The sequence below is a fragment of the Bacillus sp. XB1 genome, from assembly GCF_053557995.1.
The window spans coordinates 2,012,322-2,243,007 of record NZ_JBNRIL010000001.1 but is presented as its reverse complement, the minus strand read 5'-3'; the positions used below and the strand labels follow the sequence as shown (position 1 = coordinate 2,243,007).

At 35.1% G+C, this 230,686-nt stretch carries 240 protein-coding genes, 3 other RNA genes, 7 riboswitches and 2 other annotated features (1 of these 252 running past the window's edge); of the genes, 194 read left to right on the top strand and 49 right to left on the bottom strand.

Annotated elements, in window-relative coordinates:
* A protein-coding gene (locus tag ACK1U5_RS11430) for an LTA synthase family protein (RefSeq protein ID WP_000939082.1) crosses the window boundary here: on the bottom strand, nucleotides 1-355 show its 5' portion. The gene continues 1,532 nt to the left of window position 1, outside the view; only the first 355 of its 1,887 coding nucleotides appear in the window; its start codon is at nucleotides 353-355; its stop codon lies off the left edge, out of view.
* Nucleotides 356-609: 254 nt separating this feature from the next.
* Between ACK1U5_RS11430 and ACK1U5_RS11425 the strand changes: the two genes are divergently transcribed.
* The 12 genes from ACK1U5_RS11425 to ACK1U5_RS11370 all read left to right on the top strand — a co-directional run bounded on the left by ACK1U5_RS11425 (nucleotide 610) and on the right by ACK1U5_RS11370 (nucleotide 11,620).
* Nucleotides 610-1,005, top strand: coding sequence for a DUF3888 domain-containing protein (locus tag ACK1U5_RS11425; protein WP_001228824.1), 396 nt, complete (start codon nucleotides 610-612; stop codon nucleotides 1,003-1,005).
* 89 nt (nucleotides 1,006-1,094) lie between these two features.
* A riboswitch (Lysine riboswitch) is annotated at nucleotides 1,095-1,276 on the top strand.
* Between the two features lie 180 nt (nucleotides 1,277-1,456).
* Complete coding sequence (lysA, locus tag ACK1U5_RS11420) at nucleotides 1,457-2,773, top strand: diaminopimelate decarboxylase (RefSeq protein ID WP_000280645.1); 1,317 nt, start codon at nucleotides 1,457-1,459, stop codon at nucleotides 2,771-2,773.
* 115 nt (nucleotides 2,774-2,888) lie between these two features.
* Nucleotides 2,889-2,997, top strand: a riboswitch (SAM riboswitch).
* A 73-nt stretch (nucleotides 2,998-3,070) separates the two neighbouring features.
* Nucleotides 3,071-3,214, top strand: coding sequence for a YezD family protein (locus ACK1U5_RS11415; protein ID WP_000116158.1), 144 nt, complete (start codon nucleotides 3,071-3,073; stop codon nucleotides 3,212-3,214).
* Between the two features lie 87 nt (nucleotides 3,215-3,301).
* A complete protein-coding gene (locus tag ACK1U5_RS11410; RefSeq protein ID WP_000959010.1) occupies nucleotides 3,302-4,006 on the top strand; it encodes a phosphoadenylyl-sulfate reductase in 705 nt (234 codons plus the stop codon).
* Between the two features lie 39 nt (nucleotides 4,007-4,045).
* On the top strand, nucleotides 4,046-5,182 hold the full coding sequence (gene sat / locus ACK1U5_RS11405; protein ID WP_044584250.1) for a sulfate adenylyltransferase: 1,137 nt from the start codon (nucleotides 4,046-4,048) through the stop codon (nucleotides 5,180-5,182).
* A gap of 12 nt (nucleotides 5,183-5,194) precedes the next feature.
* Complete coding sequence (gene cysC / locus ACK1U5_RS11400) at nucleotides 5,195-5,788, top strand: adenylyl-sulfate kinase (protein WP_000380499.1); 594 nt, start codon at nucleotides 5,195-5,197, stop codon at nucleotides 5,786-5,788.
* A gap of 11 nt (nucleotides 5,789-5,799) precedes the next feature.
* A complete protein-coding gene (locus tag ACK1U5_RS11395; RefSeq protein WP_000119611.1) occupies nucleotides 5,800-7,422 on the top strand; it encodes a nitrite/sulfite reductase in 1,623 nt (540 codons plus the stop codon).
* A 10-nt stretch (nucleotides 7,423-7,432) separates the two neighbouring features.
* Nucleotides 7,433-7,633: a DUF3906 family protein gene (locus ACK1U5_RS11390; protein ID WP_000366913.1), complete on the top strand. Its 201-nt coding sequence runs from the start codon at nucleotides 7,433-7,435 to the stop codon at nucleotides 7,631-7,633.
* A gap of 84 nt (nucleotides 7,634-7,717) precedes the next feature.
* Complete coding sequence (gene cobA / locus ACK1U5_RS11385) at nucleotides 7,718-8,494, top strand: uroporphyrinogen-III C-methyltransferase (RefSeq protein ID WP_000521255.1); 777 nt, start codon at nucleotides 7,718-7,720, stop codon at nucleotides 8,492-8,494.
* Nucleotide 8,495: 1 nt separating this feature from the next.
* Nucleotides 8,496-9,251 (top strand): sirohydrochlorin chelatase, encoded by a 756-nt coding sequence (locus ACK1U5_RS11380; protein WP_000648885.1) that lies wholly within the window; start codon nucleotides 8,496-8,498, stop codon nucleotides 9,249-9,251.
* Nucleotides 9,226-9,840, top strand: coding sequence for an NAD(P)-binding protein (locus tag ACK1U5_RS11375; protein WP_069604949.1), 615 nt, complete (start codon nucleotides 9,226-9,228; stop codon nucleotides 9,838-9,840). Before ACK1U5_RS11380 ends, ACK1U5_RS11375 begins: the two co-directional genes overlap by 26 nt.
* A 64-nt stretch (nucleotides 9,841-9,904) precedes the next feature.
* Nucleotides 9,905-10,153 (top strand) — a binding site (T-box leader).
* 111 nt (nucleotides 10,154-10,264) lie between these two features.
* Nucleotides 10,265-11,620 carry a sodium-dependent transporter gene (locus tag ACK1U5_RS11370; RefSeq protein WP_000665430.1) on the top strand — a complete coding sequence of 452 codons (1,356 nt, stop codon included), beginning with the start codon at nucleotides 10,265-10,267 and terminating at the stop codon, nucleotides 11,618-11,620.
* 27 nt (nucleotides 11,621-11,647) lie between these two features.
* On the opposite strand, the gene ACK1U5_RS11365 is transcribed toward ACK1U5_RS11370, so the two are convergent.
* Nucleotides 11,648-11,812: a hypothetical protein gene (locus ACK1U5_RS11365; RefSeq protein WP_001096002.1), complete on the bottom strand. Its 165-nt coding sequence runs from the start codon at nucleotides 11,810-11,812 to the stop codon at nucleotides 11,648-11,650.
* A gap of 101 nt (nucleotides 11,813-11,913) precedes the next feature.
* Nucleotides 11,914-13,188 (bottom strand): murein hydrolase activator EnvC family protein, encoded by a 1,275-nt coding sequence (locus tag ACK1U5_RS11360; RefSeq protein WP_000726079.1) that lies wholly within the window; start codon nucleotides 13,186-13,188, stop codon nucleotides 11,914-11,916.
* Between the two features lie 495 nt (nucleotides 13,189-13,683).
* On the opposite strand from ACK1U5_RS11360, the gene gltP reads away from it, so the two are divergent.
* From gltP to ACK1U5_RS11315, 9 genes are all read left to right on the top strand, one after another.
* On the top strand, nucleotides 13,684-14,958 hold the full coding sequence (gene gltP, locus ACK1U5_RS11355; protein WP_000821130.1) for a glutamate/aspartate:proton symporter GltP: 1,275 nt from the start codon (nucleotides 13,684-13,686) through the stop codon (nucleotides 14,956-14,958).
* A gap of 68 nt (nucleotides 14,959-15,026) precedes the next feature.
* Complete coding sequence (locus ACK1U5_RS11350) at nucleotides 15,027-15,545, top strand: DUF402 domain-containing protein (protein ID WP_050964624.1); 519 nt, start codon at nucleotides 15,027-15,029, stop codon at nucleotides 15,543-15,545.
* Between the two features lie 120 nt (nucleotides 15,546-15,665).
* A riboswitch (SAM riboswitch) is annotated at nucleotides 15,666-15,771 on the top strand.
* Between the two features lie 94 nt (nucleotides 15,772-15,865).
* Nucleotides 15,866-17,182, top strand: coding sequence for a Na+/H+ antiporter NhaC family protein (locus tag ACK1U5_RS11345; protein ID WP_000665492.1), 1,317 nt, complete (start codon nucleotides 15,866-15,868; stop codon nucleotides 17,180-17,182).
* Between the two features lie 191 nt (nucleotides 17,183-17,373).
* Nucleotides 17,374-17,730, top strand: a complete 357-nt coding sequence (locus tag ACK1U5_RS11340; protein ID WP_000808640.1) for a lmo0954 family membrane protein — start codon at nucleotides 17,374-17,376, stop codon at nucleotides 17,728-17,730.
* 47 nt (nucleotides 17,731-17,777) lie between these two features.
* Entirely contained in the window at nucleotides 17,778-18,440 is a 663-nt protein-coding gene (locus ACK1U5_RS11335; RefSeq protein WP_000814127.1) for a PspA/IM30 family protein, read from the top strand.
* A 106-nt stretch (nucleotides 18,441-18,546) separates the two neighbouring features.
* Nucleotides 18,547-19,287: a cell wall-active antibiotics response protein LiaF gene (gene liaF / locus ACK1U5_RS11330; RefSeq protein WP_000716095.1), complete on the top strand. Its 741-nt coding sequence runs from the start codon at nucleotides 18,547-18,549 to the stop codon at nucleotides 19,285-19,287.
* Entirely contained in the window at nucleotides 19,287-20,342 is a 1,056-nt protein-coding gene (locus ACK1U5_RS11325) for a sensor histidine kinase (protein ID WP_000744326.1), read from the top strand. Before liaF ends, ACK1U5_RS11325 begins: the two co-directional genes overlap by 1 nt.
* Nucleotides 20,339-20,971 carry a response regulator gene (locus ACK1U5_RS11320; RefSeq protein WP_000598707.1) on the top strand — a complete coding sequence of 211 codons (633 nt, stop codon included), beginning with the start codon at nucleotides 20,339-20,341 and terminating at the stop codon, nucleotides 20,969-20,971. The genes ACK1U5_RS11325 and ACK1U5_RS11320 overlap by 4 nt, the downstream gene beginning before the upstream one ends.
* Nucleotides 20,972-21,144: 173 nt before the next feature.
* Nucleotides 21,145-21,483, top strand: coding sequence for a DUF3922 domain-containing protein (locus tag ACK1U5_RS11315; protein WP_002061028.1), 339 nt, complete (start codon nucleotides 21,145-21,147; stop codon nucleotides 21,481-21,483).
* Nucleotides 21,484-21,508: 25 nt separating this feature from the next.
* Here ACK1U5_RS11315 and brnQ3 read toward each other — a convergent pair whose 3' ends face one another.
* Nucleotides 21,509-22,864, bottom strand: coding sequence for a branched-chain amino acid transport system II carrier protein BrnQ3 (gene brnQ3 / locus ACK1U5_RS11310; protein WP_001099143.1), 1,356 nt, complete (start codon nucleotides 22,862-22,864; stop codon nucleotides 21,509-21,511).
* A gap of 54 nt (nucleotides 22,865-22,918) precedes the next feature.
* Nucleotides 22,919-23,177 (bottom strand) — a binding site (T-box leader).
* Nucleotides 23,178-23,449: 272 nt separating this feature from the next.
* On the opposite strand from brnQ3, the gene ACK1U5_RS11305 reads away from it, so the two are divergent.
* On the top strand, nucleotides 23,450-23,659 hold the full coding sequence (locus ACK1U5_RS11305) for a hypothetical protein (RefSeq protein WP_000880630.1): 210 nt from the start codon (nucleotides 23,450-23,452) through the stop codon (nucleotides 23,657-23,659).
* 40 nt (nucleotides 23,660-23,699) lie between these two features.
* Here the strand turns inward: ACK1U5_RS11305 and ACK1U5_RS11300 are convergent, their stop codons facing one another.
* Nucleotides 23,700-24,476, bottom strand: a complete 777-nt coding sequence (locus ACK1U5_RS11300; RefSeq protein ID WP_000026279.1) for a class I SAM-dependent methyltransferase — start codon at nucleotides 24,474-24,476, stop codon at nucleotides 23,700-23,702.
* Between the two features lie 108 nt (nucleotides 24,477-24,584).
* Here ACK1U5_RS11300 and ACK1U5_RS11295 point away from each other — a divergent pair, with 108 nt between their 5' ends.
* A complete protein-coding gene (locus ACK1U5_RS11295) occupies nucleotides 24,585-25,439 on the top strand; it encodes a hypothetical protein (protein WP_000677063.1) in 855 nt (284 codons plus the stop codon).
* 107 nt (nucleotides 25,440-25,546) lie between these two features.
* Here the strand turns inward: ACK1U5_RS11295 and ACK1U5_RS11290 are convergent, their stop codons facing one another.
* Entirely contained in the window at nucleotides 25,547-25,744 is a 198-nt protein-coding gene (locus tag ACK1U5_RS11290; protein ID WP_001053357.1) for a hypothetical protein, read from the bottom strand.
* Nucleotides 25,745-25,894: 150 nt separating this feature from the next.
* Between ACK1U5_RS11290 and ACK1U5_RS11285 the strand changes: the two genes are divergently transcribed.
* From ACK1U5_RS11285 to hmpA, 3 genes are all read left to right on the top strand, one after another.
* On the top strand, nucleotides 25,895-26,992 hold the full coding sequence (locus ACK1U5_RS11285; protein WP_000794488.1) for a site-2 protease family protein: 1,098 nt from the start codon (nucleotides 25,895-25,897) through the stop codon (nucleotides 26,990-26,992).
* 114 nt (nucleotides 26,993-27,106) lie between these two features.
* Nucleotides 27,107-27,625 carry a hypothetical protein gene (locus tag ACK1U5_RS11280; RefSeq protein WP_000735525.1) on the top strand — a complete coding sequence of 173 codons (519 nt, stop codon included), beginning with the start codon at nucleotides 27,107-27,109 and terminating at the stop codon, nucleotides 27,623-27,625.
* Between the two features lie 159 nt (nucleotides 27,626-27,784).
* A complete protein-coding gene (gene hmpA, locus ACK1U5_RS11275) occupies nucleotides 27,785-28,993 on the top strand; it encodes an NO-inducible flavohemoprotein (protein ID WP_000947320.1) in 1,209 nt (402 codons plus the stop codon).
* 17 nt (nucleotides 28,994-29,010) lie between these two features.
* Here the strand turns inward: hmpA and ACK1U5_RS11270 are convergent, their stop codons facing one another.
* Nucleotides 29,011-29,523 carry a Crp/Fnr family transcriptional regulator gene (locus ACK1U5_RS11270; RefSeq protein ID WP_000600585.1) on the bottom strand — a complete coding sequence of 171 codons (513 nt, stop codon included), beginning with the start codon at nucleotides 29,521-29,523 and terminating at the stop codon, nucleotides 29,011-29,013.
* 170 nt (nucleotides 29,524-29,693) lie between these two features.
* Here ACK1U5_RS11270 and ACK1U5_RS11265 point away from each other — a divergent pair, with 170 nt between their 5' ends.
* The gene (locus tag ACK1U5_RS11265; protein WP_000883009.1) at nucleotides 29,694-29,921 is read left to right on the top strand and encodes a hypothetical protein; all 228 of its coding nucleotides are present in this window, start codon (nucleotides 29,694-29,696) and stop codon (nucleotides 29,919-29,921) included.
* Nucleotides 29,922-30,214: 293 nt separating this feature from the next.
* On the opposite strand, the gene ACK1U5_RS11260 is transcribed toward ACK1U5_RS11265, so the two are convergent.
* From ACK1U5_RS11260 to ACK1U5_RS11250, 3 genes are all read right to left on the bottom strand, one after another.
* Complete coding sequence (locus ACK1U5_RS11260; protein ID WP_000455762.1) at nucleotides 30,215-31,015, bottom strand: sulfite exporter TauE/SafE family protein; 801 nt, start codon at nucleotides 31,013-31,015, stop codon at nucleotides 30,215-30,217.
* A 117-nt stretch (nucleotides 31,016-31,132) separates the two neighbouring features.
* The gene (locus tag ACK1U5_RS11255) at nucleotides 31,133-32,131 is read right to left on the bottom strand and encodes an inorganic phosphate transporter (protein ID WP_000380273.1); all 999 of its coding nucleotides are present in this window, start codon (nucleotides 32,129-32,131) and stop codon (nucleotides 31,133-31,135) included.
* A gap of 11 nt (nucleotides 32,132-32,142) precedes the next feature.
* Entirely contained in the window at nucleotides 32,143-32,763 is a 621-nt protein-coding gene (locus tag ACK1U5_RS11250; protein ID WP_000231449.1) for a DUF47 domain-containing protein, read from the bottom strand.
* Between the two features lie 311 nt (nucleotides 32,764-33,074).
* Here ACK1U5_RS11250 and ACK1U5_RS11245 point away from each other — a divergent pair, with 311 nt between their 5' ends.
* Nucleotides 33,075-35,117 carry a transglycosylase domain-containing protein gene (locus ACK1U5_RS11245; protein ID WP_000769234.1) on the top strand — a complete coding sequence of 681 codons (2,043 nt, stop codon included), beginning with the start codon at nucleotides 33,075-33,077 and terminating at the stop codon, nucleotides 35,115-35,117.
* Nucleotides 35,118-35,196: 79 nt separating this feature from the next.
* Here ACK1U5_RS11245 and ACK1U5_RS11240 read toward each other — a convergent pair whose 3' ends face one another.
* The 3 genes from ACK1U5_RS11240 to ACK1U5_RS11230 all read right to left on the bottom strand — a co-directional run bounded on the left by ACK1U5_RS11240 (nucleotide 35,197) and on the right by ACK1U5_RS11230 (nucleotide 37,616).
* Complete coding sequence (locus tag ACK1U5_RS11240; RefSeq protein WP_050964634.1) at nucleotides 35,197-35,625, bottom strand: hypothetical protein; 429 nt, start codon at nucleotides 35,623-35,625, stop codon at nucleotides 35,197-35,199.
* Nucleotides 35,626-35,842: 217 nt separating this feature from the next.
* Nucleotides 35,843-36,121 (bottom strand): hypothetical protein, encoded by a 279-nt coding sequence (locus ACK1U5_RS11235; protein WP_050821735.1) that lies wholly within the window; start codon nucleotides 36,119-36,121, stop codon nucleotides 35,843-35,845.
* A gap of 223 nt (nucleotides 36,122-36,344) precedes the next feature.
* On the bottom strand, nucleotides 36,345-37,616 hold the full coding sequence (locus tag ACK1U5_RS11230; protein ID WP_000937241.1) for an ATP-binding protein: 1,272 nt from the start codon (nucleotides 37,614-37,616) through the stop codon (nucleotides 36,345-36,347).
* A 128-nt stretch (nucleotides 37,617-37,744) separates the two neighbouring features.
* On the opposite strand from ACK1U5_RS11230, the gene ACK1U5_RS11225 reads away from it, so the two are divergent.
* Nucleotides 37,745-38,590, top strand: a complete 846-nt coding sequence (locus ACK1U5_RS11225) for a DUF72 domain-containing protein (protein ID WP_000897352.1) — start codon at nucleotides 37,745-37,747, stop codon at nucleotides 38,588-38,590.
* Between the two features lie 215 nt (nucleotides 38,591-38,805).
* On the opposite strand, the gene ACK1U5_RS11220 is transcribed toward ACK1U5_RS11225, so the two are convergent.
* The 4 genes from ACK1U5_RS11220 to deoD form a co-directional block, all read right to left on the bottom strand.
* The gene (locus tag ACK1U5_RS11220) at nucleotides 38,806-39,000 is read right to left on the bottom strand and encodes a DUF3924 domain-containing protein (RefSeq protein ID WP_001094860.1); all 195 of its coding nucleotides are present in this window, start codon (nucleotides 38,998-39,000) and stop codon (nucleotides 38,806-38,808) included.
* 121 nt (nucleotides 39,001-39,121) lie between these two features.
* Entirely contained in the window at nucleotides 39,122-39,652 is a 531-nt protein-coding gene (locus tag ACK1U5_RS11215; RefSeq protein WP_000806236.1) for a tyrosine-type recombinase/integrase, read from the bottom strand.
* Between the two features lie 107 nt (nucleotides 39,653-39,759).
* A complete protein-coding gene (locus ACK1U5_RS11210) occupies nucleotides 39,760-41,574 on the bottom strand; it encodes a sensor histidine kinase (RefSeq protein ID WP_000797517.1) in 1,815 nt (604 codons plus the stop codon).
* 308 nt (nucleotides 41,575-41,882) lie between these two features.
* On the bottom strand, nucleotides 41,883-42,590 hold the full coding sequence (gene deoD, locus ACK1U5_RS11205; protein WP_000110705.1) for a purine-nucleoside phosphorylase: 708 nt from the start codon (nucleotides 42,588-42,590) through the stop codon (nucleotides 41,883-41,885).
* Nucleotides 42,591-42,767: 177 nt separating this feature from the next.
* Between deoD and ACK1U5_RS11200 the strand changes: the two genes are divergently transcribed.
* Nucleotides 42,768-43,556, top strand: a complete 789-nt coding sequence (locus ACK1U5_RS11200; RefSeq protein WP_000232614.1) for a hypothetical protein — start codon at nucleotides 42,768-42,770, stop codon at nucleotides 43,554-43,556.
* 4 nt (nucleotides 43,557-43,560) lie between these two features.
* Here the strand turns inward: ACK1U5_RS11200 and mprF are convergent, their stop codons facing one another.
* On the bottom strand, nucleotides 43,561-46,140 hold the full coding sequence (gene mprF, locus ACK1U5_RS11195; RefSeq protein WP_000010892.1) for a bifunctional lysylphosphatidylglycerol flippase/synthetase MprF: 2,580 nt from the start codon (nucleotides 46,138-46,140) through the stop codon (nucleotides 43,561-43,563).
* A gap of 181 nt (nucleotides 46,141-46,321) precedes the next feature.
* Here mprF and ACK1U5_RS11190 point away from each other — a divergent pair, with 181 nt between their 5' ends.
* The 14 genes from ACK1U5_RS11190 (at nucleotide 46,322) to ACK1U5_RS11125 (ending at nucleotide 59,375) form a co-directional block, all read left to right on the top strand.
* Nucleotides 46,322-46,711, top strand: coding sequence for a hypothetical protein (locus tag ACK1U5_RS11190; RefSeq protein WP_000584363.1), 390 nt, complete (start codon nucleotides 46,322-46,324; stop codon nucleotides 46,709-46,711).
* 21 nt (nucleotides 46,712-46,732) lie between these two features.
* Nucleotides 46,733-47,224, top strand: coding sequence for a YpuI family protein (locus ACK1U5_RS11185; protein WP_061139491.1), 492 nt, complete (start codon nucleotides 46,733-46,735; stop codon nucleotides 47,222-47,224).
* A 105-nt stretch (nucleotides 47,225-47,329) separates the two neighbouring features.
* Nucleotides 47,330-48,244 carry a superoxide dismutase gene (locus ACK1U5_RS11180; RefSeq protein ID WP_001075739.1) on the top strand — a complete coding sequence of 305 codons (915 nt, stop codon included), beginning with the start codon at nucleotides 47,330-47,332 and terminating at the stop codon, nucleotides 48,242-48,244.
* Nucleotides 48,245-48,356: 112 nt separating this feature from the next.
* The gene (locus ACK1U5_RS11175; protein WP_001252636.1) at nucleotides 48,357-49,481 is read left to right on the top strand and encodes a D-alanyl-D-alanine carboxypeptidase family protein; all 1,125 of its coding nucleotides are present in this window, start codon (nucleotides 48,357-48,359) and stop codon (nucleotides 49,479-49,481) included.
* Complete coding sequence (gene spmA, locus ACK1U5_RS11170; protein WP_000247811.1) at nucleotides 49,474-50,070, top strand: spore maturation protein SpmA; 597 nt, start codon at nucleotides 49,474-49,476, stop codon at nucleotides 50,068-50,070. Before ACK1U5_RS11175 ends, spmA begins: the two co-directional genes overlap by 8 nt.
* Nucleotides 50,067-50,597 carry a spore maturation protein SpmB gene (spmB, locus tag ACK1U5_RS11165; protein ID WP_000029514.1) on the top strand — a complete coding sequence of 177 codons (531 nt, stop codon included), beginning with the start codon at nucleotides 50,067-50,069 and terminating at the stop codon, nucleotides 50,595-50,597. The genes spmA and spmB overlap by 4 nt, the downstream gene beginning before the upstream one ends.
* Nucleotides 50,598-50,886: 289 nt before the next feature.
* A complete protein-coding gene (gene rluB / locus ACK1U5_RS11160) occupies nucleotides 50,887-51,615 on the top strand; it encodes a 23S rRNA pseudouridine(2605) synthase RluB (RefSeq protein WP_000440556.1) in 729 nt (242 codons plus the stop codon).
* 106 nt (nucleotides 51,616-51,721) lie between these two features.
* Nucleotides 51,722-52,243 carry a thiol-disulfide oxidoreductase ResA gene (gene resA / locus ACK1U5_RS11155; RefSeq protein ID WP_000742194.1) on the top strand — a complete coding sequence of 174 codons (522 nt, stop codon included), beginning with the start codon at nucleotides 51,722-51,724 and terminating at the stop codon, nucleotides 52,241-52,243.
* Between the two features lie 121 nt (nucleotides 52,244-52,364).
* On the top strand, nucleotides 52,365-53,990 hold the full coding sequence (resB, locus tag ACK1U5_RS11150; protein ID WP_000910547.1) for a cytochrome c biogenesis protein ResB: 1,626 nt from the start codon (nucleotides 52,365-52,367) through the stop codon (nucleotides 53,988-53,990).
* 14 nt (nucleotides 53,991-54,004) lie between these two features.
* Complete coding sequence (gene resC / locus ACK1U5_RS11145; protein ID WP_061139490.1) at nucleotides 54,005-55,162, top strand: cytochrome c biogenesis protein ResC; 1,158 nt, start codon at nucleotides 54,005-54,007, stop codon at nucleotides 55,160-55,162.
* Between the two features lie 303 nt (nucleotides 55,163-55,465).
* A complete protein-coding gene (resD, locus tag ACK1U5_RS11140) occupies nucleotides 55,466-56,182 on the top strand; it encodes a DNA-binding response regulator ResD (RefSeq protein WP_000426861.1) in 717 nt (238 codons plus the stop codon).
* On the top strand, nucleotides 56,182-57,957 hold the full coding sequence (resE, locus tag ACK1U5_RS11135; RefSeq protein ID WP_000964697.1) for a sensor histidine kinase ResE: 1,776 nt from the start codon (nucleotides 56,182-56,184) through the stop codon (nucleotides 57,955-57,957). The genes resD and resE overlap by 1 nt, the downstream gene beginning before the upstream one ends.
* Nucleotides 57,958-58,094: 137 nt before the next feature.
* On the top strand, nucleotides 58,095-58,676 hold the full coding sequence (locus ACK1U5_RS11130) for a cob(I)yrinic acid a,c-diamide adenosyltransferase (RefSeq protein ID WP_000781277.1): 582 nt from the start codon (nucleotides 58,095-58,097) through the stop codon (nucleotides 58,674-58,676).
* An 84-nt stretch (nucleotides 58,677-58,760) separates the two neighbouring features.
* Entirely contained in the window at nucleotides 58,761-59,375 is a 615-nt protein-coding gene (locus ACK1U5_RS11125; protein ID WP_000866125.1) for a peptidoglycan DD-metalloendopeptidase family protein, read from the top strand.
* Nucleotides 59,376-59,539: 164 nt separating this feature from the next.
* Here the strand turns inward: ACK1U5_RS11125 and ACK1U5_RS11120 are convergent, their stop codons facing one another.
* A complete protein-coding gene (locus tag ACK1U5_RS11120) occupies nucleotides 59,540-60,226 on the bottom strand; it encodes a hypothetical protein (protein WP_000710837.1) in 687 nt (228 codons plus the stop codon).
* A 249-nt stretch (nucleotides 60,227-60,475) separates the two neighbouring features.
* A riboswitch (FMN riboswitch) is annotated at nucleotides 60,476-60,615 on the top strand.
* 162 nt (nucleotides 60,616-60,777) lie between these two features.
* On the opposite strand from ACK1U5_RS11120, the gene ACK1U5_RS11115 reads away from it, so the two are divergent.
* The gene (locus ACK1U5_RS11115; protein WP_000810856.1) at nucleotides 60,778-61,356 is read left to right on the top strand and encodes an ECF transporter S component; all 579 of its coding nucleotides are present in this window, start codon (nucleotides 60,778-60,780) and stop codon (nucleotides 61,354-61,356) included.
* Nucleotides 61,357-61,477: 121 nt separating this feature from the next.
* Here the strand turns inward: ACK1U5_RS11115 and ACK1U5_RS11110 are convergent, their stop codons facing one another.
* Nucleotides 61,478-61,726, bottom strand: coding sequence for a ferredoxin (locus tag ACK1U5_RS11110; protein WP_001151993.1), 249 nt, complete (start codon nucleotides 61,724-61,726; stop codon nucleotides 61,478-61,480).
* Nucleotides 61,727-62,024: 298 nt separating this feature from the next.
* Between ACK1U5_RS11110 and ACK1U5_RS11105 the strand changes: the two genes are divergently transcribed.
* The 12 genes from ACK1U5_RS11105 to ACK1U5_RS11050 all read left to right on the top strand — a co-directional run bounded on the left by ACK1U5_RS11105 (nucleotide 62,025) and on the right by ACK1U5_RS11050 (nucleotide 71,997).
* Nucleotides 62,025-63,086 carry a helix-turn-helix domain-containing protein gene (locus ACK1U5_RS11105; protein WP_001167013.1) on the top strand — a complete coding sequence of 354 codons (1,062 nt, stop codon included), beginning with the start codon at nucleotides 62,025-62,027 and terminating at the stop codon, nucleotides 63,084-63,086.
* Entirely contained in the window at nucleotides 63,076-64,605 is a 1,530-nt protein-coding gene (recQ, locus tag ACK1U5_RS11100; protein WP_000762979.1) for an ATP-dependent DNA helicase RecQ, read from the top strand. Before ACK1U5_RS11105 ends, recQ begins: the two co-directional genes overlap by 11 nt.
* Nucleotides 64,605-65,168, top strand: a complete 564-nt coding sequence (locus ACK1U5_RS11095) for a CPBP family intramembrane glutamic endopeptidase (protein WP_001025780.1) — start codon at nucleotides 64,605-64,607, stop codon at nucleotides 65,166-65,168. The genes recQ and ACK1U5_RS11095 overlap by 1 nt, the downstream gene beginning before the upstream one ends.
* A 22-nt stretch (nucleotides 65,169-65,190) precedes the next feature.
* On the top strand, nucleotides 65,191-65,670 hold the full coding sequence (locus ACK1U5_RS11090; RefSeq protein WP_001231553.1) for a LysM peptidoglycan-binding domain-containing protein: 480 nt from the start codon (nucleotides 65,191-65,193) through the stop codon (nucleotides 65,668-65,670).
* Between the two features lie 67 nt (nucleotides 65,671-65,737).
* Nucleotides 65,738-66,514: a metallophosphoesterase gene (locus ACK1U5_RS11085; protein WP_000637799.1), complete on the top strand. Its 777-nt coding sequence runs from the start codon at nucleotides 65,738-65,740 to the stop codon at nucleotides 66,512-66,514.
* Nucleotides 66,514-67,389, top strand: a complete 876-nt coding sequence (locus tag ACK1U5_RS11080; RefSeq protein ID WP_001142650.1) for a MerR family transcriptional regulator — start codon at nucleotides 66,514-66,516, stop codon at nucleotides 67,387-67,389. Before ACK1U5_RS11085 ends, ACK1U5_RS11080 begins: the two co-directional genes overlap by 1 nt.
* A gap of 77 nt (nucleotides 67,390-67,466) precedes the next feature.
* Nucleotides 67,467-68,075 carry a genetic competence negative regulator gene (locus ACK1U5_RS11075; RefSeq protein WP_001235397.1) on the top strand — a complete coding sequence of 203 codons (609 nt, stop codon included), beginning with the start codon at nucleotides 67,467-67,469 and terminating at the stop codon, nucleotides 68,073-68,075.
* A gap of 311 nt (nucleotides 68,076-68,386) precedes the next feature.
* A complete protein-coding gene (gene gudB, locus ACK1U5_RS11070) occupies nucleotides 68,387-69,673 on the top strand; it encodes an NAD-specific glutamate dehydrogenase (RefSeq protein WP_000225173.1) in 1,287 nt (428 codons plus the stop codon).
* Between the two features lie 80 nt (nucleotides 69,674-69,753).
* Nucleotides 69,754-69,963: a hypothetical protein gene (locus ACK1U5_RS11065; RefSeq protein ID WP_000426768.1), complete on the top strand. Its 210-nt coding sequence runs from the start codon at nucleotides 69,754-69,756 to the stop codon at nucleotides 69,961-69,963.
* A 98-nt stretch (nucleotides 69,964-70,061) separates the two neighbouring features.
* Nucleotides 70,062-70,298, top strand: coding sequence for a DUF3961 domain-containing protein (locus ACK1U5_RS11060; RefSeq protein ID WP_001983018.1), 237 nt, complete (start codon nucleotides 70,062-70,064; stop codon nucleotides 70,296-70,298).
* Nucleotides 70,299-70,377: 79 nt separating this feature from the next.
* Complete coding sequence (locus ACK1U5_RS11055; RefSeq protein ID WP_001240655.1) at nucleotides 70,378-70,908, top strand: peptidoglycan recognition protein family protein; 531 nt, start codon at nucleotides 70,378-70,380, stop codon at nucleotides 70,906-70,908.
* A 108-nt stretch (nucleotides 70,909-71,016) separates the two neighbouring features.
* Nucleotides 71,017-71,997, top strand: a complete 981-nt coding sequence (locus ACK1U5_RS11050) for a YpdA family putative bacillithiol disulfide reductase (RefSeq protein ID WP_001168509.1) — start codon at nucleotides 71,017-71,019, stop codon at nucleotides 71,995-71,997.
* Between the two features lie 35 nt (nucleotides 71,998-72,032).
* On the opposite strand, the gene ansA is transcribed toward ACK1U5_RS11050, so the two are convergent.
* The gene (gene ansA / locus ACK1U5_RS11045) at nucleotides 72,033-73,007 is read right to left on the bottom strand and encodes an asparaginase (protein WP_000822026.1); all 975 of its coding nucleotides are present in this window, start codon (nucleotides 73,005-73,007) and stop codon (nucleotides 72,033-72,035) included.
* Nucleotides 73,008-73,187: 180 nt separating this feature from the next.
* On the opposite strand from ansA, the gene ACK1U5_RS11040 reads away from it, so the two are divergent.
* From ACK1U5_RS11040 to ACK1U5_RS11025, 4 genes are all read left to right on the top strand, one after another.
* Nucleotides 73,188-73,361, top strand: a complete 174-nt coding sequence (locus tag ACK1U5_RS11040; protein WP_000738057.1) for a YpfB family protein — start codon at nucleotides 73,188-73,190, stop codon at nucleotides 73,359-73,361.
* Nucleotides 73,362-73,490: 129 nt separating this feature from the next.
* Nucleotides 73,491-74,168: a (d)CMP kinase gene (cmk, locus tag ACK1U5_RS11035; protein ID WP_000361252.1), complete on the top strand. Its 678-nt coding sequence runs from the start codon at nucleotides 73,491-73,493 to the stop codon at nucleotides 74,166-74,168.
* A 334-nt stretch (nucleotides 74,169-74,502) separates the two neighbouring features.
* Nucleotides 74,503-75,651, top strand: a complete 1,149-nt coding sequence (gene rpsA / locus ACK1U5_RS11030) for a 30S ribosomal protein S1 (RefSeq protein ID WP_000229559.1) — start codon at nucleotides 74,503-74,505, stop codon at nucleotides 75,649-75,651.
* 12 nt (nucleotides 75,652-75,663) lie between these two features.
* Complete coding sequence (locus ACK1U5_RS11025; protein ID WP_000251037.1) at nucleotides 75,664-76,713, top strand: type 2 isopentenyl-diphosphate Delta-isomerase; 1,050 nt, start codon at nucleotides 75,664-75,666, stop codon at nucleotides 76,711-76,713.
* 306 nt (nucleotides 76,714-77,019) lie between these two features.
* On the opposite strand, the gene ACK1U5_RS11020 is transcribed toward ACK1U5_RS11025, so the two are convergent.
* Complete coding sequence (locus ACK1U5_RS11020) at nucleotides 77,020-77,154, bottom strand: YpzI family protein (RefSeq protein ID WP_000513900.1); 135 nt, start codon at nucleotides 77,152-77,154, stop codon at nucleotides 77,020-77,022.
* Between the two features lie 117 nt (nucleotides 77,155-77,271).
* Between ACK1U5_RS11020 and ACK1U5_RS11015 the strand changes: the two genes are divergently transcribed.
* The 29 genes from ACK1U5_RS11015 to ACK1U5_RS10875 all read left to right on the top strand — a co-directional run bounded on the left by ACK1U5_RS11015 (nucleotide 77,272) and on the right by ACK1U5_RS10875 (nucleotide 101,826).
* Nucleotides 77,272-77,883, top strand: coding sequence for a YphA family membrane protein (locus ACK1U5_RS11015; RefSeq protein WP_000349095.1), 612 nt, complete (start codon nucleotides 77,272-77,274; stop codon nucleotides 77,881-77,883).
* Nucleotides 77,876-78,769 carry a YIEGIA family protein gene (locus ACK1U5_RS11010; protein ID WP_000141601.1) on the top strand — a complete coding sequence of 298 codons (894 nt, stop codon included), beginning with the start codon at nucleotides 77,876-77,878 and terminating at the stop codon, nucleotides 78,767-78,769. Before ACK1U5_RS11015 ends, ACK1U5_RS11010 begins: the two co-directional genes overlap by 8 nt.
* On the top strand, nucleotides 78,766-78,951 hold the full coding sequence (locus ACK1U5_RS11005) for a capping complex subunit for YIEGIA (RefSeq protein WP_000979059.1): 186 nt from the start codon (nucleotides 78,766-78,768) through the stop codon (nucleotides 78,949-78,951). Before ACK1U5_RS11010 ends, ACK1U5_RS11005 begins: the two co-directional genes overlap by 4 nt.
* 124 nt (nucleotides 78,952-79,075) lie before the next feature.
* Entirely contained in the window at nucleotides 79,076-80,386 is a 1,311-nt protein-coding gene (der, locus tag ACK1U5_RS11000; RefSeq protein WP_001125893.1) for a ribosome biogenesis GTPase Der, read from the top strand.
* An 18-nt stretch (nucleotides 80,387-80,404) separates the two neighbouring features.
* Nucleotides 80,405-81,427 (top strand): NAD(P)H-dependent glycerol-3-phosphate dehydrogenase, encoded by a 1,023-nt coding sequence (locus tag ACK1U5_RS10995; RefSeq protein ID WP_030024641.1) that lies wholly within the window; start codon nucleotides 80,405-80,407, stop codon nucleotides 81,425-81,427.
* A gap of 116 nt (nucleotides 81,428-81,543) precedes the next feature.
* Nucleotides 81,544-81,795 carry a stage VI sporulation protein F gene (locus tag ACK1U5_RS10990; RefSeq protein WP_000369754.1) on the top strand — a complete coding sequence of 84 codons (252 nt, stop codon included), beginning with the start codon at nucleotides 81,544-81,546 and terminating at the stop codon, nucleotides 81,793-81,795.
* 267 nt (nucleotides 81,796-82,062) lie between these two features.
* Nucleotides 82,063-82,266: a DUF2768 domain-containing protein gene (locus tag ACK1U5_RS10985; protein ID WP_001289004.1), complete on the top strand. Its 204-nt coding sequence runs from the start codon at nucleotides 82,063-82,065 to the stop codon at nucleotides 82,264-82,266.
* Between the two features lie 63 nt (nucleotides 82,267-82,329).
* Nucleotides 82,330-83,040: a hypothetical protein gene (locus ACK1U5_RS10980; RefSeq protein WP_000733110.1), complete on the top strand. Its 711-nt coding sequence runs from the start codon at nucleotides 82,330-82,332 to the stop codon at nucleotides 83,038-83,040.
* A gap of 245 nt (nucleotides 83,041-83,285) precedes the next feature.
* Nucleotides 83,286-84,764: a stage IV sporulation protein A gene (spoIVA, locus tag ACK1U5_RS10975; RefSeq protein ID WP_000416519.1), complete on the top strand. Its 1,479-nt coding sequence runs from the start codon at nucleotides 83,286-83,288 to the stop codon at nucleotides 84,762-84,764.
* Nucleotides 84,765-85,062: 298 nt separating this feature from the next.
* Nucleotides 85,063-85,335 carry an HU family DNA-binding protein gene (locus ACK1U5_RS10970; RefSeq protein WP_001043860.1) on the top strand — a complete coding sequence of 91 codons (273 nt, stop codon included), beginning with the start codon at nucleotides 85,063-85,065 and terminating at the stop codon, nucleotides 85,333-85,335.
* 120 nt (nucleotides 85,336-85,455) lie between these two features.
* Nucleotides 85,456-86,025: a GTP cyclohydrolase I FolE gene (gene folE, locus ACK1U5_RS10965; protein ID WP_001151482.1), complete on the top strand. Its 570-nt coding sequence runs from the start codon at nucleotides 85,456-85,458 to the stop codon at nucleotides 86,023-86,025.
* 183 nt (nucleotides 86,026-86,208) lie between these two features.
* The gene (locus ACK1U5_RS10960) at nucleotides 86,209-86,943 is read left to right on the top strand and encodes a heptaprenyl diphosphate synthase component 1 (protein WP_000332851.1); all 735 of its coding nucleotides are present in this window, start codon (nucleotides 86,209-86,211) and stop codon (nucleotides 86,941-86,943) included.
* A gap of 38 nt (nucleotides 86,944-86,981) precedes the next feature.
* Nucleotides 86,982-87,695, top strand: coding sequence for a 2-heptaprenyl-1,4-naphthoquinone methyltransferase (menG, locus tag ACK1U5_RS10955; protein ID WP_001187674.1), 714 nt, complete (start codon nucleotides 86,982-86,984; stop codon nucleotides 87,693-87,695).
* 31 nt (nucleotides 87,696-87,726) lie between these two features.
* Nucleotides 87,727-88,689 carry a heptaprenyl diphosphate synthase component II gene (gene hepT, locus ACK1U5_RS10950; protein WP_000776077.1) on the top strand — a complete coding sequence of 321 codons (963 nt, stop codon included), beginning with the start codon at nucleotides 87,727-87,729 and terminating at the stop codon, nucleotides 88,687-88,689.
* A 124-nt stretch (nucleotides 88,690-88,813) separates the two neighbouring features.
* Nucleotides 88,814-89,260 (top strand): nucleoside-diphosphate kinase, encoded by a 447-nt coding sequence (gene ndk, locus ACK1U5_RS10945; RefSeq protein ID WP_000415883.1) that lies wholly within the window; start codon nucleotides 88,814-88,816, stop codon nucleotides 89,258-89,260.
* 264 nt (nucleotides 89,261-89,524) lie between these two features.
* Nucleotides 89,525-90,697: a chorismate synthase gene (gene aroC, locus ACK1U5_RS10940; protein WP_001269386.1), complete on the top strand. Its 1,173-nt coding sequence runs from the start codon at nucleotides 89,525-89,527 to the stop codon at nucleotides 90,695-90,697.
* On the top strand, nucleotides 90,697-91,782 hold the full coding sequence (gene aroB, locus ACK1U5_RS10935; protein WP_000526812.1) for a 3-dehydroquinate synthase: 1,086 nt from the start codon (nucleotides 90,697-90,699) through the stop codon (nucleotides 91,780-91,782). Before aroC ends, aroB begins: the two co-directional genes overlap by 1 nt.
* A 132-nt stretch (nucleotides 91,783-91,914) precedes the next feature.
* The gene (gene hisC / locus ACK1U5_RS10930; protein WP_025967073.1) at nucleotides 91,915-93,027 is read left to right on the top strand and encodes a histidinol-phosphate transaminase; all 1,113 of its coding nucleotides are present in this window, start codon (nucleotides 91,915-91,917) and stop codon (nucleotides 93,025-93,027) included.
* A gap of 328 nt (nucleotides 93,028-93,355) precedes the next feature.
* Nucleotides 93,356-94,618, top strand: a complete 1,263-nt coding sequence (locus ACK1U5_RS10925; protein WP_001168671.1) for a tetratricopeptide repeat protein — start codon at nucleotides 93,356-93,358, stop codon at nucleotides 94,616-94,618.
* 73 nt (nucleotides 94,619-94,691) lie between these two features.
* Nucleotides 94,692-95,228 (top strand): ReoY family proteolytic degradation factor, encoded by a 537-nt coding sequence (locus ACK1U5_RS10920; protein WP_001095925.1) that lies wholly within the window; start codon nucleotides 94,692-94,694, stop codon nucleotides 95,226-95,228.
* Between the two features lie 154 nt (nucleotides 95,229-95,382).
* Nucleotides 95,383-95,844, top strand: coding sequence for a YpiF family protein (locus tag ACK1U5_RS10915; RefSeq protein WP_000871314.1), 462 nt, complete (start codon nucleotides 95,383-95,385; stop codon nucleotides 95,842-95,844).
* 137 nt (nucleotides 95,845-95,981) lie between these two features.
* A complete protein-coding gene (qcrA, locus tag ACK1U5_RS10910; protein ID WP_001280593.1) occupies nucleotides 95,982-96,494 on the top strand; it encodes a menaquinol-cytochrome c reductase iron-sulfur subunit in 513 nt (170 codons plus the stop codon).
* Nucleotides 96,495-97,169, top strand: coding sequence for a menaquinol-cytochrome c reductase cytochrome b subunit (qcrB, locus tag ACK1U5_RS10905; RefSeq protein WP_000932700.1), 675 nt, complete (start codon nucleotides 96,495-96,497; stop codon nucleotides 97,167-97,169).
* Between the two features lie 43 nt (nucleotides 97,170-97,212).
* On the top strand, nucleotides 97,213-97,980 hold the full coding sequence (qcrC, locus tag ACK1U5_RS10900; RefSeq protein ID WP_000554603.1) for a menaquinol-cytochrome c reductase cytochrome b/c subunit: 768 nt from the start codon (nucleotides 97,213-97,215) through the stop codon (nucleotides 97,978-97,980).
* 118 nt (nucleotides 97,981-98,098) lie between these two features.
* Nucleotides 98,099-98,689: a DUF1405 domain-containing protein gene (locus tag ACK1U5_RS10895; RefSeq protein ID WP_025967075.1), complete on the top strand. Its 591-nt coding sequence runs from the start codon at nucleotides 98,099-98,101 to the stop codon at nucleotides 98,687-98,689.
* A gap of 25 nt (nucleotides 98,690-98,714) precedes the next feature.
* Nucleotides 98,715-99,401, top strand: a complete 687-nt coding sequence (gene lit, locus ACK1U5_RS10890; RefSeq protein ID WP_000414377.1) for a lipoprotein intramolecular transacylase Lit — start codon at nucleotides 98,715-98,717, stop codon at nucleotides 99,399-99,401.
* Between the two features lie 107 nt (nucleotides 99,402-99,508).
* Nucleotides 99,509-100,297, top strand: coding sequence for a sporulation protein YpjB (gene ypjB, locus ACK1U5_RS10885; RefSeq protein WP_000831583.1), 789 nt, complete (start codon nucleotides 99,509-99,511; stop codon nucleotides 100,295-100,297).
* Between the two features lie 101 nt (nucleotides 100,298-100,398).
* Nucleotides 100,399-101,082: a zinc metallopeptidase gene (locus ACK1U5_RS10880; protein ID WP_058839490.1), complete on the top strand. Its 684-nt coding sequence runs from the start codon at nucleotides 100,399-100,401 to the stop codon at nucleotides 101,080-101,082.
* A 102-nt stretch (nucleotides 101,083-101,184) separates the two neighbouring features.
* Nucleotides 101,185-101,826, top strand: coding sequence for a uracil-DNA glycosylase (locus ACK1U5_RS10875; protein ID WP_000876871.1), 642 nt, complete (start codon nucleotides 101,185-101,187; stop codon nucleotides 101,824-101,826).
* 28 nt (nucleotides 101,827-101,854) lie between these two features.
* On the opposite strand, the gene ACK1U5_RS10870 is transcribed toward ACK1U5_RS10875, so the two are convergent.
* Complete coding sequence (locus tag ACK1U5_RS10870; protein WP_000202121.1) at nucleotides 101,855-102,736, bottom strand: YitT family protein; 882 nt, start codon at nucleotides 102,734-102,736, stop codon at nucleotides 101,855-101,857.
* Nucleotides 102,737-103,112: 376 nt separating this feature from the next.
* Between ACK1U5_RS10870 and ACK1U5_RS10865 the strand changes: the two genes are divergently transcribed.
* The 7 genes from ACK1U5_RS10865 to ACK1U5_RS10835 are packed head-to-tail and all read left to right on the top strand — an operon-like array spanning nucleotide 103,113 to nucleotide 108,667.
* Nucleotides 103,113-103,454, top strand: coding sequence for a nucleotide pyrophosphohydrolase (locus ACK1U5_RS10865; RefSeq protein WP_002108639.1), 342 nt, complete (start codon nucleotides 103,113-103,115; stop codon nucleotides 103,452-103,454).
* Nucleotides 103,454-104,254 (top strand): dihydrodipicolinate reductase, encoded by an 801-nt coding sequence (gene dapB, locus ACK1U5_RS10860; protein WP_000658809.1) that lies wholly within the window; start codon nucleotides 103,454-103,456, stop codon nucleotides 104,252-104,254. The genes ACK1U5_RS10865 and dapB overlap by 1 nt, the downstream gene beginning before the upstream one ends.
* Nucleotides 104,255-104,268: 14 nt before the next feature.
* Complete coding sequence (gene mgsA, locus ACK1U5_RS10855) at nucleotides 104,269-104,664, top strand: methylglyoxal synthase (protein WP_000684765.1); 396 nt, start codon at nucleotides 104,269-104,271, stop codon at nucleotides 104,662-104,664.
* A gap of 11 nt (nucleotides 104,665-104,675) precedes the next feature.
* The gene (bshB1, locus tag ACK1U5_RS10850; RefSeq protein ID WP_000015673.1) at nucleotides 104,676-105,380 is read left to right on the top strand and encodes a bacillithiol biosynthesis deacetylase BshB1; all 705 of its coding nucleotides are present in this window, start codon (nucleotides 104,676-104,678) and stop codon (nucleotides 105,378-105,380) included.
* Nucleotides 105,377-106,522 (top strand): N-acetyl-alpha-D-glucosaminyl L-malate synthase BshA, encoded by a 1,146-nt coding sequence (gene bshA, locus ACK1U5_RS10845; RefSeq protein ID WP_000768305.1) that lies wholly within the window; start codon nucleotides 105,377-105,379, stop codon nucleotides 106,520-106,522. Before bshB1 ends, bshA begins: the two co-directional genes overlap by 4 nt.
* Entirely contained in the window at nucleotides 106,509-107,702 is a 1,194-nt protein-coding gene (locus tag ACK1U5_RS10840; RefSeq protein ID WP_000439316.1) for a CCA tRNA nucleotidyltransferase, read from the top strand. The genes bshA and ACK1U5_RS10840 overlap by 14 nt, the downstream gene beginning before the upstream one ends.
* On the top strand, nucleotides 107,687-108,667 hold the full coding sequence (locus tag ACK1U5_RS10835; protein ID WP_001192063.1) for a biotin--[acetyl-CoA-carboxylase] ligase: 981 nt from the start codon (nucleotides 107,687-107,689) through the stop codon (nucleotides 108,665-108,667). Before ACK1U5_RS10840 ends, ACK1U5_RS10835 begins: the two co-directional genes overlap by 16 nt.
* A 127-nt stretch (nucleotides 108,668-108,794) precedes the next feature.
* Here the strand turns inward: ACK1U5_RS10835 and ACK1U5_RS10830 are convergent, their stop codons facing one another.
* Nucleotides 108,795-109,184 (bottom strand): cupredoxin domain-containing protein, encoded by a 390-nt coding sequence (locus tag ACK1U5_RS10830; RefSeq protein WP_000062393.1) that lies wholly within the window; start codon nucleotides 109,182-109,184, stop codon nucleotides 108,795-108,797.
* 483 nt (nucleotides 109,185-109,667) lie between these two features.
* Here ACK1U5_RS10830 and panB point away from each other — a divergent pair, with 483 nt between their 5' ends.
* From panB to ACK1U5_RS10780, 10 genes are all read left to right on the top strand, one after another.
* Entirely contained in the window at nucleotides 109,668-110,504 is an 837-nt protein-coding gene (gene panB / locus ACK1U5_RS10825) for a 3-methyl-2-oxobutanoate hydroxymethyltransferase (RefSeq protein ID WP_000851108.1), read from the top strand.
* Entirely contained in the window at nucleotides 110,504-111,352 is an 849-nt protein-coding gene (panC, locus tag ACK1U5_RS10820; RefSeq protein WP_000707027.1) for a pantoate--beta-alanine ligase, read from the top strand. Before panB ends, panC begins: the two co-directional genes overlap by 1 nt.
* Before the next feature lie 12 nt (nucleotides 111,353-111,364).
* Nucleotides 111,365-111,748, top strand: a complete 384-nt coding sequence (panD, locus tag ACK1U5_RS10815; protein WP_000490182.1) for an aspartate 1-decarboxylase — start codon at nucleotides 111,365-111,367, stop codon at nucleotides 111,746-111,748.
* Nucleotides 111,749-111,879: 131 nt separating this feature from the next.
* Nucleotides 111,880-114,684 (top strand): ATP-dependent DNA helicase DinG, encoded by a 2,805-nt coding sequence (gene dinG / locus ACK1U5_RS10810; protein WP_000044957.1) that lies wholly within the window; start codon nucleotides 111,880-111,882, stop codon nucleotides 114,682-114,684.
* Nucleotides 114,685-114,934: 250 nt separating this feature from the next.
* Nucleotides 114,935-115,105, top strand: a complete 171-nt coding sequence (locus ACK1U5_RS10805; RefSeq protein ID WP_000358352.1) for a YpmA family protein — start codon at nucleotides 114,935-114,937, stop codon at nucleotides 115,103-115,105.
* 7 nt (nucleotides 115,106-115,112) lie between these two features.
* Entirely contained in the window at nucleotides 115,113-115,616 is a 504-nt protein-coding gene (locus ACK1U5_RS10800; RefSeq protein WP_000758739.1) for a cell wall elongation regulator TseB-like domain-containing protein, read from the top strand.
* An 18-nt stretch (nucleotides 115,617-115,634) separates the two neighbouring features.
* Nucleotides 115,635-116,822, top strand: a complete 1,188-nt coding sequence (aspB, locus tag ACK1U5_RS10795; RefSeq protein ID WP_069604948.1) for an aspartate transaminase AspB — start codon at nucleotides 115,635-115,637, stop codon at nucleotides 116,820-116,822.
* Between the two features lie 120 nt (nucleotides 116,823-116,942).
* Nucleotides 116,943-117,650: a DNA replication protein DnaD gene (gene dnaD, locus ACK1U5_RS10790; protein ID WP_000728552.1), complete on the top strand. Its 708-nt coding sequence runs from the start codon at nucleotides 116,943-116,945 to the stop codon at nucleotides 117,648-117,650.
* A gap of 15 nt (nucleotides 117,651-117,665) precedes the next feature.
* On the top strand, nucleotides 117,666-118,313 hold the full coding sequence (gene nth, locus ACK1U5_RS10785; protein ID WP_000933034.1) for an endonuclease III: 648 nt from the start codon (nucleotides 117,666-117,668) through the stop codon (nucleotides 118,311-118,313).
* A 3-nt stretch (nucleotides 118,314-118,316) separates the two neighbouring features.
* Entirely contained in the window at nucleotides 118,317-118,835 is a 519-nt protein-coding gene (locus ACK1U5_RS10780; protein WP_000442650.1) for a YpoC family protein, read from the top strand.
* Nucleotides 118,836-118,861: 26 nt separating this feature from the next.
* Here the strand turns inward: ACK1U5_RS10780 and ACK1U5_RS10775 are convergent, their stop codons facing one another.
* The gene (locus ACK1U5_RS10775; RefSeq protein WP_001283099.1) at nucleotides 118,862-121,561 is read right to left on the bottom strand and encodes a PBP1A family penicillin-binding protein; all 2,700 of its coding nucleotides are present in this window, start codon (nucleotides 121,559-121,561) and stop codon (nucleotides 118,862-118,864) included.
* Nucleotides 121,562-121,627: 66 nt separating this feature from the next.
* Nucleotides 121,628-122,230, bottom strand: a complete 603-nt coding sequence (recU, locus tag ACK1U5_RS10770) for a Holliday junction resolvase RecU (protein WP_000155598.1) — start codon at nucleotides 122,228-122,230, stop codon at nucleotides 121,628-121,630.
* Between the two features lie 103 nt (nucleotides 122,231-122,333).
* Between recU and ACK1U5_RS10765 the strand changes: the two genes are divergently transcribed.
* Entirely contained in the window at nucleotides 122,334-123,359 is a 1,026-nt protein-coding gene (locus tag ACK1U5_RS10765) for a DUF2515 domain-containing protein (protein ID WP_448814821.1), read from the top strand.
* A 151-nt stretch (nucleotides 123,360-123,510) separates the two neighbouring features.
* Here the strand turns inward: ACK1U5_RS10765 and ACK1U5_RS10760 are convergent, their stop codons facing one another.
* Nucleotides 123,511-123,690 carry a hypothetical protein gene (locus tag ACK1U5_RS10760; RefSeq protein ID WP_001987054.1) on the bottom strand — a complete coding sequence of 60 codons (180 nt, stop codon included), beginning with the start codon at nucleotides 123,688-123,690 and terminating at the stop codon, nucleotides 123,511-123,513.
* A gap of 85 nt (nucleotides 123,691-123,775) precedes the next feature.
* Here ACK1U5_RS10760 and ACK1U5_RS10755 point away from each other — a divergent pair, with 85 nt between their 5' ends.
* Together ACK1U5_RS10755 and ACK1U5_RS10750 are read left to right on the top strand one after the other, a co-directional pair.
* A complete protein-coding gene (locus tag ACK1U5_RS10755) occupies nucleotides 123,776-124,018 on the top strand; it encodes a hypothetical protein (RefSeq protein WP_001252036.1) in 243 nt (80 codons plus the stop codon).
* A 15-nt stretch (nucleotides 124,019-124,033) separates the two neighbouring features.
* Nucleotides 124,034-124,378: a YppE family protein gene (locus tag ACK1U5_RS10750; protein WP_000786940.1), complete on the top strand. Its 345-nt coding sequence runs from the start codon at nucleotides 124,034-124,036 to the stop codon at nucleotides 124,376-124,378.
* Nucleotides 124,379-124,404: 26 nt separating this feature from the next.
* Here the strand turns inward: ACK1U5_RS10750 and ACK1U5_RS10745 are convergent, their stop codons facing one another.
* A complete protein-coding gene (locus tag ACK1U5_RS10745) occupies nucleotides 124,405-124,596 on the bottom strand; it encodes a YppF family protein (protein WP_000242652.1) in 192 nt (63 codons plus the stop codon).
* Between the two features lie 177 nt (nucleotides 124,597-124,773).
* Here ACK1U5_RS10745 and ACK1U5_RS10740 point away from each other — a divergent pair, with 177 nt between their 5' ends.
* The 13 genes from ACK1U5_RS10740 to pbuX all read left to right on the top strand — a co-directional run bounded on the left by ACK1U5_RS10740 (nucleotide 124,774) and on the right by pbuX (nucleotide 136,334).
* Nucleotides 124,774-125,298: a YppG family protein gene (locus tag ACK1U5_RS10740; RefSeq protein ID WP_030024706.1), complete on the top strand. Its 525-nt coding sequence runs from the start codon at nucleotides 124,774-124,776 to the stop codon at nucleotides 125,296-125,298.
* Nucleotides 125,299-125,453: 155 nt separating this feature from the next.
* The gene (locus tag ACK1U5_RS10735; protein WP_000546268.1) at nucleotides 125,454-125,882 is read left to right on the top strand and encodes a CotD family spore coat protein; all 429 of its coding nucleotides are present in this window, start codon (nucleotides 125,454-125,456) and stop codon (nucleotides 125,880-125,882) included.
* Between the two features lie 56 nt (nucleotides 125,883-125,938).
* On the top strand, nucleotides 125,939-126,493 hold the full coding sequence (locus ACK1U5_RS10730; protein WP_000862913.1) for a DUF1273 domain-containing protein: 555 nt from the start codon (nucleotides 125,939-125,941) through the stop codon (nucleotides 126,491-126,493).
* Nucleotides 126,494-126,590: 97 nt separating this feature from the next.
* Nucleotides 126,591-126,926 carry a cell division regulator GpsB gene (gpsB, locus tag ACK1U5_RS10725; RefSeq protein ID WP_000622431.1) on the top strand — a complete coding sequence of 112 codons (336 nt, stop codon included), beginning with the start codon at nucleotides 126,591-126,593 and terminating at the stop codon, nucleotides 126,924-126,926.
* An 86-nt stretch (nucleotides 126,927-127,012) separates the two neighbouring features.
* An RNA gene (gene rnpB / locus ACK1U5_RS10720) (RNase P RNA component class B) lies at nucleotides 127,013-127,403 on the top strand.
* 180 nt (nucleotides 127,404-127,583) lie between these two features.
* On the top strand, nucleotides 127,584-128,723 hold the full coding sequence (locus ACK1U5_RS10715; RefSeq protein ID WP_000521224.1) for a THUMP domain-containing class I SAM-dependent RNA methyltransferase: 1,140 nt from the start codon (nucleotides 127,584-127,586) through the stop codon (nucleotides 128,721-128,723).
* Nucleotides 128,724-128,784: 61 nt separating this feature from the next.
* Nucleotides 128,785-128,967: a DUF3921 family protein gene (locus tag ACK1U5_RS10710; protein WP_000368569.1), complete on the top strand. Its 183-nt coding sequence runs from the start codon at nucleotides 128,785-128,787 to the stop codon at nucleotides 128,965-128,967.
* A 138-nt stretch (nucleotides 128,968-129,105) separates the two neighbouring features.
* Nucleotides 129,106-131,043, top strand: a complete 1,938-nt coding sequence (locus ACK1U5_RS10705) for an ATP-dependent DNA helicase (protein ID WP_000493698.1) — start codon at nucleotides 129,106-129,108, stop codon at nucleotides 131,041-131,043.
* A gap of 101 nt (nucleotides 131,044-131,144) precedes the next feature.
* Complete coding sequence (ypwA, locus tag ACK1U5_RS10700) at nucleotides 131,145-132,662, top strand: carboxypeptidase (protein WP_000215071.1); 1,518 nt, start codon at nucleotides 131,145-131,147, stop codon at nucleotides 132,660-132,662.
* A 48-nt stretch (nucleotides 132,663-132,710) separates the two neighbouring features.
* Nucleotides 132,711-133,184 carry a GNAT family N-acetyltransferase gene (locus ACK1U5_RS10695; RefSeq protein ID WP_000542516.1) on the top strand — a complete coding sequence of 158 codons (474 nt, stop codon included), beginning with the start codon at nucleotides 132,711-132,713 and terminating at the stop codon, nucleotides 133,182-133,184.
* Nucleotides 133,185-133,341: 157 nt separating this feature from the next.
* Nucleotides 133,342-134,088, top strand: a complete 747-nt coding sequence (locus ACK1U5_RS10690) for a type I methionyl aminopeptidase (protein WP_000628415.1) — start codon at nucleotides 133,342-133,344, stop codon at nucleotides 134,086-134,088.
* A gap of 116 nt (nucleotides 134,089-134,204) precedes the next feature.
* Nucleotides 134,205-134,306, top strand: a riboswitch (purine riboswitch).
* A gap of 108 nt (nucleotides 134,307-134,414) precedes the next feature.
* Nucleotides 134,415-135,008: a xanthine phosphoribosyltransferase gene (locus ACK1U5_RS10685; protein ID WP_000866483.1), complete on the top strand. Its 594-nt coding sequence runs from the start codon at nucleotides 134,415-134,417 to the stop codon at nucleotides 135,006-135,008.
* A gap of 3 nt (nucleotides 135,009-135,011) precedes the next feature.
* Nucleotides 135,012-136,334, top strand: a complete 1,323-nt coding sequence (gene pbuX / locus ACK1U5_RS10680) for a xanthine permease PbuX (protein ID WP_000809223.1) — start codon at nucleotides 135,012-135,014, stop codon at nucleotides 136,332-136,334.
* Nucleotides 136,335-136,349: 15 nt separating this feature from the next.
* Here the strand turns inward: pbuX and ACK1U5_RS10675 are convergent, their stop codons facing one another.
* The gene (locus tag ACK1U5_RS10675; RefSeq protein WP_000193089.1) at nucleotides 136,350-137,513 is read right to left on the bottom strand and encodes a DUF418 domain-containing protein; all 1,164 of its coding nucleotides are present in this window, start codon (nucleotides 137,511-137,513) and stop codon (nucleotides 136,350-136,352) included.
* Nucleotides 137,514-138,061: 548 nt separating this feature from the next.
* Between ACK1U5_RS10675 and ACK1U5_RS10670 the strand changes: the two genes are divergently transcribed.
* Nucleotides 138,062-141,721 (top strand): dynamin family protein, encoded by a 3,660-nt coding sequence (locus ACK1U5_RS10670; RefSeq protein ID WP_000182132.1) that lies wholly within the window; start codon nucleotides 138,062-138,064, stop codon nucleotides 141,719-141,721.
* Between the two features lie 3 nt (nucleotides 141,722-141,724).
* Here ACK1U5_RS10670 and ACK1U5_RS10665 read toward each other — a convergent pair whose 3' ends face one another.
* On the bottom strand, nucleotides 141,725-141,979 hold the full coding sequence (locus ACK1U5_RS10665; protein ID WP_000369740.1) for a DUF3931 domain-containing protein: 255 nt from the start codon (nucleotides 141,977-141,979) through the stop codon (nucleotides 141,725-141,727).
* Nucleotides 141,980-142,051: 72 nt separating this feature from the next.
* Between ACK1U5_RS10665 and ACK1U5_RS10660 the strand changes: the two genes are divergently transcribed.
* From ACK1U5_RS10660 to ssrS (ACK1U5_RS10640), 5 genes are all read left to right on the top strand, one after another.
* Nucleotides 142,052-142,519 carry a GNAT family N-acetyltransferase gene (locus ACK1U5_RS10660; protein ID WP_061139482.1) on the top strand — a complete coding sequence of 156 codons (468 nt, stop codon included), beginning with the start codon at nucleotides 142,052-142,054 and terminating at the stop codon, nucleotides 142,517-142,519.
* 20 nt (nucleotides 142,520-142,539) lie between these two features.
* On the top strand, nucleotides 142,540-142,812 hold the full coding sequence (locus tag ACK1U5_RS10655; protein WP_000451818.1) for a YpbS family protein: 273 nt from the start codon (nucleotides 142,540-142,542) through the stop codon (nucleotides 142,810-142,812).
* A 2-nt stretch (nucleotides 142,813-142,814) separates the two neighbouring features.
* Nucleotides 142,815-143,648, top strand: coding sequence for a sulfurtransferase (locus tag ACK1U5_RS10650; RefSeq protein ID WP_000637564.1), 834 nt, complete (start codon nucleotides 142,815-142,817; stop codon nucleotides 143,646-143,648).
* 116 nt (nucleotides 143,649-143,764) lie between these two features.
* Nucleotides 143,765-143,947, top strand: a non-coding RNA gene (ssrS, locus tag ACK1U5_RS10645) — 6S RNA.
* Nucleotides 143,948-143,968: 21 nt separating this feature from the next.
* Nucleotides 143,969-144,152, top strand: a non-coding RNA gene (gene ssrS, locus ACK1U5_RS10640) — 6S RNA.
* A 54-nt stretch (nucleotides 144,153-144,206) separates the two neighbouring features.
* Here ssrS (ACK1U5_RS10640) and ACK1U5_RS10635 read toward each other — a convergent pair.
* Entirely contained in the window at nucleotides 144,207-144,656 is a 450-nt protein-coding gene (locus ACK1U5_RS10635; protein WP_001235522.1) for a hypothetical protein, read from the bottom strand.
* A gap of 83 nt (nucleotides 144,657-144,739) precedes the next feature.
* On the opposite strand from ACK1U5_RS10635, the gene ACK1U5_RS10630 reads away from it, so the two are divergent.
* The 15 genes from ACK1U5_RS10630 to ACK1U5_RS10560 all read left to right on the top strand — a co-directional run bounded on the left by ACK1U5_RS10630 (nucleotide 144,740) and on the right by ACK1U5_RS10560 (nucleotide 159,313).
* On the top strand, nucleotides 144,740-145,051 hold the full coding sequence (locus tag ACK1U5_RS10630) for a hypothetical protein (protein ID WP_000169030.1): 312 nt from the start codon (nucleotides 144,740-144,742) through the stop codon (nucleotides 145,049-145,051).
* Between the two features lie 3 nt (nucleotides 145,052-145,054).
* Nucleotides 145,055-146,293, top strand: coding sequence for a glutathionylspermidine synthase family protein (locus tag ACK1U5_RS10625; RefSeq protein WP_000084935.1), 1,239 nt, complete (start codon nucleotides 145,055-145,057; stop codon nucleotides 146,291-146,293).
* Nucleotides 146,286-146,672, top strand: a complete 387-nt coding sequence (locus tag ACK1U5_RS10620) for a DUF350 domain-containing protein (protein ID WP_000606857.1) — start codon at nucleotides 146,286-146,288, stop codon at nucleotides 146,670-146,672. The genes ACK1U5_RS10625 and ACK1U5_RS10620 overlap by 8 nt, the downstream gene beginning before the upstream one ends.
* Nucleotides 146,673-146,885: 213 nt before the next feature.
* Nucleotides 146,886-147,051, top strand: a riboswitch (M-box (ykoK) riboswitch).
* A gap of 335 nt (nucleotides 147,052-147,386) precedes the next feature.
* A complete protein-coding gene (locus tag ACK1U5_RS10615) occupies nucleotides 147,387-148,112 on the top strand; it encodes a P-type ATPase (protein WP_000964949.1) in 726 nt (241 codons plus the stop codon).
* Between the two features lie 132 nt (nucleotides 148,113-148,244).
* The gene (locus ACK1U5_RS10610) at nucleotides 148,245-149,111 is read left to right on the top strand and encodes a 5'-3' exonuclease (protein ID WP_000757075.1); all 867 of its coding nucleotides are present in this window, start codon (nucleotides 148,245-148,247) and stop codon (nucleotides 149,109-149,111) included.
* 355 nt (nucleotides 149,112-149,466) lie between these two features.
* On the top strand, nucleotides 149,467-149,607 hold the full coding sequence (locus tag ACK1U5_RS10605) for an FbpB family small basic protein (RefSeq protein ID WP_001228048.1): 141 nt from the start codon (nucleotides 149,467-149,469) through the stop codon (nucleotides 149,605-149,607).
* 328 nt (nucleotides 149,608-149,935) lie between these two features.
* Entirely contained in the window at nucleotides 149,936-151,129 is a 1,194-nt protein-coding gene (locus tag ACK1U5_RS10600; protein WP_000833054.1) for an acyltransferase family protein, read from the top strand.
* Nucleotides 151,130-151,873 (top strand): YveK family protein, encoded by a 744-nt coding sequence (locus ACK1U5_RS10595; protein WP_000807055.1) that lies wholly within the window; start codon nucleotides 151,130-151,132, stop codon nucleotides 151,871-151,873.
* Nucleotides 151,860-152,480 carry a CpsD/CapB family tyrosine-protein kinase gene (locus ACK1U5_RS10590; protein ID WP_069605157.1) on the top strand — a complete coding sequence of 207 codons (621 nt, stop codon included), beginning with the start codon at nucleotides 151,860-151,862 and terminating at the stop codon, nucleotides 152,478-152,480. Before ACK1U5_RS10595 ends, ACK1U5_RS10590 begins: the two co-directional genes overlap by 14 nt.
* Nucleotides 152,481-152,498: 18 nt before the next feature.
* Nucleotides 152,499-153,137, top strand: a complete 639-nt coding sequence (locus ACK1U5_RS10585; RefSeq protein ID WP_069605156.1) for a sugar transferase — start codon at nucleotides 152,499-152,501, stop codon at nucleotides 153,135-153,137.
* A gap of 56 nt (nucleotides 153,138-153,193) precedes the next feature.
* Nucleotides 153,194-154,630, top strand: a complete 1,437-nt coding sequence (locus tag ACK1U5_RS10580) for an oligosaccharide flippase family protein (protein ID WP_069605155.1) — start codon at nucleotides 153,194-153,196, stop codon at nucleotides 154,628-154,630.
* A 3-nt stretch (nucleotides 154,631-154,633) separates the two neighbouring features.
* Nucleotides 154,634-155,848, top strand: coding sequence for an O-antigen ligase family protein (locus ACK1U5_RS10575; RefSeq protein WP_000429880.1), 1,215 nt, complete (start codon nucleotides 154,634-154,636; stop codon nucleotides 155,846-155,848).
* Complete coding sequence (locus ACK1U5_RS10570) at nucleotides 155,823-156,623, top strand: glycosyltransferase family 2 protein (RefSeq protein WP_069605154.1); 801 nt, start codon at nucleotides 155,823-155,825, stop codon at nucleotides 156,621-156,623. Before ACK1U5_RS10575 ends, ACK1U5_RS10570 begins: the two co-directional genes overlap by 26 nt.
* Nucleotides 156,620-157,672 (top strand): glycosyltransferase family 4 protein, encoded by a 1,053-nt coding sequence (locus tag ACK1U5_RS10565; protein ID WP_069605153.1) that lies wholly within the window; start codon nucleotides 156,620-156,622, stop codon nucleotides 157,670-157,672. Before ACK1U5_RS10570 ends, ACK1U5_RS10565 begins: the two co-directional genes overlap by 4 nt.
* Nucleotides 157,673-157,765: 93 nt before the next feature.
* Nucleotides 157,766-159,313 carry a hypothetical protein gene (locus tag ACK1U5_RS10560; protein WP_000006064.1) on the top strand — a complete coding sequence of 516 codons (1,548 nt, stop codon included), beginning with the start codon at nucleotides 157,766-157,768 and terminating at the stop codon, nucleotides 159,311-159,313.
* 112 nt (nucleotides 159,314-159,425) lie between these two features.
* On the opposite strand, the gene ACK1U5_RS10555 is transcribed toward ACK1U5_RS10560, so the two are convergent.
* Nucleotides 159,426-174,464, bottom strand: a complete 15,039-nt coding sequence (locus ACK1U5_RS10555; RefSeq protein WP_448814820.1) for a cell surface protein — start codon at nucleotides 174,462-174,464, stop codon at nucleotides 159,426-159,428.
* A 122-nt stretch (nucleotides 174,465-174,586) separates the two neighbouring features.
* On the opposite strand from ACK1U5_RS10555, the gene ACK1U5_RS10550 reads away from it, so the two are divergent.
* Entirely contained in the window at nucleotides 174,587-175,447 is an 861-nt protein-coding gene (locus ACK1U5_RS10550; RefSeq protein ID WP_000571012.1) for a GNAT family N-acetyltransferase, read from the top strand.
* 41 nt (nucleotides 175,448-175,488) lie between these two features.
* On the opposite strand, the gene ACK1U5_RS10545 is transcribed toward ACK1U5_RS10550, so the two are convergent.
* Nucleotides 175,489-176,049 (bottom strand): cysteine hydrolase family protein, encoded by a 561-nt coding sequence (locus ACK1U5_RS10545; RefSeq protein WP_000806320.1) that lies wholly within the window; start codon nucleotides 176,047-176,049, stop codon nucleotides 175,489-175,491.
* 182 nt (nucleotides 176,050-176,231) lie between these two features.
* Here ACK1U5_RS10545 and ACK1U5_RS10540 point away from each other — a divergent pair, with 182 nt between their 5' ends.
* Nucleotides 176,232-176,492, top strand: a complete 261-nt coding sequence (locus tag ACK1U5_RS10540) for a DUF6123 family protein (protein WP_001195212.1) — start codon at nucleotides 176,232-176,234, stop codon at nucleotides 176,490-176,492.
* A 2-nt stretch (nucleotides 176,493-176,494) separates the two neighbouring features.
* Here ACK1U5_RS10540 and ACK1U5_RS10535 read toward each other — a convergent pair whose 3' ends face one another.
* The 3 genes from ACK1U5_RS10535 to ACK1U5_RS10525 form a co-directional block, all read right to left on the bottom strand.
* Nucleotides 176,495-177,400 (bottom strand): DMT family transporter, encoded by a 906-nt coding sequence (locus ACK1U5_RS10535; protein WP_069605151.1) that lies wholly within the window; start codon nucleotides 177,398-177,400, stop codon nucleotides 176,495-176,497.
* Nucleotides 177,401-177,413: 13 nt separating this feature from the next.
* The gene (locus ACK1U5_RS10530) at nucleotides 177,414-177,800 is read right to left on the bottom strand and encodes a reverse transcriptase-like protein (RefSeq protein ID WP_000573880.1); all 387 of its coding nucleotides are present in this window, start codon (nucleotides 177,798-177,800) and stop codon (nucleotides 177,414-177,416) included.
* A 69-nt stretch (nucleotides 177,801-177,869) separates the two neighbouring features.
* Complete coding sequence (locus tag ACK1U5_RS10525) at nucleotides 177,870-178,742, bottom strand: aldose 1-epimerase family protein (protein ID WP_000127397.1); 873 nt, start codon at nucleotides 178,740-178,742, stop codon at nucleotides 177,870-177,872.
* A 133-nt stretch (nucleotides 178,743-178,875) separates the two neighbouring features.
* Nucleotides 178,876-178,920: riboswitch (PreQ1 riboswitch) on the top strand.
* Between the two features lie 6 nt (nucleotides 178,921-178,926).
* Here ACK1U5_RS10525 and ACK1U5_RS10520 point away from each other — a divergent pair.
* The 3 genes from ACK1U5_RS10520 (at nucleotide 178,927) to ACK1U5_RS10510 (ending at nucleotide 180,412) form a co-directional block, all read left to right on the top strand.
* A complete protein-coding gene (locus ACK1U5_RS10520; protein WP_001026471.1) occupies nucleotides 178,927-179,412 on the top strand; it encodes a QueT transporter family protein in 486 nt (161 codons plus the stop codon).
* Between the two features lie 151 nt (nucleotides 179,413-179,563).
* Nucleotides 179,564-180,223 (top strand): ribonuclease H family protein, encoded by a 660-nt coding sequence (locus tag ACK1U5_RS10515; protein WP_000875555.1) that lies wholly within the window; start codon nucleotides 179,564-179,566, stop codon nucleotides 180,221-180,223.
* A 12-nt stretch (nucleotides 180,224-180,235) separates the two neighbouring features.
* A complete protein-coding gene (locus tag ACK1U5_RS10510) occupies nucleotides 180,236-180,412 on the top strand; it encodes a zinc-finger domain-containing protein (protein ID WP_000358801.1) in 177 nt (58 codons plus the stop codon).
* Nucleotides 180,413-180,445: 33 nt separating this feature from the next.
* Here the strand turns inward: ACK1U5_RS10510 and ACK1U5_RS10505 are convergent, their stop codons facing one another.
* Nucleotides 180,446-180,694, bottom strand: a complete 249-nt coding sequence (locus ACK1U5_RS10505) for a DUF2564 family protein (RefSeq protein ID WP_000534392.1) — start codon at nucleotides 180,692-180,694, stop codon at nucleotides 180,446-180,448.
* 119 nt (nucleotides 180,695-180,813) lie between these two features.
* Nucleotides 180,814-181,011, bottom strand: a complete 198-nt coding sequence (cspB, locus tag ACK1U5_RS10500; RefSeq protein ID WP_001161731.1) for a cold shock-like protein CspB — start codon at nucleotides 181,009-181,011, stop codon at nucleotides 180,814-180,816.
* Nucleotides 181,012-181,274: 263 nt separating this feature from the next.
* On the opposite strand from cspB, the gene ACK1U5_RS10495 reads away from it, so the two are divergent.
* The 8 genes from ACK1U5_RS10495 (at nucleotide 181,275) to ACK1U5_RS10460 (ending at nucleotide 187,802) form a co-directional block, all read left to right on the top strand.
* On the top strand, nucleotides 181,275-182,003 hold the full coding sequence (locus tag ACK1U5_RS10495; protein ID WP_061655912.1) for a YqcI/YcgG family protein: 729 nt from the start codon (nucleotides 181,275-181,277) through the stop codon (nucleotides 182,001-182,003).
* Between the two features lie 14 nt (nucleotides 182,004-182,017).
* Nucleotides 182,018-182,761 (top strand): LysE family transporter, encoded by a 744-nt coding sequence (locus tag ACK1U5_RS10490; protein ID WP_001196839.1) that lies wholly within the window; start codon nucleotides 182,018-182,020, stop codon nucleotides 182,759-182,761.
* A 19-nt stretch (nucleotides 182,762-182,780) separates the two neighbouring features.
* On the top strand, nucleotides 182,781-183,074 hold the full coding sequence (locus tag ACK1U5_RS10485) for a hypothetical protein (protein WP_000286362.1): 294 nt from the start codon (nucleotides 182,781-182,783) through the stop codon (nucleotides 183,072-183,074).
* 78 nt (nucleotides 183,075-183,152) lie between these two features.
* The gene (locus ACK1U5_RS10480) at nucleotides 183,153-183,782 is read left to right on the top strand and encodes a sterol desaturase family protein (RefSeq protein ID WP_000755394.1); all 630 of its coding nucleotides are present in this window, start codon (nucleotides 183,153-183,155) and stop codon (nucleotides 183,780-183,782) included.
* 222 nt (nucleotides 183,783-184,004) lie between these two features.
* Nucleotides 184,005-184,346 (top strand): DUF485 domain-containing protein, encoded by a 342-nt coding sequence (locus ACK1U5_RS10475; RefSeq protein ID WP_000817366.1) that lies wholly within the window; start codon nucleotides 184,005-184,007, stop codon nucleotides 184,344-184,346.
* A 2-nt stretch (nucleotides 184,347-184,348) separates the two neighbouring features.
* The gene (locus ACK1U5_RS10470) at nucleotides 184,349-185,899 is read left to right on the top strand and encodes a solute symporter family protein (protein WP_001098236.1); all 1,551 of its coding nucleotides are present in this window, start codon (nucleotides 184,349-184,351) and stop codon (nucleotides 185,897-185,899) included.
* Nucleotides 185,900-186,090: 191 nt separating this feature from the next.
* Complete coding sequence (locus ACK1U5_RS10465) at nucleotides 186,091-187,440, top strand: aspartate aminotransferase family protein (protein WP_000850983.1); 1,350 nt, start codon at nucleotides 186,091-186,093, stop codon at nucleotides 187,438-187,440.
* The gene (locus ACK1U5_RS10460; protein WP_165852336.1) at nucleotides 187,440-187,802 is read left to right on the top strand and encodes a DUF3986 family protein; all 363 of its coding nucleotides are present in this window, start codon (nucleotides 187,440-187,442) and stop codon (nucleotides 187,800-187,802) included. The genes ACK1U5_RS10465 and ACK1U5_RS10460 overlap by 1 nt, the downstream gene beginning before the upstream one ends.
* Before the next feature lie 63 nt (nucleotides 187,803-187,865).
* Here the strand turns inward: ACK1U5_RS10460 and ACK1U5_RS10455 are convergent, their stop codons facing one another.
* The gene (locus ACK1U5_RS10455; RefSeq protein ID WP_000393905.1) at nucleotides 187,866-189,029 is read right to left on the bottom strand and encodes a cation:proton antiporter; all 1,164 of its coding nucleotides are present in this window, start codon (nucleotides 189,027-189,029) and stop codon (nucleotides 187,866-187,868) included.
* Nucleotides 189,030-189,362: 333 nt separating this feature from the next.
* On the opposite strand from ACK1U5_RS10455, the gene ACK1U5_RS10450 reads away from it, so the two are divergent.
* From ACK1U5_RS10450 to ACK1U5_RS10440, 3 genes are all read left to right on the top strand, one after another.
* A complete protein-coding gene (locus ACK1U5_RS10450) occupies nucleotides 189,363-191,036 on the top strand; it encodes a ribonuclease J (RefSeq protein WP_001086704.1) in 1,674 nt (557 codons plus the stop codon).
* 94 nt (nucleotides 191,037-191,130) lie between these two features.
* The gene (locus tag ACK1U5_RS10445; protein ID WP_000925910.1) at nucleotides 191,131-191,976 is read left to right on the top strand and encodes a MerR family transcriptional regulator; all 846 of its coding nucleotides are present in this window, start codon (nucleotides 191,131-191,133) and stop codon (nucleotides 191,974-191,976) included.
* A gap of 131 nt (nucleotides 191,977-192,107) precedes the next feature.
* Nucleotides 192,108-193,463: an MATE family efflux transporter gene (locus ACK1U5_RS10440; RefSeq protein WP_000388390.1), complete on the top strand. Its 1,356-nt coding sequence runs from the start codon at nucleotides 192,108-192,110 to the stop codon at nucleotides 193,461-193,463.
* Nucleotides 193,464-193,497: 34 nt separating this feature from the next.
* Here the strand turns inward: ACK1U5_RS10440 and ACK1U5_RS10435 are convergent, their stop codons facing one another.
* Complete coding sequence (locus ACK1U5_RS10435; RefSeq protein WP_000923922.1) at nucleotides 193,498-194,163, bottom strand: DUF421 domain-containing protein; 666 nt, start codon at nucleotides 194,161-194,163, stop codon at nucleotides 193,498-193,500.
* A 161-nt stretch (nucleotides 194,164-194,324) separates the two neighbouring features.
* Between ACK1U5_RS10435 and ACK1U5_RS10430 the strand changes: the two genes are divergently transcribed.
* From ACK1U5_RS10430 to nfsA, 3 genes are all read left to right on the top strand, one after another.
* A complete protein-coding gene (locus ACK1U5_RS10430) occupies nucleotides 194,325-194,903 on the top strand; it encodes a YdcF family protein (protein WP_001227678.1) in 579 nt (192 codons plus the stop codon).
* Nucleotides 194,904-195,050: 147 nt separating this feature from the next.
* A complete protein-coding gene (locus ACK1U5_RS10425; protein WP_000678055.1) occupies nucleotides 195,051-195,368 on the top strand; it encodes a DUF4870 domain-containing protein in 318 nt (105 codons plus the stop codon).
* 149 nt (nucleotides 195,369-195,517) lie between these two features.
* Nucleotides 195,518-196,252, top strand: coding sequence for an oxygen-insensitive NADPH nitroreductase (gene nfsA / locus ACK1U5_RS10420; protein ID WP_001002392.1), 735 nt, complete (start codon nucleotides 195,518-195,520; stop codon nucleotides 196,250-196,252).
* A gap of 375 nt (nucleotides 196,253-196,627) precedes the next feature.
* Here the strand turns inward: nfsA and ACK1U5_RS10415 are convergent, their stop codons facing one another.
* The 3 genes from ACK1U5_RS10415 to ACK1U5_RS10405 form a co-directional block, all read right to left on the bottom strand.
* Nucleotides 196,628-197,353, bottom strand: a complete 726-nt coding sequence (locus tag ACK1U5_RS10415; RefSeq protein WP_000513081.1) for a sulfite exporter TauE/SafE family protein — start codon at nucleotides 197,351-197,353, stop codon at nucleotides 196,628-196,630.
* 221 nt (nucleotides 197,354-197,574) lie between these two features.
* Nucleotides 197,575-197,913: a hypothetical protein gene (locus ACK1U5_RS10410; RefSeq protein WP_044584273.1), complete on the bottom strand. Its 339-nt coding sequence runs from the start codon at nucleotides 197,911-197,913 to the stop codon at nucleotides 197,575-197,577.
* Nucleotides 197,914-198,081: 168 nt separating this feature from the next.
* On the bottom strand, nucleotides 198,082-198,201 hold the full coding sequence (locus tag ACK1U5_RS10405) for a YjcZ family sporulation protein (RefSeq protein ID WP_000120179.1): 120 nt from the start codon (nucleotides 198,199-198,201) through the stop codon (nucleotides 198,082-198,084).
* Between the two features lie 232 nt (nucleotides 198,202-198,433).
* Between ACK1U5_RS10405 and ACK1U5_RS10400 the strand changes: the two genes are divergently transcribed.
* Nucleotides 198,434-198,652 (top strand): aspartyl-phosphate phosphatase Spo0E family protein, encoded by a 219-nt coding sequence (locus ACK1U5_RS10400; RefSeq protein ID WP_000291688.1) that lies wholly within the window; start codon nucleotides 198,434-198,436, stop codon nucleotides 198,650-198,652.
* A 53-nt stretch (nucleotides 198,653-198,705) separates the two neighbouring features.
* Entirely contained in the window at nucleotides 198,706-198,894 is a 189-nt protein-coding gene (hfq, locus tag ACK1U5_RS10395; protein ID WP_000400665.1) for an RNA chaperone Hfq, read from the top strand.
* A 27-nt stretch (nucleotides 198,895-198,921) separates the two neighbouring features.
* Here the strand turns inward: hfq and ACK1U5_RS10390 are convergent, their stop codons facing one another.
* Nucleotides 198,922-199,524 (bottom strand): HD domain-containing protein, encoded by a 603-nt coding sequence (locus tag ACK1U5_RS10390; RefSeq protein WP_003312897.1) that lies wholly within the window; start codon nucleotides 199,522-199,524, stop codon nucleotides 198,922-198,924.
* A gap of 172 nt (nucleotides 199,525-199,696) precedes the next feature.
* Between ACK1U5_RS10390 and ACK1U5_RS10385 the strand changes: the two genes are divergently transcribed.
* The 7 genes from ACK1U5_RS10385 to ACK1U5_RS10355 all read left to right on the top strand — a co-directional run bounded on the left by ACK1U5_RS10385 (nucleotide 199,697) and on the right by ACK1U5_RS10355 (nucleotide 207,857).
* Nucleotides 199,697-200,530, top strand: coding sequence for a flagellar motor protein MotP (locus ACK1U5_RS10385; protein WP_000504191.1), 834 nt, complete (start codon nucleotides 199,697-199,699; stop codon nucleotides 200,528-200,530).
* A 19-nt stretch (nucleotides 200,531-200,549) separates the two neighbouring features.
* Nucleotides 200,550-201,227 carry an OmpA family protein gene (locus ACK1U5_RS10380; protein WP_000033627.1) on the top strand — a complete coding sequence of 226 codons (678 nt, stop codon included), beginning with the start codon at nucleotides 200,550-200,552 and terminating at the stop codon, nucleotides 201,225-201,227.
* Nucleotides 201,228-201,377: 150 nt separating this feature from the next.
* Nucleotides 201,378-201,746, top strand: coding sequence for a response regulator (locus ACK1U5_RS10375; protein WP_000940568.1), 369 nt, complete (start codon nucleotides 201,378-201,380; stop codon nucleotides 201,744-201,746).
* A 129-nt stretch (nucleotides 201,747-201,875) separates the two neighbouring features.
* Nucleotides 201,876-203,894: a chemotaxis protein CheA gene (locus ACK1U5_RS10370; protein ID WP_069605353.1), complete on the top strand. Its 2,019-nt coding sequence runs from the start codon at nucleotides 201,876-201,878 to the stop codon at nucleotides 203,892-203,894.
* A 169-nt stretch (nucleotides 203,895-204,063) separates the two neighbouring features.
* Complete coding sequence (locus tag ACK1U5_RS10365; protein ID WP_001115015.1) at nucleotides 204,064-205,701, top strand: flagellar motor switch protein; 1,638 nt, start codon at nucleotides 204,064-204,066, stop codon at nucleotides 205,699-205,701.
* A 29-nt stretch (nucleotides 205,702-205,730) separates the two neighbouring features.
* On the top strand, nucleotides 205,731-207,113 hold the full coding sequence (locus ACK1U5_RS10360; RefSeq protein WP_069605354.1) for a transglycosylase: 1,383 nt from the start codon (nucleotides 205,731-205,733) through the stop codon (nucleotides 207,111-207,113).
* 27 nt (nucleotides 207,114-207,140) lie between these two features.
* Nucleotides 207,141-207,857, top strand: a complete 717-nt coding sequence (locus ACK1U5_RS10355) for a hypothetical protein (RefSeq protein ID WP_000403962.1) — start codon at nucleotides 207,141-207,143, stop codon at nucleotides 207,855-207,857.
* Nucleotides 207,858-207,888: 31 nt separating this feature from the next.
* Here ACK1U5_RS10355 and ACK1U5_RS10350 read toward each other — a convergent pair whose 3' ends face one another.
* Together ACK1U5_RS10350 and ACK1U5_RS10345 are read right to left on the bottom strand one after the other, a co-directional pair.
* Nucleotides 207,889-208,671, bottom strand: coding sequence for a CheR family methyltransferase (locus tag ACK1U5_RS10350; protein ID WP_021728666.1), 783 nt, complete (start codon nucleotides 208,669-208,671; stop codon nucleotides 207,889-207,891).
* 39 nt (nucleotides 208,672-208,710) lie between these two features.
* A complete protein-coding gene (locus ACK1U5_RS10345) occupies nucleotides 208,711-209,208 on the bottom strand; it encodes a flagellar motor switch protein FliG (protein ID WP_069605355.1) in 498 nt (165 codons plus the stop codon).
* Nucleotides 209,209-209,351: 143 nt separating this feature from the next.
* Here ACK1U5_RS10345 and ACK1U5_RS10340 point away from each other — a divergent pair, with 143 nt between their 5' ends.
* The 22 genes from ACK1U5_RS10340 (at nucleotide 209,352) to ACK1U5_RS10235 (ending at nucleotide 228,030) form a co-directional block, all read left to right on the top strand.
* Nucleotides 209,352-209,816, top strand: coding sequence for a YaaR family protein (locus ACK1U5_RS10340; protein ID WP_000946323.1), 465 nt, complete (start codon nucleotides 209,352-209,354; stop codon nucleotides 209,814-209,816).
* 15 nt (nucleotides 209,817-209,831) lie between these two features.
* Entirely contained in the window at nucleotides 209,832-210,284 is a 453-nt protein-coding gene (locus ACK1U5_RS10335) for a hypothetical protein (protein ID WP_000275882.1), read from the top strand.
* Nucleotides 210,285-210,301: 17 nt separating this feature from the next.
* Nucleotides 210,302-211,600 (top strand): flagellar hook-associated protein FlgK, encoded by a 1,299-nt coding sequence (gene flgK, locus ACK1U5_RS10330; RefSeq protein WP_016109692.1) that lies wholly within the window; start codon nucleotides 210,302-210,304, stop codon nucleotides 211,598-211,600.
* A gap of 51 nt (nucleotides 211,601-211,651) precedes the next feature.
* Nucleotides 211,652-212,515, top strand: coding sequence for a flagellar hook-associated protein 3 (locus ACK1U5_RS10325; RefSeq protein WP_048567437.1), 864 nt, complete (start codon nucleotides 211,652-211,654; stop codon nucleotides 212,513-212,515).
* Nucleotides 212,516-212,534: 19 nt separating this feature from the next.
* Nucleotides 212,535-213,911, top strand: coding sequence for a flagellar hook-associated protein 2 (locus ACK1U5_RS10320; protein WP_048567436.1), 1,377 nt, complete (start codon nucleotides 212,535-212,537; stop codon nucleotides 213,909-213,911).
* Between the two features lie 22 nt (nucleotides 213,912-213,933).
* On the top strand, nucleotides 213,934-214,302 hold the full coding sequence (locus ACK1U5_RS10315) for a flagellar export chaperone FliS (protein ID WP_048567435.1): 369 nt from the start codon (nucleotides 213,934-213,936) through the stop codon (nucleotides 214,300-214,302).
* On the top strand, nucleotides 214,292-214,564 hold the full coding sequence (locus ACK1U5_RS10310) for a hypothetical protein (protein WP_048567434.1): 273 nt from the start codon (nucleotides 214,292-214,294) through the stop codon (nucleotides 214,562-214,564). Before ACK1U5_RS10315 ends, ACK1U5_RS10310 begins: the two co-directional genes overlap by 11 nt.
* A gap of 309 nt (nucleotides 214,565-214,873) precedes the next feature.
* Nucleotides 214,874-215,332 (top strand): flagellar basal body rod protein FlgB, encoded by a 459-nt coding sequence (gene flgB, locus ACK1U5_RS10305; protein WP_372584449.1) that lies wholly within the window; start codon nucleotides 214,874-214,876, stop codon nucleotides 215,330-215,332.
* A 21-nt stretch (nucleotides 215,333-215,353) separates the two neighbouring features.
* Nucleotides 215,354-215,767 (top strand): flagellar basal body rod protein FlgC, encoded by a 414-nt coding sequence (gene flgC / locus ACK1U5_RS10300; RefSeq protein WP_000484680.1) that lies wholly within the window; start codon nucleotides 215,354-215,356, stop codon nucleotides 215,765-215,767.
* 16 nt (nucleotides 215,768-215,783) lie between these two features.
* Entirely contained in the window at nucleotides 215,784-216,083 is a 300-nt protein-coding gene (fliE, locus tag ACK1U5_RS10295) for a flagellar hook-basal body complex protein FliE (RefSeq protein ID WP_000701672.1), read from the top strand.
* Nucleotides 216,084-216,105: 22 nt separating this feature from the next.
* On the top strand, nucleotides 216,106-217,680 hold the full coding sequence (locus ACK1U5_RS10290) for a flagellar M-ring protein FliF C-terminal domain-containing protein (RefSeq protein ID WP_069605356.1): 1,575 nt from the start codon (nucleotides 216,106-216,108) through the stop codon (nucleotides 217,678-217,680).
* Between the two features lie 13 nt (nucleotides 217,681-217,693).
* Nucleotides 217,694-218,698, top strand: coding sequence for a flagellar motor switch protein FliG (gene fliG, locus ACK1U5_RS10285; RefSeq protein WP_000883364.1), 1,005 nt, complete (start codon nucleotides 217,694-217,696; stop codon nucleotides 218,696-218,698).
* Complete coding sequence (locus ACK1U5_RS10280; protein ID WP_000051691.1) at nucleotides 218,685-219,374, top strand: FliH/SctL family protein; 690 nt, start codon at nucleotides 218,685-218,687, stop codon at nucleotides 219,372-219,374. Before fliG ends, ACK1U5_RS10280 begins: the two co-directional genes overlap by 14 nt.
* The gene (gene fliI, locus ACK1U5_RS10275; protein ID WP_000088695.1) at nucleotides 219,371-220,675 is read left to right on the top strand and encodes a flagellar protein export ATPase FliI; all 1,305 of its coding nucleotides are present in this window, start codon (nucleotides 219,371-219,373) and stop codon (nucleotides 220,673-220,675) included. The genes ACK1U5_RS10280 and fliI overlap by 4 nt, the downstream gene beginning before the upstream one ends.
* Nucleotides 220,676-220,791: 116 nt before the next feature.
* Nucleotides 220,792-221,202 carry a hypothetical protein gene (locus tag ACK1U5_RS10270; protein ID WP_000360855.1) on the top strand — a complete coding sequence of 137 codons (411 nt, stop codon included), beginning with the start codon at nucleotides 220,792-220,794 and terminating at the stop codon, nucleotides 221,200-221,202.
* A gap of 10 nt (nucleotides 221,203-221,212) precedes the next feature.
* Nucleotides 221,213-222,322 (top strand): flagellar hook-length control protein FliK, encoded by a 1,110-nt coding sequence (locus ACK1U5_RS10265; protein ID WP_025967098.1) that lies wholly within the window; start codon nucleotides 221,213-221,215, stop codon nucleotides 222,320-222,322.
* A 3-nt stretch (nucleotides 222,323-222,325) separates the two neighbouring features.
* Nucleotides 222,326-222,898: a flagellar hook assembly protein FlgD gene (locus ACK1U5_RS10260; protein ID WP_001143477.1), complete on the top strand. Its 573-nt coding sequence runs from the start codon at nucleotides 222,326-222,328 to the stop codon at nucleotides 222,896-222,898.
* Nucleotides 222,899-222,919: 21 nt separating this feature from the next.
* The gene (gene flgE, locus ACK1U5_RS10255) at nucleotides 222,920-224,233 is read left to right on the top strand and encodes a flagellar hook protein FlgE (protein WP_000588310.1); all 1,314 of its coding nucleotides are present in this window, start codon (nucleotides 222,920-222,922) and stop codon (nucleotides 224,231-224,233) included.
* A 48-nt stretch (nucleotides 224,234-224,281) separates the two neighbouring features.
* Nucleotides 224,282-224,617 carry a DUF3964 family protein gene (locus tag ACK1U5_RS10250; RefSeq protein ID WP_063675178.1) on the top strand — a complete coding sequence of 112 codons (336 nt, stop codon included), beginning with the start codon at nucleotides 224,282-224,284 and terminating at the stop codon, nucleotides 224,615-224,617.
* A 206-nt stretch (nucleotides 224,618-224,823) separates the two neighbouring features.
* Nucleotides 224,824-225,309: a hypothetical protein gene (locus ACK1U5_RS10245; RefSeq protein ID WP_061883963.1), complete on the top strand. Its 486-nt coding sequence runs from the start codon at nucleotides 224,824-224,826 to the stop codon at nucleotides 225,307-225,309.
* Between the two features lie 123 nt (nucleotides 225,310-225,432).
* Entirely contained in the window at nucleotides 225,433-226,341 is a 909-nt protein-coding gene (locus ACK1U5_RS10240; protein WP_000075943.1) for a chemotaxis protein, read from the top strand.
* A 741-nt stretch (nucleotides 226,342-227,082) separates the two neighbouring features.
* Nucleotides 227,083-228,030, top strand: coding sequence for a DNA-binding domain-containing protein (locus tag ACK1U5_RS10235; RefSeq protein WP_069605357.1), 948 nt, complete (start codon nucleotides 227,083-227,085; stop codon nucleotides 228,028-228,030).
* Between the two features lie 95 nt (nucleotides 228,031-228,125).
* Here the strand turns inward: ACK1U5_RS10235 and ACK1U5_RS10230 are convergent, their stop codons facing one another.
* From ACK1U5_RS10230 to ACK1U5_RS10220, 3 genes are all read right to left on the bottom strand, one after another.
* Nucleotides 228,126-228,926, bottom strand: coding sequence for a flagellin N-terminal helical domain-containing protein (locus ACK1U5_RS10230; RefSeq protein WP_061139465.1), 801 nt, complete (start codon nucleotides 228,924-228,926; stop codon nucleotides 228,126-228,128).
* 239 nt (nucleotides 228,927-229,165) lie between these two features.
* On the bottom strand, nucleotides 229,166-230,008 hold the full coding sequence (locus ACK1U5_RS10225; protein ID WP_113710727.1) for a flagellin N-terminal helical domain-containing protein: 843 nt from the start codon (nucleotides 230,006-230,008) through the stop codon (nucleotides 229,166-229,168).
* A gap of 67 nt (nucleotides 230,009-230,075) precedes the next feature.
* Nucleotides 230,076-230,686: flagellin (locus ACK1U5_RS10220; protein ID WP_448814819.1), on the bottom strand; the 611-nt coding region annotated here is incomplete at its 5' end.

The window sequence follows — 230,686 nt, the reverse complement described above, 5'->3', positions numbered from 1 at the left end:
ACGTAAAGAGTTCTTTTATACTTGTCCCTAAATCAGCCATATTGTTTGTTTGGAATAAAACCGGGAAAGTAACGAAATCGTTATAGAACCCATAAAACATTGCGTTTCCAAATAAAATAAATGACAGTATAAAACTGATTCCAATTATAATTCGGTTTCGGTGCTTAGATGCAAGTAAAGCTAAGCCGAAAAATAAAAGTAACGCAGCTAGTGGATTGATAAAAAGCATGAATTCTTCAAAGAAATTATCAATTTTAATATCAAATGCTAGCTTGTACACAATATATGTTTTAATCCATAGTAAAACGACTGCAACGAGTGCAAATCGCAGTTTTGGAAACAGATGTTGTAGCATAATATACTCCTCTCCTAAAAAGCATGACAGTTCTTGAGAGTCAGTTTGCTTAACGACTCATTTTATATATACGAACAGTCCTTTGTTATTATGATTATTATACTATGAGTATCATTATACGAAAATAAAAGAAGGTTGTGGGCTTTTTTATAATAATCGAGTAGAAAAAGAGTGGTGGGAGACAATAAAACAGAATTTCTATGTATGATAATTATTGTACGCAGAAAGAATCGCGTGATAATACGGAGGTTATAATGCGAAAATTATTATATTTTATAGCATGCAGTAGTGTTATACTTTTTACTTCACCGAGTGTGTCGGTAGCCCAATATGATGCACCTCTTATGGAAGATGCACTTTATTCTGTTTTATTTCCAAAAATAAATAAAGCAATTGAAAAACAATATGGAAGTTTGAAACCTTATCAATGTCCTAAAATTATTAGTTTAAAAAAAGTGTATAGCGGTACATATTTATTTCAAGCAAGTATTGAAGTGACAAAGTATGAACGTGTTGCTGGGAAAATTGCTCCACCATTTGAGAAGGTAACGATTACATTTAATAACGAAGAAGGCGAATGGGAAGTAACAAAGGTATTAGTAAAGCGCTTACCAGACGATACGAAATTAAACTGCAAAAAAACAATATAAAAAATTGTTTGACAAATAAAATGGTCCTTTGGTATTGTTAATAGCAACAATTAGATGTTTGAAAATTAAATAGACTTACCTCATCTACTCTCAAAGGTAGAGGCCGCGATAGGAAAGAGTAAGCTATGGGAGATTTAATGGAATCTGTGATCATAGGTTGAAAGGGACTATTGCCGAAATATAAGAATAACCATCTTATTCATATATTGGGACTGCATTGAATAAATGTAGTACTGTCATAAGATTTATTTTATGGAGAGCTATTTGGAGATGTTGATGCGGTTTCTTATTTTGAGGAGATAACAACTCGTTTATTTTTTCAATATATATTTTTCCTAATAAGAAACGCGTGTGAACATTGTTCCGCGCGTTTTTTGTCTATCTAAAAGCGTGCTGCAATGAATAGAAGATTGGGGTTATGAGTTTTAGAGGAAATAAGGGAGGAATTTAAATGTATTTACACGGCACAAGCCGAATTAATGGGCAAGGACACTTAGAAATTGGAGGGTGCGATACGACGCAGCTAGCAAAGCAATACGGAACACCACTTTATGTATACGATGAAGAGTCTATTCGAGGAAAATGCCGAGCATTTCATCGTGCTTTTAAAGAAAGTGGTTTCTCTTATCAAGTAGCATATGCAAGCAAGGCGTTCTTGTGCATGGAGATGTGCCGAGTAGCTCGTGAAGAGAATATGTCATTAGACGTTGTCTCTGGGGGAGAATTATATACTGCGCTCCAAGCAGGATTTCCGGCATCACGTATTCATTTTCATGGAAATAATAAAACAGAAGAAGAAATAGTGATGGCTCTTCAGGCGAATATCGGTTGTTTTGTCGTAGATAACTTCTTTGAATTAGAAGTTTTACACGATTTAGCGATGCAACATGGGAAATTTGTGAACATATTAATTCGTGTAACGCCTGGAGTAGAGGCGCACACACATGAATATATTACGACAGGTCAAGATGATTCGAAATTTGGATTTGGCGTTTCAAACGGTCAAGCAATGCAGGCAATTGGATTTGCTTTACAAAAATCAAATTATAATGTGCTAGGGATCCATTCACATATTGGATCGCAAATATTTGAAACAGCTGGTTTTGTTCGAGCGATTGAAGTTCTTCGCCAATTTTTAGTAGAAGTGAGAGAGCAAACAAACTATGTAGTAAAAGTGTTAAATGTAGGCGGAGGATTTGGAATACGTTACACAGAGTCAGATACACCATTAACTCTTGAGACATATGTGCGAGCTGTAACAAGTGCAGTGAGAGAACAATTTACTGTATGTGAATATCCATTGCCAGAAATATGGGTTGAACCAGGCCGTAGCATTGTAGGTGATGCTGGGACAACACTTTATACAGTTGGATCTGTGAAAGATATTCCTGGTATTCGGAAATATGTATCAGTCGATGGTGGAATGACAGATAATTTAAGACCAGCTTTATATAGCGCGCGTTATGAAGCGATGTTAGCGAATCGAGGGAATGATGAGAATGAGGAACTCGTTTCGATTGCCGGGAAATGCTGTGAGAGTGGAGACATGTTGATTTGGGATATTCATTTACCGAAAGTCGTTGCTTCTGATTTACTAGCAGTTTCCTGTACAGGAGCATACGGGTACTCGATGGCGAATAATTACAATCGGATTCGAAGACCAGCCGTTGTCTTTGCAAAAGGCGGAACATCGCAAGTAGTTGTGGAACGCGAAACATATGAAAATATTATTGGGAACGATCGCATACGTATTAAAGAACTTGTCTAAATAGGAAAAGGAGTTGTTCGTATGGGCAATTCCTTTTTTATAAAATAAAATAATTAAAATATATCGGAAAACTAGGATTGAAAAAAATCAGAATTGTGATAAAATACAAATACAAAGCTTATCAAGAGAAGCGGAGGGAACTGGCCCGAAGAAGCTCGGCAACCTGCTTATAGAAAGCAAGGTGCTAAATCCAGCAAAATGGGATCCATTTTGAAAGATAAGGTAAAATATATTACCGAACAGTCTTTTCGAAATGGGAAAGATTTTTTTTATGAATAAAAAGGGGGGGCTGTTCGCGTGAGTGTACGGGAACATTTTGATGAAGTATCCGAGAAGATTGAAGCGATGCTTGCTGATATGAAATATGGTTCAATTACAATTGTTGTGCAAGATGGAAAAGTAATTCAGTTAGAGAAAAGTGAAAAAGTACGTTTAAAGTGAAAAGCGCTGACTAGAAAAACTAGAGGCGGTTTTAACCTATTTTCATTAGGTTAAAACCGTCTTTTTGCTTTTACAGGGGGAAAAAACATGTTGACGTATGAAACGTGGGAAGAAAATGTTGTTTCATTCTCGGAAGAAGACGAAACAAAAGGCGCGCTATCAGTATTAAAGTGGGCTTATGGAGAGTATAAAGATGAAATTGTCTACGCATGTAGCTTTGGGGTGGAAGGTATGGTATTGCTGCACCTTATAAACCAAGTAAATCCATATGCTAAAGTCGTATTTTTGGATACAAATGTTCATTTTCAAGAAACGTATGAATTAATTCGGAAAGTGCGGGAAAGATTTCCTTCATTGAATATTATAGAAAAACAGCCAGAACTTACACTTGATGAACAGGCGAAGTTGCATGGTGAAAAACTGTGGGAGAGCAATCCGAATCTTTGTTGTAAGATTAGAAAAATTTTACCTTTAGAAAAATCATTAGTCGTGGAAAAAGCATGGATATCAGGCTTAAGAAGGGAACAATCAGAAACACGTAAGCATACAAAGTTTATAAATCAAGATCATCGTTTTCAATCTATTAAAGTTTGTCCACTCATTCATTGGACGTGGAAAGAAGTTTGGCGATATGTATACAAACATAGCTTGCCGTATAACCCGTTGCATGATATTGGTTATCCAAGTATTGGGTGTGAGAAATGTACGTTACCTGTTGGGGATGGTGGCGATTCAAGAGATGGTAGATGGGCTGGAAAAGTGAAAACTGAATGTGGTCTTCATTACCAATAAGATGAATCTTGAAATAAAGCTAAGAGAGGATATAGAAAAATGAGCATAGTAAACGAATTAGTAAACCGTATAGATGAGGCATATGACGTATCACAAATTGAAAAAGAAATTAAGTTAGACAATATTGCGTTAAGTGATTTAGAACTATTGGCGACAGGTGGATATAGCCCCCTTACTGGTTTTTTAGGGAAGGAAGATTATGATTCAGTTGTAGAAACGCTTCGTTTAGCAAATGGTAGTGTGTGGAGTATACCAATTACATTACCTGTAACAGAAAAAGTCGCAGAAAGCCTGAAAGTTGGAGAGGAAGTAAAGCTTGTCAACAATGGAAATATATATGGTGTCATTCAAATAGAAGATATTTTTGTACCAGATAAAGAAAAAGAAGCGTTACTTGTATATAAAACAACGGATGAGGCTCATCCAGGAGTGGAAAAATTATATGAACGACCAAACGTTTACGTTGGAGGAACTATTATTCTAACAAAACGCTTTGAAAATAATCAATTTCCTTCTTATCATTTAGACCCAATTGAAACGAGGGAAGAATTTAAAAAACGTGGGTGGAAAACAGTGGTCGGGTTTCAAACGAGAAACCCGGTACATCGTGCCCATGAGTATATCCAAAAGTCTGCTCTTGAAATTGTAGATGGTCTCTTTTTAAATCCGCTCGTTGGAGAAACGAAATCGGATGATATTCCTGCTGATGTAAGAATGGAAAGCTATGAAGTACTCCTTCAAAACTATTATCCGAAAAATCGTGTCTTTTTAAGTGTATTTCCTGCTGCCATGCGTTACGCAGGACCAAGGGAAGCGATATTTCATGCGTTAGTAAGAAAGAATTTTGGATGTACCCACTTTATAGTAGGGCGTGATCATGCTGGAGTAGGAGATTATTACGGAACATACGAAGCGCAAGAAATTTTTACGAACTTTACAGTGGAAGAGTTAGGAATTACACCACTATTCTTTGAACATAGTTTTTACTGCACGAAATGTGAAGCGATGGCTTCAACGAAAACATGTCCGCACGGAAAAGAAGATCATGTTATTTTATCGGGTACGAAAGTAAGAGAATTATTAAGAAACGGTGAGATTCCGCCAAGTACATTTAGTCGTAAAGAAGTAGTGGAAGTGCTAATTAAAGGCTTGAAAAAAGAAGTAGTAACAGAATAGGGAGAGAACGAGATGGATACGAATATTACTTGGCATACAGCTTCGGTTTCAAAAGATGAGAGAAGAGTGAAGAATGGACATCATAGTTTTGTAATTTGGTTTACTGGTTTATCAGCTTCGGGTAAATCTACAGTAGCGAATGCGGTCGCTCGTAAACTGTTTGAAAAGAATATTGGAAATTATGTGCTGGATGGGGATAACATTCGCCACGGTTTAAATAAAGACTTAGGATTTTCTGAAAGTGATCGCATGGAAAATATAAGACGTATTGGCGAAGTGGCAAAGTTATTTGTAGATCAAGGAGCAGTTGTCCTTACAGCATTTATTTCACCATTTCGAGTAGACCGCAAACAAGTACGAGATTTATTAGCGGCAGATGAATTTATTGAAATTTTTGTGAAGTGTCCGATTGAAGAGTGTGAGAAACGTGATCCGAAAGGACTTTATAAAAAGGCAAGGAAAGGTGACATTAAGGATTTCACAGGTATTGATTCGCCTTATGAAGAGCCAGAGCAAGCGGAATTAATTGTAGAAACGCACAAATATTCTATTGAAGAATGTGCAGAACAAATCGTGAAGTACTTACAAGAGCGTAGTTTTATATAGGGGGATAAACAATGAGTTATGAAAAAGTATGGGCTAACAATGAAAAATTAAATCAGACCGAGAAAAATAAATTAGAAAAAGATGGCTTAGAAATTTTTAATGATATTCCTTACTATGCGGAAAATGGTTTCGAATCTATTCCGAAAGAAGAGTGGGATGCCTTTAAATGGGCAGGATTGTATTTACAACGTCCAAAAGAAGCTGGTTATTTTATGATGCGGGTAAATATTCCGTCAGGGATTATTACAAATGCACAGGCAGAAGTACTTGCTTCTATCGCTGAAGATTATGGACGTGATGTAATAGATATTACGACGAGACAGGCGATTCAGTTTCACTGGTTAGAAATTCAGCAAATTCCAGATATTTTTAAAAGATTAGCAAGAGTTGGATTGTCTTCAGCTGGAGCGTGTGGTGATATAACGCGGAATATTACAGGTAATCCGCTTGCTGGCATTGATGCAAATGAATTATTTGATACAACGCATATTGTAAAAGAAGTATACGATTACTTCCAGCATAATGAAGAGTTTTCTAATTTACCACGTAAATTTAAAATGTCTATTAGTTCTAATATTTATAACTCAGCAAACGCAGAGATTAACTGTGTTGCATTTACACCTGCTACGAAAGAAATAGATGGTGAGAAAAAAGTTGGTTTTCATATAAAAGTAGGTGGAGGATTATCAGCCCGTCCGTATTTAGCTGATGAATTAGATGTATTCGTTTTACCAGAAGAAGTGAAGGCGGTGGCGATTGCGATTGCTACTATATTCCGTGATTTTGGATATCGTGAAAAACGTCATTTAGCTCGGTTGAAATTTCTTGTTGCGGACTGGGGAGCAGAGAAATTTAAAGAGAAACTAATAGAGTATACAGGGCCTTTACAAAGTAAAGGGGAAAGTGCACTCAAAGGATGGAATGCAGGCTATTTTTATGGTGTTCAAGACCAAAAACAAGAGGGATTAAAATATGTAGGTTTTAATGTACCGGTAGGTCGTTTACATGCAGAAGAAATGTTTGAGATTGCAAGAATCGCAAAGCAATATGGAAATGGACAAATTCGTACATGTAACTCGCAAAACTTCATTATTCCGAACGTTCCTCCGGAAAATGTAAAAGGATTACTTAGTGAACCGCTGTTTGAAGCGATATCTGCTAGCCCGAAATCATTTATTGGTCATGCGGTTTCATGTACCGGTATTGAATATTGTAATCTTGCACTAGTAGAAACGAAAGAAAGATTACGGAAAATTGCAGAATACTTAGATACACAAATTGCACTCGATGTTCCAGTTCGAATTCATATGGTAGGCTGCCCGAATTCATGTGGTCAACGTCAAATTGCTGACATTGGGTTACAAGGTGTGAAAATGAAAACGAAGGAAAAAGGCATTGTTGAAGCGTTTGAAATATACGTAGGTGGAACATTATTAGATGGCGGTGCCTACAATCAAAAGTTAAAAGGAAAAATAGATGGCGAGGATCTACCTGATGTACTTGCATCATTTATAAGTTATTTCAAAGAGAATAAATTACCAGCCGAGACATTTTATGATTTTGTAGGTCGTGTTGGTGTAGATACATTACAAATAGCGTTAAATAACGTGTTAGAAGAAGTCATAGCGTCTTAGGAGGGACGATATGGATTTATATCGATTTGAAGCTGTGTTAGTAAATAGTATTGTTCCGATTGTTGTTGTTGCTCAAAGTGAAGAACAGGCATTTAAGCTTGCGGAGATTGAGCTTGAAAAGCATTTTTTACCGTTGCCAGAGGTAAAAGAGATTTCTTTGTTTGAAAAAAAGAAGATTCGAAAAGGTGCGGCATTTGTTATCCATGAGTAGAGATCAGTAATACGAAAAAATAAAAACTTCCATTCTTATATACGAATGGAAGTTTCATTTTAATAGAAGAAATGAGGAGAGATGATGGGAAAGGTTTATATTGTTGGAGCGGGTCCTGGCGATCCAGATTTAATTACTGTTAAAGGGTTGAAATGTATTGAGAAGGCAGATGTTATTTTATACGACCGACTTGTGAATAAAGAGCTGCTTTCACACGCAAAGCCTGACGCGGATTTAATTTATTGCGGAAAACTCCCGAATTATCACACGATGAAGCAAGAGACAATTAACACGTTTCTTATTAAGTATGCGAAAAAAGGAAAAGTTGTAACGAGGCTTAAGGGCGGCGATCCATTTGTGTTTGGTAGAGGGGGAGAAGAAGCTGAAGCATTAGCAAAGCAAGGTGTACCATTTGAAATCATTCCTGGTATTTCAGCTGGAATAGCTGCTCCTGCTTATGCGGGCATTCCAGTGACGCACCGTGATGCAAGTGCAAGTTTTGCTATTGTGACTGGGCATAGGAAAGAAGGTGCTGAAGAAGAAGTGAAATGGGAGAGTTTAGCGAAAGGTGTAGAGACTTTAGCGGTATATATGGGGGTTAGTAATTTGCCCTACATATGTGAGCAACTTATGAAGCATGGAAAAGATAAAAGTACGCCAGCTGCTATTATTGAGCAGGGGACGACGTCTATGCAACGCACAGTTGTTGGAACGTTAGGGACAATTGTAGATGTTGCGAAAAAAGAGCAAATTCAAAATCCGAGTATGATTGTAATTGGAGAGGTTGTCCGTTTTAGAGAAAAAATTCATTGGTTTGAGAAGCAGACAGAAAATGCTTATCAAGTAAGTGGAGTGTTGTAAAATGAAAGCCGTCTTATATATATGTCATGGAAGTCGTTTGAAGACAGCGAAAGAAGAGGCGATTCAATTTATTACATCGTGTATGAGCCGTATAGAAGCGACTATTCAAGAAGTTTGTTTTTTAGAGTTAGCGAATCCTTCTATTGAAGATGGTTTTCGTACATGTGTGAAGCGTGGGGCCACTGAGATTATTGCTATCCCTGTTTTTTTATTAGCGGCAGGGCATGTAAAAAAAGATATCCCTTTTGAATTAGAAAAATTAACCAATCAATTTTCGGATGTTAAAGTGACCTATGGTAATCCGTTTGGTGTATCAGAAACACTTGTTAAATCGGTGTATAGCGGAAGTGGCATCGAACAGGAAGATAAAAATGAAGTGACGTTACTTCTTGTTGCAAGAGGGAGCAGTGATCCTGAAGTATTAAGAGATATAAACTGGATTGCTTCTTTATTTCAAACAAAAGAGAAGGTTAAAAAAGTAGAAGTTTGTTATTTAGCGGCTGCAGAGCCAAAATTTGAGGAGAAATTAAAGGAAGTTGTAGAACAAAAAGAAAAGAACATCGTTGTACTGCCTTACTTGTTATTTACAGGTTTACTTATGAAACATATTGAGAAAGAAGTGCGCCAATATGAATTGGGAGAGATAAAAATCAGTCCATATTTAGGGAAGAATGAAGCGTTTCAAGATATGTTAATTCAGAAAACGACGGAGTTATTGAAAGGAGATCAGTATGTATCCACTTACAGTGCGAGTTAATGAGAAACGCGTTGTTGTTATTGGTGGGGGAAAAGTTGCAGGATTTAAAATTATTCCTTTACTCAAACAGGGTGCGGATATAGTTGTGATAAGTCCAGAATTAGATGCGAATTTAGTAAAACTTGTGGAAGAAAAGAAAATTCGTTGGTATCAAAGAGAATATGAGAAAAGTGATATTAAAAGTGCTTTTTTAGTTGTTGCAGCGAGTAGTGATTCAATATTAAATGAACAAGTTGCTGAAGATGCCGCCGAGAATCAATTAGTAAATGTTATTACAAATCCGGAAAGTGGTAATGTTCATTTTCCGGCAGCGATTCATCGTGGTTTACTTAATATAGCAGTTTCTACTGGGGGAGCGAGCCCTAAGCTCGCAAAAAAAATTCGAGATGAGATTGCAAATAAATATGATGAGACATATGAATCGTATTTAGTTTTTTTATATGAAGTAAGGGTGAAGTTAAAAGATTTACAGTTAGAAAAGAGAGAGCGAAATATATTGCTCCAAGAAGTGTTGAAATCAGTATATGTGCAAAACGAGGGGAAAAGAGAAAGTTTTTTACGAGAATTAGAGGAAAAGGTTTTAAAATAATAAAAGATAAAGTGAGCTTTACAAATATAAAAATATAATTTATAATCACAAGTAACTTCAATAGATAAAATCGATGAGCAAGAAGAGTACGTATATTTGATGCGTTCAGAGAGCTGGGGTTAGGTGGGAGCCCGGTACGATAAAATATACAGAATGGGCTTGCGAGAGGTATGTTGAACATTGTAGTAGGCAACCCGGGTTCCGCCGTTAAAAGGATAGAGTATCGGAATTATTCCTGTACTTGAACAAGTGGGATTTATCAATCCAATTGAGGTGGTACCACGGTATTTACATTACATATATCGTCCTCTACATGCATATTTGCGTGTAGGGGACTTTTTTATTTTCTAAAGGAGGTGTGCGAGTATGAAATGAAAGTGTATAATTAACAAAAGTTTAAATATTCAGAAAAGGAGAATTTATGATGAAAGAAACACAGCAATGGACGTCGAAAATAGGCTTTGTACTCGCAGCAGCCGGAGCCGCAGTAGGTCTTGGTGCGATATGGAAATTTCCATATGTTGCAGGTAATGGCGGGGGAGGCGCATTCTTCCTTGTATTTTTACTATTAACTTTATTTATAGGTATGCCTCTTCTAATAGCGGAGTTTGTTATTGGACGTAGCACGCAAAAAGAGGCGGTTACAGCTTATAAAGTACTAGTGCCAAATAGCAAATTATATCCTTGGATTGGTCGTATGGGAGTTGTTACTTGTTTTAGTGTACTATCTTTTTATAGTGTTGTAGGTGGATGGATTTTACTTTATTTATATTATAGTGTGACAGGAAGTTTCTGGAATGGAGCAGCTGATTATGGACAATTGTTCGGTGAAACGATTTCAAATCCATTAAGCGCGATTGGAGCACAATTTATCTTTATGCTTTGTACGATTTTTGTTGTAAGTAAAGGTGTAGAGAAAGGTATAGAAAAGGCAAGTAAGTACATGATGCCGCTATTATTTATTTTATTTATTGCGATTATTGTTCGTGCGCTAACACTCGATGGTGCTTTTGCTGGAGTAGAGTTCTTCTTAAAGCCAGATTTTTCAAAGCTTACAGCAGATACGATTTTATATGCGATGGGACAATCTTTCTTCTCGCTAACTGTAGGTGCCTCGGTAATGGTAACGTATAGTTCGTATTTAAAGAAAGAGGAACATTTAGCGAAATCAGCAACATCTATTGTAAGTTTAACGGTTTTTGTTACAGTACTTGCAGGATTAGCAATTTTCCCAGCGATTTTTGCGTTGGGAGTTAAACCGACTGAAGGACCAGGACTACTGTTTATCGTCCTTCCAGCAGTATTTGCAAAAATACCATTTGGTCAATTTTTCTTTATTATGTTTTTAATTTTATTCTTCTTTGCGACTTTAACATCAGCAATTTCAATGCTTGAAATTGTAGTAGCATCTGTTGCGAAAGGTAATGAGAAGAAGCGTCCATCAGCATCATTATTAATCGGTATTCTTATTTTTGCAGTCGGTATTCCATCGGCGTTATCATTTGGGATTATGAGTGACGTGAAAATATTTGGGAAAACATTCTTTGATTTAGTCGACTTTTCGGTCAGTAACGTATTGCTGCCGTTAGGAGTACTAGCTATTTCATTATTTGTACCAAATAAAATGAGTAAAGAGTTATTGATGAAAGAATTAGAAGTGACGGAAACGAAGGGGAAAACGTTATTTAACATTTGGTTCTTCTTACTTCGTTATGTTATTCCGGTAACTGTAATAATTGTATTTTTAAATGCGATAGGTGTATTTAAAATGTTTGCATAAAAAAAGGCGGGGATCTCCCGTCTTTTTTTATGTGGATGTTGATGAGTGTAATAAACGATTATATGCTTTATAGGCTGTAGTGACTGCAAGGAATGAACCGATTAAAAATAATACTGAGCCGCCAAATGTAAATATCCGGCCAATATACGTCTCTCTAGCTTCTTCTATTTTTTGTTGTAATTGCGTATTCATATTGATCACCCCGTAAACTATAGGCATTTAGTTATAGTCTATGTAGAATGCCTATATTGTGTGAAGTGTAAATAAAAAACCTCGGTAGGCACCGAGGTTTTTTATAATCCGATATAAGGAGATGGGTCAACTGCGTTTGTCTTGCCGACATTCCATTCTCCAAGATGAAGTTCGAAGTGTAAATGTTGTCCGTATGATTGGCCCGTGTTCCCCATAAATCCAAGCTGATCGCCTTGTTTTACAGTTTGTCCATTCGATACAGAACGGCTATTCATATGAGCATATACTGTCGTATATGTTTTTCCGTTTATACGGTGAGATAAATACACTACGTTTCCGTAACTAGATGATAATTCTGAACGAATAACAACGCCATCTGCAGCGGCGATAATTGGAACCGTTCCCGAAGCAGCGATGTCAATTCCTTTATGATTATCTAAAGAACGTACACCAAATCCGGAAGTTTTTGATCCAGCTGCTGGTTTGATAAAGCCACCGATATTTGTATCATGTGGTGTTGGGGCCGCTTGAGTTGCTTGAGCAGATTTAGTAGCTTGTTGTTTGCGAGCCTCTTCTGCCTGGCGAGCTTCTTCCGCTTTACGAGCTTCTTCGGCACGTTTTTCTTCTTCAATTGCTTTTTGAACAGCTTGACGTTGATTTTCTAAAATGCCTTTGGATTCTTCTAATCCTTCAATCTCTGAATCTACTTTTGCTACTTTCGTATGTAGATCGTTAATAAGAGTTTGTTGCTGTTGTTGGTTATTTTGTAATTCTTGCTGTTTTTGTTCTAGTTTTTGCTCAGATTCTTTCAGTTGTTGTTCTTTTTTCTCAACAGCCTCTTTTTCTGACGTTACAGCATTTTGATCAGATGTTTGTTTTTTTACAATATCTGTATCGTTGTTTAATATTAAACTTACGGAGTACATATTATCAACAAGATCGGCAATATTTGAAGAATTTGTTAGTACCTCTGTAATGATATTGGTACGCGGTTTTTCTTGCATAGATTGTAATCGTTGTTTAATAACTTCCTGACGTGTATCTATGTTTGTTTGTAATTGTTCTATATGTTTCTTTTTGTCAGCAATTACTTGTTGAGTTTTGCTAATTTCTTTTTTTGTATCGTTTAATTCAGCTTCGTTTTTATTAATAGAAGTAGTTAATTCATCAATTTTCTTCTGTAATTCTTGAATTTCTTTTTCTATTTGTTCTTTCTCGACTGATTTATTTTGTAAGTCACTTTGTTTGCCTTCTAATTCAGATTGAATGTTAGATAATTTATCTTGATTTGTTTCAGCGTATACGGGTGAAAGTAACGGGGAAGCAAAAATCGTTCCTGCTGCTAAAACACTAAACGCTGCAAATTTCTTTTTCATAGTTGTCTGACTCCTTTCTCTATGAATGTTATATATCATAAGAAGAAGAGTGTCTATCGTTGTAATCATAATGTAAAGAAAACTTTATAAAATTGCTAAGTTTTGTCGGAATTTATCATTTTTTAACTGTAATTGTCATAGTACATACATTTTATTCATATGTGTAACAAAGGTATATTTTGGAATTAATCTGTAAAATGAAGAAGGAAAGTAATCGTTTTTATGAGGTGAAATATTACTTGGAAAGCTAATAAAACACTAGTGAGGAATCGTTCTCATGTTAGGTTTTCTGACATGGGTCTGCTTTTTGTCAAGAAAATTATTTGTGTTCGGGCAAAGTTATTTTGTTGTCAGATTTAAATTTTTGATTTATGATTTTTAACAGGGACAAAATGTAGTGAATTGTCGAATAATATGTAATACTCTTAATTTCTTAGTTTTATAGAGATAGAATGAGAGATAGAGTGACACATCGAAGAGGGGGTTACAACAAATATGAAAAGAATAGGACTTGCATGGCAAATATTAATAGGGCTTGCGCTTGGTATTGCGGTTGGGGCGATTTTCTTTGATAATCCAGCTGTTGTGAAGTACTTACAACCAATTGGTGATATTTTCATCCGATTAATTAAAATGATCGTTGTACCGATTGTTGTAGCAAGTATTGTTGTTGGGGTTGCTGGTGTTGGCGATGTTAAAAAACTAGGTCGACTAGGCGGAAAAACAATTCTTTACTTTGAAATTATTACAACAATTGCAATTATTGTTGGTCTATTAATAGCGAATATTTTCCAACCAGGAAAAGGCGTAAATATGGAGCAGTTAACAAAGACAGATATTTCGAAATATACACATACGACAGAGCAAGTACAAAGTCATTCATTTGCAGATACGTTTGTAAATATTGTTCCAACGAACATTATGAAGTCGTTAGCTGACGGAGATATGCTTGCTATTATCTTCTTCTCTGTACTATTTGGTTTAGGTGTAGCAGCAATTGGTGAAAGAGGAAGACCAGTTCTTCAATTTTTCCAAGGTGTAGCTGACGCAATGTTTTACGTAACAAACCAAGTTATGAAATTTGCACCATTTGGTGTGTTTGCACTAATTGGTGTTACAGTTTCTACATTTGGTCTTGCTTCATTAATTCCATTAGGGAAATTACTAATTGTCGTATATGGGGCAATGATCTTCTTCGTCGTAGTTGTCTTAGGACTTACAGCGAAAATATTTGGAATCAACATTTTCCAATTCTTTAAGATTTTAAAAGACGAGCTGATCTTAGCGTATTCTACAGCAAGCTCAGAAACAGTTTTACCAAAAATCATGGAGAAAATGGAGAAATTCGGTTGTCCGAAAGCAATTACATCTTTCGTTATTCCGACAGGTTATTCATTTAACTTAGATGGATCAACTTTATATCAAGCAATTGCGGCTATTTTCTTAGCGCAAATGTACGGTATTGATTTATCTATTACACAACAAATTACATTATTGCTTGTATTAATGGTTACATCAAAAGGTATCGCAGGTGTACCGGGCGTATCATTCGTTGTATTATTAGCGACACTTGGTACAGTAGGTATTCCACCTGAAGGCTTAGCGTTCATTGCTGGTATTGACCGTATTTTAGATATGGCTCGTACAGCAGTTAACGTTGTAGGAAACTCTTTAGCAGCTGTAGTTATGTCTAAGTGGGAAGGTCAATATGACGCTGAAAAAGGACAAGCTTATTTAAAAGAGATTTCTGAAAAGGGTCAAGCGGCTTAATTATAATATGAACAAGCTCTCACATAATATGTGGGAGCTTTTCTGTATATAGAAGAGGAGCAGACATAATGAAACGTAAATATGGTGACGGTTCTTCGTGGAAGAGACTAATAGAAAAGAGTTATACGGTTAAGCAAGTGGAAGAGGGAATGCTCGGAATACTGGATATAAAAAAGGTGAGAGAGTCTAGTTGTAAAGAATATGATGGTGAAGAACTTTGTATTGCAGCGGATCAGTATACGTGGATTCAATATTTCATAGACGGGAAAAACTTTGCGATTACCGCTATGTTAGATGATCAGAAAAAATTAGTGCAATATTATATCGATGTGGCGAAAGAATATAAAATAGATGATCGTGGTTTACCTTATTTTGATGATTTATATTTAGATGTAGTATTATTACCTAGCGGTAAGGTGTATGTATTAGATGAAGAGGAGCTAGAGGATGCTTATAAAAGTGGCGATGTCACGAAGGAAGAGTATGAGTTAGCTTGGTACACTACGAAATGGATATTAGCAACAATAAAAAATAGTGAATTTTATTGGATTTCAATATTAAAAGAAGAAATAGAAAAGTTAAAATGATTGTTGTATTCAAATTTTTGTATAATTACCAAAAAAATCTATACAAAAAATAATTGACTTTTGTTTTGTAAGCGAGTAAAGTTAGGGAAGAAATTATTATTAAAAAATAAATATGAAACCTTCTTATAAAGAGAGGCGGAGGGACTGGCCCTACGATGCCTCGGCAGCGGACTCGATTTCAGAGTGCTGTGCCAAATCCAGCAAGCGTGTGCTTGAAAGATGAGAAGAGCGTTTCTTATAGATGTATAAGACCTCTTCTCATCGGAAGAGGTCTTTTGTTATTCATTAGAAAAAGGTTGAAACTAAGGAGAGATGGTACTTTGAAAGAAACGAGAGGAAATGGTTTAGCTTTATTACCACTTGGGATATTTTTGGCGCTATTTATTGGTTCTGGGATTATTACAGGTGATTTCTATAAATTGCCGATACTTGTAGCGATTTCAATTGCTGTAGGAGTCGCTTTAGTGATGAATCGTAAAGAAAGTTTTAATGTGAAAGTAGAGCGGTTCGCTAAAGGTGCAGGAAATCCGGATATTATGATTATGGTATTAATTTTTGTGCTTGCAGGTGCATTTTCTGAAACTGCTAAAGGAATGGGTGGAGTAGACTCAACTGTTAATTTAGCGTTAACTATTTTACCGCCAGGATTTATCGTAGCTGGAATCTTTGTTATTGGTGCATTTATTTCATTAGCGATGGGAACTTCAATGGGAACAATTGCAGCATTAGCGCCGATTGCTGTAGGTATTAGTGGTCAAACTGATATCTCAATTGCGCTTGCAATGGCTACTGTTGTTGGCGGAGCGATGTTTGGTGATAATTTATCATTTATTTCAGATACAACAATCGCAGCTGTTCGTTCACAAGGAACAGAAATGAAAGATAAGTTTAAAACGAACTTTTTAATTGTGTTACCAGCAGCTATTATTACAATTGTACTATTAGTAATAGTTACTTCAGGGAGTGACACGCAGATTAAAGCACATAGCTTTGATTGGATAAAGATTTTACCGTACGCAGGAGTACTGATTACAGCGCTACTTGGCTGGAATGTACTTATTGTATTAACTGGTGGAACTGTACTATCTGGTGTTATCGGTCTTATAGATGGAAGTTACACGTTAGAAAGTTTCTTTAAAAGTGTAACGACTGGAATGGGCGGTATGATGGAGTTAGTATTACTTGCTATATTAATTGGCGGTATGGTTGAATTAATCCAATATAATGGTGGTATTCAATATTTAATGAATATATTAACACGTAATATTCGTTCGAAAAAAGGAGCGGAATTTGGTATTGCTGGTTTAGTGAGTATGACGAATATGTGTACAGCGAATAATACGATTTCAATTATCTTTACAGGCCCGCTTGCAAAAAATATTGCAGATCAATATGAAATAGACCCTCGTAAATCAGCGAGTGTATTAGATCTTTTCTCATGTTGTGTGCAAGGATTAATTCCGTACGGTGCCCAAATGTTAACGGCAGCAGGATTTGCAGCGTTATCTCCGGTTGAATTGTTGCCATATGCATTTTATCCAATCTTAGTTGGAGTATGTGGGATTGCTTCTATTTTAATTGGGTTTCCAAGGTTTTCGAAAGTAGCTGAGAAAAAAGAGTATCATAAAACAGCTTAATTTAATATGAATGTTAGTAATTAAAAAACGTGCAGAGGATAGACTCTGCACGTTTTTTTGCGTAAAGGGCTGTAAAGGGCTGAATATGACTCGGTCTTAAGTCTGAGTTAAAAACGGTTCTTAAGCTCGTTATGGAAAGATGAAAAAATAGTTAAGATAAGAGTATCAAATCGAAGGGAGGCAAGCACAAGATGAAACAATTTCTAGCGTTTATCGCAGCCGGTATTTTGGCTTTAATTGCTCTTGGTAGTCTTGCTGGTATTGTAGGATTTGCAATCGGAGCAGGAGTTGTATATTGGAGCTATAAATCATTTGTGCGAGCTAAATCATTTTTTGGAAAGTTAGCTTGGGGGATTGTTGGTTTAATCGGTTTATCCATTGCACTTTCTCATTCGCCAGCATTAATCGGTATCGCTGCTTTAGTGGTTTTATACTACGGATACCGTGAGTGGAAAAAAGAAAAAGATGTAGTTGTTGAATCTGCTCCAGAAAGTTCTAAACCATATAGCAACTTTGAAGATGAGTGGAACAAATTAATGAAAAACTAAAACAATAAATCAAATTATAAAAAAAGTAGAAGAGAGGAAGATTTATAATGAAACAATCTTTATTCGGACGTGTACGCGATGCAATTTTAGCTGATTTTCATAACGTGTTAGATGAGAAGGAAAGAAAAAATCCAATTGCGATGTTAAACCAATATTTACGTGATAGTGAGCGTGAAATAACAAAAATTGAGAAGTTAATTGAGCGTCATAAAACATTAAAATCTAATTTTGCTCGTGAGCTTGAGCAAGCACGTTATTTCGTTAATAAAAGATCAAAGCAAGCTATCATTGCTCAAGAAGCAGGCGAATTGCAATTGCACGAACGTGCGTTAGAAGAGGTAGCTTATTATGAAGGTCAAGTAACTCGATTAGAAGAAATGTATGCAGGTGTTGTAGAGCAAATTGATGAGTTAGAGCGTCGTCTTTCTGAAATGAAAAATAAATTAAAAGAAATGCACGCAAAGCGTATGGAACTAATGGCACGTGAAAATATGGCACATGCAAATCGTCGTATGAATACTGCGATGCATAAAATGGATGAAAATAATCCGTTCTTACGATTTGAAGAAATTGAAGATCACATTCGTGACTTAGAAACTCGTATGAATGAAGAGCATGAGCGTGATACATTTGATATGAAAATTGCAAAACTTGAGCGTGAAATGAAAGAAAAGAATGATGTATCGTTAACGAAAGAGTTAACAAAATAATAGTAGTATATTATAAAACAGGCTTATGATATAGTGATAGGAGAAAAGGTGTTGGAAAGCAATGCCTTTTCTTCTATGTATATGTGACAAGAAGGGGGGAGCTGAAATGAAGAAACATTTTTCAAAGACACAATTAATGGGGATGCTCCTCATCATATTTGGATTCGGTCTTTTTCTTGATATGATACTTGGACATTTTGAACCAGGTGGTCTCATTTTTGCATTTATTATGCTTATGTTTGGAAGGCATTATCGTAAAAAGAATCGTTATGTACGGGGAAATGTATTTTTATTTGTTGGTGGTATCGTATTTTTATTTTTCTTATTTTCATCAGCAGCATTTGTTCTTGTCGTATTTGCTTGTTTAGCTTTAATTGGTTATCAATTGATTCAACAAGGGCATCAGCAAAAAGCAATGAAGGTTGAAATTAAAGAAAAAGGGATTATAGACGAAGAGAAGCAAATATATCGTACAGAAACATATTTGAAAAATATGTTTGTAGGCAATGTGCGAATGATGGATCATATTTATGAACTTGAGGATATTAATGTTCAATATGGTGCTTGTGATGTGGAAATAGATTTAACAACTGCTATGATTCCAGAAGGGGAAACGGTAATTGTTATTCGGGGTGTCGTTGGTAATATTCGTTTATATGTGCCGTATGATATTGAACTTTCTTTAAATCATTCTGTTATTGTCGGACGTGTGCTCTTGCCAGGTCATGAAGAGACAGGGTTTAACCGCAATGTTACATTTAGAACAGAGCAGTATAAAGAGGCTCCTCGACGTATTAAAATTATTTCTTCGCTTGTCGTAGGCGATACGGAAGTGAGGAAAGTATAATGAAGAAACAAAAAAATATTTCGTGGATGTATATTCGTTATTCTATGTTGTCCTCTGTTAGTATCGCACTCATTTGTACAATTGTATATGTATGGAAAAGCGAGCAACAAGTGTATGATTTATTATGGAAGGAATCCATCGCTTCTGTTCCAATTGGCTTGTTTATTATGACTACAAGTTTACTTATCGGGGGAATTGTAGGATATGCAATCGGTTATTATATAGAGCAGCGTATACAAGGATTAAATACTTTTCTATTTGAAGTAGAGCGAGGGAATTTTCCGAGCGATGTTTCGTTTACTGCAGATGATGAATTTCATGAAGTGGAACGAAAAGTAATCGTTCTGGCTCGTCGATTAGAGGAGCAAGCTGGACTCTTTCAAAAAGTAACGAATGAACGAGCTCATTGGAATGAAGAGATGAGACAAGAAGCGATTTCTCAAGAAAGGCATCGTTTAGCAAGGGAGTTGCATGATTCAGTAAGTCAGCAGCTTTTCGCAATGTCGATGATGATGTCAGCGATTAATGAACAAATAACTGAATTTCCAGATGTGACAAAAAAACAATTGCAACTTGTTGAAAATATGGTTGTAAATGCTCAATCAGAAATGAGAGCATTGCTCCTTCATTTACGTCCTGTACAATTGGAAGGTAAGAAACTGACAGAAGGTATAGAGGAATTATTAACGGAATTATCGCGAAAACAACATATGAAAATTGAATGGCTTATTGAGCCAATAGAATTAAAAAAAGGTGTAGAAGATCATTTATTCCGTATTGTGCAAGAAGCGCTATCAAACACGTTGCGACACGCGAAGGCAAAGAAAACAGAAGTGCGCCTTCGAAAAATTGATCAATATGCGATTTTAAAAATCATTGATGACGGCGTTGGGTTTGAAGTAGGGGTTAATAAGGCTGGTTCATATGGCCTAAGATCGATGCAAGAGCGTGTTCATGAAATTGGTGGGACACTTAAGGTACTTAGTTTCCCGGCCAAAGGTACACAAATAGAAGTAAAAGTACCGATTATGATTGAGAGAGGGGGAGAAGTATGATAAAAGTATTGCTTGTCGATGATCATGAAATGGTTCGTATGGGTGTATCGGCATATTTATCGACACAGCCAGATATTGAAGTAGTAGGGGAAGCTGAGAATGGAAGAAAAGGATCAGAATTAGCATTGCAATTAAGGCCGGATATTATTTTAATGGACCTTGTTATGGATGAGATGGATGGTGTCGAAGCAACACGTGCTATTATTCAAGAATGGCCAGAAGCAAAAATTGTAGTTGTAACAAGCTTTTTAGATGACGAAAAATTGTATCCTGTTATTGAGGCTGGGGCGACCAGTTACTTATTAAAAACATCAAGAGCAAGTGATATTGCTGATGCTGTACGAGCTACTTATGATGGAGAAACAGTATTAGAGCCGAAAGTTACCGGGAAAATGATGTCCCGTATGCGTCAAAAGAAAGAGCAACCTTTGCATGATGATTTAACGGAAAGAGAGTTTGAGATTTTGTTATTAATCGCAGAGGGAAAAAGTAATCAAGAGATTGCGGACGAGTTATTTATTGCACTGAAAACGGTAAAGACACATGTGAGTAATATATTAAATAAATTGAATGTAAGTGACCGTACTCAGGCGGTTATTTATGCATTTAGGCATCAATTAACGAAGTGATAAAGTGAAACTTTAATCAGTGGGGAGGTTGTTCCTCCCCCACTGATTATCAGCCCTCACCAATCGGGCTTTTACGGGCAGTTAATGCGGGATAAAGTGAAACTTTAATTGGCGGGGAATTCCTCGCTGATTATTGGCTCGATACAATATAGATTTGGCGTTAAAACTATTGAATGTTTTTATTGACGATAAATAATGTAAGCGTTATCATTGAGGTGTTAACAGTACATATAAAGGGGAGAATGTATATGTTAGTTCAAACTATATTCGGAATGGATAAGTCTAAAAAATTAGGGGATTATGTGAACGCATTACAAGCGCTTTGTGAACAATATAATGTTGAAACAGATAAAATTGCGATTATTGAGGCTACAGAGGAATACTATTTATTTTTAGTAAAGCAAGAAGAGCACTATGATGTTGTCAAGGTAGAAACAGTTGATACGAATATTGAATATTATACGAAGGCTTATAAAATAAGCAGTTTTAATCATACTGCGTATCAAATGTAAAAAAACTCCCTTTTGGGAGTTTTTTTTAGGAGGCTTTTACTTCGTGAGATTCGGTTACTAATGGAACTTTTTTCGTACCGCTTAACTTAGCCATTGCAAGACCAATAAGAGCTCCTACTAATGCTGGTATTAGCCAGCCGATTCCTTCATTATATAAAGGGATAAATTCAAAATATGGTGTGATAAATGAAACTGAAATACCACCTTGTTTTAATCCATCAAATACGCTCACTACAGCTGCTCCAATTAAAGCACCTACATAAACAGAGCGATATCCACCGAAGTATTTATGAAGTAATGATAGTAGTACGAGTACAATCGCAATTGGATACACAACAAGTAGAATTGGAACAGAGATTGCGATAATTTTCGTTAAACCTAAGTTGGCAACTAGTAATCCTAATGCGCAAATGATACTCGCGAACGTTTTGTATGAAAATGTAGTCAATAATGTTGAAAAATATTGGCTGCACGCAGATACGAGTCCAACGCATGTCGTTAAACAAGCGAGTGTAACGATAAGAGATAATAGGAGCAAACCGTATGGACCGAATAATTGTTGTACGATAACAGTAAGTAGCTGTCCGCCATTTTTTGCATATCCGAGCGAGACGCTAGTTGCCCCAAGCCAGCCGAGTGCACCGTATACAAGTACGAGCCCTGTAGCGGCAATAAGCCCTGCTTTTGCTGTGGCGATGGCAATGGACTTACGATCATTCACACCTTTAGAGCGAATTGCATTTACAACGATAATTCCGAATGCAAGTGCTGAAATAGTGTCCATTGTTAAGTAGCCTTCCATAAAGCCTTTGAAGATTGGAGAAGTTTGATACTCTTGCATTGCTGGTCCTGATTGCCCAAGTGGTGTAAATACACTTTTAACAAACAATAAGAAAATAGAGAGTAATAAAATAGGTGTTAATACATTTCCAATACGATCAACAAGTTTAGATGGATTCAAACTCAGCCAAAATACGATAGTAAAGAAGATGATTGTATATACAAATAGCACTAGGCTGCTAGAGCGGATTGTTTCTGGTAAGAAAGAACTAACCCCCATTTCATAAGCGACATTTGCAACACGTGGGATGCCCATAGATGGACCGATAGCAATGTATACAATTACTGTAAAGAAAATTCCGAATAATGGATGAACATGACTTGCAAGTTGCTGCATTCCATTTCCAGATAGAGAAATTGCGATAACAGTTAGTAGTGGTAAGCCAACTCCTGTTAGTAAAAATCCAATCATTGCTGGCCAAAAGTTTTCACCTGCATTTTGGCCAAGCATGGGAGGGAAAATTAAATTACCTGCCCCAAAAAATAAAGAAAATAGCATAAGACCCGTGAAAAAAATATGTTTTTTTGATACAGTGTTCATTGTTTTTCCTCCTTTTTTATTCATTTGTAAGAACACAAAAAACTCGTCCCTAAAGAAAGGGACGAGTTATATTTACCCGCGATACCACCCTAATTTACACATGTAGAAATAAATCTATATGTATACGGCTTTGCAACGTACAACATGATACGTGTTCCTTGTAACGGGGGACGGCCGGTAAGAACTTACTGTAACATTCGGTTCTACTTCTCGGAGATGATTTTCGGTTACGCGCTGAACGTTGGCTTTCAGCAAATCGCCAACTCTCTGGGGAACAGTTCTATAACGTACTCGTTCTCGTCAATGAATTTTTATTCAAGTATTCTGACAGTATTGTTGCATGTTTTTTTTAGAAAGTCAATATGTTTTTTGAAAGATATATTTATATACGGAAATATCGAAAGTGATATTCGTTGTTGTAAAGGAAATGATGAATTGTAAAATGGTAGTGAAAATTTGCGGAGAATTGTAAATTTTATAGAGAAAATTGATATTTATAGGAGTGAAGAAGGGATTGTTTGAATTTATAGAGAATAATACAACAATCCACTTGCTGGAAAGAACAAACCAAAAGAGGTGACTGAAATGCTTGCGATGGGAGTATTATTTGGCATTATTGCTATAATTGGTTTTATGTGGTTATATTATTCGCGTTCGTTTAAACAAGCAGAAGTTTTACTCTTTCAAAAAGGTAGTTTGTTGACAAATCAGTCTAGATATTTAGTATGTCCGAAGTGTGGAAGTGCACAGGCCAGAAGTGGAGGATATCAAGAGTGTTGCAAAATTAGATTATGAAAGAAAGGAAGCCTCACATTATTTTGTGAGGCTTCCTTCCTTACAACTTCATGGCGCTCCAAATTGTCCATCGATCTCTTTCAATAATAGGAGAGACGTTTTGTAATGCGGTCTGTATATGTTGTAGAAGTTGAGAAAGTTCATCATCTGTTAACTCATATAGAATAGATCGACCTGTTCGAGGAGATAAATCTTGCAATAATGCTTCTACAGAATCATGTATTTTTCGTATTTCCCATTGTGTTTGTGCGGGAAGTACATGAAGAGAATGTTTTTGTAATTCTGTCTGTATAGTGTTGGTTTTTGGACGTCTTTTTGACTCTATTTCAATAAGTTTTGGAAATAGAGAGAAAAAATATCCGCGAATGTGTTCGGGACTTCCTGGAATTGTACAATCTTCAATTGTTCGATCTTGTAAAATAAGTAAACCGTTTTTATTTAATATACGAGAAGCTTCACGTAAAAATGTAGGAATGTCTTGTAAATGATGAATAACTGCACGCGAAATAACTATGTCGAATGTTTCATTAGGGTATGGGATATTATGTGCATCACCGTGGATGAATGAAATGTTTGAAAAGTTGTTACAATTTTCTTTTGCAGCTTGTAATATTTCTTTTGAAAAATCAAGTCCCACAACATTTTTGGCTCCCATAAGAGCGAGTTCTTTCGTATAAATCCCACCACCACAGCCGATATCAATTATTTGCTTGTTTTGTATTTCTGTAATGTTTTTTACCATTTCAGCCCAAGAAATATGAGCGTTTCTTGTTGCATATGTGTACTTATTATTTTCATCATGAAAATTAATGGACATGATAAAGACCTCCTTTCAATGATTAGTATAGCGTATTTAATAGGATGTCACGTTTTTGTTTTGTGTATGAAGATTATAAGGATTTCTTATCGTAAGAGGAGGATTAATTTGAAAGGGAAATATGTATTGGTGTTGTTGTTTGTTATGTTACTAGCAGCTTGTGGTCAAGTTGAGCCGAAAAAAGAAACAAAAAAAGTAGAAGAGACGGTGAATGAAGTGAAAGAAACAATAGGGGTAACCGTTATACAAAAAAAACATAAAGAGAAAAAGTTGCAGGAATCAGAAGCGAAGTTAGTAATAGACATTTTGAATAAAGCTGAGAAACAAGAAATAACAGGAAGCTTCGGTGAACCTGAATATGAAATACAAATTAGTAGAGATGGGAAAAAAGAAACTTATTATGCATGGTTAAGGGGAGAAGATAGACGAGGATGGGTGCAATATAAGAAAGCTATGTATATGTTGAATGAAAAAGATACGGAAAAGCTTTTGGATATATTTCCAAATGTCTCAGAACAAAAAGAAGATGAGATGCAGGTAAGCCCTTTAACGGAAGTAACAAAAAAAGATTTGCAGATTACCGCGTTTCATATTAAAACAGGCGATCAAAACGTGAATTATACGGTACGGTATACGATTTCACAATCACTATACAATAAGTTAGTGAAGGAGCAAGAATATTATTTGCAACTCAATTTTCCAGAAAAAGTTCAAAAATTAATTGGAGCAAAAGAGAGTGAAATGATTTTAGGTGAAAAAGTAAAGGAAGGGTATAAGCAATATGAATTACATGCTACTGTTCCGATAAAAAGCGCTTCAGAATCACAATTAAAATCATTAGAAACATATTACGAAAATTATGATTTGAAAATATTAAACAGTGAAAAAGAAAAAATAGGTGTGTTTCAAAATATAATTCAGATTGTTAAAGATTATGGTGAAAAAATGAATTTTCAAAGATAAAGTGAGACTTTAATTAGCCCTTACGGATTGGAATGAATGTAAACTCGTCAAATCTATATGACCTTTCCTAGGAAATGATAATAGAGAGGGGAAAGCACCCCTCTCTATTACTTTGCTTTTGTAGATGGCTCATTCATTGATTTTCGTGTAATAAGAAAAGAAATCATAAGAGCGGAAAGGATGACAAGGGCAATAAATACGTGATTGGGCAACAAATCTAATAATAATACGTAACTAACGGTATAAAAAATAAGAGTTGAAGCTAAAAACGATAGAGCACCTATTATAAGAGATTGTAAATTCATTTGTGTACACCTCCTTTTATTTATATTTTTGGCTGAAAATGGATTATATAAACATTATTTCTAACAATAGAAAAAAATATGTCATAATAGAGAAAAGAACAAGCTTTGATGAATGATATGATTCATTAATGAGAGATAAAGGAGAGGAATATGAAAAATAATAAAAAAGGATTATGGGGAATTATTGTTGCGATAGGTCTATTTTTACTGTCTAAGTTAAAGTGGGTATTTGCAATTTTTAAATTAGCAAAGTTTTCAACGGTATTTAGTATGTTTCTATCGCTTGGCGCATACGCAGTTCTATATGGTTGGAAATTTGGAGTGGCGCTCATTTATTTGTTGTTTGTTCATGAAATGGGCCATTTATGGGCTGCGAAAAGAAAGGGGATCCCAACATCGCCAGCAATCTTTATTCCATTTATGGGGGCCCTTATTGGAATGAAAGAGATGCCGAAAAATGCGAAAGATGAAGCTTACATTGCCTATATGGGTCCGTTTTTCGGACTTTTGTCATTTTTACCAGCGATACCGCTTTATATAATGACGAAAGAGCCATTTTGGGCGCTTGTTATTTTGCTTGGAAGTATGATTAATTTCTTTAATTTAATTCCCGTTTCGCCGCTAGATGGTGGGCGAATTATTTCAGTTGTCAGTACTAAAATTTGGGGAGCAGGCCTTATTTTATTACTTGGCTATTCAATTTACTTTAAAAGTATTTTGGGAGGATTTATTGTTATTATCGGTTGTATGGAGTTATATAGAGTAATAAAGAGAGATGAGCCGATTAAGGAATTAGGGCATAAAATTGATGGGATGAAAGAATATGTTACTAGGCTTGAAGAGGAATTAAAAGAAACGGGTGCTGTACATCGGACTATATACGTGATGCATCATGAGATGAATGCATTAAGACAAAGAGAACGGGAAAAAGAGTTACAAATAGGTGAACTTCAAAAAATGGAAGTGTTAGAGTATCTTTTACCGAAGTTCGAACCGTTAGATTATGTTCCATATGAAGATGAAAAAGATGAGTATACAATTCACATAAGGGAAGCATTTGAAGCGTCAGAAAGAAAATTAAATGAATGGAAAACAGAAAAGGAACAACAAGAAAACTATTATAAAGTGGATGCGAAAACGAAATGGACAGTATTTGCTTGTTATATCGGATTAATGGCTATACTCGGTTACACAGCTTATGAAGGATATATTGTTTTACAAGAACATTTGCCAACGAGAAATGTATAGAAAAATATTGTCGAAATGATAGGAAGAATTTATACAGGAATTATATTTCTACGAGAGAAAGTTACAAGTATAGTCATACATTGTAATATTTTTAGTAGAGAAGGAGTTCTGTATATGAAGAAATTGTTAAGTGTATTCGGGATTATTATCGTGATGATCATTGCAAGCTATAGTCTTATGAAAGTGCTGTTACATTATGCGAATAAGCCTGCTGAGGTAAATACAATAGCTCAAATAGAAGATGTGCAAGAAGAGACAAAAGTGCTAAATTTTATTCGAATGACACATGAAAGCTATAATAATTTCTTAAATTACGGTAAAGCAGAGAATTATACAGACGGGGATTGGAATCAATTTAAGCAATGGTTTCAACAGCAAGAACAATCTTTAAAAAATATACACATGGAAATAAAGAATGAAAAAATAAAACGCGATGTAAATAGAAGCTATGAAATTGTAAAAAAAGGTGTGGAACTTCAAAATATTGAGTATGTAGTGTATGCCCACCGTGTATATCATGACTTGGATATTATCGTAAATAAATATAGAGGTGAAACGAATATCTGGGGATATACGGAGTTTGGCGATGGGAAAGATATAAAAGTAATTGAACAAGCTATACAAACAAAATAATAAGCTAGCTAGAATTCTAGTTAGCTTATTTTCTTTTGTAAATACAATGTTCATATATTATTCACAAAAACACCGTGTTAATAGTGATTAAAATCACAATCTGCATTATAAGATTCAGTTAAACTAAAAACAGTTAAGGAAATAGAGGAGTGGGATACAATGTTAAGTGCAAAAACAATTGAAATCGTAAAGTCAACAGTACCATTATTACAAGAAAAAGGCGTTGAAATTACAACGAGATTTTACGAAATTTTATTTTCGGAACATCCGGAGTTATTGAATATTTTCAACCATACAAATCAGAAAAAGGGAAGACAACAACAAGCGTTAGCGAATGCTGTTTATGCAGCTGCAACGTACATTGATAATTTAGAAGCTATTATTCCAGTTGTAAAACAAATTGGTCATAAGCATAGAAGTTTAGGTATTAAAGCAGAGCATTACCCGATTGTAGGTACATGTTTACTACGTGCCATTAAAGAGGTCGCAGGTGCACCTGATGAAGTTTTAAATGCATGGGGAGAAGCATATGGTGTCATTGCTGATGCATTCATTAGCATTGAAGCAGAGATGTATGAAGAAGCTGCACATAAAGAAGGTGGATGGAAAGACTTCCGCAACTTTGTGATTGTTAAAAAAGTGAAGGAAAGCGATGTTATTACGTCATTTTATTTGAAACCTGAAGATGGAGGGAAAGTTTCTTCATTCATCCCAGGTCAATATGTAACGGTTCAAATCAATATTGAAGGTGAGACATATACACATAATCGTCAATATAGTTTATCCGATGCTCCTGGGAAAGAATATTATCGTATTAGTGTAAAAAAAGAAAAAGGTGTAGATACACCAGACGGTAAAGTGTCTAATTACTTACATGAACATGTAAAAGAAGGAGATGTTTTACCAGTAAGTGCACCAGCGGGAGATTTCGTGTTAAATATGGATTCAACATTACCAGTTGTACTAATTAGTGGTGGAGTAGGGATTACACCGATGATGAGTATGTTAAATACGTTAATTGAGCAAGATTCAAAACGTAATGTATATTTTGTTCATGCAGCAATAAATAGTAATACACATGCAATGAAAGAAGACGTTAAGGCAGTAGAAAATGAATATGAACAAGTTAAAGCATATACTTGTTATTCTGCACCGACTGAAAAAGATTTAGAAATGAAGAACTTTGATAAAGAAGGTTTCATTGAAAGTGAATGGTTAAAAACTATTATTCCGACAACTGAAGCAGAGTTTTATTTCTGTGGTCCAGTAGCATTTATGAAGCATATAAATGCTGCACTAACTGATTTAGGTGTGAAACAAGAGCATATTCATTATGAATTTTTCGGCCCAGCAACAAGCTTACAATAAGCAAAAAAACGAGGTATTTATTTTACCTCGTTTTTTATTTGTTCTCGTAATAAACGGTTTACTGTTTCACGACGTATACCTATCAGTTGACCAATTTCGGTTTGTGTTAATATTTCATATATAGGAATGTCACCTAAATATAGGGTGAACCATTCTTGTAAACGATGAAGACGTTCTTTCGGAGAGACGGTTGTCAATTGATCAATTCGTTGTTGCATCATTCTTAATTTAGATTGCAATTGCATAGCGATGTTAGCATACGATTCGGGATTTGCTTGAAGTCTCTCGTACCATTCACTACTAGTAATCGGTTCCACTTCTGTTTTTATTAAAGCGATAGCTGTACCGTGATATTCTTTCGGTGAAATTAAAGAATGATGAGGTATCGTTTCACCTGGAACGATAATGTTGAATAAAAATGGTGTTCCGTCTTCTTCTAGCCGAACTACTTTTAATAAGCCTGTTTTTATAAAGTATAAAGGACCGTCCTCGCCTTGACGGAATAGTACATCTCCTTTGTGTAGAATCAATGTTAGCCCCCCATTAATATGTTTCTATTTCTTCTATTTTAGCGTATATGTATATAGACAATATGCTATTTCAACAGCAATTTCATTGACGAAATGTATGCTATTACAGTAGTATACTATTTAGTGTGTAATAGTACTAGCAATGAATACGCTGTAGGGGGTTTAGTATATTGTTAGATGCGATGAGAATGACGGATATGAGAATTCCGGCGAATGCTATCATTCATGTAGAAGAGATGAAAGGTGGAGTCGTTTTATCCGTTGAAGTAGACGGCCAAATTATTTATACGATGGCTTATGATGAAGAAACAGATAGCTATGCTGAATTATATGATCGAAACGATAAGAGGGCGTGCCAAGTACATGAAGACTTCATGGGGTGGTCACTTCTTCATTAAAAAAGATGTCAATATGACATCTTTTTTTATTAAATCGATAGAATATACAAAGAAATGAAATATAAGGATAAAATTTGTAATAATTGATTTTGCATTGTTAGCACTCTGTAACTGCAAGTGAACTATTTTTTCGCTATCATAAAGATAACAGTCGCAGTTATAGGAGTGGTCAACTTGAAGAAAGTACATATTTCAAATTATATGTTATTATGTGTTTGTTTAATTTTATTTGTTCTCCTCGGAGGATTTTTATATTCATGTGTATAAGAAAAACGCATTCTAAAAAGAATACGTTATAAAAGGGAAATAATGATTAATCTAGTTCCAAGAATAATCAACGTAATACGTAATAAATTAATTACGGCGTTGCCACTTAGTTTTGTATTAATGTAAGCCCCGATTTTTCCGCCAATCCATGCACCCGGAATCAGGATTAATGCATAAATCCAGCTGACATTTCCAAGTGAGATGTGAGTTGCAGAACTTACAATTGCTGATAGAAATACGATGAACATTGAAGTTGCTACTGCAATATGTGCTGGGAATGCAAAAAGAAGCATCATTGCTGGAACAAGTAAGGCACCGCCACCAATTCCAAATAATCCAGATATAAACCCAACTATAAAGGCGATAAAGATAGCAAGAAACGGTGGGAATTGGTAGTGTACAGTATTTCCATCATTATCTGTAAAAGAACGCTTAATTACAGACGTATTTGAGAGGGAAAGAGGTTTTAATTTGTCTCGAAGCATAAGTAGAATTGAGACGAATATAAGGAAAATCCCAAAGTATAAAGAAAATGTGTCTTGGTTTAAAAATTTATTTGCCCATGATCCGATAATACCACCAGGGCCGCTTCCGATAAATAAAATAAGTCCACTTTTATAATCTACTCGCTTATGCTTCATGTAAGTAAGGGTGGAAGATAGTCCTGTGAAAACGACTGTTACCATGGAAGTCCCTACTGCAAGTTGTGGTGATAAACTGTGTAATCCAATTAATAACGGAACAATAATAATTCCGCCTCCAAGCCCAACTAGGCTGCCGACTGTTCCGGCGATTAGTCCGATGAAAAGTAACATGATGTATTCCAAAATTGCCAACTCCTCTAAATAACTTATCCACCAATTATTATACACGCTTTTTAATGAGAAATAGGCTTGTTCACAAAAAAGTCGTCTTCCTAGAAAAATAAGGAAGACGACTTTTGATTAGAAAACAAAATGTAATAGGTAGTAAAACAGAGCAGCTAAAGAAGCTGAAATAGGAAGTGTAATAACCCATGTAATTAACATACGTTTTGCAGTTCCCCATTTTACCCCTTTCACACGGTGAGAAGCACCAACCCCTAAAATAGAAGAAGAGATAACGTGCGTCGTACTAACCGGTAAGTGAATGAATGTTGCACCGAAAATAACAAGTGATGATGATAAATCGGCAGCTACACCATTTACAGGACGAATTTTCATAATTTGTCCACCGACAGTTTTAATAATTTTCCATCCGCCGACAGAAGTACCAAGCCCCATTGCGATAGCACAAGATAATTGTACCCAGAACGGGATATCGCTAGAAGTATGATAGTTATTAGCCATAAGTGCCATCGTAATGATTCCCATTGCTTTTTGTGCATCATTCGTACCGTGTGTGTAGGCTTGTAATGCTGCAGTGAAAATCTGGAATATACGGAAGTTCTTATTCGTTTTTGTTAAGTTAAAGTTTTTAAATACTACTTTAAAAATACTGTATACGGTATAACCAATAACGAAAGCGATAATCGGTGAAATGATTAAAGCTTCAATAATTTTAATAAATCCTTTAAGATTTAGCGAGCTAATCCCAGCGGCCGCAATTGCTGCACCTGCGATTGAGCCGATAATTGCATGCGAAGAACTACTTGGAATACCGTAGTACCAAGTAATTAAGTTCCAAGCTATCGCCGCAAGCAAAGCAGCTAAAATTACAAGAGAACCATTTTGTAAGGCGAATGGATCAACGATATCTTTTGTAATCGTTTTTGCTACACCTGTAAATGTCATTGCGCCCAAAAAGTTCATAATAGCCGCCATAATAATGGCATGTCTAGGCTTTAGAGCTTTCGTTGAAACAGCCGTTGCAATAGCGTTTGCTGTATCGTGAAATCCATTGATAAAGTCAAAAGCTAAAGCGCAAATGACTACTAAAACGGTCAGTATCAAGAGTGTATCCATGATCAAACTCCTTACGCGTTCTTCATAATAATTGTTTCTAATACGTTTGCAACGCTTTGACAGCTATCAGCTACTTCTTCAAGCTCTTCGTAAATCTCTTTAAATTGAATAATCTTAATCGGATCTTTTTCACGAGAGAATAAGTTCTTAATCGCATGACGGCGAATATCATCACACTGTGATTCATAATCCTTAATCTTAATCGCATTTGTACGAATGTCGACTAATTTTTTGTTAGACATTAATTCAACAGAGTTTGCAATCTCAATCGCACATTGATTAATTGCTTCTACGAATTTAATCATGTATTCATCAGCTTCTGTAATAGAATACATTTCGAACAGACCAGCACTGTGATCTAATCCGTCTAATACATCATCCATACTCATTGCAAGTTGTAGGATGTCCTCACGCTCAATCGGAGTGATAAACGCTTTGTTTAACTCCATAATGATTTCGTGAATAAATGAGTCACCTTTTGACTCATACTCTTTCATGCGCATAGAAAACTCTTTTAAATCGCTAGCATTTTTAATTTTATACTCCACGAAAAACTGCGCGCCTTCTTTTAAATTTTCGGAAACATTCATTAACATTTCAGAAAATTTATCTTTTTTTGATTTAAAGACCATTATTGTTACCCCCACAAAAGTAATATATGTAAAATATATTGGCTAATCAATTCTAACAAAAAACTGTCGTTTTTTAAAACATTTTATCGAAAAGTTTACAAAAACTTAACATAACTCTCGTTGTTCTATTAATAATATTAATATCCAATAGTGAATATCTTACTTGTAGAATGTCCTTTTCTTGCAAAAAGTATGAATGTAAAAGAAAAGCTTTACACTATAGGAATGACTACGTTATTATAATAAATTTAAAAGGCGGTATATTCTTCCTTTTAAAAAGAAGAGTGTAAATAAATGAAGGAAGTGAACGAATGAAATTGAAGAACACTCATTTTAAAAAAATGCTTGAGTGGTTCAATAAGAGGAAGAAACTTCGTAATTCATTAATTGTATTGGGAAGTGTATTCGTTACTCTATTTATTGCTGTAAATATAATTATTTCCATTCAAGACATATCTGAACTAAAACAAGCTGTTCCACAACCGACTTTAATTTATGATGCAAATAATGAGGTCGCAACTAAATTAGCTTCTTCGAAAACAGAAGGCGTTAAAAGAAAAGATATTCCTGATATTATGGTTCAGGCAATTGTTGCAGTAGAAGATAAGGAATTTTTTAACCATCATGGTATTTATTATAGTGGAATTATAAGTGCGGTTTTTAAAAATATTACAGCAGGAGAAGTTGTAGCTGGGGGAAGTACAATTACACAGCAGCTTGCGAAGAATGTATTTCTGACACAAGATCGTACATTTTCTCGTAAAATAAAGGAATACTTTTTAACAAAAAAAATAGAACGTACTTATACAAAAGATGAAATTATTGAAATGTATATGAATCAAATTTATTTTGGGGAAGGTGCTTGGGGTATAAAAAGGGCAGCAAAATCTTATTTTGATAAAGATGTAAAAGATTTAACAATTTCAGAAGCTGCAACGATTGCAGGCTTAATTAAAGCACCATCTGCATATTCACCTTATAAAAACTTTAACAAGTCAATTGAAAGACGTAATGTCGTATTAAGCTTAATGAAAGAGCAAGGGTATATTTCTGACGAACAGTATAATAAAGAAAAAGAGAGTGGTCTTGTATTAAAACGTGGTGTGGATGATAAATACAAGGGAAAATATTCTCAATATGTAGACTATATTGTTAGAGAAGCGATGGACAAATACGAATTAACACAAAATGAAATTTTAGCAGGTGGTTATCGTATTTATACTGAGCTTGATCCGAAAAAACAACAGGCTGTAGAAGATGTTGTGAATAATGATAGCTATTTCAAAGATAGTGGCTCAGATCAACTGATGCAAACAGGTGTAGTCCTTATAAATCCCAAAACAGGCGGTGTTCCAGCTTTAGTTGGGGGTAGAGGACCATATCAGTTTTTACAATTTAATCATGCTACGCAATTAAAAAGACAGCCAGGTTCAACATTAAAGCCTCTAGCTGTATATGTACCCGCTTTAGAACAAGGGTATGAAGTATACGATATATTAAAGGATGAACCATTTCATATTAAAGAATATGAACCGAAAAATAGTGATCAGGCTTTTCATGGTAATGTGACAATGTATGAAGCGGTAGCAAAGTCGTATAATGTTTCCGCTGTGTGGCTATTAGAACAAATAGGATTAGATAAAGGATTGAAATCTTTAGAGCGATTTGGTATTCCATTAGTACCAGAAGACCGTACGTATCCAATTGCTTTAGGTGGGATGCATGTAGGGACATCACCATTTGTAATGGCCCAAGCATATAGTACATTTGCTAATGATGGGGTTCAAGTAGAGGCTCATGCAATTAGAGAAGTTCAAAATGCTGAAGGGGAAATAATAGGGAAATGGTATAAGAAAGAGACACGAGTGACGAGTGAGAAAATTGCTCAAAAGATGACGTATTTATTAAAAGGTGTTGTAGAAAAGGGAACAGGTGGAAAAGCGAAAGTTACTAATGTTGATACAGCAGGAAAGACAGGGACTACTCAACTTGTAAATGGCCCGAGCGTAGGGGCAAAGGACTCGTGGTTTGTAGGATACACACCAGATTTAGTAGGTGCGATTTGGGTAGGATATGACAAAACAGATAGCGAGCATTATGTTCCAGGTGGTAGTCAAATTACAACGACGATGTTCCGGGATATCATGAAAAAAGCAAATGCAAACCCAGCTCAAAAAGCGTTCCAATTATCGTTAATATCTGAGGCGGACTATAAAAAACAATTGCAAACAATTGAAGAAGAAAAGCGAAGAAAAGAAGAAGAAAAGAAAAGGCAAGAAGAAGAACAACAAAGGAAAAAAGAACAGCAAGAGTGGTTTAATAAAGTGAAAGAGTGGATTCCATCATTATGGTAAAAAAAGAGGCGAATTTCGTTATTCGCCTCTTTTTCATGTGAAAAATAAAGTGTGCTCATAATTTGTGAGGTAAATGCTACTATTCATTAAGAGTAATGTTCGTACTACCAAAGGAGTGGGAATCGTATGTGATGATTATTGTTCCTTTACTAATCGGTTCGTATGGTAATTCTTCTTCATAACTACCATTATTTTCATTATGGATAGACAGCGTGATTTCATCAATTCCTTTATTGGTATATTGATCTTTAATCGTTTCAGCAATTTGAAGTAGAGTTTCGTAACTAGGAGCTTCCGTAATAAGCATTCCTTTTATAACTTTTTTTTCATTATTTGTGGAATTGGAATAAAGGATGTTGTTTTGTTTCGTATACAAAAGTGTGTATGGAACTGTTTTTCTCTCTGCTTTTGAAATAGTGGAATATTTTAGAGTTAAAAAAAATCCTACACATAAAATAATGCATATCATAAGAGCAATCCAAATGCGTATCGGTGACATAACTCTCATTTTTCATCCCTCTTTCATATCTTTGACTTCATTATTTATCATACAAAATGAGGATTAAGATAGAGTAAATTTGAGGTAAAGAAACGTAAAGAAGGAGCACTTATCCTCCCAAACAAGTGCTCCATTTTATTAAAAGAGAGATTTAATAGACAATCAAAATCACATCTATTACTTATAAATGTGCTTAGTCCTCCCAAAATATTTTCGGAAATTGTGGTTAGTAAATTCGGAAGACAGATAGTGTCGCAGTTGTATCGCCCGCAGGTCCTTGAGCGCCTTGAGGCCCTTGAGCACCAGTAGTCCCCGTAGTTCCTCCGCCTAGGCAACCAGATCTATATTGAACTAGAATAGCTTGACCAAGAGCTTGAAGAAGTCTTTCTGTAAGTTCTGACTTAGGGATGTTAATATGGCTACATGCTCTTAATTTGCAACAATCATTACCATAAAATACTTTTCCTTTATTTTTATTGTTCATCTTTTCATTCTTTTCTTTCATATAATCATTAGTCATTACTATATATTAAAATGAAATTTATACTAAATTCGTGATGGACAAACTACCATTTCTAAAAAAATAAGAAATTGGCCCACCTAGAAAGAAATAAGTAAGATATAGAGAAAGGTTTATATAATGTAAAGAAGAAAAGTGCAACATAAAAAACTACATGCTAATTGTTGGGAGTGTTTAACAATTGGCATGTAGTTCGTGGATTAGTCCTTTATTTACATTGATTTAATTTTTCAAGGGTTGTTTTAGGTAAGATTGGAATTGAAATAGTGAAAGTTGTACCATCTTCATTACTAGTCATTTTTAATGTGCCGTTATGATTTTGGATGATTTTTTTTGTTACTGACAAGCCTAGTCCTGTTCCCGAATCCTTCGTTGAGAAGAATGGATCAAAGATATATTCTTGAATAGCTGGATGAATACCAATTCCATTATCTGTGAAAGTAATCCGAACGAAGTTATTAAGGCGATAACTAGTAATTTGAATAGAAAGAGGTTTGTCGCCTTGAGCATCGACGGCATTTTGAAATAGATTTAAAAACACTTGAACAAGTTCATGTCGATCAATATTGACTAAAATATCATCTAATTCATTAGAGAAGTTATAATCAATTGAAATATTATGCAAGGAGACTTCACTAGCTAGTAACTGTTGAATATAGTCACGTAAAAATGTATTGATGGGAAACGGTTCTCTTGTAAATTCCCGTGTTTTTGAAATGGCTAAAAATTTTGTAATAATATTATTTGCACGATCTAATTCAGGGATAAGCAAGTTTTTAAATAACTCTTTATTTGATGGAGAAATGCTTTCTTGTAAAAATTGTAAGTATCCTCGTACTGTTGTAAGAGGATTTCGTACTTCGTGTGCAATTCCAGCTGCGATTCGCCCTGCTAACGAAAACTTCTCAGCATCACGTTCTGTATTTAAATAATGAAAGACACTAATAACTCTAAAAATCTCCCCGTTATAATCGCGAATAATTCGGTTATTTATAATGCCATAGTTTTTGTCTAAAACTTCTTCATTATATATTTCTGTTCCCGTTTTTAATGTTTCAATTGCTTTAATTTTTTCTTCCGGCAAGTTTAGTAATTGTTGAATCGGTTTTCCGATAATATCATTTCGTATTACACCGAAATCATCTGCAGCAACTTGATTACATAAAGTAATATTCCCTTTACTATCGATAAAGGTTACATGATGTGAAAAGGCATCAAAAATATGTACAAAGTGTTTTTCAAGTTGTTCAAATAAAAATAATGAATCACAAGTAAGTTGAAAATGAGCCTCTTTATTCTCTTTTGGTATTTCTTGAATGGAATGAGTCGTTCTAGTTTTCTTTATTCGTAAACCAATATGTGGATTTTTGTATGTGAAATGATGTGGTAATTGATTCACAAGTTCTTCATAAAAACGTACTTTATTTTCTAGTTCTTCAATTCGTTTTTCATGAGATACAGTAGCATCGTTTGGAAGCATAAATAAATAACCCCTCATTTTAAAAATTCTTCCATATAGTATATCATATTTTTATAAGGATACTCTTAAAGAAAAGGCTACATGATGCAAAGTGAATAGAAGATGAAGTTAAAAAGGGAGGGGTATATGTGCTGTTTATTGGAGTGACAGGATGGGGAGATCATGATTCTTTATACATAAATCCCTATGAAAATAGAAATAAATTACGAACATACAGCGAGTATTTTCCTATTGTGGAAGTGGATAGTTCATTTTACGCGATGCAACCTGCACGAAATTATATAAAATGGGCAATGGAAACGCCGAAAGATTTTTCTTTTATCGTAAAAGCGTATCAAGGAATGACAGGACATATGAAAGGTGAAATTCCTTTTTCTACGTTCGATGAGATGTTTGATGTGTATAAACAGTCTATTCTTCCTTTAATAGAAGCTGATAAATTAAAAACAATTTTATTTCAATATCCACCATGGTTTGATTGCAAAAAGAAAAATGTAGATTTTCTTCGATATACGAAAGAAAAAATGGAAGGTTTACCATGTGCAATAGAATTTCGAAATCAAACATGGTTTTATCCAGAAATGAGAGATAAGACGTTACAGTTTCTAGAACAGGAGAAATGGATTCATACAATTTGTGATGAACCACAGGCTGGGATAGGTTCTGTGCCACTCGTGTTAGAGGTTACGAATTCAGACATGGCATTAATACGTTTTCACGGTCGAAATGTTCATGGTTGGCTTGATAAAGGGGAAAATTGGAGAGCGGTTCGCTGTTTATATCGCTACAACAATAAAGAACTCGAAGAATGGGTTGAACGACTAGAGCAATTAAAAAAGAAAACAAAGGATATATACGTACTGTTTAACAACAATTCAGGTGGGGATGCAGCAGATAATGCGAAACAGCTTATGAAAATGATGAACATTACATATGGTGAGCCGAAGCCGGAGCAATTAAATTTTTTTGAATGATAATAAACAAGAAAGGCACTGTACAAACAGGGGGAATGTACAGTGCCTTTCTATATGAAAAAGAGGGGTAACAATGTTACTGAGCGTTTGGTTGATTCATCAATTGTTGGCTTCATAATAAATGATAATGGTTATCATTATCATTGTCAATGGTTTTTCTAAAAATATATAAAAAACTTTGTGTATTTTAAATAGAGATAAAAAAAGAACAGCGATTAATGCTGTTCTTTTCCATTGACGAATTGTTGTAAATCAAAAGGAGTTATCGCTTGGATAAATTCTTTTGAGATAAGTGTTTGAACGAGAGTGCTCTCAGAGATAGAAGCACCTGTTTTCTTTTCATAAGCTTGTTTTAATAAATCAAGTTTTTCAGCCGTTTCTTTTGGTAATTCAATTGTAAGTGTGTTCATAATTTCTCCCCCTTATTACTAGAGTACCACTACAGTATAGGAGAGACAAGAAAAGAGAATATGAAATATAAAAAAGGTTACCAAATTTTAAAATGGTAACCTTTTTTATGTATAAGAGTTATTAAGCAATACCGATATACTTTAAAGTTTTTGATGGAGTACTGTGATCAAAGAAGTGTTGTAAAAACGCAATATCAACACCTGATTTGTATGCACAATAACCCCAAGTTTTTCGAAGTGTATGTGAGCTAATCCCTTCTAATCCAACTTCTTTTGCAGCTTTGTTTAAAATGTACCATGCATGTTGTCTCGTAATAGATTTTGTTCCTTTTTGAGATTTTAACAATGGTTCATTACGTTTCCAAGTTTTACGTTCTTTCATGTAGTCTTCGATTGCGTGCTGTAAGTCTTCATTTACAGCAAACCATTTATGTTTCTTCACTTTTTCATTGTAAAATAAAATGGAATGGCGAACATTTTCATTTTCATCGATTACATCACTAACTTTTAATTGTAAGATTTCACTTACTTTTAAGCCAGAATTTACAGCTAATACGAATAATAAGCCATCACGTTTCGAAGATTGTAAAAGTATATTTTTGATAGTTTCTAATTGTTTTTCATTTTGAATAGGTTGTCCTGCTTGTTTCATTTCACGCACTCTCCTCTTTTATATGTGTAAAGGAAAGGATTAACTTGTTTCTTACTATAAAGGGAGAGTGTGAATTTCATGTGAACTCCTAGTGAAATTAAGACAAATTATTTGACTTCTTTTACTTTTTGTAAATTGAAATAGAATACAACACTGTTAGTCGTATTATACACACCATACTCGGCATGATGTAGGTCTAAAATGTTTTTTACAATAGATAATCCGAGACCGGTACCTCCAGTGTGACGGCTACGTGATGCATCTAGACGATAGAAGCGATCCCAAATTTTTTCAAGACTTTCTTCAGGGATAGGGTTTCCTGTATTCTCAATTTCGACTTTTACGGTATCTTCTGCTTCTATAATGGAGACTTGTATTTTTTCTCCCTCTGGCGTATAACGGATTGCATTACTTAGTAAGTTCACAACTACTTGCTCAATGCGACTGCGATTTGCTGTAACAAGTATAGAAGGGTCTGCATCGATGTTCACTTGTAAATGTTTTTCTTCCATGCTAAATAATAATTTTGTGTAGACTTGTTGCGTTAATTCACCGATTGAGAACGTCGTCATATCTAGTTTGTAAGTACCAGATTCCAACTTTGCTAATTCTAACATTTCAACAATCAGCCTGTTCATATTTTCTGTTTCTTCTAAAATAACATCAGTATAATACGAAGTATCCTTACTAACACCATCTTTAATTCCTTCTGCAAAACTTCTAATTACACTTAGCGGTGTTTTTAATTCGTGTGATACGCCAGAAATGAATTCTTTTCTTGTTTTTTCTAATTGACGTTCACGTTCAATATCTTGTTGTAACTTTGTATTAGCAACATTTAATCGATCGATTCGATCTTTTAAATTTACAGATAATGTATTGATACTGCCAGAAAGCCCGCCAATTTCATCGTCAGCTGTAACAGGTAATTTCTCGCTGAAATCAAAATTAGCCATTTTTTTTGTAACACGATTTATTTTAATTAATGGCTTAACAATGATTTTTGAGTAGTAGAAGGATAACAAAATAATTACGAGAAACACGATGATTAAGGCATAGACATAATAATCTTTTAAAACGAGCATCGCTTCATTAACAGGCTGCAAAGATGCTATCGCAAAAGCGTATTCTGTAATCCTTCCATTTTCTATAATCGGTTTTACAAAGATACTATTTTTTATATTTTCTCCGCCATCTAATATGAAAGTACTTAATTGGTTCGAGTTAGAAGTTCCCTCTCTAATCATATCTGCAAAATATTGAACGGCTTGTAATGTTTCAATATCATTTGCAAGACGAACCTCAGCTTTGGATGGGAGCTGTAACTTAGTTATAACACCTGTAAAGACGATTCGAGTTGTAGATTTGTATCGGCTTGCAAGTCTGTTCTTAGAAGGGTTACCATTAATTGACTGAAAATCCGAATAGAAATGTTCGTTTTGCCATTGATTATAATTCGTTCCTAATTTTTGTGGTGTGATTATATTATTCTCTTGCACGACTCCATCAACATTGATTATTACATCTTTTTTTAAACCTAAATTTTCGAATTTATTATATTCTTCTGGTGTTAAAAGATTATTGAGTGGAATGGAATACTGTTTATTATTGTTGGGATTAAATACATCGATATAGTAATTGTTATCACTTTTAATAATACCGTTAGAGTCCAAAAACTGCATATCGGCATTTGTTTTATCATGAAATTCTTGTTTTAGTTTTCTAACCTGCTCATAACTTTTATCACTTTTATCATAATTATCTACGAATTTTTCAAAAGCAGTTTGGACTGTTTTTACTTTCTTATTAATATAAAATTTCTCTAAAAATAGAGATTGTCCTAGGAAAAAAAGTAGGAATATGATTGTAAATAAAGTGGATGTTAATAAAAATAGTTTAAAGACGATACTTCTGTTTTTCACTACGTCACCTCTTATGAGAAATACTGTAAATGATTTCTTTATCCCGCTTTAACGGGCAATAAGACTCCCACTTCAAAATTCGGCGAATACAAGGGAGTTAAGTGGGAAATCAATTGCCCGTAAAATCCGATTGGTTCAACTAATAATCAGTGGGGGATGGAAAAACCCCCCACTGATTAAAGTTTCACTTTATTATAACAAACGTTACAAGAAAGTAGAGGGGAGAAATCTGTCTCTTTATAAAGTAGTTGTTTATAAAAAGTCACATAAAAAGAACTCGCCAGACGTATGACAAGTTCTTTAGTGTATTATTGTTGAATTGCTGCATCTAAAGCGATTTCAATCATTTCGTTAAATGTAGTTTGACGCTCTTCAGATGTTGTTTCTTCGCCAGTGAAGATGTGATCGCTAACTGTTAATATAGATAATGCATTTACACCGTATTTCGCTGCTAATGTGTAAAGAGCAGTTGTTTCCATTTCTACTGCTAATACACCGTAATCTCCAAGTTTTTTAACCATGTCCATGCTTTCACGATAAAACACATCTGCTGTTAAAACGTTACCGACACGAACGTGTAATCCTTTTTCAGTTCCAGCATCATAAGCTTTCTTTAAAAGGTCAAAGTTTGCAGCTGGTGCAAAATCAAATCCTGGGAATGTTAAACGGTTCATATTAGAATCAGTACAAGCCGTCATTGCGATAATAACATCACGAACTTTTACATCTTTTTGAATTGCACCGCAAGTTCCAACGCGAATTAAATTTTTAACTCCGTAGCTTTGGATTAATTCGTTTACATAAATAGAAATAGAAGGAACACCCATACCTGTACCTTGAACAGATACACGTTTTCCTTTATAAGTTCCAGTGAAACCTAACATACCACGCACATTATTATAGCAAGTAACGTCCTCTAGAAATGTTTCAGCGATATATTTTGCACGTAATGGATCACCAGGTAATAGAATAGATTCAGCGATTTCACCTTGTTTTGCTTCGATATGTACACTCATAAAAAAGTCCTCCTTATAATGTATTGATAGAAATCAATATCATTTGCATTATACACTACGAATCCTTTCAATTAAAATCTTTTTATTATTTGTAATATGTGCAAAATAGGAGGATTTCATAAATCATAATCTAGAATATATATCTTAAGAAGTTTTGTATGAATAGAGACAATAAAAATGGTAGGTGATGTTTTGAAAAATCTTGTCATCGGGCTTATTGCGTTAGTACTTATTGTGGCAGGAGGATTTTACATAAAAAAATATCAAGAAAACGAAGAGACTGTAGGAGATGTTCAGGAAGTAAAGTGGGGTGTTTCAAATGGAAAGGGAAATGAGAAAGTAGATATTGTATTTCAGTTGTTAAACAACAAGAATAATGAAATTCGTGGTGTAAATGATCAAATGCGGGCAGTGATTGTAGATGGACAGTTAAAAAACATACAACAAATTAAACCCACATTTGCAGGGAACGGGTCATATAAGTTATCTTCCAAAATAGCGAAAGACGAAGAATATACAATATTTTTATACGAAGACAAAAATAAGTCCGTAGAGTCATTCGCTAGGAAGAATTTTGGTAGAACGAAAGAGGAGAACAATAAGAAAAAAGTGAAATTTCCAATCGACAGTGTACTTACAAAAAAAATAGGAGAGTATGAAGTTTCTCTTTTATTTGGCGCATTACATCCGAATGAACCAGTTACGTTAACATTTCAGTTTCAAGCGAAAAAGGGTGAAAAATTGAAATTGCATTCAGAGAGAGGAGAAGTAGAGTCACTCTATATCGTGGATGAAACGAAGGAGAATTTTTTATACGCTATGCCTGTAGATACGGATGAACAATTACAATACCGAATTACATTTCCTGCCGAAGGCACGTATAAAATGTGGGGGAATTTCTATATAAATGGTAAGAAGTATGAAAAAGAATTTATTGTACAAGTTCAAAAAAGAAAAAACAGCTAAGATTTTAGCTGTTTTTTCTTTTTCCTATTAATTTTGTTACAGAGAGCATTGTAATTGGTAAAGAATGATTCTTCCTAAATGCTAAATATTTACCGCTCCATGCTGGTTTATATTTTTCTTTAAAATGTCGTAATCCGCTGAAACTATACGTATAACGAACGTTATTAAAGATTGCAGCAGCCACTCGTTCAGACCAGAAAGACTGTGTGGATAAACCAACATTTGAAAGTGGTGCCATACCGATATTAAAGGAGTGGTATTCATTTTCTTTTGCCCACTGGAATAAGTGGATGAAAATTGCGTCCATAATGCCGCTAGGCGCATCTGGATAATATCGCATTAAATCGACAGATAATGATCCGTTTTGATATACAGGCATGAATGTTGTGAATGCAATAATTTTTCCATCCGCATCAGATAATGTTGCGATAGGAGCGCGACTAATATATTCACGATCGAAGTATCCGAGTGAAAAACCTTTCTCTTTTTTTCCACCAAGCCATGCATCTGAAACTTTTCTTAACTCTTCATATAATTCGTCGGAGAAAGGTGGCTCATGAATAGAGAATGTATAGCCTTCTCTTTCAAAACGGTTGAAAGTAGCTCGCATGCCAGCGCGTTTCTTTCCTGTTATTGTAAAGGTATTTAAATCAACAACAGCTTCTTCACCAAGCTTAAAGAAGTTATAACCAAAATCGTGGTATAAACTCATCCATTTACTTTCAATTTGATAGAATACACAAATGTATCCAAATCGATCAGCCTCAGCTAAAAACTCTTGCAATACAGTACGATAGGAGGAAGGGTCCCCAATTGGATCACCTAGTACAATAAGTCGTTTTCCAGTTATTGAGAAGAGAATGAGTGCTTTTCCATCACTACTGAAAAAGAACTGTTTATCTCCTAAAAAACCTAAATGACTAAGTACATTTCCACCATGTTCATCTAAGAAGTTTTGTAATCTTTTATCATTAGCTGGTTGCCCGGGAAATTCATTTCGATAACGATTTGCAATGAGTGAACCAATTAGTAAAAAAGTAGGAACAAAAAAGGCAGCTGCTAATGCACTTCGTTTCACTTGTGTAATATTACGAACGACAAAATCAGGTTTGAAAGCTTCTTTTGCACCTGCAAATAAAATACCTAAGTTTTTATATAAATATAACGTTACAAGTAGGAATATAAAAACTTTTACGATATCGGAAAGTGAGACTTCCATTTTCTCACGTACAAACCTTTTACGAAGCATATACAATACAGCGAGTACGATTAATAAAATAAAAGTTTCTTCAACATCAATTCCTTTTAGTGTGTTAAAAATAGCCGCTCCAATTAAAGAAACAATCGTCATATAATAAGAACGTTTTGTTCCGTAATATATCCCCCGCGAAAGAATGAGGAGGAGAATACCGAATGTTAGCGATAAGCTAAAAGAAAATTGAATAAGATGTTTTGGAGCTAGAATATGTAAGGCGTGTGCCCGATTTATACTTGTCGGTAGAATGGTTGATAAAATAACCATTAAGCCAGCAAATACTGTTAAAGCAGCAGATGCCCAAGAACCTAACTTTCCTAGAAAGTCACGCTGCAAAGTCCATATAACACCAGTTGTCTCTAATGCAGGCGCAATAAAAGGTTTATCTTCAAACTTTTTAATGGCTACTCCTGTCATTTCAAAAGCTGCAAAAATGAGACCAAGGCAGAAGGGCAAGATGTAATAGACGAGACGATATAATAACATAGCAGGGAGTAAAACACCTGTATCGATGCCGTATTGCCCAAGCCCAGTTAAGAAGACAAGATCAAATGATCCAAGGCCACCAGGAACAAGACTAACGACACCAGCTAAAGCAGCAATAACATATACGCCTAAAAACTTTTGGAATTCGATTTCAATGCCAAATAATAGTAATATGACGTACATAACAATACCAGCAGATACCCATTCGACTAATGAAACTAATGAGTATAAAACAGTTGGGTTTTTCTCCTCTTCTTCTTGTTCCTCTGTTTGCGTCGCTTTTCTATTTTTTAATTTAGAAAATCCGATATATATAGGGACGAAAAGAGCGAAGAAGATAAGAACAGGCCATAGCCATGGTTTTTCATGCAAAATAAATCTCGTGTCTAATATTCCGATGAGACCAAGAAATGAAAGAATGGCTAATCCATTAATAAAGGCAGTTGTCATCCAAGCGATACTTTTAATAAGTTTTCCATTTTCTTTTATATATGGACGATAAAGCATTGTGCGTACGCCGGCTCCAACAAGACCACCAAACCCGATAAATCCATTTAAAGTATTAGCAATCCACGAGATACGGAAAATCTTTTGGACAGGGATATCAGCTTTTAAGTAACGAAGCATAACATAGTCATAAAAGAACATTGTTGATACAGCGAATGCACCAAGTGTAATTGCTAAAAAGACTCCTCCAGTTGGAATGTTTTTAATTGTATCAATCGCTTCTAAAAAAGAAATGCCCGCTAATTCTTTTTTTGCTTGAAAGAATACAATTGTTAATACAACAAATGGGAAGACAATTTTCCCGATTTGTAAGAAACGTTTCCATGAAAACGACATAAATACAACTCTCCTTGTATAAGAAAACTGAGACAATAATATTATTATGACAAACTTCCAGAAAAATAAAAAGGTAAATTCCTGTATAGGCGAGCTATTTTTTATATAGGTATATTTAAAAGAATATTTTGTTTATCAGAAAATTAAGTTAGAATAAGATGAAAGAGGGGGAGGGGAGTATATGATTATAAAAGGTTACGTAGGATATGAGTTAGAAAAAGCGAAACCTAATACATCAGAAGATTTTTTTAACAGATCTGAAGTGACATATATATTAAATGGTAAAGAGAAAACTTTTTCGGTTTTATACGTTCGATATTTTGAAGAAGTTTTACAAGAAATTACTCCTTTTGAAGGAAATCCAGTGTATAAAGTAGAAGAACAAAACATATATTTGCGTGATATTGTAGCGATATGTTGTTTAGTGAAAGATAAGGAGCTTCGTGCGCAAAAACGTTTGTATTTAAATAATATGGAAGAATTTCAACAATATTTTGATGAGGGAACGGTGTCGAAAGTACAAGAAATATTGGCCGAATTACATAAAAATAAAAGAGTAGAAATAGCGTGAAATGGCAAAGGAGAGAGAAAAATGTCTAATTTGATGGTTGAAAATCAAACAGAACAAGTTTCTATATTTTTAGAAGATGCTATTAATTTGATAACCAATTATGTAAATTATCATACGTTACCTTCTTTATTAGAGGAAACACCAGCAGGGAATGAGCAATATTATAAAGGGGTATTAGCATCAATGAGACGACTTCTCGTTTTTTGCGAAGAAGGACAGGATGCATGTTTTGTTTTGTTGAATAGCCAGCCATTTCGAAAAACAGCAGCTGAAAAAATTTTATATAAGATTTACCATCAAGTAATTGCAGAGTTTTTTTCACCGAAGAGTGATCATTGGTATGAAAATAGTCGGTCTGCATATACAGGGAAAAATTCTATCGTTTTTCAACAAACACCACCTGCATCTTTGGAGCAAGTGATGAAGAATTTAGAAGGTAAATTTCAATTGATGCGTGAAGAACTAGAATATTATGAGACGGATTATCAGACAAAGATGTTACACAAATATTGATTGAGGAAAAGAAGCTAAGGTTACTTAGCTTCTTTTCCTTTTGTACAGTTATATAAGGGATTTTCATTGAATATAGTTAAGTGGATAGCATTAGGGAGGTGCAACATGAATCAGCAAGGTGTATTTACAGATTACTTTCATGAAGTAGAAAATTGGTGTGAAAGTGTTCTTCACGTATTAGATAGCCGCGCAATGGAAGTGTATGATGTCCATATGCTTGCCTATAAAATTCAGACGTTATTAGAGCGTATGAAAGAGCATGAGTATGAAACAGATGCAGAGTTTATGTATGAAATAAGCGATGATGTAGAACATATTCAGCATCACTTGCAGGAAGTATTTATGCAAGAAGAAGAGGAATATGAATTATATGAAAGAGGGGATAGTGAACGAGCTGTCCCGATTGGAGGACATACACTCCCGCCATTACCTTATCCGTATAATGCATTAGAACCGTATATTTCTAAAGAAATTATGATGTTACATCATGATAAACATCATCGGAGTTACGTGGAAGGGTTAAATAAAGCAGAGAAGATGATGGAAGAAGCGAGAAAAACAAATAAATTTGATTTAATTAAGCATTGGGAAAGGGAAGCGGCTTTTCATGGGTCAGGTCATTACTTACACACGATATTTTGGAATAACATGAAAAAAGACGGTGGTGGAAGTCCAAGAGGAGCTTTTTCACAACAAATTGAACAAGATTTTGGGAGCTTTTTACGTTTCCAAAAACATTTTACAGAAGCGGCCTCTAAAGTAGAAGGTTCAGGCTGGGCAATTCTCGTTTGGGTACCCCGGTCTGGAAGGTTAGAAATTTTGCAAAGTACACTTCATCAATTATTTACACAATGGGATACGATACCGCTCCTTGTACTAGATGTCTGGGAACATGCGTATTATTTACAATACCAAAATCGAAAAGATGAATATATTAAAAACTGGTGGAATGTTGTAAATTGGCCTGATGTAGAAAAAAGGTTTGAAACTGCGAAACAAATTGAATGGACACCATATTAGACGCAAATTCTCTGCGTCTTTTTTAATGGAAGTAGAAGGAAGATTTCGTTCATATTTTAAAAGGCCAAGCATACACTTGTACAAAAAGTGCCAAAAGGACGTGGGGGGAAATATGAGACGAATTTGTGTAATCATTACGCTTCTTATGATGTATGCAAGCGTTATGCCGATTCCTACATATGCAAAGATGAACAGCAATGTCAGTGCTCGAAATGCTGTATTAATGGAGCAACAGTCTGGTCGTGTATTATACGGAAAAGCAGAACATGAGCCTCAAAAAATTGCTAGTATAACAAAAATTATGACCGCTTTATTAGCTGCTGAATCAGGGAAGATGAAAGAAATGGTATCAGTTAGTAATGAAGCGGTGAGGGTGGAAGGATCGGCAATCTATTTAAAGCCTGGACAAAAAGTGAAGTTAGAAGATTTAGTATACGGACTCATGCTTAGATCTGGTAATGACGCAGCGCAAGTAATTGCTGAAAGTGTGGGTGGGAGTATAGATGGATTCGTATATTTAATGAATCAAAAAGCGAAAGAAATTGGAATGAAAGATACGCACTTCTCAAACCCTCACGGCTTAGATGGAGATGGATCACATTATTCGTCGGCTTACGATATGGCATTATTAACGAAATATGCAATGGGAAACGAGACATTTAAGAAAATCTTTGGAACCAAAACATATAAATCAGATTCTTGGGATTACCCGTGGAAAAATAAACATAAGCTGGTAACGTCTTATTATGAATTTGCAACAGGAGGAAAAACAGGCTTTACGAAGAAAGCTGGGCGAACGCTTGTGACAACGGCATCAAAAGATGGACTAGATTTAATTGTCGTAACTTTGAGTGCCTCTAGTGATTGGGATGATCATATGAATTTGTTTGATAAAGGTTTTGAACGTTTCAAACAAACGAAAGTTTTAGGACAAGGAGCAATTGCTGAAATAAATGAAAAGAAGTATGCCAACCATGTTTATACGAAAAATAGTTTTTCGGTACCGTTAACTGAAGAAGAAAAAAAGAACGTAGTATTAAAAGTTGAACTCCATAAAAGTATAAAACTTACGGATGGAGTAAAGGTTGGGAAGACAGACATTTATGTTGGTAATGAAAAAGTTGGAGAACGGAATTTATTTTATAGTAAACGGAAGTTAGTAGCTACAACGGGACTTTACTGGAATAATGTGAAAGAAATTTTTTCTTACATGATAGGTGTTGGGAACGATGGTTAATCTCGTATGGGTAGCGATGGCTGTCATTGGGATTGTATACGCCATGATAAATGGCACGATGGAAGAAGTGAATAAAGCTGTATTTGACGGAGCAAAAGATGCGGTAACGATTTGTATAGGACTTATTAGTGTTTTAGTATTTTGGCTCGGTTTAATGAAAATTGCAGAGGAAGCCGGATTGTTAAAAAAATTAGTTACACTTTTTATGCCGATAGTAAAAAGGTTGTTTCCAGAAATACCAAAGGATCATCCGTCTATGGGATTTATTCTATCAAATATGATGGCAAACTTTTTTGGTCTAGGTAATGCAGCAACCCCTCTTGGTATTAAAGCGATGGAACAACTGAAAGAGTTAAATGGAGGAAAGGATTCGGCGAGCCGTTCTATGGTGACGTTTCTAGCATTAAATACATCAGCCATTACATTAATTCCTACGACAGTCATTTCCATTCGAATGACGTATGAATCAGCGAATCCTACTGAAATTGTTGGGGTAACATTTATTGCACAAGTACTTTCTATGATTGGAGCAATTTGGATTGACCGCTATTTTTACCGAAGAAGGAGTAGAAAGGGGCGGAAAAAATGAGTATTGTAAATACAATTTCCTTATGGGTAATTCCTTGTGTAATTGGTTTTATCCTTTTATATGGCACAATAAAGAAAGTACCGACGTATGAATCGTTCGTTGAGGGAGGAAAAGAAGGGATTCAAATTGCAATTTCCATCTTACCGTTTATGGTTGGAATGCTTGTGTCTATTTCTATATTCCGGTCTTCAGGTGCATTAGACGCAATGATATCGGTAATGAAGCCAATGTTAGATTTGATCCATGTTCCAGCAGAAATTGTTCCACTAGCACTTATACGCCCTATTTCAGGCTCTGCTGGTTTAAGTATTACGACCGATTTAATTGCCACATATGGGCCAGATTCGTTTATTGGGAGATTGGCTTCTACGATGCAAGGGAGTACAGATACGACTTTCTATATTTTAACTGTATATTTTGGAGCGGTTGGGATCAGAAAAATGGGGGATGCACTAAAAGTAGGACTTTTTGCAGATTTAATCGGGATTATATGCTCAATTGTGTTCGTTTCTTTATTGTTTCAGTAATACTATTCATTTTTTACGCTATTTCGCTTATAATACGTATACGACCACTATTAAGGTGTAGCTTAATAGTGGTTTTTTTATGTGGTATTTTTGACAAAATGATGAACTTTTATTGTGAGAAATATGAAAAATATGGACAATAATAAAGGGTAAAAACATGATTTGACCTTTATATGTTTATTATCATCGCTATGTTGTTTAAGTAAGATGAAGCGAATAGCCGTAAAGCGTATGCGGTTGCCAAGTCTTTCTAATGTAAGGTAAGATAAATTCGAGGTGAAAAAAAGAAATGGAACGATTACAAAAAGTGATTGCGCAAGCAGGTATTGCATCGAGAAGAAAGGCTGAGGAATTAATTCAGCAAGGAAAAGTGAAAGTTAATGGAAAAATAGTGAAGGAGTTAGGGACAAAAGTAACTCCTCAAGATAAAGTAGAAGTAAATAACATCCCTCTTGAAAAAGAAGAACCTGTTTATTTTTTACTATATAAACCAACTGGCGTAATTTCAAGTGTATCAGACGATAAAGGAAGAAGTGTTGTAACGGACTTTTTCCCGGAAATTACACAACGTTTATTCCCAATCGGACGCTTAGATTATGATACGTCTGGCGTATTATTAATGACAAACGATGGGGACTTCGCAAACGTATTAATGCATCCTAGATATAAAGTTGAAAAAACATATGTTGCAAAAATAAAAGGGCCATTAACAGGTGAGAAAATTCGCATGTTAGAACGCGGTGTTACGTTAGAAGACGGTAAAACAGCACCAGCACGTGTGAAAATTATTTCTTGGGACAAGCGTAAAGAAATGGCTATTGTACAATTAACAATTCATGAAGGACGTAATCGTCAAGTACGTCGTATGTTTGAAGCGTTAGACTGTAAAGTAGTGAAATTAAAACGTGAACGTTATGCTTTCTTAGAAGTAGGAAGCCTGCGACCTGGTGATGCGAGAGAATTGACACCACATGAGGTGAAACAATTACGCGCGCTTGCTTCTACAAAGCCAAGATAAGCTATAGAGTTAAAAATTCACCAGTGGAGTGCTCTGCTGGTGATTTATTCAATACAACATTTACAGAAGATAATACATAACATTTATCGAGGAGAGGAGAAGTAATATGAAGAAAAATCGCTTATTATTTCGCGTTATTATTCTACTCATTTTATGTGGTGCTGTAGGATTTACCCTTTATCAAGGATTCTTTGCTAATAAAGAGAAAATGCAAATCGGAAAAGAAGCACCTAACTTTGTTGTGACGGATTTAGAAGGGAAGAAAATTGAACTAAAAGATTTAAAGGGAAAAGGTGTATTTTTAAACTTTTGGGGCACGTGGTGTAAACCTTGTGAAAAAGAAATGCCTTATATGAATGAATTATATCCAAAGTATAAAGAAAAAGGTGTTGAAATCATAGCGTTAGATGCAGATGAAACGGATATTGCAGTAAAGAACTTTGTGAACCAGTATGGTTTGAAATTCCCAGTTGCCATTGATAAAGGACAAAAGATTATAGGAACATATGGAGTAGGTCCATTACCGACAAGCTTTTTGATTGATAAAGATGGAAAAGTAGTGGAGCAAATTATAGGTGAACAAACGAAAGAACAGTTAGAAGGGTATTTAAAGAAAATTACTCCGTAATAAAGAAAGCCTTTACATAAGGGGTGCGTGTCTATAGTGCCTCTGGTTTAAAAATTCTGAGTATTGCGGTAACTTGAGGTTAGAATATACAATAGTACATATAGATACAGGGGCGGTGAGAGTGTTGAAAGAAATTAAATGTGAATGTGGACATGTTAATCCGATAGGAACCGTTTTTTGTGAAGCTTGCGGGAAACCATTTGAAAGCAATGAAAATACAAAACTATTGGATATGCGCTATGAGGGGAGTGCACGGAGATCTCTCACGCAGACAAAAACGATAATCGATAAAATTTGGAGCTTTTTCTCTTCTGTAAAAGTGGGTGTATGGCTAATCGTAATAACTTTAGCTGCATCAGCGATAGGAACTATTTTTCCGCAAGAAATGTACATAACTCCAGGGATTGCACCAGCTGAATATTATAAACAAGAATACGGATTTTTAGGACAATTATACTATCAATTAGGGTTTAATAATTTATACGGTTCATGGTGGTATATGATTTTGATTGCTTCTATCGGTATTTCACTTGTGATATGTAGTTTAGACCGTGTTATTCCACTTTATAAAGCTTTAAAAAAGCAAGGCGTAAAAAGACATCCTAGCTTTTTAAAGAGACAGAGATTATATGGGACTGGTACACCGCAAGAAGGTGACCTGGAAAGAGTGCAAAAGAATTTAAAGAAAAGAAACTATAACGTGAAAGTGGAAGACGGAAACGTTTTAGCAGAAAAGGGACGCTTCTCGCGTTGGGGTCCATATGTAAATCATATCGGTCTTATTATCTTTTTATTCGGTGCGATGCTTCGTTTTTTACCGAGTATGTACGTAGACGAAGCACTTTGGTTACGTGACGGTGAAACGAAAGAGATACCAGGGACGGATGGACAATACTACTTAAAAAACGAGAAATTTATAAAAGAAGTTTATGATAAAAGTAAGGACAAGGAAGTTTTTGATGAAGCGATTGATCGTGTAGGCGATAAAATGATTGCGAAAAACTTCCAAACGAATGCCGTATTATATAAAGCAGTAGGAGAAAATATAGCAGGACAAAAACCGAAATTAGAAAAAGTAAAAGAAGCGGAAATTCGAGTGAATGAACCACTGAAATTTGATCAATTTGCAGTGTATCAAGTGGATTATAAAGAAAGTGAATTTAAAAGTATGTCCTTTAACTTACAAAATAAAGAAAATAATCAAAAGTGGGGACCGATTAAAGTAGATTTAACGAATCCTAAGGAAAAATATGATTTAGGAACTGGTTATTCTCTAGAACTATTAAGCTATTTTCCTGATTTTTATTTTGATGAGAATGGAAAACCAAATACGAAAACGAAATTACCAAACAATCCTGCATTTGTATTTAAAATGTTTACACCTGAAACACCAGATGGTGAAGTGAGTTTTGTTGGTATTCAGCAAAATATAGAACCAGATGGAAACAACAAATATAAAATGTCGTTTGCAGGTGTTGAAATGCAAAATGCAACAGCACTTACTGTAAGAAAAGATTTAACGCTTTGGATTCTCGGCATTGGAGGATTTATATTTATGGTTGGTGTCATTCAAGGTATGTATTGGAATCATCGCCGTATTTGGATACAACGTGTTAATGATGAATGGTGGATTGCAGGGCATACAAATAAAAATTGGTTCGGTTTAAAGAAAGATATTGAAAGAGTAATAGAAGGTACAGCAATTCCACAGCCAAATGATAAAGTAATTGATAAAAAAATTAGTTAAGGTGGGGAAACGATATGGTGCAAATAAGTAGTAACTTTCTCTTTACCGCATTTATTTTATATTTAATTGCGACTCTATTTTTTGGGGGAGCCATTAAAGAAAAGGGTCATAAATGGGCAAATGTAGGAATAACGATTACAATTTTAGGGTTTATAGCACAAACAGTATATTTTGTTACAAGGTGGATTGCATCAGGGCATGCGCCAGTTAGTAACTTTTTTGAATTCGGTACATTTTTCGGCATGATGCTTGTAGGAGCATTTATTGTCATGTATTTTATGTACCGTGTAAGCATAATCGGACTATTTGCATTACCAGTTGCGCTTTTATTAATTGCCTATGCAAGTATGTTTCCGAGGGAAATATCTCCGCTTATTCCATCTTTAAAAAGTAATTGGTTACATATTCACGTGACGACTGCAGCAGCAGGACAAGCCATTTTAGCGATTAGTTTTATTACAGGCGTTATGTATTTATTGAAAAATGTAGATCAATCGACGAGAAGTAAACGTACATTTTGGCTAGAGACGGTAGTATTTACACTTGTTTGTACAGTTGGATTTATTGGAGTAACAACGGTATTTTCTAGTATGAAATATGAAGCGAAGTTTCAATGGATTGATAAAAATGAACAACAACTGGAAATGAAGTACAATCTTCCGGCTTTAGTTGGACCGCATGAAGGGAAGTTACTGACAGAAAATAAATTAGAACCGGCAGTTGAAGTTCCAACAATTGTAAATGCAAAAAAATTAAATACTGTTATTTGGTCAGTGTTAGTTGGAACATTACTGTATATTGTATTAAGACTCGTTTTACGGAAGCGAGTATCGGCGGCACTTCAGCCGTTAGTAAAGAATACGAATAGTGATCTACTAGATGAAATCGGATATCGATCTATTGCAATTGGATTCCCAGTTTTCACATTAGGTGCATTAATTTTTGCGATGATTTGGGCTCAAATAGCGTGGACGCGCTTTTGGGGCTGGGATCCGAAAGAGGTTTGGGCACTTATAACGTGGCTCTTTTATGCTGCAGTACTACATTTACGATTATCTAAAGGGTGGCATGGAGAGAAATCAGCTTGGCTTGCAGTAATTGGTTTTGCAATCATTATGTTTAACTTTATTGTAGTAAACTTAATTATTGCCGGTTTACATTCATATGCATAGAGAAATAAAATAGGAGAGTGCATGTCACTTTCCTATTTTATTTTTGTCAACTTTTCTTCTTTTTTGAGAAAAACATGACAAAGTAGCGGTTGATTTTGTAAAATGATGTCGAGGACATTATATACAGTTCAAAAAAAATACATAGTTTTGGAAAAAAATTGAACAAAATTTATTATTCTTGTGAAGCATAATATGGGAAGTGAAACATTTAGAAGATTGCTTAAATAAACGAGAATAGCGCAACATAATAGTTAAAGAAGGGTAGGTGTGAACCGCTGAGGTGAGAGTACGCAGCGGGTAGAGATGGAAAATGAATCAAGAATTTTAATTGTAGATGATGAGGATCGTATTCGTCGTTTATTGAAAATGTACTTAGAAAGAGAACAATATACGATTGAAGAAGCAGATAATGGTGATACAGCTTTAGAAATGGCGTTGCAAAATGATTACGATTTAATCTTATTAGATCTTATGATGCCTGGTAAAGATGGCATTGAAGTATGTAAAGGGGTTCGTGAGAAGAAAGCGACACCAATTATTATGCTGACAGCAAAAGGTGAAGAAGTAAATAGAGTACAAGGATTTGAAGTTGGAACAGATGATTATATTGTAAAGCCGTTTAGTCCACGTGAGGTCGTGCTACGTGTGAAAGCGGTATTACGTCGTGCTGTACCAACAACATTCTTTACACAAGATACAACGACAAAAGATGTTACTGTATTCCCTCACTTAACAATTGATAACGATGCACACCGTGTTACTGCAGATGGCAATGAAGTAAACTTAACGCCGAAAGAATATGAGTTACTATTATTTTTAGCGAAAGCTCCTGATAAAGTATTCGATCGTGAGCAGCTGTTAAAAGAAGTATGGCAATATGAATTCTTCGGAGATTTACGTACAGTTGATACACATGTAAAGCGTTTACGTGAGAAGTTAAGCAAAAAATCACCAGATGCAGCGAAAATGATTGTTACTGTTTGGGGTGTAGGTTACAAATTTGAGGTTGTGAACGACTGATGCTTTGGAGAAGTGTAGTAGGGAAGTTATGGATGACCATATTACTTCTCGTTTCGTTTGTTCTTGGATTTGTTGCGATTTTACTTTCACAATTTTTTAGAACGTATTATGTTGATATGAGTGAAAATAGACTTCAAAAAGTCGCAACAAGTGTTACGGAATTAATTGAAGAAGGTGCCGATGTAAAAACGATTGAGAACATCGCGTACAAATTCTCTGATCCACTTTCAAGGATTATTATTGTAGAAGATGGCAAGGAAATCTCTTCTTCACCGAAACAAGAAGGGTTAGTCACCCTTACAATGGATAATTTAAAAGAAGATAAAGAATTAGCCGCTGTTTTTACGGACAAAAAAGAAATTAAGAACAACATTAGAAAAGCTTCTGATAGTAGAAAGAATAAAAGCACTGAAAATGATATTGTGATCGTTGGGAAACCAGTGCAATCAAAAAATCAAAGCGCAGTGTTCGTATATGAATCTTTACAAGTGCCAATAAAAGATATGGAGAGAACGACTGATTTCATTTTCTTAGCCGCTGGGATTGCGATTATATTAACAACTTTCTTTGCGTTCTTCTTATCTACTCGGATTACAGCACCGCTTCGTAAAATGCGTGAGGTTGCTTTTGAAGTGTCACGTGGGAAATTTGATGCAAAGGCTCCTATGGTATCTCAGGATGAAATTGGTGAGCTGGCAACGGCCTTAAATCAAATGGGTAAACAGTTGAAGTTTAATATGAATGCTTTGCAGCAAGAAAAAGAACAGTTAGCTAGTATTTTGAGTAGTATGGCAGATGGAGTTATTACGTTAAATCAAGAAGGTGAAGTCGTAGTTATTAATCCACCGGCTGAACATTTCTTACAAGTTTGGCAAGAAGAAAAAGAGATAGAGTTAAGTAAAAAATTACCTTCTGAACTTGTGGAACTATTCCATCTCGTTGTAGAAAGCGAGCAACAACAAGTTGTTGAAATTAATTTACAAAAAGGGAACTATGTAGTTCTTATGACACCACTTTACAATCAAACGAAAATTCGTGGGGCTGTAGCGGTACTGCGAGATATGACGGAAGAACGTCGTCTTGAGAAAATGCGTCAAGACTTTATTGCGAATGTATCACATGAACTTCGTACACCGATGGTCATGCTGCAAGGGTATAGTGAAGCGATTTTAGATGATATTGTGCAAACGAAAGAGGAAATAGATGAGTTTGTTCAAATCATTTATGATGAATCCGTTCGTTTAGGTAAACTTGTAAATGAATTGTTAGATTTAGCTCGTATGGAAAGCGGTCACGTAGAGTTACATATTGGTGAAGTGGACATACATCCGTTTGTGGAAAAAATTGGTCGTAAATTCCAAGGGATTGCAAAGGATAAAGAAGTTGAACTAACAGTTGATTTCCGGAATCAGATTGAAGAATATGCGTTTGATGCAGATCGGATGGAACAAGTGTTGACGAACTTGATTGATAACGCAATTCGTCATACGAATGCGGGTGGACATGTAACGCTTGTAATTGATACGAAAAATAATGGCCTCATTTTTGAAGTACAAGATTCGGGTGTAGGCATTCCAGAAGAGGATATTCCATTTTTATTTGATCGTTTCTATAAAGCTGATAAAGCAAGAACACGTGGGAAAAAGGGTGGAACAGGACTCGGGCTTGCAATTGCGAAAAATATTGTTCAAGGCCATGACGGTAAAATTTCTGTATCAAGTGTTGTTGGAGAAGGAACTACATTCTCTGTATATTTACCGAATCGTATAATTTAGATATGCTTTTTTAAAGTTGATAATGAATAAAGTTCTGCTGTTTTTTATTTTTTTGTAAACTCAATTAAATAAAGAATGGTAGAACTTTTTTCTATCTTGGTCGAATCAAGAATAACAAGAGAGGGTGCTGTGAAGAAATGAAATTATATACAAAAACAGGAGATAAAGGAACGACAAGTGTAATAGGTGGCAGGGTTGATAAAGATGATATCCGTGTGGAAGCGTATGGAACAATAGACGAGGCAAATTCTCATATTGGATATGCAATGACTAAGGTTCAAGGCGGGGCTTTTAGAGATATTTACAATGAGCTCGAAAATATTCAACATGAACTATTTGATTGCGGAGGAGACTTGGCAATAGTGGAACAAAAAATTCCTTATAAAGTGACAATTGAGATGGTTGAAAGTTTAGAAAGAAAGATTGATTTATATATAGAAGAAGCCCCGCCATTAGAACGCTTTATTTTGCCAGGTGGTAGCGAGGCGGCGGCTACTATTCATATTGCACGTACTGTTGTAAGGAGAGCAGAACGCTCTATAGTATCATTGCAAAAAGAAGTGAAAATAAATGAAGTTGTCTTAAAGTATGTAAATAGATTATCTGATTATTTGTTTGCGATAGCTCGAGTAATAAATGCCCGATTACAAGTGAAAGATGTGGAGTATAACCGTAGTGCATTAGTTTTTCGTGATAAGAAAGAGAAGGAAGTGGAGTAATTCACTTTCTTTTTTTGTATACTTTTTTCTGTAATATACCAAAATAGAGAAGGTATGGTGGTAATTAGAAAACGGAGGATGTATATGAAAGTTTTAAAATGCGGCGTCATGTTATTGAGTATGCTGTTTGTATCTCAATTACATGTTTATGCAGAAGAAAATCGATGGACATGGCCTGTTGAAGGTCAGATAAGTGATTATTTTGGGACAAGGCATGGAAAACACTATGGTATTGATGTAGCTGCGCCGATTGGAACGCCTGTGGCAGCTATTCAAGATGGTAGGGTAACGAAGTCTTATTATTCAAGTAGTTATGGAAATGTTGTATTTATTAAACACGGAGAATATGAGGCTGTATATGCACATTTAAATAAGAGATATGTGGGGCAAGGAGATTATATTTCCAAAGGAGAAAAAATTGGAGAAGTAGGGAACACGGGAGAATCGCGAGGTGCACACTTACATCTAGAACTTCATCAAGGAAGATGGACGATGGCGAAAAAGAATGCGATGAACCCATTGCTTGTTTTAAATGAACAAAGAAATGAAGTTGTTTCTTCATCATTATATGTCGTACAAAAAGGGGATACTTTAGTTAGTATTGCACGGAAATTTAGTATGACACTTAAGGAAATTAAAGAAAAAAATGGATTGCAGCAAGAGCTAATTTATCCTAATCAACAATTATATGTTAAGTGAAGGAAACATTTCAAAAATTAAACTTTGAACAAATTTATGTTCTTCTTAAATAAGGTTCAATGTAAATGAAATTATATGGGCGCTTTTGCTAGAACTATTGAGTGAATTAGAGCATCTATATCTAAAAGAAAACCGTCCCAAAATTTATTTTGGGACGGCTTCTTTTACCAAAAAATAAAGACACATATAAATCCAGAAATAGCTAAATAGCTATATAAGTAAAAAACTTTTGTTCTTGTTTTCTCTTTTGTTCGAAACAGTACGATAGTCGGTTCAATTAAACCGATTGTCAAACAAAGTAGGCCAAGAAGCATACAACCAATCGAAATAGAATACAGGGCGATTTGTGGTGCTTGAAATGGAATCATCCATTTTAATAAAAATGCAATAAGTGCAGTGTAACAAATACTACCGATGTATTTATTCAGTGGTGTATTAGAACGAAAACCAGGAAGTTTTTTTAAGAAAGAGCGGGAAACAACTTCTGTTTGTAAAGATGTATGCTCTTCAATAATTTTTTGAGCTTCTTTTCCTTTTTGAAAAAGAGATAAGATCCAATTTCGCTCACCCTGAAAAATAAATTGAGAAGTTGTCAAATAGTGATCAATCTTCACTTTATTCCAACTCTTCCACGGATGACGCTCACACAATTTTAATTTACTTTCTGTTTTTTTATCATACTGATAAATACTAATGCCATCTTCATCGAAAGTAGCATAGTATGTCTCGTTTGAGAATGTGCCTAAATCAATTGGGCAGTAGAAAAGTAATTCTTTTTTTAAGTAAAAGTATTCTTTTCTTAAGTTTTTTTTCATTGCTTCTCGAATAGAATGTCTCTTGTCTTTTTTCATGACATTTCCTCCATAACTCAGAAAATGTTCTTATCTTAACAATTCAATATCTTATCACTTTTAATTATATATGACTAGGTAATTCAAAAGAGAAATGCCGAATAATAAAAAATATGGATTGTATTGTAAAATATCTCGCAATTTATTTTTTTGTTACGAAAAATAAATAACTAATTTTAAATAAGTTACAATTTTTTAGTTCACAATGTTATGAGGTTGTTGTATAATGAAGGGGAAAATAGAATATCGGTCTATCTTCGGGGCAGGGTGAAAATCCCGACCGGCGGTGATGAACTATTTATGATTTTGTTCTAAGCCCGCGAGCCGTTAAGGCAGGATTTGGTGTGATTCCAAAGCCGACAGTATAGTCTGGATGGGAGAAGATGGAGGTTCAAGCGTTCAAAAAAGATATGGATTTGAACGTCTGTTTGATGTGCCTTAAATTCTCCCTTTGTGTAAAACACAAAGGGTTTTTTCGTTCTATGAAAAAATAGGCATAGCAGAACCTTTCCACTTTCCATGAGATGATCGATGGAAAAGGAGAGAGAAAGATGAAACAAAAAAACAGTGTAGTGCAGATGGTGAGTGTAGCGATGCTAAGTAGTATTGCATATTTACTAATGATGTTAGATTTCCCGTTCCCAGGGCTTCCGCCATTTTTGAAAATTGATTTTAGTGATGTACCAGCTCTAATTGCAGCAATTATCTTTGGACCAGTAGCAGGAGTGATTGTAGAGGCGATAAAGAACATTTTACATTACGGGATTCAAGGAAGTTTAACGGGAGTACCAGTTGGAGAAATTGCAAACTTTATTGCAGGATGTTTATTTATTGGACCAGCAGCTTTCTTATTTAGAAAGTATCGTACTGTGAAGAGTTTAACTACAGGATTAATGCTAGGGACAATTACAATGGCGCTTATTATGAGTGTATTAAACTACATCATCATATTCCCGGCTTACACTTGGTTTTTAAATTCACCGGCTATGTCTAGCGAAGCTATAAGAACAACGGTTGTAACGGCAATCTTACCATTTAATTTAATTAAAGGGATTGTTGTAACAATTGTATTTGTAGCATTATTCTCACGCCTGAAAGTATGGGTGTTTGCAAAAATGAAAAATGCATAATATATATTAAAACCATTAGTAGTGTGAAACTACTAATGGTTTTTTATTAAGGAAAATAAAATTTAGATACAAAAAATGCCCCTCATCAATATGAGGGGCATTTTTTGAAGTTAATAAAAGACTATTCGAATTTTAAAGCGTCTCCGTCAAATGATTCGTCAGCAACTTTAATTGAGTCAGTTGGACAGCCTTCGAATGCATCCATCATATCTTCAATTAATACATCTGGAATTTCAACGATACCTTGGTTATCATCTAATGTTACAAATGCAATACCTTCATCATCATAGTCATAAATGTCTGGTGCAGCAGCGCCACAAGCACCACATGCAATACAAGTATCTTTATCAACGATTGTATATTTTGCCATCTTTTTTCCCTCCTGATAATATGTATGTGAAAAGCTCGCCATAAAAATTATAACCTTATTGTAAAACGGTTTGTAAAACTTTTCAACATAAAATTATAATGATAATGCTTATCAATTAGAGTGTCAACTTATTTTTGAATTATGTCATAAGATTTTCAAAATACGTAAATATGATTTCGTTTGATACAATAGAATATATACAAGTATATAGTTCTTATATGATAAGTTTAATGAGCGAAAGTAGATAGTGTAATTGTACTGAAAAGAATGAAGTTAAGATTGGAAGGTGGAAGCGGTCATGCAAATACAATATACTTTGTTGCATTGTTTAAAACAATTGAATGGTGAAAGAACCGTTTCTTCTATTTATTATTTACTAAAGGGCAAACGTTCTTCGCAAACTTTACAAGATGGAAATATGTTCCGAATTTCTTTTTTGTTCGGAATATATAAATCATTGAATAGAAATGACTATGATGGTGAAGTTGCAAAGTTGTTGCAAGCGAATTTTATTCAAGAAATACATGAAAATACATATGTGTTAACACCTACGGGTAAAATGCAGTTACATAAATGGGGGGAAGTTTATGCTTTTCCGGCGCATTTGCATGGTTTACATTATGGTGAATTAGGTGAAACATTTTGGAAAAGATTATCATTAATTATTCAAACTATATCAAATTTACAACAGAATAATACGAAGTTTATCCCAATTCAGCAAGATACAGAAATAATGATGTGGGTGAAACGTTTTCTAACAGGAATACCATATAAGAGAAGTGAGTTGGCGAGAAAACTATGGACGGAAGTACATAATCTTTTAGAAAAGAGCAATACGATAGAAGCGACGATTGTAACATATCGACTAACGGGTTATGAACGTATTGGTTGTACATTGCAACAATTAGCAGAAATTACGAAACAAGATATATTCAGGGTGTATTTTTTATTTTGGGGTACAATGCATTTCTTTATACAAGAAGTTCGTGATAAAGAAAATGAATTTCCACTATTAGCTGAAATTATATCTTATCCAAATGAGAGAGCTGAATTATTTAGTTTATCCACGAAAAAAACATATAATTTTTGGAGACAAGGACGTTCTTTAGAAGAAATAGCGACGATTCGGAATTTAAAGGTTGCAACGATAGAAGATCATTTTGTTGAAATTGCTTTGCGAGAAAAAGATTTTTCTATTGAAATGTTTATGGAAAAAGAAAAGATAGACAAAGTAATAAAAGTAATTGAAGCATTGCAAACGCGGAAGTTACGTGTTTTGAAACAAGCGGTTGGAGAAGATATCTCTTATTTTGAAGTTCGTCTTGTATTAGCGCGGATGGAGGGTGTAAATGAAACTTGAAGAATATTTATATAAGTGGTTTGGATATTCTGAATTTCGTCCAGGTCAAAAAGGAGTTATTACAGATTTATTAGAAGGAAAAGATGTGATAGCAATGCTTCCGACTGGAAGAGGGAAATCTATGTGCTATCAGTTTCCGGGGCTTATGCGAGAAGGAACAGTGCTTGTTGTATCACCGTTATTATCTTTAATGGAAGATCAAGTGACACAATTAAAGTATGTTGTGAAAAACCGAGTAATAGCATTTAATAGTTTTCGGACATTAAATGAAAAAAGAGAAGCGATGAAAAAATTATCTTCATATAAATTTATTTTTGTTTCACCAGAGATGTTACAGTCGGAGTTATTAATTAGGGAATTGAAGAAAATTCATATTTCATTATTTGTTGTTGATGAGGCTCATTGTATTTCTCAATGGGGTTATGATTTTAGACCGGACTATAAAAAACTAAATGTAGTTATTGAAAATATTGGTTCTCCTACAGTATTAGCATTGACAGCCACAGCGACAAAAGGGGTACTGCAGGATATCGCAAATAGTTTAAATTTAAAGGGTGCCGCGGAACATGTATACTCTATTGATCGTCCTAATATTGCAATGGATGTGCAATTTGTAGAGACGATAGAAGAAAAGAAAGAGGCGCTTTTAGAGCAGGTGATGTATTTACAAGGGCCGGGGATTGTATATTGCTCAAGTAGAGCGTGGACAGAAAGGTTAACGGAATACTTGAGAGGGAAAGGTGTTACTGGTGTAGCTTTTTATCATGGTGGTATGGAACATGAAGAGCGTATGTTAATTCAACAGCAGTTTATGAACGATCAATTGCAACTTGTAATATGCACAAGTGCATTTGGTATGGGGGTAAATAAGGCGAATACGCGATATATTATTCATTTTCATTATCCAACTAATATAGCTTCTTACTTACAAGAAATCGGAAGAGCTGGAAGAGATGGCGAACCGAGTATAGCTATTTTATTATGTAGTCCGCTGGATCATGATTTACCAATTTCAATCATTGAGGATGAATTGCCAAGTAAGTCACAAATACAATTTTTATTTTCTTTACTACAAGAAAGAATGTTTCAAACGAAAGAATTACCAATAGAAGATGTAGAAGAAATTTGTTATAATGCAGCAAGATTTAATGAGCAATATTGGCGTTTCGTTCGTTATCATCTCGAACAGGTTGGAATTATACAACAACGAAGATTATTATTAGAAGGTTTGTCAGATGAAATTATGAACCGATTAATAGCTGAAGTAGAAATAAGGTTGCGTAATAAATATAGTGAGCTAGAAAATATGAAATCATGGATACAAGTTAAAGGGTGTAGACGTGAATATGTGCTGCAACAGTTCGGTTATAGGAAAGAGCAAGAGTTAATTAATTGCTGCGATTATTGCGGTATTATAAAAGAAGATTATAAAAAAAGACGAGCGCAACAATCGGATTTCGACTATAATTGGGAAACAGAGTTACAAAAGCTTTTCGGCCTAGAAAAGATGGAGGAATGATGAACATTCAAAGGCATAATGTTGAAGATATGAGTCCGCAGGAAATAAGGCTGAATCTATATATAACACAGTTAATTATTATCGGTATTGGCTGTTTACTGGCATATATATTATTTCAAGATGTAAAAGAAGTCTTTAATTTATGGAAATGGGAACCAGTATCTATACTTATTATAGGTGGTTTGTTAGCGATTGGTATTGTGTTATTAGATTATGTTGCAATGCGAGTGTTTCCGGAGTCTTGGTTTGATGATGGTGGTATTAACGATAAGATGTTTCGAGGAATGTCCGTTCTACACTTACTCGTTATTACGTTCTTAATTGGTTTTGCAGAAGAATTTTTATTTAGAGGTGTAGTACAGACTCATTTTGGAATTGTAATTGCGAGCTTCGTATTTGCAGTGTTACATATTCGTTATATAACAAAGCCATTTTTGTTTTGTTTCGTCTGTTTCATTAGTTTTGTCTTTGGTTATGTATTTGAATGGACAGGAAATTTGTTTATAACAATCTTTGCACACTTTCTTGTTGATTTTATAATGGGACTCCAATTAAGAAAATAAATGGAAGGTGGTGGTGAACAACATGAGGAAACGAATTCCTGATTTTGAAGAGGAATTAGAAGTTGAGCGAGTGGAAGAAAAAGAAAGTTTACCGCCGCGTAGTGAAATTCATAGAAATAAAGAAAAAAAACAAAAGTTTAAAATAAATCACATTTTCGTCCGGGTTTTAACATTTCTATTCATTCTGCTGCCGATTAGTATTTTGTGGTACACGGATAAATATATTCAGGTGAAGGGTGATAGTAATAATGCCGGAAAAAGTGCGTTTGAAGTAATCTTCTTTGATTCAGCTAAATCTGAGTCGCAGAAACATTCTGAAAAAGTAATAACGCATACTGTGAAAGAGGGAGAAACTTTAGAAAGTATAGCGAAGCAATATTTTTCAGATGGAAATGGAATTGAAGTAATTAAAAAGTATAATAACTTGCAAGAAGATGAAGTGAGTGCAGGTCAAGAATTAAAAATTCCGATAAAAGATAAGTCCACAAAGCAAGAAAGCTAGTGAGTTAAGCGATCACCGTTTGTTATAAAAGCCTAGGATTATCTTTATGAGGAGGGGAGTCAAAAATATGATATGGATTATATTATTCAGTACTCTCATAGGCATGGGGATTTTATTGCTTCTTGTGATGTATAAAGAAGCGATGCGTAATACGGTGTTGGAACATACTTTAGTATTTAAAGAATTTCCGAAAAGTTTTCAAAAAGTAAATGTGTTTTTTATTTCTGATATTCATAGAAGAGTCATTTCGAATTTGTTAATTGAACAAGTAAAAGGAAAAGTAGATCTCGTAATTATCGGAGGAGATTTAGCAGAGAAAGGTGTCTCTTTATCAAAAATCTCTGCGAATATTCAAAAGTTAAGAGAGGTAGCTCCTGTATATTTTGTGTGGGGAAACAATGATTATGAGATAGAATATCATGAATTAGATGCGTTATTATTAGAAAATAACGTAAAAGTTTTAGATAATACAAGAGTGGTATTTGAGTCTGAATTAGGCGAGAAAATTTGTTTGCTCGGTATAGATGATGTTGGATTGCACCGTGATCGTCTAGATTTGGCATTGGCGGATTGTAAAGAAGATGGTTTTCGTATCCTAGTTAGTCACAACCCTGATATAATAAAAAAAATGTCTGGAAATGAACAGATTTCACTTGTCTTAAGTGGACATACGCATGGAGGGCAAATCCGATTATTCCCATCTAAAAAATATTTAAAAGGTGGCGTATATAACCATTTAAATACGATTCTCTTTGTTAGTAATGGGTATGGAACAACATTGATACCACTTCGTTTCCGAGCACCTGCTCAAACACACATCATTACATTGTGCGGAGGGAAATGATGCCAACTCTTAATGGGAAATACAATATAAAAGCCGTTTCGAATATAATTGGAGTTCAGCCGAGTACGCTTCGTGCATGGGAAAGACGATATCAAATTATTGCCCCAAAGCGGAATCAAGCTGGGCATCGTTTATATACAGAAGAGCATATTCAAATTTTAAAATGGTTAATGGAAAAAGTTTCTTCCGGTATGATGATTGGACAAGCAGTTCAATTATTAGAAGAAAATCGTTTGCAGAGTACAGTTCAAAAAGAGATACATTTCGATAAAGAAGTTGTTTTAGTGGACGATTTGCTACAAGCTTTGTTAAAATTTGATGAAATTACAATTGCTGCATTATTAAACGAAGCTTTTAGTATATATTCAACAGAGAAGGTTGTTGCCAGTATTGTTCTTCGAGTGACAGACAAATTATTAACGTCAAAAAATAATAATGAGATTTCAATGGTGCAATTTCAATATGCACTATCATTTTTACAAACGCGTCTAGGGATGGTGTATCACAATGCCTCAATGTTTTCCTCTTTACACAAAGTTATTGTGTTAGAAAAGGATGCATTGAAAGGATTTATTTTTTCAACTTATTTACGCTTAAAAGGATATGAGGCGATATATATTAGGACAAGCTTAGCTGAAGATGGTATGTTATCAGCGGTAGAGGAAATACAGCCGAAATATGTATTTATATCTTTTGCTGACGAACAAGAAATGAAAAAGACGATGAACTTTATAAATTTATTACAAGAAAAAAGGGAATCTCTTTCTGTTGGATTTATCGGAAAGCTAGGCGTTCTAAACCAGTTGGACATTGAAACAATCTTAATTGGTGATACGAAAGAAGAATGGGATGGATGGTTAAAAATGTCGGAATAGTTGTTCGAAAAGAACCATCTATTTTCTATTTCATATAATAAAAATTAGATGCATTGGTTACGTAGGGAGGGTATGAGATGAGGCTGGAACGATTAAATTACAATAAGATAAAAATTTTTCTAACATTTGATGATTTATCTGAACGAGGATTAACGAAAGAAGATTTATGGAGAAATGCACCGAAAGTACAGCAATTATTTCGTGATATGATGCAAGAAGCAAATAAGGAATTAGGATTTGAAGCAGATGGTCCGATTGCAGTTGAAGTGTTTTCTCTACAAGCACAAGGGATGGTTGTAATTGTAACGAAAGAAAATCAAGAAATAGATACAGATGATGAGTTCCGTGACGAGTTTATTGAAATGCAAGTGACTCTAGATGAAAGTGAGCATATATTATATGAGTTTGCTACGCTAGATGACGTAATTAACCTGTCGAATCGCTTATATAACCTTGGTGTAACTGGCGGAAAGCTATATACGTGGGATGAGCGCTTCTATCTTTGGGTGGAAGAAGAGGAACAAATTCAATTGTTAAAGGCGGATTTTATAGCTATTTTAGCGGAATACGGTAATCCGTCTACAGCAACCATTTATCGCATCATGGAGTACGGTAAAGAATTAATGGATGTTAACGCGATAGAACAAATACACAATTACTTTGTGAAAAAACAAAACCTCAGCTAATACAACATAGCTGAGGTTTTGTTCTTATTTGGAGAAGGGAAGGGATGATTGTAAATACTCGAACATACTTTTTGAAAATAAAATATGCAGTTTTATGGGAGTGTGGTTGATGAAAATAAAAAATATTTAAATATTTAAGTATTTTACTTTTCTAAAAGTAATAAAAGGACTATAATAATAGTGAAAACGCTTGCAATAGAAAATAGTTTGTATATATTTGTTAGCGTTTTCTATTGCATTCCAAATTTAAGGGTGTATACTAGGCAATGAAGGTTTACTAAACAAGTGAAATTACAGGGGGTTTACTTACTATGGTAGCCGAAAAGGGAACTCAAACAAAAACACAACAACAAAGGGAACAACATTTTGAACTATTGAATTCAACACAAATTGTTATTAGTGAAGCGTTAGAAAAATTGGGTTATCCAAACGAAGTATATGAATTATTAAAAGAACCAATTCGTATGATGACAGTGAAAATACCAGTTCGTATGGATGACGGGACTGTTAAAATATTTACAGGATATCGTGCGCAACATAATGATGCTGTTGGTCCAACGAAAGGTGGAATTCGCTTCCATCCGAATGTAACAGAAAATGAAGTGAAAGCACTTTCAATCTGGATGAGTTTAAAATGTGGTATTGTTGATTTACCATATGGTGGAGGTAAGGGTGGAATTATTTGTGATCCACGTGAAATGTCATTCCGTGAGTTAGAAAGATTAAGCCGCGGTTATGTACGAGCAATTAGCCAAATCGTAGGACCGACGAAAGATATTCCAGCTCCAGATGTATTCACAAACTCTCAAATTATGGCATGGATGATGGATGAGTATAGCCGTATTGATGAATTTAATTCACCAGGATTTATTACAGGTAAACCGCTTGTACTAGGTGGATCACATGGACGTGAAACAGCAACAGCGAAAGGTGTAACAATTTGTATTCGCGAAGCTGCGAAAAAACGTGGCATTGATATTAAGGGTGCACGCGTTGTTGTTCAAGGATTCGGTAATGCTGGTAGCTTCTTAGCTAAATTTATGCATGATGCAGGTGCGAAAGTTATTGCAATCTCAGATGCTTACGGCGCGTTACATGATCCAAACGGATTAGATATTGATTATTTATTAGACCGTCGTGATAGCTTCGGTACAGTAACAAAGTTATTTAACAATACAATTTCAAACAAAGAATTGTTAGAACTTGATTGCGATATTTTAGTTCCAGCTGCAATTGAGAACCAAATTACAGAAGAAAATGCTAATGATATTAAAGCGAAAATCGTTGTTGAAGCTGCAAATGGTCCAACAACATTAGAAGCGACTAAAATTTTAACAGATCGCGGAATTTTACTTGTTCCAGACGTGTTAGCAAGTGCTGGTGGTGTAACAGTATCTTACTTTGAGTGGGTACAAAATAACCAAGGTTACTACTGGACTGAAGAAGAAGTAGAACAACGTTTAGAAAAAGTAATGGTAAGATCATTTGATTCTATTTATGAAACAGCACAAGTTCGTAAAGTGAACATGCGCTTAGCGGCGTACATGGTTGGTGTTCGTAAAATGGCTGAAGCAAGCCGCTTCAGAGGTTGGGTATAAAATATTATATCTTGAGAAAACGTGATTTCCTTTCGAGGGAATCACGTTTTTTTGTTGAAGTATTAAATGAGGTGTTGTATATGGAGAATGAAATGTTGGAACGAGTAGAACAATTAGAAGAAAAGGTTAATAGGTTAGAGGGAGAACTCGCAAGAACGATGAAAGCTCGCAAAATAAGTACCGTTCGGATGTTCGGGGAAGGGCTACTGTTTCTGATATTTGGTGTGGTTGTAGTAGGGCCGATTATTGCCGTTGTAATCTCAATTTTTACTTGGCTTGCTGAAAAATAAAATAAAATAAAAATAAAAAAGAACGCTTGTTCTACACGAACAAACGTGCTATACTCTCCTTAGATAAACAAAACGGAAATGATTTTAAGGAGAGATAAATGATGAAAATGACAGTAGACCAAAGATTTATGATGCCAGCAGATGTTGTAGAGCGAGTGGAAGTATTACGAAACAAACAAAGCAAGCGTGGCACATTATTACAATCGGTAAATAAATTTTTCGGTTTAGATACGAAAGAAGATTGTGTTTGGTTTTACGGTTTTTATGGAGTGGCTGTAAGTATCTTGTTGTTTATGGTGTTCACTTCAAATATTTTCGATTTTCTCTTCGCGTAAGAAATATGCGATAAGGACATTGCTACCGAATACATATATAAGGAAGTAAGGTAATCTTCTAGAGCGGGAGTTGGTAGCAATGGCGATGTTTCCTATAGAGCGCAATTATATTGGATATGGAAGTTCACGACCGGGGATTCCTCTGACTAAAGTGAGATTTATCGTAAGCCATGATACGGGGAATCCTGGAAGCAATGCGATAGGCAATCGAGATTACTTTAATGAATTACAACCGAAAGCTTCGGCACATACATTTATAGATGATAAAACAATATTGGAGATTATTCCTATAAATGAAGTTGCGTATCATGTTCGATATGGTGTGCCGACGGATAATGACTTATATGGCTATGACGCGAATAAGGCGGCCATTGGAGTGGAACTTTGTTATGGTGGTGATGTTAACTTTTGGGAAGCGTATAATCGTTTTACATGGTATCATGCGTATTTATGCCAAAACTTTGGCTTAAATCCGAAAAAAGATATCGTGTCACATAAAACGCTTGATCCAGCTAGAAAGATTGATCCTGAGAATGTATTAGGGAAACAAGGTATTAAATTTCAACAGTTTTTAGCAGATGTCTATCGGATGTACGTTTCGTTTAGATGACAAATATATGAAAAATGAATACAATAAAGATAGGTGCCTACTGCTGTAAGTAGGTTTTTTCTTGTTTTTATAAATAGTGCATTGGTAGAAGACTAGGAGTGGACGAGTATGCAGAAAGAAACAGTTATTATAATCGGAGGCGGTCCGTGCGGATTAGCGGCTGCAATTTCGTTGCAAAAGGTAGGGATAAATCCGTTAGTAATTGAAAAAGGAAACATTGTAAATGCCATTTATAATTATCCAACTCATCAAACATTTTTCTCTTCTAGTGAAAAATTAGAAATTGGTGATGTAGCTTTTATTACAGAAAATCGTAAGCCATTTCGAAATCAAGCGCTTGCGTATTATCGTGAAGTAGTAAAACGTAAATCTGTACGTGTAAATGCTTTTGAGCGAGTGGAGAAAGTTCAAAAAGATGGAGAAGTTTTTCAGGTTGAGACGACAAAGCGTGATGGAAGTAAGGAAATGTATATAGGGAAATATATTGTTGTAGCAACTGGATATTATGATAATCCAAATTATATGAATGTTCCAGGTGAGGAATTGAAGAAAGTAGCTCACTATTTTAAAGAGGGGCATCCTTATTTTGATCGAGATGTAGTAGTTATAGGTGGGAAAAACTCGAGTGTAGATGCCGCGTTAGAACTTGTTAAATCTGGTGCACGTGTAACGGTACTGTATCGTGGAAGTGAGTATTCACCAAGCATAAAGCCTTGGATTTTGCCGGAATTTGAGGCGTTAGTACGAAACGGTACAATTCAAATGCATTTTGGAGCTCATGTGAAAGAGATTACTGAGCATACATTAACGTTTACAGTTGATGGTGAAGCTTTTACAATCAAAAACGATTTTGTATTTGCGATGACTGGTTATCATCCTGATCATAGCTTCTTAACGAAGATGGGTGTTCAGATTGATGAAGAAACAGGACGTCCAATTTATACAGAGGATAGAATGGAAACGAATGCTGAAAATATTTTCATTGCAGGTGTCATTGCTGCTGGAAATAATGCAAATGAAATATTTATCGAGAACGGTAGATTTCATGGAGATGCGATTGCGCAAACCATTGCATTAAGAGAAAAATAAAAAGGAGCTGTCGGGAAAATCTCGACAGCTCCTTTTTATTCGTGCATAAACATATTTTGAATGGATTCATGAGAATTTGTATTCTCTAATGCAACAAGTAATTTAATGCGTGCTTTTTGTGCATTTAAGCCGTATGTGAATACAATGCCCATATCTTTTAAGTGTTTACCGCCACCTTCATACGAATATACGTCTTGAACGATACCGTTGAAACAGCGAGAAACTAATACGACAGGAATACCTTTATTTAATAATCTTTCTAGGCTAGGCAGTGTTCTTGGAGGGAGGTTACCTTGTCCAAGAGCTTCGATAACAATGCCGTCTACAGGAAGATTTTCGATTGCTGCTAATAATGTATCATCCATGCCAGCATATGCTTTTAGAACAACTACATTTTTAGACACTTTGTTTATCGTATATGATTCGCGATGTACTAAAGCGTGATGGAAGACAACGCCGCGTTTTGTTACCATTCCAATTGGTCCGTATTGTGGACTTTGGAATGTTGCGACATTACTTGTATGTGTTTTTGTTACATTTGTAGCGCAATGAATTTCGTCGTTTAATACGACTAAAACACCTTTTTCTGCAGCTTCATCACAACTAGCAACTTTTACAGCTGATAAGAAGTTATATAGACCATCAGCACCTAACTCATTGCTAGAGCGCATTGCACCTGTCACTACGATCGGAATAGTTGCTTGTACTGTTAAATCTAAGAAATAAGCTGTTTCTTCTAATGTATCCGTACCATGCGTAATAACTACGCCATGAATGTTGTCTTGTTTTACTCTTTCATCAATGATGACTTGTAATTGTAACATTTCGCTCGGTGTCATATGAGGAGATGGTAGATGGAACACATCTTCAACGATTAAATCAACATCGCCTTCTAAATCAGGAATGAATTTTAAAAGAGGATTTTTTTTACCTGGTTGTACGACCCCAGTTTCTTTATCTTCCTCCATTGCAATTGTTCCACCTGTGTGTAAAACTAGGATTCTTTTCAATGCTTATACCCCTTTCAAGTAAAAAAATACATTTAGAACATAACATGTTTTGAGTAAATTCGACAATGGAAATGTATAAAAGTATGCCTCGAAAATGACAATAAAATTAACTGCTATATGTACGATGTATAAAATTACGAAACGAAATGTGCAAATATAGTATAGGAGGGAGAAATTACGTTGAAAAAGATGGAGAGAATTTTTATTCGTATATTGATAATACAATTCATTTGTCTTTCTGTTGTACAATTGTTATTTATACATAAGTCATCAGTGAAATATTTATCTAAAATTGTTTATTATGAGGGTGTTATGGTAAAAAACAAAGTGGAAATCTTGCAGGTGAATCGGTAGTTTTCATTTTCTTCTATGAAGGATTATGCTACAATAATTGAGGATTTAATGACGCGAAGCAAATGAGAAGAAGCAGGGTGAACACCTGCTTTTCGTTTTGTTTTATAAGTGAAAAAATGAGGTGTTACAATGGATAAACGAATTTCAATTGCTATAGATGGTCCAGCAGCTGCAGGGAAAAGTACAGTGGCAAAAGTTGTTGCGAAGGAACTTTCTTATGTTTATATTGATACAGGCGCAATGTACCGTACGCTTACATATGCAGCCCTTGAACAAAAAGTAGACATTGAAAATGAAGAGCAGTTAATGGAAGTTGTAAAGAATGTAAATATTGAGTTTCAGCAAGGAGAAAATACACAGCTTGTATTTTTAAATGGACAAGATGTTTCTGAAGTAATTCGTACACCTGATGTGACGAATCGAGTATCTATTGTAGCGAAACATCGCCTTGTTCGTGAAGAAATGGTACGTCGTCAGCAAGAGTTAGCGAAAAAAGGCGGCGTTGTAATGGACGGCCGTGATATTGGTACACATGTATTACCGGATGCTGAAGTGAAAATCTTTATGCTTGCTTCTGTTGAAGAAAGAGCGGAAAGAAGGCATTTAGAAAATTTAAATAAAGGTTTCGATTCTAATTTAGAGCAGCTAAAAGAAGAAATTGCTCAGCGTGATAAATTAGATTCAGAACGCGAAGTTTCTCCACTAAAAAAGGCTGATGATGCATTGGAATTAGATACGACTTCTTTATCAATTGAAGAAGTTGTCCAAAAAATTATGAGCATTGTTTCTGGAGTGTTTGCGAAATAAAGAAAGGGGATAATCCTCTTTCTTTTTTTGTTTAAATAGAAATGTAAAGGATACGTGAATTGTGAGTCTCTTTCCTTGACAAATGAGCTGATTTGTAAGAAGTTAGTTAAAGAGGAATAAAACTGTCAGAATATATTCGCTATTATATTTCAAAACATACTTTTTTCAAGCTGGTTTTGCTGTATACTATTTATATAGGTTTAATATATTTTCTTGTGAATGTTATTGAAAAAGAGTATGTGATGAGAAATTCTTAAACATGCAAATGAAAACTTTGTTTTCATTTCGTATATACATAAAAAATGCTTTGTCAATTCTGTAGGGAGGTATTTCCATGGTAGAGAAAATGAATGAAGAAGTTATGGATTCAAAAGAATTACAAGTTGGTGACGTTGTTACAGGTTCTGTAACGAAGGTTGAAGAGAAACAAGTGCTTGTAAATGTTGGATACAAAACAGATGGCGTAATTCCAATTAGTGAATTAGCTAACGTTCATATTGAAAAAGCAAGCGATGTTGTAGAATTAGATCAAACACTAGAGTTGAAAATTATTAAATTAGAAGAAGATGATCTTGTCTTATCTAAACGTGCTGTTGATGCAGAAAAAGCATGGGTAGAACTACAAGAGAAATTTACTTCTGGTCATGTATTTGATGTTACTGTAAAAGATATTGTGAATGGCGGATTAGTTGTGGACCTTGGTGTTCGCGGTTTTATTCCAGCTTCACTTGTAGAAGTACATTATGTAGAAGACTTTACTGACTATAAAGGTAAAACATTAGCTGTGAAAATTGTTGAATTAGACCGTGAAAAAAATCGTGTAATCCTTTCGCATAAAGCGGTAGTAGAATTAGAACTAGATTCTAAGAAAAAAGAAGCAATTTCTTCATTAAAAGAAGGGGACGTTGTTGAAGGAACAGTACAACGATTAACTGACTTTGGCGCATTCGTTAATGTTGGTGGAGTGGACGGTTTAGTTCACATTTCACAAATTTCACACGAACGTGTAGAGCAACCTTCTGAAGTGTTAGAGCAAGGTCAAAAGGTTAAGGTAAAGGTGTTATCTGTTGATGCTGATACACAACGTATTTCTTTATCAATTAAAGCAGCTCAACCAGGACCTTGGGAAAACGTTGCTGGCGAAATAAAAGCTGGAGATATTCGTGAGGGAGTAGTAAAACGCCTTGTTACATTTGGTGCATTCGTTGAGATTTTACCGGGCGTTGAAGGACTTGTACACGTATCTCAAATTGCAAATCGTCACGTGAAAAATCCGAATGAAGTATTGGAAATGGGACAAGAAGTAAAAGTGAAAGTACTTGAAGTTCACGTAGCAGAGAAACGTATTTCTTTAAGTATAAAAGAAGCGCTTGAGGAAAATAATGTAACTGAAGATTATAGTCAGTATGAGCCAAATGCTGATTCTGCTACTTTCCAATTAAGTGATATTATTGGTGAACAACTGAAAAAATTAAAGAAATAATGAGGGGTACAAGTGGTAAGGGCAAAACGTAAATTAGATCATATTGAATACGCTCTTTCTACTGGTCAGTCTCGTACGCATGGCTTTCATGATATTGATTTTGTGCATCAAAGCTTGCCAAATTCAAATTATGACACAATAACATGTGAAACAAAAATCGGCGAACTTTCACTAAGTTCGCCGATTTTTATCAATGCGATGACTGGTGGTGGAGGAGAGAAAACGTTACATATTAATGAGCAATTAGCATATGTAGCGAAACATCATAACCTTGCTATGGCTGTAGGTTCGCAAATGGCGGCGTTAAAAGATGAAAGTGAAGCTGCTTCTTATAAGGTGATCAGAAAGGTAAATCCAAATGGTATTTTCTTTGCTAATTTAGGTAGTGAGGCAACTATCGAACAGGCAGAGCGTGCCGTTGATATGATTGAAGCGAATGCATTGCAAATTCATTTAAATGTCATACAAGAGTTAACGATGCCAGAAGGAGACCGTGATTTTACTGGAGTACTTCAGCGCATTGAGAAAATTGTTTTAAATAGTAAAGTTCCTATCATTGTAAAAGAAGTTGGATTTGGGATGAGTAAGGAAACAGTGCAGCAGTTAGCGAACGTAGGTGTAACAGCAATTGATATTGGTGGGCAAGGTGGTACGAATTTTGCTGCTGTTGAAAATGAAAGAAGACAGCGAATGCTTTCTTATTTTAATAACTGGGGCATACAAACAGCAACCTCGATTATTGAAGCAACCTCTACAAATAATAACCTCTCTTTTATTGCATCTGGGGGCATACAAACAGCGCTTGACGTAGCGAAAGCGATCGCATTAGGGGCGAATACAACTGCGTTTGCTGGTTACTTTTTACGTATTTTAATGCAAGATGGTATCGAGAAGTTAGTGGATGAAATTGAGCTCCTACATACAGATTTGAAATTTATAATGACAGCTCTTGGTGCGAAAACGATAGAAGAGTTGCAATCTGTACCTCTTGTTGTAAAGGGTGAAACGTATCATTGGTTAATGCAGCGTGGTATTGATACTGCGCATTATAGTAGGAGATAAAAAATCAACCGTTCGGTTGATTTTTTTTGTTCTATTCTTTTTCGTAATATAAAGTGGAGAAAGGAATTAGTATTATATAAAAATATCATTTCGTAAAAATTGCAATTGAAAAAGGGTTGAAAAATGTAGATGGTGTGTTGTCGAATTACTGGAGAGAACTTAATTTTTAATAGGAATAGGTGAAGATAAAAAGAAGTAATGGGAGGATATAGTGTGCAAAATATTATTTCAATATAAATAGAAAACATTAAACTGATTATGTAAAAGACGGTTTCGTACAATATCGAAACCGTCTTTTTGCATTAATTAGTGCTGGTTTTGTTTTCGAGCCTGTTCTGGTGTATCAAGTCCAGTTGCACCTGGATATTGTAGTGATTGATCACGATCGGATTCAACGCGGCGTGATTCTCGTAGTTTTCGTTCTTGGCGATCTTTACCCATAATGAATAACACCTCCTTGTTAAAAGTGTTGCTGTTATAAGAAAAAACTATGCGTAAATAAAGTGGATTAACTTTCATAAAAAGTTCCCATAATGGAAAACATAGGAGGTGAAGTTGATGGATGGAAGTACTTTTTATTTTGTAGCTTGGATAGGGTGGATCATTGTAACCTTTTTTATGAAAAAGGACCTTATTCGGTGGAAGTTAGGCGCTTGTATACTGATTTTTATAATTTGCTCTCCGTTACATGTAACGATCGCCTCATTCGTGGTATCAGTAAATGCTCTTTTACTTTGTATTATTTCTTTTATAGGGATCACGCTATATTCTGTCTGGAAAAAATTATATAGCTTACTTTCGGCGCTTATTATTGCAATGTTATATACAAGTTTTCATCTGTTAGAAATATATGATCCGATTTGGATTGTGGTGGATAGAGTGTTTCTGCTAAGTAGTGCTCTTGTGTATGCATCGGTGTTATTGCATGGAGATCGCATATTACGATTATGTTCTCTATATGTAGGGATGTTACAAGGAGAGCTGCTAGTGACATTTATTTTTAGGAAATTGAATTTTCCATATGATTACGGTAGTTTAGCATTTTTTGATATCGTCGCCATTTCTACATTATTCATGGCAATATTGTTTTGGATTGCAAAAGCATCAGTATACATGGAACGGTTTAAGAGAAAAACACGTAAAAGAAAGGCGAGGGTAATACATGACTGAATATACACCAGCCATTTTATGCGGCGTAATAGCGGGGACAGTTACAAGGGTGCTAATGCTTCGGACGGATACGCGGCAATATCCGACGAGGCTACATGGGAAAATTATTCATATTGCAATGGGGTTAATTGCAGCTGCTTTAGGAGCGATTGCAATCCCGTCTATTTTGAAAAAAGATTTTTCTGCCATTACATTTCTTACATTAGCAGCGACACAATTTCGTGATGTACGTAATATGGAAAGAAATACGCTTCAACAATTAGATGGGTATGAGCTCGTACCGCGTGGAAATACATACATTGAAGGAATTGCATTAGTTTTTGAAAGTCGCAACTATTTGGCGATGTTAACGTCGTTTGTGACGACGTTTGCATATATAGGGTTTCGTTCGTGGATTGCTGGAGTAATTATGGCGATCATCGCATTTTTTATTGCGAAAAAATTAATGTCTGGCAGAAGGTTACATGATCTTGTTGATATCGAGCATGTTCCGCTTCGGTTTGAAGGAGCGGGGCTATATATTGATAATATTTACATTATGAATATTGGATTGCCAGCAAGACAAGAAGAAATTATGAAATATGGTATGGGTTTTATTTTAAAGCCGAAATCAATTGATGCGATGGTTACAATCTCAAATTTAGGGCAACGACAAGCTATTTTACACGATGTTTCAGTAGCGTTAGGGATTTATAGAGATTCTGGTACACCAGCGCTTGTACCGTTAGCAAAGCGTGATTTAGAGGATGGCAGGGTTGGGATTTTTGTCCTGCCGCAAGATCAAGATGCAGAGAAAGCGATAGGTGTCATAGGAAATGTACCAACGTTAGAAAGTGCTGTCCATATGTCATCGGAAGCCCCGAAAGGAAGGGGAGATAAGAGATGATGTTAGAAAGTGTTATTCTGGCAGTTATAACAACGACTCCAGAAAAATTTGCAGGTGGTGCTCCTTTATTCGTTTGCGAATCGACAGAGGAACTAGAATTTGTTGCAAATAATTTAGAGGCAATTTTAGATGGTATTGCACATCGCTTACAAGAGAATGTATATATTATTGTGAAACATTAGCAACGTGTGTTATAATGTGAGGTGTTTTGATACGTTGAGAAATATTCTGGAATGCAAATCCCTTCTTGCACAAAGAAGGGTTTTTTACATAATAAACAGAAGCAAGTTGAAAGGATGAAAGTATATGCCGAAACCAGTAATAGCGATAGTAGGTCGCCCGAACGTAGGGAAATCTACTATTTTCAATAGAATTGTTGGAGAAAGAGTTTCAATCGTAGAAGATATTCCAGGTGTAACGCGCGATCGTATTTATAGCGCTGGAGAATGGTTAAATCATGAATTTAACATTATTGATACGGGCGGAATTGATATTGGAGACGAGCCGTTTTTGACACAAATTCGTCAACAAGCTGAAGTAGCAATTGATGAAGCGGATGTTATCATTTTTATGACAAACGGTCGTGACGGTGTAACAGCAGCTGATGAAGAAGTTGCAAAAATTTTATATCGTTCAAATAAACCGGTTGTACTTGCAGTAAATAAAGTGGACAATCCGGAAATGCGCAGTGACATTTATGACTTTTATGCATTAGGATTTGGCGAACCATTCCCAATTTCAGGTACACACGGATTAGGGTTAGGTGACTTACTAGACGAAGCTGCACAACATTTTCCAAAGATTGAAGAAGATGGATATGATGAAGACACAATTCGTTTCTCTTTAATTGGACGTCCAAACGTAGGAAAATCATCACTTGTAAATGCTCTTCTTGGTCAAGAGCGTGTAATTGTTAGTAATGTAGCAGGAACAACTCGTGATGCTGTCGATACACCATATAGTAAAGATGGAAAAGATTATGTAATTATTGATACAGCTGGTATGCGTAAAAAAGGAAAAGTGTATGAAAGTACAGAAAAATATAGTGTACTTCGTGCGCTAAGAGCGATTGAACGTTCTGACGTTGTTTTAGTCGTTTTAGATGGTGAAGAAGGAATTATTGAGCAAGATAAAAAAATCGCTGGATATGCTCATGATTCAGGGCGAGCTGTTGTTATCGTTGTAAATAAATGGGATGCAGTGAAAAAAGACGAAAAAACAATGAAAGCATTTGAAGAAAATATCCGTGCTCATTTCCAATTCTTAGAATACGCACCAATTGTTTTCTTATCTGCAAAAACAAGAAAACGTACACAAACATTAATACCGGTTATCGATGAGGTAAATGAAAGTCATAGTATCCGTATTCAAACGAACGTATTAAACGATGTAATTATGGATGCGGTAGCGATGAATCCGACGCCAACTCATAATGGTAGCCGTCTGAAAATTTTCTATGCAACACAAGTTGCGGTAAAACCACCGACATTTGTTGTGTTTGTAAACGATCCAGAATTATTGCACTTCTCATATGAGCGTTTCTTAAAGAATCGCTTACGTGAATCATTTGGCTTCGTAGGAACGCCGATTCACATTATCGCTAGAGCAAGAGACTAATGGAGAGGATGTGATTTTATGACAAAAATCACAGTAGTAGGAGCAGGTAGCTGGGGAACAGCGTTAGCGATGGTATTAGCTGACAATGGACATGATGTACGTATTTGGGGAAATCGCCCAGAACTTATGGATGAAATTAATACGAAACATGAGAATGGTCGATATCTCCCAGGCATTACATTGCCAAGCACAATCGTAGCCTACTCTTCTTTAGAAGAAGCATTAGTAGATGTAAATATAGTACTGCTAGTAGTACCAACGAAAGCGTACAGAGATGTATTACAAGAGATGAAAGAAATTGTTACTGAACCAATTACTTGGATTCATGCGAGCAAAGGAATTGAACCTGGTACGTCAAAACGTATTTCGGAAGTGATTGAGGAAGAAATTCCAGAGCACTTAATTAAAGATGTTGTTGTACTGTCTGGACCGAGTCATGCTGAAGAAGTCGGTTTACGACAAGCGACAACAGTTACGTCTGCAGCAAAGCGTATGGAAGCGGCTGAGGAAGTACAAGATTTATTTATGAATAGTTATTTCCGTGTATACACAAATCCAGATATCGTTGGAGTTGAACTTGGTGGTGCGTTAAAAAATATTATCGCATTAGCTGCTGGTATAACTGATGGTCTTGGATTAGGTGATAATGCAAAGGCGGCATTGATGACACGTGGTTTAACAGAGATTGCTCGTTTAGGAAGAAAAATGGGCGGGAATCCGTTAACGTTTGCTGGTCTAACTGGTATGGGAGACTTAATTGTAACTTGTACAAGTGTTCATAGCCGAAATTGGCGCGCTGGAAATATGCTTGGAAAAGGACACTCTTTAGAAGAAGTGTTAGAAAGCATGGGTATGGTTGTGGAAGGTGTAAGAACAACGAAAGCTGCTCATGAATTGGCAGAGAAAATGGAAGTTGAAATGCCGATTACAGCTGCTTTATATGACGTGCTGTTCAATGGGAATAACGTAAAAGATGCGGTAGGCTCATTGATGGGACGTGTTCGAAAACATGAAGTGGAAGCTATACCTGATTTACTGTAAAGAAAAGCGACAGAAGTACATTTGTACTTCTGTCGCTTTTTTTATTTTTTGGGTCTTTTCACCATTTTTTCATTTTTGCATAGGATGAAGAGTAACTTGAGGAGAGGGTGAAAAGAATGGATAATAACATTTTTAATAATATTGAGAAGGAAGCGAAAGTAAATAAAGAGGATATTTTTAAATTAGCATCATCCGTGCAAAATGCGAATTTACGTGATGAAACTGTACTTCGTCAATTAATTCATCAAGTGGCTCTTATGGCGGGACGTGAAGTGCCGAAAGAGCAAGAGGATCAAATTGTAAAAGCGATTATTAATAATAATATGCCAACAGATTTTGGCTCGTTAAGCAAAATGTTTAAAAAATAAATTATGAGAAACAAAGAGTTTGTAGATTGCATATGATAGCCATGAAAGAATGGGAATAGAGCTGTTTTTGGGCATATTTGGTCAACCGAAGCGAGAGATACAATCGCTTCGGTTTTATTTTTGTCTAGATTGGTGAGAAATGCTGGAAAACCTATTGATTAAAGTTATATATTCGCAATTTGTAGTAAAATGTTCTTTTTGTATTTGTTTAAAGATTTTAATTTGTTAAAATAGTATAAAAATAGATTAATAAAAAGGGGTGTGTATATGTCAGAAGGGCTTATGAAAATGTGGTTAGCTTTAGGGGCAATTGGATTTATGTTTTTTGCAGTAAGTTTTATTTTATTAAGTAGACATAAAATAAAGAATAAATTTTTGAAAGGGATTACAGCGTTAGTAGCGTACACCCTTATGATTGTGTCAGGAATTGTTATTTTTCTTGTTGTATTTAGTGGACCTGTACAGCAGTAAATGGAATGGTCTCGAAAATACTACATACAGAGCAAATTAGATTAGTATGAAAAGGTGATGCTAGTGAAAAAATTACATATTATTTTAATATTTTGTTGTATGAGCCTTTTAACGGGGTGTCTGTATCCGAAAGAAAATATGAAGCAAAATGCGGTTCCTTATGAAGATCAGCTACAGGTTGTTCAAAAAGCTGTTGTGACATTTAAGGAGCAAAATGATGGGATATTGCCAATTAAGACGAGGGATATGAGTACACCTATTTATCAAAAGTATCCGATCGATTTTCAACAGATTGCCCCGCGTTACATACAAGAAGCGCCAGGGAATGCGTATGAAAGTGGAGGAGTATATCAATACGTATTAATAGACGTTGAAACAAATCCAACAGTAAAGTTAATTGATGTTAGGATGGCTGAACAAATTCAGGAACTATCTTTAAAGCTTAGGATATATCGTGATGAACATCAATATCCACCTTTTAAAAAAGTAATTTCAGATGGTGTATATGAATTGGATTTCAAAAAACTAGGATATAAAGATGTGCCACAAGTGACAAGCCCATATTCTGGTAAAGGACTTCCTTTTGTAATTAATGAAAAAGGAGAAGTTTTTGTTGATTATAGAATTGACTTATATGACGCTTTGAAAAAAAATGAAGGGCAGTTTGCGGAGGGAGAAGATATTCGAAATATACTTTCAAAAGGATCCCCGTTTGTACCAGCTTATTCTTTACCGTACACAGTAAAGGACGGAGAACCAATTTTTTTAAAATGATAAGTCATGAACCTTTCTTTTAGTGAATAAGTTCTACAAGAAAGGTTTTTTATGTTATACAACTTACGATGCAAACAAAAGATATTTTTTAATAGTCATATGAAATTGGACAAAATTATATGATATATTGTCCGAACTTCTAGAATACCATTATATTATATCAGATATTATAGGCAACGTTAGAGAAGGTATTAGTTGACTATAAACGCGGAATTATTCCCAAAAATTTTGAGGGAGGGAATCACTTGGAAAAGGTAGATATTTTTAAAGATATTGCAGAACGAACAGGCGGTGATATTTATTTTGGAGTTGTAGGAGCTGTTCGAACAGGGAAATCAACATTCATTAAAAAATTTATGGAACTTGTAGTTATTCCAAACATTGAGAATGAGTCTGACCGTCAAAGAGCGCAGGATGAATTGCCTCAAAGTGCTGCTGGTCGTACAATTATGACGACGGAACCGAAGTTTGTTCCAAACCAAGCGGTTTCTATCGAAGTAGATGAAGGACTTGAAGTGAATATTCGATTAGTAGATTGTGTTGGATATACGGTTCCTGGAGCGAAGGGCTATGAAGATGAGAATGGCCCGCGCATGATTAATACCCCTTGGTATGAAGAACCTATTCCATTCCATGAAGCTGCAGAAATCGGCACGCGTAAAGTAATTCAAGAACATTCAACAATTGGTGTTGTAATTACAACAGATGGAACAATTGGTGAAATTCCAAGAAGAGATTATATAGAGGCAGAAGAACGCGTTGTAAATGAGTTGAAAGAAGTAGGAAAACCTTTCATTATGATAATTAATACGGTACAGCCGTATCATCCAGATACAGAGCAATTACGCCAAAGTTTATCAGAAGAATATGATATCCCGGTTATTGCAATGAGTGTGGAGAGTTTAAGAGAAACAGATGTATATAATGTACTTCGTGAAGCGCTATTTGAATTCCCTGTATTAGAAGTGAATGTGAACCTTCCAAGCTGGGTAATGGTGCTAAATGAAGGGCATTGGTTGCGTCAAAGTTATCAAGAAGCAGTTCAAGAAACTGTGAAGGATATAAAACGTCTTCGTGATGTGGATCGCGTTGTTTGGCAGTTTAGTCAATATGAATTTATTGATCGAGCGAGCCTAGCGGGCATTGATATGGGGCAAGGTGTGGCGGAGATTGATTTATATGCGCCAGATGAATTATATGATCAGATTTTAAAAGAAGTAGTAGGAGTAGAAATTCGAGGGAAAGATCATTTATTAAAGCTTATGCTCGATTTATCTCATGCGAAAATAGAGTACGATCAAGTGGCGGATGCACTGCGTATGGTTAAGCAAACAGGATATGGTGTAGCAGCGCCTGCATTAGCGGATATGAGCTTAGATGAGCCAGAAATTATTCGTCACGGTTCAAGGTTTGGTGTGAAGTTAAAAGCGGTAGCGCCATCTATTCATATGATTAAAGTAGATGTAGAGTCAACGTTTGAGCCGATTATTGGTACTGAAAAGCAAAGTGAAGAATTAGTTCGTTATTTAATGCAAGATTTTGAAGATGACCCGTTATCAATTTGGAATTCTGATATATTTGGACGTTCACTTAGCTCGATTGTTCGAGAAGGAATTCAGGCGAAATTATCTTTAATGCCAGAAAATGCTAGATATAAATTAAAAGAAACGCTAGAAAGAATTATTAATGAAGGATCTGGCGGATTAATTGCGATTATACTATAAGAAAAAATCCCTCTCACTGTAGAGGGATTTTTTGTTTTTTTGATTATAAAATAGAAAAATAAACAGTCATTATCTAATACATTGTTGTAAATTGTCAAGTTTCATCAGATTTTCACATTTTCAGAGTAACAATTTCCTTAAAAATATTGAATTATAAAGGAGAATCGTATAATATAGGCGTTGATAATGATTTATCTACATCTTTGTAGTATAGAATTTGCAAAAATTGCCTACAAATGAAAGTAAGACTCATTTTATGATCATTATACAGTCTTATCTTTGGGAGGAGGTGAATGGCATGAACAAGACAGATTTAATCAATGCTGTTGCAGAAGCAAGTTCCCTTTCTAAAAAGGACGCAACAAAAGCAGTAGACGCTGTTTTTGATTCTATCTTAGAAGCTTTAAAACAAGGTGATAAAGTACAACTGATCGGATTCGGTAACTTCGAAGTTCGTGAGCGTGCGGCTCGTAAAGGTCGTAACCCACAAACAGGTGAGGAGATTGAAATCGCTGCAAGTAAAGTACCTGCATTCAAACCTGGTAAAGCGTTAAAAGATGCGGTTAAATAATCCTTACATATTAACAGGGAAGAAGAGTTTCCTTTTTGGGAACTCTTCTTTTTGCTTTTAAAAACATAAATATGCTAGAATGTGTTCGTATCACTTTTAGGTTTTCGGGAGGGCTAGCGGATGGCAAAAGTTAATTTAGAACAAATTGAACATGCAGTACGCCTTATTTTAGAGGCGATTGGGGATGACCCAAATCGTGAGGGAGTACTTGATACACCAAAGCGTGTTGCAAAAATGTACGCAGAAGTGTTCTCAGGTATGCATGAAGATCCGAAAGAGCATTTGCATAAAGTATTCGGAGAAGATCACGAAGAGCTTGTACTAGTAAAAGATATACCATTTTATTCGATGTGTGAGCATCATTTAGTTCCATTCTATGGAGTTGCTCACGTTGCATATATTCCGCAAGGTGGAAAGGTGACAGGGTTAAGTAAATTAGCTCGTACCGTAGATACAATTGCACGTCGCCCACAACTGCAAGAACGTATTACATCAACAGTAGCGAACTCTATTATGGAAGTACTAGAGCCTCATGGTGTAATGGTAGTAGTAGAAGCAGAACATATGTGTATGACGATGCGTGGTGTAAAAAAACCAGGTGCGAAAACAGTAACGACAGCAGTGCGTGGTGTGCTTGAAAATGATGCTGCAGCGCGCAGTGAAATTTTATCGTTTATTAAAACGAAGTAAAGAAAAGCGGGAAACTGCTTTTCTTTTTTTTTTTAGTAAATAAATGATATAGTTTTAACTAGACAGAGTGAGATTAGAAAGATTGCTTACATGAATGGCAGGTGTAGCCAAGTTTTGGTTATAGAAAATAGAGTGTATGTGTTATAATAAGTTTTATGAATTAGAAAACAAGGGTGATTTTTTGTGTGTGACATCTACGGAGGGTATGCGGGTATAAAAGAAAAATTGATGGAGAAATTACGCCATCCTTACTTTATAAACTATATTGAAGAACCATTTATTGATGAAGAAAAGATAGCATTGTTATATGGTGCTTTAAAGAGTGCAAACTTACATATAGAACAAATTGAGCATTACGTAGTAACAATTATGCTTGTACAAATTGCGCTTGATACGCATGAAAGGGTATCAAATAAAGCAGGCGAGGAAGAGATTGAATTCCATAAATGTCGTCAATTAACAGTACTTGCAGGCGATTACTATAGTGGACTATATTATTATTTATTGTCTATGAATCGTGATATTGTTTTAATTCGTGCACTTGCTGAAGGAATTAAAGAGATAAATGAACACAAAATTATGTTATACCAAAAAGCGCATGAAACGACGGATGACATAATGAAAAGCGTAGTAACGATTGAGTCTGCGCTCCTTCAAAAAACATGTGATCATTTTCATTTATCACATTGGAAGCCATTTATCACATACGTATTAGGTGGAAATCGCCTTCAAAAAGAAATTCAATTGTATGCTGATAAGCAACATTCACCTGTTTTTCAAGCTATGCAAGATGCTTTAGGGGATAAAGCAGAAGTAGTGATTATTGGTTGGATGAAGGAATTGAGAAAGAAAGAAAAACAATTTTTAGAAAATCACACAGACATAAATGAAATAAATTCTGTGTTAAGGAATAAATAGAAGACATAAGCAATTTTACATTGGAAGAAGGTACGAGCATGCAACAATCAAAAGAAGAAAGAGTACATGACGTATTTGAAAAGATTTCTGATAAATACGATGTGATGAATTCTGTAATTAGTTTTCAAAGACATAAAGCGTGGCGTAAAGAAACGATGCGAATTATGGATGTACAACCAGGTAGTCAAGCGCTTGATGTATGCTGTGGAACCGCAGATTGGACAATTGCGCTAGCTGGAGCTGTAGGTGAACAAGGAAAGGTTGTTGGCTTAGATTTCAGTGAAAATATGTTATCTGTCGGTAAGCAAAAGGTAGAGGCGTTACAATTAAAACAAGTAGAACTTCTACATGGGAATGCAATGGAACTTCCGTTTGAAGATAACACGTTTGATTATGTGACGATTGGGTTTGGTTTACGTAACGTACCGGATTATATGCACGTATTAAAAGAAATGACACGTGTAGTAAAACCAGGTGGAAAAGTAATCTGTTTAGAAACATCTCAACCAACAATGATTGGTTTTCGACAAGGGTATATTTTATACTTTAAATATATCATGCCGTTATTTGGAAAGATGTTTGCGAAAAGTTATAAAGAATATTCATGGCTTCAAGAATCTGCTAGTACGTTCCCAGGGATGAAAGAATTGGCTCAAATGTTTGAGCAAGCTGGACTTGAACGTGTGCAAGTGAAACCATTTACTTTTGGGGTAGCAGCGATGCATTTAGGTATTAAACCAGAATCAAAATAGAAAAAAGAAGTTTTAGGTTAAGGTGAACAATATGAAGTTACAACTTATGTACTCTTTTTTACGATCGGATATTAATGTGATAGAAAAAGAATTAAAAAAGACAGTTGCTTCTGAACAGCCATTAGTAGAAGAGGCAGCATTACAGCTTATTGAAGCTGGTGGGAAACGAATTCGTCCTGTATTTGTGTTGCTTGCAGGGAAATTTGGAGATTATAAGTTAGATGCGATTAAGCATGTTGCTGTTGCGTTAGAACTTATTCATATGGCTTCTCTTGTTCACGATGATGTTATTGATGCTGCATTTTTACGACGCGGCAGTGCGACTGTGAATGCGAAATGGGGAGATCGTATTGCGATGTATACAGGGGACTATCTGTTCGCTAAGTCTCTTGAATGTATAACAAATATCGAAATTCCAGAGGCGCATCAAGCGTTATCACATACTATTTTAGAAGTCTGTAAAGGTGAAATTGAACAAATTAAAGATAAATACAATTATGACCAAAATTTAAGAACGTATTTAAGAAGAATAAAGCGAAAAACAGCATTGTTAATTGCCGCGAGTTGTCAATTGGGAGCGATTGCTGCTGGTGCTAATCGTGATACGGTAAATCGTCTATTTTGGTATGGGTATTTTGTAGGGATGTCTTATCAAATTATTGATGACATTTTAGACTTCGTTTCCACAGAAGAGAAACTTGGAAAGCCTGCTGGCGGAGATTTACTACAAGGGAATATTACACTTCCTGCTTTATATGCGATGGAAGATCCAGTACTTCGTCAGAAAATCACATCTGTACATGAAAATTCAACAGCAAGTGAAATGCAAGAAATTATTGATGCTGTAAAAAATAGTACAGCAATTGATCAAGCATTTGCGTTTAGTGAACGTTATTTACATAAAGCTTTAGAAATAATAAAACCACTTCCACGTGGAAAAGCAAAGTACGCATTACAAAATGTTGCAAAGTATATTGGAAAACGAAAATTTTAATGTTTATTCTAAAAAATAAAATAATCTCTCTATTTCAAAACTATTGCACAATTGTGATAAGGGTGATAATATGTGTGTGGGGATATACAATTACATACATAATTCAGAAGTGGAGAGATTTTTTATGGAAAAAACATTTCTAATGGTAAAACCAGACGGTGTACAACGTGCCTTCATTGGGGAAATTGTAGCTCGTTTTGAGAAAAAAGGCTTTCAATTAGTTGGTGCAAAATTAATGCAAGTCACTCCGGAAATTGCTGGACAACACTACGCTGAGCATAAGGAAAAACCTTTCTTTGGTGAGTTAGTAGACTTTATTACATCTGGACCTGTGTTCGCAATGGTATGGCAAGGTGAAGGTGTAGTAGATACAGCGCGTAACATGATGGGGAAAACAAGACCACATGAAGCAGCTCCTGGAACAATTCGTGGAGATTTCGGTGTAACTGTTGCGAAAAACATTATCCATGGTTCTGATTCTTTAGAAAGCGCAGAGCGCGAGATTGCTATTTTCTTTAAAGAAGAAGAATTAGTTGACTACTCAAAATTAATGAATGAATGGATTTACTAATTATTTTGAAATAATTTGTAAACGCTTTAATCACTGTGATAATAGTAAAAAGTGCAAGGAGAATAGGGGTATTCTTCTTGCACTTTTTTTATTTTCAGTTAGTTACGAAGTTTGAGCTGTTATGATATGTTGATATTTAAATTAGGCCTATCGGAAATATAGAATAAGAAAATGGTCGATTTATGATATAATTTCTTTAATATTTTTAGAATGATAAAAGTTAATATAGTGAGATAAATACATATACGAAAAGAGGAATAACGTATGCGATATATTACAGCTGGTGAATCTCATGGTCCACAACTTACAACGATTATAGAAGGTGTTCCGGCAGGATTGTCTTTAGTAGCAGATGATATAAACGAAGAGTTAGCTAGAAGGCAAAAGGGATATGGGCGCGGTAGACGCATGCAAATTGAAACGGATCAAGTGCAAATTTTAAGTGGTGTTAGACATGGAGAAACATTAGGTTCCCCTATTGCACTTGTTGTTGAAAATCGTGATTTTGCACACTGGACAAAAATTATGGGGGCGGAGCCTTTAACTGAGCAAGAAGAAAAAGAGATGAAAAGGAAAGTGACAAAACCAAGGCCTGGGCATGCTGATTTAAATGGTGCGATTAAATATGGTCATAGAGATATGAGGAATGTACTGGAACGTTCGTCAGCGCGCGAAACGACGGTGCGTGTTGCTGCTGGTGCGGTTGCTAAAAAGGTGTTAGCAGAACTTGGTATTAAAGTGGCGGGCCATGTAATTGAAATTGGCGGTGTACAAGCTAAGGAGATTACGTATAGTTCAATTGAAGAATTAAAGAGTATTACAGAAGCATCTCCTGTACGTTGCTTAGATGAAGAAGCTGGTAACCAAATGATGAAAGCGATTGATGATGCGAAAGCAAATGGTGATTCAATTGGTGGAATCGTTGAAGTAATTGTGGAAGGGATGCCAATTGGAGTAGGTAGCTACGTGCATTATGATCGAAAACTGGATGCGAAATTAGCAGCTGCAATTATGAGTATTAATGCTTTTAAAGGTGTCGAGATTGGAATTGGTTTTGAAGCAGCGCATAGACCAGGAAGTGAAGTTCATGATGAAATTCTGTGGGATGAGGAGCATGGATATACACGAAGAACAAATAATGCAGGTGGACTAGAAGGCGGTATGACGACTGGAATGCCAATTGTTGTGCGCGGTGTGATGAAACCGATACCTACACTTTATAAACCTCTTCAAAGTGTAGATATTGATACGAAAGAGCCTTTTACAGCGAGTATTGAACGTTCAGATAGTTGTGCAGTGCCAGCAGCTAGTGTCGTTGCAGAAGCGGTTGTGGCTTGGGAATTAGCGACAGCTTTAATAGAACAATTCGGATTAGATCGTATGGAACTAATTCGTGAAAATATTGAGAAACATAATGAATATGCGAGGGGATTTTAATGGGAAACATACATATTCAAACGAAATCAAAAGAATATGATGTACATGTTGGTAAAGAAGCGTTGTCAAACTTAACAACGATCGTTCAAAATATGCAGCCAGCGGTATCTAACGTAATGATCATTTCAGATGAAGCTGTTGCATCACTACATTTACAGACAGTTATCGATGCATTACAAGTAGAGCAGCACGTGTTTTCGTTTGTTGTACCAAGTGGCGAAAAAGAGAAGTCTTTCGAAAATTTCTATGCGGCTCATACGTCAGCTCTTGAAAATAAATTAGATAGAAATTCTTTAATTCTTGCACTTGGAGGCGGAATGATTGGAGATTTAGCTGGTTTTGTTGCTGCATCGTTTATGCGTGGTATTCGCTTTGTGCAGGTTCCGACAACTTTATTAGCGCACGATAGCGCAGTGGGTGGGAAAGTAGCGATTAACCATCCGTTAGGTAAAAATATGATTGGTGCATTCCATCAGCCAGAAGCAGTTGTATATCATACACCGTTTTTACAGTCTCTTCCTGAAAAAGAGTGGCGTTCAGGTTATGCAGAGGTGATAAAGCATGCTCTTATCGGTGATGTGGAGCTATACCATTGGTTAAAAGAAGAAGTGCAAACATTAGCGGATCTTCATGATGAGAAGTTAATCCATATATTAACGAAGGCGATTCCTGTAAAGGCAAATGTTGTGTCACAAGATGAAACAGAGAAGGGTGTACGTGCTCATTTGAACTTTGGACATACGTTAGGACATGCTCTTGAAAAAGAGCTAGGGTATGGAAATATTACTCACGGTGACGGTGTAGCGGTTGGAATGTTATTCGCCATATTTTTAAGTGAGCAAGTGTACAAGGTTGATCTTGCTTATGAAGATATGAAGCAGTGGTTCTTGAAATACGGCTATCCAAAAATGCCAAGAGATTTGAATGTAGAGCGCCTCGTTCAATTGATGAAACAAGATAAGAAAGCAAATGCAGGAGCAATTCATATGGTGCTTATGCAGGAATATGGGGTAGTGAATGTCGTATCTATTTCAGATGAGACTGTTCATATTGCGTTAGAGGCATTTCAAAAAGATATGGTTTAAAATGATAGCGAAGTGCTGTGAAGTGCTCATTTAGAGGTATTCTCGTAATAGTGACGGTTATGACAAAAGATTACAGTAAGGGGCTATAACCGTATTGTAATCAAATTGAATGAAATGACTGGGGGAAGAAAAATGAGAGTGAAAGAGCAATTGTTAACTTTGAGAGCGTATGTGCCTGGGAAAAACATTGAAGAAGTAAAAAGAGAATATGGTTTATCAAAAATTGTGAAATTAGCATCCAACGAAAATCCATTCGGTTGTTCAGCACGTGTGACAGAAGCATTAACTTCTTTAGCGAGCCAATATGCCCTTTATCCAGATGGATATGCCTTTGAACTTCGGACAAAAGTAGCGAAACATTTAGGTGTAAAAGCAGAACAACTACTATTTGGTAGTGGATTAGATGAAGTCATTCAAATGATTAGCCGAGCGTTATTACATGAAGGAACAAACGTTGTAATGGCGAATCCTACGTTTTCACAATATCATCACCATGCTGTTATTGAAGGAGCAGAAGTTCGTGAAGTATCACTTAAAGATGGTATTCACGATTTAGATGCAATGCTAGAGCAAGTAGATGAGAAAACGAAAATTGTATGGATTTGTAATCCGAATAATCCAACAGGTACATATGTTGAGAAACAAAAATTACTTTCATTTTTAGAATCAGTTCCTAAGTCGGCTCTCGTTATTATGGACGAAGCATATTATGAATACGCGGAAGCAGAAGACTATCCGCAAACATTACCACTTCTTGAAAAGTATGAAAATCTTATGGTTTTACGCACGTTTTCAAAAGCATATGGTTTAGCTGCTTTTCGTATCGGATATGCGATTGGGGATGCGAAGTTAATCGGACAGCTAGAAGTAGCTAGGTTACCATTCAATACATCAACTGTAGCCCAATCTGTAGCACTCGCTGCATTAGAAGATCAAGCCTTTTTACAAGATTGTGTGCAAAAGAATGCTGAAGGTTTAAATCAGTATTATGCATTTTGTAAAGAATATAACGTATTCTATTATCCATCTCAAACAAATTTCATTTTCTTAAAACTTGGTATACCGGGTAATGAAGCTTTCGAACGATTAATGAAAAAAGGATATATCGTTCGTTCTGGTGCTGCATTTGGTATCGATGATGGTATTCGTATTACTGTCGGTTTGAAGGAAGAAAATGATGAAATTATAGAGTTGCTGAAAGAGCTTGTAAATGAGCAAGTACAGAAAGAAGAAACATATTCTTAAGAGATTGTGAAGGCTCCTAGTATAGGAGCCTTTTTTATCGCATTCAAAATAAAGGTTGAAGACTGCTAATTAAGTTATTCTGTAAACCACGGTTTGTATGGCTCGATAATTAGTGAGAGAAGTTATTTGCACGGTCATAAAAGAAAGCGGTACAATAGAAGATGATGGTAAGGTATCGGTGTCATATCCGAACCTTTTGAACAATTAACTACTCTGTAAGAAGAAGTATAAGAAGAAGTATGCTCATTCTAAAGGTTGCGTTCTAACAGTGAGTTGCTTATGATAAATGAACAGAAGAGAATATTTTTTAGAATTAAAGGAGACGTTTATGCAAAAGTTTGAACAAGCTGTTTCATATATTGAAAATGGTGAAGCGGAAAAAGGATTACAATTATTAAAAGAACAATTAAAAATTGCGAATGATGAAGAGAAGTATGATATCGCTCGTTACTATCATACGCTTGGATTTACAGATGAGGCATTAGCAATTACTGAAGACTTACGTTTACTGTATCCAGAAGAAAGTGAATTCACTGTATTTTTAGCAGAATTATATATTGATCTAGATAAAGAAGATGAAGCGATTGAAGTGCTTCATGATATTCCAGAAAATGACGATTTATATGTTCAATCGTTATTACTTGTTGCAGATTTATTCCAAATGCAAGGTTTTGATGATGTAGCAGAGCAAAAACTATTAAAGGCGAAAGAAATGATGCCTGATGAACCTGTTATTACGTTTGGGTTAGCAGAATTATATAGTAGTAAAGGTGAAGAACAAAAGGCAATTACTTATTATGAATCGCTATTAGCGGAACATAAAGTAATGGGTGGTGTTGTGATCGCACTTCGCCTCGCAGAAACGTTAAGCGCGATCGGAAACTGGGAAGAAGCGATTTCTTATTATGAAGCAGGCCTAGAGGAACAAAAAGATATTCACTCATTATTTGGATATGCCTTTACATTATACCAAGGTGAAGAATATCAGAGAGCAATTGGTGCTTGGCAAGAACTAAAAGAATTAGACCCTGAGTACGCATCACTGTACATGTATTTAGCGAAAAGCTATGAAAAAGAAGGAATGCTTCAAGAAAGCTATGAAACGCTTCATGAAGGAATTAAAGTAGATGAGCTTTCAGTTCCATTTTATGTAGAGTTAGCGAACATTGCGGCGAAATTAGGGAAAATAGTAGAAGCAGAGGAAGTTCTTCAAAAAGCGCTTGAGTTAGATCCAGGGCATTTAGGTGCAACATTAAAATATGCATATATCTTAAAAGAACAAGAAAAGTACGAAGAGTTAATTGCAATTGTAGAGCGTGCTATTGATAGTGGAGAACCAGATACACAACTACTTTGGGATCTTGCGTATGCAAAAAAACAATTAGAAATGTATTCGGATGCATTAAAACACTATGAAAGTGCATATACTTCTTTTAAGAATCATCCAGACTTCTTAGAAGAGTACGGTTATTTCTTATTGGAAGAAGGAAAACGAAAAGAGGCGAAAGAAGTATTTACCCAGTTATTACAACTAGACCCGACACAAATTCATATTGAAGAATTGTTATATAATTTAGAGGATTTTTCATAAGTTGGAAGGAAACTGAATGCCGCTTCTTGAATCTAAAAAGAAAAGAGAAAGACAGAGGAGGGACTTAATTGCTATGAATACCCCTGTTTCTGTAAACGAGAAGAAGGATTTTGTAAAATGGTTTTTGAATAATTACCAACTGAAACAGCGTGAATGTGTATGGATTCTGAATTATTTAATGAGTCACGACCAATTGATGCATAAAGTCCACTTCGTAGAGCATGCAAAATATTGTCCGCGTGGCTTAGTGATGTCAGCGAATTGTGTGAAAGACACACCGTTTCACTTTTTTAAACAAAATGTTATGACAACAGATGCTGAAAAATCGTTTCATGATATTCGTTTAAATCGAGATGAGGATATTTATATTCAACTCAACTTTAAATCATCGTTTCAAAATGCGAATTATGTAGCTGTATTAGAAGAAAACCCATATCTACCAAAGCATATTGAAGTAAATGAAAAAGATCGTTTACTTGCAGAAAGGTTTTTGGAAGAAAGTGTATTTTCGTTTAGGAGAGAACGCCTTTTGAAACAAATTGATGAAGCGTTAGATAAGCAGGATAAGGAAGCGTTTCATAGATTAACGGCAGAGTTAAAGACTTTATAGAATTTATTTGGATTAATTAATTTTTACAAATTTCAGACTTTTATAAAGAAAAACTACCTATATTGGGTAGTTTTTCTTTTTTTACCTCTTTTAGTGTGGTTTAATATATATAAAGTGAAAGTTCTGTCATTTGCAAGTGAAGGAGGGAAGGGATTTGAAGTGGATTGTAAAAGATGTAGAACAGTTTGAGCAAGCAAGAGAGTATGTTGATACAGGAGTAATACCGCTGTTATCAATTTCGGCAGCAAAAGAAATGAAAATGGTTGTAGAACAAGGTGAATTTATCGAATTGTTGAGCACGGAATTGGAAAGAGAGTATAAAGGAAGAGTGCTTTTACTGCCTGCGTTTACGTATTTGGTAGAAAGTCAAAAGAATGAAAAAGGTCGTTTGCAAGAATGGACAAATCATTTACGAAGTGAAGGTTTTAAGCATATTGCTTATGTTACAAGTGATTTTTCATGGAAAGAGGATATGCAAGAGTTACAGGGAGATTTATTTTGGTTTCCTTCATTAGCGTTAGAACAATTTAGTGATCAAGCAAAAAGAGAAGTTATTCATGCGCATATAAAAAATATAATGGTGATGTTGGAAGAGAAATGGGGAAACTCGCAATAAACAGAAAGTTCTTATTATTATGAGTAGTATGATATTGACCTGTGCATGAGCGTATTATATCATGATAGTGTCCTAGTTTTTATTTTTTATATAATTTATCACGAGGGGACAATTTCTGATAGAGGGGGGAAATTTTCGTGAGCGACAAAGAACATCGCGTGTCAAGAAGACAATTTTTAAATTACACACTCACAGGGGTAGGAGGCTTTATGGCTGCCGGTATTTTAATGCCGATGACGCGATTTGCGCTTGATCCGGTGTTAAGAAAAGAAGCGGGAACAGATATGGTTGCTGTTGCGCAAGTAAAGGATATTACAACAGAGCCGAAGCGTTTCGATTTTAAAGTGAAGCAGGTTGATGGTTGGTACAAGTCTGAAGAACCAAAATCGGCTTGGGTTCATAAAGATGAAAGCGGAGACATTGTTGCGTTCTCTCCAGTATGTAAACATTTAGGATGTACAGTTAACTGGAATTCGGACAAAGCACATCCGAATCAATTCTTTTGCCCATGTCACGGGGGGCGTTATACAAAAGATGGGATTAACATTAAAGGTACGCCACCCCTTGCTCCGCTTGATGTGTACGAGTCTAAAGTGAAAGATGGAACGCTGTATCTAGGAAAAGCGAAGCCAAGAGGGGGTGCAAAGTAGATGTTAAATAAAATTTATGATTGGGTGGATGAAAGATTGGATATTACACCAATATGGCGTGATATCGCTGATCATGAAGTACCTGAACATGTAAACCCGGCACATCACTTTTCTGCATTCGTCTATTGCTTTGGAGGACTTACCTTTTTCGTTACTGTAATTCAAATTTTATCTGGAATGTTTTTGACGATGTATTATGTGCCTGATATTAAAAATGCTTGGGAATCAGTTTACTATTTACAAAATGAAGTTGCTTATGGGCAAATTGTTCGTGGTATGCACCACTGGGGTGCTAGTCTCGTAATTGTAATGATGTTTTTACATACACTCAGAGTTTTCTTCCAAGGTGCGTATAAAAAGCCCCGTGAGTTAAATTGGATTGTTGGTGTTCTTATTTTCTTTGTTATGTTAGGTCTTGGTTTTACCGGATATTTATTGCCGTGGGATATGAAAGCTTTATTTGCTACAAAAGTAGGGATTCAAATTGCAGAGCAAACACCGCTCATTGGTCCTTATATTAAAACATTACTCGCTGGTCATTCCGAAATTGTTGGCGCTCAAACATTAACTCGCTTCTTTGCTATTCACGTCTTCTTCTTACCAGCAGCACTTCTAGGTTTAATGGCCTTCCACTTCATCATGATTCGCAAACAAGGTATTTCCGGTCCACTATAAGAGATTGCTAAATTAAAGGGGAAAGAACTAAAGGAGGGAGATTATGCATCGCGGCAAAGGGATGAAGTTTGTAGGAGACTCTCGGGTACCAGTAGCTCGGAAACCAAATATTCCAAAAGACTATTCTGAATACCCAGGGAAAACAGAAGCATTTTGGCCGAACTTCTTGTTAAAAGAATGGATGGTTGGTGCAGTTTTTTTAATCGGTTATTTATGTTTAACAGTGGCGCATCCGTCGCCGCTTGAGAGAATGGCGGACCCAACAGATGCTGGATATATACCACTTCCAGATTGGTATTTCTTATTCTTGTATCAGTTATTAAAGTATTCTTATGCTTCCGGTTCATTTACTGTAATTGGAGCATTTATTATGCCAGGGATTGCGTTTGGAGCATTACTGTTAGCTCCATTTCTTGATCGAGGTCCAGAAAGACGTCCATTGAAGCGTCCTGTGGCAACTGGATTTATGCTTTTAGCAATTGCATCGATTATCTTTTTAACTTGGGAATCTGTAGCACACCACGACTGGGAAGCTGCAAAAAAACAAGGAGCAATTGTAAAAACAGCGCCAGTTGATAAAAATGATGATGGCTATAAATTAATGCAAAAAAATACTTGTTTAACATGTCATGGTGACAATTTACAAGGCGGGGCAGCAGCACCGGCACTGCAAAACTTAACTTTAAAGCCAGAAGAAATTGCTAAAATTGCGAAAGAGGGAAAAGGTTCAATGCCTAAAGGTGTATTTAAAGGTACGGATGAGGAACTGAAGAAGCTTTCGGAATTCGTTGCAAAGTATAATAAAAAATAATAAAAAGCTGACTACAAAATTTGTAGTCAGCTTTTCTATTTAGTTGGATGAAGTTTGTTATAATAGAGTAGGATTTAATGAATGAATTACTTTGCTTGAAAGGTGTTGGACATACGGATTGGTGTACTTGTATGCAATGTTAAGACAACGCTCGGTATTATTATTTTTATTAATTGTTAACATATTAGGTACAATTTACGGATTTATATGGTACGGAAATCAATTGAAAGAAACGTCACCTATATTTTGGCCGTTTGTACCAGATAGTCCTATGGCGAGTCTCTTTTTTGTGTTTGTTTTAATTGCTTTTTTGGCAAAGAGAAACTGGGGATTAATAGAAGCGTTAGCGATTGTAACTTTAATAAAATATGGTATTTGGGCTGTTGTTGTAAACGGGATTATGATTTACGTAAAAGGGCCTATTGGCCTTATGGGCTACATGTTAATGCTTTCGCACTTTGCGATGGCAGTACAAGGATTTTTATATGCTCCATTCTATCGTATAAAAAAATGGCATTTTATAGTAGCAGCTGTGTGGACGTTGCATAACGATGCAATTGATTATTTATTTTGGCAAATGCCGCGATATGGAATTATGCATTTGTTTGTAGAGGAAATTGGTTATTTTACGTTTTGGTTAAGTATTGCTGTACTATGTATTACATATTATTGTTGCTTACGTGAGCAAAGGAAACAATTTTCTTTATGATGGTTAGAACATTTAGGGGGAGAACATGGAGAAAAATAAGAGTGGTACAAAAATATTGGATCGATTGATTACTTTAGTTGTTTCATATAGCATAGCATTTTCTATTTTTGCACTCGCAACAACGGCAGTTGTCTATGGAAAATGGCTGTATTATTTTGAAATTGATTTTTTAAATATTCCTGATTTAGCGGATATGACGAAGGATGAAATTAAAAGAAATTACGATGTGCTTATTACATATTTATCCCCGTTTTATGACGGAGCATTACATTTGCCAACATTAGATATGTCCACAAATGGCCGTATTCATTTTGTAGATGTTAAAAATATTTTAGTAAAGATTCAATATGTGATGTATGCGACAATTATGATTGCAGTGATAGGCGGAATTTATTTATTAAAAAAGAAAAATGAAAAGTTTTTACTGCACGGATCGATTTTAACAATCATTTTTCCGATAGCGCTTATGTTACCAATTGCTATTAATTTTGAAAAGAGTTTTGTATTATTCCATAAACTTTTATTTAGTAATGATTATTGGGTTTTTGATCCTGAAAAAGATCCAATTATATTAATGTTACCAGAAGAGTTCTTTATGCATGCTGCGTGTGCTATTTTATTATTCATTTTAGGTGGTAGTATACTTTGTTACAGTTTATATCGATATTTCGTAAAAAAGAAAAGGATGTCACAGAAAAAATTCTCTGCTTAAAGAGAATTTTTTTCTTTGTAAAATGATAATATATTTTTCGGTCTAGTTCTGTTCTATTCTTGTCCAAATTAACATATTTTGTACTAGTAGTTATAGGGGGGACCGGGATGAAGAGAACATTAATTGGATTGATAGCATTTCTAATTATAATGTTTCCGTTACGTATATATGCTGAAGAGTGGAATGAGCTAACAGGGTTGTTAGACGACTCGTTACAGTTAGTGAAGCGTAATGAAGATGAAAAAGCGGTACAAGTATTACAACATTTCTCGGAGCAATTTTTAATAAAGGGGAATGAAAAGAAGCAGGAAGTAACACCAGATCAAGTTAGAGTTATTTCTTTAGCTTACGATAAGGCGCAACAATCGCTCTCTGAAGAAGGTTTAGGTAAGCAAGCTAAAATTGATAATGTGCTGGCATTACAACTTGCTGTTGATGCACAAGTATCGAAATATCAACCACTTTGGATGGAAAGAGAAAGGAAAGTAATGGATGCCTTTTCTCAAATGGAAAAAGCGATGGAAAAAGAAGATGCTGGGCAGTTTCAACAAACGTTAAATACGTTTTTAAATGAATTCAATATTATTTATCCAAGCTTAATGATTGCTTTGCCAGAAAACGAGGTTCAGCGTGTAAATGTTCATTTATCTTATTTAGATGAATTTCGTAACGTTATGTTAAAAACGAAAGGCGGCCAAATGCAATTAGGGATTATTAAAGGGGATTTGCAAAAGATATTTCACACAGTAAAAAAAGATGAAATTGCACCCTCTCTCATTTGGTTTATGACAATTACTGGGGGACTTATTTTCTTCACATTAACTTATGTTGGATGGAGAAAGTATAAAGGAGAGAGAGAAAAAAGAAAAAGTAATGTACATTCTAAAAATAGATAATGCAATAAATAAAGATATGGATTGTAAGGTTTATTCATTGACAATAGTGGCAGAAGAAAATAGAATGAGAAGTACTATAATTAAAACTTCAATGGAGGTTCATGATGTTTTATTTAATTTACTTCGCGATCATAATGATCATACCGTTGTATGCACAGTCAAGAGTACGTAGTGCCTATAGCAAGTATTCACAAGTTTATTCAACATCAGGTATGACAGGAGCGGAAGTGGCTCGAAAAATTTTAGATGAAAATGGATTATACAACGTAGCTGTAGAAGAAACACCAGGTCATTTATCAGACCATTATGATCCAACCGCTAAGACGGTTCGATTATCAACAGATAACTATTATGGACATTCAGTTGCTGGTACAGCAGTTGCAGCACACGAAGTAGGACACGCAATTCAAGATGCAAAAGATTATAAATTTATGCGCGTTCGTCATTCGTTAGTGCCAGTTGCAAACTTTGGTTCGAATATGTCTTGGATTTTCGTCCTAATCGGTATATTTGCACAAATGTCTGGTTTGTTGTTATTAGGTATCATTTTAATGGCAGCAGGTGTTGTGTTCCAGCTCGTTACATTGCCAGTTGAGTTTGATGCGTCAAAGCGCGCAATGCAACAAATTGAAGCGTTAGGTATTGTATCAACAGATGAATATGGGCAAGCTCGTAAAGTATTAAATGCGGCAGCATTAACATATGTAGCAGCTGCAGCTGTAGCGGTATTTGAATTATTACGTCTCGTATTAATGTATACTGGTATGCAGCGTAGCGACGACTAAAGACTATCAATTTTGATAGTCTTTTTTTGTTGTATGGATTGAATTATATAATGTATTGCAAATAGAAATAATAGAAGTAATGCGGAAAGGCGGTGGGGGGAAATGAAATATCCAGACCATTTAGTAAAACAAGTGCAAGAGCGAAGTGCTCCTTATCAACTAGAAGGTTTTTTAAGTGGACAAGGTCCTGAAAATCCCAAATTTATGTTGTTAGGAGAAGCGCCTGGTGAAACAGAAATTCATAATGGGATTCCGTTTAGCGGGAGGGCGGGAAAACAATTAATGGATTTTTTAGAGCGTATTGATGTTACAAGGGAAGAAGTATATATTACGAGCGCTGTTCGAAGTAGACCTTATAAATGGCGAGAGAAAAAAGAAAGAAATGGTGAAATCATACAAAAAAAGTATAATAGAACGCCAAATCAGGGAGAAATAGTTGCCCATGCGCCTTTGTTAGATTATGAATTAGAGAAAATACATCCGAAGCTTATCGTCACGCTTGGAAATATCGGTCTTCAACGTTTAACAGGAAAAAATAAAAAAATCACAGATGTACACGGGCAATTATTAAAACAGCCCATTCAAAAATTAAAGGATATGCAAAGTGCAGAGTTTACATGGTCAGAGAAAGAATATCATGTTTTTCCGACTTTTCATCCAGCTTCCATTTTTTATAATCGGAGTTTATTGGAGCTTATTCATGAGGATTTTGAGAAGCTTAAAAGACTTGTAATAAAAAACTAGAAAAGCTAAGGCGCTTTTCTAGTTACATTTAATTATGTAAAGGGTTTTTATTTTCATCTAACGTAAATCCTTCACCAACTACATCATGTACATCACTTACAGCGACAAAAGCATGAGGATCTACAGAAGTAATGATATTCTTTAATTTCACGATTTCATTTTTAGCAACAACGCAATACAATACGTTACGTTCCACTTTTGTATACGATCCAACAGCTTTTAAAAAGGTTGCTCCGCGCTCCATTTCAGATAAAATTTTGGCAGCAATTTCATCGTTTTTTTCTGAGATAATAGTCGCTCCTTTGGCAGCATAAGCTCCTTCTTGCATAAAATCAATGACTTTAGCACCGATAAAAACAGCAACTAGCGTATACATGCCCTCGCGGTATGATAAATAGGTAAGAATAGAGACTACGATAACGACAGCATCAAACATAAACATTGTTTTCCCCATACTCCAGCCAACATATTTGTGAGCTAGTCGTGCGATAATATCTACACCGCCAGTAGTCCCGCCATATTTAAATATTATTCCAAGGCCGATACCGATAAATGCCCCGGCGAATAAAGCTGCGAGTGTCATATCATTTTGCAAGTTTAAATGTAAGTTGAGTACTTCGTAACGCTGGAAAATCCATAGAAATAAAGATACGCTAAAGGTGCCAATTAATGTATATAAAAATGTCGTTCTGCCAAGTAACCTCCAACCAATAAAAAATATAGGGATATTTAAAATTAAGTTTGAGTAGGAAGGATCAAACTTAAATAAAAAATACAATAATAGTGTAATACCAGTAAACCCACCCTCTGCAAGGTGGTTTTCAATATTGATATTGACAATACCGAAAGAAAATATAGCGGAACCGATTAAAATAAAAATAATATTTCGCATCTTCAATTTTGATGTCATATAGAAATCCCCCTAATTATGTAATGATTGCATTGCTCCGCTGAAACAGTAAAACATAATAATAAGTAATTTCTAGTTGCTAGTGAAAATAGTAAGAACTTGATTGATGTGGGCTGATCTTTTGTGAAAAGCACAAAAGAAGGTTTCACTTTATCCCGCTCTAACGGCTGATAGGAGATGAAGCAAAGAAGAGGGGCAAACCAGCCGTAGGAACTCGATTAGTTCAACTAATCTTTTGCAAAAAGCGCAAAAGAAGTTTCACTTTATTATAGTCTATCCAAAAATGGGTCGCAAATAGGTGTTTGGCGGGGAATAATATTTGTCAAATCGCGATGAATTGGCTAACATGAAAGAGGAAGGATTAGAGGTGAATAGTATGGAAGCAAAAACGATGAAAGATATGCAGAAAGAAGTAGATGCATATATTGGTCAGTTTAAAGAAGGTTATTTCAGTCCGCTTGCAATGATGGCTCGTTTAACGGAAGAAATGGGAGAGCTTGCAAGAGAGGTAAATCATTATTATGGTGAGAAACCGAAGAAAACAACTGAAAAAGAAAGAAGTATTGAAGAAGAGCTTGGAGATGTATTATTTGTTATGATTTGTATGGCAAATAGTTTAAATATTGATTTAGAGACAGCACATAACATTGTAATGAATAAATTTAATACACGTGATAAAGATCGCTGGACACGTATTGATGAGGGAGAGAAAGAATAATGAAAGAAATTAAAGTAATTATCGCCGGACCAAGAGGACGTATGGGACATGAAGCAGTTCTTCTTATGGAAAGAACGGAACATTTTAATTTAGTAGCAGCAGTGGATTATAAGCATGGTGGTGAGAAGATTTCTGATTTACCTGGCATGCCAGCATTACATGCACCGATTTACGCTGATTTACATACTTGTTTAGATGAAGTAGAAGCAGATGTGTTGTTAGATTTAACAACACCAGAAGTGGGGAAACAACACGTTACACTTGCAGTTGAGCGTGGACTTCGTTCGGTTATTGGTACAACTGGATTTACAGAAGAAGAATTGGCACGTTTAACAGAGAATGCAAAAGAAAAAGCAGTAGGAACAATTATTGCTCCAAACTTTGCAATTGGTGCAGTTCTTATGATGAAATTCTCACAAATGGCAGCGAAATATTTCCAAGATGTTGAGGTAATTGAATTACATCATGATCAAAAATTAGACGCACCATCTGGTACAGCTGTAAAAACGGTAGAGTTAATTCGTCAAAATCGTGAATCAAAGCAGCAAGGTCATCCAAAAGAAGTAGAGCAACTAGCAGGTGCACGTGGTGCAAATGTAGACGGTATTCACATTCATAGTGTACGTTTGCCAGGGCTTATTGCACACCAAGAAGTAATGTTCGGTGGAGATGGACAAATGTTAACAGTTCGTCATGATTCATTCAATCGTGCATCATTTATGTCAGGTGTAAAACTATCAATTGAGACAGTAATGAACCTTGATCATCTTGTGTACGGTTTAGAAAATATTATCGACTAAAGGGGAGACAACGGATGAAAATTGCCTTAATCGCACATGACAAAAAGAAAAATGATATGGTTTCGTTTGCATACGCATATAAACCAATTTTTGAACAACATGAATTATTTGCAACAGGAACGACAGGGCTTCGTATTATGGAAGCGACTGGATTAGTTGTAACAAGATATCAATCTGGCCCTCTTGGTGGAGATCAAGAAATTGGTGCAATGATTGCAAAGAACGATTTAGATATGGTGATTTTCTTCCGCGATCCATTAACAGCACAGCCGCATGAACCGGATGTGAATGCATTGCTTCGTTTATGTGATGTATATGCGATTCCACTTGCAACGAATATGGCAAGTGCTGAAATGTTAATGCACGCATTAGAGCGAGGAGATTTAGATTATCGTAAGTTAAGAAAATGAGGGGAACAATTATGAGTGGATTACATATATTAGCGTTTGGTGCTCATGCCGATGATGTTGAAATCGGCATGGCTGGTACCATCGCTAAATATACAAAGCAAGGGTATGAAGTAGGTATTTGTGATTTAACAGAAGCTGATCTTTCTTCAAATGGAACGATAGAGTTGAGAAAAGAAGAAGCGAAGGTTGCAGCTCGTATAATGGGAGTAAAAACGAGGCTGAATTTAGCGATGCCAGACCGTGGTTTGTATATGAAAGAAGAGTATATACGTGAAATTGTCAAGGTGATCCGTACATATAAACCAAAACTAGTTTTTGCACCGTACTATGAAGATCGCCATCCAGATCATGCAAATTGTGCAAAGCTTGTGGAAGAGGCTATTTTTTCAGCAGGAATCCGTAAATATATGCCGGAACTTTCACCACATCGTGTGGAGTCTTTTTATAATTATATGATTAATGGTTTTCATAAACCGAATTTTTGTATAGATATAAGTGAGTACCTCTCTATAAAGGTGGAAGCATTAGAAGCGTATGAAAGTCAGTTTTCAACAGGGAGCGATGGTGTTAAGACACCGTTAACAGAAGGTTACGTTGAAACTGTAATCGCTCGTGAGAAGATGTTTGGAAAAGAAGTTGGAGTCTTGTATGCCGAGGGATTTATGAGTAAGAAACCGGTTTTATTACATGCTGATTTATTAGGGGGATGTAAATGAAATTAAAAATAGGTATTACATGTTATCCTTCTGTAGGTGGTTCTGGAGTTGTTGGAACAGAATTAGGAAAGCAATTGGCGGAACGTGGGCATGAAATTCACTTTATTACATCGGGTTTACCATTCCGGTTAAATAAAGTATATCCAAACATTTATTTTCATGAAGTGACGGTAAATCAATACTCTGTATTTCAATATCCACCATACGATTTAGCGTTAGCAAGTAAAATGGCCGAGGTTGCACAAAGAGAAAACTTAGACATTTTACATGTGCATTACGCAATACCACATGCAATTTGTGCATATTTAGCAAAACAAATGATCGGAGAGCGTATTAAAATTGTTACAACCTTACATGGAACAGATATTACTGTGTTAGGTTCCGACCCTTCGTTAAATAATTTAATTCGTTTTGGTATTGAGCAATCGGATGTTGTCACTGCTGTCTCGCATTCATTAATTAACGAAACACATGAGCTTGTAAAACCAAGTAAAGAAATTCAAACGGTATATAACTTTATAGACGAACGTGTATATTTCAAGCGTAATATGTCTCAATTAAAGAAAGAATACGGTATAAGTGAGAGTGAAAAAGTACTTATTCATATTTCGAATTTCCGTAAAGTGAAACGTGTGCAGGATGTTGTTCAGGCATTTGCTAAAATTGTTAAAGAAGTAGATGCGAAGTTGCTTCTTGTTGGAGACGGACCAGAATTCTGTACGATTTTACAGATAGTGAAGAATTTACATATTGAAGATCGCGTTTTATTCCTAGGGAAGCAAGATAATGTTGCAGAACTACTTGCGATGAGTGATTTAATGTTGCTTCTATCAGAGAAGGAAAGTTTTGGTCTTGTTTTATTAGAAGCAATGGCGTGTGGTGTACCTTGTATCGGAACGCGGGTTGGAGGTATTCCAGAGGTTATTCAACACGGGGAAACAGGATATTTATGTGAAGTTGGCGATACAACAGGAGTGGCAAATCAAGCTATTCAGCTATTAAAGGACGAGGAACTTCACCGTAATATGGGAGAACGAGCAAGAGAAAGTGTTTATGAGCAATTTCGCTCAGAAAAAATTGTTTCACAATATGAAACGATTTACTATGACGTACTAAGGGATGACAAAAATGGAAAGATTTAAAAAAGCTAGTTCTATTATTGAGACATTAAAGCAACAAGGACATGAGGCTTACTTTGTTGGTGGGAGCGTACGAGATCTTATTATCGATAGGCCGATTGGAGATATTGATATTGCGACATCTGCTCTACCAGAAGAAGTGATGGCTATATTTCCAAGAAATGTTCCTGTTGGTCTTGAGCATGGAACTGTAATTGTTGTAGAAAATGGTGAGCCTTATGAGGTAACTACTTTTCGAACAGAAAGCGAATATGAAGATTTTCGAAGACCTAGTAGTGTTCAATTTGTTCGTTCATTAGAAGAGGATTTAAAACGTCGTGATTTCACGATGAATGCAATTGCTATGACAGAAGAAGGCAAAATGGTTGATTTATTTGCTGGACAGGAAGCCATTCAACAGAGAGAAATTGTGACAGTTGGAAATGCTGCGGATCGTTTTCAAGAAGATGCCCTGCGAATGATGCGTGGTATTCGGTTTGTAAGCACGTTAGGTTTTTCATTAGAAATGAAAACGAAGCAAGCGATTGAAACGCATGGGCATTTGCTAGAACATATAGCAATTGAGCGTATTACAGTAGAGTTTGAGAAACTGTTAACTGGTACATATTGTGTGAAAGGTCTCAAAGAATTAGTAGAGACGAAGCTATTTTCTCATTTGCCATATTTACAAATGTCAGAAGAGAGACTGTTAAAAGCTACGCAGTATAAATGGGATTCTTTCGAAACGGATATTGAGGCGTGGGCATTTTTCTTATATTGTATCGGAGAAGAACATCCATCTGTCTTTTTACGTCAATGGAAGTTTTCGAATAAAAAAATAAAAGATATTGTTGCAGTTTTATTGGCAATTCGTACTAGAAAGGAGAAGGATTGGGATACAGTCCTTCTTTATAAAACGGGAATTCATATCGCTGAAATGGCAGAGAGAGTATATGAAGCGATGATTGAAAGCTATGACCCTACATCTGTTGAACGAGTACAATTAATGTTTCATGCATTGCCAATCCAGGAACGTCAAGAAATGAATGTGACTGGTAATGATTTATTAAACTGGGCAAACAAAAAGCCTGGTCCGTGGGTTGCTGAAATGCTTCAGAAAATCGAAGAAGCAATCGTACAAGGAAACGTAGTTAATGAGAAAGAGCGTATAAGGGAGTGGCTGCAAGGATGCAATCTACTATAAGAAAGCAGTTATTGCAAGTTTTTTCTGAAGCGGATGGCGAGTTTGTATCCGGCCAAACAATTAGTGATAAACTTGGTTGTTCAAGAACTGCTGTGTGGAAACATATGGAGGATCTGCGGAGTGAGGGATATGAACTTGAAGCTGTGCGCCGATTAGGTTACCGAATTGCAAGTAAGCCAGACAAAGTGACTGCTAATGAAATTCAGCTAGGGCTACAAACGAAGCGGATTGGTAGAACAGTGTATTTTGAAGAAACTGTTGAATCAACGCAGCACATTGCAGCAAAACTTGCTTATGAAGGTGCAGAAGAAGGAACTGTCGTTGTAGCAGAAGAACAAACAGCGGGAAGAGGTCGTTTAAGCAGAAAATGGCATTCACCAAAAGGAACAGGGATTTGGATGAGTATTATTTTACGCCCGTCAATCCCAGTTCATCATGCACCGCAACTTACTTTGTTAGCGGCTGTTAGTGTTGCACAGGCAATTGAAAAATGTACAGGTGTAAACGTAGGAATAAAATGGCCAAATGATATTTTAATTCAAGGTAAAAAGGCTGTAGGTATATTAACAGAAATGCAAGCGGATCCTGATAAAATTAATGCTGTCATTATGGGCATCGGTATTAATGCGAATCAAAAGCAAGAACATTTTGATGAAGAAATTCAGCACATTGCTACTTCATTAGCGATTGAATCAGGTAAGCCGATTGTTCGTGCAGAACTTATGCAACAAATCTATTTACAACTAGAAAAATTATATGAAGAATATTTACAAAATGGTTTCTCTGTCATTAAAATTCTTTGGGAAAGTTACGCTGTGAGCATCGGGAAAGAAATTACCGCTCGAACGATGAGAGAGACAATTACGGGGTTAGCAAAAGGAATCACAGAGGATGGTGTATTACTTCTGGAGGATCATGAGGGGAAAGTACATCATATTCATTCTGCAGATATCGAAATTAAGTAAAAGAAGTTCCTCTTTTGGAACTTCTTTTTATTTCAATAGTTTTGAGTTGAATTTGTAACATGATAATAAATTCTTTTCATATTTAAAGTTCATTTCAAAATAGCTTCCGTCGAGTTGACCTGGCATGTTATTTGACGATTACTTTGCCTGTCATTCCTTTAAGAAGATGGTATCGACATATTAATTCATATGTACCAGTATTTTTAGGTTTCACGGTAATATTCTTTTCTTTTCCTGACTGGACTACGACGTCAATACCGAGTTTTTTCACTGTAAAGGTGTGCTCGTTTTTACCTTTATTTTTCAATAGTAATGTTGTTGATCCTTCAAGCGGAATCGTTATGACATTTGGATTAAAGTAATCATCATTTAGTTCAACCTCAATCACTTTCGTTAAATCGGTAGGTTGTGTTACGACATGAACTGAGGCAAATACTTGGGAGGATCCTAAAGACATCCACCATACAATCATTACAAGCAAACTGCTGAATCGAAATAACCACCTGTTCATAGACATCTGCAATTCTCCTTTGTTAAGTACTTTCCTCAATTAACCTGCATCATTAGTTTAAGAGTTATACTATATAGTTAAATTGATTACAGAAAAAATTAACTTGGACTTTTTTAACATGCGTTGAAAAAACATGTATCTTTTCAGGATTGAATTATCCATAAAAACTGTATAGCATATATACTCTCGTGTTAAATTTCATATACCGTAATAAGAATAAAAAATTATTTTTTCGAAAAAATGTAGTAATTCCTTTTTGTAGTTTGCTATAATTAGTTCGAATGTGGGCAGTATCAGAGCGAACTGCACCATGATTCGAAGTCATACGAAAAATAATAACTTGGATTCTGCCTTGATCCAATAACGGACTGGGACAGAGGGATGAATAATGCCGACTAACACACAACCCTTCTGCCCTTTTATGGCCAGAGGGGTTTTTTTATATGATTTCGGCCATCTCCTCTCTCCTGCATAAAGGAGGAGTAGTTTTTGAAAACAAAAACAGATTTTTTGAAGATGAAAGAGCAAGGTGAGCCGATTACAATGCTAACGGCGTATGATTATCCATCTGCTAAATTAGCAGAAGAAGCTGAAGTTGATATGATTCTAGTTGGAGATTCTCTTGGAATGGTTGTACTCGGATACGATTCAACAGTACCTGTAACAGTAGAGGATATGATTCATCATACGAAAGCTGTACGCCGCGGAGCGAAAGAGACGTTTATTGTAACTGATATGCCATTTATGTCGTATCACGTATCATTACAAGAAACGATGGTGAATGCACGCCGCATCGTTCAAGAGAGCGGGGCACACGCACTGAAGGTAGAAGGTGCTGGAGAAGTTATATCGACGATTCAATATTTGACGAACGCAGGAATTCCTGTTGTAGCGCATTTAGGTTTAACCCCTCAATCTGTAGGAGTGTTGGGTGGATATAAAGTGCAAGGAAAAGATGCGGAGAGTGCAAAAAAATTAATAGAAGATGCAAAGAAATGTGAAGAAGCTGGTGCAATAGCGCTTGTGTTAGAATGTGTACCAATGCAGTTAGCAGAACTTATTTCAGAGCAACTAACAATACCGACAATTGGGATTGGCGCAGGACAAAAAGTAGATGGGCAAGTGCTTGTTTATCATGATCTTATCTCATACGGCGTAAATCGTGTTCCGAAATTTGTGAAGCAATATACGTCTGTTCAAGAGGAGATTGTGCGTGGGATTTCACAATATGTTACTGAAGTAAAGACAAGGCAATTTCCTGAAGAAAAACATTCGTTCACAATGAAAGAGGAAGAATGCTTAGCGTTATATGGAGGAAAACAATAATGAAAATCGTAACTACAGTGCAAGAGATGCAGCAAATTACGAGCGAACTTCGTGCAAGTGGAAAGAGTATTGGTTTTGTTCCAACAATGGGTTATTTACATGAAGGCCATGCTACTTTATTACGTAAGGCAAGAGAAGAAAATGAAACTGTAGTTTTAAGTGTATTTGTAAACCCACTACAATTTGGCCCAAATGAAGATTTAGATCGATATCCTCGTGATATTGATAGAGATGAAAATGTAGCAAAAGAAAACGGTGTAGATTATTTATTTTATCCGAGTGTAGAAGAAATGTATCCAGCAGAACAAACAACAACGGTAGAAGTTGTGAAGCGCACGGACGTATTATGCGGTCAACAAAGACCTGGTCATTTTGCTGGTGTTGCAACTGTACTAATGAAACTATTTAATATTACGCTGCCAAAGCGTGCTTATTTCGGTATGAAAGATGCTCAACAAGTTGCAGTAATTGAAGGGTTTGTAACTGATTTCAATATTCCAGTTACAATCGTACCAGTTGATATTGTAAGGGAAGAAGATGGTTTAGCGAAAAGTTCTCGTAACGTGTACCTATCACAAGATGAACGTGAAGAAGCTCTTCATTTATACCGCAGCCTATGTATAGCGAAAGAAAGAATTGAGGCAGGTGAACGTAATCCCGAAATCATTACAAATCTTGTGAAAGAGTATATTGAGACGCATACGAAAGGCACTGTAGATTATGCAGATTTATATGCATATCCGTCATTAACAATGGTAGAGAAAGTCAAAGGAAGAATCATTTTAGCTATTGCAGTTAAGTTTGAAAATGTAAGATTAATTGACAATATAACATTAACAGTTAAATAAGGGGGAGCATCTATGTTTCGCACAATGATGAGAGCAAAGTTACATCGTGCAACTGTAACGGAGGCAAATTTAAATTATGTAGGTAGTATTACAATTGATGAAGACTTAATGGATGCAGTAAATATTGTAGAAAACGAAAAAGTCCAAATTGTAAATAATAATAATGGTGCTCGCTTAGAGACATACGTTATTAAAGGGGAACGCGGTAGTGGTGTTGTTTGTTTAAACGGTGCTGCGGCAAGGCTTGTACAACCAGGGGACAAAGTAATTATTATTTGTTATGGGCTAGTTACGGAAGAAGAGATTCATAAACAAGAACCAAAAATTGCAGTATTAGACGATAATAATCAAATTATTGAAATGTTAGGTGCTGAAAAAGCGGGTACGATATTATAAGTAGAAAGGCTATCTCCATTGCGGAGATAGCTTTTTTGTGCATCTTTTCATTAAGATGAGATAAAACGTGGTATAGTAACATTATATAAATTATTGTTGTTTGAAAGGTAAGAAATTGAGGTGTTACATATATGAGTAAGCGTTATGTCGTTGTTGATTTAGAGACGACAGGGAACTCCTGGAAAGATGGGAAGGATAAAATTACCCAAATTGCAGCTGTTGTAGTAGAAGATGGAGAGATATTGGAGATTTTTTCGTCTTTTGTTAACCCAAAGAGAGAGATCCCACCATTTATTACAGAATTAACAGGGATTGATGAAAGTCTTGTAAAACAAGCCCCGTTATTTCAAGATGTAGCCCCGATGATTGTTGAGCTATTACAAGGTGCGGCTTTCGTTGCGCATAATGTTCACTTTGATTGGAATTTTTTAAATGAAGAATTAAGGCAAGCTGGATATACAGAAATACATTGTCCGAAAATCGACACGGTTGAATTGGCTCAAATTCTTTTGCCGACAGCCGATAGTTATAAATTACGTGATTTAGCTAAGAAGCATGAACTAGAGCACGATCAACCACATCGTGCGGATAGTGATGCTCTTGCAACAGCGGAATTATTTTTACAATTTTTAAATGAAATTGAAAAGTTACCACTTGTCACGTTGCAATCGCTTTATGAATTAAGTGATGTGTTCCAAAGCGATATAGCTGATGTGCTTTCTGAAAATATTTTAAAGAAAGTAATGCACGGTAAAGAAGATATAGCGGAGTATGAAATACATCGAAATATTGCGCTGAAAAAGCGGAACTATTCCTTAAACCTTGGAGAAACGTGTTCATCAAAGTTTGATGCTTTCTTGAATAAAACGATGGATAAATTGGAATCACATATGCCAAAGTTTGAAAGAAGAGAAAGTCAACAACTGATGATGAAAGAGATATATACGGCGTTAAGAGATTCTCGTTTTTCACTAATTGAAGCGGGTACAGGAACAGGAAAGACTCTTGCTTATTTGCTTCCTAGTCTTTATTTTGCAAAGAGAAAAGAAGAACCTGTCATTATAAGTACACAAACGGTACAACTCCAACAACAAATATTAGAAAAAGAAATTCCGTTATTACAAAAAATAATGCCATTTTCATTTGAGGCAGCTCTTCTAAAAGGAAGAAAGCATTATTTATGCTTACATAAATTTGAGTATGCTTTGCAAGAGGAAGAAAAAAATTATGATATGGCACTTACGAAGGCGAAGATTTTAGTTTGGCTATTGCAAACTGAAACAGGTGATCGAGACGAATTAAATATTCCTGAGGGCGGAAAGTTACTTTGGAATCGTATTTGTAGCGATGCGTATAGTCCAGGCGGTATGCAAAGTAATTGGTTTAGTCGTTGTTTTTATCAGCGAGCGAAGAATAAAGCTTTATTTGCAGATATCGTTATTACAAATCATGCGTTATTATTTCAAGATTTTTCAAGTGAAGAACCGTTGTTTGCTTCATGCGAACATATTATTTTTGATGAAGCTCACCATATTGAAGAAGCTGCGAGTAGAACATTGGGTGAACAGTTCTCTTGTATGTATTTTCAATTGGTTATATCTCGTCTTGGGACGCTAGAAACAGAAGATGTACTCTCCAAAGTATATAAAATGATGAAAAAATCAGAGCAAGCATCTCGTTCAACTTTCCGTATGATAAGTTATAGTTTGAAGGAACTTAAGTTTGATGCGGATGAACTCTTCCAAATGTTACGTACTTTTATATTTAAACAAACAAAGCAAGAGCAAGGAACGAATAATATGCCGCTCATCTATAGGTATAACGCAGAACTAGAAAAAGGTAAGTTGTGGGATAGTATCGTCGAATTAACAAATCGTTTTATATATGAATTAAGAAGGGTAGTAACTGCTCTTGAGAAGCAAGTGGATATATTGCAAAGTAAGTTAGAATGGGAGATGCATGTTGTAACAGGTGAATTTATGCATTTAATTGAGTTGCTGAGAAAGATGGCAGAATCATTACAGTTACTCGTATTAGAAAAGAATTCGTATGTAACTTGGATGGAGACTGAAACGAAAGGGACGATTCATTCAACAGTTCTATACGCACAGCCTGTCCATATTGGTGAAAGATTTGCTGATGAATTTTTAACAGAAAAAAAGAGTGTTATTTTTACATCCGCAACACTAACAGTTAACGATACGTTTGATTATATAAAAGAGGAACTTGGTTTACATGATTTCGCTCCAAATACATTAAAGGTTCCGTCACCATTTCGTTATGATGAACAGATGAAATTAATGGTTTCAACGGATGTACCTTTTATTAAGCAAGTAAGTAATGAGCGATATATTGAATCTGTATCGGAACATATTGCAAAGATAGCAAAAGCCACAAAAGGCAGAATGCTCGTTTTATTCACTTCGTATGAAATGTTAAAAGAAGCGTATGCGAATTTAAAAAATAATGATGAATTAGAGGGTTATTTATTACTCACCCAAAGTGTGAATAATAGAAGTCGAAGCCGCTTAATTCGAAAGTTTCAAGAGTTCGACAAATCAATTTTATTAGGGACGAGCAGTTTCTGGGAAGGAATAGATATTCCTGGAGATGCCTTAAGTTGTCTTGTTATAGTCCGTCTACCATTTACACCTCCTCATCAGCCGATGATGGAAGCGAAAGGTGAGTGGCTAAAAAATCAAGGTGAAGATGTATTCGCTAAATTAGCGCTCCCACAAGCAATATTACGTTTCAAACAAGGATTCGGCCGCTTAATTCGAACGAATACAGATACAGGAACGGTAGTAGTGTTAGATCGTCGTTTGACGAGTTCTTCCTATGGAAAACGATTTCTACAATCGATTCCTAACGTACCTCTTTATGAAGGACCATTAGAAGAATTGTTAGTACAATTAGAAGAACCATCAAATGAATAAAAATGGAAGAAAAATACGCCTGAAGTACTTATAAACTTCAGGCGTAAAAAATGTGGGTAGGAGGAATTTTATTTTTCTTACTTCTTGTATACAAAATGTGTTGGTTTTCGACTTGAAACCTTTTTTTGCTGTACATGTCCTGCTATAATAGATGGGTGATGAAGCAGGGGTTGTAAAGAATGTACTCTTATTGTAACCGCATTGCGTTCTTCTATAATTAGAAATTTTTGTGTAACGGAGGAGTTTTTTCATGGATAAGAAAATCGAAGTACTATCAACGACGCGTATTAAATATTCGTCGGATTTGTATAAAATTGTTGATAGTTTAAATCGTACGTTAAAAGAGCAGGACCTCATGTTCGGACTAGCATTAGACGAAAAAGATAAAGAAACAGCTGTATTTACGATTTACAGAACGTAGTGATACAATGAAAAAGTGGATCTTTGCAATCATTATTGTTATCGTTGCTAGCGGAATATATGGGGCGTATGTTTATAATAAAGCGATGGGAAAGAAAATTCCAAAAGAGTCGAAATTTGTAGAAATTGCTAAAGAAAAAGCAAAGCTTACAAAGGTGAAATCTGTTGATTATTACAACGGAAAATCTGCATATATAGTCGTGCAAGGTACAGATGAAAAGGGAGAACAACTTATCGTTTGGGTGCCTGAGAAAAAAGGGGATACTGTAGTAAGGAAAAAGAGCGAAGGTATTTCTGAAAAAGAGGCTATACAAAGAACAATAGAGCAAGTCGGCAATGAAAGTAAGGAATCAAAAAGTAAGCCGAAAGAGATTATGAAAGTGAAATTAGGCTTTGAAAATGATGTACCACTATGGGAAGTTACATATATTGATGATGACAATCGTTATAGTTATTACTATCTTGAATTTAAAGATGGAAAATTTTTAAGACGATATAGCATTGAAAAATAGATGTAGGGGGAACTACAAATGAAATTAGCAAAGCGAGTAGCTGCTTTAACACCGTCTTCAACTTTAGAAATTACAGCAAAGGCACAAGCATTAAAAGCAGAGGGTCATGATGTAATTGGATTAGGGGCAGGGGAACCTGACTTTAATACACCAAAGCATATTATGGATGCTGCACATAAAGCGATGTTAGAAGGGCATACGAAGTATACACCAACAGGTGGATTACAATCGTTAAAACAAGAAATTGTGAAGAAATTTACTCGCGATCAAGGTATTGCGTATGATCCATCTGAAATTATTGTATGTAATGGTGCAAAGCATGCATTATATACATTATTCCAAGTATTACTTGATGAGGGAGATGAAGTTATCATCCCAACTCCTTACTGGGTAAGCTATCCAGAGCAAGTAAAGCTTGCTGGCGGTAAGCCGGTTTATGTAGAAGGTTTAGAAGACAATGAGTACAAAATTACAGCAAAGCAGCTGCGTGAGGCAATTACAGAGAAAACGAAAGCAGTTATTATTAATTCACCGAGCAATCCAACAGGAATGATTTATAGCAAAGAAGAATTACAACAGCTTGGAGAAGTATGTTTAGAACATGATATTTTAATCGTTTCTGATGAAATTTATGAAAAATTAATTTATGGTGGCGTAGAATATACTTCAATTGCCCAGCTTTCTAATGCATTAAAAGAACAAACACTTATTATTAATGGTGTATCTAAATCTCATTCTATGACAGGATGGCGTATTGGATATGCTGCAGGAAATAAGCAGCTTATTAAAGCAATGACGAATTTAGCGAGTCATAGTACGTCAAACCCTACTTCAATCGCTCAATACGGCGCAATTGCGGCATATGCAGGCTCACAAGAACCTGTGGAAACAATGCGTCAAGCCTTTGAAGAGAGATTAAACATCATTTATGATAAATTAATTCAAATCCCTGGCTTTACTTGTATTAAACCGCAAGGGGCATTTTACTTATTCCCTAACGTAAAAGAAGCTGTAGCTTTATCAGGATATGCAACAGTTGATGATTGGGCAAAAGCTCTATTAGAAGAGGAAAAAGTGGCTCTTGTACCAGGTACAGGATTTGGTGCTCCAAATAATGTTCGTTTATCATATGCGACATCTCTTGAACAAGTAGAGAAAGCATTAGAGCGCATCCATACATTTATGAAAAGTAAAGTGCAAGCTTAATTTTATATTTCATTCATGTAATATAAAAAACCTCCCTATTAATGGGGAGGTTTTTTTGACGGATTGTGGCAAAAAGAAATAGCTAAAGGTGTGTTATACTAGAGAGCGAGGTGTTTGGTGATGAAAAAGAAAATGATGTTACAGTGGTTTGAGCAGGGAAGCATTGCAATTCCAAAATTGCTTATGATGCATTATAAAAAATTAGGTTTAAATGAGACGGAATTTATGGTTGTACTTCATGTACACACATTTTTAGAATCAGGTAATTCGTTTCCGACTCCTTCAGAGATTTCTGAACGGATGACGATAACGGAAATGAAATGTATGGAAGTAATTCAGACGTTGATTCAAAAAGGTTTTTTATCACTAGAAGGTGGACAAAGATCAGAAGCGATGATGTGCGAAAGTTATTCTTTACAACCGTTATGGGAAAAAATATTACATTTCTTAATGGATGAATCAATAGAGGAAGAGCAAAAAGAAAAAAAACAGCTACAAGTAAATTTATATACAGTATTTGAAAAAGAATTTGGAAGACCACTTTCGCCGTTCGAATGTGAAACGTTAGGGATGTGGGAGGACCAAGATCAACATCATCCAAATTTAATTCAAGCGGCTCTTAGAGAAGCTGTAATGAGTGGAAAACTAAATTTCCGATATATTGATCGTATTTTATTTGAGTGGAAAAAGAATGGAATTAAAACGGTAGATCAGGCTCAAAATCAAGGTCAAAAATTTAGAGCGAATCAACAAAGGGCACAACAAATGACAAAACAAGAGACGAAATTTACTGGAAAAGTGCCTTTTTATAATTGGTTGGAGCAGTAATATAGGAGGAAAAATATGCTTAACAAAACGCAAATCCGTTATTGTTTAGACACAATGGCGGATATGTATCCAGAAGCACATTGTGAATTGGTTCATGATAATCCATTTGAACTTGTAATCGCGGTGGCGTTATCTGCACAATGTACGGATGTACTTGTAAATAAAGTGACAAGAAATTTATTTCAAAAATATAAAACACCAGAAGATTATTTAAGTGTTTCTCTAGAAGAATTACAACAAGATATACGCTCTATCGGATTGTATAGAAATAAAGCAAAAAACATTCAAAAATTATGCCGAATGTTATTAGATGACTATAATGGAGAAGTACCGAACGATCGAGATGAACTTACGAAATTACCAGGTGTAGGAAGGAAAACAGCGAATGTTGTAGTTTCCGTAGCGTTTGGAATTCCGGCAATTGCTGTTGATACACATGTGGAGCGAGTGAGTAAACGATTAGCTATGTGTAGATGGAAAGACTCTGTGTTAGAAGTAGAAAAAACATTAATGAAGAAAGTACCAATGGATGAGTGGGGAGTTACACATCATCGTATGATTTTCTTTGGACGTTATCATTGTAAAGCACAACGACCGCAATGTGAGGAATGCAGACTGTTAGAAGTATGTCGTGAAGGAAAGAAGCGAATGAAGGTGAAATAAAGGATGGAACGAGTTATAGAAATACCGAAAGAATTTCACTGTTTACCATTTTTTAAAGAAAGTGTAAATTTAATTAAGTATCATACAGACAATTCTTTTGAAGAGATAATACAAAATACTTACTTTATATTTGATATTGAAAGACAGTATGAGCCATGGAAGGAAATTGAAAACAGCATTCCAGCGATGTTGAATGTATGGAAAAATAAGCATGAAGACATTGCTATACTGTTTCGAAATAGAAATAAGCAAGAGGCTGAGGGACCAATGATTCTTTTTGCAGCTCACTTGTTATCGGTTGTCTATTGGCTAAATGAACAACCTGTTCATAGTTTGAATGAAATGCAAATAAATACGAATAAATTAAAAGTGCAACCTGTTAATTTTATGGAAAGATATTCATTCATTATAAAGAAACCGAGTAATTATCATTCTTATATTCAATTAGCGCAGTTGTATATCGAAATAGAAAAGCTGTATGTAAAGAAAATGATAACAAAAAAGAAGTCCGCTTCTCGTTAAGAGAAACGGACTTCTTTTTTTGTATATTAGGACTCTGTTGTAACAACAGCACCGTCTGCGTGAGGTGTATCTCCTCCGGGATTTTGGTGTTGCTGTTCTTGTTGTTTCTTAGCCTCTTCTTCAGCTTTTTTCTTGGCCTCTTCTTCAGCTTTCTTCTTAGCTTCTTCTTCAGCTTTTTTCTTAGCTTCTTCTTCAGCTTTCCTTCTAGCTTCCTCATCAGCTTTCTTTTGAGCTTCTTCTTGCTGTTTACGTTGTTGTTCTTGCTGTTGCTGTTCTTGTTGTTTCTTAGCCTCTTCTTCAGCCTTTTTCTTAGCTTCGTCTTGTTTTACTTTATCTTCATTAGCCTTTTTCTGGGCTTCCTCATCAGCTTTTTTCTTAGCTTCTTCATCGGCCTTTTTCTTAGCCTCTTCTTCAGCTTTTTTTGCATCTGGAGTTCCGCCAGGCGCAGTGAAGGATGCACCAACTGCTGGGCTTGTGCCAGTACCTTTTTTCGCTACTACAGAGAAGCTGTAAGTAACACCTGGTTTAATACCACCAAGAGTAGCTGTCGTACCACTTATTGATAGGCTACCACTTGAACCGTCAGTTGCTTTATAGCTGGCTGCATATGCATCAACTTCTGCTGGTCCAGACCAGTTTAGTGTAACTGTGCTAGCGCCATCAAAAGTGACATTCAGACCACTAGGGGCATCTACTTTAATTTGTTTAATTGCATCTTTTTTCGCACCTTTTACGTATAACTCTCCGTTTATTTCTTGTACAGAAGAAGGACGTTCAAAGCGTGATTTATCTGTAGCGAATTTGCTCATCATTACTTGGAACATTTGCTGTGCAATTCTAGTGGAGCGATCGCTAACATAATTTTTTGGACCATCTTTTTCGTAACCGGTCCAAACAGCCATTGTGTATTGTGGCGTATATCCAGCAAACCAGCTATCTCTGTTTGCATCAGCTGGGATGTCATATTTTTGAAGAACTGATTCATCAAAGTTTTGTGTTCCTGTTTTACCTGCTACGTCAACACCTGAAACGTATGCTGTTGGACCTGTACCACCAGAACCAGGTTTTACTACGTCACGAAGAACGTCAGTAACCATATAAGCTGTATAGTCTTGCATTGCGCGATGTTCTTTCGGTTTAAAGCTTTTCTTTTTCCCGTCCGGGAAGGTTACTTCTTTTACGAAGTGTGGTTTATTATAGTTACCACTATTACCAAAGGTTGCATATGCACCTGCTACTTCTAATGGAGAACTATCGTTACTACCGATTGCTGTTGATTCGTAGACTTTTCCTTCTTTAAAGGTCATGCCTAAACCTTCAGCAAATTCTTTTGACTTATTAAGACCAACTGTTTGTGCTGTCTTTAAAGCTGGAATGTTTAATGACTTTTTCAAAGCTTCACGTAGTGAAACGTCACCTTTGTAACTCTTTGTTGCATTTTGTATTTTCTTACCATTGGAATACGTATACTCTGAGTCGTTTAATTGATGGTATGTAGACCATTGTAAATTTTCAATTGCCGGACCGTAGTCGAAAATTGGTTTCATTGTTGAACCAACTTGGCGTTTTAAATCAGTTGCCATATTATGACCTTTGAAAGTAGACTTACTTTCTTTACGTCCAGCACCAATTGCTCGAACTTCTCCAGACTGTGTATCCATAAATACGAATGACCCTTGGAATTGATCGTCCGGATACTTAATAAGATTGCCATCCATAATTTTGTCGGCGTAATCTTGAGCATCTTGATCAAGTGTTGTATGAATCGTTAAACCATCTGAACCGATATTTACATCAGGATATTCTTTTTCAACTTCTTTTACAACCGCATCTAAAAATGCTTGATACTTCATCTCAGTTACTTCTGAAGACGGTTGAAGGCCCTCAGTTACTGGAATCTTAACGGCGTTATTCATTTCTTCTTTTGTTATATAACCATGTCGATTCATTAATGATAATACGACATTACGACGATTTGTTGCTCGTTCAACATTTTCCTTTTTTGTTGGATCATAAATGTTTGGACCTTGGGGTAAACCAGCGAGCATAGCAGCTTCATGTAATTGCAAGTCTTTTAAATCTTTACCATAATATTTTTGCGCTGCTGTCGCAATACCGTATGAACGGTTACCTAAATTAATCTTATTTAAGTACATTTCTAAAATCTCATGTTTAGAGTATTGTTGCTCTAATTTGTAAGATAAGTACCATTCTTGCACTTTTCTTTTAGCAGTTTTGTCCATCGTTAGAAAGTAGTTTTTAACGACTTGCTGTGTAATCGTACTACCACCTTGGGAACCGAAACCACCAGTGACATTTTCCATAACTGCTTTTGTAGTTCGTTTAAAATCAATTCCATTATGATCATAGAAACGCGAATCCTCAGTTGCAAGAAATGCATTTTCAACTACTTTTGGAATTTGATCATAAGTAACATGTGTTCGTTTTTCAGCACCGTATTCATAAAAGAAATTTCCGTTTTTATCGAGAAACTTTGTTGATAAAGGATTAACAAGTTTGGATTTGTCTAATTTTGGAGCGTCCTTTACCATAACAAAGAAAGCGGAAACGCCGGCTACAAGACCAACGATACCAAGAAGTAGACAACCTATAAGGAATTTCTTGAAAAAGGAGCCTTTTTTCTTTGGTTTTTCTTCTTTATGTGTTTTTTTCTCTTGATTTTTCACATGATTTCGTTCTGTACGAGAACGATAATTATCTGACATTATACTTTCTCCTACCTTTCATTCTCTCCCCCAAAAGTCGAAAAAAGAGCCTTAGTGATGACTCTATCACGAAAAATAAACCATGTCTAGTACACGGATATAGTCAATCCGAGGGTGATAACCGCATGATAATAAGGATCCATGCTCTTCTATTTCTTCTTTCGTAATCGACTTGCGTCCACCAGTATTTTGACGATTCCAAAATGCAATAATATGTTTTGCATCTAGTAAATAAAATTCATCAAAAAGTGTAAATTTAATAATAACAAATGCAATTCCATTATGAGCAACCACTTGCTTCATATGTTCAATTTGATGAAGGTGGAAGTTTTGAAGTGGGAAACTAGTTTTATTTTTGGTTTCCTTTGCTTCAAAATCGATGTATTTCCCTTTGTATACACCGTTGTAATCTGTTGTAGAAGGTTGTTTAAAATACGCTTCTTTTACCACTGCAGCACTTCGAGCGGGGTAATCTACTTTTACAATTTGAAGAGGTGTAGGCTTTTTATGTACACATGCAATATTATGGGTTAAGTAATATTGATTTGTTTCATTCAATTCCTCTTCAAGGGACATACCTCTATTACTATAAGTATGTGTTTTTATAGGTGTTTTTTGAGGTTGTGAAGCTTGATTATACCTTTTTCCATTTGGGTAACGAATGGTCATAGTGTGTCCACCCCCAACTTGCTAAGAATTACTTACAAAGGTGATTATATCAAAAAATGAAAAAAGATGTGACCTTTTTGATGAAAGGTATGATGACTTATTTATGTTTACATGGAATGATTATATGAAAATTAAACAAAATCGAGAAAAAAATTTTTGTATAGAGGAAGAAAAAGCAATCATTCACAATATTAAAAAGAAAACAGAAATAGCTAATGTGGACAATATTTCTCGGACACAATCTTATCAAGAATATTATTTAAGAAATAGTGAAATCAGGTGGGCCTTTTTAGCGAGTATGGTTTCGAGAAATGCGGGCTGGAATATGACTGATTTAGAAGGGAGATATTATGCTACTGTTTTACCTAGAACGGTAAAAAAATATTTATTTCTTCTGTACGAACAGGCTAATTGGATTATTTTTTTAGATGCATTTCCTCAGCTATTATTGTATGAGGAAAGTAAGAAGAGACATGCACCTCTCTTTCATTTGTTGCAATACTTCAATGTATCAATTTTTATGGAAAAAGAATGGTTACTTTTCTGGGAAAGAAGAGATATGAATAGACTTATGACAGCGCTTATTATAAATGAACAAAATAAAATTCAAAAACCAGTCATTGAGAACACATATTTTAAAAAACATGTATTCCATACTGCACTTTTTAAAGTACAAGAAAGACTTCATATTAGTGCAGTTATCTTCCCAACAATTGAAGGGAGAATGTATGGGTTTTCGGTTTATCAATTTGAAACGTTACAAAAGCGTATAGAACTAGGAAAAAAATTAGCATGGTTATTGTTTCATCCAATTTATAATGGTTCGTTTTATAAGTTTGCACTGCAAACTACACATACTGGGTCTAGAGAAGATTATGAAGTTTACGCAAAGGAAACTCGAAAGTCTTATACGCCAACACTTAGAGATATTTATCCTGTTATTTTACATGGAGAAATAAAAATGAGAGATTGGTTTTGTGCAAATATGAAAATGAATGTGCTATTTGTACTTGAAGAACCTAAAGGGGAAGTTAATATAACAGAATGGTATAGAAGAAAGAGAGAACAAATCTATAGGCTATCTATCGTAAACCGTTTTGCTAAAAGGATCGATGAGTTCATGATATAATAAAAAAGAAGTCCCGTCTTCCATTTTGAAGACGGGACTTCTTAATTTGAAAAAATCCTGCTATGCGTGCTACAACTTTAATTTCAAAACGTAATGCTAGTAGGAGATTAAGGATGATTTGAAATTTAAATGTTCGTAATAAAGTCTCGCTTTATGTAGCAGGGAAGTTTGGACCATCTAGCTTTGGATTGCCAGTCTCGGGTTTATTTTGTTGTTTGTTTTGGTTTTTCTTTTTTTCATTTTTGTTCTTTGCCATTGTAATACACCTCCTTTTTGTATTGTTACCATTTCTATAAATGACATACGAAATGATTTCTTTGACGAATAACAACTAGTTTTGTCATGTGGGCAGGAGTGGTGAATCATTCGGCGAAATTACATGACAAAGGAAAAGCAAAGAAGGAGGCGTTTTGTATATGGCGATGGTTCAGAAGGAAGATGTAATGAAAAAAATGGATCAAATGTTAAGTTCTCTCGATTTGCTGGAAATGAATATAGGGATTAGAATGAATCATGCATTAAAGGATGCGAGTGAAAAAATATGTAATAAGATAGAAATAACAGAAATGCATATTGAACATATGGAAAATAAATTAGTGCATCACGAAGAAAAAGGGAATTGGGTGAAGACATTTCAAAACGTCGTAGTGAGTGCATAATAAGGTGGGAAAGAAATGAAGAATGAAGCATTAATACAGTCTTCAGAAAAACTCATGCAGTATAATAATGAAGCGAATGTAAAAAAAAGAGAACTAACTGAATACGACTTTTATAAGGATATGAAACCGTTTGTAGATATGGTAGATGAGGAATTAAAGAAGTGGAAAGAACTAGCTTATACGTGGATTAAAGAAGAAAAGCCAAAGTATATACATGTACAGCAAATTGATCAAGTATACGATAATTTACAAACGAATGTGTTGCAATGCTTTGTAAATAAAGGTAAAGGTAAACGATTCTTTGAAACACACCAAGCCATTTCGTATACTTTGCAAAATATAGTTGAGCAATGTAAATAACAAGAGGGAGAGCCCTCTTGTTATTTTTATGCTTCTGTCATTGTTGTAGGTTTTGTTGCGCCGTTTATTTCTAATTCTTTTATTAATGTTCGATAATCTGATATGCATATTTTTCCTTCGAGATACCAATGTCTCGCAAAGTCTAATAATTCATTTGCATTCTCTGTGCAATACCCCTTTTTTTGAGAAAACGCTTGTTTTAAATCCCCTAATACCATGTTGATTCCTCCCCCATGAGAATCTTCTTCTTAATTATCATAGCATGGAAGGGTTTTCTTTTTTAATTTTTTAAAAATTTAAACTTCCGACAAAAATAGACATATATTCCATCACACATATTATTTTATAGGTACATATTATATATGTAGAAACTTATGTGAAGGAGGAGAGAATGCATGTTTCAACAACCTAACGTATATCAGCAAACGAATCCATATGCACAGCAAAATATGTACCAATATAATACGGATACATATTTACGGTATAATATGTATCCTTTCGAGCCTTATTATGGAAATCAAAATTATTATCAACCGTTTGAAGTGTCCTTTATGAATCAAGCTCAACAACCACAACAGCAGCAACCTTATGTGAATCAAGTTCAACAATCACAAGCTCAGCAACCATACATGAATCAACCACAGCAGCAGCCTTATATGAATTCGCAATATTATATGCCACCACCATCGCCGTATGCTAATCAACAAGCGATGTTTTATCCACCAAAACAACCGTACCCGACGCAGGGTAAGCAAAAGCAACAACAGCCAAGCCAGTTTTCTAGTTTTGTTTCTCAATTTAAAACATCAGATGGTAACTATGATGTAAATAAAATGATGAATACAGCTGGACAAATGATGAATGCGATGAATCAAGTGACAGGTATTGTAAAGCAAGTTGGAGGCTTTTTTGGTAAGTGATGTTGAAGGATTGTCTATAAAAACAATGTAAATGAAATAAAGGACTAGACAAATTTCCTTGTAATAAATGGGTATATATAACAAACGGCTTTCTCTCTTTTCTCATACTGTAAAGTGTAATCAGATTTTTTTAACGAGAGAGGAGAGAAAAAACTATGCATCATTGTCATCCTTGCTTTGGAGGGCATAAGCCTACAGGACCTATTTGTACGACTGCTCCTGTCATTCATCCGACGAAACAATGCGTAACACACTCTTTTTCAACAACGGTGGTGCCACACATTTTCCCAACACATACAACACATGTACATCATCAACAAATTAAAAACCAAAACTTCTTCCCGCAAACAAATTCAAATGTAAATGTTGTGGACCCAATCGACCCAGGATTCGGCGGCGGATGTGGACCGTGTGGCCATGGACATCATGGACATCATGGACATCACGTATCACCATTTGGTCCAGGACCAAATGTATCTCCGTTTGGACCAAACGTATCACCATTCGGACCGAATATTGGACCAAACGTATCACCATTCGGTCCAAATATCGGACCAAACGTTGGTGGAATGTTTAAAAAGTAAATGATATGTTAGAACTAGCGAAATGCTAGTTCTTTTTTTGTAATTGGAGTGTTGATATGAAAGTTATTGCAGTAACAGGATATAAGCCATTTGAACTTGGAATATTTAAAAATGATCATCCAGGGGTGGAGTGTATAAAGAAAGCGTTACACCGTAAATTAACCAATTTTGTAGAAGATGGTTTAGAGTGGGTTATAATAAGTGGCCAATTAGGTGTAGAATTATGGGCTGCTGAAGTTGTTTTTGAAATGCAAGTAGAATATCCAGATTTAAAATTAGCGGTATTCACTCCGTTTTTAGAACAAGAAGAAAATTGGAAAGAAGATAATCGTGAATATTATGAATTTATCCTTTCTCAAGCAGACCATGTTGATAGTATCACGAAACGGAAGTATGAAAGTCCAGAGCAATTTAAATTAAAAAATCACTTTTTTATTGAAAAAAGTGATGCGCTTTTAGCGGTATACGATGAAGAAAAACCAGGAAGTCCCAAATATATTGTAGAAGCAGCAAAGAAAAAAGGAGAAATAGAAAATTATCACAGTTATTTCATTCTTTTTTCTGATTTACAAGATATAATAGAAGAGGAACAGTGGAATAATGCAGAGTAATATGTAATATAGTACTCGTATATATGATTGACAAAAAGCATTGTTTCTGAAAAAATTTAGTTAATGAAAGTTTTGGTAAAAATTTGAGGTGAAGAAAATGATTTCGGATAAAATTAAATTAACAGCGAAAGATATTTTAGAAAAAGAATTTAAAACAGGTATGAGAGGTTATCAGCAAGAAGAAGTAGACAAGTTTCTTGATATGATCATTAAAGACTATGAAGCTTTCCACAAAGAGTTTGAGCAATTAAAGCAACAAAATGCTCGTTTAAAGCGTGAATTAGAGGAACAAAAACTAGCAGTAACGCAAGTTCCACAACAACCTGTACAAACACCAGTTGCACAACCAGTTTATAACAACACGAATACGGATATTTTAAAACGCTTATCTAACTTAGAAAAAGCTGTATTTGGAAGTAAGTTATACGAATGATGTAAGGTGGGAAAAGGTTTAAGCATTTTACATAGAAAAAAACGTTGCAAAATCTTTTTGTTTCCACTATACTAATGGATGTCATAACGTTTGGGTAATCGCTGCAACGCCAACGTTGTAGAGGAAAGTCCATGCTCGCACGGCCTGAGATGGCTGTAGTGTTCGTGCCTAGCCAATTCATAAGCTAGGGTATTCTGGCTGTAAGGCTGGTTTAACGGCAGGGAAAAAACCTAAGTCCTTTCGGATATGGTTTGACTACCTTTAAAGTGCCACAGTGACGAAGTCCTTGAAGAAATGATAGGAGTGGAACGAGGTAAACCCCACGAGCGAGAAACCCAAATAATGGTAGGGGAATCTTTTCCAAGGAAATGAACGACGGGAAAGGACAGGTTTTATAACCTGTAGATAGATGATTGCCACCGGAGTACGAGGCGTGGGCCGTTTGTAGTACAAAGGAACAGAACATGGCTTACAGAACGTTATGAACCAACTATGAAATAACTCAGCTCTCCTTTGTTAGAGGAGGGCTTTTTATTTGTATGAAGTTATAAAGTATGAGTTAAAATGGTTAATGAGAAAATTTTTCGTAAAATGTAATGATTAATAGGACCAATTGCTATTAATTATTGTTTGAATATACATAAGAGGTGAATGCAAATGGGAAAAGTTACTTTAATTGCAACAGCGGCAATGGGTATTGAAGCGTTAGTTGCCCGAGAAGTTCGCGATCTTGGTTATGAATGTCAAGTAGAAAACAGCAAAGTAACATTTGAAGCAGATGAAAAGGCGATTTGTCGTACGAATTTATGGTTACGTACTGCGGACCGTGTAAAAATTAAAGTTGGCGAATTTAAAGCAACAACATTTGATGAGCTATTTGAAAAAACGAAAGCATTAAACTGGGGAGATTATATTCCAGAGAATGGTGAATTCCCTGTTATTGGTAAATCTTTAAAATCTGAATTATTCAGTGTTTCGGATTGCCAACGTATCGTTAAAAAAGCTGTCGTTGAAAAATTAAAAACAACATATAAACGTACAACTTGGTTTGAAGAAGATGGTCCATTATTCCGTATTGAGATTGCAATGCTCAAGGATATTGCAACATTAACAATTGATGCGAGCGGTGTTGGACTTCATAAACGTGGATACCGTATGGATCAAGGGGAAGCTCCGTTAAAAGAAACATTAGCTGCGTCTTTAATTAAATTAACAAACTGGAAGCCAGATCGTCCATTTGTTGATCCATTCTGTGGATCAGGTACAATTCCGATTGAAGCAGCATTAATTGGACAAAACATCGCACCAGGATTTAACCGTGGTTTCGCATCTGACGAGTGGGGCTGGGTAGGTAAACAAAACTGGCGTGAAGCTCGTCAAGAAGCTGAAGATTTAGCGAACTATGATCAACGATTACAAATCATTGGATCAGATATTGATCATCGTATGATTCGAGTTGCTCAAGATAATGCAGAAGAAGTAGGCTTAGGCGATTTAATTACATTTAAACAAATGCAAGTAAAAGATTTCACAACAAAAGAGGATTATGGCTATGTTGTAACGAATCCTCCATACGGAGAACGTTTAAGTGAAAAAGCACTTGTTGAACAATTGTACAAAGAAATGGGACAAGTATTCCGCCCATTAGATACATGGTCAGCGTATGTATTAACAAGTTACGAAGCATTTGAGAAGTGCTATGGAAAAGATGCATCGAAGAAACGTAAACTGTTTAACGGATTTATCCGTACAGATTACTACCAATACTTCGGAAAACGTCCACCGCGTAATTCATAGTATAAAACTCCTCCAGCGCGCATATACTGGCTATTATGTAATGCGTAAAGGAGGAAGTGATATGGATAATTTCCAATTATCAATGATTCAAAAAGCTATTCACCGTACGTATGATGAGCTCGGAAAAGAAGTGGATAGTCAAGATGCGATTGTAGATGAAATACAAAAAGCACAAGAAGAATATTTGTCAGCTCTTTCACATGAAACAGCGATTGATAAAAGGTATTTAAAGTCATTAATATAGAAGAAAATTTTCCTTTTTCGAAAGGAAAATTTTTTTTCGTGTATTTATATGTATGGCAACAGGGGAAAGTAGCTGCACACATATGAGTAGCGGTTACTATATCTTTTTATAGAAAAACTTTTTGGTTGGAGGCTAAGGATGTTTACTGAGAAGAGATTACCATTTGAAGTAGGAAAACAAGACAATTTTTATGATAAGTTGAATGAGTGGATTGGAGATGTGTTTTACGACATCCTTCCGGAAAAAGGTTTTGAAGAGCGTGATGAACAAATTTTTATGGCGTTTCAATTAGAGCGTGCTTTCCAAGAAAAGAAAGTTATGTTCGCAGAAGCGGGTGTAGGAACAGGGAAAACTATTGTATATCTTCTATATGCAATTTGCTATGCGCGTTATACTGGAAAACCAGCTATAATTGCTTGTGCAGATGAAACGTTAATTGAGCAGCTTGTGAAAGAAGAAGGGGACATTGCTAAGTTATCTGAAGCATTAGGGCTATCTGTTGATGTAAGGCTTGCAAAATCAATGGATAATTATTTATGCTTACGTAAACTTGAAGATGTTATGAGTGGACGAGCTCCAGAAGTAATTGAAGACGTATATTATGAATTACCACAATTCGTATTTGATCATGGTACGATGCAAAACTTTACTCACTATGGTGACCGAAAAGAATTTCCACTATTAAATGACGAAGAATGGTCAAAAGTAAATTGGGATTACTTCCAAGATTGCTTCACTTGTGATTCTCGTCATCGTTGCGGTCAAACTCTTTCTCGTGAACATTATCGTAAAGCAGCAGATTTAATTATTTGTTCTCAAGATTTTTATATGGATCATATTTGGACGTACGATGCTCGAAAGCGTGAAGGACAAATTCCATTATTACCAGAAAGTAGTTGTGTTGTATTCGATGAAGGACATCTTGTAGAATATGCAGCTCAAAAAGCTTTAACATATCGTTTAAAGCAAACGATGATGGAGCAACTACTAACGAGATTGCTACAAAACGATATTCGTGAGGAGTTTGCACATTTAGTAGAAGAAACAATTTGGCAAACAGAGCGATTCTTTGATGTGTTACAAGAAAACAAAAAAGAAATTGCCGGTTCTGATCGTTTAGAAATTACTGTGACAGAAAAAGTAACAGCTGAAGCAAAACGACTTTATGCGAAAATTGGTGAAGTCGGTGATGCGTTAGTATTTGAAAGTGAAATGCATACAGTAAATACGTATGATTTAAATATCGTTGATGAACATTTAGATGTATTAGAACATTCACTTCGTCTATTCATGCATGAGAAAAATGTAATTACATGGGGTGAAGAAGGTGATGGAGCCTTCACGTTAGTAATTATGCCACGTGCAGTTGAAGAAGTATTACAAGAGAAAGTATTCTCGAAGAAAATCCCGTATATCTTCTCATCTGCTACATTATCTAATAACGATTCATTCGCATTTACAGCAAATAGCCTAGGGGTAAAAGATTACTTATCATTCTCAGTTGCCTCACCATTTGATTATGAAGAGCAAATGGCAGTAAACTTACTATCGCATACGAAAGAAAATGAGTGGGAAAGAAAGTGTCAATATACACTTGAAAATATACAGAAAACAAACGGACGTACACTTGTATTATTCCGTACAACGCAAGAACTTGCAGCGTTTAAAGAATATGTAAGTAAAGAACAAATGTCAGTTCCGTTCCTATATGAAGGGGATCAAGAAATTAGTCAGCTCGTTTCTCGCTTCCAAAATGAAGAAGAGACTGTACTTTGTGCCGTTCATTTATGGGAAGGTTTAGACATTCCTGGTTCATCATTATCACATGTTATCATTTGGTCATTACCATTCCCTCCAAACGATCCCGTGTTTGAAGCGAAGCGTAAACATGTGAATGACCCGTTCTGGGATGTAGATGTACCATATATGATTTTACGTCTTCGTCAAGGGATTGGTCGTTTAATTCGTACGAGCGACGATAAAGGTGCTATATCAATCTTCTTATCTGATACAGAAGATGAGAAAGTGATAGAAGCGGTGAAAAACGTACTACCAGTAGAAGGTAAAGAATTATAAGGAGAAAGCTTGGCGCTTGCCAAGCTTTTTTTCTATTATAAAAGGAAATTAGATTTTCATGTCGAATTAAGTTTGAGGTAGAAAAAGGAGGTTTTTATACAATGACAGTAGCTACATATGAAGTAGAAAAACAATTTTTAACATACGTGAAGAAGATACAAAATTACGGAGAAGCATTAAGCTTAATGTTTTGGGACTTGAGAACAGGGGCGCCTAAAAAAGGTGTAGACCAGCGTTCAGAAGTAATTGGCATGCTTTCATCAGAAGTATTTGCCATGTCGACTTCAGATGAGATGGGGAACTATTTAACAGAGCTTGAAGCTTTAATACGTGAAGATAAACTTTCTGAAACGACGAAGAAAATGGTTGAAGAGTGTCGTAAAGAATATGATAGAAATAAGAAAATTCCACAAGCGGAATACGAAGCGTATGTGAAATTAGAAGCGAAAGCAGAGAGTGTGTGGGAAGAAGCTCGCGAAAAATCTGATTTCGAAATGTTCCGCCCGTACTTAGAAAAAATTGTTGAATTTAAAAAGAAATTTATTACATATTGGGGTTACGAAACATATAAATACAATACATTATTAGACATGTATGAGCCAGGTATTACAGTAGAAGTTTTAGATCACGTATTTGGTCAACTTCGTGAGCGCATCGTGCCGCTTGTAAAAGAAATCTCTGAGTCTAAAAAAGGATTAAAAACAAGTGCTTTATCGGAGAAATTTTCAAAAGAAAAACAAAAGAACTTTACATTAGAACTATTAAAGCAATTGAATTATGACTTTGAAGCAGGTCGTCTTGATGAAACAGTACATCCATTCGAGATTACATTAAATAGAGGGGATGTTCGTATTACGACACGCTATGACGAAAAGGATTTCCGCATGGCTGTGTTTGGAACAATTCATGAATGTGGTCATGCAGTATATGAACAAAACATTGCAGAACAATTTGAAGGTACACCACTTTGCAGTGGTACATCTATGGGTATTCACGAATCACAATCATTATTCTTTGAGAACTTTATCGGCCGTAATAAATCATTCTGGAAGAAAAATTATGATTTATTAAAAGAGTATAGCAATGGTCAATTTGATGATATGTCAGTCGATGAATTTTATGATGCAATTAACGAATCAAAGCCGTCATTCATTCGTATAGAAGCAGATGAGCTTACATACCCGCTTCATGTTATGGTGCGTTATGAATTAGAGAAAGAATTATTTGATGGTACATTACAAGTGAAGGACTTACCAGCAGCTTGGAATGATAAGATGGAAGCATATTTAGGAATTCGTCCGGAAAATGATGCGCAAGGTGTATTGCAAGATGTTCACTGGGCTGGTGGCTCATTTGGATACTTCCCATCTTATGCGCTTGGTTACATGTATGCAGCGCAATTTAAGCAAAGAATGTTAAAAGACATTCCGAACTTTGATGCATTGTTAGAAGAAGGAAACGTAACACCAATTCGTGAATGGTTAACAGAACATATTCACCAATATGGTAAAACGAAAAAGCCACTTGAAATTTTAGAAGATGTAACAGGCGAAGGGCTAAATGCAAATTACTTAGCAGATTATTTAGAAACGAAATATAAAGAGATTTATGAGTTGTAAAAAAAGAGCTGCTTAATTGCAGCTCTTTTTATTAAAGGGGATGAGAGAATGGGGTATACATATACAGTAATGAAGCAAGAAGAAGCGGAGGAAATCGCGTATAACTGGCATTATAAAGGGGAATATTCCTTTTACGATATAGAGGCAGATGAAGAAGATTTAGCTGAGTTTTTAGAGGGTGAGAGTAGAGGGAATCATGTGTTTTCTGTGAAAGAAAATGGTACTCTCATTGGGTTCTTTACGGTTTGTAAAATAAATAATGGAACGGTTGATATAGGACTTGGAATGAGACCTAATATAACTGGTAATGGATTTGGTTTACAGTTCGTGAATGCTGGACTAGCTTTTAGCAAAGAAAAATACGGATGCAAATATATAACACTATCAGTAGCGACATTTAATGAGAGAGCGATAAAAGTGTATAAAAGGGCGGGATTTGAAGCGGTTGGAACGTTTATACAGAAAACAAATGGTGGTTGTTTTGAGTTCTTGAAAATGAACTATATATGTAAACGTGATTAAAAAACAGAGAATCTTCTGTTTTTTTATTTTGATTTAGAAATATATGATACATATTGTTTACTTGTTGTAATTGAGAGTTTTGAAATTTTGGTAGAGGGTGTGTATGATAGAAGTTTAGTAGCAAATAGTAGGTTTAGCAAGGAAAGGTAGAGGTAGTATGATTACAATTAAAACGAAAAATGAAATAGATTTGATGCATGAATCTGGAAAATTACTTGCTTCATGTCATAAAGAAATTGCGAAAATGATAAAGCCAGGTATAACGACACAAGAGATTGATACGTTTGTTGAAATGTATTTAAAAAAGCATGGTGCCACATCTGAACAGAAAGGTTACAACGGGTATCCATATGCGATATGTGCATCTGTAAACGATGAAATGTGTCATGCGTTTCCGGCCGATGTTCCTTTAACTGAGGGTAATATTGTAACAATTGACACGGTAGTAAACTTAAATGGGGGGCTTTCAGATTCTGCTTGGACGTATAGAGTTGGAAAAGTTTCTGATGAAGCAGAAAAGTTGTTGTTAGTAGCTGAGAATGCTTTGTATAAAGGGATTGATCAGGCGGTAATTGGTAATCATGTAGGAGACATTGGCTATGCAATTGAAAGTTATGTAACAAATGAAGGTTTTTCTGTCGCAAGAGACTTTACGGGACATGGGATTGGTAAAGAGATTCATGAAGAACCAGCAATTTTTCATTTTGGGAAACAAGGACAAGGACCTCAGTTACAAGAAGGAATGGTAATTACAATTGAACCGATTGTAAATATAGGTATGCGATATTCTAAAGTAGATTTAAATGGGTGGACTGTACGAACGATGGACGGGAAATTATCAGCTCAATATGAGCATACAATTGCGATTACAAAAGATGGGCCAATCATTTTAACGAAGTTGTAATTGGGAATGAAAGAGTTTGCAAAACTCGAACAAAGATAGTGGTTTTTAAAAATTTGTACGTGTTTTTTTGATAAATGCTTTTCAAAGCATAAAAAGTACGTTATAATCCTTCTATAAAATAAATAGTTAGCTACACTCATATAATCGCGGGGATATGGCCTGCAAGTTTCTACCGAAGTACCGTAAATACTTTGACTATGAGTGAGGACGAATATAATTGCTTGTTTAGCATTCTTTTTTTGCGAAACTCCAAAAGCGCGTCTCTCACTTGTAACGAGTGGTGGCGGCTTTTGGAGTTTTTTTATTGCATAAGAGGGGGAACAAACATGAAAGTATTACAAGAAAAGATTTTGAACGAAGGAAAGGTTTTATCTGGTGACGTATTAAAGGTAGATGCTTTTTTAAATCATCAAATTGATCCAGTACTTATGCAAGAAATCGGAAAAGAATTTGCTAAACGTTTTAAAGAAGAGAACATTACAAAAATCGTGACGATTGAATCTTCAGGCATTGCACCAGCAGTTATGGCTGCATTAGAGCTTGGTGTAAAAGTAATTTTTGCACGAAAACGTAAATCGTTAACGTTACAAGATAATATGTACGTTGCAAACGTATATTCATTTACAAAACAAGAAACAAATGAAATTTCATTATCTCGAAATCATATCGATGAAAATGATCGTGTATTAATCATCGATGACTTTTTAGCAAACGGTCAGGCTGCTTTAGGTTTAATGAGTTTAGTAGAGCAAGCCGGAGCGAGTATTGCAGGAATTGGAATTGTTATTGAAAAAGCATTTCAAGATGGAGGAAAGAAGCTTCGTGAACAAGGCGTTCGTGTTGAATCACTAGCAGAAATTGCATCACTTGATAACGGCACAGTTACATTTGTACAGCAAGAAACTGCGGAGGTGAAATAAACGATGAAGCAGCATCCATTTAAAATTGCATCGCTCGGTATGCAGCATATGCTTGCAATGTATGCTGGAGCAATTATCGTTCCGCTTATTGTGGGCGGTGGACTTGGTTTGAATCAAAAAGAGTTAACATATTTAGTCTCAATTGATTTATTAATGTGCGGCGTTGCGACAATTTTACAAGCATTATCAAATCGCTTTTTCGGTATTGGGCTTCCAGTTGTGCTTGGTTGTACATTTACAGCCGTTGGACCGATGATTGCAATCGGGAAACAATACGGTGTGTCTTCAATTTATGGAGCAATTATTGCAGCTGGGTTATTCGTTGTTATTTTTGCGAAATTATTTGGAAAACTTGTAAAACTATTTCCACCTGTTGTAACAGGATCTGTCGTTACAGTAATTGGAGTTACACTTGTTCCAGCTGCTATTAATGATATGGCTGGCGGAGTAGGAAGCAAAGATTTCGGAAGTCTTGAAAACTTAGCGTTAGCATTTGGAGTGTTATTATTTATCATCATTATGTATCGTTTCTTTGATGGATTTATCCGTTCCATTTCTATTCTATTAGGTTTGTTGTTCGGTACTATCGTTGCAGCGTTTATGGGGAAAGTAAGTTTGCAAGCGGTTGGAGAGGCGGATTGGTTCCACGGTATTCAACCATTTTACTTCGGTACACCAACATTTGAATTAACACCAATTATTACGATGATTTTAGTTGCTTGCGTAGGGATTGTAGAAGCAACGGGTGTATACTTTGCATTATCTGATATTTGCAATAAAAAAATCGGTGAAAAAGAATTAACAAAAGGCTATCGCGCAGAAGGATTAGCGATGGTGTTAGGTGGTATTTTCAACGCGTTCCCATATACAACATATTCTCAAAACGTAGGGCTTGTTCAATTAACTGGAGTAAGAAATCGCGTTATTATTTATACTTGTGGTGGTATGTTAATCGTTCTTGGATTCATTCCAAAAATCGCAGCTATTACAACAATCATTCCGAAATCAGTACTGGGCGGTGCGATGTTAGCAATGTTCGGTATGGTAATGGCATATGGTATTAAAATGTTAAGTAGCGTTGATTTTGGTAAACAAGAAAATTTATTAATCGTTGCATGTTCTGTCGGAATTGGGCTTGGCGTAACAGTCGTTCCTACATTATTTTCACAACTTCCAGAAAGCATTCGTATTTTAACAGATAACGGAATTGTACTTGGAAGTGCGTCAGCAGTACTTTTAAATATCGTATTTAATATGGTGCCGCAGCGCAAAGTGAAAGTAGAAGAAGAGCCAGTATCTATGCAAAGTGCAGTAAGAGAAGCGTGAAAAAGCAAGGTCTCGTTATGAGACCTTGCTTTTCTTTTTAAGTGGCATCATTTTCCCGTACGTACCAAGACGCCAAATGTACTCAAGTGGCCCGTATTGGTAATGTGAAAGCCACCAGCGGCTAATAAAGATTTGTAACGTGTAGAAACTAATGCAGAATATTGGTCCAACCCATAATGGAGCAGGATAATAATTTTTAAGGAATAGACCAAATACAAGTAATGTAACAATTGTATGCGAGATGTAATTTGTTAATGCCATTCGTCCAACGTGTTGGAACGGACGTAATAACGTTTGCCATTTTTCTTTTTGTAATAAACGCATTAGTGTGAAAATGTAGAATATGAATAACGTTTTTCCGCTAAACATTGTAAAGACCTGCATATAAATTGGTTCATAAAATGGTTTTGATAAGAAGTAACGGACCATGAAGAACCACATTGGTAATGTAAAAAGGAACATAATAATTTGCCATTTTTTAAGCTTTGAATCTAACTCTTTCGCGCGGCGGAAAATATCCTTTTTCCCGGCGTATAAACCAAGTAAAAACAGCCCAACTGTTTCTGGAAGCATAAGTAAATTTAATCCAATTCCATCAGCGTAAAATGCATGGAAACGATTTTGTATTTGTGACAGCCAATCTTCTAATGGCATGATAGGTAAGGAAAAACCTAGCTCTTCCTTTGGTACCAATGCAACTGTAATACCAGCCATTAGCATAATGAATTGAAAAATACTCAATAAAACGATAGCCCATATTAAAATAGTACGAGGTTCTCTCTTATAAAATAAAAATAAGAAAAATCCAGCAATCGCATAAGTATGTAAAATGTCTCCGTCCCATAAAAGAACGTAATGTAAGAAACCAAATAATAATAAAATAAGTAAGCGGCGAACAAATAAAATTTTCGGATGATCTGTTTTTGCTTCAGCACGAGTCATAAAAATGTAAAAGCCTAGGCCAAATAAAAAAGAAAAGATAGTATAAAACTTTGTTTGAATAAACATATCGTAAAATAGACGGATATAGCTATCTAGCCCTTCATAAACTCCTGAAATATCACGTGAGTCAATCCCAGCGATAACAGGCCAGTTCACAAGAAAAATACCTAGTACAGCTATTCCCCTAATAATATCGATGGAGTGGATCCTCTCGCCTTGTGAAATATTTTGTGTCATTTTTTTCCTCCTTGTTAAGTAATTCCCTTTTATTATACAAAATGTAAGATGGAGGGGATAGGGGATATTTCCATTTTTTTAAACTGTTAAGTTATGTAGGATGAGATATAATAAGAGTGCACAACAAGTTTTAACCTTTTTCAAAACAGGCAGTAAAGCTCCTTCTTATAAGGAGCTTTCTTTATGAAAAGTGTTGATAATGATTCTCTTTAATGATAAAATATATTTAAAATTGATAATCATTATCAAAAAGGTTGGTGTGTAAGTATGGTATATGCATTAGTAGCAGGTACAGTCGCTGTATATGCAGTTATTGCGAAGTATGTTTTAAATGGAGTAGGAACAGCAAAATGAGTGATATGACATAAAATCCCTTTCATTTGTAAAAAGAATGAAAGGGATTTTTTATTTTTAATGAGAATATGCTGAAAATTTAGTATGATAGTAAAGTGAAACTGTAATCAATGGGTAGGTGTAACTCTCACTGGTTATGAGCTCGCAAATAGCGGGGAAAAGTATATACATCTTGGATAAAGGGGAACAAGGGGATGACAAACATAGTACAGACAAACGGTATGAAAAAACTTGTTTGTTTTTATGAAGAGTGGCAAAAACACGGCGATGCAGAGAATAGTTTAAAGTTGTTTGAGGTGATTCAAAAATATAAACAAGAACAGCTTATGATAGCGTTCTGTGGTCACTTCTCTGCAGGGAAATCAACGATGATGAATCATCTATATAAAGCGCAGTTGTTACCAACAAGTCCAATTCCGACAAGCGCTAACGTTGTCAAAATTGAAAAAGGAATGGATCGTGTTGTTGTAACGGTTAAATCTGGAGAACAGTACGAGTATGACGGTGCATATTCAGCTGAAGAATTAAAACAAATTTGTAAAGATGGTGATGAGGTAATTGGTGTTCACATTTATCGGAATGATGCGCCAATTCCTGAAGGTGTTATGTTAGTAGATACACCAGGGATTGACTCAACAGATGATGCCCATCAATTAGCGACAGAATCAACGCTACATCTAGCAGACGTAATTTTTTATATGATGGATTATAATCACGTCCAATCGGAAGTGAATTTGCAATTTGTTAAAGAATTGAAACAACGTAATAAAACGGTTTATCTCGTTGTCAATCAAATAGATAAACATAAAGAAAATGAATTGTCGTTTGAGAATTATAAAGATAGTGTAAAGCAATCGTTCTCTAACTGGGATATTGAAGTAGATGGAGTATATTATACGTCATTACGAATGATGAACCATCCACATAATGAAATTGGAAGCTTAGAAACGTTAATTACTTCTATTATGAAAGAAAAAGAGCAGTATGTAAGGACTGGAATGGAGCGAGAAACAGAATATTTAATGGGGGAACATTTCTCGTTTATTGTTTCTGAAAATGAAAAAGCTCTTTTGAAATATGAGGAAGAGTTAGCATCACCACTTTCTATTTCAGAGGTAGTTGAAAAGAAGGAAGAGTTAACGGAAGCGAAAAATCGTGAGGCAAGTAAAGAGTCTCATGTGAGAAATGAATTTATAAAAGGCCTACAAGCTATATTAGATAACGCGTATTTAATGCCATTTGAAATGAGAGAATTGGCAAATGCGTACTTAGAAACGAAATTAACAAAGTTTAAAGTCGGTTTGCTATTTGCGAAAGGAAAGACGGAGCAAGAAAAACAAAGGCGTGTAGAGGCGTTTTATTCTGCCCTTCAAAAGACTGTTGAAACGCAGCTTGATTTTCATGTGAAGGAATTTATTGTAGCCTTCTTAAAAGAAGAAGGATTGTTCACGGAGGAAATTGGGAAAGACATATATGGGTTAGAAATTGCTTTCGGACCAGAAATGTTGGCTGAGGTAATTAAACAAGGCGCAGGTTTCACAGGTGATTACTTACTTCTTTATACAGCGGATGTAGCGAATGAACTAAAGAAGCGTTATTTTATAAAAGCACAGCAAATTTTTGATAAAAGTGCGGTCGTTTTAAAGCAAAAGGTGAGGGAAGCAGTTGCTCGTATTGAAGAAGAGATTGAAACATATACGATGTTGCAAACGGCGAAAGAAACACAATTACAATACAATAACAATTTGGCGGCATATGAAGACTATTTACGAAATGTTTGGCACGATCATGTTGCTACGCCTGAAGGTTTGCAAATAGATGAGATATTGCAAAGGGAAAAGCAAATTGTTAGTGAGAAATTTACACTACAAGAGCAGAAAATCGTAAATGATAACGTAGCGATTCATGAAGAAGAGCTGAAAGGAACGGCGGCTTTAAATATTCAGCGGATATTAGAGAAAGTGAAAAAAGCTGAAACGATATTAGAGCCATTGCCAGCGCTGAAACATGTACAGCAAGAGGTAATAGAGAAAAGAAGACGTGTAGAAACAAAACAATTTACAGTAGCGTTATTCGGGGCATTTAGTGCTGGAAAATCATCATTTGCCAATGCCTTACTCGGTGAGAAAGTACTTCCTGTATCACCAAACCCGACGACGGCAACGATTAATCAAATTTTGCCGGTTACAGAGGAAAAACCACATGGAACAGTAATTGTTCAGTTTAAATCAAAGCAAGCGTTATTAGAAGATATGAAAGCTGTTTATAAGCTGTTTCATTATGAGATTGCTACGTTAGATGAAGCGTTAGCACAAATTGATAAAGTTATGAAATATCCTTCACCAACTGGGAAGCAAAAAACAACATTTAGCTTTTTACGAGCGGTACAAAAAGGGTATGATGCAGTTTCTACTTATTTAGGAGAACAAGTACAAGTTACATTAGAAGAGTTCTCTGATTATGTAGCGAATGAAGAGAAATCATGCTTCGTTGAGTATATGGAACTTTATTATGATTGTGCTTTAACAAGGCAGGGAGTAGCGCTTGTAGACACACCTGGAGCGGATTCTATCAATGCTCGCCATACGGATGTTGCATTTCAGTATATTAAAAACGCAGATGCTATTTTATTTGTAACATATTATAACCATGTATTCTCTCGTGCTGACCGTGAATTTTTAATTCAGCTTGGTCGTGTAAAGGATACTTTTGCCCTTGATAAAATGTTCTTCTTAATTAATGCTGCGGATTTAGCAGAGTCTGAAGAAGAACTTGAAATGGTAAAAGGTTATATCGCAGATCAGCTACTGCAATACGGTATTAGAAATCCGCGTTTATTTGCAATTTCAAGTTTATGTGCGCTTGAAGAGAAACAAGGAAAGAATGTTGAAAAAGAGAAGTATGGTATTTTACAAAACTCTGGGATTACTAAGTTTGAGGAATCATTTACGTCCTTTATGATGAGAGATTTAATGCTTGTTTCTGTGCATGCTCTATATGGTGCGTTGCAAGGGGCAGATCAGCTTTTAGTAAACATGATAAAGGGTGCAAAGCAGGGGAATGAAGAGAAAGAGAAGCAAACGAAAAAATATGAAGCAGAGCGTGATCAACTACTTCATATCATTTCTTCATATAGTGTACTTGCTGAAGAACAGGCGATGCAAAATGAAGTGAAAGAGTTGCTTTATTACGTGCAACAGCGTCTATTCCTCCGCTATAATGATGTGTTTACTGAATTTATTAATCCGGCATCACTTCGAACGGATGGAAATGTGAAAACACAATTGCAACAGTGTGTTATGGAATTAGTAGCATTTATTCAGCATGATTTATTACAAGAAATGCGTGCGACATCATTACGCCTTGAAAAATGGATAGACGAAGCGATGAAGCGTGCAAAGGATGAAATTGTAGTAAACTGTAAAGTAGAAAATGAATCAATTTCTATGAATGGAACAGTGGAGTATGAATACAAAGATATTACACATAAAGAACCGTTCCCTTCAGTTGAAATAAAAGATTTCAAAAAAGCACTGGCACATTTTAAAAATGAGAAAAGCTTTTTTGAAAAGAATGACAAGGCTTTTATGCAAGAAGACGCTAAATCTGTATTAGAACCGCTCGTATCAAACTATGTAGCTGATGAAAAACATTTATTTGTTCATCATTATAAGCAAGAGTGGGATATGAAGTGGAATTTATTCGAAAAAGTGATGCAGCAAGATGTGATGAACTATTATGAAAGTATATTGTTTGCATTGGCTGAAACGATCGATGTATCTCTATATGAACAAAGTAAAGAACAATTGCAAAAGCAGTTAGTAGAGATTGAAAAAGAAATTTATGTTATATAGTCGTTATGAGAAAAAGATTCGTTCAATTTTCTTTTGAAGTACAGTATCTAAAGATTTTACAAATCCAGCAAATTCATCGGTAGAAATCATATGAGTAAGAACGAGTCGTCTGCCATCTGGTGTTTCACCGCATAAGACGAATGAAGAAAATTCATATGTTTTGTTTTCAACTACTAATTTTGGATAGGAATACGTGTCGCTTTTCTTCTTCTTTCCATCAATAGAGATGACGTTGCATTTTTTCTCATTGTTGTCCATGGTGAATCCCTCCTTTCTATTATTTATGGTAGACAAGGAGGGTTTAGAACAATAGAGAAGGGGGAATTTTTTATGTCTGTTGTAATAGAACGTATTTCAAAAGAGGCTATACCGAAGGCTTTATTGTTACTTGCTGATCCAAGTGAACGGCAAATAGCTACGTATGTACAAAGAGGATTAACATACGTAGCTAAGCAGGGGGGGAGCGTTATCGGTGTATATGTTCTTTTGGAAACAAGGCCAAAGACGATGGAAATCATGAATATTGCGGTTGCAGAGCATTTGCAAGGAAAAGGGATTGGGAAGAAGCTATTAAGGCATGCTGTAGAAACTGCTAAAGGATATGGTATGTCAAAACTTGAAGTTGGTACAGGCAATTCTAGTGTTTCACAACTTGCTTTATATCAAAAATGTGGATTTCGTATTTTTTCTATTGATTTTGATTACTTTTCGAAGCATTATGAAGAAGAGATTATTGAAAATGGAATTGTATGTCGTGATATGATCCGGCTTGCAATGGAATTGAATAAAAACGTATAACTATTTAGGGGGAAGAGAAGATGGAAGTACATAAAGCAATTACAGCACATTCTCGTAAACAAAATGAAAGTGTAAAAGCATGTTTACAATTAGATGCACAGCGTGAAGCAGCTATTGAAGCTGCCGTATCTCTTGCGTCAAATGGGAAAGAATTTTCGGTTGATGTAATTAATGTTGTAACGAAGCAGATTAATGATCTTGCAAAAAATGGTGTTACCTTGCAGCGTAAATATGTTACAGAAGAAATGGTTATGGAGTATGTAAGTCGTTTGAAAGAGAAAGAAGGTCGTTAAAGATGATAGTTACAGTCGAATGGTTACGTGAGCATATAGAAGATGAGAATGTCCGTATAATCGATTGTCGTTTTGATTTAGCGAATCCTAATTGGGGTAGAGAAAAGTATGAAGAAGGACATATTCCTCATGCGTTATATTTTGATTTGAATTTAGATTTATCAAGTCCTATAGCAGAACATGGTGGCCGCCATCCTTTACCAAATATTGAGGAGTTTGCAGACAAGCTTTCGAAGGCTGGTATTGATGAACATACGACAGTAATTGCGTATGACAGTCAAGCCGGTGCAAATGCTGCTCGTTTATGGTGGTTATGTAACTATGTAGGACATGAGAAAGTATATATATTAGATGGTGGTTTCCAGGCTTGGAAAGAGAATGGACTACCGACAACAGCGGAAATTCCTGTTGCTATACGAAAAACATTCAAAGCTAATATACAAGATCATATGCTTGTAACGATGGAAACGGTCAGAGAGAATATCCGTGCAGGTGCGGATGTTACATTAATTGATTCAAGAGAGCCGAAACGTTATGCTGGTGTAGAGGAACTTGTCGATCATAAAGCAGGACATATTCCAACAGCAGTAAACCATTTTTGGAAGGATGGAATGTTGCAATCAGGACAATTTAAGAATAAAGCTGAGCAACAAGAACGATTCCAAAACCTGTCGAAAGATAAGGAAACCATTGTATATTGTGGTTCTGGTGTTACAGCGTGTCCAAACATCCTTGCATTAAAATTAGCTGGATTCCAAAATGTGAAATTGTATGCAGGTAGCTGGAGTGATTGGATTTCTTATCCAGAAAATCAAATTGCAAAAGAAGAAGATTAATCACTTGCATGCAAAAATAATTTGTATTAAAATAAGGTCACAAGCAAGAGATTGCTCGAAAAACTTTGTATTTTACACATTGGAAACAATGTGATAATATAACGACAAGTAAATAATACATCCTGCGGTGTGCGTAACTTATTTATGTCTAAAACCGATGTTAGTTATACGGAAGCTCAATATTTAGCGACCATCATCAAGCCTTCCTTGTGGAGGAAGATGTACGGTAACTGTGAGGGCATCCACCTGCGAGTAGCGGGTTTTTGGACATTTACGAGGAGCGGCACGTGCGGGGGTCTTATTTCAACTAACCTTATATAAAATTCCTACGGTGTACGTAGCTTATGCATGTCTTAAACCAATAAGTTTAATATGGAAGTTCAATATTTAAATGTAGCTAACATGCCATCTTTTTAAGAAGGAAGTTACAAACATTTGTGAGGGCATCCACCTGTGAGAGCAGGTTTATGGACATCTAGAGAGAACGGCATATGTGGGGCTATATAAAAACCTTACGTTTTATACGTAAGGTTTTTTTGTTGCATAGATATATTAATATTATCTTGATTCACCTGTGAAGTTTCCGTAATAAATGTAGCACTTTCTGTCTTCATCAATCTCTCTTGAATCCAAGGAGAATTCCATAGACATGCCGTCTCGCTGAATATATATAATATCTGAATGAAGAGATGGTAAAATTTCTTCGTAGTTCCATACATCTTGACTATCTACTAAGCTTGAACTCGTTTCACTTAGTTCTCTAATTTCAAAACCGATGTGGGAGTATGTAGGGTCTGAAGGGTCATTGGCGAAAACTTCTTTTTGAATATAAATAACTGCTGTTCCGTCTGGATCAACCGAAGTTGCAGTAACAACATAAGTATTTTTCTCTTTAATAAAATATTCACAAGTCATGCGTGCGATAATTTCAGAATTAGAAATATTGGCGTAGTTCCATAAAGCAGGATACCCTTTCGTTTCATCATTAAGTCGATATTCTAAGCGCATTTAATCCCTCTTCTTCCTTTTTCTTCTACTTTATCATGCCATCCTATATAATAGGAATAGAATTTAAAAAGGGGAGTGCGAAGGTGACAAAAACGAAATGGTTAGTAGGTGGTGTCGTAACGTCTTTAATGACTGGCACTTTATTTGGTTGCGCACAAGATCTTCCCCCAAAACCGAATGATAATAGTTGTTCTGATTGGGATTGGGATGATGAACTTGGGGTATGGCAGTGTGATGATAGTAGTTCAGGTTATCGTGGGCATTATTTCTATGGTGGGCGATACTATCAAAATAAGTCCACTTTTAAAAATTCATCGGCGTTTAAATCGTATCAATCGTCTGCTGAATTTAAAGGTGGAATTGGAAGCGGTTCAAAGGGAGGATTTGGGGGCTAAAATATGTCGCAATACATAAGGGATCGAAAAGAATTTTATTTAAAATATCCGAATTTTTGGTCGGATTTATATGAATGTGAGTATAGTTTGTTTCATGTTTTTTCTATAACAAATCAGACTTTGGACCAATTACACTTAGCGACTGAACGAATGGGGAAAATATTTTTTAAGACTGCTAGACTGCTGCGTAATTTAAGTGACGAACAGCTTCTAGATCTTGGCTTTCCATCCGCGAGTTTATCATTCATTAGAATGAAAGGGCTTTATCCTGAATCTGTAATTTCGCGATTTGATTTTGCTGTAACAGAGGATAACAAAATTAAAATGCTTGAGTTTAATAGTGATACACCAACTTTTATTGTGGAATGTTTTCAAATGAATGGAAAAGTTTGTGAAAATCTAGGCTATGATGATCCAAACTCAGATCAAGAACGATTGCTATCTTCTGGTGTTACGAAAGCTGTAATGGAAGCGACAAAGGAATTAGACAATCCAAATGTTGTTTTTACAGCACATCATGAACATATCGAGGATTGGAATACGACTATGTATTTGAGTCAGCTATGCCATGTTGAAAATAAAGTAGTGCCAATGTCAGAACTTAGAATTACAAAAGATGCTCTAGTTGATAAAGATGGGGCGAAGATTGATGTTTTATATCGCCAAACATATCCGATAGAAGATTTAATTGAGGATCAAGATCCTGAAACAGGAGATTTGGTAGGTGTGGAACTGCTGCAACTTGTAAAAGCCGGAAAGCTTTTTATAATAAATCCTTTGTCAGCATTTTTACTTCAGCCAAAATCGATTCAGTGTCTTATTTGGGGGTTAGCAGAAGAAGAGGTCTTTTATACAAACGAGGAACAACAGTGGATTAAAGAATATATGTTACCTACATATTTAGAACCAGATTTATTTTTAGGAAAAGGTTCTTTCGTTCAAAAACCTTCATTTGGTAGAGAAGGAGATACAATTACGATTCGCGATAAGGATGAAAATATTATGCTTCAAAATGCACATCAAACGTATAAAACTGCACTGCCGATATTTCAAAAGTATACAGAACTGCCAGTCGTATCCTTGGAAACAGAAAAGGGGATGGAGAAACTGTCCTATGTGTTTGGTTCTTTTTTAATTGCTGGAAAAGCGAGTAGTATCGGTATTCGCGCGGGAGAAAAGATTACAGGAAATGAATCGTACTATTTACCGGTAGGTATAAAAAGGAGGAGGAAAAATGATTAATTTTTTATTATATTTAGCAGTAACACTTGGACTTTTATGTATTGGTCTGTTCTTGATGGAAGTGACAACGAAAGTTAAGGAATTTAAGTTAATGGCTCAAGGGAATAAGGCGGTAAGCTATGTGCTTGGAGGGCGATTACTTGGGTTAGCTATCGTTTTATATTCGACAGCAGCTAATTCAATTTCACTTCTTGATATGATTTCGTGGGGAGCAGTTGGGATTTTGGCTCAAATTATCGTCTTTTATTTAGCTGAGTGGCTTACACCACGCTTTAATATAAACAAAAGTCTCGAAGAAGATAATCAAGCAGTCGGTCTTTTTCTTATGTTTTTATCGCTTTCAATTGGGATTGTAATCGCTGGTTGTATAACTTATTAAAAACTTTACGTTTAAACGTAAAGTTTTTTATTTTATCCCGCTATTTGCCGGGCAGCCCGATTGGTGAGGGCTAATAATCAGTGGCGGATGAACAAAACCCCCACTGATTAAAGTTTCACTTTATATACGTTAGTTTGCCATACCATTTGAAAAAATTGTAGGCTACGGTTGACATCTATTTTAAATAAGAGTAACATTTTCAATGTAATGAAAATAAGTCTCTGTTAGGTGAGGCTCCTGTATAGAGAAATGCTACTGCCCAAAAATGTCGAGAGACGCCAATGGGTCAACAGGAATGATCGAATTAAGGTTTTTCTTAACGTAGCTGGTAATGTACCTATGCTATACAGTGCTAAAACTCGGTGAGGGAGAGGTCCGTAGATTTCTAATTATATTAGAAATCGTTTATTTGTGTATGTAATGGCCGCTACTCTCTTAAGGGTAGGGGTCTTTTTTGTTACCAAGCTATGAGTAATTTCATATTATAAACTATAAAATTAAACGAGGAGGTGAGGAGCATGTCAAATTCTGACTCGGTTCCGTTACCCATATACTTCAAATCAAAAATATATGATGTAGGCAGGAAACGATTTGTTCCTCCCTCTATATTTATCACAATATAGCGTTTATAAAGCGCGAGACACTTTCACAGTAAAGTGGATAAATTGAGAAACAAAGCGTTTCTTCCTATGTTGTAAAGGAGGAGACGATAATATGTTATATGCAAACAAAACTGTGGGTAACACGTCATATAAACTAAGTAAAAAATCAATAAAAGAACAAACAATGCTCCAAAAAAATAAAGATTTATTAATTGAAATTGCAACAAGAGATGTAAAATCTGTATTTGCATATTTTAAAACAACAAGAGACGGACTATCAATGAAAGAGGCACAAAAACGTATTCAAGTATATGGCCGAAATGAACTAACTTCAAAAAGAGCACTTCTTGCAGAAGTAATGATGAAGCTAGGTGGCATGATTCCAGGTTTTTCAAAACAACGTGTGTGTGATGAATTACAACGTGAAACGATTACTGTATCTAGAGTAGAATGTTCTAGTAGTACAGGGCTAAATAGTGAACTGAAAATGATGGAGATACCTGTGCAAGAACTTGTACCTGGAGATATGATTTTTCTTTCGGCTGGAGATGCTGTGCCAGCTGATGTACGTATTATTTATGCAGATGATTTATTAGTGAATGAGTCTGTGTTAACGGGAAACGAAGCGAATATAGAGAAGTTTGAGAGCTGCTATCACCTTGAACGTAAACGGTTTATTCCATTAAAACGGATGAAAGATTATAATCCACTTGAGCTTGAAAATGTATGTTTTAAAGGTTCGCATATTGTTAGTGGAAATGCAAAAGCTATCGTTGTTTCTACTGGAAAAAATACGTATTCAGGCATCTTGCATACTTGTTGTAGTAGAACGTCTTAATGTGTTAATGATGCTAAATATACAAAAACAATGTATAATAGACAAAGTTGAGCAAAAACGTAGAATGGTAATCTATTTATATAACCTTACGTGATAACGTAAGGTTATTATTTTTTTAATAGGAGAGGAATTATGAAAAAAGTATTATTAGTTGATGGTATGGCACTATTATTTCGTGCTTTTTACGCAACAAGTGTCTACGGACAATTTATGAAACGACAAGATGGAACCCCTACGAACGGGATTCATGGTTATATGAAACATTTATTAACAGCTACGCAAGCGATCGAACCAACACATATCGTTACATGCTGGGATATGGGAAGTACGACATTTAGAACAGAATCGTTCTCGAATTATAAAGCAAATCGTGCAGCGCCACCAGAAGAATTAATTCCTCAATTTGATTTAGTGCAAGAAATGACTGCAAAATTATCCATTCCAGTTATCGGTATGAAAGGCTACGAAGCCGATGATTGTATCGGTACGCTTGCAAAACAATATTGCAATGAAGCTGAAGTTTATATTTTAACAGGTGATACGGATTTACTTCAACTTGTTGATAAGAGCGTTACAGTCATGCTTCTGCGTAAAGGAATTGGAAATTACGAATATTACACACCGGAGAAAATCATGGAAGAAAAAGGTGTAGAGCCGTGGCAAATCGTCCATGCAAAAGCTTTCATGGGAGATACAAGTGATAATTATCCAGGGGTAAAAGGTATCGGTGAAAAAACAGCGTATAAGCTTATTCAAGAGCACGGAACAGTATCCGCTGTACTAGAAAATGTAGAATCATTAACAAAAGCGCAGCGTACGAAGATTGAAAGTGATTTAGAGAACTTAAATATTTCGTTACAATTAGCCCAAATTCACTGTGAAGTTCCAATTTCATGTTCACTAGAAGAAGGATTACACACAATGGATGAAGAAAAACTTAGATTTGTTTGTGAAGAAATGAATTGGGGAAGACCTGAAATATTAATAAATATGCTATAAATAGTTTGGGAAGAGGGATGTTGCATAAGTCGAACTTTGACTTGGTGACACCTTTTTTTTGTTTTTGTAAACAGTATTATAATAAATAAAATTATGTCGAACTCAATTTTAAATATATAAATATTTCGACAAGATATAATGATAAAAGTTGATGAAAATAATAACTTTTATCATGAAGTGAATTAATTTCAACATAGTTTTAGATAATCATTTTTTCGTGTTCACAAAGTTGTCAGAAAATAAACGAGATTTTCATATGAAGTTCAAATAGAATTCACAACAATCAATTATTATAAGAACACACAGATAATTCTTTATCTTTTATATAAACCATCCCCCAAGGAGGACAATGAAAATGAGAAAAAAAGTGAGAAAATCTTTTAAACAATTATTAATTGAAAATAAACAATCACTATTAAATAATAAAGAAAATATGAAAGAAATTGAAGAGAGAATTGAGAAACGACATGTAGCATATAGTGGTGCCAGTAATTAAATAAAATAAAAAAGATAGCCTATGTAGGCTATCTTTTTTATTTTATATTGAAAAAACGCTATTCAGCTCTTTAATTTTGTAAATATGCAAGATATTTTTATAGCGTTTTTCTATCAATATTACTCATTTTTCGAGGTTGAAATTGGTATATACCAATTTTTGAGATTTTCTATTCAAAATATTACAAAAAATGTTACAATACACTCAAATTTATACTATAAAATCATTTTAATATGAAAAATTGGAATGAAAAGAAAGGAGAGGAATATGAATAAAGATGTCGCTTTGAAATGATTATTATCATTTCATTAGGAGTTGATGTAAAAAGATGAAAAGATACGAAGAATTGGACTCTATAAGAGGGATTTCTTCATTAGTAGTAATGATTGGTCATCATTTAATGATTTTTTCAGCATTTCAAAATTACAGTTATGAAGATAATAAACCATTTGTTGTGTATCTATTAAAAGAAACGCCTGCTCGTCTAATTTTTAGTAGTGGTAACGAATCAGTTATTATCTTTTTTGTTTTGAGCGGATTTGTTTTGTATGAATCTATTCAAAAAAACTATAGTAGCTATGGGTCATACCTTTTAAAACGTATATGCAGAATATATATTCCTTATATTGTGGCAATAATTATAGCTATTGTATGCCAGATTACAATTAGTGAATATGGTATTTCTTATTTAAGTGAATGGTTTAATCGCTCATGGACGATTGAAAGTTCTTCAAGCTTAATCGCACAACATATTTTATTGGTTGGGAAATATAATACAGATGCATATAACGGTGTGATTTGGTCACTTGTCCATGAAATGCGAATATCAATAATTTTCCCGTTAATTTTGATGATTTGCTTACGAAAAACGTTAAGGTGTTCATTACTATTATTGTTTAGTTTTAGTATATGTTCTGTCGTAATATTATTTTTGTTTCGCTCGGGCTTAACATTAACAAGCTATGCATTAACATTGCATTACACAGTACTGTTTTTACTAGGAGCACTAGTTGCGAAGTATAAAAATAATTTAATAGTTTTTTATAGTAATTGTACTAAAAACACGAAAATTGCATGGTTTTTATTTGCGATTTTACTTTTTATGTATGAAGGGCTTATAGGAGAAATTAAAGTGCTCAATAATTTTATATTTCGAGACTACGTAGTGGCGATAAGTGCATGTTTATTTGTCATATTAAGTTTGTCAATATCAACTTTGTCGTCCTTGCTACATAATAAATATTTGTTATATTTGGGGAAGATTTCTTACAGTCTTTATTTATACCATATTATATCGTTGTTTTCCCTTATATACATGCTCCATGAAATATTACCGTTGCCTATTATTTTAATTTTTTCACTTGTTTTTTCGTTTATACTTGCAATGCTTTCGTATGTATATGTAGAAAAATTTGCATTCGGAGTCGGAAAGTATGTAACAAAACAAGTGGATAGAAGAGAGAAAGGGTTATCTGTAAAGAGTGAATTGCAGGATGTTATTCAGAAAAGGGCGGTGAAATAATTGAAGCAAGAAATGAGTATAAAAGATTTTCAACAATTACTGAAAAGAAGATTCGTAACGATTATTTTAACGATGTGTTGTTTAACCGCTTCTTTAGTTCTTATCTCTATGTATGTTTTAAAGCCGTCATATCAATATTCAACGCAAATTCTTGTTGGGAATTTAGATGAGTTTAATAAGGAAAATTCAACAAATAAAACACAAGAAAATAAGCAACTAGTAACATCGTATGTTGATATTTTAAAAAGCCCATTAATTATTTCAACAGTCAAAAAAACTTTGAAATTAGAGCAATCAAGTTATGAATTAGCACAAAAAATCTCGGTTGTGAATACGGACAACTCACAAATTGTAACTGTTACAGTAAAAGATTCCAATCCGAAAATCGTGAAAGACATTGTAAAGACATTGGCAGAGCAATCACAAAAAAGCTTTCAACAGTACACAAATGTACAAGGGGTGAAAGTATTAACTGATCCTGAGTTACAGGAACAGGCTGAAAAATTGTTTCCGAAATTTCAACTGATCATTCCTATTTCTTTAATTGTTAGTTTTTTTGTTGGGATAGGTTTAGCTGTATTTCGAGATTATTTTGATGAACGTATATACACGGAACAGGATTTAGAGAAAATAACAACAGTCTCTGTTATTGGTCACATAAATATGGAACCAAATAGAAAAAAGAAACCTACAGAGGTTGATAAAAAATCATCTATATATCGAGGTGAACATGTCGATGTTTAGGACAAAGAAACAGCTGCCATTCGATCTGCATGATGATCTGATGAAAGAGCAGTTTTATACGGTGTATCACGAGTTGAAAAAATCTGGAAAACAACTGTTCACAGTTAGTTCAACGAAGGACAGAGGTGTTGTTGCCTCGCTTATAGTAAATATGGGTCTAGTGTTTGCTGAAATGAAGAAAAAGGTGTTACTTATTGATGTGAATTTTTCTGACCCAAAATTACATGTATTATTACAAAGTGATCACATGATAACAGTAAACGATATAATAAGCTCTTCCCCCTGTAATTATGAATCTTTTTCTAGTAATTTGTCTAAATACTTAGATTGTATTCCTGCAAAAAAAACAGTACACACAGGGACGCCCTTAGTTGCTATGGATGAATTTGATAATGCAATTGCTAAGTGGAAAGAAGATTTTGATTACATTTTCTTTTATTCTTCTGAAGTATTTGATCTTCCTGCTACGCACATTATTGCCGGGAAATGCGATGGAGTAGTCTTAGCAGTTAAAAAGCGAAAAGATTCACTACGTACAGTGCAAAAAGTAATAGCGAATATAAATAGAAAAGAATGTGAATTAATAGGGATAATTTTATATTCTTGAATGTGGGGGTAACGATCCATGATTCGTGAAACAAATCAAGCCAAGTTGTATACGATTCCAGCTCAAGAAAAGCCTAGCATATTGAATCGAAGTGTAAAACGCTTGTTTGATATTATATTTTCAATCATATTGTTACTATTAACGATACCAATTATGTTGTTCTTTTGTATTATGATTACTTTAGAAACATCAGGGGCTCCAATTTACTTTCAAGAACGTTTAGGTATAAACGGGAAGAAGTTTAATGTATTTAAATTAAGATCGATGGTAAAGGATGCTGAAATAAATGGCCCACAATGGGCAAACGAACATGATCCAAGAATTACAAAAGTTGGATTGTTTATAAGGAAAACGAGAATTGATGAATTACCGCAACTTTTAAATATTTTAAGAGGAGATATGTCTTTTGTAGGTCCTAGACCAGAGAGAGAGTTTTTTTATAATGAATTTGATGCGTATATTCCAGAATTTAAGGAACGTTTAATGGTAAAACCAGGATTAACCGGATGGGCACAAATAAATGGAGGGTATAATCTTGATCCAAAGGAAAAGTTGAGGCTGGATATGGAGTATATTGAAATGAAAACGATTCGGATGGACATCCGTATTTTATGTAAAACCGTTTTAATTGTATTGAACGGTAACGGTGCAAGATAAATATAAAGGTAAACAAACAACATATGTAAGTAGGTTACTTGCAAAGGAGAACTTGTATGGGTAGATCTATTCTAAACAATATTATCCATCTATTTTATAGTACGATTTTAGCTAACCTTCTTCAGGCCGTCAGTTTAATTGTTTTAGCAAACTTTTTTAACGCACAACATTATGGGATGTTTAGTGTTGCCATAGCAGTGACGTTTGTTATGTTATTTTTTACAGACTTAGGACTTAGTAATACGTTTCTTCGAGAAGGGGCAAAGGATGGAGCAGATTTAGAGAAGATTTTATCATCGTATATAAAAATAAGGATGATTCTACTTATTCTTATTTCTATAATCGGTTATATTGTTATTCATTATATGTATGCGGATAAAAATTTAATTTATATGATGATAAACGTAATGTTTTTCATGTTAATAGGATTAACTTGGCAAAACATAGGAATTGCCTATTTTCAACTGACGGAACGTATGAAGTATATAGCGCTCATAAAAGTTGTATCAGCATCAGTTGTCATTATAATTACATGTTTTTGTATTTTCGGAGAGTTACCGGTGTATGTAACGGCTCGCTTATATGCTTTTGGGTATATGATCGGCGGTTTATTCAGTATATATATCATGAGAAGAAAGACGAAAATGAATATGAAAGTCGTAATTCATAAAGCGTTATTTTGGCAATTAACTCCCTTTATTATAAGCGGTTTTTTAATAATGAGTACGCCACAATTAGCGCCTATCTTGCTTAACTATACATTGCCATTAAGTATGGTAGGTGTTTTTGCAGTGGCGTACCGGATGCCGGCAGCTTTATATCAAGTACCAGGGGTAATTGCAGGTGCATTTTTTCCAGTGCTTTTTAAGCATTATAACCAGAATAATATAGAAGAGCATACGAAATTAAATTTGCTTCAAATTAAATCAATGGCGATTGTAGGAATATGTATGACAATCGGTTTATATCATTTAGCACCATACTTTATTTCTATATTTTTTCATGAAGAATGGAGCGATGCAGTAGAACCACTCCAAATATTATCATTTCTTATTGTGCTACAAAGTTTAAATATTGCCATTGCTGACGGTTTAACGACGAGTGGATGTCAAAATAAGAGGACTGTTGTGCAGTGTGTAGCATTGGTGATAGGTGGGGTTATGCTTTATAGCTTTAGTAGTCTTGGTGGAGTGATAGGAGCGGCATACGCTATGGTTTTATTTGAAATCGTCGCTTTAGTGGGATACATAGCGGTAAGTGTAGTGAAGAAAAAAATTGTATTCCAAATTGTAATACCGTATACAATTTATTTTGGTGTAACCTTTATTGGAGTGCAATATATATTGCATACATATCATTTAATTGCGCTTGTTCTTAATATATTAATCGTAGTAGCTGCCATATTCCTATATGATTATGAGCTGAAAAAACTTCTTCTTTCTTTTATAAGAAAAATACGCAAAAAGGATTATATTACGAAACAGGGGATATAGCCTATGGAAAATAATATGAAAGTATCGATGGGATGGATTATTCTTCTAATATTATTTGTTATGTTAAGTAAATACAATTTATATATTGGATTTTCATTGAAGATATATATGATTTTTTTAGTCATATATTTTTGTTTAACAATTAAAAACTTTCATATTCAAAAGTTATATTTTCATGAAGTTGTATTTTTACTGTTTTATTTCATTTATTGTTTAAGTGGAATTCTTTCTATGTATTTAAATGCTAGTATTCGTATGATTTTTGGCGTGCTACTCGTTTTAGGATGCTATTTTATAATGAGGAATTTATTGGGGAATACTGAAATAGTGGTACTTGAATCATCTATTGCTTATGTAGGAGTAGTATTTAATGTTGTAAGTCTAATACTATATATAATTGGTTTACAATACTTTAGTTTATACGGTGGAGAAGAGAGAGAAATTTTTGCTGGGTTATTAGTGGATAGAGGATATCCACGATTAATTGGATTGCTAGATGATCCTAACATTTTTATTTTTTATAATACAATATTTTTTATGTACTATATGACGAATTTACAAAATATTACTAACATCTTAGGATTGATTTTATGTGTTACGACAAGTCTATTAACCTTTTCAAGGGGCGGTATATTAGCGCTTGTACTTGTCGTTTTTGTATATATATGTATGTCTAGTTTCGCCAAAAAAATAAAAATAATTATGAGTTTAGTATTGTTTAGTGTAGTTATTTTTAGTTTATCGAATAGTGTAATGGGGGGCCAATTAGATGATATATTAAATAAACGAATTTCTGATTTTTCCCATGATAATGGAAGTGGTAGATTTACATTATGGGAAGCTGCTTTTAAATATTATTTATCCAATCCATATATTGGAATCGGTGCTTTTAACTTTTCGAATTATTATGAGTATCAATTTAATGAAAAATTATATGTACACAATACATTTTTAGAAATTTTGTCTGAATCGGGTACAATTGGTTTTCTTCTATATAGCGCGTTTTTATTCATATTAATGTTCAAGCTAGCGCAGCATACTTTGTTTCGTGAAAAACCATATCTTCTATTGACTATGATTGCATTTTTATTTCAGATGATGTCATTGTCACTCATTATTAACGAAGCGTTCTTTTTATTTTTAGCAGTTGTTGTGAAGTATATTTCAATATATGAAGGAAGGGGAAAGATAGATGGTAAAATGTCTATCAGCACATAACGAGCCGCCTTATGTTTCTGTAATAACACCTTCTTATAATAGTATACGATTTATAGGTGAGACAATTTCATCTGTACAGAATCAATCGTATGAAAACTGGGAAATGATTATCGTTGATGACTGTTCAACCGACCAATCTGCCGCAAAAATTAAAGAGATAATAGAAGGAGACTCACGAATTAGGTTATTATCATTAAAAGAAAATGTTGGTGCTGCTAAAGCTCGGAATTTAGCGATTCGAGAGGCGAGAGGAAGGTACATTGCCTTTTTAGATAGTGATGATATATGGTTGCCGCATAAATTGAAGACACAATTGTTATTTATGGAAGAAATGAATATTGCTTTTTCATATGCGTCGTATAGTTTAATTGATGAAAATGGTAATGAATTAAATCGCGAAGTGAGTGTACCAAAATCTGTTGACTATCATTATTTAGTGGGAAATACAATTATCGGGTGTTTAACGGTGATGATTGATCGTGAAAAAATTCCGTATGTCGAAATGCCTAGTGTACAGCCGGAAGATACAGCGTTATGGCTGAACTTATTACATGAAGGGCATGAAGCAAAAGGGATACAGCAAGTATTAGCGAAGTATCGAATTGTAGCAAATTCTGTTTCGAGAAATAAAGTTAGAGCAGCTTTTCGGTATTGGAAATTATTAAGAGACCAAAAAAGTCTTAATGCAGTGCAAAGCTTTTACTATTTTAGTAAGTATGCTTATCATGCTTATAAAAAAAATAAAATCAATGTAGTTGGGAAGACGCAATTATGAATATACTGTTGATGACTGATAAATTGATAACTGGCGGAGCCGAAAATTATTTCTGTAAATTAGAAAATAATTTGCATTATGAGGATTTTAAGATTTATACAGCTGCAGGTGATGGAGAACTATATGAATCCCTTACTAGAAAAGAAAATTTTATCTTACTTAGTCGATGGAATCATTTGAGAAATATTTATTATTTACGAAACGAAATTTGTAAACGAAAGATAGAACTTATTCATGCAAATAGTTTGCGAATGGTATTATATGCTTTTCTACTTCAAAAGTTTATTAAAAAAAAGATGAAAATTGTTTATACGAAACACAATGTAACGATATTAGAAAAGAAAATGCCAACGCTTTTTCGGTATTTCATGAATAAATATGTGAACAATATTATTACAGTAAGTGAGTTTGAAAAGAACAATTTAATTTCAATTCATGTAGCAGAAGAAAAAATAAATACAATTTATAACGGTGTTGATATTGAAAAGTTTTTATTCCAGCAGAAAAAGAAAGAATCTACATATAAAATAGGGATATTAGCTAGATTATCCAAAGAGAAAAACCATCAACTATTTGTCAAAATTGCAAATGTATTGAAAAAGAGAAATGATTTTATGTTTTATATTGCTGGTGATGGACCAGAGAAAGAATCGATTATGAAAGAAATAGAAAAATATGGATTGCAGCAAAGGGTGAAGATGATAGGGAATATTTCAGAGCCGCATGAGTTTATAGGGAATATGGATGCCTTACTTTTATTATCTTTTCGTGAAGTGTTTCCAATGGTAGTAATTGAAGCGATGGCTACAGGGACACCAATTGTTTCAATAGATGTTGGCGGAATAAATGAAGCGGTAATAGATGGAGAGTCAGGCGTTTTGATATCTGAATATTGCGAATCTGAATTCGCAAGTGCACTTGAAGAACTACAAGGGAATGAAGAAAGGGTAAATGATATTAGATTGAAAGCACGAGAGAAAGCAGTGAGGTATTTCTCGTTAACTAAAATGATAGAAGAAACGAAAAATATATATGAGTTAAACAAATGACCGAGTAGGTCGTTTGTTTTTTTTATTATAGAAACTTTTAAGAGAGAACTCACATATTATATGAAAAAAGGTAATATGAGGAGTGAATTTATTTTGTCAGAATATATTTCTTCCCAAGAAGATTGTGCGCCAGAAAGTAGCGTTCACATTGATTGTTTTGGCGCAGTTCCAAACTCGGTAAATGATAGCTCATTAGCAATTCAACAAGCTATTGATTATTGTGTAGCTAACCGAATTTCGACAGTAAAAATTACAGGAGTAAATACGTACAAAATTGTAAAGCCGATTGTTATTAAATCAAACGTAAGATTAGAGTTAGATCCTACCGTAACGCTGCAAATTGATGGAGATTTTAATGCATTTGAGCTACAAAGTAACGCTTCGATAGTTGGTGGTACTATTCAAGTTATAAATCCATTGTTTCAATCTGCTGTTATTTATGTTTCTGGTTCACAACAAATCGAAGTACCTAATCAATCTGTTATATCAAATATAAATATAATAAATACAACTCCATCGTATAAAGGAAAAGCTATACATTTTTATTGTCAAAAGGCATGGGATTATATTAGTTTCTTTCAAGTTAAATTTATTCAAATTAAAAACTTTCAAACTGCAATATATTTGAAAACAGAGTATATAGATGATATTAATACACCTTGTTGGATTAACGCCAATGTATTTCAATCTATATTTATTGATGGATGTGTGTATGGGATTGAAGTAGATGGAAATAGTGATTTGCCAAATGAAAGTTCAGGAAATACGTTTCATGATATTCAAGTGCAATGTAGACAACAAACGAACAAAGTAATTCGTTGTTCAGGTGCGTATAATACATTTGATTGTATGATCTGGGATACGTACCGGATGAGTAGTGAACAAATTGTCATTGAATTTTCTTCCAATTCTCATCGTAACTACCTTTTTTCAAATCTGCTTTCGACAACTATTGTAGATAAAGGACAATACAATGTTTGTAAGTCTACTTATGAAGAATCTCTACGAATTCAGTTACCTTTGACGTTAAATAGACCTCATTTAATAGGAAATCAAGATGATATTTTAGTAAATGCTCAGCAGAAATATAACGTTAAGCAAGTAAGTGGAAAAGTGCCGTACGGGGGAAATCTCACAAATTGCTTTAATTTAATAGATGAACAAAGTGTAAACTATATTGACGTTCCAGATAGTAATCCAGTTGTAATTGAACTGGATTTTACGAAAAAACCAATACAAATGTTAAATTGTTTTGGAATGTATTTTGGGTGGGGAGAGAGTCCAAAGAAAATTAAAATTGAATATGCATTAAGTGCAACTGGAAGTTGGGTTATCGCGTTGGATGTTCCATTAAATGTTGGCGATACAATTATATCGAATATGAAGGCGAGTCAGTTATATAAAGTTAGAATTACATTAAGTGGTTATTCTCAAGACCATAAGCGTTTTCGAATTAATCGTATCTTTGCAAGATCTTCTATGGAAAATGGGAGTGCTTGGTTAGCGACAACTGGAGGAAGAATGTTTGGAGATATTGAAATAGAGGCAAGTAAAGGTATAATCATGAAGACTGCTAGTGGAGTGAAATGGAAAGTTACTATTAATGAAGCTGGCCAACTTATTACGACTAAAATAACTTGAGATGGTGTTTAATCGTATATCATTGGACGAGTTACAACGTAGTGGAATATAGGTAATGAAAAAGAGATTGTAATTTGGTTTCAACCAAACTACAATCTCTTTTTTGTTTCAATTACTTCCACCAAATCCAAGTCCAAAGGTAATTTCGTACATTTCGAGGAGTAATACGAATGAAGCGCTCACCGTCAAAGAAGCAATTTAAATTTGGAAGTGTTTCATCTGGATTTTCTGAAACAAAGGTGACGATGTTTTCGTTACTTGTAACGGTTACTGTAATTGGTGGGTCGGTAGGTGAGACTTGAAGTTGTAACGAAATATTGGCTGTATTTTTAAAGGGATTATTAACAGGTGGACTTATTACTTGTACTGTGAATAACACGATAATTGTTTCGTTTGGTTCCAAATTAGTAGCGACTAGGAAACCGATATTCGGATTCGCTAGTGGAGAGCGTTCACCGTTAATAAAGACAGTGCCGTTTATAAATTGTAAACCTGCTGGAATAGTATCTTGTAATGAAATATTTGAGAGTGAAATTTTGGAAGTATTCGTAATGCGCACCGTGTAATCAAAATATTGATTTAAATAAGCAGAGCTGACGGAAGCATTTTTCGTGACTGTTGTAGTTATAAATTGAACTGGTATACGAACGATATTTGAATTAACAATGAAAGTAATAATTGGATCCTGTGGTGTCAATTGAAAGGCAGCGGTAACTGTTGCAGAATTTATAATTGTACTGTTTGAAGGAATAGAAGTTACGAGGACTTGAAATGTTATAGTTGCTACTGAATCTGCAGGTAAAGAGCCGATATTAATACCAGTGTCTGGACGAACATTTGGAACGGGAGTACCGTTAATTGTTACGCTGTTTTCTATAAATGTTGTACCAGCTGGAATTGTGTCTATAACAGAAGTGCTGATTGTCGGAATTGGGGAGTGATTAAATACCGCTAATGTGAATGTAATGATATCTCCTATAACGACAATAGATTTGTCAGTTGTTTTTTCAATACGAACCATTGGATCAATGACTGTCGTTGTAACGGTATTTGTTTGCTTTGTAATTGTAATAGGTGGTTTTGTTGGATCAATGATAACGGTATAGGAAACAGAAGCATCATTATTAATTGTAGATTGAAGAGTAGAAGAAGATATTGTCACTTGGAACGTAATAATAACAAATTCATTAGGAGCAAGATTTCCTAACGTAATACCATTTTCAGGATTCTCATTAGGCTGATTGATTCCGTTAATCGTAACACTACCAGCAACAAAAGTCGTATCTATTGGTACGGCGTCTATGGCAAGAAGGTCTTCAATCGTTACATTACCGCTATTCGTAATCGTAATTGTATACGTTAAAGTTTGACCAGGTAAGGCGTTTGTTACATCAGCAGACTTAAAAGCAATGACATTATCATTTTGGACAGTAGTTTTGACAGTATTTGTTGTAGTCGTATTTGTAACAGGTACGTTATTTGGGTTGACTATATAGTTAAAAGTAGTAATTGCGTTGTTGTTTAGTTCATTTGGTGTTGGAATAGAAGTCACAGTTACTTGGAATGAAACGATAGCATCTCCACCAATAGTTATAGTACCAATTGGTATGCCGCTTACTGGATTCACTCCTGGAAGAGTTTCTCCGTTTACAATGACGCTATTTTCTATAAACGTAGTACCTTGAGGAATAATATCTTGAATGATTACATCATTTACTGCAACATTACCGGTTTGATTTAGTGTAATCGTATACGTTAACGTATCACCAACCGTTGCAAATGCAAGGTCAACAGCTTTATTACTATTCAAATTCGCATGATTAATTTCTGTTAAAGCAGCTGATGAAATAATAGTTTCGGTAATAGGTGGTCGATTTGGTACCGTGTATTCATATTCAATTGTACTCGTGTTAGAGATTGGATTTGTTTGTGGAATCGAAGTAACCCGTACTTGGAATAGAATGGTTGCTGTCGTATTAGGCGGAATGTTATCAATTTGTATACCGTTAAGTGGATTGTCATTTGGCCGAGCGTTGCCATTCACGATAACACTATTCTCTATAAAGCTCGTATTTGCTGGGATGATATCTGTAACAATAATGTTTTCTACTTGTATATTCCCATTGTTTGTAATGGAAATAGTGTAAGGGATAATAGTTTGTAGGTCAGCATATTGGATAGGTGTTGTTTTTGTCGCAATTACATTAGCAGAAATAACTTCAGTGAAGGTAATATTGCTAGTGGATATTTGTTCTTCCACGTTTATTGTATAACGAGAAGTTGATTGATTTTGAACATGGCCACTAGCAGGAAGAGCTACGACGGTAACAGAAAATGTGACTGGGATAGAAATATTAGGAGCAATCGTTCCTACAAGTATACCTGCACTTGGGTTGGCATTAAGCTGAGGAATGTTATTTACTAAAACGCTACCATCAATAAAGGTTGTTCCATCAGGTATATTGTCTGTAAATACAACAGTAGTGGCATCCGTATTCCCTGTATTCGTTAAAGTTGTTGTATAAGTTAAAATGTCACCAATTGTTACAGAGGTCAAATCAACAGTTTTAAGTGAAATGATATCAGCATCATTAATTTGAACGAAAGTAGTATTGGAAGTAGTAGATTTTTGAATTGGCGCAAAGTCAGGATTGAAAATAAAGTCGTAAACGATGTTTGCAGTATTAGGTGTTGGATTTACAGCAGGTAAATTCGTAACGGAAACTTGGAATGTTATTGTAGCCATTTGACCTGCTACGACATTAGGAATGGAAAAGCCGATATTCGGATCTGCTGCAGGAAGTACAGTATTGTTAACTATTACACTTCCTGGAATAAATACTGTTCCATCCGCTATAGTATCTGTAAAAAAGATGGAGTTAGTTGTAGTCGATCCATTATTTTGAATGAATACTGTATATTCAATGGTTTCATCAATGTTAGCTAATACAGTATTAGCGGATTTTGTAGCAATAAGAATAGCATCAATAAATTGTATATTTGTACTATTGGAAGAGGTTGTTTCTGAAATTGGTGGTCCGCTTGGGTCTGGTCGATACTCATAGTGAATGACGGCGATATTATTAATGTTATTTTGTGGCGGTATAGAGACTACGCTTACTTGGAACGTAACAATAATCGTATTATTTGGAAGAATTATATCAAGATTAATACCGGTAATTGGATTTTCGTTAGGTCTTGGTACGCCATCTACAAGAATGCTATTTGGAACGAATGTGGTGCCAGAAGCAATTGCGTCAAGTAGGAGAGTATTTGTAATAGGTATTGTACCGGCGTTTGTAACTGCGACTGTATATGTGATGATTTGACCGATACGTGTAATGGATCTGTTAGCGGATTTAATTGCACTAACATTTGCCGTTCGCACTTCAGTATTTACTGCATTTGATAACGATCTACGCTGAATAATTGGAGAACTAGGGTCAATTTGGTATTCGTACGAAGTGTCTGAAATATTAATGACTGTATTGCCCTCTGGTATATTTGTAAGTTGTACTTGGAATGAAATAGTGACTGTTTCATTTGGTTGTATCGTGCCGAGAGTTACTCCGTTTTCAGGATTAGCGCCAGGCTGAGTTACATTATTTATTGCTAAGCTATCTTCAATAAATATAGTACCTTCCGGAATGTTATCAATGAACACGGTATTGTTAGCTGGAACGGTTCCTATATTTTGTAGTGTATTTGTGTAGGTAATAATTTGCCCGATTGATACAAAAGTTACATCCGCGCTTTTAACAGAAATAATATTTGCGTTTTGAAGTGATGTTGTAACAATGTTAGAATTTGCAGAGCGATTTACTGGTGGGGCTGTAGGGATACTTACATATTGGTAAGTTGCTGAAGATTGATTTACAATTTCGGTTTCAGTAGGTGGATTATTTGTTTGCACTTGAAATAGTATCGTTTTGGAACTATTTGCTGGAATTGTTCCAATCGGTATTCCGTTTTCAGGATTTAGACCTGGCTGAAGGACACCGTTAATTGTGACACTATCAGGAACGAATGTAGTCCCAGCTGGGATAGAATCTGTGAAAACAATATTTATTGCGTCAACATTACCGATATTTTTCACTTCAGAAATATAAAGTATAGTTCCGCCAATATCTACAGTTGTTGGATTGGATGTTTTTGTAATTGTCAATTGTGCTTGCACGAAATTTGTAATGACGATATTACTAGTAGATGTTTCAGTAATAGGCGGTTGCCCTGGGTCTGGTTGGATTGTATATGTTGTATTGGATTGATTTGTAATCGATTCTCGCGAGAATGAATCGTTAATAAGAATTTGGAACGAAATAAGGTGAGTATCGTTTGCTGCTAAGGTAGGTAAAGTAACACCTACATTTGGATTGGCACCAAGTATAGTTGTTCCATTAAGTGTAAAACTATTTTCTACGAATGTAGTATCTTGGGGAATCGTATCTGAAAATATGAGATTCGCAGCTGGAATATTTCCGGTATTTTCTAGTGTTATTGTGTAAGTCAAAATATCACCTGTTGTTGCTTGAGGTGCATTGACTGCTTTTAAAGAAAGGATAGTCGCATCCGAAATTTGTGTGAAAGCAGGATTAGACGTAATTGTTCGAGAGATGATAGGAGCAGTTGGATCGGCGATAAAAGTATAGTCAATACGGGCTGTATTAGAAATTGGGTTCACGCTTGGAATAGATTGAACGATAACTTGGAATGTTACAGTGACGTTTTCTGACGGTGCGATGGAGTTTAATGGTATTCCTACGTTAGGATTGGCACCTGGAACGGAAACACTATTAATAGTTACGCTATTCGGAATAAATGCAGTTCCTTCTGGGACCAAATCTGTTAAAGTAACTGTATTTGCAGTAGTATTTCCGTTGTTTTGAACGACTACTGTGTAAGTGATTGTACCGTCAGTAGATTGTACGAGAGAATCTGTACTTTTAATTACGGATAACGATGCATCAACAACAGCTGTATTAACCGTATTAGACGAGGATGTTGCTGTAACAGGAGGTTGACTTGGATCGACAATATACGTGTAACTTGTAAGTGCTTGATTTATAATCGCTCCTTGCGGTGGAATAGAACTTGCAAGAAATTGGAACGTAATAGTAGCGGAATCACCTGGTGCGATAATACCAACTGGAATACCGAGAGTTGGACTTGCATCTGGAAGTGAAATCCCGTTGAGCGTAACACTATTTGGAACAAATAATGCTCCTTCAGGAACTCCGTTAATGAGTAATACAGAGTTTGCAGGGAAGTTTCCAGTATTCGTTAATGATGCTGTATACGTAATTACATCCCCGATAGATACAATTGAACGATTTGCTTGTAAAACAGTTGTAACAGTCGCGTTATTAATTTGTGTTGAAGCGCTATTAGAATTTATCGTGCCTGTAACAGGAGGAGAGGCCGGATCAACGATGAATGCGTATTGAATAGATGCTACGTTTGTAATCGGATTTGAAGGTGGAGTAGATGTAACTATGACTTGGAAAGTAACGGTTAAGGAACTACCTGCGCTAACTGTTCCGATATTCACTCCGTTATTTGGATTTGCGCCTGGAATGGTACTTCCATTTACAGCAAAACTATTTTCAACAAAGGTCGTTCCAGTTGGAACTGGGTCTGAGAAATTTACATTCGTAGCGTTTGTATTGCCGTTATTTTGAATCGAAACTGTATAAGTGATCGTATCTCCAATATTTGCAAAGGCTGTATTAGCAGTTTTTACAGCTGAAAGTATGGCTGTATTAATAGAAGTAACGAAGACATTCGTTTCCACATTGCCAGGCTGAGCCAGTAATGCATTGCCTACGTTATATTGGAAGTTAACAAATCCTAAGTTTTGGAGTTCAGGTGTGAACGTTGTTGGATTACTTACGATTTGTACTTGGAATATGATTGTAACAGTTTGATTTGGATTGATTGTATTTATGCCAACACCGTTAATAATCGAAGCGGATGGTAATGGAGTGCCATCAACAATAACTGATCCTGCAACAAATTGTGTCCACGATGGTAAAGGGTCTGAGAATATAGCGTTGTTAGCAGGAATATTGCCTGTGTTCGTAATAGTCGTTGTATACGTAATCGTATCACCAATCGTTGCAAAAGTTTTATCTCCTATTTTAATAGTATTTAAAATAGCACTTTCAATTTTGGTTGTCACGTTGTTAGAAATAATATTTTTTGAAACTGGAGGATTAGCTGGATTAACGATATGTTGAAAGCTAACGCTAGCTTGATTAGTAAGTGGATTTATAGGCGGAATTTCATTTGCGATAATGTGAAATGCTACGATGACAGATTCGTTTGGCGCGATATCACCGATTGGAACGCCTGTAATGATGTCTGCATTTGGGATGCTAGTTCCGTTCAGTGTAAAGCTATTCGGTTCAAAGGAAGTTCCGTCTGGAATAAGATCGGTAAAAATAACATTCGTTGCACTAACATTTCCGCCATTTGTAATTGTAACGGTGTAGGTAATATCCTGCCCGATATCTACCGTTGATACATTTGAATTTTTTTGTGCAGTAAGGATAGCGCTATTAATTTGTGTTGTCGTTGTATTAGATTGATTGGAAGTTGTAATAGGTGGCTGGCTAGGGTCAACGACATAATGATATGTGGTAGAAGCAGAATTAGAAATAGAAATAGGATTAAGTGTTGGAAGTGTAATAACAGTTGCTTGGAATGTAACGATTGCCGTATTACCACCATTAATGGAACCAATATTTACACCAGTTGATAAATCGGCGTTTGGAATGGTTTGCCCATTAGCTGTGAAACTATTTGGAACGAAACTTAAATTGCTATCAAGAATATCGATAATAGTTACATCAGTTGCGGTCACATTCCCGGTATTAGGAAGGTTAAGTGTAAATGTTATTGTATTACCAATGTCCGCAAAAGTAAGATTTGCTGTTTTTGTGGTAATAATAGTTGCGTTGTTTATTTGAAGAAGTGTAGTGTTGGAAGTAGCTGCACTCGATGCCGGCGGATTACTTGGATTAACAGTAAACTCATACGTGGTTGATGCTGTATTTGGTGCAGGGTTACTAGGAGGAATGCTGTTCACTGTAACTTGAAAGACGATACTATATATTTCATTTGGTGGAAGTGTTGCAAGTAATACACCTGTATTTGGATTCGCGTTAGGTTGTAAAACACCATCGACAGTTAATGTGTTAGGAACAAATGTGAGTCCACTTGGTAATGCATCTGTGAATACAATATTAGTTGCATCGGTATTGCCTATATTGGTAATAGAAGTAGTATAAAAAGCAGTTTGCCCGATATCTGCAAAGGATACACTTTCATTTTTCGTCATAGATAATATGGCTTCTTTAATCTGTGTTGAAACAGGATTACTAATTGAAGTTTCTGAGTCAGGTGGTGAGACTAATTGATACGATGTTGATGAGAAATTTACAATTGGGTTTTCGGTTGGTAATGATGTAACAGTAACTTGGAACGAAACTGTTACTGTAGTCCCGGCTGTTATTATCCCAATATTCACACCGTTCGATGGATCCGCCTCACTTTGAGGAACTCCATTAATAGAAAATGTGTTTGCAATAAATGTAGTTCCACTTGGCACGGTATCTGTGAATATAACATTTTGTGCAGATGAGTTTCCATTGTTTGTTAAAGCGACAGTATAAGTGAGTGTGTCTCCAATACGACTAAAGGATTTATCGACTTGTTTTAATGAAAGAATGGTAGCTGTATTAATCGTAGTAAACACTGTGTTTGAAGTAACGTTTCTTGAAACAATAGGTGCATTGGGATCAGCAATAAATGTGTAAGAAGCAGTAGCGGAATTGGCAATAGGATTTTGAACAGGGGTAGAAGTAGCGGTAACTTGAAATGCTATAGATATTGAGCTGTTAGGAGCAATTGATCCAATCGTTATGCCTGTATTAGGATTCAATCCAATTTGTGTGAGTCCATTTATTGTAACGCTATCAGTAATAAATGTTGTACCATTTGGTATAAGATCCGTGAAAGTAATATTCGTTGCATTTGTATTACCGTTATTCGTTAAAATTGTCGTATAGGTTATGGTATCGCCTAGTGTTACAAGGGTTTGATCGACCGATTTTACCATCGTTATCATAGCATTTAATACAGGGTTTGTAGCAATATTCGTTGAAGTAGAGGTAGTAGCAAGAGCGCTGTTTGGATTAACAGTATAAGAATATAAAATTGTGTCATTACCCATAATTGAACTGGAAGGGGGAACAGAAATAACATTTACTTGGAAAGTAACAGTTACTGTTTCACCAGGAGCGATATTTGGTATGTTTACTCCAAGTGCTGGTTGCGCACTAGACTGCTGAACGCCATTTATTGTGACTGAATTTGGTATAAAGGTAGTGCTAGCTGGAATAGCGCTTGTGAAAGTAATATTCGTTGCGGCTGTATTTCCGGTATTTGTAATAGTAGTTGTATACGTAATCGTATCTCCAACTGAAACGATAGATTTATCAGCACTTTTTTTGGTTGTTAAAATTGCGCTATTGATAGTTGTCGAAACTGCATTAGATACATTTGTTTGTGATACGGCAGGTTGGCTAGGATCGACCACATGTGCAAATTGTACAGAGCTAGAATTAGAAATTGGATTTATACTTGGAATGTTTGTAACAAGTACGTTAAGAGTAATCACGGCCGTTCCATTTGGGTTTATATTTCCAATCTGAATTCCGTTAGCTGGATTTCCGATTTGCTGTGTACCAGAATCGTTTGTAAGAGTGCCAGATATGAATGTCGTTCCATCAGGTAAAGTATCCGTAAAAATTATATTTTGTGAAGTGACATTTCCAGGGTTACTTAATGTAATTGTATAAGAAATTGTATCGCCAATTGTTGCGAAAGTTTTATTTACAGATTTGATTGCCACAATTTCCCCAGAATTTATTTGTGTCGAAACTGGATTGGACGTCGTACTTCTTGAAACGAGTGGTAAGTTTGGACCTGTCATAAATTGATAATTAATGGAAGCGCTGTTTACAACCGGTGAGTTTGGTCCGCCTGGTCCAATTGTGAAAATTGGATTTGGAATGCTAACTACTTGCACACGGAAGGTAACGTTTATAAAATCTCCAGCAATAATATCCCCAATCGGTATCCCATTCGCTGGATTTACTCCAGGCAATAAAACTCCGCCTACTCGAACGCTATCTTCTATAAATACTGTGTTATTTGGAATCGGATCTGTAAAAATGATATTCGTAGCAGTTGCGTTTCCTATATTATCCAATAAAACAGTATACGTTAAAAAGGAATTTCCAGGTGCTACGTCAGAAAATAGTCGATCTACACTTTTCGTTGCTTGAATAATCGCTTCGTTAATTTGAACTAAAGTTGGATTACTTGTAGCTGTTTCTGTCACCGGCGGCTGGGTAGGATCAATAATGATCGAGTATGTTGTGCTAGATTGGTTCAAAGTTGGGTTTGTAGCTGGTATTGAGCCAACGATAGCTTGAAAGCTAATTGTTGTCGTTCCTCCAACTGGAATTGAGTCTAAAGAGATTCCGCTATCTGGTCTAAATCCAAGTTGTGGGATTGTATTAATTTGTACGCTATCAGGAACGAATGAAAGTTCAGGTGGTAATATATCGATAAAAACAGGTGTGTTTGCTGAAGTATTTCCGCTATTGGTGAGGATAGTTGTATACGTAATTGTATCTCCAACAGCAGCAAAAGCACTGCTTGCAGTTTTTGTTGCGATAACGGAAGCAGTATTTACTTGTGTAAAAGTTTTATTAGATTGAACTGTTCGTGAAACTGGCGGTTCATTTATATCTACAATAAAGCTATATTGAAGCGATGATTTGTTCGGGATTGGATTCGGGTTTGGAAGTGTTGTAATGTTTACTTGAAAACTGAGTGTAGCAGATGCATTTGAATTCAAGTTACCAATATTGATACCGTTTTGTGGATTTGCATTAGTAATAGTTGTTCCATTTACCGTAAAACTATTTGGAATAAACGTTGTACCATTTGGAATTACATCTGTAAAAATAACATTGTTTGCGGTAGTATTACCGGAATTAGTAATGGTAGAAGTGAAAGTAAGTGTATCTCCAATAGTAGCGAATGTTGAATTGACAGTTTTATTTATAGAAAGAGTAGCATCAATAATTGGAGTAACCGTTGTATTCGTAATTGTACTATTGACAGCAGGTGATTGGTTGGGATTCACGGTATATTCATAATTTACAAGAGCATTATTTGTTAATGTGCCACTAGGTGGTATCGCTAAAATTTGTGCTTGAAAAGTAATAAATACAGTATCCCCTGGCGAAATATCTGCCAAGTGAATACCAAGTGATGGATCTAATCCTGGTTGTGGGACATTATTGATCGTTACGGAGTTTTGGATAAATGAAGCTCCTGCACCAAGCCCATCCGTTAAAACAGTCGCACTAGCAGGAGTATTACCTGTATTTGTTACTGCAATCGTATAGGTAACGATATCGCCAATTGCAGCTGTCGGTGTATTCACAGACTTAGTAGCGACAATAGTAGCGTTATTAATTTGAGTTGTTATTACGTTACTTAACGTATTGGCGGATGATGGAGGTAAGTTAGGATCTACGACGTACTGGTACGTTGTATTGCTTTGGTTCGGGAGTGGATTTGGATTCGGGATAGAATTTACTTGTACTTGGAACGAGATGAGCGTATTTGCATTCGGATTTATTGGATCAATGGCAATTCCACTTGCTGGATTTACATTAGGCAGTGTATTCCCGTTTACAGTAACACTATTAGCAATAAATGATGTCCCGTTTGGAATTACATCTGTAAATATTACATTTGATGCAAGTGTGTTCCCGTTATTCGTTAAAGTAGTCGTGTACGTAATAATATCATTTACGTTAGCAAACTGTTTATCTGCAGATTTAGTAGCGGCAATTGAGGCGTTATTAATAGTTGTCTGTACAGTGTTAGAAGCAACCATCTGCATCACAGCAGGTTTGGATGGATCATACGTATATTGGAATGTTGTGCCTGATTGATTTGTAATTGGATTTACAGCAGGGATAGTTGGTACAAAAACTTGGAATGCAACGGTGCGTGATGAATTCGCTCCTATTGTACCAATTGAAATGCCGGTAGCAGGATTTGCGTTAGCTACAGGGACATTATTAATCGTTACAGTATTAGGAATGAAGAGGGTACCAGCTGGAATGATATCTGTAAACGTTACATTAGCAGCAGGGATATTCCCGTTATTTGTTAAAATAGTCGCATATAGTATGACATCACCAACATCAGCGAAGTTTGTACTCGTTAGTTTTGTAGCAACGATATTAGCAGTATTAATTTGTGTAGTTACTATATTACTAGCAGCGTTTCTAACAAGAGCAGGTAAATTTGGATCAGCGATAAAGCTATATTGAAGTGAAGCGCTGTTTTGAATTGGGTTTGGTGAAGGTAGCCCATTTGCACTTATTTGAAAAACAATCGTTGTAAAACCACCTGAAGGAATGGAGCCGACTTGAAGACCGGTACTAGGGTCTGCACCTAGTTGTAAAGCACCACCTATAAAAATACTATTTGGTACGATTGTGGTGCCATTAGGGATTATATCGGTAACAATAACATTATTTGCTATAGTATTTCCAAGATTAGCTAAATAAATTGTATATGTGATTGGTTGCCCGACATCGGCGATAGTTAAATCTACTTCTTTGACAATCACTACATTTGCTAAATTAATTTGTGTACTTACAGTGTTACTTACAGATGTTTCTACAGTTGGTGGATCGCCCGGATTTAAAATAAAGCTATACTGTGTACTAGATGAATTTAATGTTGGATTTTGTGTTGGTAAAGAGGTGACGGTTACTTGATAAGAGACGGTAAGTGAACCGTTAGCAGCAATGGAAGGTAGCGGAACACCTATATTTGGATCTGCGTTATTTTGGAGTACACCATTAATAAGAAAAGTGTTTGGAATAAAGGTAGTACCGTCTGGATTCGTATCTACGAAAGTAGGACTATCAGCAGAAACACTTCCTGCATTCGTCAAAGTAACAGTATAAGTTAATATATCCCCTACGGTAGCGAACGCTCGATCCACTGTTTTGGCTGAAATGACATTTGCATCGTTTACTTGAGTAAATGTAGTGGTTGAAGTAGTGTTCTTACTTACAGGTGAAGCGTTTGGATCAACAATAAAGTTATAGGAGATGGAAGCGCTATTTGAAATAGGGTTTGGATTTGGAATGCTAGTTATTATTACTTGGAATGAAGCTGTAATTGTAGTATTAGCATTGATGCTACCAATATTGATGCTAGTTGGTGTAACGCCTGGTTGAGTAACACCGTTAACTATAACGCTATTTGGTACAAAGGCGGTTCCATTCGCAATTGAATCGGATAGTAATACACTGTTCGCTGCAACATTCCCATCGTTAGTAAGAGCGAAGGTGTAAGTTAATACATCGCCAACTTCCGCAAACGTTTTATCTACAGATTTATTAGCATGGAGATTTGCTAGTCTAATTGTTGATGTAACAGAATTAGAATTTGCTGTCTTTGAAGTCGGTGGCAAATTTGGATTTACAGTATATAGATAAGAAGCGAAGGCATTGTTAATGATAGGATTTTGGGTCGTAATATTGATGGCTGTTACTTGGAAAGAAAGGGTAAAAGTAGCCCCGCCAGGAATTGTGCCGATAGGTAAAGCGACGAGAGAATCTACATTTTGCAAAACTCCGTTTAGTGTTACAGTACCAGGAGTTAATATCGTTCCATTTGGAAGTGGGTCTGTTAGTTGAACGTTAGTAGCGGCCGTATTTCCACTGTTTGTAATAAGGATTGTATAACTTATCGTTTCGCCAATTGTGGCAAATTGTTTGTTAGTTGATTTTGTTAATGTTACATTCGCATTGTTAATTTGAGTGGAAACGAGATTAGAAGAAATGTTTTTTGTAACGGGTGATTGGCTAGGGTTGACGGTATATTGATAAGAAGCACTTGATCCGTTAGATACGACATTTGACGCGGGTATTGTATTTACTACTACTTGAAATGCAACATTTTTTGTTGTGCCGCTTGGGATGGATCCAATATTCACACCGTTAGCGGGATTTGCGCCCACTTGTGTCGTGCCATCTATTGTTAAACTGTTTAGAACGAAAGTTGTTCCAGTAGGGATGACATCTGTAAAAATAACATTGTTCGCATTTGTATTACCTGTAGCTGTAAAGGAAACGGTGTACGTTAGTGTATCACCAATATCTGCAAAATTTTTATCTACTGCTTTCGTCATTGTTACAGTAGCATTATTCACTTGAGTGGAGACAATATTTGTCTTATCAGTCCCACTTACTGCTGGTTGATTAGGTACAGGAATGTATTGATATGTTGTTGTTCCACTATTTAATATTGGGTTTGTTTGAGGGATAGAAGGAACGAGTACTTGGAATGAAATAGTAGTAGTGGAATTTGCGGCAATTGACCCAATTGATATACCATTAGCGGGATTTGCTCCAGCTTGAGTAACTCCGTTCACAGTTACACTCCCTGGAATGAAAGTAGTCCCGCTAGGAATCGGATCCGTATATATCACATTCGTTGCAGCGATATTTCCTATATTAGCTAAGGCAATACTGTAAGTTAATGTTTCACCAATATCGGTAAAAAGTTTGTTAACTGATTTTGTTCCATTAATATCTGCGAGGTTAATTTGTGTTCCAGCAGAGTTGCTTGTTGCAAGACCATTAAAAGTTGTTCCTCCGGCGATTGGTGTATATTGAAATGTAATATTAGCAGTGTTAGAGATAGGATTTTGACTTGGAAGAGAAACGACAGTAGCTTGAAAAGTTACTGTACGAGAAGCACCATTATTAATTGTTCCAAGAGATATACCAGCTGCAGGATTAGCATTTGTTTGTGGTACGTTATCTACTGTTACAGTGCCGGGTATAAAAGAAGTACCGCTAGGGAGACTATCTATAAAAATAGCGTTATTGGCAGGAAGAAGCCCGGTGTTAGGGATAGTAACTGTATAAGTGAGAATATCTCCAATTGCAGCAACACTTTTATTCACGCTTTTCGTCGCTTGTATATTTGGTGAGTTTATATTAATTTGTAAGCCTACTGTATTTAACATATATGCGTCTCCGTTAGTAGTTAAACGGATTGCGGCGGATACTTGTGAGTTTGTTAAATAAGGAGAAATATCAATGGAAGTAATGTCCCAGCCCTGTCTTCCTGCGGAGATGTTTGTACTTGTAGAAGCACTTTGATTTCGCGTTCCAAATGTCCCTGTTGTATCTAAGTTTCCTGCAGCATTATTAACTTGAGAACCGAAGAAATTATTTATAGCATTGTTTGGTCCAGATAAAGCATTTAATGAACTGAAATTTGGTCCAAATAAAGCTTGATCCCCGGTTAAATCTGCATCTCCTTCGGTAGAACTTAAAAATAATCTCCCGCTTACTGGTCCTCCTGAAGGTGTTAAAAATCCAGAAACAGATACATCGGCACTACCAGTTTCTGCAGAAACACGGTTACCAGCTACATAAATGGTTAAGTTTCTTGCAGGTAATGTCCCGTTTTGATAAGCGACAATGAGTGTCCATCCGGCCGAGTTAATGGATCCATTTGAAGCATCTAAAGGATCAACAAGTCCAGGGACAGCTCCTGTAGTATAAGAACCAGAACCTCCAGCTTGAATAAGAGTTGTTACGTCTGCTGAACGAGTATAAAAGCCAAATGTAATAGAGTTTGAAACGAACGTTTGATTTGAAGCTGTAACAGCTGAAGGAGTAATTGAGTATGTTGAAACGGGTGTTGTAAATGAAACGGGATTACCTAGAACACTCGTAATGTTTTGATCACGAGATAAATAGTTTCCACCCCAAACGAGTTCTGCGTAAAGAATAGTGCTACCAGCAGGGATATTTAAAATAGCGGTAGAACTATTTTGTGTATAGGTTAACGTTGTACCTGCGGGAAAAGTAGGTACTTGTAAAGCGGTATTCGTAGTTATAAACGCACCAATTGCCCCGATTGTACCAGCACGGTTTTGATTACTAATTTTACTTAATCCTAAAGTATTACCTGTAATAGCGAGTGCGCCGTTAGTGGTGGTAGAAAATCGATTTGTAATGGGCATGTTGTCACCTCATTTCCAATATAGTCTTGGTCAAAATAGGATATGTGTGTGATAAATAAATGGAAACATGTACAAGTTGATTTGATAATAATGATTTAAATGTCTAGATAAGGGGATGGAGTATGATTGAATTGGAAATTAGAGTGGAGCGTCTTAGGGAAGCAAAAACAGGGAATATTGTATCATTATCTTCTTATATTGGGTGGGATTATAACAGAGAAGAAATTGAGACTATTTTTAACGCAGGGAATGTATACGGTGTTTGGAATGAGAGAGAGGAACTAATTGCTAGCGCGGCAATAATATTATATGGGGAGAAATTAGCGTCTATCGGAATGGTGATTGTACATCCAGATTATAAGGGGAGAGGGATTGGAAAGATAATAACGGAAGCGTGCGTTAAAAGCGTATCAGCTCATACTCCAATTATGCTTATTGCTACGGATGAAGGGAAACCTTTATATGAAAAGTTAGGATTTAGGGCAGTAAGTTATGTTTCTAAATACATATGTAACTCATACAATGCGAAAGATTATTGTGTAAGAAATGAAGATTATGTGATGAATTATGAAGAGGGTGATTTAGAAAAAATAATAAAAATAGATGAATATGCGTTTGGAACAAATAGAAAAGAGTTTTTAAAGAAAAGAATTATGCAAAGTGAACAGTGTATCGTTGTAAGGGACAAGGAACAAAATGTATTAGGTTACGGTTTAAGCATACAAACACCAGAAAATAAGATAATAGGGCCGGTTGTTGCTAAAAATGATGAGATGGCAATGAGAATTGTACATGATTTAGCAAGAGGGCATAATGGAAAATTAAGAATGGATGTACCAGAAGGAAAGAACGATTTCATGAAAGAATTAGAGGTTGCTGGTTTTAAAAAAGTGAATACACCACCAATTATGATGAAAAATAGTAATCGGTTATTAAAAAGAAATAGTGAACTATATAGTATTGCAGCGCAAATTTTTGGATAAAAAAGAATCCTTTTAAATGAAGGATTCTTTTTTGAGCCAATTTAATCACGATATTGGTCATGAGTTGGCTGAAAGAGGTCTTCCTCGATATCTCGCACCATAGAAAAATGATCAACGTTATAATGACCGTGTAAAGTTTTATTGTGATGACCAATAATTTGTTCTGCAGACAATACGTTAGAATCAGTTGTTGAATGACCGTTTTTAATTAATGTAACGTCAAATCCTTGTACAGTTGCTGTCCTAACGGCAGTGTCAATGCAATGTTCTGTTTTACATCCGCCTATAACAATATGATTAATGTTTTCTTCTTTTAAAAGTTCAAGTAAAGAAGTACCGTAGAATGAATTGGTTGCTGCTTTATTAATAAAGATTGCAGACTGGGGTACTTGAATTTGATTATGTACTTCAAATCCTTCGCCACTACCAGAAGCAACATCGATATCTCTTACGAAAACAATAAGAGCATTTGAATCTATTGCTTTCTGGAGGGCTATATTTAGTGTAGATAATAGCTCGGTTTTACGAAAAACTTCATTTTCTTGCTCATTTCCATCAATTAATTCTTGCTGAGCGTCGATAATTAATAGTGCTTGTTTCATCGTGTCTCCCCTTTAATATGAAATAAGTTCCACTGTACATATTCCTTCAGATTGTTAGAAAATCCTCCATTGTAAGAGAAGTAGAAGATTGATTTACAAAGTTGTCAAAGAAATTTCATTCTCATAGCGTGTAAAAACATGTATGATAGGAGATGGAGAATTTTTGAGTAGGTGGGAATAACATGCAAACAGTAGAAGATTATCTTTCATTCTTACATACGAAAGGATTTAAATTATCAGAGGAAGCACAAGGGTTTATTATGTTTGGACAAGGATATACTGGTGCGTCTGATGGGATTGTGAACGCAGCAATAGAAGCGACAATTAAACATCAATTGCAGTTTGATGGTAGTTATTTCGTTGCGTTATTAGAACGATTGAAAGAGGAAGAAATTACAGATAAAAAAAGCGCTAAGGCTTTTATGCGGAAGTTACAAGCGTAACTTCACGCAGCCTGCGCTTCTTTTTTTGTTTTGGAAGGTAATTCAACAAAAATCATGCCTAGAAAAATACATAGACATCCGATAATAGCAGAAATAGAAAGTTGTTCATTTGCAACGAGAACGCCTGTTAATGCAGCAAAAACGGGCTCCATTGCGAAAATAATTGCTACTCTCGTTGGAGAAGTGTGTTTTTGTGCCGATGTTTGAATGAAAAAAGCAATAGATGTTGCAAACAGGGCAGTTAGAAAGAGTGCGAATAAAAAGGATTGATTCGTCCATAGTGATACTGAAAATAACTTTTCCCAATCTTCAAACAAGAAAGCGCAAATAGAAGAAAATATACCAACAGCTAATACTTGAGATGTGCTTAATAATAAAGGTGATATTTTTTTAGAAAAGAAGCCGTTAATAAGAATATGGGCAGCGAAAGCGACTGCACAACCGAGAACAAGTATATCTCCTATATTTAATTGGAAAGAATCAGCAGCTGTTAATAAGTACAAACCTGTTGTAGCTACAGCAATACCAAGTACGATGAAAATGGTGGCTTTTTGTTTTAAAAAGATAAAGGATAAGATTGGGACCATAACAATGCTTAGCCCAGTTAAGAAACCTGCTTTTGAAGAAGTTGTATAGAGTAAGCCAAATGTTTGTAATAAATAGCCGACAAATAAGAAGAACCCAACTATTAATCCAGCTAAACTACTATGTTTTAATTCTTGTTTTGAAGTTTTCTGTGAGAAAATAATTTGAACGAATAATAAAATAATTCCAGCGAATAAAAAACGAATACCATTAAACGTAAATGGACCAACGAAAGACATAGCGTTTTGAACGACAACAAACGTAGCTCCCCAAATAAAAGAGACAAATAATAAAGCAAGAGGAGCAATCCACTCTCTTTTCACACTCATACCCCCGTTAATTTTGTAAGATAGCTTTTCTAGCTAATTCATCAGCTACTTTATTTTGACTACTTGGAATCCACTTAATAAAAAAGAGATCGAAGTTTTTTATGTACTGCAGTGCTTCATCTAAAAGAGGTGCAAATATTTTATTTTTTGCGTATTCTTTTTCAACAGCCCGTTCGACAAGCTGGGAATCTGTACGAAAAGAGACAGTGCTATAATTATGCTCGATGCAATATTTTAATGCTAGAAGTAAAGCGCGGTATTCTGCTTCATGATTGGACATTGTTCCAAGTGGTACTGATAATTGTACAGGCGGCTGAACGCCTTTAATAAACACTCCTGCACCAGAAGGACCAGGATTTCCTTTTGATGCACCATCAATATATACTTCAATCAAAATGAGAAACCTCCAAATTATAAGATTATCCCCTACTTAAATATTTTTTTGAAGTAGGGGATAGGGTAGTTATCCGATTGTGATGCTGTAACGACATGTAAATGTTTCATTCGCTTGTAAAGATTGAATTCCCTTTTTGTCCTTGAAATCTTTTGCTGGATTTACTTCATCAGCGATTCCATACCAAGGTTCAATACATAAGAAAGGTGCGTTATCCCCTGGTGTCCATACGCCGACAAATGGAAATCCATCAAATTCTACTTTTACAAATTTATTATGTTTATGAGAACGAATCGAAATTTCATTCGTATTCATATGTTCAAAAATAAGTGCATCATTTTTGAATAAATCGTATGTAAGTGGCAATTCAGTCGTATTTTCAGCGATTAATTGCTTTTTGTTTGAAAGATAAGGTCCTTCTAATACGCTTGTTTCTAAGCGTTCCGAACCATTAAACGATAAGTGATAATCTGTAAATGATTCACCGTCCAATAAAGGGAAGTTGAATCCAGGATGTGCGCCGATTGAGAAGAACATTTCTTTAGAAGTAGGATTGTTTACTTCATATGTTACATGAACACTTTGTCCATCTAGCTCATAAGAAACGAGTAATTCGAATTCGTATGGGTATTTTTTTAATGTTTCTTCATTACTAGTAACGATATAAGTGATCTTTGTTTCGCTTTGTTCTTTCACAGAGAAAGTAAGATCACGAGCGAAACCGTGTTGTGTTAATGAATATGGTTTACCGTCTACGTAGTATGTATTATCTACTAATCGACCAACAATTGGGAACAAAATTGGTGCACGGCGTCCCCAATAAGTAGAATCACCTTGCCATAAATATTCTATGTTGTCTTCTTTTAAGCGAACGCTCTGTAATTCTGCACCTTTGTCAGAAATGGAAACGATCACTTTTTCATTTTGAATTGTTGCTGTCATGAAGTGAAACCTCCTAAATCTTTCATATGTTTCATTATACGTTGTCTAAAAGGAAAAAGGTAGTTTATGATAGGAAATCTATTGACGAAAGAGGGGCTACCACGTAAAATATAATCTTGTTGCTTAAAAAACGAATAACGTGGTTCGAAACCATCCCACGTAAAAAAACTAAGGAGATTTTGTCATGAATATTAGAACATTAGTCGGTAATGGTATTTTAGCGGCATTATATATTGCTGTTTCTATGCTTATTCAGCCATTTGGCTTTACGAATGTACAGTTTCGTATTTCAGAGATGTTTAATCATCTCGTTGTATTTAACAAGAAAGCAATTTACGGAATTGTATTAGGTGTATTTTTAACGAATCTCTTTTTCTCACCTATGATCGCTTATGATTTAGTATTTGGAGTAGGGCAATCTATTCTTGCATTAGTTGCAACGATTATTTCTATGCGATTTATTAAAGGTGTTTGGGCTCGTATGATTTTTAATACAGTTATCTTTACGATTACAATGTTTATGATTGCAATTGAACTTCATCTTGCATTTGACCTACCATTTATGTGGACTTGGTTAACATGTGCAGCAGGTGAATTCGTAGTAATGGCGATCGGTATGCCTGTAATGTACTGGATTAATAAGCGAGTACAATTTGAAAGATTTATGTAATAGATGAAAGAGCTATTCCTTATATAGGATGGCTCTTTTTGTATGTGATTATATTGAATATAATACTGTGACTCTTGATAAAATATAATAAAATAAAGTGAGGCTTCAATTAGCCGGATAAATAAGAAGTCTTACATAAGGGGAATGTAGTATGAAATATAAAATTCATTGGTTGTATAAAACGAAGCGCGGATTGCAGACGGAATTAACGACAGAGTATATGAACATAGAAGAAGTACTTCAATTTGCAGAGGATTTTGAGAAAACAGGAAGAGTAAAAGAAATTTCATTTTATGATGAAATGGACGCAGAATGGTCATTAAAAGAGATGAAAAAGTTAAGTAAGCAAGTAGAGGAAGATCCCCAAGAAATACTCGTTTATTTTGATGGGGGATATGATGTGCAAACGAAAGAAGCTGGCGTTGGTATATGTGTGTATTATAAAAAAGGAAATACAAACTACCGGATTCGCCGCAATGCATATATAGAAGGTATATATGATAATAATGAAGCGGAATATGCATCGTTACTATACGGTATGAATATACTCGAGGAATTAGGGGTTAAGTATGAAGCAGTCACACTTCACGGTGATTCTCAAGTTGTACTGCAGCAATTAGCCGGAGAATGGCCTTGTTATGATGAGCATTTAAACCATTATTTAGATCAAATCGAACAAAAGGCGAAGCAAATGAAATTAAAACTTATATGTGAACCAATATCTAGAAAACAAAATAAAGAAGCACATCAATTAGCTACGCAAGCATTGGAAGGAACAGTTATTGATAGTCATAAAGAAATAACTGAATAGAGAGGTGCAAAGGTGGATAAAAAGCAACTCATTACAGAGGTAAATGACTTATTAGAAACGTATTGTGAAGGATGTTTCTTGCGAGAACATAATCGAAAGACAAATAGTAAATATTATGCCCATTCATTTTGTATACGGCAATGTACAGTTGGAGAAACATTGAAAAAGTATGGAGAACAGTTGTCATGAAAAAACATCCAGAGAAAATTCTCTGGATGTTTTTTAGTGTCTTGCTTCGTTTAGTTGATGCTCACATTTATTTAATTTCTTTTCCTCATTCATTAAAAATGGCTCATCTAAATCAGTTGCAACAGATTTCATAATTTCAAGCTGAGAGCGAGCTGCTTCTACAGCAGTAGTAGCATGCTCTAATGTATCTGGATCCATTGAAATTGTTGCTGATCCTACCATTTTTTGTGCTGTTTCTACACGGAATTTCACTTCTTCAAAATCATTTACTTCTGATCCCATTAATAATTCCTCCTTTGTATAGTGCGCATTTCACATAGTTTTTGCTCTGTAAAACGGAAATATACAAAGGAATAACAAAGGAGGTTACCAAGTAAGGCAACCTCCTGTTATATGTTGGATTAAAGTTTTACTACGTTAGCAGCTTGAGGTCCGCGGTTACCTTCAGTAATGTCGAAAGATACTTCTTGACCTTCTTCTAAAGCTTTGTAGCCGTCTCCTTGAATAGCAGAGAAATGTACGAATACATCGTCAGCGCCTTCCATTTCGATAAATCCAAAACCTTTTTCGTTGTTAAACCATTTTACTTTTCCTTGCATGTTACAATTCCTCCTAAAAGCGTTTACTATTTTCATTTAGTGAAATTCATTTTAAAAAATAATATAAACTAAAAATGCTATATTCTTGAATATTCTGCTAAATGATTAATTTAAATATACACGAATTGGGAGAAATTAGTCAAGTAAGCGATTTTATTTTTTTGTATTTTTAAATAATTTTCCAGTCAAATTTTTAAATAGGTATAGGACAGGCCTTGTACGTAATATTCTTAATTGAATGCTATACATAATGAGGTGAAAGAATGAATAAGTCTTGCTTATTAGATAATGAAGGAATGAGAACGAGAACCGACATACCGGATTGGGTTGCAAAAGAATTTGAGATTTTTTCAAATGTTGTGTTAGAACCAACTTTTCCATGTTATTTCGGTTTAACAGCTTTGAAAAAGAATGAACTTCGTTATTCATTTCTTTCTCATAATGATTGGAGTCATTTGCCGCATACAATGTTATCTTTTTTAGAGTTAATGAAAGAGAGACCGATTGTAAGAAGGGGCTTTTTCCTTTTTGTAGAACCGGAATGTGAAGAACAATCACTCGAATATTACCGTGATTCTTTTTGGAAAGTGTTACAGTATTTACATGAAAACGATAATCAAGCATGGCCAAAGCAAATTCCTGAAGACCCAGACCATTATTTATGGGAATTTTCATTTGGTGGTGAGCCAATATTCGCATTTGGAAATGCGCCAGCTTATAAACAACGAAAAACTAGACATTTAGGGAATTCTCTCGTTATTGGGTTTCAGCCACGCACTATTTTTGATGGATTAGAGGGAGATCGTCCTAAAGGAGCATATTCAAGACAAATGGTCCGTGAGCGAGTTGAAAAGTGGGATCAATTGCCGAAACATCCTAACATTAGTCATTATGGTGACCCAGAGCATCGTGAATGGAAACAATATTTCATAGGAGACGATGTAGAGCCAATAAAAGGGAAATGTCCTTTTCTTCATAGGATAGAAAAGTAAGAGCCATCATCTAGATGGCTCTTTTGTATATTTTGGATAAAAAAGGGTATTTTATTATGAAAGCTAGTCTATTTTTTAAAATTACATCATTAACTAGTAGTAAAGAGAGTAGAAAGGATAGAGCGATGATTGGAGCAATTATACAGCAAATCGTATTAGGTATATCATTAGCTGCGCCAGTAGGGCCGATTAATATTGAAATGTTAAAACGAGGAATTGAACGTGGTTTTTGGCACGCTTGGGTTGTTGGAATTGGTGGAATGACTGCAGATGTTTTATTTATGCTTCTCATTTATTTCGGTTTATCTTCTGTGTTTATGTATACATATGTACAAGCCTTCATGTATTGCACGGGTTTTTTCTTGTTATTTTATTTAGGATTTCAAAGTGTAAAACAAGGAATTTTCGAATCGAATATGGAATATAAAAAAGAAGAGGTAGGTGGCCTTAAGCAATCGTTTATGGCAGGATTTTTAATTGCGATATCCAATCCATTAAATCTTGTTTTTTGGTTTGGTATATACGGAAGTACACTTAGCTCATTACTTACGAAGGTAACGAAACAAGAAGCTTTTTTGTACAGTCTTTGCATTATTGTTGGTATTATTTTATGGAATTTAAATATTGCTTTTTCTGTACATTTTGGAAGAACTTTATTAAAACCAAAAGCGCTTGGCTACATAACAGCCGGAGCAGGTATTATTTTAGTAGGTTACTCTATACATTTTGCATACAAAGCTTTACAGTTGTTCACATAAGATTGAAGGGGAGATTTTTATGTATCGAACCACTATTGACGGAAAAGAAATTATAATTACGTTAGCGCCAAAAATCCGAAAAGAAATTACTGATAGAAATCCACTATATGAAGCGGTATTTCATAATGCTGCAAGATTGTTACAAACAAAGCAACCGACGTTTGCAGTAAATCATGAAATATTTGGGCTCATTATTGGAGAAGTGCAAAGAGGAGAAGTAACAGTGTTTGCAGTGGAACATATTATTCCGAAGCAAAATATATTTGGATCAAACAATTTTTTCTCGGCAATAGAACAGCAGGCAAATTTGTAAAGTGAATAGAATAAGAATAGAAAAGAAATAGTCGTAACGATATGTTGCGGCTGTTTTTTTGGAAAAGGGGGAAATAAGATGAAGAAAGTGGGGAAAGAGTTCTTTTTACAACATGATATTGTTATTATGTATAGCATTCTATTTATTTTCATTATTATTTTAAAAATGCAATTTTTTACTTGGTTTGGCATGTTAGCATGTATGTTTGGGATTGTTTTCTATACGCTTAATGAATATATGACACATCGTTTTTTATTCCATATAAAGCCACCTAAAAACAAATTTCTATTAAAAATGTTAAGAAGATTGCATTATGATCACCACGTATATCCAGATGATTTAAAACTTTTGTTTTTACCTGTATGGTTTAGTATACCTAGTTTTACTATATATTTACTTATAGCATATGGTATTACAAAAAGTGTTACTATTGCACTTTCATTTGGAATCGGAATGATTATCATGCTGCTCGTTTACGAATGGAAACATTATATTGCTCATAGACCGATTCGTCCCGTCACTAAGTTTGGAAGATGGCTAAAAAAACAACATATATTACACCATTATAAAAACGAAAAGTTTTGGTTTGGTGTTTCAAATCCAGTATTCGATTTTATATTTGGAACACTTAAAGACGGAAAAGATGTTGAGTTAAGCGAAACGGCTCGTAATTTAGAAAAGGAAAAAAAGACAAAAGTAGTGCGTTAAGCACTGCTTTTGTCTTAATGAGGATAAATAAGTAAGGTGTCACTTTATTTTGAAAAAGTATATTAAAAATTTAGGGGAAATTGCCGAAAAATGTCTATCAAAAAATCTTTGCATGAATGCATGGATTGTCTAAAATGAATATAAGTTTCTGAATATTTATAAAATTTAGTCTTTAGGTATGCAAGGGGGAAGTGTATTTTAAGTAAGAGAGGGGATCGGTTAATGAAACGAGACGATACGTCAGCACGTAAGTTGCAAAATGAGGTGAATTATACAGAGGTCGTTCAGTCGGAAGAATTTCAATTGTTATTAAATACGAAAAAGAAGTTTATCATTCCAATGAGTATTTTCTTTTTTAGTTTTTTTATCGCATTACCTATTCTAACATCGTATTCAAAGGTGCTTAATACACCTGCATTTGGAGACGTTACATGGGCGTGGGTATTTGCTTTTTCCCAATTTATTATGACATGGGCACTATGTATGATTTATAGCAAAAAAGCAGAATCATTTGATGAAATCTCCCGAAAAATTTTGCAAGATATGCAAAAAGGGAGGGGCTGAACTTGAATACTACTGCATTTGCACTATTTTTAATTATTGTTCTTGGTACGCTCGTCATAACCTATTTTGCATCGAAAAAAACGAAAAATGCGAGTGAATTTTATACGGCTGGAGGGGGATTAACTGGTTGGCAAAATGGTCTGGCCATTGCTGGAGATTACATGTCTGCTGCTTCATTTCTCGGTATAGCTGGAGCAATCGCATTAACTGGGTTTGATGGATTCTTTTATAGTATCGGTTTTTTAGTTGCTTATTTAGTTGTACTATATCTTGTTGCAGAACCGCTTAGAAATTTAGGAAAGTACACTTTGGCGGATATGATTGCAGCACGCTTTGACGCGAAAAAAGTTCGCGGAGTTGCAGCTCTTAATACGATGACGATTTCTATCTTTTATATGATTGCACAATTAGTTGGCGCGGGTGCACTTATTAAATTATTATTAGGGATTGAATATACGACATCTGTATTAATCGTTGGAACACTTATGACGGTGTATGTTATTTTTGGTGGTATGACAGCAACGAGCTGGGTACAAATTGTAAAGGCTGTATTACTTATGGCCGGTACGTTTATTATTTCTGTTATCGTTTTCGCAAAATTCAACTTCAGCGTGACTGAAATGTTTGCCCAAATGAAAACAGCTACACCATTAAAAGATTCATTTTTAAATCCAGGTGTAAAGTATAAGGATGGCCTTGATACACTTTCTTTAAATTTAGGACTAGTACTTGGTACAGCTGGATTACCACATATACTTGTCCGCTTTTTTACAGTACGTGATGCAAAAACTGCACGTCAATCTGTCGTATATGCGACATGGTTAATTGGTGCATTTTATATTATGACGATTTTCTTAGGATTTGGTGCGGCAGCGTTTGTAGGAAATGAAGCGATTATTAAAGCGAACCCAGCGGGTAATATGGCAGCACCTTTATTAGCCAAAGCGTTAGGTGGAGACTTCTTATTTGCTTTCGTATCAGCAATTGCTTTTGCAACAATTTTGGCTGTAGTGGCAGGTCTCGTATTAACGGCAGCATCAGCATTCGCTCATGATTTTTATAATGAGATTATTCGCAAAGGGAAATCAACGGAAAAAGAGCAAGTATCTATGGCTCGTTATGCATCTATTGGGGTAGCGATATTATCTATCATACTTGCATTATTTGCCCAAACATTAAACGTAGCATTTTTAGTATCATTAGCATTTGCAGTTGCAGCGAGTGCAAATCTACCAGTGATTTTATTTACAATATATTGGAAGCGTTTTAATACAACGGGTGCTATTTCCGGTATGATTGTAGGGCTCGTATCAGCAATTGTTCTCGTAGCGTTGAGTCCGAATGTTTGGAACCCTGTAGCTGGAAAAGCTATTTTTGTTGGGGAAGCGATATTCCCATATACGACACCAGGAATTATTTCAATTCCGCTCGGATTTCTTGCAGCATATTTAGGAACTGTTTTATCTAGTAAGAAAGAAGATGCAGCGAAATTTGATGAAATTCTTGTGAAATCTAATACTGGTCAAGGTATTAGTGATGCGTCTTCACATTAAATAAAAGAGGAGCTTTTCGATAGATAAGAAAAGCTCTTTTTTCTTTTGTCATTTTCTTGTAAATATTACTGATTTGTAAGTAGGATTTGTCTTAATTTTGTGGAATGAAAATAGCAGGGAGAAATTTAAGTCATCATGGCACCAGCGCAGCTTTTGTGAAAAATAAGTTGTTATGGAAGGTGGAAGTAATGATGAAAACGAAGCAAACTGATGAATTATTAGCAAAAGATGAGCAATATGTTTGGCACGGAATGCGTCCCTTTAGTCCAAATAGTACAATGGTAGGGGCAAAAGCTGAAGGGTGCTGGGTTGAAGATATACAAGGAAAAAGATATTTAGATGGTATGAGTGGTCTTTGGTGTGTGAATAGTGGATATGGAAGAACGGAGCTCGCAGAAGCGGCTTATAAGCAATTACAAACATTATCATACTTTCCAATGTCACAATCTCATGAACCAGCTATAAAGCTTGCTGAAAAGTTAAATGAGTGGCTTGGGGGAGAGTATGTTATTTTCTTCTCAAATAGTGGTTCAGAAGCGAACGAAACAGCTTTTAAAATAGCAAGGCAATACTATGCGCAAAAAGGTGAACCACATCGTTATAAATTTATGTCACGTTATCGTGGGTATCACGGGAATACAATGGCGACAATGGCAGCGACGGGACAAGCGCAGCGTAGATATCAATATGAGCCGTTTGCTTCAGGCTTTTTACACGTAACACCACCGGATTGTTACCGTATGCCTGAAATTGAAGGGCAGCATATTTATGATGTAGAATGTGTGAAAGAAGTCGATCGTGTTATGACGTGGGAATTAAGTGAAACAATTGCTGCGTTTATTATGGAACCTATTATTACAGGCGGGGGCATATTAATGCCACCACAAGACTATATGAAAGCTGTTCATGAGACATGTCAAAAACACGGTGCCTTGCTTATAAGTGATGAAGTGATTTGCGGCTTCGGTCGTACAGGAAAAGCATTCGGATTTATGAATTATGATGTGAAGCCAGATATTATTACAATGGCAAAAGGCATTACGAGCGCATATTTACCATTATCTGCAACAGCTGTGAAAAAAGAAATATATGAAGCATTTAAAGGGAAGGGAGAGTATGAATTCTTCCGACATATTAATACATTTGGTGGAAATCCAGCAGCTTGTGCATTAGCCCTTAAAAACTTAGAGATTATGGAAAATGAAAATTTAATTGAGCGATCTGCGCAAATGGGTTCCCTTTTATTAGAGCAACTAAAAGATGAAATTGGGGAACATCCGCTTGTTGGGGATATTAGAGGAAAAGGTCTATTAGTTGGAATTGAATTAGTAAATGATAAAGAGACGAAAGAGCCAATTGATAACGACAAAATCGCAAGTGTCGTAAATGCTTGTAAAGAAAAAGGGCTTATTATAGGACGAAACGGTATGACGACAGCAGGATATAATAACGTCTTAACATTAGCACCACCGCTTATTATTTCAAGTGAAGAAATTGCCTTTGTTGTTGGAACGTTGAAGACGGCGATGGAACGTATTTAATGAATCGAGCGAGCTGTAATATACAGCTCGCTTTTGTTTATTATGTGAAATATGATAAATTTTTCAAAGGGAGGGGAATTATTATGAAGAAATATGATCCTAATCAACATTATCACATCGGATATTATGAAGATGGATATGATTTAGAAGTGACAGCGTACAAAAGAATACATGAACCAGTTTGGGATGCTTATATTCCGCACTATGAGGTGGACGATTTTTATAAGAAAGTGGAGGAAATGAAACTGGGTGAATATATAGATGATTATGGTATTAAGGTGTATTCATTTAGTAATGATATCAATGATGAAGAAGCACGAACTATTTTTGAAAAATGGTTAAAAACGAATGGAATTGTTTAAAGATAAAATGAAAAAGGAGATTGCTATCTTATAAAATAGCAATCTCCTTTTATTATAGTAAACTTATTTACTTGCTTTCATTGCTTTATCTTTTGCACCAAACGTGTATTTTAACATTGGTGGTGTAATCATTGTAGTTAAAATAACGACAATAACGATTGCTGTAAAGTAATCTTGTGCCAATAGACCTGAAGAAAGTCCTGTTCCTGCAATGATAAGTGCAACTTCACCACGAGAAACCATACCAGAACCGATAATTGCAGAAGACTTAGCATCAAATCCAGTCATGCGTGCACCAACACCACAACCAATTAGTTTCGTTAATACAGCGATTACTGTTAATGCTAAGATGAACCAAATTTGATTGCCAATACCGTCAAATGTAATATTCATACCGATACTAACGAAGAATACCGGAACGAACATAGCGTAAGCAATTGGTTCTACTTTCTTTTCTACTTCATGTTTGTAGTTTGTTTGAGAAATTGCAATACCAGCAGCGAAAGCACCGATAATACCAGCAATTCCTAATAGTTCGCCGAAATATGCGAATGAGAAACAGATGATAAGAGCTGCGCTCACGATAGACTCAGATACGCGCAGTGGTGACAACCAACGCATAATTGCTGGAACACCTTTCCATCCGATTAAAATAATAGAAGCGAAGAATACTACTTTCTTCAAGATAACCATTGTTAAGTTAACATCATCAGTGCCTAAGAAGCTCATTGCGAATGCTAATAAAATAACAACAAGAATATCATCAAATACAGCGGCTCCAAGCATCGTCGTACTTTCACGTGTTTTCATTTTACCTAAATCACGAAGTGTTTGTACGGAAATACTAACACTTGTCGCACATAGAAGTAATCCTAAGAATACAGCGTTTCCTTGTTCCATTCCCATAACAAGGCCAGAAACGTAACCACCTACGAATGGAAGAATAATACCTCCGAGTGCAACTGCTAAAGAAGAATTACGATTGGCGTTTAATTCTTCTAAGTCTGTTTCAAGTCCAGCCATAAACATTAGAAGAATAACCCCGACATTACTTAATTGAGTTAGAAGCTCTGAATTTTCAATCCAACCTAATACAGCTGGACCGATAACGATACCGACAATTAATTTACCTAGTACAGAAGGTTGACCTAATCTAACACTAAGATCACCAGCAAGCTTTGTACTTAATAAAATAAGTGCAATTTGAAAGAAAAATTCGAATTCCATCTGATCCTCTCCTCATCATTTTTAGTTTTATCATACGATTTCTCGGAATTTGCCTAATGAAAATATGTAAAACCCATTAAACAAAAGGGTCTGATTACAAGTTCTTTTGAACTCGTAATTTGAACCTGTAATTAATATATAATACATTTTGCAAAAAATCAATGAAAAAATGGGAGCTTTTTTAGAGAGAGACGGTGTTATTAGAGGTATACATATAAGAATAGTGTGTGAATTTTTATATGTATGAAATAGTATGAAGTCCTTTTTCATTACAAATAATAAAGCCTAAATGCTATTTCACGAATTATAAATGTGAAAAGGAGGTTTTATCATTTGAATTCATTAAAAAATAACTTGTCTATTGTTGCTTTAGGTGGAGTAAATGAAATAGGAAAAAATATGTATGCTATCCAATATGAAAATGATATTGTCGTCATTGATTGTGGATCTAAATTTCCAGATGAAAGTTTATTAGGGATTGATTTAATAATTCCAGACGTCACATATTTGCAAGAAAATAAAGAAAAAATTCGCGGTTTAGTAGTAACGCACGGGCATGAGGACCATATTGGCGGAATACCATATTTTTTAAAACAACTAAATGTACCAATCTATGCAACAAAGTTAACGTTAGGTTTAATTGAAATTAAATTAAAGGAACACAATCTTCAAAATGATACGGAATTAATCGTTATTCATTCAGAATCAGAAATTGATTGTGGTTCTATTAAGGCAACCTTTTTTAAAACGAACCACAGTATTCCGGATTGTCTCGGTATTGTTTTTCATACACCAGAAGGTACTGTAGTACATACAGGTGATTTTAAATTTGATTTAACACCAGTAAATAATCAACATCCTGATATTCATAAAATGGCTAAAATAGGAAGTGAAGGTGTACTAGCTTTATTATCTGAAAGCACAAATGCAGAACGCCCAGGTTTTACTCCATCAGAAAGGTCAGTAGGAGAACGGGTAGAGGAAATATTTATGAAAGCAAATAGAAAAGTAATTATTTCTACATTTGCTTCTAATGTGAATCGTGTTCAGCAAATAGTTGAAGCTTGCATAAAAACAAATCGAAAATTGGCTTTGCTCGGGAGAAGTATGGTAAATGTAGTAGAAGTTGCTCTAGAGAAAGGGTATTTACATATTCCAGAAGGTATGTTAATTGAAGCAAATGAGGTAAATCGTTTAGATCCAAAGCAGGTTGCGATACTTTGTACAGGAAGTCAAGGAGAACCGATGGCAGCTTTAGCGCGTTTAGCGAGTGGAAACTATAGACAAGTTGATGTTTTACCAGAAGATACGGTTATTATAGCTGCGACTCCGATTCCAGGAAATGAACGTAACGTTTCAAGAATTATAGATAATCTATTTGCTTTAGGAGCAAAAGTAATTTATGGATCAGGTAGTTCTACTGGAGTCCATGTATCTGGTCATGCGTATCAAGAAGAATTGAAATTAATGCTCACTTTAATGAAACCTAAATATTTTATCCCAATTCATGGAGAGTTTAGAATGCTACATCACCATAGTTTGTTAGCAGAATCAATTGGTATTGAAAAGGAAAATATCTTTATCGTACGTAATGGAGATGTTGTAGATATTAGTAATGAAGTGGCAATTCAATCTAGAAGAATACAGGCAGGAAATATATATGTAGATGGATTAGGAATTGGAGATGTTGGAAATGCATTATTACGTGATCGTAAACAACTTTCAGAAGATGGAATGCTCGTTATAGTTATTACTTTTAATAAAGTGGATGGAGAAATAATTTCAGGTCCTGATATTATTTCTCGTGGATTTGTCTATGTTCGTGATTCAGAAGAATTTTTAAGAGAATTAAATAAATTAGCTGTTATTACAATTAATAATTTAAAGAAAGAGAATGTGAATAGCTGGGGTATTTTGAAAAGGGAGGTAAGAGAAGCGTTAGGGAAGTATATATATACAAATACAAAACGAAAGCCGATGATTCTTCCTATAATAATAGAGGTTTAATAGTAAAAAAAGAATTCTCGTATGGGAATTCTTTTTTGTTTTGAAGACAAAATGAACATATAATGAAATAAATAGAAATGGAAGGAAATAAAAGATGTTATTAAATAAACGTTTTACAATTGGAGAAATGGCAAAAATGCATAATATCGCAGAATCTACATTAAGGTATTATGATGAAAAAGGAATTTTTCATCCGTCCATTGTTGATCCTCAAACGAATTATCGTTATTATACAATCGATCAATTTTCACTATTAGATACGATTAAGTTTTTACGCCAATTAAACATTCCATTAAAGGAAATTAAAAAATATATTGATGAAAGAAATCCAGCATACGCACTCAATTTACTGGAAAAACAACAAGAGATGATGCTGAAGAAACAAAGAGAAATTGAGTATGCTTTAGCGAAAATGGAGCATAGAATTCATTTAATTAAGGAAGCAACAAAAGCAAAAGCTGAACAAATGGTAATAAAAGAGATCCCGCAGCGAAAAATAACAGCTATTGCGGTTGCCCCGAATACGACGGATGATATGTTTGAGTACTACATTCATTCGTTGCAAAAAAATATGAGGCAAATGGATGATAGCTTATTTTCTGGAGATATTGGTGTAACTGTTGCGAAAAAAGGGTTAATGCAAAATGAGTTTCAAGCATATAGCAGTGTATTTATTCTTTTGGATTATATGCCTTTTGAAGTACAGAGTTCAGATGAAATTAAAGAAGGTATGTTTGCCTGTGTATATCATCATGGGCCATATGAAGAAACTGATGAAACATATAAGAAGCTAATGAAATATATTGATCAAGAAGGATACGAAATAAGTGGAGATGCAATTGAGATTGCATTAATTGATTGGTCTGTAACAGAAGATCCTGAGGAGCAAGTAACAGAAATTCAAATTCCTATAATGAAAAAACAAAGCAATAAGTTATAGGACTCGTATAATTACAAATGAGCATCAAACGCGATAATTAAGTCACCTATTTTTTAATTCTCTATTGACCTTAAAGTTACTTGAAGGTTTAAACTAAGAAAAGAGAGTTGAAAAAAGGAGCATATTAGAGTATGGAAGCAACAGAAAAATTAAGAGAAAAACCAATTAAAAGCTTATTTATTTCTTATTTAATACCAGCAGTTCTTGGAATGGTATTAATGTCAGTGAATATTGTAATTGACGCGGTTATGATTAGTAGAGGAGTTGGGGCGAACGGTTTAGCAGGAGTGAACGTGGCTATTCCAGCCTTTTCGATTTTCTTTTCTATTTCATTATGGATCGGAATGGGCGGGGCAACGTTATACTCCATTGCATTAGGTGAAAATAAACGAGAAAGAGCAAGGTCTATTTTTACTCAATCAATGACGGTAGCAGTTGTTATCGTAGGGATTTTAGCAGCGATTTGCTTATGGAGAATAGAAGATTTAGCATACTTATTTGGTGCAAACGAAGTGATTCTACCATATGCGTTAGACTATTTACACGTATTATTAACATTTGGAATGATATACGTTTTAGAAAATATTTTAAGTACATTTATACGAAATGATGGAAATCCTAATTTAGCAATGGCTGGTCTTGTTGTAACGGCTGTATTAAATATAGTGTTTGACTATATCTTTATTTTTATCTTTGGATGGGGCGTAACAGGTGCTGCCTCAGCGACTATTCTTTCGGCAGCGATTGGTTTCCTTGTATTATTAACCCATTTCTTTAGAAAAAGTAGTATTTTAAAGTGGACGAAATTTCATTTTGAATGGGATACTGTCAAACAAATTATGGTGATTGGTTTCCCAAGTTTTACAGCAGAAAGTACGGTTGCAATCGTAACGATTGGTTTTAATATCGCATTTGTCCAATATGCAGGAGAAGTAGGAGTAGCTTCCTATGCGATGGTGAATAGTATTCATGCAATGACATTACTATTATTCTTTGGTGTTGGAGCAGCATTACAGCCAATTGCTAGTTTCCATTACGGGGCAAATTTATCAGAGAGACTTCGTGAAGGATTGAAGTTTGCTGTGAAAATTGCAGTTGTCCTTGGAGGCGTTGCGATAATTGTCGGATTATTCTTCGGGAAATATATCATTGGTTTATTTGATGTTCAATCTCCAGAATTATTGGAGTTAACCTTAACAGGTATTAGTTTATTCTTTATCCAATACGTATTTTTAGGTTATAACATTGTGTATGGAGAGTACTTCCAATCAGTGCGACAAACGAAGAAATCAGTACTTATTATAATGAGCCGAGGATTACTATTTATTATTCCATTGTTATGGATTATGCCGAAACTATTTGGTATAAATGGAATTTGGCTCGTTATGCCAGTTGCAGAAGTAATGACAGCGATTATCGTATTTACGATGAATCGTATGAAACATCCTGTTCCATTAAATATGGCAGGAGAGAAAGAAGCGATATGATAAAACATCCCCTTAAGCAATTAAGGGGATTTTCTTATTCCTTTAAACTAATAGCAAAAGATCCATCCGTTTCTTGAACAGAAGCAAAGGCAACGTTTTTAATATTTGTAATTCCTTTTTCTTTTAATTCTTTATATAACCATTTTTCATCTTTATGTATTAACTTTAAGTTATCATATTGAATTTGTGAATCGACGATAAGTGCAATTGGTAATCCAGCATACTTAACATCTATGTTTAAATCTTTTGGAGTTAATGGTACAAGTTCTCTTTTTGGTAAAATACTAATAGCGCCGTTCGCTTCTAAAATAGCGTATTCAATTTCATGAACACTTGGATATCCTGCAACGCGAAGATTAGAAAGCAGTTCTGCAATGGGGTATCTACTTTTTTGTAAGTTCTCAAAAATAATATCACCATGTTTAATTAAAATGATAGGGTGTCCGAGAATAAAACGATTTAGTTTGTTGAATAGGCTTAATTTTGTAAGGAGTAAATGTAAACATGTGATAACAACCATACCGAGAAATGCTTGTAAAGCACCAGAGACGGGTATGGCCTGGAAAGCTAAATAAGATAAAAAAATTATAGCCCCAAAATCATGAGGAGTTAGTTGCGCTAACGCGGATTTACCGAGTAACTTAAGCGATAGCAAAAATAAGATGAAAAAGAACGACACGTTACATAAAAAGAGAAGCAATAGAGACACTCCTTCGTGTAAAGTTGTACTTACTATTCCCGAAAGTAATATAAATATTACCTTTCAGAGGATAAATTAGGGTTTATTGGAATTTGTCTGTATACAAACAAATAAATGGATATTATCATGAAGGAAGTAAAAGAAAATAGGAGTATATGAATATGAGAAAGAAGAAAATAATGAAGGGCATTTTAGTTGTTATAATGATTTGCGCCGTGTATGCGGGGTTTTTACAATATCACATTTATAAGCATGGGCATATGAATGCAACATACGATGCTGATTACATAATTGTACTAGGATCGAAAGTAAATGGGACGAAACCATCTTATTCATTGCAATATCGTATTGATAAAGCAGCTGAATATTTAAAATCACATGAGAAAACAATCGCTATCGTATCTGGAGGACAAGGAAAAGGCGAAGACATTTCAGAAGCATTAGCAATGAAACAAGGACTAATAAAACAAAATATCGTAGAAGACCGCATTATAATGGAGGACAAATCTACGAGTACAGATGAGAATATTACATTCTCAAAACCGTTAATTCCAGCCGATATGAAAAAAGGTATGATCGTAACAAACGATTTTCACATGTTTAGAGCGAAAAAAATAGCGGCCAAACAAGGTTTACAATTAGAAGGTCTTCCGGCAAAAACACCGAAACCAATCATCATTCCATCGAATGTACGAGAATATTTAGCAATTACACAGTATTGGTTTATGAATCGAATATAGTGAAAGTGATCCCGTCTGAAACTCAGGCGGGATTTAGTTTGAGGAAAATCTTACAAATATGTCACGTTCGTGAAAGGTAAAGCGATAGTTTCTAGAATGATTTCCTGACATAATGAAGGTAACAAAAACTATTTAGAGGTGAATCGGATGAAAGGAAATAATATTTTATCTTCGTTATGTTACTTTAGTATCTTTTTTGCACCATTTTTACTACCAATTATCGTGTACTTTGTTGCAGAAGATGAAGTGAAGTATCACGCGAAAAAAGCATTTTGGTCACATGTTTTCCCATACGCAATCTTATTTGGAGGACTAGCAGTATCAGGCATGTACGGTTTAGGTTTCAATCAATCTGACGGTGCTGGAATTGGAATGGCTATCACATATGCAGTGTTCATTCTTGTAGGAATTTACTACTTCATTTGGAATATCGTAAAAGGTATTAAAGTTTTGAAAACGGCGTAATAAGATAATTATAATTTCATTTACCGTATCGATAAACGTTTTAAAAAAGGGCAATTCAAAAAGAATTGCTCTTTTTGTGCTTATAAGTTGTGAAAATTGAAAAAGATATGTTAATTTTTCATTATGAAGAGAAAAAAGGAGTGATTTTCATGAATGAGATCATACATAAGATGGAGCAACATGTTTCAGTTCGTAAATATAAAGAAGAATCAATTCCGAAAGATGTAGTAGAAAAGATGGTGCATGCTGCGCAACATGCAGCTTCATCACATTTTGTACAGGCGTATTCTGTTATATATGTAACAGATCAGGAATTAAAGGCTAAACTAGCAGAGCTATCCGGAAATCGCCATGTGAAGGACTGTGCAGCATTTTTTGTTTGTTGTGCAGATTTAAAACGACTTGAAATTGCATGTGAAAAACATAGTACAGAGATAAAGCATGAGGGAGTAGAAGACTTTATCGTTGCGACGGTAGATGCTTCACTTTTTGCGCAAAACTTAGCACTAGCAGCAGAATCGTTAGGATACGGTATTTGTTATATTGGTGGTATTCGTAATAATCCGAGAGAAGTGAGTGAACTGCTTCATTTACCGGATAAAGTATATCCTGTATTCGGAATGACAGTCGGTGTACCAGATGAAGAACATGGAGTTAAACCACGTTTACCAGTAGCAGCAGTTCTTCATGAAAATGGATATGATGAACAAAAATATGATGAATTACTAAACGAATATGATGAAACGATGAACGCGTATTATAAAGAAAGATCATCAAACAAGAAAAACGTAACATGGACGGAATCAATGAGTTCGTTTATGTCTAAAGAAAAAAGAATGCATATGAAAGAGTTTTTAAGTGAAAAAGGATTAAATAAGAAGTGAGTAAAGAGGCAAACCTGTGATGCGGGTTTGCCTTTTTGAGAAGGAGAAATACCTAAGGCCAGAAAGTTGTTTATTCTTTCTGAACTTAGGTATTTTATTTGTTATCATATACATAAAAATAAAAATAAATAATTTTTTACAAAAGTGATAGAAAATGAGAATGAAATACCAATAGTAAGTAAAAGCGGCATAATAGCCGCTTTTTATCGTTTTATTTAGTATTTGATTTGAAATATTTTCCTTATGAAAGAAAGATTATTGCTAATTGTAAACTGTCAATAAAGTTATTTAAGTTTTGATATGGAATACCCCGCCGGAAAATACAGCAATAATTTCGTTTGAACATATCTGTTATTGCACGATCTAAAGCATCTTCTATAACAAGTTCAAACTTTCAATAAGAAGATAACCCCCTGTACAACTTAAAAGAATGTACGTAAATATTTTAAAAATCCGTTGATTAAGCCATTTAAAAATAATTTGACCTATAAACAAGCCTAAAAATACAATTGGAATGGCATAAAAACTTGATTCCCAAATGGTTTTGTTTGTGCCAGTAAAGAGTATTTGAGTTACTAGACTAATGAAATATATAAACAGATAAAAAGCTAATGTAGTTGCTCTTAACTTCTCTTTTTCAGTATTAGTTCCTGTAAAATAAAGTAACAGGGGTGGACCTGGCATACCGATACTTGTCGTTAAAAGACCAGATAATCCGCCAACTATGAAATCTCTAGATTGTGTTGATCTAACCTTAACGTTGCATATTAGCAACAATGTTAATAGTAAGAGTAGGATGCTAACTGCTAATTTAAAAGTGTTTATGTTAACGGAAATGAAAATTAAAATGCCAAAAGGAACACCAACTATACTTCCAAAAATAAACCTTTTCAGTAGAACAAAATCAACGTCCATTCTTATTTTCCAAATGAGTGAAATGGAGATAATTAAAGATAAAATAATGTTTATTTGTATAGCTTCTTGTGGTAGAAATAACATAAGTAAGAAAGGGGTTGCCATTATGGAAAAGCCAAAACCTGTACTTGCTTGCAGAATAGAAGCCACTAATATAATACATATGAAAAAGAATGTGATACCCAAAACAGCCCTCCTATTTAATCAAGTTTAACTAGTTAAAGTCTATTATTTAAGTGCAATGTTTCACAAACTTATTTGTATTTTAACATAAATATCTAGTTTTTTCTCAAATAGTGTTGCCATATAAGGCTCTTTAACTAAAAAATCTGACTTGTATTTTTAAACAATTTTATTATGGGGAAACAAATAATGAATGGGATCAAAATGTATTGATTATCATTAAATTATTCACTGAGATCCCCGCGATAAAACAAGAACAGCCATATAAAACTTACAAAAATACAGCATGTAGCTAATAAACAGCCAATCATTTGAGGAGAAAGAATTTCTAACAGCCCTCCTGTAAAAAACATCGATAACTGAATAAGAGATCCGTAAATGGAATAATGGAATGAAAAAACTTTACCTATCATATTTTCGTGTGTGTAAGTTTGAAGTAATGTCGTATCAAGTGGAACATTATCTCCTCTTTTATATAATTTTAGCCCTAGTGATTCATAAAAAGGTATTGATACTTTTAAGTTGCGGACAGGTAAATGTGCTTCGTAAAGACCTCTAATCATTGTAATCCCCCTTAGTAAAAATGTTTCTTATTCCATAGTAAACAATATGTTGCTAGTTGAAATCGCAAATAAGAGGGATATAAATTCATACGAAAGTATGAAAAAAAACAGCTCATATTTGAGCTGTTTTTCTATAGTTTTTAGTTCATTTTTCAAGGATAGGATATATTAATATCCGTATCCGCCGCCACCCCAACAGCTACATCCGATGATGATTAGAAGGATGAATAGTACGATAAGCAAAGCAAATCCACCGCCGAAACCAGCGCAACTTCCACCATAACTCATATGTTTTCCTCCTTTTTAGTAAGTTAATCTATATGGTTCATGGACTACTATATACAGTATGTTTTTTGTATAGAAAACGAGCCAGTCTCATTTATAATTAGACAAATGCCTGTAGATTCATTAGGATTGCATGTTAGTGATTTGTAAATAAACCTTTACGTAATTCATAATTTAGGCATAAAAAATAAAAAATTGTAAAAAAAACCATTTTCTTATTTTTTTATGAGAGAATATGTACTATAATTTTACAAGTAATATTATGGGAAAAGGGAGTTTTAGTATAGAGATGGAGATGGGACAATTAAAAAATAAAATAGAAAACAAAAAGAAAGAGTTAATTCAACTTGTTGCGAGACACGGATTGGATCATGATAAAGTTTTGTTATTTAGTCGTGATTTAGATATACTTATTAATAAGTTTATGAACATAAAAGACAAAGTGCATAAATAAAAAATTTATAGTTTTTTATATTAAGATGTTTCACAGAAAGGAGAGGACAGTAATTGGAACATTTACAGGAAGAATTGTATAAACAAATAAAAGAAGAAAAAGGTACAGTTACAATTTTCTTAAAGAGTGGCGTTAGAATAGTAGGAGAAGTTGTTGGAGTGGATAAATTTACAGTTTTAATCTTAGTGGATGGAAAACAACAGCTTATTTATAAGCAGGCTATATCAACAATAATGAAATAAGACACTCTTGTTGAGTGTCTTATTTCATTATTGCTTGCATGCCTCAACATCAATGCCGGCAGCAATTAACTTCTTTTCTCCATCTTGTTCAATAATTTTTTGTAATTTAGATAGGAAAGAATCAAAGTTTGTATGCTTTGCTACTTGGAATGTCATTTTATGTTCAATTGGTAGCCACGTATCAATATCAGCTTCGTTATGTTGGATTTTCACCTCAAGTTTATCGAGTGCATTAGCAACTTTTGCTTCGTACGTTTTTTTCGCTTCAAACTCCATCCATAAGTCATATAATTCCTCGCCGAGAGAACCTGTTAACGTTTGTTTAATATTTAAAATAGCCTCCAGTTCATTTTTTTGTTTTTGTAGCTGTAATTCGTGACTATTCATTGTATCAAAAGCAGGAATATCACCAGCTTCGGCTTCGACTAGGTCGTGAATAATAACCATTTTAAGTAATTTCTCAATACTTACTTTTTGATCCAAATAAGGTTCAACTAAAATGGCCATTAGAGACATCCGCCATGTATGTTCGGCAACACTTTCTTGACGTCCGTTGGAAAGCCAGCTATGTCGCATTTCATATTTTAGTTTTTCTGCTAATGCAATGACTTGTAAAATGTTGTGTTCCATCGTGATCCTCCTCATTTATTCATACCATAATTCTAATATAGAAATGAAATGTGTCAATTTCATGAGTATATTGCGATAAACAGATGATAAGCGTATAATACATGTTATATGTGAAAACGTATTATTAAAATAAAAAAATGTTATATAAAAATGGAAAGGAAAGGGCAGAAATATGGGAGAGAAAAATCAAGTATTAGCTAGACCACAAAGAAGAAAAAGGAAGTTTGATATTTCTAGCCCAGTGGGCATTATAGTAGGTTTTATTATAGTGATAGCGGCAATTATGCTTGGCGGCGGTGGAATAAAAGCTTTCAAAAACTTTTTAGATGTTTCATCTATTTTAATTGTCATAGGGGGAACAACAGCGACAATTGTTGTGGCATATCGATTTGGAGAAATAAAAAAATATACGAAAAGCATTTTTACTGTTTTACATAGAAGAGAAGAAGATTTAGAACAGTTAACGGATTTGTTTGTCGATTTTTCGAAAAAGTCTAAAAAGCACGGCTTGCTTTCTTTAGAGGTAGATGGAGAGCAAGTGGATAATCCTTTTATTCAAAAAGGAATTCGATTAATGTTAAGCGGTTACGATGAAGATGAATTAAAAGAAGTGTTATTGAAAGATATTGAAACGGAAGTGTATGAGTTAAGAAAAGGAGCAGCATTATTAGATAAAATTGGTGATTTTGCTCCAGCTTGGGGCATGATAGGGACTTTAATTGGTCTTATCATTATGCTCCAAAACTTACAAGATACATCGCAAATTGGTACAGGGATGGCAGTTGCGATGTTAACGACATTATATGGGTCTGTACTTGCGAATATGATTGCAATCCCTCTTGCGGAAAAAGTATATCGTGGTATTGAAGATTTATATACAGAGAAGAAGTTTGTAATAGAAGCAATTTCAGAATTGTATCGTGGACAAATCCCTTCTAAATTAAAGTTGAAACTGGATACATACGTATACGAAACAAAGGTAAAAAAGGTAAAAGGAGCAGCCTAATATTTCAAGGAGTGGTATGATGAGTAAAGGACCGCAAAAGGGATCGCCTCGTTGGATGACGACTTTTACAGATTTAACGATGTTATTATTAACTTTCTTTGTATTACTAGTTGCTACATCAAAGCAAGATGCAGTAAAATTGTCAAAGATGCTTGAAAAGTTTAGTGATACGGGGCAAGTAGATGCAAAAGTAATGGAAAATACAATACCGGATATTTCACATGAAAAAAATGATGAAAAAATGATTTCAAAAAAGAGAATGGATGAATTATATAAGAAGTTAAAAGCATATGTAGATAATAATGGTATTAGTCAAGTGAATGTATATCGAGAGGATACAGGGGTAAGCGTCGTTATAGTAGATAATTTAATATTTGATACAGGCGATGCGAACGTTAAGCCCGAAGCGAAAGGGATAATAAGTCAATTAGTTGGATTTTTTCAATCCGTACCTAACCCAATTGTTGTAGAGGGACATACAGATAGTAGACCTATTCATAACGAGAAATTCCCTTCTAATTGGGAGTTATCTTCAGCACGAGCGGCAAATATGATTCACCATTTAATTGAAGTGTATAATGTGGACGATAAAAGGCTAGCTGCGGTAGGATATGCAGACACAAAGCCAATTGTACCAAATGATTCACCGCAAAACTGGGAAAAAAACCGTCGCGTTGTTATTTATATAAAAGAGTAGTATATTATTATTTTAATAATAAAATAATAAAAACACGAAAATTCTTTTAAAAAAATATTAAATTTTATCATTTTATTTTGTATAATGAGTGAGAATGATAAGGTGAAATATTAAGATATATTTATACATAGAAGGAGAGAATTAAAAAGAATGGCACATAAAATTTTAGTAGTAGACGATGCGATGTTTATGCGAACGATGATTAAAAACTTATTAAAAAGTAATGCTGAATTTGAAGTTATTGGCGAAGCAGAGAATGGTGTAGAAGCAATTCAAAAGTATAAAGAACTTCAACCTGATATTGTAACATTAGATATTACTATGCCAGAAATGGACGGGCTTGAAGCATTAAAAGAAATTATTAAAATTGATTCAAGTGCAAAGGTTGTTATTTGTTCTGCAATGGGACAACAAGGTATGGTATTAGATGCAATTAAGGGCGGGGCAAAAGACTTTATTGTAAAGCCATTCCAAGCGGATCGTGTAATTGAAGCTTTAACAAAAGTAGCAAATAGTTAATATAGAAGGGGTGCCACAAGGAATCAAAACAGTGATAGCGGATCGACGTGTGGCCCCCTTTTTTCTCATTGTAAAACACTAAATTGTTATACATAAATGAAATGTTTGTTAGACAGGTAGGGGATAAAAATGCAAACAGATCTATTAAATATATTTTTCGAAGAGTCAGAAGAACATTTACAGTCGCTAAATGAAAATGTGCTAGTGTTAGAACAAAATCCTGCTGATATGGATGTTGTAGGAGAAATATTCCGATCCGCTCATACATTCAAAGGTATGTCTGCGAGCATGGAATTTACGGAAATGGCTGATTTAACGCATAAGATGGAAAATGTGTTAGATGAAATTCGTCATGGAAATATAGTTGTAAATGCGGATATTATTGATGTGATTTTTGAGTGCATTGATAATTTGGAGAAGATGGTTGCAGATGTGCAACAAGGTGGAATGGGCAATATTGATGTAGCCTCAACTAAACAGAAATTAGAAGCATTATTGAACGGCAATGTAGAAACTCCTACGGAACATATAGAGCAAAATCATATAGACACCGATGATGCAGTTTCGCATGAAGTGCATATAACAGTTGAACAGCAAGCAATTTTAAAAGCGGTACGTGCTATTATGTGTATTGAAGCATTGCAAAATGTAGGGAATATACAAAAAACAGCTCCGAGTATTGAAGAAATTGAAGCAGATGCTTTCGGATTTGAATTTACAGTATTTATGGATACTGATTGTAGTATAGAAGAATTGAAACAAGTAGTACTTCATGTTTCTGAAATTGAGAAAGTGGAAGTAAAGCAAGGAGAACCTATATCGAAGGAAGTAGCTTCTAAAAAAGTCGTTACACAAGAAGTTGTGCAAGTAGAAGGAAAGCTACAACCAGCTGTGGCTACGCAGGTAGAATCACCAATAGCGGCAACGAATCAACCTTCAAGTGCTATGCCAGCTAAAAGTACTATAAAAACGAAAAATGCTAAAGTGGAGAATCGTTCAATTCGTGTTCAATTAGAGAAAATCGAAAGATTAATGAATATGTTTGAAGAAAGTGTAATTGAACGTGGGCGCATTGATGAATTGGCTCAAACGATTCAAAACAAGGAGCTAATTGAACATTTAAATCGATTAGGCGATATTTCAAAAGATATTCAAAATGTACTATTAAATATGCGTATGGTGCCGATTGAAACTGTGTTCAATCGTTTCCCGCGTATGGTACGTATGTTAGCGAAAGATTTAGGGAAAAAAATCAATTTACAAATTACAGGTGAAGATACTGAAGTAGATAAAATTGTTATTGATGAAATCGGTGATCCGCTCGTTCATTTAATTCGAAATGCAATTGATCACGGTGTTGAAACTGTTGAAAAACGACGTGATGCAGGTAAAAATGAGACAGGTACGATTAAATTAGAAGCCTTTCATAGTGGAAATCATGTCGTTATTCAAATTACGGATGATGGAAACGGTATTAATAAAGGGAAAGTATTAGAAAAAGCGATTAAAAATGGCGTTGTAACTGAAGCGGATGCGAATAGATTAACAGATCGTGAAGTGTTTGATCTTATTTTCCAACCAGGATTTAGTACAGCTGAAGTTGTATCAGATCTTTCTGGACGCGGTGTCGGATTAGATGTTGTAAAACATACGATTCATAGTTTAGGTGGACATTTAATTATTGATTCTGAGGAAGGAAAGGGAAGTACATTTAGAATTGAACTTCCATTAACGTTGTCTATTATTCAATCTATGCTTGTTCAAACGAATGATAAGCGTTATGCTTTACCTCTTGGAAATATCGTTGAAGCAATTCGAATTAAGAGAGAAGACATCCAATCCTTACAAGGAAAAGATGTGTTAAATTATCGTAATCAAATTATTGAAGTGAAACATTTAAGTACTGTATTTGGTGAAAAAACAGTAGATGAGGCGTTTGCGTCATATGATGGTCAAATGGTTCCTGTGTTAATTGTTCGTAATACACATCGCAGCTATGGACTTATTGTAAACACAATTATCGGTCAAAGAGAAATAGTCTTAAAGTCATTAGGTGACTTCTTTGCAGAGAGTTCTAACTATTTCTCTGGTGCGACGATTCTCGGTGATGGACGAGTGGTCCTCATTTTAAACCCAGAAGGTTTATAATAGGAATGAAGGAAAGCTCCCCACTTGTATACAATTGGGGAGCTTTTTGGCTAATCGTTACGAATCTAATAATGGGATACATAGTAACGTTTTATACTAATGAGTTTGCTAAAATAAAATAAGAGTTTATATTATTTGATAGAAAAACAGAAATGAGGAGGCAGGGAAAATGCCTGAGCAACACACAAAAGGGGATACGAGCACGATTGTGCTAGAAAAAGAAAATGAGCATTTAACGCCCCAAGAATGCGATATTCTTGGCGAAATTGCAAATATATCATTTGGTTCAGCTTCGACTGTATTATCAACAATTTTAAATAGGCAAGTAAGCATTACTGCTCCTCGTATAGAGTTGGTAGATTTATATGATTCAAGAGATGTCGAAGTTCCACATGTTGTATTAAACATTCATTTTACAAAAGGATTAGATATGGAAAACCTCCTTGTCCTTAAGCAAGATGTTGCATTGTCCATTGCTGATTTAATGATGATGGGAACAGGTGAAGTCGAGGACGGAAAAGAACTTGGTGAATTAGAGCTAAGTGCTGTACAAGAAGCGATGAATCAAATGATGGGATTCGCAGCTACATCTATGTCGGAATTCTTCCAAGATACAGTAGATATGTCTCCGCCGACGATTAAAGTTGTAAAGTTATCAGAAGAAATGGAGAAAATCTCTGAAATCGATGGGAATCATACGATTGTTAAAGTATCGTTTGATTTAAAGATAGATAATCTTGTAAACTCTAAACTTGTACAAATTGTTTCAGTTGAGCATGCGAAACAAATGGTAAATAAATTAATGCAATTATCTGGTGGAGTAGAAGAAACAGACGAACCAGCAGAAGTAGTGGAAACTGAGATTGTAGAAGAAGTTGAAAAAGAGCATTTAACACAAGAAGAGAAAGATGTGCTTGGTGAAATTGCAAATATTTCAATTGGCTCCGCTTCAACAGTATTGTCAACGCTTTTAAATCAGCCAGTTACAATTAGTACACCAAATGTGGAAGCAATCAATGTTCGTCATTATGATGGAGTACCAGTACCATTTGTTATTTTAAATGTCGACTTTGTTGAAGGGCTAAAGAATGAGAATGTATTCGTATTTACGAAAGATGTTGCCTTAACAATGGTAGATTTAATGATGATGGGAACAGGGGAAGTTGACCCAGAAAAAGAGCTTACTGAATTAGAACTGAGCGGTATTAAAGAAATTATGAACCAAATGATGGGTCATGCTGCTACGGCGATGTCAGAAATGTTTCAAGAAAAAATGGACATGACGCCGCCAAATGTTAAATTTGTAACATTAAAAGAAGAAATGGAATATTTGGGAGAGTCAATGGAAGTGGACGAACTCGTTCAAATTACGTTCAATCTTGAAATTGGCGATTTGCTTCAATCGAAGATGTATCAAATTTTGCCAATTTCCGAAGCGAAAGAAATGGTAAGGCGACTTCTGTATCCGATGGTGGAAGAAGAAGAGATTGCCACAGAAGAAATTGAAGAAGAAAAAATTGTAGAACCAGTTGTGCAACCTATTGAATTTAAAGAAGTAAAACAAATGGAACCAGTATATATGGACACGTCCATTCTACAAAATGTAGAAATGAACGTGAAATTTGTATTTGGAAGTACAGTGAAAACGATTCAAGATATATTAAGTTTACAAGAAAATGAAGCAGTTGTACTAGATGAGGATATTGATGAACCGATTCGTATTTATGTAAATGATGTATTAGTAGCGTATGGTGAACTTGTAAATGTAAATGGATTTTTTGGAGTAAAAGTGACGAAATCACTATAAGGCATTGAAATAGGAGTTTGAACTAGTAGATGAAAAACGTAAAGTTTTTTCTAATGAGTTGGCTATGCATACATGTGTGCTTGTTCTTCCCCTTGCAAAGTCAGGCTGAGGAACAAATTGAGCCAGATCAAAAAATAAATGAAGTGAATGTACAAGAAGAAAATAAGGAATCTCAAGAATCTTCAGAGCAAGTGGAAACGAAACAAGATGAAGAGAAACAAAAAGAAGCAGAACAAGAAGTAGAACAACAAGAAGTAGTAAATAAACAATTGAATGAAAGAAAGATAGAAACAGAACAGGGAATTATTACAGTAAATAAGCAGGAGCTTAAAGTTGGCGAAGAAGTGCGAATTGCTGTAGAACCAAATGGGAAAAACATTCAAAGCATGAAAGGTATATTGCAGTTACAAAAAAATGGCGAGCAATATGCGCAAGAAAGAATATTATCTTTTGGGTATGATGAAGAAACGAAGAGCTGGGTTGCGAACTATAAAGCAGGGGATTTTGATTTGCAAGGTGATTGGAATCTTCAGCTCGTTCAAAGTTACAAAGAGAATGAGAAAGAAGAGATCGTAAAAAATGAAGTGAAAGTCCCGCTCATTCGTATTAAAAATGAAACGCCAACTATAGATAAAGAATTGCCAAAGTTACAGAAAGTTACTATTGATGAAGTGAAAGAGGACTTAGTTGAACGAAAACAGGGAGATTCTATACATATACGAGTAAAAGCGTCAGATATAGAATCGGTTGTAAAAGAAGTGCGCGTTACATTAAAAGGGAAAGAAAATAAAGAGCTTTCGTTTTTATTAGACTACAACAAGCATGATATGGATTGGCAAAAAGTATTTGAAATAACAGAAGCATTGCCGACTGGGCCATACGAATTACTTGTAGAGATAATAGATGGAGCAGGTAATAAACTTGTTGAAGAAAGTGAATATACCATTTCTGTTTTGGCGCCAAAAAACGAAGATGATAAAAAGATAGAAGAGAAAGAAGATAAATTAGATAATAAACTAGAAAATGAATTAGAAGATAAGAAAGAAAATGAGAAGCAAAAAGATTTGGAAATCAAAAACCCGCTTCCAGAAGAAAAATTGCCAGTTGTTCAAATTCCGAAGCAAGATGAGAAAGTAAATAAGTTTATAAAAGAACCGTTGAAAGAGAAAGAGGAATTTACTTACGTTATAAAAGAGCCGTTCGAAGACAACAAGGAAGTACATAAGGCGAAGGACCAAAAAGAGAAAAATAACAAACAGGTTGTCTCTAAAAAGAAAGAACAAAAAGAAGAAACGAAAGACAAGGAAGAAGAAAAAGGTGAACAGGGAGTACAAGCTTCGGATGTATTTACTATCATGTCAGGTTTGTTCGTACTGTTTTTAGTTTTAAAGAGTAATAAAGAATGGGGCTAATTATTTCATAGTAGTGGAGGCGCTTAAATGGAGATTAAACGTACGACAATTGAAGATAAGACGCTACAACCATTAAAACAGCCTGCAGCTATTTCGGAACATGAAATCCAGAAAGAACGAAAGCGTAGCAATTTAGTGTTTACTGGACAGTCTAAAATTATTTCGAAAAATAATGAGATAGGTATTTTACTTGCAAGTTTAAGTGATGGAAAGATTATGAAGGAAATGCTTTCTAAAGAGATGGATACAGTGTTACAACTTTTTAAAAAGTTACATACGTTATCTGAAGAAGGAAAGCAATCAGAAAAAGTGTTTGAACAAGTAATTAGAAGCCTGCAAGGACTTATTAAGCAGGCGCATATAAAAGAACTTCCTTTGTTAGATGGAACATATGATTTCGCTGAAGTACAACTATCATTTGGTAGAAAAGTACATATTCCTTTACTAGATGTAAGTGCACTTATCTCTAGAGTGGAAAGTGATTCTTCAGAAGGAAATATAAATTTGATGGTAACGGTTATTACTGCTTATATAACGAAATTGTCTAACGAAACAATTTTAATTAGCGTTACAGACCGCATTGCTAAAGATCGGGATGTAAGTGTATGGAGAGCGCTTGCGGAAATGAACATGACACAATTATCACAGGCATTGAAACAAACGATGCAAGAACATAAATGGTCTATGACGTTTCTTTTTCTCTTCATATGGATTGTCGGTATTATTTTAATTCGAGTTATGTAAAAAGGTCGTCACTCGATTGTGACGACCTCTTTTATATTTTTTCGTAGAAGAATGTATCAAATCGCTGAAGATTGTAACGTTCGGGTGTTAAAATTTGTTCCGTACTACCAACAAATAGTACACCGCCTTTTCGTAAAGAACGACTAAATTTTTCGTAAAGTTTTACTCTTGCTTCTTCTGTGAAATATATCATTACATTACGACAAATAATCAAATCATAATTTGTATCGAATGACTGCATTAAAAGGTCATGTTGTTTAAACGAGACGTTTTGTTTAATGTTTTGATGCAATGAATATAGACCATTCTCTTTTGTGAAATGACGTTCTTTCAAATCAGTAGGTAATTCCTTTAACGAACGTTCTGTATATTGAGCGCGTTTTGCGGTTTCTAAAATATGAAAATCAAGATCTGTTGCTTGAATTTCAAAACGAAATGGAGCTAGATGCTTTGATAAAATTAAAGAGAGTGTATATGGTTCTTCACCAGCAGCGCAAGCGGCACTCCATACCTTTAATTTTCCGCTATTTTGTTCGAGTAATTTTGGTAGTGCTTTCGACTCTAAAGTTTGCCATCGTTCTTTATTTCTAAAAAACTCTGAAACGTTAATTGTAATATAGTCAATAAAATTTAAAAATAAATTTTGATCAGCGCGTAATTTGTTTAAAAAATTAGTGTAGTTTTCGAAGCCTTTTCTCGAAATGAAAGCATCGATTCTACGGCGCATTCTATCTTGTTTATATGAAGCGATGTCCATATTGAATTGTTGTTTAAAACTCGCGATAAAATGATCATAATCTTGTTCAATTATCATATTTACAATGGGCACAATAATGGTATTGTGCCTCCCCCTTTACATCATACGAATTTTTTGTTCAAAGCTTTTTTTCATTTGCTTTTCATGTAATCCTGGTAAATCATAAATGACAGCATCAATACCTGCTTCTTTTGCAACATCGACAGGGATGACAGATGTATGTTTGTCACCATTATAAAAACAGAGAACTAAATCAGTGTCTTCAATAATTTGTTTAACAAAAAACATATAATCTAATCGGTAAATGGAGTCAGAAGGATGATCAAAAGCAACATATTCGGCTCCGTGTTTTTTTAAGTAATCAACGACTTCTTGGAATTCATCTGTAATTGCTTGCAATGGTTGCAGCGTGTAAAGGCATAAATTTTGAGCGAGTCTTTCATTCTCAACGAAAAAACGAAGAACCTCATTTTCAATAGATTTATAACATAATATGTAAATTTTATGTTTGTGAGCATAGTCAGTTAAAAATTTTTTAATTTCTTCTTGATCTAATGCTGTTAATTGATTTGAACCACAAAGGAAAATATTCATAGAATTGTGCCACCTCATACTAAATTGTAACATATCTTTTATAAAAAATAACTGCAAAATATTACTGTTCAGAGTATAATTATAAATAACTGGATTTTACGATTAAGTTTAGGAAGAAATAAAAAAATAAATAGGTGATATATATGCTACGTTCTATCTCGCATAATCCAATTTTATCGCATATACCGCCTGCTACTCAAATGCCGAAAGAAGCAAATGTCAGGACAGGACTTGCATTTTCGGATAATTTGCATGCAGATCCGAAAAAAGATAAATTACTAGAACAAATGGAAGCTTTTGTCGATAATATTGGAGAAATTAAAGAGAAAATTGAAATGGAATTAACGCTTGATAATGTAATGGAATACAAAAATACAGTAAAATCATTTTTGAATTTTTACGTGGATAATGTATTGCAGTATAAAGATGTCATGTCTCGTCACCCGCGTTACGGATATTCACAGAAAATGACGATTGTGAAACAGGCAGAAATGGGATTGAATGAATTAGAAGATGTTATGAATTTAATTAATACAAAAACAGGACATTTAGAAATGTTAAATCAAATTGGAGAAATCCATGGTTTAATTGTGAATTTAGTCTTGTAAAAGGAAGGAAGCTATATGTACATACAATTATATGAAAAACTCGTTATTATTCAAAAAGCGTATGAAAATATTCAAGCGCTTGGAGAGCAAATATATGAGAATTTAAAAAATAAAAATGTAAATGCAGTTCAAAAATTGCAAGTAGAGCAATTGCAGTACATTGATGGTTTAAAAGGGTTATCAAGCTCATTAGAAGAAATGGTTGTTCAGTTCTGTAAAGAACAAGGAGTTGAAGCGTTTCGTGTAAGTGCGTTATTTTCGTATTTTTCTCAAGAAGAAATTGAAAAAATGGAAGAATTACAAAAAAACGTAACTGAATTAGAAGAGAATGTAAAAATGCTTCTTTTGAAAAATCAATATTACTTAAACGTACTATTAAAAACTACAGAAAGTATTGTGGATTCTGTTTCTGAATATAACTTAGAGCGAAACAATAATTCGCAAATCTTTATGAACGAACTATTGTAAAGGAGAAGTGAAGCTTTATGAGATTATCTGATTATAATACACCGCTATCGGGCATGTTAGCGGCTCAAATGGGGTTGCAAACAACGAAACAAAACTTGTCTAACATTCATACACCGGGTTATGTGCGTCAAATGGTGAATTACGGATCTGCTGGAGGGAGTAAAGGGTATGCACCAGAACAAAGAATAGGGTATGGTGTACAAACGTTAGGTGTTGATCGTATTACAGATGAAGTGAAGACAAAGCAATATAATGATCAAATGTCACAGTTCTCTTACTATGCATATATGAACTCTACTTTGTCGCGAGTAGAGTCTATGGTAGGAACGACAGGTAAAAATTCATTATCTAGTTTAATGGATGGGTTTTTCAATGCTTTTCGTGAAGTTGCAAAAAATCCGGAGCAATCAAATTACTACGATACATTAATTGCTGAAACGGGGAAGTTCACAAGTCAAGTAAGTCGTCTTGCGAAAAACTTGGATACAGTGGAAGCACAGACGACAGAAGATATTGAAGCGCATGTTAATGAATTTAATCGACTTGCTGCTAGTTTAGCAGAAGCGAACAAGAAAATTGGACAAGCTGGTACACAAGTACCAAATCAACTATTAGATGAACGTGATCGTATTATGACAGAAATGTCTAAGTATGCAGATATAGAAGTATCGTATGAAGCTACAAATCCTAATATTGCAAGTGTTAGGATGAATGGTGTTTTAACTGTAAATGGTCAAGATACATACCCACTTCAATTACAGAAGGATAAAAAGCCAATGTCTGTACAAATATCTGGAACAGATATCCCATTAAGTGGTGGAACAATTTTATCGGCAATTGATACGAAAGCAAAGATTACAAATTATAAAGATAATCTGAATGAGTTTGTAAATTCGTTAAAAAAACAAGTGAATAATACTATGAAGAAAGAGCTTTTTGTAGGAGAAGATGCGAAGAAGCTTGAATTGAATCCTGATTTTATAAAAGATATTTCAAAAATGAAAATTTCGGCTGAAACTGCCAACAACCTTGCGGCTATTACAGATAAAGGCTATAAGGATGGACTTACATATAAGCAAGCCTTAGATCAATTTTTAGTTGGTGTAGCCTCTGATAAAAGTTCAGTAAATGCATATCAAAATATTCATAAGGATTTATTAGAAGGTATCCAGCAAGAAAAGATGAGCATCGAGGGCGTAAATATGGAAGAAGAAATGGTTAATTTAATGGCCTTCCAAAAATACTTCGTGGCGAATTCTAAAGCTATAACTACTATGAATGAAGTGTTTGATAGTTTGTTTTCGATTATTAGATAAGGAGTAGTCATGTATAGTTGGTAATTGGAAATATTTAAGGAGGAGATAGAAATGAGAGTATCTACATTTCAAAATGCAAACTGGGCAAAGAATCAGTTGATGGATTTAAATGTGCAACAGCAATACCACCGAAATCAAGTAACCTCAGGGAAGAAAAACCTTCTTATGAGTGAAGATCCACTTGCAGCAAGTAAATCATTTGCGATTCAACATTCATTGGCAAATATGGAGCAAATGCAGAAAGATATAGCGGATTCGAAAAATGTATTAACACAAACTGAAAATACTTTACAAGGTGTTTTGAAATCTTTAACAAGAGCAGACCAATTAACAGTACAAGCGTTAAATGGTACAAATAGTGAAAAAGAATTGCAGGCTATTGGTGTAGAAATTGATCAAATTTTAAAACAGGTCGTCTATTTAGCGAATACAAAAGAACAAGGTCGTTATATTTTCGGTGGTGATAGTGCAGAAAATCTGCCATTTACAGAAGATGGTACGTACCAGGGTGGAAAAAATGATGTGAACTGGAAACTAAATGACGGTTATGAATTCAAAGCGTTCCGTAACGGTGAAGCATTATTATCCCCTGTTATAAAAACGTTAAAACAGATGAGTGAAGCGATGCAAAACGGTGACCAAAAAGCACTAAAACCGTTATTAGAAGAAAATAAGCAAAACTTAGATGGCATCATTAACCGTACAACTGAAGTTGGTTCAACAATGAACACAATGGAGACGTTTAAAACAATTTTAAGCGAGCAAAATGTAGCACTTCAAGAAAACCGTAAAGAAATTGAGGATGTTGATTTAGCGATCGCAATTTCTGATTTAGCTTATATAAACGCAACGTACGAAGCGACATTAAAAGCTGTTAGTACGATGAGTAAAACGAGTATTTTAGATTACATGTAAATGATAAGGAGTGAAAAATATGGCAGGAACAATATCTGATTATGGTGGCAGACAACAAATATGGAATTTAGGAAATAACATAATAGATACAAAGAAGTTAGTAGATTTAGAGTTACAAGCATTGGAAATGAAAAAATCACCTTATACTACACAAAAACAAACATTAACAAATGAAAAAAACGTGTATGCAAGCATGAAAAAAGAATTTGGAAATCTTGTACAAGTGTTCAAAGATTTATACGCATTTAAAGGTGATGAAAAGAAAACCACTCTATCCAAAGATGGTTTTATAAAAGCACAAGCTGACACTGCTGCAATTCCCGGAACATACACGATTACAGTAGAACGGGTAGCTGAAAGACATCAAATAACTACAGCTCCACTTACTCCTTCAAAAACTTCTGAAGGTACGGAGCAAAAATTTAGTTTAGATTTAAAACTTGGAGTAGATGATGTATTTCAGATAAATGGAAAAGAAGTTAAAATCTCGAAAGATATGACGTATAAAGATCTTGTCAATAAGATAAATAATGGGAATTATGGTGCGTCAGTATATACATTAGGAGATCAACTATTTTTCACATCGACTACTGCAGGAGAAGCTGGGGAGCTGAAATTAACGGATGGTGCCAATGGTTTTTTACAAAATATAGGGCTAGTTACTTCTGCAAAAAATACGGATGGAACAAATGTTGTTGCACATCAAGTGACAGGAGCAATAAATGCTGAGTATACAATAAATGGAATTAAAGGAACTAGTAAAACAAATAAGATTGATACAATTCCAGGATTAACTATTAATTTAGAAAAGGAAACTACAGAGCCAATAAAATTAACTATTGAAGATTCTGATATAAAAAATTCGATAGATTTAATAAAAAAAATGAAAGACGAGTATAATAAGGCTGTTAAAAGTTTAGATTTATTTGCTGGAGAAGATGGAGTAATGCAAGGGAATAATGTGTCATTTGCTATCAATAATGCAATGACAGGTATTTTTAAATTTTCCCAAGATGATAAGTATTTATTTTCTTTTGGAATTCAAATTGATAAAAAAGGTAATATGACTCTTGATGAAGAAAAATTAAAAACAGCTTTTAAAGAGAATCCGGAATCTACCAAACAATTTTTCTTTGGCTTAAATGGTCTAGGGCATGATACAGAGAAAAAGTTAGACGGGATATTTGGAGATGAAGGAATTATCGGGAAACGTTCTAAAAGTATTGAAAAGCAAGTAACTGATTTAGAGAGAAAAATTCAAGATATTGAAACAGTTAATAAGGAAAAACAAAAAACAATTATTGATAAATATGCAAAATTAGAAAGTCAGTTAGCGTTGCTTGATAGTCAGTTGAAGACAATTCAAGCAATGACAAAAACAAAAAGTGATGACTAATGAAAGCTGAGGAAGTGATTGTATGCAAGCATGGCAACGTTATATGCAAAATGATATTATGACGAGTAATCCAATTAAAAATACAATATTTATTTATGAGAGATGTATCATCGAGTTTCGTAAGTTGGAAGAACTTTTAAATACATTCAAGATTCAAGATAGTGATGAACTTCTTGAAAAGTTAGAACGTATATTTGAAGAGTTGAAGCTCCAATTAAATCCTGATATTACGAAAGATTTGTACGATAGTTTATTTGGTTTATACGATTGGATTAGCTTTCAAATTCAAACGATGAAAGTCACGCGTGAAGTAAAAGATATTGATGCCATTGTACAAGTGTTACAAGATTTAATAGACGGATACCGTGGAGCGCTTGAAAATGAACAATGATATTTATCGAACGTTTGTCGGCTGTTTTAATGAAATCGGTGAATTGCAAGTGTCAGATGAAGAGTTTGCTGAGAAGAGTGAGATGTTAAATCGCTGGATGATGACATTGGATGAAGAAACGCGTGCACAAGTTGCAGCAGAAGTAAGCCCGTTCATTATTAAGGCAGCACAGCATATTCGGGATAAGCAAAAGATTTTGGAAGAAATGATTATGACAAATGATGGGCGAATGAAGGCTAATTCATTTTACGGTAAATATTAATAATAACGTCTGGAAACAGGTTCCCCTTTTAAAAGGGGGTCTATTCCTTCGTTTACATAAAGAACCCGCTGATTGAGGTTTCATTTTATGACTGTGATGAAATAATAATTGTAATCTAAATAATAGAAAAATGGACTTTAGTTTATATATTGAAATGTTCTATAGATTACTGTGTGTATACAGTTTTTTGCATTCTTTTTTATATTTTTATATTTTTCTAAAGACAACAATGAAAAAATGGAATAAAATATGTAAGGGTACATAATAGTAAATATTTTAATAAATGCATATAAGAAAATAAACAATGAAGTGAAACTTCTATCAGTGGATCATTACGTTAGAAAAGGAAGGGTGTGGAATATGCCAGATTTAGTGAGTGATGTAAGCCATTATATGAATTATTTAGTGACGAAACGAAATACAGTTTCTAGTAATATTGCAAATGCGAATACACCTGGCTATAAAGCACAAGATGTAACATTTGCTGAGCAGATGAATAAAAGTAGTGCGTTATATAAAAACAATGTGGCTGATTTAAAGAGTAATCCAGATTTATATCAAACGAATGAAATGCACTTGCCGACAGTAAATACGAAAAATACATATGCAAAGATTCAAACAAAATCAATGCAAACGAATAAAGACGGAAATAGTGTGGATGTAACGACAGAAATGCTAGATTTAATGAAAGCAAATCAGTTATACGGTATTTCAGTTAACGCAATTAATACACAATATGCAATTAACCAAGCGGCACGCGGACGTTAAAAGTAGAAGGAGAGACAACGGATGTTTCAGGCAATTAATGCAAGTGGCTCAGGACTAACGACAGCGAGAAAGTGGATGGAAGTTACTTCTAACAATATTGTAAATGCAAATACGACGGCGGCTCCGGGGGCAGATTTATATGAGCGTCGTAGTGTGGTGCTAGAATCAAACAATAGTTTTGCAAGTATGCTAGATGGGGCTCCTACTAACGGAGTAAAAATAAAAAGTATTGAAGCAGACAAAACGGAAAATTTAGTGTATGATCCGACGCATCCGCACGCAAATGAAGAAGGATATGTACGTTATCCCAATATTGATGTAACTGCTGAAATGACGAATGTAATGGTCGCTCAAAAAATGTATGAAGCGAATACGAGTGTATTAAATGCGAATAAAAAAATGCTTGATAAAGATTTAGAAATCGGCCGAGGATAAGGGGGAAGATAGTAATATGAAAATTCAACCAATGTTACATACACAACCATTTGGAGCAATTCAGTCAATTGGTGCACCGAAAACTTCTCAAACATCTGTAGTTGAGGGGAAAAAGTTTATTGATTTATTGGAAGATATGAATCAAACGCAAAACAATGCGCAAACAGCAGTATATGATTTACTAACTAAAGGGGTAGGAGAAACACATGACGTTTTAATTCAGCAAAAGAAAGCTGAGTCTCAAATGAAAACAGCTGCTCTCGTACGTGATAATCTTATTGAAAATTATAAGTCACTAATTAATATGCAAATTTAGGAAAGTGGACGGGTGTGTTTAAATGGAAAAGATGAAAAATGTTATCCAATCGTTAAAAACGTGGCATAAGTTAGTAATTGGTGCTGCGCTTTTAGCGATTGTAACAGGAGCACTTTTATACTTCACCTTGCCAGATAAATATGTTGTTGTATATCAAAATTTAAATGATACAGATAAACAAGAGATTACAGCAGAATTATCGAAGTTAGGTGTCGATTATCAATTAGCGGCCGATGGTTCGATTCGTGTGCAAAAGAATGATGCTCCATGGGTTCGAAAAGAAATGAATGGGATGGGCTTACCGTTTAATTCGAAAAGCGGTGAGGAAATTTTATTAGAAAGCTCGCTCGGTTCAAGTGAGCAAGATAAAAAAATGAAGCAAATTGTCGGTACGAAGAAGCAATTGGAGCAAGATATTGTAAGAAACTTTGCGACAGTTGAAACGGCAAATGTTCAAATTACATTGCCTGAAAAAGAGACAATTTTTGATGAAGAAAAAGCAAAAGGAACAGCGGCGATTACGGTTGGAGTGAAACGTGGACAATTGTTAACAGCTGATCAAGTTGCGGGTATGCAGCAAATGATAAGTGCAGCAGTTCCTGGTGTAAAGGCAGAAGAAGTAAGCGTTATTGATAGTAAAAAAGGTGTTATCTCAAAAGGGACAGATGAAGCACATTCTAGTAGTTCTTCTTCTTACGAGAAAGAAGTAGAGATGCAGCACCAACTTGAAGGTAAATTAAAGCAAGATATTGATGCAACGTTAATGACGATGTTTAAACCGAATGAATATAAAGTGAATACGAAAGTATCTGTAAACTACGATGAAGTTACACGTCAGTCAGAAAAGTATGGTGATAAAGGTGTACTTCGTAGTAAACAAGAACAAGAGGAAAGCTCTACTGCGCAAGAAGGGGCAGATACGAAGCAAGGTGCTGGTATTACAGCGAACGGTGAAGTGCCAAACTACGGTACGAACAATAATCAAAATGGTAAAGTTGTCTACGATAATAAAAATGGTAACAAAATCGAAAACTATGAAATAGATAAAACAGTTGAAACAATTAAGAAACACCCAGAATTAACGAAAACAAATGTTGTTGTATGGGTAGATAATGATACGCTAGTAAAACGTAAAATTGATATGACAACTTTTAAAGAAGCGATCGGAACAGCGGCAGGACTTCAAGCTGACCCGAACGGTAACTTTATAAATGGTCAAGTTAACGTTGTAACTGTTCAGTTCGATCAGCCGAAAGCCGAAAAAGAGAAAGAGCCAGAAAAAAGTGGTATGAACTGGTGGTTATTCGGTGGAATTACAGCTGGCTTATTAGCGATTGGTGGCCTAGTATGGTTCTTATTAGCAAGACGTAAGAGAAAGAAAGAAGAAGAGGAATATGAAGAATACTTAGCAGAAGAGGAAATTGCTGCAAGTAATGAAAGTATCTTGGAAATTCCTGAAGAAAAAATAGTGCCAGAGCCAAAACCTGAACCAGAAGAACCGAAAGAACCAACGTTAGATGAACAAGTGCAGGATGCTACGAAAGAACATGTAGAAGGAACTGCAAAAGTAATTAAAAAATGGTTAAACGGACAGTAAGGGAGGAACAACGATGTTAGATGAAATCTCCTCCAAAGAAAAAGCTGCCATCCTTATTCGTACATTAGAAGAAGGGGTGGCAGCAAAAGTCATTGAATATATGACAGCTGAGGAAAAAGAAGTATTACTTCGTGAAATCGCGAAGTTTCGTGTATACAAACCAGAAACGTTAGAAAATGTACTAGGAGAGTTCTTATATGAACTAAATGTAAAAGAATTGAACTTAGTCACTCCAGATAAAGAATACATTCGTCGCATATTTAAAAATATGCCAGAAGACGAACTGGAAAAATTATTGGAAGACCTTTGGTATAACAAAGATAATCCGTTTGAGTTCTTAAATTCACTTACAGATTTAGAGCCACTTCTTACAGTGCTTAATGATGAGTCACCACAAACAATTGCAATTATCGCTTCTTATATTAAACCGCAACTTGCGTCTCAATTAATTGAGAGATTGCCAGATCATAAGCGCGTTGAAACGGTAATGGGTATAGCGAAGTTAGAACAAGTTGATGGTGAGTTAATTAATCAAATTGGTGAGTTGTTAAAATCGAAATTAAATAATATGGCATTTAGTGCAATTAATAAAACTGATGGCTTGAAAACAATCGTAAATATTTTAAATAATGTTTCACGAGGTGTTGAAAAAACAGTCTTTCAAAAGCTGGATGAAGTCGATTATGAGTTATCTGAGAAAATTAAAGAAAATATGTTTGTCTTTGAAGACTTACTTGGTCTTGAAGATCTTGCGCTTCGCCGTGTATTAGAAGAAATTACAGATAACGGTGTTCTTGCGAAAGCACTTAAAATTGCAAAAGAAGAAATTAAAGAGAAATTATTTACATGTATGTCTTCAAACCGTAAAGAGATGATTCTAGAAGAATTAGATGGCTTAGGACCGCTTAAGATGACGGATGCTGAAAAAGCGCAGCAAACGATCACTGGTACAGTGAAAAAGCTAGAGAAAGAAGGAAGAATTATCGTTCAAAGAGGTGAAGAGGATGTCCTTATTTAAAAACAGAATTCCGAAGAATTCTGTTTCTTTTTCTGAAGAAACGTATGAATTACAATTTCCAAAACCAGCTTCAGTTCAAATAGAAGAGGAAGAATTACAAGCTGATCATGCAGAACTTCGCGCCCAGCAAGAATCGTTACATATGGAAATGAATCAGCTAAGGCAAGAGAAGCAAATGCTAGAACGAGAGCGGCAGCAGTTATTACAAGATAAAGAACAATTTCAAATGCATATTCATGAGCAAATGGAACAGATGGAAGCAGCGCGTGTGCAATTTCAAAAAGAACAACAAGAAACAGCGTATGAATGGACAGAGTTATTATGGGATCAATCTTTTCATCTAGCAGAAAAAATCGTGAATCAAGCGGTAGATTCACGATTGCTTGATGTGTTACCTATTTTAACTGGCATCGTGCAAACATTGCCAACTTCGTTTGAAAAATTAATCATTACAGTACATCCAGAAACGTTTGAACGTATTCAAGAAGAGAAGGAGAATACGAAAGAATATTGGTTACTACAATTAGTAGAATGGAAATATGATTTCTCCCTGCAGTTTGGTGAATTTGTTCTGGAAGAAGAGAAAGAGTTCTTTGAATTTAAATTTGCACCTATATTTGCGAAACTTCGTCAGAAATGGGAAGAAGAGAAGTTATTTGAGGAGCAAAATGTATGAGCCGCCTGTTAATGAATGAGAACGAAAAATGGAATAAGTTCATTGAAACACCGCTGTATACGAAAGTAGGCAAAGTTCATAGTGTACAAGAACAGTTTTTCGTAGCAAAAGGGCCGAAAGCGAAGATTGGTGATGTTTGCTTCGTTGGAGAACATAACGTCTTATGTGAAGTGATTGCCATTGAAAAGGAAAATAATATGCTACTTCCATTTGAACAGACAGAAAAAGTATGTTATGGAGATTCAGTAACATTAGTTTCAGAAGATGTTGTTGTACCACGTGGTAATCACTTGCTCGGAAAAGTGTTAAGTGCAAATGGTGAAGTGTTAAATGAGGAAGCTGAAAACATTCCATTACAGAAAATAAAACTAGATGCACCACCTATACATGCATTTGAACGTGAAGAGATTACCGATGTATTTGAAACAGGAATAAAATCAATTGATTCTATGCTAACAATTGGTATCGGTCAAAAGATTGGTATTTTTGCTGGGTCAGGTGTTGGTAAATCAACTTTACTTGGAATGATAGCAAAAAATGCAAAAGCTGATATAAATGTTATTAGTTTAGTAGGAGAACGTGGCCGGGAAGTAAAAGACTTTATTCGAAAAGAGTTAGGCGAGGAAGGTATGCGAAAAAGCGTCGTTGTTGTAGCGACGTCAGATGAAAGTCACCTTATGCAACTTCGTGCAGCGAAACTCGCAACGTCTATTGCTGAATACTTCCGTGATCAAGGCAATAACGTATTACTTATGATGGACTCTGTTACTCGTTTTGCCGATGCACGAAGAAGTGTTGATATTGCTGTTAAAGAGTTACCGATTGGTGGTAAAACACTGTTAATGGAAAGTTATATGAAGAAGTTGTTAGAGCGTTCCGGAAAAACACAAAAGGGATCTATAACAGGTATTTATACGGTGCTTGTTGATGGGGACGATTTAAATGGTCCTGTACCAGATTTAGCACGTGGTATTTTAGATGGACATATCGTATTAAAGCGTGAGCTTGCAACGCTTAGTCATTATCCTGCAATTTCAGTATTAGATTCAGTAAGTAGGATTATGGAAGAAATTGTTTCGCCACATCATTGGCAACTTGCAAATGAAATGAGAAAGATTTTATCAATTTATAAAGAAAATGAATTGTATTTTAAGCTAGGAACGATTCAACAAAATGAAGAAAATGCTTATATTTTTGAATGTAAAAATAAAGTAGAAGGCATAAATACATTTTTAAAGCAAGGTCGATCGGATAGTTTCCAATTTGATGATATCGTTGAAGCGATACAGCATATAGTATAAGGCCTCTGCATAAGAGGTCTTATTTTTTTGTTTTTTAATATTTCACAGATTTTTTTGGAAAAAAACTATATAATAGAAAAAGAGAACGTTATAATAGAAAGGGGTTATGAAAACAGGTGGATAAACAGCAGTACGACACAATAAAATTGCAAATAAACCAAGAAAAAGAACATATTTTAAAAGAAGTGTATGAATTAACAGCTGAAAAAAGAAAAATAGAACAAAAAAAAGAATATGATTTATATGTTGTGAAATCGCGTAGTAAAGTCGTACAAACTGGGCAACGTATTATGGCTGGCATGCTTTCTTCACATACGTTTTCACCTGAAAGAATAGAAGAATGGAATCGAAAAATTAAAAAAACGGAAGGTTTTATTCAAAAAAATGAAAGCCTTTTAGAGCAAGTAAAAGAAAAAGAACGTGTCATTGATGAGATGTATCAAGAAGATTGCAAAAAGCTTGCGAAAGCACAAGAAAAGCTGGAAGAAAAAATGCTTCTGGATTTGAAAATGTGTATGAATGGATGAGGTGAATGTAGTGATACAGTCTGTATTACCGGTGCAACAAAGTTTACCTCCGCAAAAAGAAAAAGGGCTAGAAGTACAATCAAAAAATGAAGATTCTTCATTCGATCGTACGATGAGAATGGAAAATAAAAAACAGCCGCAAACGGAGAAAATGAAACGAGAAGAAGCACCAAAAGAAGAGAGAAAAGATTATATTCTTTCTAAAAAATCGGTAACGGAAGAAGAACCTATTGTAAAGAAAGAAGAAAAAAAAGAGACAGAACAGTTGTTATTAGCTGTATCTGAGCAAATGGTTGCAATTGAGCAATTACATGTGCAGCCGGAATTGTTATATCAATACATACAAAAAATACAAGAGCTATATAAAGAATATGGCAATATTAAACTTAATGAATTACCTGCAGCTGAATTACAACAATTACAAGAACTTCTTTCAAATATGAATATCAAAAATGCCATATGTTTAGAAGATACAATGCAAATGGTATTAGACAAAATGAAGATGCCAGAGCAAACGATGCAAGCATTGAAGGTTGTAGAAACAGAAACTTGTAATATTGCAAAGGAACAAGAAGAGTTTAAAGACGTAGATCTTCCGAAACTTGAGAGCGATGATACAAAGGTAGAGTTGCCTGAGGTTGATGCATTAAACGATTCGAGCTCTGCAGGTGCAGAATTATTAAATAAAACGACGAGTACCGAACAAGTAGGGAAATCAAATAGTGGTGCTGAGAAAGTTTCATTACCTGACTTAGGAAAGAAAATGGAAGCGCAAGTAGAAGCGTTGCAAAAATTTGTAGTGAAACAAGAACGTGTTTTATTCCAGTTAAATCCAGAAAAACTTGGTACATTAACAGTGTTTATGAAAAAACACGGAGATCAAATTGACGTTCACGTAGAAATGGAAAAACACGATGCGAAAAAACGTGTTGAAATCATTTTTGATGAATTGAGATTAAAGTTAAAAGAAAAAGAAATCAATATTCAAATTAGCTATTCAGATAAAGATGAAAATCGCAAAGAACAGCGAGAACAAGACCAAAGGCAAAAACAGAAATTAGCAAATACAAATCATGAAAAACAACAATCAACAGAATTTGCGGGATTATTGGAGGAATAACGCGTGCCAACAGTTGGATTAAATACAACGAGTACAAATCATATTCCGTTACAAGCAGGGGCGCAAACAAAAAACGCATCTGTAAATGGTGTGCAATCGCCAGTTCAACAAACAAACGGAGTATCAGCAAGTAATCAAAAAACACCCGGTATTATGGATAAAGATGATTTTCTGAAACTATTTTTAGCAAGCTTTCAACATCAAGACCCGTTTAATGCGATGGATATGAACCAAATGATGAATCAAACGGCTCAACTATCGCTTATGGAGCAAGTACAAAATATGACGAAAGCAGTAGATAAACTACAATCAACGATGTATACGACAGCTCTTGATGGTGGGATGAAATTTTTAGGAAAGTATGTTAGAGGTATAAACAATAAGGGGGAGCAAGTGACTGGTCAAGTGGAAACAGTTCGACTTGCTGAAAATAACGATGTACAACTTATTGTTGATAATCAAGTTGTCTCACTTCGTTTTGTAGAAAGGGTTTCAGATAAACCGATAGCAGAAACAAATCCAGAAGATGAGAAGAAAGATGATATAGAGAAAAATGAAGAGGTTAAGCAAAATTAATAAAAGGAGTGTATATAGGTTATGATTAAAGCGTTATATACGAGTATTACAGGGATGAATGCGGCACAAAATGCATTAAGTGTTACTTCAAATAATATTGCAAATGCACAAACAGTTGGATATAAAAAGCAAAAAGCTATTTTTGATGATCTGCTATATAATAATACGGTTGGTTCACGTGGGGATGGTGCTTATGCTGGTACGAATCCAAAGAGTATCGGTAACGGTGTAAAGTTTAGTGGGACATCTACAGATTTTAGTGATGGTTCTATTACTTTAACTAGTGATAAGATGGAGACAGCCATAGAGGGAAATGGTTTATTTTTAGTTGGTGATCGTAATAGTGGAAATGTAGAGTATACGAGAAAAGGGTCTTTCGGTGTATCGAAAGATAACTATGTTACAAATACAAGTGGACAGTATGTGCTAGGTTATGGTGTGAAAACAGGAACACAAGAAATAGATTTTTCTTCACGACCAAGTCCAATTCATATTCCAATGGGATCAGCTGTTGGTGGAATTCAAACAGATAAAGCAACAATAGGTGGAAACCTTCCTAGAAATCAAAATGCATTATCTCACGAATTCACAGTTTTTGATGAGGAAGGGAACTCGTTAACGTTACGTGTAAATATTAAACAAAAGACTACAAAAGAGACTGTAGATGGTAAAGAAGTTGAAAAGCCTGTGCCAGGTGAATATACATATACAGTTTCTGTAAGAAATGATTCTAAAAACGAAAAAGAGTTTAAGCCTGTTGAAGGCATGACGGGCGAAAAAAATCTTAAATTTGATACATTAGGAAATCTAAAGGAGACAGATGAAGCTGTACAAAAAAATCCAGTAACTGGTGAAATTACTAAAGGTGGAACGGTTAAAATTCCTTTTGGTAAGGGACTGACACTGGACTTAAGTGGTTTAACAAATTATCCGACAGGGAAAACTATTTCTACAACAGAAGTAACGGGGCGTCCAGCTGCAATTGCAAATGACTATTCAATTTCTGACGGTGGTTTCGTTATGATGAGATATTCGGATGGTAGTATGAAGGTTGTAGGACAACTAGCTGTAGCTACATTCCCTAATTCAGGTGGATTAATGAAAACTGGGAATGGCAATTACATTGCCACACCATCAGCGGGGATTCCAGGGATAGGTGTTGCAGGTGAGAATGGTGCAGGTAATGTAAGAGGTTCAGCAAAAGAAAGTTCAAACGTAGATTTATCTGTAGAATTCGTTGACTTAATGTTATATCAACGTGGATTCCAAGGAAATGCGAAAGTAATTAAAGTGTCAGATGAAGTATTAAATGAAGTTGTAAACTTAATTCGATAATGTATTATAAAGAAAGATCGTAATGTAGTAGAAAGGGTTTTTATTCGTATGACAAGACAAGAACGAATTTTACAATTGCCATTTTTCGAAAATAAACGTGAACTTGCTGAGCAAGTGCTAAAAATGGAACGAGAAGAGCATGTATATTTACCAGATCAATTTGAAATTAAGCAAGTGCCCCCGTATTCATTTGCTGAAAAGAAAGCGATTATTGGTCGTATTCATGAGTTTTATTTCGTCAGTGTTGGTAATGATGGCGCATGGAAGTATCAACTGTTTAAGGACGAGATGAAGTGCCGTGAGTTTTTTGTTACATTATCAGGCATTACAGATCAGCAAATTGCGTTTTGGTTCAACAATATTGAGTTGCTTAAAGGCGCTTAAAAGTGTTTTTAGTCTTAGGTGGCTCGGAGCTGTAAGAAGAGAACTATAGAAATGTACTGGAATGGTTGAACAATAATCTCTTTATAGCAAGCCAGTACTTTTTTATAGTCTGTGAGTTGTGACAATAGGGCAATGAAATGAGAGTATGCTAGTTTCATTTTATATGTTTGTGATGATAGATTTTTATAAAAGGAGAGGTGAGGAGGATGGCGCAAAATAAGTATCGCGTTACATTCATTTCGCCGAGTGAGGTTGAGCAGCGGACTGTAATGGGGGCGAATAGTTTGCCAGATTTAATTCGTAAAGTAGAAAGTATTATCGCAGATCCAAATGGTTATTTTGTAAATGATAAAAAAAATAATTGCTATTTTAAAGTGATTAAAGAAAATGTTACGTTTATTCAATATGAGTTACTATTTTCGGATAAGGAAATTCATATTGAAAAATTAAAACATATAGCACCGGTAGTATTAAAGCGATTATTCGAAAAAATAAATGACCCGGAATTATATGCACTTGCGCTACTTGATGTTGATATAGCAACGAAAGAATATGTGTTAGCAGAAATGAATTCTGAGCTGAGAATAAGAGTAGAGACGGAGCTTTCGAAAAAATGGGAAGCAATGCCGACAGAAATTGTAGGGGCGCAAGAAGTGTTATTAGAAGCACTTGCTTCGTTTATACAAGATTAATTGTTTTTTAATAAAATGAATCGATCGACTATCTATATTTTTTATATAGGTAGTTGACTTTTTCTCTTTTATAAAGCTTAATAATTAGATATACGGAATTAATGGAAGGGGAGCGACACCTTTATGTCACAAGCACAAAGTATTTTATTAGAAAGCGGAACAAATGAATTAGAGATTGTTACGTACACTGTTGGTGAAAACCTATTTAGTATTAATGTAATGAAAGTACGTGAAATCATTAATCCATTCCCTGTTACAACTGTGCCAGAATCTCATCATGCAGTTGAAGGTGTTGTTCAAGTACGTGGTGAAATTTTACCTGTTATTAACTTGGCAATGGCTCTTAATTTAAAGTCAACAAAGCCACTTGATCAAACGAAATTTATCATCTCAGAATTAAACCAAATGAAAGTTATTTTCCGCGTGGATGAAGTACATCGTATTCAACGTATTTCGTGGGAACAAATTGATGAACCAGCTTCATTATCTATGGGACTAGAAGAAACGACATCTGGTATTGTAAAACTAGATGGCAAAATCATCTTACTATTAGATTATGAAAAAATTGTATGTGAAATTAGCGGCACTGGTTATGATAATAAATCAATTGCAGGGTTAGAACAAAAAACAGATCGAGCTGAAAAAGTAATTTATATTGCAGAAGATTCAGCAATGCTTCGCCAAATATTAGAAGAAACATTATCATCAGCTGGATATACGAAAATGAACTTCTTCAGCAATGGTGCAGAAGCGTTAGCGCAAATTGAAAAATTAGCGAAAGAGCAAGGCGAAAAAATGTTTGAACATATTCACTTGCTAATTACGGATATTGAAATGCCAAAAATGGATGGACATCATTTAACGAAAGTGGTTAAGGATAGTGAAGTAATGAATCGTTTACCAGTCATTATTTTCTCTTCATTAATTACAAATGAATTATTCCATAAAGGTGAAGCTGTAGGAGCAAATGCTCAAGTAAGTAAGCCAGATATTCAAGAGCTAATTGGTTTAGTTGATAAGTTAGTGCTTTAAAAGCTTCTATTTAGCCGGAATAGAAGCTCTAGCTAAGTGTTGAGCGGTCAGTGCTTAATAGAGCCCTATGCGATGTTGAGACCAGAGATATGGAGTGGTTATAGGTAAGTAGAAGAGCTGGCGTATAACATTTTTCTATTTAGTAGGAATAGAGGAACTACTTATGTAAGGAAGTTTTCAGTGCTTAATAGAGTCTCATGCGATGTGAGTTCAGAGGTATGAAGTAGTTTTAGGTAAGAAGAAGTGAGACTTTGATTGAGGATTTGAAGACAGGGTTTATAACTCTATTCTGTTAGAGAGAGGAAGGAATTAGCCAATGCTACATATGGCTAATTCCTTTTTAGTATTCTATACTTTAAGCTGGTAGAAAAATGAAAGGTTTCTTGGGTGTTTGTCGCTGTATGTGTGAATAATCTTTATTTAGAGATTTTTGATTTAAAAATATAAGCAAACGTATTTTCGATTGTTATTTTAGTAATATTTCGTGGTAACGCAAATTTTTTCGGTGAAAAAACATTCAAAATACCATATAATATAATTAAATGTAATTAATATGCAATTTTGCATATTAATAAAAAAACATTTTCCAAATTTTTATACTTTCTATACATTTTTGTATGTTTATTATTTGACAGATAATTTCGAACTGTTATAATATGGATATGTAAAAATTGCTATTTTCTTAAAAGACATGGGAGTCAGATGAGAATTGTGAAAGGATGAGGGGGAGTGGCACAGATTATGTATCACCACACAGCAATTAATGTATTAGGTCTTTTGCAAAACATGTCAAATAATAAAATGAACGATATGCAACTAGAGGTGGAATTTAAAAAAATAGAAAAAGAATTCCAAGTAAAGTATGAAGAATTAGTTGATTTACATAATAGAATGGTATTATTTCAAATAGATATAGAAAAAAATGGCGGGATGCGAGCATATGAAAAATCAGCAATTACATGGCTGAAGTCTGAACTAGAGCTACTGTATGAAGTGTATCAATTTTGTCAACGTCACGGTTTAAACATTTTAAATATTTCAAAATACGTAAGTAAAAATGAACTAAATCTTTTTCCAAAAACAGAAAGTCAATTGCAAAATACGTATTATAAATTGAAAAAACGTGAAATACCGTTTGAAAATATTGAAAAACAAAAACCAGGACGAAAGCGAAAATATATACCAGTAAAAGAGACAATCGTTGCAAGAAAACAAGAAAACGAGTACGAATTAAAAGGTGAAATTCAGCATAAAGAGGATGAAAAAAATCTTGTAACAGTTATATCTGGTATCGTTGATAACTTTGAAACAATTAATCAATGTAGTGAAAGGAAAGAAGACGAACTACATCAGTTTATGGAAGGTATTTATAAGCTTTCTAGCATGGCAGCAGGGCGTTCTAGAGAAGCAAAGAATACACGTAGTCTAGAAGGTGAATTGCAGTCGTTACAACTAGAAAATGAAAGGCTAAAAGGAGAGAAAGAAGAGCTTGTACAAGATATTAAAGGTATGACGCAGCTTTTAATTCATTTCATTACAAGTTCTGATATCGATCAAATTCGTAAATTACCAACTTTCGTACAAGATTGTAAAATGGAATTACATAAACTTGGGCTATATAATGCACAAGACGGAAAAATGAAAATAATGGTTGACCGTAGCGGACAAGTTATGACGGTAACACAGTAATAAAATTTGGGTACAAAATAAAAGGGAGATACATAGTTTATATGTATTTCCCTTTTGTTTTGTATGGAATCGTTTCAAAGATGGAAGATTCATTTTTATGATTGTAGTAGTTTAGAGACCATTTGCGGAATTTGGTTCGCTTGTGAAACCATACTAAGTGCAACTTCAGTCAATAATTTGAACTTTAAAAAATCACTCATCTCCTGCGCCATGTCTGCATCTTCAATTCGAGATGCAGCATCTGTTAACGCCATACTTTGACTATTTAAATTTTCAATATTAAATTGTAAACGATTTATCATAGCACCAAGGTCGGCACGATGAAGTGACACACTTTGCAAAGCATCTTCAATTTTAAGGATCGCTGCTCTTGCTTCTTGTTCTGTTGAAATCTTGATGTCATGTTGTGTAGGGGAAGGGGGAATTTGTTTCGTCATATGTACCGTATGACCGATATCGTCTAATGTAATAGGACGGTTTTGACCGTCAAATACGGATAAATCATTAAACTCAGTCGTCTCGACAATATAGCCAATTTCTTCTGTTAAAGACTGAAACTCTTTATTCAGCGAATTACGATTTTCATTTGAATTTGTACCGTTTGAGGATTGAACAGCTAAATCACGCATATGCTGCAAAATATTCGTCACAGTTTGAAGGGCAGCTTCTGCCGTGCGAAGCATTGATATCGCATCCTTATTATTACGAATCGCCACGCGCATACCACTTGCTCTCACATGCATTCGAGTCACAATTGCAATATTAGCGGGATTATCAGAAGCATAGTTTAACTTCTTACCAGTCGCCAAATGCTCCATTGACACATTCATACATTTCTCATTCTCATACAACGACTGCCTAGCATTCATACTTAAAACATTCGTACCAATACGCATAATAGACACTCCTTATAGATTGATATAGTCAGTGTTCTAAAGCTAATAAAAGGTCATGAAAAGATAAAAAGGCTTATGCTTATTTGCTATTTGTGTTTTAGCATAAGAGGGGATCAAGATAAGCACTAACCGCTTCTATGCACCGCAGATGCTCTCTTCCATCAAAAAAAAGAAGTTTTTATAAAAAATAAACCTCTCCGCAAGCAGAGAGGTTTATTCAGGAAACTAACTCAAATGGCTTATTGTAATAATTTAGAAACCATTTGTGGAGTTTGGTTTGCTTGAGAAAGCATGCTGATACCAGCTTCATTCAAGATTTTGAACTTAGTCATTTCAGACATTTCTTTCGCCATGTCAGCGTCTTCGATTTGAGAAGCAGCTGAAGCCATGTTAGTAGCTTGGCTTGTTACGTTGTTTAAGTTATGGTCTAAACGGTTTAATTGAGAACCGAAAGTTGCTCGAGCATCAGCGACAGCTTGGATAGCTGTGTCGATTTTTTCCATTTCTGCTGTTGCTGCAGTAATAGCAGCTGCTGGATCAGCAGCGTCTGTTAAAGTTCCAACAGCCGCTCCAAGTAATGTAGCTGCCTTTGCATTAATAGCTGTAATATCAAGTGTATCATTTGCAGCGTCAGAAAGTTGAATCTTAATATCTGTACCACCACCAGCTTGGTTTAAGAATGAATTACCGTTAAAGTTAGTTTTTTCAGCAATATGGTCAATTTCCTCAGCTAATTGTTTGTACTCTTTGTTTAGAGAAGCTGAGTCCTTAAGATTATTCGTACCACTAGCAGCTTGTGTAGCAAGATCACGCATACGAAGTAAGATGTTAGAAATTGAGCCTAAAGCAGCGTCACCAGTACGTAAAGCAGACATAGCGTCTTGCGTGTTACGAGCTCCGACGTTTAATCCGCCTTCTTTCGCACGCATACGAGTAGCGATAGCTAATCCAGCCGCATCGTCAGCCGCACTGTTAATAGATTTACCGCTAGATAAACGATTCATTGCAGTGTTCATTTTGTCTTGATTTTGTCGCATGTACTCTTGCGTACGCATACTGTTAATATTTGTATTAATTCTCATATAAAGAACCTCCATTTTTTTATCTTGAATTTTTAGTTATATATAAATCTCTTTGTAATCAAATGGATTATTGTAATAATTTAGAAACCATTTGTGGAGTTTGGTTTGCTTGAGAAAGCATGCTGATACCAGCTTCGTTCAAGATTTTGAACTTAGTCATTTCAGACATTTCTTTTGCCATGTCAGCGTCTTCGATTTGAGAAGCAGCAGAAGCCATGTTAGTAGCTTGGCTAGTTACGTTGTTTAAGTTATGGTCTAAACGATTTAATTGAGAACCGAAAGTTGCTCGGGCGTCAGCGACAGCTTGAATAGCAGTATCAATTTTACCCATTTCAGTTGTTGCACCAGCTACGTCTGCTAAAGTTAATAAGGTTGCACTTGTAAGTGCCTTTGTATCGATAGCTTCAATAACAAGTGTATCGTTTGCCGCATCAGAAAGTTGAATCGTAATATCTTTACCTGGATTAGTAGGATCAGCTTTGTCTAGGAATGCATTGCCGTTAAAGTTAGTTTTTCCAGCGATATGATCAATTTCACCTTTTAATTGTTCATACTCTTTATTTAAAGAAGCTGTATCTTTTGCGTTATTCGTACCACTAGCAGCTTGTGTAGCAAGATCACGCATACGAAGTAAGATGTTAGAAATTGAGCCTAAAGCAGCGTCACCAGTACGTAAAG

What these genes read in the sequence shown, in the direction of transcription:
- ACK1U5_RS11425 (WP_001228824.1), top strand. Translation starts at nt 610, where the DNA reads ATGCGAAAATTATTATATTTTATAGCATGCAGTAGTGTTATACTTTTT.
- lysA (WP_000280645.1), top strand. Translation starts at nt 1,457, where the DNA reads ATGTATTTACACGGCACAAGCCGAATTAATGGGCAAGGACACTTAGAA.
- ACK1U5_RS11410 (WP_000959010.1), top strand. Translation starts at nt 3,302, where the DNA reads ATGTTGACGTATGAAACGTGGGAAGAAAATGTTGTTTCATTCTCGGAA.
- sat (WP_044584250.1), top strand. Translation starts at nt 4,046, where the DNA reads ATGAGCATAGTAAACGAATTAGTAAACCGTATAGATGAGGCATATGAC.
- cysC (WP_000380499.1), top strand. Translation starts at nt 5,195, where the DNA reads ATGGATACGAATATTACTTGGCATACAGCTTCGGTTTCAAAAGATGAG.
- ACK1U5_RS11395 (WP_000119611.1), top strand. Translation starts at nt 5,800, where the DNA reads ATGAGTTATGAAAAAGTATGGGCTAACAATGAAAAATTAAATCAGACC.
- ACK1U5_RS11390 (WP_000366913.1), top strand. Translation starts at nt 7,433, where the DNA reads ATGGATTTATATCGATTTGAAGCTGTGTTAGTAAATAGTATTGTTCCG.
- cobA (WP_000521255.1), top strand. Translation starts at nt 7,718, where the DNA reads ATGGGAAAGGTTTATATTGTTGGAGCGGGTCCTGGCGATCCAGATTTA.
- ACK1U5_RS11380 (WP_000648885.1), top strand. Translation starts at nt 8,496, where the DNA reads ATGAAAGCCGTCTTATATATATGTCATGGAAGTCGTTTGAAGACAGCG.
- ACK1U5_RS11375 (WP_069604949.1), top strand. Translation starts at nt 9,226, where the DNA reads ATGTATCCACTTACAGTGCGAGTTAATGAGAAACGCGTTGTTGTTATT.
- ACK1U5_RS11370 (WP_000665430.1), top strand. Translation starts at nt 10,265, where the DNA reads ATGAAAGAAACACAGCAATGGACGTCGAAAATAGGCTTTGTACTCGCA.
- ACK1U5_RS11365 (WP_001096002.1), bottom strand. Translation starts at nt 11,812, where the DNA reads ATGAATACGCAATTACAACAAAAAATAGAAGAAGCTAGAGAGACGTAT.
- ACK1U5_RS11360 (WP_000726079.1), bottom strand. Translation starts at nt 13,188, where the DNA reads ATGAAAAAGAAATTTGCAGCGTTTAGTGTTTTAGCAGCAGGAACGATT.
- gltP (WP_000821130.1), top strand. Translation starts at nt 13,684, where the DNA reads ATGAAAAGAATAGGACTTGCATGGCAAATATTAATAGGGCTTGCGCTT.
- ACK1U5_RS11350 (WP_050964624.1), top strand. Translation starts at nt 15,027, where the DNA reads ATGAAACGTAAATATGGTGACGGTTCTTCGTGGAAGAGACTAATAGAA.
- ACK1U5_RS11340 (WP_000808640.1), top strand. Translation starts at nt 17,374, where the DNA reads ATGAAACAATTTCTAGCGTTTATCGCAGCCGGTATTTTGGCTTTAATT.
- ACK1U5_RS11335 (WP_000814127.1), top strand. Translation starts at nt 17,778, where the DNA reads ATGAAACAATCTTTATTCGGACGTGTACGCGATGCAATTTTAGCTGAT.
- liaF (WP_000716095.1), top strand. Translation starts at nt 18,547, where the DNA reads ATGAAGAAACATTTTTCAAAGACACAATTAATGGGGATGCTCCTCATC.
- ACK1U5_RS11325 (WP_000744326.1), top strand. Translation starts at nt 19,287, where the DNA reads ATGAAGAAACAAAAAAATATTTCGTGGATGTATATTCGTTATTCTATG.
- ACK1U5_RS11320 (WP_000598707.1), top strand. Translation starts at nt 20,339, where the DNA reads ATGATAAAAGTATTGCTTGTCGATGATCATGAAATGGTTCGTATGGGT.
- ACK1U5_RS11315 (WP_002061028.1), top strand. Translation starts at nt 21,145, where the DNA reads ATGTTTTTATTGACGATAAATAATGTAAGCGTTATCATTGAGGTGTTA.
- brnQ3 (WP_001099143.1), bottom strand. Translation starts at nt 22,864, where the DNA reads ATGAACACTGTATCAAAAAAACATATTTTTTTCACGGGTCTTATGCTA.
- ACK1U5_RS11305 (WP_000880630.1), top strand. Translation starts at nt 23,450, where the DNA reads ATGCTTGCGATGGGAGTATTATTTGGCATTATTGCTATAATTGGTTTT.
- ACK1U5_RS11300 (WP_000026279.1), bottom strand. Translation starts at nt 24,476, where the DNA reads ATGTCCATTAATTTTCATGATGAAAATAATAAGTACACATATGCAACA.
- ACK1U5_RS11290 (WP_001053357.1), bottom strand. Translation starts at nt 25,744, where the DNA reads ATGAATTTACAATCTCTTATAATAGGTGCTCTATCGTTTTTAGCTTCA.
- ACK1U5_RS11285 (WP_000794488.1), top strand. Translation starts at nt 25,895, where the DNA reads ATGAAAAATAATAAAAAAGGATTATGGGGAATTATTGTTGCGATAGGT.
- ACK1U5_RS11280 (WP_000735525.1), top strand. Translation starts at nt 27,107, where the DNA reads ATGAAGAAATTGTTAAGTGTATTCGGGATTATTATCGTGATGATCATT.
- hmpA (WP_000947320.1), top strand. Translation starts at nt 27,785, where the DNA reads ATGTTAAGTGCAAAAACAATTGAAATCGTAAAGTCAACAGTACCATTA.
- ACK1U5_RS11255 (WP_000380273.1), bottom strand. Translation starts at nt 32,131, where the DNA reads ATGGATACACTCTTGATACTGACCGTTTTAGTAGTCATTTGCGCTTTA.
- ACK1U5_RS11250 (WP_000231449.1), bottom strand. Translation starts at nt 32,763, where the DNA reads ATGGTCTTTAAATCAAAAAAAGATAAATTTTCTGAAATGTTAATGAAT.
- ACK1U5_RS11245 (WP_000769234.1), top strand. Translation starts at nt 33,075, where the DNA reads ATGAAATTGAAGAACACTCATTTTAAAAAAATGCTTGAGTGGTTCAAT.
- ACK1U5_RS11240 (WP_050964634.1), bottom strand. Translation starts at nt 35,625, where the DNA reads ATGAGAGTTATGTCACCGATACGCATTTGGATTGCTCTTATGATATGC.
- ACK1U5_RS11235 (WP_050821735.1), bottom strand. Translation starts at nt 36,121, where the DNA reads ATGAAAGAAAAGAATGAAAAGATGAACAATAAAAATAAAGGAAAAGTA.
- ACK1U5_RS11230 (WP_000937241.1), bottom strand. Translation starts at nt 37,616, where the DNA reads ATGCTTCCAAACGATGCTACTGTATCTCATGAAAAACGAATTGAAGAA.
- ACK1U5_RS11220 (WP_001094860.1), bottom strand. Translation starts at nt 39,000, where the DNA reads ATGAACACACTTACAATTGAATTACCAAAAGAAACGGCTGAAAAACTT.
- ACK1U5_RS11215 (WP_000806236.1), bottom strand. Translation starts at nt 39,652, where the DNA reads ATGAAACAAGCAGGACAACCTATTCAAAATGAAAAACAATTAGAAACT.
- deoD (WP_000110705.1), bottom strand. Translation starts at nt 42,590, where the DNA reads ATGAGTGTACATATCGAAGCAAAACAAGGTGAAATCGCTGAATCTATT.
- ACK1U5_RS11200 (WP_000232614.1), top strand. Translation starts at nt 42,768, where the DNA reads ATGGTAGGTGATGTTTTGAAAAATCTTGTCATCGGGCTTATTGCGTTA.
- mprF (WP_000010892.1), bottom strand. Translation starts at nt 46,140, where the DNA reads ATGTCGTTTTCATGGAAACGTTTCTTACAAATCGGGAAAATTGTCTTC.
- ACK1U5_RS11190 (WP_000584363.1), top strand. Translation starts at nt 46,322, where the DNA reads ATGATTATAAAAGGTTACGTAGGATATGAGTTAGAAAAAGCGAAACCT.
- ACK1U5_RS11185 (WP_061139491.1), top strand. Translation starts at nt 46,733, where the DNA reads ATGTCTAATTTGATGGTTGAAAATCAAACAGAACAAGTTTCTATATTT.
- ACK1U5_RS11180 (WP_001075739.1), top strand. Translation starts at nt 47,330, where the DNA reads ATGAATCAGCAAGGTGTATTTACAGATTACTTTCATGAAGTAGAAAAT.
- ACK1U5_RS11175 (WP_001252636.1), top strand. Translation starts at nt 48,357, where the DNA reads ATGAGACGAATTTGTGTAATCATTACGCTTCTTATGATGTATGCAAGC.
- spmA (WP_000247811.1), top strand. Translation starts at nt 49,474, where the DNA reads ATGGTTAATCTCGTATGGGTAGCGATGGCTGTCATTGGGATTGTATAC.
- spmB (WP_000029514.1), top strand. Translation starts at nt 50,067, where the DNA reads ATGAGTATTGTAAATACAATTTCCTTATGGGTAATTCCTTGTGTAATT.
- rluB (WP_000440556.1), top strand. Translation starts at nt 50,887, where the DNA reads ATGGAACGATTACAAAAAGTGATTGCGCAAGCAGGTATTGCATCGAGA.
- resA (WP_000742194.1), top strand. Translation starts at nt 51,722, where the DNA reads ATGAAGAAAAATCGCTTATTATTTCGCGTTATTATTCTACTCATTTTA.
- resC (WP_061139490.1), top strand. Translation starts at nt 54,005, where the DNA reads ATGGTGCAAATAAGTAGTAACTTTCTCTTTACCGCATTTATTTTATAT.
- resD (WP_000426861.1), top strand. Translation starts at nt 55,466, where the DNA reads ATGGAAAATGAATCAAGAATTTTAATTGTAGATGATGAGGATCGTATT.
- resE (WP_000964697.1), top strand. Translation starts at nt 56,182, where the DNA reads ATGCTTTGGAGAAGTGTAGTAGGGAAGTTATGGATGACCATATTACTT.
- ACK1U5_RS11130 (WP_000781277.1), top strand. Translation starts at nt 58,095, where the DNA reads ATGAAATTATATACAAAAACAGGAGATAAAGGAACGACAAGTGTAATA.
- ACK1U5_RS11125 (WP_000866125.1), top strand. Translation starts at nt 58,761, where the DNA reads ATGAAAGTTTTAAAATGCGGCGTCATGTTATTGAGTATGCTGTTTGTA.
- ACK1U5_RS11120 (WP_000710837.1), bottom strand. Translation starts at nt 60,226, where the DNA reads ATGAAAAAAGACAAGAGACATTCTATTCGAGAAGCAATGAAAAAAAAC.
- ACK1U5_RS11115 (WP_000810856.1), top strand. Translation starts at nt 60,778, where the DNA reads ATGAAACAAAAAAACAGTGTAGTGCAGATGGTGAGTGTAGCGATGCTA.
- ACK1U5_RS11110 (WP_001151993.1), bottom strand. Translation starts at nt 61,726, where the DNA reads ATGGCAAAATATACAATCGTTGATAAAGATACTTGTATTGCATGTGGT.
- ACK1U5_RS11105 (WP_001167013.1), top strand. Translation starts at nt 62,025, where the DNA reads ATGCAAATACAATATACTTTGTTGCATTGTTTAAAACAATTGAATGGT.
- recQ (WP_000762979.1), top strand. Translation starts at nt 63,076, where the DNA reads ATGAAACTTGAAGAATATTTATATAAGTGGTTTGGATATTCTGAATTT.
- ACK1U5_RS11095 (WP_001025780.1), top strand. Translation starts at nt 64,605, where the DNA reads ATGAACATTCAAAGGCATAATGTTGAAGATATGAGTCCGCAGGAAATA.
- ACK1U5_RS11090 (WP_001231553.1), top strand. Translation starts at nt 65,191, where the DNA reads ATGAGGAAACGAATTCCTGATTTTGAAGAGGAATTAGAAGTTGAGCGA.
- ACK1U5_RS11085 (WP_000637799.1), top strand. Translation starts at nt 65,738, where the DNA reads ATGATATGGATTATATTATTCAGTACTCTCATAGGCATGGGGATTTTA.
- ACK1U5_RS11080 (WP_001142650.1), top strand. Translation starts at nt 66,514, where the DNA reads ATGCCAACTCTTAATGGGAAATACAATATAAAAGCCGTTTCGAATATA.
- ACK1U5_RS11075 (WP_001235397.1), top strand. Translation starts at nt 67,467, where the DNA reads ATGAGGCTGGAACGATTAAATTACAATAAGATAAAAATTTTTCTAACA.
- gudB (WP_000225173.1), top strand. Translation starts at nt 68,387, where the DNA reads ATGGTAGCCGAAAAGGGAACTCAAACAAAAACACAACAACAAAGGGAA.
- ACK1U5_RS11065 (WP_000426768.1), top strand. Translation starts at nt 69,754, where the DNA reads ATGGAGAATGAAATGTTGGAACGAGTAGAACAATTAGAAGAAAAGGTT.
- ACK1U5_RS11060 (WP_001983018.1), top strand. Translation starts at nt 70,062, where the DNA reads ATGATGAAAATGACAGTAGACCAAAGATTTATGATGCCAGCAGATGTT.
- ACK1U5_RS11055 (WP_001240655.1), top strand. Translation starts at nt 70,378, where the DNA reads ATGGCGATGTTTCCTATAGAGCGCAATTATATTGGATATGGAAGTTCA.
- ACK1U5_RS11050 (WP_001168509.1), top strand. Translation starts at nt 71,017, where the DNA reads ATGCAGAAAGAAACAGTTATTATAATCGGAGGCGGTCCGTGCGGATTA.
- cmk (WP_000361252.1), top strand. Translation starts at nt 73,491, where the DNA reads ATGGATAAACGAATTTCAATTGCTATAGATGGTCCAGCAGCTGCAGGG.
- rpsA (WP_000229559.1), top strand. Translation starts at nt 74,503, where the DNA reads ATGGTAGAGAAAATGAATGAAGAAGTTATGGATTCAAAAGAATTACAA.
- ACK1U5_RS11020 (WP_000513900.1), bottom strand. Translation starts at nt 77,154, where the DNA reads ATGGGTAAAGATCGCCAAGAACGAAAACTACGAGAATCACGCCGCGTT.
- ACK1U5_RS11015 (WP_000349095.1), top strand. Translation starts at nt 77,272, where the DNA reads ATGGATGGAAGTACTTTTTATTTTGTAGCTTGGATAGGGTGGATCATT.
- ACK1U5_RS11010 (WP_000141601.1), top strand. Translation starts at nt 77,876, where the DNA reads ATGACTGAATATACACCAGCCATTTTATGCGGCGTAATAGCGGGGACA.
- ACK1U5_RS11005 (WP_000979059.1), top strand. Translation starts at nt 78,766, where the DNA reads ATGATGTTAGAAAGTGTTATTCTGGCAGTTATAACAACGACTCCAGAA.
- der (WP_001125893.1), top strand. Translation starts at nt 79,076, where the DNA reads ATGCCGAAACCAGTAATAGCGATAGTAGGTCGCCCGAACGTAGGGAAA.
- ACK1U5_RS10995 (WP_030024641.1), top strand. Translation starts at nt 80,405, where the DNA reads ATGACAAAAATCACAGTAGTAGGAGCAGGTAGCTGGGGAACAGCGTTA.
- ACK1U5_RS10990 (WP_000369754.1), top strand. Translation starts at nt 81,544, where the DNA reads ATGGATAATAACATTTTTAATAATATTGAGAAGGAAGCGAAAGTAAAT.
- ACK1U5_RS10985 (WP_001289004.1), top strand. Translation starts at nt 82,063, where the DNA reads ATGTCAGAAGGGCTTATGAAAATGTGGTTAGCTTTAGGGGCAATTGGA.
- ACK1U5_RS10970 (WP_001043860.1), top strand. Translation starts at nt 85,063, where the DNA reads ATGAACAAGACAGATTTAATCAATGCTGTTGCAGAAGCAAGTTCCCTT.
- folE (WP_001151482.1), top strand. Translation starts at nt 85,456, where the DNA reads ATGGCAAAAGTTAATTTAGAACAAATTGAACATGCAGTACGCCTTATT.
- menG (WP_001187674.1), top strand. Translation starts at nt 86,982, where the DNA reads ATGCAACAATCAAAAGAAGAAAGAGTACATGACGTATTTGAAAAGATT.
- hepT (WP_000776077.1), top strand. Translation starts at nt 87,727, where the DNA reads ATGAAGTTACAACTTATGTACTCTTTTTTACGATCGGATATTAATGTG.
- ndk (WP_000415883.1), top strand. Translation starts at nt 88,814, where the DNA reads ATGGAAAAAACATTTCTAATGGTAAAACCAGACGGTGTACAACGTGCC.
- aroC (WP_001269386.1), top strand. Translation starts at nt 89,525, where the DNA reads ATGCGATATATTACAGCTGGTGAATCTCATGGTCCACAACTTACAACG.
- aroB (WP_000526812.1), top strand. Translation starts at nt 90,697, where the DNA reads ATGGGAAACATACATATTCAAACGAAATCAAAAGAATATGATGTACAT.
- hisC (WP_025967073.1), top strand. Translation starts at nt 91,915, where the DNA reads ATGAGAGTGAAAGAGCAATTGTTAACTTTGAGAGCGTATGTGCCTGGG.
- ACK1U5_RS10925 (WP_001168671.1), top strand. Translation starts at nt 93,356, where the DNA reads ATGCAAAAGTTTGAACAAGCTGTTTCATATATTGAAAATGGTGAAGCG.
- ACK1U5_RS10920 (WP_001095925.1), top strand. Translation starts at nt 94,692, where the DNA reads ATGAATACCCCTGTTTCTGTAAACGAGAAGAAGGATTTTGTAAAATGG.
- qcrB (WP_000932700.1), top strand. Translation starts at nt 96,495, where the DNA reads ATGTTAAATAAAATTTATGATTGGGTGGATGAAAGATTGGATATTACA.
- qcrC (WP_000554603.1), top strand. Translation starts at nt 97,213, where the DNA reads ATGCATCGCGGCAAAGGGATGAAGTTTGTAGGAGACTCTCGGGTACCA.
- lit (WP_000414377.1), top strand. Translation starts at nt 98,715, where the DNA reads ATGGAGAAAAATAAGAGTGGTACAAAAATATTGGATCGATTGATTACT.
- ypjB (WP_000831583.1), top strand. Translation starts at nt 99,509, where the DNA reads ATGAAGAGAACATTAATTGGATTGATAGCATTTCTAATTATAATGTTT.
- ACK1U5_RS10880 (WP_058839490.1), top strand. Translation starts at nt 100,399, where the DNA reads ATGATGTTTTATTTAATTTACTTCGCGATCATAATGATCATACCGTTG.
- ACK1U5_RS10875 (WP_000876871.1), top strand. Translation starts at nt 101,185, where the DNA reads ATGAAATATCCAGACCATTTAGTAAAACAAGTGCAAGAGCGAAGTGCT.
- ACK1U5_RS10870 (WP_000202121.1), bottom strand. Translation starts at nt 102,736, where the DNA reads ATGACATCAAAATTGAAGATGCGAAATATTATTTTTATTTTAATCGGT.
- ACK1U5_RS10865 (WP_002108639.1), top strand. Translation starts at nt 103,113, where the DNA reads ATGGAAGCAAAAACGATGAAAGATATGCAGAAAGAAGTAGATGCATAT.
- dapB (WP_000658809.1), top strand. Translation starts at nt 103,454, where the DNA reads ATGAAAGAAATTAAAGTAATTATCGCCGGACCAAGAGGACGTATGGGA.
- mgsA (WP_000684765.1), top strand. Translation starts at nt 104,269, where the DNA reads ATGAAAATTGCCTTAATCGCACATGACAAAAAGAAAAATGATATGGTT.
- bshB1 (WP_000015673.1), top strand. Translation starts at nt 104,676, where the DNA reads ATGAGTGGATTACATATATTAGCGTTTGGTGCTCATGCCGATGATGTT.
- bshA (WP_000768305.1), top strand. Translation starts at nt 105,377, where the DNA reads ATGAAATTAAAAATAGGTATTACATGTTATCCTTCTGTAGGTGGTTCT.
- ACK1U5_RS10840 (WP_000439316.1), top strand. Translation starts at nt 106,509, where the DNA reads ATGGAAAGATTTAAAAAAGCTAGTTCTATTATTGAGACATTAAAGCAA.
- ACK1U5_RS10835 (WP_001192063.1), top strand. Translation starts at nt 107,687, where the DNA reads ATGCAATCTACTATAAGAAAGCAGTTATTGCAAGTTTTTTCTGAAGCG.
- ACK1U5_RS10830 (WP_000062393.1), bottom strand. Translation starts at nt 109,184, where the DNA reads ATGTCTATGAACAGGTGGTTATTTCGATTCAGCAGTTTGCTTGTAATG.
- panC (WP_000707027.1), top strand. Translation starts at nt 110,504, where the DNA reads ATGAAAATCGTAACTACAGTGCAAGAGATGCAGCAAATTACGAGCGAA.
- panD (WP_000490182.1), top strand. Translation starts at nt 111,365, where the DNA reads ATGTTTCGCACAATGATGAGAGCAAAGTTACATCGTGCAACTGTAACG.
- dinG (WP_000044957.1), top strand. Translation starts at nt 111,880, where the DNA reads ATGAGTAAGCGTTATGTCGTTGTTGATTTAGAGACGACAGGGAACTCC.
- ACK1U5_RS10805 (WP_000358352.1), top strand. Translation starts at nt 114,935, where the DNA reads ATGGATAAGAAAATCGAAGTACTATCAACGACGCGTATTAAATATTCG.
- ACK1U5_RS10800 (WP_000758739.1), top strand. Translation starts at nt 115,113, where the DNA reads ATGAAAAAGTGGATCTTTGCAATCATTATTGTTATCGTTGCTAGCGGA.
- aspB (WP_069604948.1), top strand. Translation starts at nt 115,635, where the DNA reads ATGAAATTAGCAAAGCGAGTAGCTGCTTTAACACCGTCTTCAACTTTA.
- dnaD (WP_000728552.1), top strand. Translation starts at nt 116,943, where the DNA reads ATGAAAAAGAAAATGATGTTACAGTGGTTTGAGCAGGGAAGCATTGCA.
- nth (WP_000933034.1), top strand. Translation starts at nt 117,666, where the DNA reads ATGCTTAACAAAACGCAAATCCGTTATTGTTTAGACACAATGGCGGAT.
- ACK1U5_RS10780 (WP_000442650.1), top strand. Translation starts at nt 118,317, where the DNA reads ATGGAACGAGTTATAGAAATACCGAAAGAATTTCACTGTTTACCATTT.
- ACK1U5_RS10775 (WP_001283099.1), bottom strand. Translation starts at nt 121,561, where the DNA reads ATGTCAGATAATTATCGTTCTCGTACAGAACGAAATCATGTGAAAAAT.
- recU (WP_000155598.1), bottom strand. Translation starts at nt 122,230, where the DNA reads ATGACCATTCGTTACCCAAATGGAAAAAGGTATAATCAAGCTTCACAA.
- ACK1U5_RS10765 (WP_448814821.1), top strand. Translation starts at nt 122,334, where the DNA reads ATGTTTACATGGAATGATTATATGAAAATTAAACAAAATCGAGAAAAA.
- ACK1U5_RS10755 (WP_001252036.1), top strand. Translation starts at nt 123,776, where the DNA reads ATGGCGATGGTTCAGAAGGAAGATGTAATGAAAAAAATGGATCAAATG.
- ACK1U5_RS10750 (WP_000786940.1), top strand. Translation starts at nt 124,034, where the DNA reads ATGAAGAATGAAGCATTAATACAGTCTTCAGAAAAACTCATGCAGTAT.
- ACK1U5_RS10745 (WP_000242652.1), bottom strand. Translation starts at nt 124,596, where the DNA reads ATGGTATTAGGGGATTTAAAACAAGCGTTTTCTCAAAAAAAGGGGTAT.
- ACK1U5_RS10740 (WP_030024706.1), top strand. Translation starts at nt 124,774, where the DNA reads ATGTTTCAACAACCTAACGTATATCAGCAAACGAATCCATATGCACAG.
- ACK1U5_RS10735 (WP_000546268.1), top strand. Translation starts at nt 125,454, where the DNA reads ATGCATCATTGTCATCCTTGCTTTGGAGGGCATAAGCCTACAGGACCT.
- ACK1U5_RS10730 (WP_000862913.1), top strand. Translation starts at nt 125,939, where the DNA reads ATGAAAGTTATTGCAGTAACAGGATATAAGCCATTTGAACTTGGAATA.
- gpsB (WP_000622431.1), top strand. Translation starts at nt 126,591, where the DNA reads ATGATTTCGGATAAAATTAAATTAACAGCGAAAGATATTTTAGAAAAA.
- ACK1U5_RS10715 (WP_000521224.1), top strand. Translation starts at nt 127,584, where the DNA reads ATGGGAAAAGTTACTTTAATTGCAACAGCGGCAATGGGTATTGAAGCG.
- ACK1U5_RS10710 (WP_000368569.1), top strand. Translation starts at nt 128,785, where the DNA reads ATGGATAATTTCCAATTATCAATGATTCAAAAAGCTATTCACCGTACG.
- ACK1U5_RS10705 (WP_000493698.1), top strand. Translation starts at nt 129,106, where the DNA reads ATGTTTACTGAGAAGAGATTACCATTTGAAGTAGGAAAACAAGACAAT.
- ypwA (WP_000215071.1), top strand. Translation starts at nt 131,145, where the DNA reads ATGACAGTAGCTACATATGAAGTAGAAAAACAATTTTTAACATACGTG.
- ACK1U5_RS10695 (WP_000542516.1), top strand. Translation starts at nt 132,711, where the DNA reads ATGGGGTATACATATACAGTAATGAAGCAAGAAGAAGCGGAGGAAATC.
- ACK1U5_RS10690 (WP_000628415.1), top strand. Translation starts at nt 133,342, where the DNA reads ATGATTACAATTAAAACGAAAAATGAAATAGATTTGATGCATGAATCT.
- ACK1U5_RS10685 (WP_000866483.1), top strand. Translation starts at nt 134,415, where the DNA reads ATGAAAGTATTACAAGAAAAGATTTTGAACGAAGGAAAGGTTTTATCT.
- pbuX (WP_000809223.1), top strand. Translation starts at nt 135,012, where the DNA reads ATGAAGCAGCATCCATTTAAAATTGCATCGCTCGGTATGCAGCATATG.
- ACK1U5_RS10675 (WP_000193089.1), bottom strand. Translation starts at nt 137,513, where the DNA reads ATGACACAAAATATTTCACAAGGCGAGAGGATCCACTCCATCGATATT.
- ACK1U5_RS10670 (WP_000182132.1), top strand. Translation starts at nt 138,062, where the DNA reads ATGACAAACATAGTACAGACAAACGGTATGAAAAAACTTGTTTGTTTT.
- ACK1U5_RS10665 (WP_000369740.1), bottom strand. Translation starts at nt 141,979, where the DNA reads ATGGACAACAATGAGAAAAAATGCAACGTCATCTCTATTGATGGAAAG.
- ACK1U5_RS10660 (WP_061139482.1), top strand. Translation starts at nt 142,052, where the DNA reads ATGTCTGTTGTAATAGAACGTATTTCAAAAGAGGCTATACCGAAGGCT.
- ACK1U5_RS10655 (WP_000451818.1), top strand. Translation starts at nt 142,540, where the DNA reads ATGGAAGTACATAAAGCAATTACAGCACATTCTCGTAAACAAAATGAA.
- ACK1U5_RS10650 (WP_000637564.1), top strand. Translation starts at nt 142,815, where the DNA reads ATGATAGTTACAGTCGAATGGTTACGTGAGCATATAGAAGATGAGAAT.
- ACK1U5_RS10635 (WP_001235522.1), bottom strand. Translation starts at nt 144,656, where the DNA reads ATGCGCTTAGAATATCGACTTAATGATGAAACGAAAGGGTATCCTGCT.
- ACK1U5_RS10625 (WP_000084935.1), top strand. Translation starts at nt 145,055, where the DNA reads ATGTCGCAATACATAAGGGATCGAAAAGAATTTTATTTAAAATATCCG.
- ACK1U5_RS10620 (WP_000606857.1), top strand. Translation starts at nt 146,286, where the DNA reads ATGATTAATTTTTTATTATATTTAGCAGTAACACTTGGACTTTTATGT.
- ACK1U5_RS10615 (WP_000964949.1), top strand. Translation starts at nt 147,387, where the DNA reads ATGTTATATGCAAACAAAACTGTGGGTAACACGTCATATAAACTAAGT.
- ACK1U5_RS10610 (WP_000757075.1), top strand. Translation starts at nt 148,245, where the DNA reads ATGAAAAAAGTATTATTAGTTGATGGTATGGCACTATTATTTCGTGCT.
- ACK1U5_RS10605 (WP_001228048.1), top strand. Translation starts at nt 149,467, where the DNA reads ATGAGAAAAAAAGTGAGAAAATCTTTTAAACAATTATTAATTGAAAAT.
- ACK1U5_RS10600 (WP_000833054.1), top strand. Translation starts at nt 149,936, where the DNA reads ATGAAAAGATACGAAGAATTGGACTCTATAAGAGGGATTTCTTCATTA.
- ACK1U5_RS10590 (WP_069605157.1), top strand. Translation starts at nt 151,860, where the DNA reads ATGTCGATGTTTAGGACAAAGAAACAGCTGCCATTCGATCTGCATGAT.
- ACK1U5_RS10585 (WP_069605156.1), top strand. Translation starts at nt 152,499, where the DNA reads ATGATTCGTGAAACAAATCAAGCCAAGTTGTATACGATTCCAGCTCAA.
- ACK1U5_RS10580 (WP_069605155.1), top strand. Translation starts at nt 153,194, where the DNA reads ATGGGTAGATCTATTCTAAACAATATTATCCATCTATTTTATAGTACG.
- ACK1U5_RS10575 (WP_000429880.1), top strand. Translation starts at nt 154,634, where the DNA reads ATGGAAAATAATATGAAAGTATCGATGGGATGGATTATTCTTCTAATA.
- ACK1U5_RS10570 (WP_069605154.1), top strand. Translation starts at nt 155,823, where the DNA reads ATGGTAAAATGTCTATCAGCACATAACGAGCCGCCTTATGTTTCTGTA.
- ACK1U5_RS10565 (WP_069605153.1), top strand. Translation starts at nt 156,620, where the DNA reads ATGAATATACTGTTGATGACTGATAAATTGATAACTGGCGGAGCCGAA.
- ACK1U5_RS10555 (WP_448814820.1), bottom strand. Translation starts at nt 174,464, where the DNA reads ATGCCCATTACAAATCGATTTTCTACCACCACTAACGGCGCACTCGCT.
- ACK1U5_RS10550 (WP_000571012.1), top strand. Translation starts at nt 174,587, where the DNA reads ATGATTGAATTGGAAATTAGAGTGGAGCGTCTTAGGGAAGCAAAAACA.
- ACK1U5_RS10545 (WP_000806320.1), bottom strand. Translation starts at nt 176,049, where the DNA reads ATGAAACAAGCACTATTAATTATCGACGCTCAGCAAGAATTAATTGAT.
- ACK1U5_RS10540 (WP_001195212.1), top strand. Translation starts at nt 176,232, where the DNA reads ATGCAAACAGTAGAAGATTATCTTTCATTCTTACATACGAAAGGATTT.
- ACK1U5_RS10525 (WP_000127397.1), bottom strand. Translation starts at nt 178,742, where the DNA reads ATGACAGCAACAATTCAAAATGAAAAAGTGATCGTTTCCATTTCTGAC.
- ACK1U5_RS10520 (WP_001026471.1), top strand. Translation starts at nt 178,927, where the DNA reads ATGAATATTAGAACATTAGTCGGTAATGGTATTTTAGCGGCATTATAT.
- ACK1U5_RS10515 (WP_000875555.1), top strand. Translation starts at nt 179,564, where the DNA reads ATGAAATATAAAATTCATTGGTTGTATAAAACGAAGCGCGGATTGCAG.
- ACK1U5_RS10505 (WP_000534392.1), bottom strand. Translation starts at nt 180,694, where the DNA reads ATGGGATCAGAAGTAAATGATTTTGAAGAAGTGAAATTCCGTGTAGAA.
- cspB (WP_001161731.1), bottom strand. Translation starts at nt 181,011, where the DNA reads ATGCAAGGAAAAGTAAAATGGTTTAACAACGAAAAAGGTTTTGGATTT.
- ACK1U5_RS10495 (WP_061655912.1), top strand. Translation starts at nt 181,275, where the DNA reads ATGAATAAGTCTTGCTTATTAGATAATGAAGGAATGAGAACGAGAACC.
- ACK1U5_RS10490 (WP_001196839.1), top strand. Translation starts at nt 182,018, where the DNA reads ATGGCTCTTTTGTATATTTTGGATAAAAAAGGGTATTTTATTATGAAA.
- ACK1U5_RS10485 (WP_000286362.1), top strand. Translation starts at nt 182,781, where the DNA reads ATGTATCGAACCACTATTGACGGAAAAGAAATTATAATTACGTTAGCG.
- ACK1U5_RS10480 (WP_000755394.1), top strand. Translation starts at nt 183,153, where the DNA reads ATGAAGAAAGTGGGGAAAGAGTTCTTTTTACAACATGATATTGTTATT.
- ACK1U5_RS10475 (WP_000817366.1), top strand. Translation starts at nt 184,005, where the DNA reads ATGAAACGAGACGATACGTCAGCACGTAAGTTGCAAAATGAGGTGAAT.
- ACK1U5_RS10465 (WP_000850983.1), top strand. Translation starts at nt 186,091, where the DNA reads ATGAAAACGAAGCAAACTGATGAATTATTAGCAAAAGATGAGCAATAT.
- ACK1U5_RS10460 (WP_165852336.1), top strand. Translation starts at nt 187,440, where the DNA reads ATGAATCGAGCGAGCTGTAATATACAGCTCGCTTTTGTTTATTATGTG.
- ACK1U5_RS10455 (WP_000393905.1), bottom strand. Translation starts at nt 189,029, where the DNA reads ATGGAATTCGAATTTTTCTTTCAAATTGCACTTATTTTATTAAGTACA.
- ACK1U5_RS10445 (WP_000925910.1), top strand. Translation starts at nt 191,131, where the DNA reads ATGTTATTAAATAAACGTTTTACAATTGGAGAAATGGCAAAAATGCAT.
- ACK1U5_RS10440 (WP_000388390.1), top strand. Translation starts at nt 192,108, where the DNA reads ATGGAAGCAACAGAAAAATTAAGAGAAAAACCAATTAAAAGCTTATTT.
- ACK1U5_RS10430 (WP_001227678.1), top strand. Translation starts at nt 194,325, where the DNA reads ATGAGAAAGAAGAAAATAATGAAGGGCATTTTAGTTGTTATAATGATT.
- ACK1U5_RS10425 (WP_000678055.1), top strand. Translation starts at nt 195,051, where the DNA reads ATGAAAGGAAATAATATTTTATCTTCGTTATGTTACTTTAGTATCTTT.
- nfsA (WP_001002392.1), top strand. Translation starts at nt 195,518, where the DNA reads ATGAATGAGATCATACATAAGATGGAGCAACATGTTTCAGTTCGTAAA.
- ACK1U5_RS10410 (WP_044584273.1), bottom strand. Translation starts at nt 197,913, where the DNA reads ATGATTAGAGGTCTTTACGAAGCACATTTACCTGTCCGCAACTTAAAA.
- ACK1U5_RS10405 (WP_000120179.1), bottom strand. Translation starts at nt 198,201, where the DNA reads ATGAGTTATGGTGGAAGTTGCGCTGGTTTCGGCGGTGGATTTGCTTTG.
- ACK1U5_RS10400 (WP_000291688.1), top strand. Translation starts at nt 198,434, where the DNA reads ATGTACTATAATTTTACAAGTAATATTATGGGAAAAGGGAGTTTTAGT.
- ACK1U5_RS10390 (WP_003312897.1), bottom strand. Translation starts at nt 199,524, where the DNA reads ATGGAACACAACATTTTACAAGTCATTGCATTAGCAGAAAAACTAAAA.
- ACK1U5_RS10385 (WP_000504191.1), top strand. Translation starts at nt 199,697, where the DNA reads ATGGGAGAGAAAAATCAAGTATTAGCTAGACCACAAAGAAGAAAAAGG.
- ACK1U5_RS10380 (WP_000033627.1), top strand. Translation starts at nt 200,550, where the DNA reads ATGAGTAAAGGACCGCAAAAGGGATCGCCTCGTTGGATGACGACTTTT.
- ACK1U5_RS10375 (WP_000940568.1), top strand. Translation starts at nt 201,378, where the DNA reads ATGGCACATAAAATTTTAGTAGTAGACGATGCGATGTTTATGCGAACG.
- ACK1U5_RS10370 (WP_069605353.1), top strand. Translation starts at nt 201,876, where the DNA reads ATGCAAACAGATCTATTAAATATATTTTTCGAAGAGTCAGAAGAACAT.
- ACK1U5_RS10365 (WP_001115015.1), top strand. Translation starts at nt 204,064, where the DNA reads ATGCCTGAGCAACACACAAAAGGGGATACGAGCACGATTGTGCTAGAA.
- ACK1U5_RS10360 (WP_069605354.1), top strand. Translation starts at nt 205,731, where the DNA reads ATGAAAAACGTAAAGTTTTTTCTAATGAGTTGGCTATGCATACATGTG.
- ACK1U5_RS10355 (WP_000403962.1), top strand. Translation starts at nt 207,141, where the DNA reads ATGGAGATTAAACGTACGACAATTGAAGATAAGACGCTACAACCATTA.
- ACK1U5_RS10350 (WP_021728666.1), bottom strand. Translation starts at nt 208,671, where the DNA reads ATGATAATTGAACAAGATTATGATCATTTTATCGCGAGTTTTAAACAA.
- ACK1U5_RS10345 (WP_069605355.1), bottom strand. Translation starts at nt 209,208, where the DNA reads ATGAATATTTTCCTTTGTGGTTCAAATCAATTAACAGCATTAGATCAA.
- ACK1U5_RS10340 (WP_000946323.1), top strand. Translation starts at nt 209,352, where the DNA reads ATGCTACGTTCTATCTCGCATAATCCAATTTTATCGCATATACCGCCT.
- ACK1U5_RS10335 (WP_000275882.1), top strand. Translation starts at nt 209,832, where the DNA reads ATGTACATACAATTATATGAAAAACTCGTTATTATTCAAAAAGCGTAT.
- flgK (WP_016109692.1), top strand. Translation starts at nt 210,302, where the DNA reads ATGAGATTATCTGATTATAATACACCGCTATCGGGCATGTTAGCGGCT.
- ACK1U5_RS10325 (WP_048567437.1), top strand. Translation starts at nt 211,652, where the DNA reads ATGAGAGTATCTACATTTCAAAATGCAAACTGGGCAAAGAATCAGTTG.
- ACK1U5_RS10320 (WP_048567436.1), top strand. Translation starts at nt 212,535, where the DNA reads ATGGCAGGAACAATATCTGATTATGGTGGCAGACAACAAATATGGAAT.
- ACK1U5_RS10315 (WP_048567435.1), top strand. Translation starts at nt 213,934, where the DNA reads ATGCAAGCATGGCAACGTTATATGCAAAATGATATTATGACGAGTAAT.
- ACK1U5_RS10310 (WP_048567434.1), top strand. Translation starts at nt 214,292, where the DNA reads ATGAACAATGATATTTATCGAACGTTTGTCGGCTGTTTTAATGAAATC.
- flgC (WP_000484680.1), top strand. Translation starts at nt 215,354, where the DNA reads ATGTTTCAGGCAATTAATGCAAGTGGCTCAGGACTAACGACAGCGAGA.
- fliE (WP_000701672.1), top strand. Translation starts at nt 215,784, where the DNA reads ATGAAAATTCAACCAATGTTACATACACAACCATTTGGAGCAATTCAG.
- ACK1U5_RS10290 (WP_069605356.1), top strand. Translation starts at nt 216,106, where the DNA reads ATGGAAAAGATGAAAAATGTTATCCAATCGTTAAAAACGTGGCATAAG.
- fliG (WP_000883364.1), top strand. Translation starts at nt 217,694, where the DNA reads ATGTTAGATGAAATCTCCTCCAAAGAAAAAGCTGCCATCCTTATTCGT.
- ACK1U5_RS10280 (WP_000051691.1), top strand. Translation starts at nt 218,685, where the DNA reads ATGTCCTTATTTAAAAACAGAATTCCGAAGAATTCTGTTTCTTTTTCT.
- fliI (WP_000088695.1), top strand. Translation starts at nt 219,371, where the DNA reads ATGAGCCGCCTGTTAATGAATGAGAACGAAAAATGGAATAAGTTCATT.
- flgE (WP_000588310.1), top strand. Translation starts at nt 222,920, where the DNA reads ATGATTAAAGCGTTATATACGAGTATTACAGGGATGAATGCGGCACAA.
- ACK1U5_RS10250 (WP_063675178.1), top strand. Translation starts at nt 224,282, where the DNA reads ATGACAAGACAAGAACGAATTTTACAATTGCCATTTTTCGAAAATAAA.
- ACK1U5_RS10245 (WP_061883963.1), top strand. Translation starts at nt 224,824, where the DNA reads ATGGCGCAAAATAAGTATCGCGTTACATTCATTTCGCCGAGTGAGGTT.
- ACK1U5_RS10240 (WP_000075943.1), top strand. Translation starts at nt 225,433, where the DNA reads ATGTCACAAGCACAAAGTATTTTATTAGAAAGCGGAACAAATGAATTA.
- ACK1U5_RS10235 (WP_069605357.1), top strand. Translation starts at nt 227,083, where the DNA reads ATGTATCACCACACAGCAATTAATGTATTAGGTCTTTTGCAAAACATG.
- ACK1U5_RS10230 (WP_061139465.1), bottom strand. Translation starts at nt 228,926, where the DNA reads ATGCGTATTGGTACGAATGTTTTAAGTATGAATGCTAGGCAGTCGTTG.
- ACK1U5_RS10225 (WP_113710727.1), bottom strand. Translation starts at nt 230,008, where the DNA reads ATGAGAATTAATACAAATATTAACAGTATGCGTACGCAAGAGTACATG.